At 39.9% G+C, this 168,596-nt stretch carries 102 protein-coding genes; 67 read left to right on the top strand and 35 right to left on the bottom strand.

Annotated elements, in window-relative coordinates; translation table 11 throughout:
• Positions 1 to 248: 248 nt before the first annotated feature.
• Positions 249 to 6,359, top strand: a complete 6,111-nt coding sequence (locus RMX89_RS08115) for a hypothetical protein (RefSeq protein WP_322688569.1) — start codon at positions 249 to 251, stop codon at positions 6,357 to 6,359.
• A gap of 44 nt (positions 6,360 to 6,403) precedes the next feature.
• On the opposite strand, the gene RMX89_RS08110 is transcribed toward RMX89_RS08115, so the two are convergent.
• The 4 genes from RMX89_RS08110 to RMX89_RS08095 form a co-directional block, all read right to left on the bottom strand.
• Positions 6,404 to 7,042: an acetoacetate decarboxylase family protein gene (locus tag RMX89_RS08110; protein WP_322688568.1), complete on the bottom strand. Its 639-nt coding sequence runs from the start codon at positions 7,040 to 7,042 to the stop codon at positions 6,404 to 6,406.
• A gap of 215 nt (positions 7,043 to 7,257) precedes the next feature.
• The gene (dnaK, locus tag RMX89_RS08105) at positions 7,258 to 9,186 is read right to left on the bottom strand and encodes a molecular chaperone DnaK (protein WP_322684851.1); all 1,929 of its coding nucleotides are present in this window, start codon (positions 9,184 to 9,186) and stop codon (positions 7,258 to 7,260) included.
• 302 nt (positions 9,187 to 9,488) lie between these two features.
• Positions 9,489 to 9,638, bottom strand: a complete 150-nt coding sequence (locus RMX89_RS08100; protein ID WP_322688567.1) for a hypothetical protein — start codon at positions 9,636 to 9,638, stop codon at positions 9,489 to 9,491.
• A gap of 42 nt (positions 9,639 to 9,680) precedes the next feature.
• Positions 9,681 to 10,499, bottom strand: coding sequence for an SDR family oxidoreductase (locus RMX89_RS08095; protein ID WP_322684852.1), 819 nt, complete (start codon positions 10,497 to 10,499; stop codon positions 9,681 to 9,683).
• Between the two features lie 950 nt (positions 10,500 to 11,449).
• Here RMX89_RS08095 and RMX89_RS08090 point away from each other — a divergent pair.
• Entirely contained in the window at positions 11,450 to 13,165 is a 1,716-nt protein-coding gene (locus tag RMX89_RS08090) for an ATP-binding protein (protein WP_322688566.1), read from the top strand.
• A 198-nt stretch (positions 13,166 to 13,363) separates the two neighbouring features.
• On the top strand, positions 13,364 to 14,914 hold the full coding sequence (locus RMX89_RS08085; RefSeq protein ID WP_322688565.1) for a HAMP domain-containing sensor histidine kinase: 1,551 nt from the start codon (positions 13,364 to 13,366) through the stop codon (positions 14,912 to 14,914).
• Positions 14,915 to 15,044: 130 nt separating this feature from the next.
• On the opposite strand, the gene RMX89_RS08080 is transcribed toward RMX89_RS08085, so the two are convergent.
• From RMX89_RS08080 to RMX89_RS08065, 4 genes are all read right to left on the bottom strand, one after another.
• Positions 15,045 to 16,286, bottom strand: a complete 1,242-nt coding sequence (locus RMX89_RS08080) for a M20 family metallopeptidase (RefSeq protein WP_322688564.1) — start codon at positions 16,284 to 16,286, stop codon at positions 15,045 to 15,047.
• 245 nt (positions 16,287 to 16,531) lie between these two features.
• On the bottom strand, positions 16,532 to 17,278 hold the full coding sequence (locus RMX89_RS08075; RefSeq protein ID WP_322688563.1) for a phycoerythrobilin:ferredoxin oxidoreductase: 747 nt from the start codon (positions 17,276 to 17,278) through the stop codon (positions 16,532 to 16,534).
• Positions 17,279 to 17,349: 71 nt separating this feature from the next.
• A complete protein-coding gene (locus tag RMX89_RS08070) occupies positions 17,350 to 18,084 on the bottom strand; it encodes a 15,16-dihydrobiliverdin:ferredoxin oxidoreductase (protein WP_194042363.1) in 735 nt (244 codons plus the stop codon).
• Positions 18,085 to 18,294: 210 nt separating this feature from the next.
• The gene (locus RMX89_RS08065; protein ID WP_322682882.1) at positions 18,295 to 18,873 is read right to left on the bottom strand and encodes a phycobiliprotein lyase; all 579 of its coding nucleotides are present in this window, start codon (positions 18,871 to 18,873) and stop codon (positions 18,295 to 18,297) included.
• Between the two features lie 115 nt (positions 18,874 to 18,988).
• On the opposite strand from RMX89_RS08065, the gene RMX89_RS08060 reads away from it, so the two are divergent.
• Positions 18,989 to 19,813, top strand: coding sequence for a pentapeptide repeat-containing protein (locus RMX89_RS08060; RefSeq protein WP_322688562.1), 825 nt, complete (start codon positions 18,989 to 18,991; stop codon positions 19,811 to 19,813).
• Between the two features lie 93 nt (positions 19,814 to 19,906).
• Here the strand turns inward: RMX89_RS08060 and RMX89_RS08055 are convergent, their stop codons facing one another.
• On the bottom strand, positions 19,907 to 20,107 hold the full coding sequence (locus RMX89_RS08055) for a hypothetical protein (RefSeq protein ID WP_322674177.1): 201 nt from the start codon (positions 20,105 to 20,107) through the stop codon (positions 19,907 to 19,909).
• A 151-nt stretch (positions 20,108 to 20,258) separates the two neighbouring features.
• A complete protein-coding gene (locus tag RMX89_RS08050; RefSeq protein ID WP_322688561.1) occupies positions 20,259 to 20,921 on the bottom strand; it encodes a HEAT repeat domain-containing protein in 663 nt (220 codons plus the stop codon).
• 202 nt (positions 20,922 to 21,123) lie between these two features.
• On the opposite strand from RMX89_RS08050, the gene RMX89_RS08045 reads away from it, so the two are divergent.
• The 8 genes from RMX89_RS08045 (at position 21,124) to RMX89_RS08010 (ending at position 28,869) form a co-directional block, all read left to right on the top strand.
• Complete coding sequence (locus RMX89_RS08045; RefSeq protein ID WP_322688560.1) at positions 21,124 to 21,705, top strand: phycobilisome protein; 582 nt, start codon at positions 21,124 to 21,126, stop codon at positions 21,703 to 21,705.
• A gap of 452 nt (positions 21,706 to 22,157) precedes the next feature.
• Complete coding sequence (locus tag RMX89_RS08040) at positions 22,158 to 23,021, top strand: phycobilisome linker polypeptide (RefSeq protein ID WP_322688559.1); 864 nt, start codon at positions 22,158 to 22,160, stop codon at positions 23,019 to 23,021.
• 471 nt (positions 23,022 to 23,492) lie between these two features.
• On the top strand, positions 23,493 to 24,251 hold the full coding sequence (locus RMX89_RS08035; RefSeq protein ID WP_322688558.1) for a phycobilisome rod-core linker polypeptide: 759 nt from the start codon (positions 23,493 to 23,495) through the stop codon (positions 24,249 to 24,251).
• 293 nt (positions 24,252 to 24,544) lie between these two features.
• Positions 24,545 to 25,069, top strand: coding sequence for a phycobiliprotein lyase (locus tag RMX89_RS08030; protein WP_322674182.1), 525 nt, complete (start codon positions 24,545 to 24,547; stop codon positions 25,067 to 25,069).
• 155 nt (positions 25,070 to 25,224) lie between these two features.
• Positions 25,225 to 25,854, top strand: a complete 630-nt coding sequence (locus RMX89_RS08025; protein WP_322688557.1) for a chromophore lyase CpcT/CpeT — start codon at positions 25,225 to 25,227, stop codon at positions 25,852 to 25,854.
• Positions 25,848 to 26,186 carry a CpeR family transcriptional regulator gene (locus RMX89_RS08020; RefSeq protein WP_099102916.1) on the top strand — a complete coding sequence of 113 codons (339 nt, stop codon included), beginning with the start codon at positions 25,848 to 25,850 and terminating at the stop codon, positions 26,184 to 26,186. The genes RMX89_RS08025 and RMX89_RS08020 overlap by 7 nt, the downstream gene beginning before the upstream one ends.
• A gap of 345 nt (positions 26,187 to 26,531) precedes the next feature.
• The gene (locus RMX89_RS08015; protein ID WP_322688556.1) at positions 26,532 to 27,539 is read left to right on the top strand and encodes a phycobilisome rod-core linker polypeptide; all 1,008 of its coding nucleotides are present in this window, start codon (positions 26,532 to 26,534) and stop codon (positions 27,537 to 27,539) included.
• Positions 27,540 to 27,951: 412 nt separating this feature from the next.
• The gene (locus RMX89_RS08010) at positions 27,952 to 28,869 is read left to right on the top strand and encodes a M23 family metallopeptidase (RefSeq protein ID WP_322688555.1); all 918 of its coding nucleotides are present in this window, start codon (positions 27,952 to 27,954) and stop codon (positions 28,867 to 28,869) included.
• A 262-nt stretch (positions 28,870 to 29,131) separates the two neighbouring features.
• On the opposite strand, the gene RMX89_RS08005 is transcribed toward RMX89_RS08010, so the two are convergent.
• Together RMX89_RS08005 and RMX89_RS08000 are read right to left on the bottom strand one after the other, a co-directional pair.
• Entirely contained in the window at positions 29,132 to 29,986 is an 855-nt protein-coding gene (locus RMX89_RS08005) for a cyanophycinase (protein WP_322674186.1), read from the bottom strand.
• Positions 29,987 to 30,389: 403 nt separating this feature from the next.
• Positions 30,390 to 30,593 carry a hypothetical protein gene (locus RMX89_RS08000; RefSeq protein ID WP_322674187.1) on the bottom strand — a complete coding sequence of 68 codons (204 nt, stop codon included), beginning with the start codon at positions 30,591 to 30,593 and terminating at the stop codon, positions 30,390 to 30,392.
• 328 nt (positions 30,594 to 30,921) lie between these two features.
• On the opposite strand from RMX89_RS08000, the gene RMX89_RS07995 reads away from it, so the two are divergent.
• Positions 30,922 to 32,832, top strand: coding sequence for an acetate--CoA ligase family protein (locus tag RMX89_RS07995; RefSeq protein ID WP_322688554.1), 1,911 nt, complete (start codon positions 30,922 to 30,924; stop codon positions 32,830 to 32,832).
• 219 nt (positions 32,833 to 33,051) lie between these two features.
• Positions 33,052 to 33,642 carry a thioredoxin family protein gene (locus RMX89_RS07990; protein ID WP_322688553.1) on the top strand — a complete coding sequence of 197 codons (591 nt, stop codon included), beginning with the start codon at positions 33,052 to 33,054 and terminating at the stop codon, positions 33,640 to 33,642.
• 84 nt (positions 33,643 to 33,726) lie between these two features.
• Here the strand turns inward: RMX89_RS07990 and RMX89_RS07985 are convergent, their stop codons facing one another.
• The 4 genes from RMX89_RS07985 to RMX89_RS07970 form a co-directional block, all read right to left on the bottom strand.
• Positions 33,727 to 34,746 (bottom strand): sensor domain-containing diguanylate cyclase, encoded by a 1,020-nt coding sequence (locus RMX89_RS07985; RefSeq protein WP_322688552.1) that lies wholly within the window; start codon positions 34,744 to 34,746, stop codon positions 33,727 to 33,729.
• Positions 34,747 to 35,626: 880 nt separating this feature from the next.
• Entirely contained in the window at positions 35,627 to 35,875 is a 249-nt protein-coding gene (locus RMX89_RS07980) for a hypothetical protein (protein WP_322688551.1), read from the bottom strand.
• Between the two features lie 173 nt (positions 35,876 to 36,048).
• Complete coding sequence (locus tag RMX89_RS07975) at positions 36,049 to 36,279, bottom strand: DUF6737 family protein (RefSeq protein WP_104906287.1); 231 nt, start codon at positions 36,277 to 36,279, stop codon at positions 36,049 to 36,051.
• 58 nt (positions 36,280 to 36,337) lie between these two features.
• A complete protein-coding gene (locus RMX89_RS07970; RefSeq protein ID WP_322688550.1) occupies positions 36,338 to 37,957 on the bottom strand; it encodes a cyclic peptide export ABC transporter in 1,620 nt (539 codons plus the stop codon).
• Between the two features lie 407 nt (positions 37,958 to 38,364).
• Between RMX89_RS07970 and RMX89_RS07965 the strand changes: the two genes are divergently transcribed.
• From RMX89_RS07965 to folP, 5 genes are all read left to right on the top strand, one after another.
• Entirely contained in the window at positions 38,365 to 39,243 is an 879-nt protein-coding gene (locus RMX89_RS07965; RefSeq protein WP_322688549.1) for an NAD(P)H-binding protein, read from the top strand.
• A gap of 292 nt (positions 39,244 to 39,535) precedes the next feature.
• On the top strand, positions 39,536 to 41,191 hold the full coding sequence (locus tag RMX89_RS07960) for a B12-binding domain-containing radical SAM protein (RefSeq protein ID WP_322688548.1): 1,656 nt from the start codon (positions 39,536 to 39,538) through the stop codon (positions 41,189 to 41,191).
• A 226-nt stretch (positions 41,192 to 41,417) separates the two neighbouring features.
• Positions 41,418 to 42,227: an SDR family NAD(P)-dependent oxidoreductase gene (locus RMX89_RS07955; protein ID WP_322688547.1), complete on the top strand. Its 810-nt coding sequence runs from the start codon at positions 41,418 to 41,420 to the stop codon at positions 42,225 to 42,227.
• A gap of 289 nt (positions 42,228 to 42,516) precedes the next feature.
• Positions 42,517 to 43,410 (top strand): MBL fold metallo-hydrolase, encoded by an 894-nt coding sequence (locus RMX89_RS07950; protein WP_322688546.1) that lies wholly within the window; start codon positions 42,517 to 42,519, stop codon positions 43,408 to 43,410.
• Between the two features lie 255 nt (positions 43,411 to 43,665).
• Positions 43,666 to 44,526: a dihydropteroate synthase gene (gene folP, locus RMX89_RS07945; protein WP_322688545.1), complete on the top strand. Its 861-nt coding sequence runs from the start codon at positions 43,666 to 43,668 to the stop codon at positions 44,524 to 44,526.
• A 3-nt stretch (positions 44,527 to 44,529) separates the two neighbouring features.
• Here folP and RMX89_RS07940 read toward each other — a convergent pair whose 3' ends face one another.
• Both RMX89_RS07940 and RMX89_RS07935 read right to left on the bottom strand, forming a co-directional pair.
• Entirely contained in the window at positions 44,530 to 45,366 is an 837-nt protein-coding gene (locus RMX89_RS07940; RefSeq protein WP_322674198.1) for an SPFH domain-containing protein, read from the bottom strand.
• Positions 45,367 to 45,401: 35 nt separating this feature from the next.
• The gene (locus RMX89_RS07935) at positions 45,402 to 45,572 is read right to left on the bottom strand and encodes a hypothetical protein (protein ID WP_322688544.1); all 171 of its coding nucleotides are present in this window, start codon (positions 45,570 to 45,572) and stop codon (positions 45,402 to 45,404) included.
• Positions 45,573 to 45,744: 172 nt separating this feature from the next.
• Between RMX89_RS07935 and RMX89_RS07930 the strand changes: the two genes are divergently transcribed.
• Positions 45,745 to 46,089, top strand: a complete 345-nt coding sequence (locus RMX89_RS07930) for a hypothetical protein (RefSeq protein ID WP_322674200.1) — start codon at positions 45,745 to 45,747, stop codon at positions 46,087 to 46,089.
• 305 nt (positions 46,090 to 46,394) lie between these two features.
• Positions 46,395 to 46,574, top strand: coding sequence for a 30S ribosomal protein S21 (gene rpsU / locus RMX89_RS07925; RefSeq protein ID WP_069073049.1), 180 nt, complete (start codon positions 46,395 to 46,397; stop codon positions 46,572 to 46,574).
• 271 nt (positions 46,575 to 46,845) lie between these two features.
• Here the strand turns inward: rpsU and pth are convergent, their stop codons facing one another.
• The 3 genes from pth to psbH form a co-directional block, all read right to left on the bottom strand.
• Positions 46,846 to 47,487, bottom strand: a complete 642-nt coding sequence (gene pth, locus RMX89_RS07920) for an aminoacyl-tRNA hydrolase (protein WP_322674211.1) — start codon at positions 47,485 to 47,487, stop codon at positions 46,846 to 46,848.
• A 369-nt stretch (positions 47,488 to 47,856) separates the two neighbouring features.
• The gene (locus RMX89_RS07915) at positions 47,857 to 48,129 is read right to left on the bottom strand and encodes a TatA/E family twin arginine-targeting protein translocase (RefSeq protein WP_094348881.1); all 273 of its coding nucleotides are present in this window, start codon (positions 48,127 to 48,129) and stop codon (positions 47,857 to 47,859) included.
• A 142-nt stretch (positions 48,130 to 48,271) separates the two neighbouring features.
• Positions 48,272 to 48,475, bottom strand: a complete 204-nt coding sequence (gene psbH / locus RMX89_RS07910; RefSeq protein ID WP_322674201.1) for a photosystem II reaction center phosphoprotein PsbH — start codon at positions 48,473 to 48,475, stop codon at positions 48,272 to 48,274.
• An 85-nt stretch (positions 48,476 to 48,560) separates the two neighbouring features.
• Between psbH and psbN the strand changes: the two genes are divergently transcribed.
• Positions 48,561 to 48,692, top strand: a complete 132-nt coding sequence (gene psbN / locus RMX89_RS07905) for a photosystem II reaction center protein PsbN (RefSeq protein ID WP_322688543.1) — start codon at positions 48,561 to 48,563, stop codon at positions 48,690 to 48,692.
• A gap of 231 nt (positions 48,693 to 48,923) precedes the next feature.
• On the opposite strand, the gene RMX89_RS07900 is transcribed toward psbN, so the two are convergent.
• The 4 genes from RMX89_RS07900 to RMX89_RS07885 form a co-directional block, all read right to left on the bottom strand.
• The gene (locus RMX89_RS07900) at positions 48,924 to 49,928 is read right to left on the bottom strand and encodes a transaldolase (RefSeq protein ID WP_322688542.1); all 1,005 of its coding nucleotides are present in this window, start codon (positions 49,926 to 49,928) and stop codon (positions 48,924 to 48,926) included.
• Positions 49,929 to 50,077: 149 nt separating this feature from the next.
• Positions 50,078 to 51,508 carry a pyruvate kinase gene (pyk, locus tag RMX89_RS07895; protein WP_322688541.1) on the bottom strand — a complete coding sequence of 477 codons (1,431 nt, stop codon included), beginning with the start codon at positions 51,506 to 51,508 and terminating at the stop codon, positions 50,078 to 50,080.
• Positions 51,509 to 51,787: 279 nt separating this feature from the next.
• Entirely contained in the window at positions 51,788 to 52,831 is a 1,044-nt protein-coding gene (gene gap, locus RMX89_RS07890; protein ID WP_322674205.1) for a type I glyceraldehyde-3-phosphate dehydrogenase, read from the bottom strand.
• A 402-nt stretch (positions 52,832 to 53,233) separates the two neighbouring features.
• The gene (locus RMX89_RS07885) at positions 53,234 to 55,072 is read right to left on the bottom strand and encodes a vWA domain-containing protein (protein ID WP_322688540.1); all 1,839 of its coding nucleotides are present in this window, start codon (positions 55,070 to 55,072) and stop codon (positions 53,234 to 53,236) included.
• 250 nt (positions 55,073 to 55,322) lie between these two features.
• Here RMX89_RS07885 and RMX89_RS07880 point away from each other — a divergent pair, with 250 nt between their 5' ends.
• Entirely contained in the window at positions 55,323 to 55,682 is a 360-nt protein-coding gene (locus tag RMX89_RS07880) for a Rieske (2Fe-2S) protein (protein WP_322688539.1), read from the top strand.
• Positions 55,683 to 55,860: 178 nt separating this feature from the next.
• Here RMX89_RS07880 and RMX89_RS07875 read toward each other — a convergent pair whose 3' ends face one another.
• The gene (locus RMX89_RS07875; protein WP_322688538.1) at positions 55,861 to 56,364 is read right to left on the bottom strand and encodes an Hsp20/alpha crystallin family protein; all 504 of its coding nucleotides are present in this window, start codon (positions 56,362 to 56,364) and stop codon (positions 55,861 to 55,863) included.
• Between the two features lie 829 nt (positions 56,365 to 57,193).
• On the opposite strand from RMX89_RS07875, the gene RMX89_RS07870 reads away from it, so the two are divergent.
• The 5 genes from RMX89_RS07870 (at position 57,194) to RMX89_RS07850 (ending at position 68,329) form a co-directional block, all read left to right on the top strand.
• On the top strand, positions 57,194 to 62,974 hold the full coding sequence (locus tag RMX89_RS07870) for a PAS domain S-box protein (RefSeq protein WP_322688571.1): 5,781 nt from the start codon (positions 57,194 to 57,196) through the stop codon (positions 62,972 to 62,974).
• A gap of 577 nt (positions 62,975 to 63,551) precedes the next feature.
• Positions 63,552 to 64,583, top strand: coding sequence for an iron ABC transporter permease (locus RMX89_RS07865; protein ID WP_322688537.1), 1,032 nt, complete (start codon positions 63,552 to 63,554; stop codon positions 64,581 to 64,583).
• Positions 64,580 to 65,620, top strand: a complete 1,041-nt coding sequence (locus tag RMX89_RS07860) for an iron ABC transporter permease (protein ID WP_322688536.1) — start codon at positions 64,580 to 64,582, stop codon at positions 65,618 to 65,620. The genes RMX89_RS07865 and RMX89_RS07860 overlap by 4 nt, the downstream gene beginning before the upstream one ends.
• 18 nt (positions 65,621 to 65,638) lie before the next feature.
• The gene (locus tag RMX89_RS07855) at positions 65,639 to 66,457 is read left to right on the top strand and encodes an ABC transporter ATP-binding protein (RefSeq protein WP_322688535.1); all 819 of its coding nucleotides are present in this window, start codon (positions 65,639 to 65,641) and stop codon (positions 66,455 to 66,457) included.
• 60 nt (positions 66,458 to 66,517) lie between these two features.
• Positions 66,518 to 68,329 carry an ABC transporter ATP-binding protein gene (locus RMX89_RS07850; protein WP_322688534.1) on the top strand — a complete coding sequence of 604 codons (1,812 nt, stop codon included), beginning with the start codon at positions 66,518 to 66,520 and terminating at the stop codon, positions 68,327 to 68,329.
• A gap of 162 nt (positions 68,330 to 68,491) precedes the next feature.
• Here the strand turns inward: RMX89_RS07850 and RMX89_RS07845 are convergent, their stop codons facing one another.
• The 3 genes from RMX89_RS07845 to RMX89_RS07835 form a co-directional block, all read right to left on the bottom strand.
• Entirely contained in the window at positions 68,492 to 68,869 is a 378-nt protein-coding gene (locus tag RMX89_RS07845; RefSeq protein WP_322688533.1) for a DUF1636 family protein, read from the bottom strand.
• A complete protein-coding gene (locus RMX89_RS07840; RefSeq protein WP_322688532.1) occupies positions 68,866 to 69,705 on the bottom strand; it encodes an iron-siderophore ABC transporter substrate-binding protein in 840 nt (279 codons plus the stop codon). Before RMX89_RS07840 ends, RMX89_RS07845 begins: the two co-directional genes overlap by 4 nt.
• 144 nt (positions 69,706 to 69,849) lie before the next feature.
• On the bottom strand, positions 69,850 to 72,633 hold the full coding sequence (locus RMX89_RS07835; RefSeq protein ID WP_322688531.1) for a TonB-dependent siderophore receptor: 2,784 nt from the start codon (positions 72,631 to 72,633) through the stop codon (positions 69,850 to 69,852).
• Positions 72,634 to 73,336: 703 nt separating this feature from the next.
• On the opposite strand from RMX89_RS07835, the gene RMX89_RS07830 reads away from it, so the two are divergent.
• From RMX89_RS07830 to RMX89_RS07650, 36 genes are all read left to right on the top strand, one after another.
• Positions 73,337 to 73,477, top strand: coding sequence for a hypothetical protein (locus RMX89_RS07830; protein WP_322688530.1), 141 nt, complete (start codon positions 73,337 to 73,339; stop codon positions 73,475 to 73,477).
• A 61-nt stretch (positions 73,478 to 73,538) separates the two neighbouring features.
• Entirely contained in the window at positions 73,539 to 74,351 is an 813-nt protein-coding gene (locus tag RMX89_RS07825; RefSeq protein WP_322688529.1) for a class I SAM-dependent methyltransferase, read from the top strand.
• 277 nt (positions 74,352 to 74,628) lie between these two features.
• Entirely contained in the window at positions 74,629 to 75,540 is a 912-nt protein-coding gene (locus tag RMX89_RS07820) for a cupin-like domain-containing protein (protein ID WP_322688528.1), read from the top strand.
• Between the two features lie 442 nt (positions 75,541 to 75,982).
• On the top strand, positions 75,983 to 76,867 hold the full coding sequence (locus RMX89_RS07815; protein ID WP_322688527.1) for a cupin-like domain-containing protein: 885 nt from the start codon (positions 75,983 to 75,985) through the stop codon (positions 76,865 to 76,867).
• Positions 76,868 to 76,919: 52 nt separating this feature from the next.
• The gene (locus tag RMX89_RS07810; RefSeq protein WP_322688526.1) at positions 76,920 to 82,511 is read left to right on the top strand and encodes a non-ribosomal peptide synthetase; all 5,592 of its coding nucleotides are present in this window, start codon (positions 76,920 to 76,922) and stop codon (positions 82,509 to 82,511) included.
• Positions 82,512 to 82,516: 5 nt separating this feature from the next.
• The gene (locus RMX89_RS07805) at positions 82,517 to 83,494 is read left to right on the top strand and encodes a TauD/TfdA family dioxygenase (RefSeq protein WP_322688525.1); all 978 of its coding nucleotides are present in this window, start codon (positions 82,517 to 82,519) and stop codon (positions 83,492 to 83,494) included.
• 56 nt (positions 83,495 to 83,550) lie between these two features.
• Positions 83,551 to 90,138 carry an SDR family NAD(P)-dependent oxidoreductase gene (locus RMX89_RS34470; protein WP_416211972.1) on the top strand — a complete coding sequence of 2,196 codons (6,588 nt, stop codon included), beginning with the start codon at positions 83,551 to 83,553 and terminating at the stop codon, positions 90,136 to 90,138.
• Positions 90,131 to 95,995 carry a polyketide synthase gene (locus tag RMX89_RS07790; RefSeq protein ID WP_322688524.1) on the top strand — a complete coding sequence of 1,955 codons (5,865 nt, stop codon included), beginning with the start codon at positions 90,131 to 90,133 and terminating at the stop codon, positions 95,993 to 95,995. Before RMX89_RS34470 ends, RMX89_RS07790 begins: the two co-directional genes overlap by 8 nt.
• A gap of 32 nt (positions 95,996 to 96,027) precedes the next feature.
• The gene (locus RMX89_RS07785; protein ID WP_322688523.1) at positions 96,028 to 96,891 is read left to right on the top strand and encodes a 3-hydroxyacyl-CoA dehydrogenase family protein; all 864 of its coding nucleotides are present in this window, start codon (positions 96,028 to 96,030) and stop codon (positions 96,889 to 96,891) included.
• Between the two features lie 56 nt (positions 96,892 to 96,947).
• The gene (locus RMX89_RS07780; protein WP_322688522.1) at positions 96,948 to 97,199 is read left to right on the top strand and encodes an acyl carrier protein; all 252 of its coding nucleotides are present in this window, start codon (positions 96,948 to 96,950) and stop codon (positions 97,197 to 97,199) included.
• A 45-nt stretch (positions 97,200 to 97,244) separates the two neighbouring features.
• The gene (locus RMX89_RS07775; RefSeq protein ID WP_322688521.1) at positions 97,245 to 98,429 is read left to right on the top strand and encodes an acyl-CoA dehydrogenase family protein; all 1,185 of its coding nucleotides are present in this window, start codon (positions 97,245 to 97,247) and stop codon (positions 98,427 to 98,429) included.
• Positions 98,430 to 98,433: 4 nt separating this feature from the next.
• Complete coding sequence (locus RMX89_RS07770; protein ID WP_322688520.1) at positions 98,434 to 99,504, top strand: HAD-IIIC family phosphatase; 1,071 nt, start codon at positions 98,434 to 98,436, stop codon at positions 99,502 to 99,504.
• Between the two features lie 38 nt (positions 99,505 to 99,542).
• Positions 99,543 to 104,249 (top strand): non-ribosomal peptide synthetase, encoded by a 4,707-nt coding sequence (locus tag RMX89_RS07765; RefSeq protein ID WP_322688519.1) that lies wholly within the window; start codon positions 99,543 to 99,545, stop codon positions 104,247 to 104,249.
• Positions 104,246 to 105,667: a condensation domain-containing protein gene (locus RMX89_RS07760; protein ID WP_322688518.1), complete on the top strand. Its 1,422-nt coding sequence runs from the start codon at positions 104,246 to 104,248 to the stop codon at positions 105,665 to 105,667. Before RMX89_RS07765 ends, RMX89_RS07760 begins: the two co-directional genes overlap by 4 nt.
• A gap of 110 nt (positions 105,668 to 105,777) precedes the next feature.
• Positions 105,778 to 108,525, top strand: coding sequence for an amino acid adenylation domain-containing protein (locus RMX89_RS07755; RefSeq protein WP_322688517.1), 2,748 nt, complete (start codon positions 105,778 to 105,780; stop codon positions 108,523 to 108,525).
• On the top strand, positions 108,522 to 110,156 hold the full coding sequence (locus tag RMX89_RS07750; RefSeq protein WP_322688516.1) for a condensation domain-containing protein: 1,635 nt from the start codon (positions 108,522 to 108,524) through the stop codon (positions 110,154 to 110,156). Before RMX89_RS07755 ends, RMX89_RS07750 begins: the two co-directional genes overlap by 4 nt.
• Position 110,157: 1 nt before the next feature.
• Entirely contained in the window at positions 110,158 to 111,201 is a 1,044-nt protein-coding gene (locus RMX89_RS07745) for a TauD/TfdA family dioxygenase (RefSeq protein WP_322688515.1), read from the top strand.
• A 115-nt stretch (positions 111,202 to 111,316) separates the two neighbouring features.
• Positions 111,317 to 114,565: an amino acid adenylation domain-containing protein gene (locus RMX89_RS07740; protein WP_322688514.1), complete on the top strand. Its 3,249-nt coding sequence runs from the start codon at positions 111,317 to 111,319 to the stop codon at positions 114,563 to 114,565.
• Between the two features lie 14 nt (positions 114,566 to 114,579).
• Positions 114,580 to 120,639, top strand: coding sequence for a polyketide synthase (locus RMX89_RS07735; protein ID WP_322688513.1), 6,060 nt, complete (start codon positions 114,580 to 114,582; stop codon positions 120,637 to 120,639).
• A complete protein-coding gene (locus tag RMX89_RS07730; RefSeq protein ID WP_322688512.1) occupies positions 120,636 to 122,039 on the top strand; it encodes a condensation domain-containing protein in 1,404 nt (467 codons plus the stop codon). Before RMX89_RS07735 ends, RMX89_RS07730 begins: the two co-directional genes overlap by 4 nt.
• A gap of 26 nt (positions 122,040 to 122,065) precedes the next feature.
• Positions 122,066 to 123,022, top strand: a complete 957-nt coding sequence (locus RMX89_RS07725; RefSeq protein WP_322688511.1) for a cupin-like domain-containing protein — start codon at positions 122,066 to 122,068, stop codon at positions 123,020 to 123,022.
• Positions 123,023 to 123,107: 85 nt separating this feature from the next.
• Positions 123,108 to 124,364 carry a diaminobutyrate--2-oxoglutarate transaminase gene (gene ectB / locus RMX89_RS07720; protein ID WP_322688510.1) on the top strand — a complete coding sequence of 419 codons (1,257 nt, stop codon included), beginning with the start codon at positions 123,108 to 123,110 and terminating at the stop codon, positions 124,362 to 124,364.
• A gap of 58 nt (positions 124,365 to 124,422) precedes the next feature.
• Positions 124,423 to 127,188: an amino acid adenylation domain-containing protein gene (locus RMX89_RS07715; RefSeq protein WP_322688509.1), complete on the top strand. Its 2,766-nt coding sequence runs from the start codon at positions 124,423 to 124,425 to the stop codon at positions 127,186 to 127,188.
• 29 nt (positions 127,189 to 127,217) lie between these two features.
• A complete protein-coding gene (locus RMX89_RS07710) occupies positions 127,218 to 131,918 on the top strand; it encodes a type I polyketide synthase (RefSeq protein ID WP_322688508.1) in 4,701 nt (1,566 codons plus the stop codon).
• Between the two features lie 103 nt (positions 131,919 to 132,021).
• The gene (gene panP, locus RMX89_RS07705) at positions 132,022 to 133,701 is read left to right on the top strand and encodes a pyridoxal-dependent aspartate 1-decarboxylase PanP (RefSeq protein ID WP_322688507.1); all 1,680 of its coding nucleotides are present in this window, start codon (positions 132,022 to 132,024) and stop codon (positions 133,699 to 133,701) included.
• Between the two features lie 32 nt (positions 133,702 to 133,733).
• A complete protein-coding gene (locus tag RMX89_RS07700) occupies positions 133,734 to 138,134 on the top strand; it encodes a type I polyketide synthase (protein ID WP_322688506.1) in 4,401 nt (1,466 codons plus the stop codon).
• Between the two features lie 33 nt (positions 138,135 to 138,167).
• Positions 138,168 to 142,781: a polyketide synthase gene (locus tag RMX89_RS07695; protein ID WP_322688505.1), complete on the top strand. Its 4,614-nt coding sequence runs from the start codon at positions 138,168 to 138,170 to the stop codon at positions 142,779 to 142,781.
• Positions 142,782 to 142,857: 76 nt separating this feature from the next.
• On the top strand, positions 142,858 to 143,616 hold the full coding sequence (locus tag RMX89_RS07690) for a class I SAM-dependent methyltransferase (protein ID WP_322688504.1): 759 nt from the start codon (positions 142,858 to 142,860) through the stop codon (positions 143,614 to 143,616).
• Between the two features lie 183 nt (positions 143,617 to 143,799).
• The gene (locus RMX89_RS07685) at positions 143,800 to 147,912 is read left to right on the top strand and encodes an amino acid adenylation domain-containing protein (protein WP_322688503.1); all 4,113 of its coding nucleotides are present in this window, start codon (positions 143,800 to 143,802) and stop codon (positions 147,910 to 147,912) included.
• A complete protein-coding gene (locus RMX89_RS07680) occupies positions 147,912 to 149,312 on the top strand; it encodes a cytochrome P450 (RefSeq protein WP_322688502.1) in 1,401 nt (466 codons plus the stop codon). The genes RMX89_RS07685 and RMX89_RS07680 overlap by 1 nt, the downstream gene beginning before the upstream one ends.
• 85 nt (positions 149,313 to 149,397) lie before the next feature.
• Positions 149,398 to 150,750 carry a cytochrome P450 gene (locus RMX89_RS07675; protein ID WP_322688501.1) on the top strand — a complete coding sequence of 451 codons (1,353 nt, stop codon included), beginning with the start codon at positions 149,398 to 149,400 and terminating at the stop codon, positions 150,748 to 150,750.
• Between the two features lie 133 nt (positions 150,751 to 150,883).
• Positions 150,884 to 151,771 (top strand): SDR family oxidoreductase, encoded by an 888-nt coding sequence (locus tag RMX89_RS07670; RefSeq protein WP_322688500.1) that lies wholly within the window; start codon positions 150,884 to 150,886, stop codon positions 151,769 to 151,771.
• A gap of 55 nt (positions 151,772 to 151,826) precedes the next feature.
• Entirely contained in the window at positions 151,827 to 152,858 is a 1,032-nt protein-coding gene (locus RMX89_RS07665) for a sucrase ferredoxin (RefSeq protein ID WP_322688499.1), read from the top strand.
• A gap of 25 nt (positions 152,859 to 152,883) precedes the next feature.
• A complete protein-coding gene (locus RMX89_RS07660) occupies positions 152,884 to 154,260 on the top strand; it encodes an MATE family efflux transporter (RefSeq protein ID WP_322688498.1) in 1,377 nt (458 codons plus the stop codon).
• Between the two features lie 175 nt (positions 154,261 to 154,435).
• Positions 154,436 to 154,663 (top strand): MbtH family protein, encoded by a 228-nt coding sequence (locus tag RMX89_RS07655; protein WP_322688497.1) that lies wholly within the window; start codon positions 154,436 to 154,438, stop codon positions 154,661 to 154,663.
• Positions 154,664 to 154,790: 127 nt separating this feature from the next.
• Complete coding sequence (locus RMX89_RS07650; protein WP_322688496.1) at positions 154,791 to 155,675, top strand: oxidoreductase; 885 nt, start codon at positions 154,791 to 154,793, stop codon at positions 155,673 to 155,675.
• 689 nt (positions 155,676 to 156,364) lie between these two features.
• Here RMX89_RS07650 and RMX89_RS07645 read toward each other — a convergent pair.
• The 4 genes from RMX89_RS07645 to RMX89_RS07630 form a co-directional block, all read right to left on the bottom strand.
• Positions 156,365 to 156,526, bottom strand: coding sequence for a hypothetical protein (locus RMX89_RS07645; RefSeq protein WP_322688495.1), 162 nt, complete (start codon positions 156,524 to 156,526; stop codon positions 156,365 to 156,367).
• Positions 156,527 to 156,956: 430 nt separating this feature from the next.
• A complete protein-coding gene (locus RMX89_RS07640) occupies positions 156,957 to 158,603 on the bottom strand; it encodes an AarF/ABC1/UbiB kinase family protein (protein ID WP_322688494.1) in 1,647 nt (548 codons plus the stop codon).
• Positions 158,604 to 158,634: 31 nt separating this feature from the next.
• Positions 158,635 to 158,931, bottom strand: a complete 297-nt coding sequence (gene yidD, locus RMX89_RS07635) for a membrane protein insertion efficiency factor YidD (protein WP_322688493.1) — start codon at positions 158,929 to 158,931, stop codon at positions 158,635 to 158,637.
• Between the two features lie 78 nt (positions 158,932 to 159,009).
• The gene (locus tag RMX89_RS07630) at positions 159,010 to 160,074 is read right to left on the bottom strand and encodes a mannose-1-phosphate guanylyltransferase (protein WP_322688492.1); all 1,065 of its coding nucleotides are present in this window, start codon (positions 160,072 to 160,074) and stop codon (positions 159,010 to 159,012) included.
• Positions 160,075 to 160,189: 115 nt separating this feature from the next.
• Between RMX89_RS07630 and RMX89_RS07625 the strand changes: the two genes are divergently transcribed.
• Together RMX89_RS07625 and RMX89_RS07620 are read left to right on the top strand one after the other, a co-directional pair.
• A complete protein-coding gene (locus RMX89_RS07625) occupies positions 160,190 to 161,707 on the top strand; it encodes an LCP family protein (protein WP_322688491.1) in 1,518 nt (505 codons plus the stop codon).
• A gap of 132 nt (positions 161,708 to 161,839) precedes the next feature.
• Positions 161,840 to 162,346, top strand: a complete 507-nt coding sequence (locus RMX89_RS07620; RefSeq protein ID WP_322688490.1) for a pentapeptide repeat-containing protein — start codon at positions 161,840 to 161,842, stop codon at positions 162,344 to 162,346.
• Positions 162,347 to 162,412: 66 nt separating this feature from the next.
• Here RMX89_RS07620 and RMX89_RS07615 read toward each other — a convergent pair whose 3' ends face one another.
• Positions 162,413 to 162,925, bottom strand: a complete 513-nt coding sequence (locus RMX89_RS07615; RefSeq protein ID WP_322688489.1) for a hypothetical protein — start codon at positions 162,923 to 162,925, stop codon at positions 162,413 to 162,415.
• A gap of 217 nt (positions 162,926 to 163,142) precedes the next feature.
• Complete coding sequence (locus RMX89_RS07610; RefSeq protein ID WP_322688488.1) at positions 163,143 to 166,160, bottom strand: GAF domain-containing protein; 3,018 nt, start codon at positions 166,158 to 166,160, stop codon at positions 163,143 to 163,145.
• A gap of 773 nt (positions 166,161 to 166,933) precedes the next feature.
• On the opposite strand from RMX89_RS07610, the gene murJ reads away from it, so the two are divergent.
• Positions 166,934 to 168,538 (top strand): murein biosynthesis integral membrane protein MurJ, encoded by a 1,605-nt coding sequence (gene murJ / locus RMX89_RS07605; RefSeq protein WP_322688487.1) that lies wholly within the window; start codon positions 166,934 to 166,936, stop codon positions 168,536 to 168,538.
• Positions 168,539 to 168,596 lie beyond the last annotated feature (58 nt).

Below are 168,596 nucleotides of genomic sequence, written 5' to 3'. Positions count from 1 at the left end.
CGAATTCAATAAACGACCACCCGAATTCAATAAACGACCACCCGAATTCAATAAACGACCACCCGAATTCAATCTTAAGCTGTTCCACATAAAAATTGCATATATTGGGCGGGCGAGACGCCCACCCCACAAGAAATGTACAATTTCAGATTATGCAAACTAAATGTGGTTTAGCTTACCAAGGGGGGATTAAGGGGGGTAATGTAACTTGTGTGTACACCGTAGCATCTAGAAAGCGAGGTCTAGTCATGAGTGATCTACAGCCACTCGCAACCAACAACGAAAATTCTTTACAAGAATTAATATGGGCGATCGCTACTTCTCAAGAAGAATTTTCCCTGATTTTGGCACTTTGTAATGGAGCTAGTTTGCGAAGGCGTTTGGTACAAAGTCTGCAAGCATCGAGCGATTTGAAAATTCGAGAGATAGTTTTGGATAAATCGATTAAAACATTTTTCCAGACTATCCAAAATTTACTCGGTTCTGAGCATCCCCAGGCGCTGGTAGTATCTGGTTTAGAATCGGTCAGCAAGCTAGAACAAGTGCTGAGTGGTGCTAATCAGGTCAGGGAGGAGTTTAGAAAAAATTTTCACTTTCCGTTGGTGTTGTGGGTAACGGATGACGTGCTGCACAAACTCATGCGATTAGCACCAGATTTACACAGTTGGAGTACTATCGTTGAATTTGCGATCGCTACTGATGATTTAATTGATTTTATCCAGCAAACTGCTGATGAAGTCTTTGAAAAAGTTTTAGCGGCTGGTGCAGGCAGATATCTCGATAGTACGGCGCTGAATTTACAAGTTGGCTCTCCACGCCGAGTTGAGTTGGAGTCAGCATGGCATGATTTACAAAATCGTCGTTTGAGTTTGAATCCAGAACTGGAAGCGAGTTTAGAATTTATGCTAGGTCGGGCGAATTCTAGTTCACTGGAATTGTCAGGGCAATATTACGAGCGTAGTTTAGCTCTTTTTGTCAACGATTCTCCATCACCCCGCTTCCTAGAACGACGCGCCTGTTTACTTTACTCTCTAGGACTTTGGTGGCGTACCTATGCAGTGTTACATCACCCCGAACGCGATCGTGCTATTGGTTTTGCTAAAGATTATTTTCAAGAATGTATTCAGGTATTTGAGCAAGCTAATCGCCAAGATTTGGTAGCAAAATTTATCAACGCTTTGGGTTCTGTATTGCAAGATTTGCAACAGTGGGAAGAGTTGGAGGCTGTTGCTAACAAAGCAATTGTGTTACATCAAACCTATCCTAATCAGTTTAAACTAGCCAGAGCTTATAGCTTTCTGGCTGAGGTGCTAATTGCTAAATTTGCTTGGAATGAGGCAAAGCAAACAGCCGAACAAGCGCTTTCTCTGCTGGATAGCGTGCAAATAGATACATCTGCGCCAGTCTCAGAGGAGATGAAAGCAGATTTAGATTGGGAAAGGTCGTATCATCAAGGTTGGTATTTGTTTGCGTTAGCGCGATCGCAATCTGCACTCAATCAACCAGAAGCAGCACTGCAAACCTTAGAAACTGCCAAAGCAGAAACCAAAGCACAATACGATCCAGAGCTTTACATTCAGATTTTGGCAGAGTTACGAGCAAACTACTTTAAAAAAGGTGAATATGGAACTGCATTTCATCTTAAACAAGAACAGCGATCGCTTGAACAGCAATATGGTTTCCGTGCTTTCATTGGTGCAGGTAGGTTACAAGCACAACAAACAGTAAATAACCCAGCTTTAGCATCCGTTGAACAACAAGAAACAGTAGCCACAGAAATCGCTGCTTCTGGAAGACAGCAAGATATTAATCGCCTGATTGAGCGCATGGGTCAACATGACCGCAAACTAACAATTATTCATGGGCAATCAGGTGTTGGTAAAAGTTCAATTTTACAGGCTGGATTAATCCCGGCATTGAAACAGAGATCCATTGGTATTCGTGATGTTTTGCCTGTTTTACAGCAAGTTTATCCAGATTGGATTATAGAATTAGGCAACCGTTTACGAGATGCTATTTCTGACTTACCGCGCATTCCTTATGAAGGCAGAAGCTATGAATACTCTCCTCCCTTCAGAGAAGACACAGCAGGAGAAAAGTCTATTCTCAACCAATTAGAAAAGCATGATGATTATAACCTGCTGACAGTTTTAATCTTCGATCAATTTGAAGAATTTTTCTTCATTTATAACGATCCAAGTAATAGACGAAAGTTTTACGAATTTTTACGTGATTGTTTAGATATACCTTATATAAAGGTTATCTTGTCTTTACGCGAAGATTATCTACATTATTTATTAGAATGCAATAATCGGCTGGCAAACTTTGATGTTATTAGTAACAATATTTTAGATAAAGATATTCTTTATCATTTGGATAACTTTTCATTAGAAGACGCTAAATTAATTATTCAAAACTTAACTCAAAAAAGCCAGTCAGTTTTAGAAGCACCATTAATTGATGAATTGGTAAAGGATTTAGCTAGAGACTTAGGCGAAGTACGCCCCATTGAATTGCAAGTAGTAGGAGCGCAATTACAAACAGAAAAAATAACGAAGCTAGAACAGTATCAGCAACATGGCCCTAAAGAAAAGTTTGTTGGGCGATTTTTAGAAGAAATTGTCCAAGACTGCGGTTCTGATAATGAACAGATAGCCAAACTAGTTTTATATTTACTCACAGATGAAAAGAATACCCGTCCTTTAAAAACTCGTGCTGATTTAGAATTAGAGTTAGATGTAAAAACTGAAAAACTTGACTTAGTTTTAGAAATATTAGTGAAATCGGGGTTAGTGCTAAGGGTGCCAGCATCACCTTCTGACCGCTATCAACTAGTACATGATTATTTAGTGCCATTTGTGCGCCAGCAACAATCAGCTAGATTAATTGCTGAGTTGGAAAAGGAGAGAGAACAACGAAGGCTAACAGAAGCAAAGCTGAATGAAGTTCTTAAGCAGCAATTACTAGAAACACGTCGCGGATTGCTTTGGAAAGTATCACTAGGAACGATAGCTGGAGCATTAACAATGTTCTTACCTGTGGTGTTGATAAGTCAGAACAATACCCAACTCTTATCTACAAGTACAGAAGCAAAAGGGCTACTAAAATCGAATCAAGATTTAGAGGCACTGGTCAAAAGTATAAAAGCAGGTAAACGACTACAACAGTGGTGGTCAGTTGGAGTAAAACCCGAAACTGAAATGCAAGTAAAGACTGCATTACAAGATGCAGTTTATACCATAAAAGAGCGTAACAGCTTAGAAGGACATAGTGATACTGTCACGAGCGTTAGTTTTAGTCCTGATGGTAAGATGATAGCTTCTGGTAGTGCAGATGGCATGGTGATAATTTGGAATCGCAATGGTAGAAAAATCAAGGATTTTAAAGCTCACGAAAAGAAGATTACTAGGCTTTGCTTCAGTCCCAACAGTCAAAACATACTTACTGCAAGTGAAGATAAAACTTTTAAATTGTGGAGGTTAGAAAGTAAAGAAATTACCACCTTCAAAGGACATGAAGACGAGATTACTAGCTTTAGCTTCAGCCCCGATGGTCAGAAAGTGATTTCTGGTAGTAAGGACAAAACTTTAAGACTTTGGAAGTTGGATGGCCAAGAAATCAAAATTTTCAGAGGACATAAGCAGAGCATTAGCAGTGTCAGCTTCAGCCCTGATGAGAAGATAATTGCTTCTGCTAGCGAAGAAGATAAGATGATCAAATTATGGAGTATGGATGGTAAAGCATTCAAAACATTGAATCGTGCAGGTGATAGAGTTAGTTTTAGCCCCGATGGTAAAACTATTGTTATACAAAATAACGGTGATATTATACTAAGACGTCTTGACGGCTATTTTATTAAGTCGTTTGTTTTTGCTGCTAATAGCGAAAGTCTAGTTTTTAGCCGTGATGGTCAGATTATTTACAGGGCTAACTTCTCCGAGCAAACTCTAAGCGCATCAAGTTTAAAGATTGACACTGAAGACACAGTTGACTTTAATTTCACAGGACATAGAAATACAGTCACTAGTGTTAGCTTCAGCCCTGATGGTAAGATGCTCGCTTCTGGAAGCGAGGACAAAACTGTAAAACTCTGGAGTTTGGAAAACAGAAATTTTCAAACTTCTCATGGAACTGATTCGGGTGAAGTGAATGAAGTCGGTTTCAGTCCCAATGAGCAGATAGTTGCCTCTATTAATAATAAAGAAGTAAAACTGTGGCAACGTAATGGTATTCTAAAGACAACCTTGCCAGAAAGTAATTCAAAAATAATTTTTAGTACCGATACCCATAAATTGGTTTCTGCCAGTCAGATTAGCACATTGCAACTTTGGCAGCAGAATGGTACTTTTGTTAAAAATTACCAGGATAAATTTATTGATGGTAGTTTCAGCCCCGATAAACAAACAATTGCTCTAGTAAGGAATGATAATACTGTAGAACTATCCTCAACTAATGGCAGGCTAATTAAAATTCTCCAAGGTCATAAAGATAAGGTATATCAGATTAGCTTCAGTCTAAATGGAGAAATTCTTGCCACAGCTAGTGAAGATAAAACTATCAAACTCTGGCGTCGCAATGGAACATTTATTACTACCCTTAATGGACTCAATAAAGTATCTCAGATTAACTTCAGCCCAGATCAAGAAACTATTGTCACAGCTAGTGAAAATAAAACTATCAAACTTTGGCGTCGTAATGGAACACTTATTACCACCCTTAATGGTAATATCCAAAATATCGGTTTCAGTCGTAATAGCAAAACGTTGGCTATTTTGGACAGCTATAACACTGTAAAATTTCTGGGTAAGGACGGTAAATTAATTAAAAATCTGAAATCTGCTCAGGAAATGTCAGTAAATTTTAGCTCTGATGGGGAGATAATAGCTATTAGCAATCCAGGGCAAAATGAGGCTGAGGGGACACTAGTAGAATTATGGCGCATGGATGGCACTTTCCTGGCAAAGCTTCAGAACAAGGATAAAAGCCTCTTTGCCTCAGGTTTTCTACCTGATAGTCAGATAATAATTGGTTACAATAATCTATATAAAAAATTGTTTTTTTGGAGGCGTGATGGTTCTCTTATCTCAACTTTTGATAAAAGACTAAATAGTCTTAGCCATGATTACCAGATTTTGGTCACTGTTGAAAGCGATAACAAAGTAAAGCTTTGGAAGCGTAATGGCATACCAATTAGAACTATTCAAGTAAAAAGTGAAAAAGCAAATTTCAGCAATAATTCATCATATGTTAGGTTCAGCCCAGATAGTCAAATATTAGCTATATACACAGGTTTTGGTAACGTAGAACTCTGGCGGATTGACGGGACTTTCCTCAAAAATTTCCTGTGTCTTCCTGATAAAAGTATTGAGCAGTTTGGTGATGAAAATTTCTGCGAAGACCAACCCCCGCTGAGTTTCGGTTCAGATAGTCAAACCTTAGCTATCCGCATTAATAAGAATGAAGTGCAATTCTGGGGAATTAATAGTAAGACTAAGGCAGAAGTAAAACTTTTAAAGACTATTAAGGAACAAAATAATCGAGTTGAAAGTATAGAGCCTATCCCTAATAGCAATAAAATAGCAATTTATGGGAGTGATGACGTAGTAAAACTCTGGCAATTTCCTGAACAATCAGGCAAGCAACCTCGACTATTAAAGACTTTGCTAGGGCATAAAAATTGGGTAAATAGTTTAAGTATCAGCCCCAAGAGTGGGATGATTGCTTCAGCAAGTGACGACAACACAGTGAAACTTTGGCGGGGTGATGGTACTCTGGTCTACACTTTCACTGGACATAAAAACAAGGTCAATAGTGTCAGTTTTAGCCCAAATGGTGAGCTAATTGCCTCAGCAAGTGATGACAAAACCGTTAAAGTCTGGCAACCCGATGGCAAAGTAATTAAATCTTTTGAAGAGCATGGTAATAAGGTAACAAGTGTGAGTTTCAGCCCTGATGGTAAAACTATTGCCTCTGCCAGTCAAGACAATACCATAAAACTCTGGAGTTTAGATAACAAAAATAGTAAAAGTTCAGCTACTTTAAATGCTGATGAGCCTGTTAGCAAAATCAGTTTCAGCCCAGATGGCAAAATAATTGCCTCAGCTGGTGTGACAAAAGTGAAACTCTGGAGTATTGATGGTACTTTACTGACAACTTATGAGCGCTTTGGCAACACTGATGTCAATTTTAGTCCAGATGGTAAGAGTATTGCATCTGGCGGTAAGGAAATTTTGGTTTGGGATTTTGACTTAAATCAACTTCTCAAACGCGGTTGTGATGAGGCGCATGATTATCTGAAGAATAACCCAAAAGCAGAGAGCGATCGCTCTCTCTGTGACGACATCTACAAAAAAAAGTGAAAGCTCAAGGTGTCTTATTTTGAGTAAAATAAAACACCTTTAAATTAATTTAAAATTGATTGACCTACCACTTTTGGCGCATCAACCCGCAAACTCATTTGCTCATACCGCACAGTTAACCAAGGCTGACCTAAACCGATTCCAGAAAAAGGACTTTCGTCCGGGATTTCTAACTTAGAACCAATCAAACCCAACACAGATTCAACTTCAGCAGGGAACATCAGCAAATCACTACCCTTGACGCTGAAACTAGAGGCACTTAACCACTGTCTCCATGCCAAACTTTGTTGATTATACTTAAGACTACACAACTTCCGGTTTTCCTGATGCACAGTAACATACTTTCCTTGTTCCCAGGTAAACTTAGCTAGTTCCTTTGGTAGCCCCCAAATTTCTCGACCGCCAGCCACCGAATCAGCATTATCTACATAAATGTGGGAAACCCAACCACCGATTTTTCTTTGGTAATTAACCAAAGCTGGGACAACAATTAACTCACTATACTCCAGTACTGAGCCTGACCCATAATGAGATAAATACACGCTAGCGAGAGTTTTACCAGGCCATACAGAAATAATTTCTAACTCTAAGGGAATCAAAGGGCGCACTTGGTCAATATTTACCAAATGCAAAGTTTGGATGGCATAGCCTTGGAGTGTCCAAGGTGCTTGTGGATATGGCATAAGGGAGTTAGGAATAGAGAGTGAGGAGTTAGGAATAAAGTTAAGAATTAAGAGCAAGAGTTACTAATATTAGTTCTACTCTAACTCGAGACTTCAAACTCCTAACTCCTAACTTCTAACCTCTAACTCCTAAAAAAAAATCCCCACTCAGGCATTTGTCTGAGTGGGTAATATGAGGTCGAACAAAACAATCTTCTCAAAAGAAAGTAGAGGAATTATTTGCTCTCTGTAAAATCAGCGTCAATCACATCGTCGCCGTTACTAGAACTAGAAGAACTGCTACTATCTTGAGGTTCACCACCAGATGTAGCACCAGCACCAGCGCCAGCACTGGCACTAGCACCAGCTTGTTGATAGATGTTGCTACCAACAGCGAATAACGCTTGTTGCAATTCTGGGGTGAGCTTTTTAATTTGCTCATCGTCTTCTTTAGCAACAGCTTCCCGCAGTTCTTTCACTAAACCTTCGACTTTAGTCTTGTCAGCTTCGGGAACTTTATCGCCCAATTCTTGTAACTGCTTTTCAGCTTGGTATGCCAAAGAATCGGCTTGGTTCTTGCGTTCAATCTTCTCACGCCGTTCTTTGTCAGATGAAGCATTTTGTTCAGCTTCTCTTACCATCCGGTCAACGTCATTTTTATCCAGGGTAGAAGCGCCAGTTATGCTGATGGACTGTTCTTTACCAGTACCTTTGTCCTTAGCGGTGACGTTAAGGATACCGTTAGCGTCAATATCGAACACCACTTCAATTTGAGGAACGCCACGTGGTGCAGGAGGAATACCATCGAGACGGAAGGTTCCCAAACTCTTGTTATCGTTAGAGAATTCGCGTTCACCTTGGAGGACGTGAATTTCTACGTTGGTTTGTCCATCCACAGCAGTGGAGAAGACTTCCGATTTCTTGGTGGGAATTGTGGTGTTGCGGGGGATAATTTTGGTCATCACACCGCCCAATGTTTCCACACCCAAAGATAGGGGTGTCACGTCTAACAGCAAGATGCCAGTTACATCACCAGCCAGTACTCCAGCTTGAATGGCTGCACCAACTGCTACAACTTCATCAGGGTTCACGCTTTGGTTGGGGTCTTTACCCAATACCTGCTTCACAATCTGTTGGACTGCGGGAATCCGCGTAGAACCACCAACTAACACCACTTCATCAATATCGCCTTTGTTTAACTTGGCATCCCGAAGGGCGTTTTCTACAGGAATACGACAACGGTCGATTAAGTCAGAGCAAAGTTCTTCAAACTGGGCGCGAGTCAGCGTTGTATCCAGGTGCTTGGGCCCATCCTGGGTTGCAGTGATAAATGGTAGGTTGATTTCTGCTTGGGTAACGCTAGAAAGCTCAATTTTGGCTTTTTCTCCAGCTTCCGTCAGACGTTGTAAGGCTTGTTTATCTTTCCGTAGGTCAATACCTTCAGCTTTCTTGAACTTCTCAGCTAAGAAATCAACTATTTTTTTGTCAAAGTCGTCACCACCAAGGTGGGTATCACCAGATGTAGCTAGTACTTCAAAAACTCCGTCTCCTACTTCCAGCACGGATACGTCGAAAGTACCACCACCAAGGTCAAATACTAGGATGGTTTCGTTACTCTTCTTGTCAAATCCATAAGCCAAAGAAGCGGCTGTCGGCTCGTTGATAATCCGCAGAACTTCAATCCCGGCAATTTTACCAGCGTCTTTTGTCGCTTGCCGTTGCGAGTCGTTGAAGTATGCAGGAACAGTGATTACAGCTTGGGTTACAGTTTCACCCAGGTATTTGCTGGCATCTTCAACTAATTTGCGAAGAACTTTTGCAGAAATTTCTTCAGGAGCAAACGGTTTACCAGCTATTGGACAATCTAATTTGACATTGCCGTTGCTGCTAAGAACTTTGTAAGAAACTTCTGTAGCTTCGTTACCCACTTCATCGTAGCGGCGACCGATAAAGCGTTTGACTGAGTAAAACGTATTTTCGGGGTTCATCACCGCTTGGCGTTTTGCGATTTGGCCAACCAAGTTGTCGCCATTTTTCGCAAATGCGACTACTGATGGCGTTGTCCGAAAACCTTCAGCATTAGCAATTACTGTGGGTTTACCACCTTCCATCACTGCCACGCAGGAGTTCGTTGTTCCTAAGTCAATTCCAACTACTTTTGCCATTTTAGGTGCTGGCTCCGTATAACTACAAATGAATGAATGAGAATATAAAGCACTAAATTTTGAACCAACAGGGTCAAGAAATCAGCCAGTTCAGCATGAATACCTTTAATTTGGCTTTCCTGGGGTTAAAACTCCAGACTATGCTGATATATATACTGAAGCTTAGTGGTAGCCAGTCCATGAAGGGTGGTTTCCCGAACCTTACTTGGGACGGTTAAACTAACTAAATTTTGTTTTTAGTTGGTTCATGGATTAATTTGTCTTCACTCTGTCTAATGTAGAAGAATTAATACTTTCAGTAATTAGGGTGAACCGTAACGTCTGAGTGGTGTTTGCCGTCTTTTGAGGCAATAAAGTACAGAAGCATTGGGGATTGGGGATGGGGCATGGGGCATGGAAGAGAATAATAACTCAGCATCAGCATTCAGCACTTGGCACTTAGCACTTAGCACTTAGCACTCAACACTCAGTACTCAATACTAAAGACTCAGTAGTTACTTAAGCCCAGAAAAAAGAGTTTCCCAGGCAATCACAGGTGGTCTTTGTCCTTGGTTGACTATTTCAAAAATTTTCCTAGAGCTATTTGGCTGAAAAAGGCATTCTACACAGGCGTTTGCAACATCAATCCGGCTGGCATCACCCGAAAGGGTATCACCAGTGCCTATGACCACACCGTATTTACCCCCAGTTTTTGCCTTCAGGAGGGTGTTGAGGTCGTATGAGGTATAGGGGCCGTCAATAAGGCGTCCTGGGCGAATAATGGTGTAGGGCAATCCTGAATTAATAATGGACTCCTCACCCTTTTGTTTAGCATCCAACACGCCAAAACTATTAAGAATACTAAAAGGAAACTGATTTTTACGGAGAATTCCACAAGAAGAGACGAAAACGAATCGCTTCAAATTCTGGGGTGCTGCTGCTACTAGATTGCTGACACCTTGAGCATCAATCTTTGTCGGACTATTCTTTGCTTTTGCTTCACTAGATTTGGGATTAAAGAAAATAATTCCCCATTCAATCAAGTTCGGGGTTTCGTCAAACTCCCATCGCGCAGAGGGAAAGGCAGTAGTTCCAGTACAATTTATGATGTGAGTAACACCTGGCATTGCAGCTGGCAGTGTAGGTGGCTGGCGAATGTCACCAACGGCAATTTCCACTCTCTGGTTAAACATCTCTTCAGCTTTTGCAGCATTGCGTGTCAGAACGCGAACTTTTAAACCCTTTTCGAGTAACTTGCCTACCACTAATTGCCCGACTCCACCTGTAGCACCAGCAACTAGTATTAAATCTTTAGCTGAATCAAAAGAAGTCATAAAGTGCCCTTGAGATAGTCTATTGTTAATCTACCTAAAAAATACGATGTCTACGAGAGGCTGTGCCAATCATTATTAGACCTCTTGCAAAAATCCTTGAATCACCCCTCCCCAACCTCCCCTTGTGAAGCAGGGTGGTTTCATACGAAAAAAGAAAAATATATAAGTCTTGATTTTTCATGTATAACGATAGATTTTGACCCCTCTCCAAACCTCTCTCCGCTTCGGGGAGAGGCTTTGAAACCCATTTTTAGTTTTTCTCTCGTTGTATGAAACCACCCTGCCAACCCTCCCCTTGTGAAGGGGAGGGGGCAAGATTTTAAGTTTACCGCCAATATATCGGGGGGATAAAGGGGGTTTATTCGACTTATGCAAGAGGTTTATTAGAATACAAATTAATTGTAGATAGCGCAGAACAGCCTATAGAAATACCTACGAATTAACTAGGTATTTTTATTATGTTTTAATAGTTAAAAAGAGCTATTTAAAATTAAAGATATTTAATTGTATTTGGGATAAAAATTTTGAGAAAAATGTGACTCTTCGCCTTAAAACCCTGATTCTATCCTCAAACTATTGTCAGCGATCGCCAGCCCCAAATAATGGTTAAAACCTATTCCTAGCATACATTTGCTAATTTGCGGATATGTCTACTGTTGTTGGTGTTGATACTATTACTGACTTTAATAGTTCTGAAGGTGACAAGATTGTACTGGATAAGGCTACCTTTAGTGCGTTCCCGCTTCTCCTGTCAAAGACGCTACGCGTCGTTTCGCCGCAGGGGTACGCTATCGGTAATCCACATCATCAAAAAGGAACCAGATTAAAGATTTGGCTAATGGCTCTTGACTCTGTAGCTTTCAGGCACACATCTGGGAATTTTAGGAAAAGCGCAAATTCCCTAGAACTGAATTAGCGCAGTAGCCAGTACTTGAGGTTTCGAGCAAGGAATGAAAATTAGTCAGAAATTAATTTCGGGAATTCTAGGAATAGCGACTCTCTCAGTAATTACTGGTGCGATTAATGCCCATCAACAATTGAAAATAGCTAAGTATATTGCTCAACAAGAGGCTGAAGAAGTTGCTGGACTAGTAGCATATTTCGTAAGTCATGAACTTGATGAATACCACGAAATGGAATCGCGAGATAAGATGTTAGCGGAATTGCAAGACCATGTTATCTCGCTACACAAGAGACGTCAGCGCGATCTGGAGATTGTAGACCGCAATAAAATCATTTTGGCAGATGTAGTTCCAGAAGACATTGGTACGCGATTAGATCGCGATCGCAATAATGAAGTTGGTAAAACTATTCAAGATGGTATACCAAGAACATATATTGAGTTCAGTCCTGAGTACCCAAATGGGATTCGATTGATTGCTGTTCCTTTTAAGACTGGCAAGGGTGAAAGAATTGGTGCAGTCATTCTGGAATATACACCGCTTTATGAAGCAGCCCTAGCAACAGCCCATAAAAATATTGTTGCCACGTCAGTTATCAGTTTGGCATGTGGCATACTCGCACTATTAGTAGGCTATTTGATCTCTAGAAGCATTTCAAAACCGATTAAACAACTCCAGCAAGCTGTGGTAAATCTGTCTGAAGGTAAGCTGAATACCAGAGTTAATATTTGCTCCCAGGATGAGATTGGCGAGTTAGCTACCTCGTTCAACAAAATGGCGGACGATCTGCAACATTCCAGAGATGAATTGGTCAATGCCAACGAACAATTACGAGACGAGATTGTTGAGCGTCAGCAGACAGAAGCAGAACTTCAGCAAGCTCTGAAAGACCTGCAAAAAACCCAAATCCAATTAATTCAATCTGAAAAAATGTCGAGTCTGGGTCAACTAGTAGCAGGAGTTGCCCATGAAATCAACAATCCAGTTAATTTTATCTACGGCAATCTGCAACACACTGATGATTACACTCAACAACTGCTGCTGTTAATTAAGCTTTATCAAAATCATTATCCCAACCCAGAGCCAGAAATTCAAAATGCTAACGAAGAAGCAGATATTGAGTACCTAATAGAAGATTTGCCTAAGATGTTAACCTCAATGAAGATGGGGGCTAAACGCATTCGGGAAATTGTTCTCAGTCTCCGAATTTTCTCTCGTTTGGATGAAGCTGAGTTCAAAACGGCCGATCTCCATGAAGGAATCGACAGTACTCTATTAATTTTGCAACACCGTCTGAAACTACAAAATAATCGCCCTGAAATTAAAGTGATTAAAGAATATGGTGAAATACCTCAAATCCAGTGTTTTGCAGGGCAAATGAACCAGGTATTTATGCACATCTTGACAAATGCGATCGATGCTTTAGAAGATTGTTTCCAAAAAGAACTTTGTCCAAATCCCTTGATTCGCATTTCTTCTCTTCAGGTAAATGAAAATATAATTATTCGGATTGTTGATAATGGGGTAGGAATTTCAGAAGAAATCCAGTCGCGTTTATTTGACCCTTTTTTCACCACAAAACCAGTTGGCAAAGGGACTGGTATGGGCTTATCGATTAGCTACCAGATAATTACAGATAAGCATGGTGGATCTTTGCAATGTATTTCATCACCGGGACAAGGTGCAGAGTTTGTAATTACAATCCCAATTCGAGTAGCGAAACCAGCACATTCATCAGTTGGCGATCGCCACGCCTATCGGTAAAAGTCAGTGCTAATGTTTTTCAACCTCTAAGTGCGTAAGCATAGCCCGTCATAGACATCGCAGTTAGAGGGTAATTGCCCCTGAATTGTTCGGTTCTACCACTGTCATCAGTATACAAATAGCTATAACCTCTTAGATAGTAGTGAAATGTCTAACCTAGACGCTGTTAGTCGCTCTTGAATTAAGGGGTGAAAGCCTGTGTACCAATGGATATTGCCAAGCCTGAGCGAAATCTTGGCCCAAAATCAATCAAGTGTGGCAGAATGTTCACCTGCTAAAGCAGAGCAGCAGTGGCGTATCAGCCTCGCAGCGACAGAACATTTGCTATTAAATACTTTAGCAGACCCTTCAGTTGACACAACCCAAGGATTAGTTTTAGCTGCACCAGCACCCTTGTTTAGTCAACCAAAATTGACTCAAAGTTTACAAACAGTAACTTTTACAGCAAAACCATTTAACCCTTTGGCGCTGATGCCATTTCAGATGCCAGGTGCAATTGCGTCTGTCAATGAAGATATTGCTCCTAATGAATCGGTACTTCCTTTACTACCTGCCGATCCGCTCGGAGCAGAACAATTTTGCTTGGTTTTTACAGATAAATTCAGATTAGTACTAGTTTTAACAACCCACAAAAACGGTAAAAAAACTTTTTCATTTTCTTTTGAGCCAGAGATAGTGCAGCAGGCTTGGCGATCGCTAGGGGCACGGGTAATGCTGGCTAATCCAGAATTTTTCGCCCGCCTGGACGCATTAGTAGAACAGTATTCTCCGGTAGCACCAGACTACCGCATGATGATCCACTTTAGTCAGTTATTACTTCAGGAATTAACAGAACCAGAAGAGACTAGAGACTTTTTACTAGGGACTGGGGAAGAAGCAGGGGAGCATACTTCGACTGCGCTCAGTAACCGGGGGAGCAGAGGAGCAGGGGAGCAGGGGAGAAAAGTTTTCCCCAATCCTGAATGCCCAGTTGCCCTAAGCAAAGCCGAAGGGATGGCTAATGTCCAATCCTCAAATCCTGATGTAGAATTGCTCCAAGCTTTTGCTCACGAAGTCCGTACACCTTTAACAACTATTCGCACCATGACTCGTCTGCTGTTGAAGCGGCGAGACTTAGATGCTAGCGCGATCAATCGCTTAAAAATTATCGATCACGAGTGTACAGAGCAAATTGACCGTATGGAATTGCTGTTTAAGGCCGCAGAACTAGAAACTACTGCCTCAGCAAAATCGTCAAAAACTCAACTCACACCGATGTCTTTAGATCAAGTGTTGCAGCAGAGCATTCCCCGTTGGGAACAAGCAGCGCATCGCCGTAACTTAACTTTGAATGTTGTTTTACCCCAGCAACTACCAACAGTAGTGAGCAATCCCACCATGCTGGATCGGGTTCTCACTGGTTTGATGGAAAATTTTACTCGCAGCTTACCGGCTGGCAGCCATATTCAAGTACAAGTTATCCCCGCAGGAGATCAACTGAAGTTACAATTATCGCCGCAATTCCGATGCAAAGATTCAAATAAAGCCACCATACCTGCAACGCCACCAATTCGCAAAGCTCTCGGTCAACTGCTGATGTTTCAACCAGAAACAGGCACGATTAGTTTGAATATCGCTGCAACCAAGCATTTGTTTCAGGCGATCGGTGGCAAACTAATTGTGCGCCAGCGTCCACACTATGGGGAAGTGATGACGATTTTCCTACCTTTAGAAGTTAGCAATAAACAGAAACCGATAGTCACGAATTAGAGATATAGCCATCCTAAATCAGATTGCGAACATTTTTGTTATGGTCGTCCTTGGTCATTTGTCCCTTGTCCTTTGTCATTTGTGACTACAACGGACTAATGACTAATGACTAATTACTAATTACTAATGACTAATGACATGAAACAAAGTACTTTTCCACACATCTAACAAATATTTCCACACCCATTGCCAAGGCGGTTTCGTCAAAATCAAACCGAGGATGATGATGGGGATATGCTAAGTCTTTCGCGGGATTAGCAGAACCCAGAAAGAAATAACAACCAGGAACTTCTTCTAAGAAAAATGACATATCTTCAGCAGCCATAGTTTGACATTCTGGTACGATACCCACAGGAGTTTCTACCACTTGTTCTGCTACAGATCGCACTAGTTCTGCTATTTTAATATCATTAATTACTGGTGGATAAAGTGACCAATATTCTAAGTCATAATTTGCACCATGACTCTGACAAATTCCAGCAATAATTTGCTCGACACGCTGGTTAAAAAAGCCTTTCAAACTAGGATTAAAATACCTGACAGTGGCACTCATTCTCGCTGTATCAGCAATCACATTGCGTTTGGTTCCAGCGTGAAGTTCTCCCACTGTTACTACTGCTGAATCAATGGGATTAATATTCCGAGCGACAATGGTTTGCAAAGCATTGACGATTTGAGCAGCAACAACAATGGAGTCAACAGTTTGATGAGGTAGTGCGCCGTGTCCACCTTTGCCCAAAATTGTGCAGTTAAAGCATTCCACAGCTGCCATCAATGCGCCAGCCCGCACACCCACTGTTCCTAAAGGCAAATTATTCCATAAGTGCAAACCAATAATCGCGTCAACATCAGGATTTGTCAAAACTCCAGCTTCAATCATCGGCTTTGCGCCTCCTGGTGATTCTTCCGCTGGCTGAAAGATAATTTTTACAACACCAGAGAAGTCTTGGCGATGCTGCTGGAGATAATAAGCTGTACCTAAAGCGATCGCTGTATGTCCATCATGTCCACAAGCGTGCATCACTCCATCATGCTGCGATTTGTACGGCACTTCATTGAGTTCTTGGATTGGCAAAGCATCCATATCCGCGCGAATCGCTAAAACTTGCGGAGTCGGAAGTCGCGAGTCAGGAAGTTTGTTGCCTTTGATGGTGGCAACAATGCCAGTATGGGCAATGCCAGTTTGATGCTCAATTCCCCATTCTTGCAGCTTTTGTGATACAAACTCAGCAGTCAGTTTTTCTTGAAAACCCAACTCTGGTTGTTGATGCAATCGTCGCCGCCACTCTACTAATTGCGGTTGCAATGAGCGGATCGAAAGTCGGATGCGAGATAGATCGACAGAAGCGGGATTGGGAAAGGTGGAAACCATTATAAAGACAAACTAGTTTAAGTACAGCTGATACCAATTTCAAAACGAATGCAACATATATTATATAGATAAGACCCATTCCCAATCGTCCTCAATACATTGGTGAGGATGTGCGTCAGCGCAGGTGGGGTATCTGCTGCAAAATTTTTGGAATTGGTATAAGTTAGATTATTTTCCTAGTTTAACGTGACTTGAACGAGTCTTCATTGACACTCTACTCAGCACTGAGTGAGGTCAAAAAGTTTTTAGTTGATAGCTGTTAATTTTCTCTCTAGGTCAAATAAAAAGCCGTGGATATACTCTTCAGTCCATTCGGCACCATAGAAGCGTTTAAACATCCCTCGCGCTGGGTCTTTTTCAGCCCGATATCGCAGGTATCGCAGTTGGGCTTGTTCTATGGCTACTAAATTTTGGGAATCTGTTATGGGTTCTGCCTGCTCTACGAAATCGAGATAAGCTTTCAAATAGTCTTTGAAAGCAGCAAACACCTGAGTTTCTACTACAGCCGTTTCTTGGGGACGAGTCCACAGAAAAGCGGGAGAGAAAAAGGGCTGTGCTTCTTCGGGAAAATCTCCCCCCCAAGATAGATGTTGTTGATGGGCGTGGAAAATGGGCAGAATTGGTTCAGTATATTTTGCTTGATATGCCAGATCGTCCCGAAATAGGGGCTGCATATCCAAAGCAATTAGATGTCCTCCTGGCAATGTCACCAAATCTGCCCCAAAAAAGGGTAAATCGTAGTTGATGCGGGGAAAAATCACAAAATTCAGCACTTGCAGCGAATTGCCACCTTGTACGTGAGCTGCCCGAATTTGCCGCAATTTTGAAGTTTGAAAGGCATAACTGGTGGTGACAACTTCTTCCTGATTCTTTCCCTTGCCCACAACAGCACTCTTGGACTCAAATCCAGTGGGGATAGGATAGGGCTGTAAATCCAAACGCGATCGCATATAGGCGATCGCATAATCGAGAAATGGTTGATAGAGTGTCACGTCGCTTCGCTCCGAATTCAAAATTAATAATCCCCAATGCCCAATGCCCTATGCCCAATGCCCAATGCCAATTATCTTTTGCCGGCACCGACTGCTAGGGGAACAGCATCTTCAAATAAGAATTCATGGAGAAAGCGTTCTGCCCATTCATGACCAAAGTAACTGCTAAACAAACCAGATGCTGGATCGCGGTCTGCACTATATTGGTCATAGTCTTTTTGGGCTTTGACAATCCGTTGGATATCTTCAGGGTCTTGGAGCGGTTTGGCATCGGCTAACATTTGCCAATACAAGTTTAAATAATCCTGAAAAGCTTCAAAGACTCGTGTTGCCACTGTTTCCGGGTCGGTTTTGGCAAACAATAGATATTTAGAAAAATACTGGTTGGCATCGTAAAACTTCATTTCTAAATTTTGTGCCAAATCCGGGTATTTATCGTGAAGAGATTTTAGCGGAACTATATATTTTTTTTGATAATCTTCATCCTGAAATAAAGGCTGGAAATCAAGCACAATCAGATTTTTGACTTTTCCAAAGGATAAAAAATCAATCCCTAACAGAGGTAAATCGTAGTGGTGACTGGGATAAATTACGCTGTTAAAAATTTGAGCGCTTTCTCCAGCATCAATGTAGGTATAGCGAATTTTCCGCAACTCTTGAGATTGGTAACACCAACTGCGAATAGTTGCTGGGTTTCTGCCGCGATCGCTAACTTTGAATTCCAAACCAGGGGGAATGACCCTACTTTGTAAATCAAATCGCTGAAATAGCTCTTTTTCTAAAAATTCCAGGAAAGGCTTATACATGGAGCATGATTTGTTAACCCTTGCATGAAAATAAGTTATGGCGATCGCGCACGTCTCATTTATGAGAAACAAAGCAACATTCCTTAATGGGGAATTGGGGATTGGGGATTGGGGATTGGGGATTAGGGATTGGGCATTGGGCATTGGGCATTGGGAATTAAGAAAATTCTTTCCCAGTTCCCAGTCCCCAGTCCCCAGTCCCCAATCCCACTAACGCCTAGCATGATTGCGACCGATCATTTGCTGCAAGACTTCTTGGGAAACACAGCGACGCTCCGAACAATAAGTCATCAAGTTAATTCCGTTCATCATTCGTACTGTACTGACTCTGACACGAAAATCATCCGTAACAAACCAACAACGTTCCTGACCTTGATTGTTGTCATAGTCAGTATCAATCGTCAGTACTCCATCATCAGCAAATCGATATCGGCTCACAACCGGAATGCTCTCAACATAGCCTTGGTTGCGAATCAGTTTTCCAGAACGCCTCGTTTCGTCGGGAACATCAACCAAAATCGCTGCATTATCGGTATTCGGTAGCCTGGTATCTAGGTTAGCTTGCCATGCAAAGCTAGCACCGCTTGTTGCTTTATTAGGATCTATCCCTTGGGCTTTACAAACTTCTTGGACTTTCGGATCGTCCTTTTCCATGACTTTTATAATCAAATTCGACTCCCCCGACTCATCCGCCGCCGAGTCAAAATGATGAACGGCGCGTTCCGTAAACCACGTACCCTCACTTTTACGGAAGAAGTCGATCATTGTCAAAGGCGGTATTATATGCATCTGTTTTGAAACCTCGTTTTATCAAATTTTGGCGTTATTAATACTGAGTGATGAGATGAAGTCCCGGTTTAGCTAAAGTGTAGAATAACTCCAAAAGTGATATTTTAATCAGCTGATGACAAATAGTGAAATTCAACTTATTACAAGCGTTCGCCCCAGTCCAACTCCAGAAATCTTAACAGCCCTGAAAGCCGGAATCCCTGTGGATTCGATAGATTTGTACCAATTTAATCTCAAGGAAGTCGATTTCCGACAAGCTAACTTGAGTAAAGCCAATCTATTAGGAGCCGACCTCAGTGAAGTGCTATTAAGTAATCTCGATTTGAGTGGGGCAGATTTGCGAGGCGCTAATCTGCAAGGAGCCGATTTGAGTGGGGCTAATTTGCAGGGAGCCTATTTAAACCGTGCCGATCTCCAACAAGCAAATCTCAGTGGCGCAAATTTGGAGGGAGCCAAACTCCAAGTAGCACGTTATGATTCCCAAACGAAATGGCCCGAAGAATATAACTACAAAACTTCGGGAGCGGTAGGGCCGGGTGCTAATCTCAATGGTGCTTTTCTGAATACAGCTTCTTTACGAAATGCAGATTTACAAGGTGCTAATCTGCGTGGAGCCTATCTGAGTGGCGCTGACTTGACAGGAGCCAATTTGCAAGGTGCTTCTTTGAGTGGTGCCGATCTAACAAAAGCTTATTTGACAGGGGCTTGCTTACGGAATGCTCGATTGACAGGAGCCGATTTGCGGGATACAGACCTGCGAGCAACCGATCTCAGTGATGCAGAGATGGAGCATCTTCAAAGTATTGCTGGGGCAGATTTTACTCTTGCTCAAGGACTCACAGAAGCAACTAAAGCTATGCTTTCCAGTCGTCCACATTCAGAACTCGATGTTTGGAACGCCTATACCCGCAAAACAACTCGTGAAAGTTTGAGTGCTTGACCGTGCCAATTTTAGATTTTAGATGCAAGCCGCGCTCCTTGTGAGCGAAATAAATCGATCCAAAATTGTTTGACCAGTTGCTCTGTAGTGAGTTTACAACGGCTGCCAGTTCTTTTTCAGGAGTGCTAAAAATGTCGCGTATCCTTCGGAAAAACCAGGCGGATCGGGTAGAACATATTGGGGAAATTCTTTATACGATCGCCAAGGTTCCGAAGCATTATGCCGCAAATGTAAGGCAATTTCTGAGGAACCTGGTAATCGCCAAGTCATTTGACCCGTTTGTATATCAGTCACAAATGCCTCCTCATCTCGAAAAAGTTGATCTTTTCTTCAAGATTTTGGCAGATTAACCGGATATTTTGGTCAAATTTAAGGTAAAGTCAAATATTTACTGTTTATCTAATAAGTTTTCTCACAATATTGCATTGCAGACAAACGCACGCCGCTATTGTGGCAACAGGTCTTCTAAAGCAGCCCCGACAACTCGGTGATCTTCATCCTGTCTAAGTTGGTTCAGAGCTGCTTTGGCTTTCGGTTCATCAAATCGTTTGAGAGCATAGCTAACTCGCACGCGCATCCGCCAAGATTCATCATTCACCAACGTTAGTATTTGGGATAATGCCGCAGTATGTTGACTAGAATTAGCTAGTAAGCCGAGTGCATCAACAGAAGATTCCTGAACTGTGAAATCTTCATCTTTTAAACCCTGAACGCATATATCAAATAGTTCTTCTGGGCAATCCATTTCAGCGATCGCAGCCAAAATGCTCCGTCTAACTAGCCAGTGGTCATCCTGATAATATGCCAAAACTAGATGAGAAACTGCGACTCTGCCAAATAGCGATAAAGAATTTGCCGCCTCAGCCCGCACGTTGGGAGTATCATCAAATTTCATAATTTGCATCAAAGCTGCAAAAGATTCCGCTGATTGTTGATTACCCAATCCCCTAGCCACAAAAGAACGCACCAAAAATTCTGAGTCATGAAGTTTACTCGTAAGCAGAGGAACTGCAACTTCTGATTCATAATCATTTAGGGCGGCGATCGCCTTCAAACGATAGTGAAAATCTGGGTTCTTTAGTTCAGCTTGGATTTTATGGATTTCCATAAGTGCATTTGGTACAGCTATTCTTTATTTTAGGGCATTGGGCATAGGGCATTGGAAAAGAAGAGGCAAAGGCAGGAGGCAGGAGGCAGGAGGCAGAAGTTCTAAAATGTTTGAATTTTGAATGCGTGAATTTTGAATTGATTTGTCCCCCTTCCAGCACAATGCCCAATGCCCCATTCCCCATCCCCCATCCCCTAAATCAATGACTCAATTAAGCGAAACCGTTAAAGAATTAATAGCCAAAGCTAGAATTGTCAGCTTTGCTGAGTGGGAACAGTCCCATCCAAAAGCAGCGATCGCTATATTTCAAGCTGCGGATGATGCTTTTCGCTACCTCAGTGACGAAGATTTATCGCAGATTAAAACCTTGTCACCCGATAATTCTGAGTTGATTCCTGTTGCTCAATTGTTACGCGATCGCGCCGCCGAAATCATTGATGAATCTAGAGAACAAGTTTTAGCAACTTATCCCGAAATTATCCAGCCTGGAGGCGGTCTTTATCCACCTGAACGCGCCCAAGCTTGCTGGCGAGATTTTTGGCATTTTCTTCGCTGCATTACTTATGGCATAGCAGGTGGCCACACTGAATATACAAGTCCCACAGGACTGCATTATATGAATTTGCTCTATCAGGAATTACAAGTTCCATTGGATGCAATGATTTTAGGCTTAAAAAGCATCAAAACTGCTAGTTTGAAACGCTGCCAAGCCGATCGGCAGCAAATTCTTGCTCCCTATTTTGACCATTTAATTAGCCAATTGGCTACTTTCCAAATTCGATAAGTTAAGCGTAAGTGGGCATGAATAATCAAAGGTTTGTAGTCAGAGCTTCAGCCCTGACTAACAAACAATATTACTTAATTTTATATTGCGTAAGATAGTTGAATTTATTCATGCCCACTGATTGAGATAAACTTAAGTGACTCAGCACAATTAATACTCTGGCTTAAGGGAATGGCAAAATACCATCACTTGCATCCCAATTGCAAATCCAATACTAAAAAAAAGCTAAAATTTCTCTAAAGTATAATTTAACTTAACAAATTTTAATAAATATGGTTTCAGCATCGTATCACAATGTGTAAAGGCAAACGATGCAAAAACTTAAAATCATCACGACTAATAAGGATTTAAAGTCTCTATGTCCCCTACTTTGTCACTATGATGTAAAGTTTTTTAACATCTGCTGAATATCCTTCTCATAAAATTTAGTTACTAACTGGGAGATAGTTTGAATGGCTTTTGGACCAGCATCACGATTAGGGGTCGCTCTGTTTGAAGACACCGATCCTATTGATCTGTGGCCAAATCGCTCTAATGAGGATGTTGAAACCGTAATTAGAACTGTCTATAAACAAGTTCTAGGCAACGCTTATGTAATGGAGAGTGAGCGGCTTTCTGTTGCTGAATCTCAACTCAAACGGGGTGAGATTAGCGTTCGCGGGTTTGTGCGTCAAGTCGGGAAGTCAGAACTTTACCGTTCGCGGTTTTTTGATAACACCCCTCGTTATCGGGCGATTGAATTAAATTTCAGACATTTCTTTGGTCGTGCGCCATTGAATTTAGAAGAAACGCGTACACACAGCACTATTCTGGATACAAAGGGTTTTGAGGGTGAGATTGATTCTTATCTAGACAGCGACGAATACCAAGAAACTTTTGGGGAAAACATTGTGCCTTATATTCGGGGCTACAAAACCGAAGCTATTCAGAGTTTGGTTCAGTTTACCCACTTGTTTCAACTGGTACGTGGTTCTTCTAGCAGCAGCCTGAAAGGTGACTTAGCTGGCAAACAACCAAAATTAAACAGTTTGCTAATTCAAAGCACGCCTACTCCTGTAGTTTCACCAGCCAGCAAGGGCGCTACATTCCGCAACCCAATATCTACCCCTCGCACTCGTCAGGGTGTGGGTTCTGGTGATGATGGTAAGGTATACCGGATTGAAGTTACTGGCTACAAAGCAAATGTGGTAAATAATATTTCCAAATTTCGTCGCAGTAACCAAGTCTTTTTTGTGCCATACAATAAGCTTTCACAAGAGTATCAACGGATTCACAAGCAGGGTGGCACGATCGCCAGTATTACCCCTGTCAACTAAAGAATAAAAATTGGGGATTTAGAGATTAGGGATTGGGAAATAATTCCGGTGTACTCAGTCTCTAATCTTTCAATCCCCAGTGTCGCTCGTTCTGGGATTTACGCAAAACTAAACGCACTCAAGGGCAATACCTTGCGGAAAGCCGCTTCTGAGCGAGACACTCCGCATAGCTAGCTTCCACCTAGAAGTATGCGTATACATAAAATTGCCCTTACCTGAAAAGAATGATTTTCGGCTATTTTTTGCGTAAATCGCGATCGCTCAAAAGTTAGCCAAAGCGATCGCTAATCTGGAGTTTGACCAATTCCGCCGTCAGTTGTGATATACGAAGACATTTAACACATTTTCACAAACTAAAGTTTTACAAAAGCTAGTCAGTAGCAAAAATAACTGACAACTGATGGGAAATTCTACCTCCATAAGGGGTAGGATGCTCGGAAATTAAATTAGCGTTTTTCAGGAGATACCTCAATGTCACTTTGGGCAATTGATTCACCTAATGTTGAACTGCGTCCGAACACCAGCGAAAGCGAATTACAAACACTGATTCGGGCAGTTTACAAACAGGTTTTGGGTAATGCTCACTTGTTGTCAAGTGAGCGACTAGCCACTGCTGAATCGCAATTGCGCGATCGCAAAATCAGCGTCCGCGAATTCGTCAACATAGTTGCGAAATCAGAGATTTATCAATCCCTGTTTTTCAACTCTTCTTCCCAGTATCGGTTCATTGAACTGAACTTCAAACACCTACTAGGGCGTCCTCCTGCCGATCAAGCAGAAATTTCCGAACACGTCCGCATCTACAACGAACAGGGCTATGATGCTGAGATCGACTCCTATATCGATAGCAAGGAATATCAGCAGAATTTTGGCGAGAATATTGTTCCTTATGTTCGCAGCACAAGCTCCCAAATCGGAATTAAAAATGTTACCTTTAACCGCACCTTTAGCTTAGTCAGAGGATTCGCTAGCAGTGATAGCGATCGCAAAGCCAAACTAATCGGCGATATCGGTTCTAATTTATCCACATCCATCAAGGCTCCCGCAGCTGGTTCTAGTGTAAACAGCACCGACAAACGCTTCTTGATTAAGGCTGTCAAAGGTGCAGGTAATCTCCGTACTCGTCTGGGCAATCTGGAATACGTAGTTAACTACAACCAACTGTCTGGACAAGTGCAAAACATTCATCGCACAGGCGGCAAAATTATCAGTATCACTGAAGTTGCTTAGATTTGTCTAAGTAAGGAGACTGGGGACTGGGGACTGGGGACAAGGGGGACAAGGGGGACAAGGGGGACAAGGGGACAAAAAAAACTCCTAACTTCTAACTCTTGTACAGACGCGATTAATCGCGTCTCTACTCTTAACTCTTGTACAGACGCGATTAATCGCGTCTCTCCCCACTCAGCACTCCAAATTCAGTTGTGGTCAAGGAGGCTAACATTATAGACTAGGAGAATAACTTTGTTTTTTACCAAGATATCTCTTGGATTTTAAGCTACTTTTTTAAGATCACTTTTCTAATGGAAATTACTGACTTTTTTGAACTTTCAATTGGACGATGGCGATCGCAGCGTAGCGCTCATCATTTAGCATTCGCCCACTTTGAAGAAGTGTTATCTAACATTGACATTGAGTCTCTATCCACTAACGATCCAGCAGTGGCAGCAATCTGTCAATTGTATAACACTGAACCCGCCAGTATCACTCACCCTTTTCGGATGACTTGGGAAGGTGAGTCAGACTGGGACGATAAACCAATCTCTGGCAGTACTGTACTAGTACCAATTCCCGATGTCGAAAATCCTTCTAGAGGCAAACTTCTGCGGGATAAGGGGTACGCTGAAACAATTCCAGCAGTGGCTAAATATCATCTGAGTGATGATGGGATTTTTACCCTGTTAACAGAGTATGAACTCGCTGCTGCTGAGGAGCGAATTTGGTTTGCTAATCCAAATCTCCGATTTCGGGTAGCGACGATTAAAACCAGTGATGGTAAAGGTGTGACAACAGCTTCCTTTTCTTCAGAGATTCGCTCTTTGTCTTAAATCAATTAGCAAATATCAGGTTAAAACATAAAAGGATACAAGCTCCTAAATTTATTTATGGAGATTGTAATACGTGAATACTTCTCCTGGCGGAGAGGCTACGCCAACGACAAGCTCAGTACAAGTTTTGAATTTTGAATTTGGAGCGAAGCGACGTGACGATAGCGCCCAGCGAATCTAGCACTAACGCTAGCGATTTGCTCACCTTAGCCTGTTGGATGGCAGGAGATTTTAGCAACTACAAGCAATCTTTTGCAAATCCGCAACTTTACGCCCACATTCACATTTATTTTCGTCCTTTACCGATTGAATTTTTTTCTGGTATCGGTTTCTATTCTGAACAAGCTTATGACCACGATTTATGGACACCCTACCGTCAAGGAGTACATCGACTAGTCGATTGGGGCGATCGCATTTATATCGAAAATTACAGCTTGAAAGATCAGATGCTTTATGCAGGTGCAGCTCGTGAATTAGATATCCTCAAAACCATTACCCCAGAAAGCATCGAACGGCGTTATCACTGTTCGATGGTTTTCCAACGAGAAGGTGAAATGTTTCGAGGTAGTGTGGAACCAGGCAATCAATGTCTGATTAAACGCAATGGATGCCAGACATATCTTGTCAGCGAAGTAGAAATAACTGAGCGTACTTGGATAAGTCTAGATAAAGGCATGGATATTGAAACCCATAAGCAAATATGGGGATCTACTGCTGGGCCATTACAATTTGAAAAACGGGAGAGTTTTGCTGATGAATTACGTGCGGTGAGCGCATCATGTTGATTCAGCTTGAATCTGTTAAAACCAAAATGTTGCCTCCACTGGCTGAAAAAAAAATGCGCTGCTGGATTCGCAGCCGCCATTTGATTTGTTCGGGTAATTTTTTTATATTCGAGACATTAGAATATACAACGATTGAGAGATTCTCTGAATGCGTTGCTTCTTTAGGAGGGACAGTAATATCCGTTGACCCAGTTAACAAAATTTGGATGGGCGATCATCGCCAAGTAATTTTATATCAGGCAAAAGCCAGTTTACATACACCTCATCATACTTTGAAACAATACTGGATCAAATACGGTGGTTTCTACACTAGATTTGATGAGCGTGCTTGAGAGTTACTATCCTGTAGAAATTGTTCTGACAGGCGTTTATACTCTAATTCAAAATTAAGTTTTGAATTTTAAATACTCCCCAAGGGGGTTGACGGCTAATTATTAATGTCTAATTGCTAATTTCTCATTGTGATTAGTTGTTAGTTATTAATAGTTAGCCGTCTAAGTTTGTTAGAAAATGTAACTAAAAAAATCACCAAAAGTTGATAAGTTAATATCAATAACCAGGAATTAGTAAATCTTAAGTAGGGACTGTTATGGCTTTGCATTTTAGTATTGCCACCCTACTACAGAAATTTTATTTTACTTGACAAATTAGTTCCCCTTACCCACAATAACCCAACTATGCAGACCTTCTTAGACGAAGAAACCAGACGACGCCAATATCAAGCATTTCCCCAAACAGAACCTATAGAACTGTGGACTACTGCTTCAGTTGATGATATTGAAATTGTAATTCGAGCAGTTTATCGGCAAGTGTTGGGTAATGCTTACATCATGGAAAGTGAGCGGCTCGTAGTTCCAGAATCCCAACTCAAGCAAGGTATAATCGATGTGCGTGAGTTTGTGCGTCAAGTTGCCAAATCAGAGTTATATCGCTCTAGATTTTTTGATAACGTTTACCGCTACCGGGCAATTGAACTGAACTTTAAGCATCTACTCGGACGCGCTCCTGATGATTACTCCGAGACGATACATCACAGCAACATTCTAGATGAGAAAGGTTTTGAAGCGGATATTGATTCTTATCTTGATAGCGACGAGTATCTAGATGCCTTTGGCGAGAACATAGTGCCATATTACCGGGGTTATAAAACTCAAACCGGCAAAAAGATATTGGAATTTACCAATATGTTACAACTGTTGCGGAGCAACTCTAGCAGTGATAAGAACCTAGCATCGAATAATGAACCTCAACTGGTGCGATCGCTAATTACCAACGCTCCTTACGGCAGACAGAAACTCACAGATATTAGTGCATTGCTGGCTGAAATATTCAAGCCCAAGCCAGAAACTGCTGCTCCAGTTAATACCTTTATTGCAGCTTCCACAGCAGCCGAGGAAAGCTTGCGGCAAAAAATTAAAGAGCAAGAAAGCCAGATTGCAACTTTGCAACAACAATTAGCAGACTTACGACCATTTGCCAGCATCGGCACAACAAAATTTAGTAGTACTTGGCAGTCTTCTAGTGTACCCACTAGCACAGGTGAGTATACATCTTTGCAACAGCAAGCTGACGCCCAAGAAAAACAGATTTCAGCTTTGCAAGAGCAAATTGCTGATGCTCGACGATCTGCAACAATTGGGGAAGCTCGGTTGAATAAATGGCGCAGTCGCGTTTTTAATGGTTAATTTCTCTAATATTTCTCTAATGTTTAATTTTATCGGGTGGGTTAGGCAAGTTTAACTCACCTATTTTTTTACTGTAGACATGATATAAAATCAAGAACTCGTTGGTGAATTTAAAGTCTAACAAGCTAGAAAGCTACAAACTCACTAAGCTAACGCAACTACATATTGCACTATTTTCCGTGTAGACCGTCATTAGTCATTTGTGTTTACCAAGGATAAAGGACAATTGACTTAGGACAACCTCTCCTGAAGGAGACGCTGTGCGTAGCTTGCTTCCCCAGAGGGGTACACCAGTTGATGTGCTTTTCTTTTTGCGTAACAGCTTAAAGATTTCCTGATATTTTGCGAGTAAGCTTGAAACAACAAATAATCAGAAAGTGTCTGAATTATTGTTCTAATAGACTTGCAACTTATGAAAAAATCTATAGTTTATCGATACCGTACTTATGGACTAGTTGGGTTAATATCCTTAACGGCTGTATTAACTACACCTACATCTGCCTTAACACAATTGGCAGACGATTCCCCAATTGGGCAAACTCCTATCCCTACTTCTAACTTAATCTGGCCAACTAAAGGGTTTATTTCTCAAGGCTTCCGCAAATATCAACATGAAGGCATTGATATTGCAGGGGCGTCTGGAACTCCTGTTATTGCTGCGGCATCCGGTACAGTTGTTAAAGCAGGTTGGGATAATTGGGGATTAGGAAATGCCATAACTATTAAACATCTCGATGGCAGCATTACTGTTTATGGTCACAATCGCCGTTTGTTGGTAAGCAAAGGTCAACAGGTTACTCAAGGTCAAATGATTGCCGAGATGGGATCTACAGGCAATAGTACAGCACCTCATCTGCATTTTGAAGTTCATCCAAATGGTCGAATAGCAGTTGACCCTCTTCGTTTGTTGACATCCGTAACTGCAAGTGTTGGCTTTGGTTCTAAAATTCAGCAAGTGGATAACCAGAACCGCCCAGTTTCGCCACCCCCAGTAGCAAATCAAGTTTCACCCTCACAACAGCCAATTCCTATAGATTTTGCACCTGTAAGCACTGATACTAAATGTAATGGAATTAGTCTTATTGAAGGTGAGACTATAAGCTCTCGTATAAAAGTCTGTAAAGAAAATGGTCAATTATTTTATATTGGGCAATTGAAGCAAGCCCCAAGCAAGCCTATAAAGATAGTAGCTTTGAATATTGGTAAAGACAGATATCGAGCAGATAATGGTAGTTTTTATTATTTAGTCACTCCACAAAGAGTTGAAGTTTGGCGAAATGGCAGTCAGATTCGTTCTGACAGTTTTTATAGTTTAAGGAAATCGCCTTGATATTCTTTCTACCTTACTTACTTTGGTGAAGATGGTTATTTTAAATATCACTCTTTGCTATACTAGATTGTTAAAAACTTAACTACTACACAGACTTTATTTCGCTTAAACTCAGGTTTTAAACAGCTTTCATACCCCCTGCCTACCAAAGGTTCAGACAGGGGGTATTACAGCAATTAGTTGAAGAAGAATGCAGAATTCAGAATTTTGACTCCTGAATTCTGTTCAATAAAACTTTCTGTTGAAATACACTTGCTAAAAGTTAAGTGTTAATTGAAGCAAGTGGTTGAGAGGCATTTGATACAGAGCCATTGTTTACGAGAGGTTGACGAGTTTTCAGGTCAAATTTGAAGCCATGTGGCAAAATATGAAGCTTTGCTCCACAAATTGCCAAAGACTCATCCTTCAAAATTTCGTCCACATTGTTATATGTAGCTTCTGATTCATCAACAATCGTAACCGCACCTTCACCAATTACTTCAACTTGGTTATCTACCACTACCATAGCGGTATTTTCATCAATACCAAATCCTAAGACAGCAGGCTGTAGTACCAAAGCTGATATTAAACGTCCCAAGCGTCCCCGTTGGGAAAAATGCTGGTCAATTACTACCCCTGGTAAAAATCCCATACCTGGGCCCATATCGACAGTTTCAATCCGAGGATGTGTTTCTGAGTCGCCTTCCACAATCATTACGTCTGGCATCACAGCAGCTCCGGCGCTTGTGCCTGCGATAACTGCGCCTTCAGAATAGCGCTGGTGAATCGCCGCATCGATTTCGGTGTCCTTGAGGATGTTGGTAATACGAGCTTGATCTCCCCCTGTAAAAAACACCCCAGTTGCTTTATTAATAGCTTCCAACGCGGTAGATGAAGCTGCATCTTCACGGGTTTCTGTATCAATAATGCGAACAGTTTCGGCTCCCAGGCGCTCAAACACTCTGATGTAATTTTCTCCCACTTCTCTTGGTAGTTCTGTGGCTGCTGTCAGAATTACAATATACGCCTTTGTACCTCCAGCGCGTCTGACAAAGTCCCGCAAAATTACGGAATCACCCTCTTTATCTTCGGCTCCGCCAATAATTACTAACTGCTTTTTGATATTACTTTCAACCATGATGCTCCCTGGGATTTGAGTTAATAAATTTCACTAAAACATGACAATTCAATGTATCAAATCATCCCTTTGATAGATTACTTGATAAAAGTAGGGTTAACATTTGCGTAGACGCATACCCCTACGGGGATCTTGCTACGCAAAGCGTTTGTCTGCGACACCCTGTTCGCGTTCGTACAGAAGCGGCTTGTCGTTAGACATCGCAATTAGACCAAAATACTTTTCTGAAAAATTATTTAATTTTCCAGTCACTAAATAAAATCTACAACATCAACTGCCTCTAGAAGTATTTTCTAGAGGCATTTTTGGCAATATTGCTAACGATCTATTGGAGATTTATCGGGCGATGCGAGTAATTGGTATTGACCCTAGCTAGATGCAAATAGATATCTGATGGCAAGTTCTAATGAATCCGACTTTTGTAAAGCAAGTTAGTTAAGAAAAAACGTGCTTGTTCGAGTGGGAGATGCCTGGGTTTGCCTTGGTAGACAATTTGATATTCATTCATGTCTGGGCCATCCCCATGTCCAGAGATCAGCTTTTGGTGAAAAGCTTCGTCAGCCAGTTCTCGAATTTCATCTCTTAGAGCAGCTTGTGTGCTATTCATACTTTGCTGTCTTTTTATACTGTCTTTTTAATGCCCTACATATATTTATACAATTTTAGGATGAGTGTTGTACCTTTCAAAGGTTATATCTTTAATTATTCATGAGGATGAATTGACTGTTCTTGGTTCCTAGCAGAAGATTGAAGATTTAATTATGCCTTAAGATAGTTAAAAATGCTTAGTAATAAAGTTAACGTGGGTTCTGATTAGCTCAGTGGCAAAGCCATCACTCTCCAAAATTAACCTGAGTCAATCTACAATCTATAAGTCTGAGTAATTACAACTCAGCATTAAAAATTTAGGGTGTTTAGCCGAAGGTTCGTAATCAATGGTTCTACAAAAAAGCAGTGAATTAGTCCGCATTAATGCTAGAAGAACAGATGTATTCGATATTTTCAACTTCAAGCATTACCTTGGCCCCAACCCTTATTTAAATGTAGGGGCGCTAGCATTTGATTTTGCTCTAATTGACTCTAGAGAGCCTTTGCCCATTGAAGATTATATTGCCAGCATTGGCGATCGCTATCCAAATCTTCGCGAGCAAACCTACGAATCTTATGCCCATCTCTTTGCCCAAGTTGTATCCGAAGCCGCAAAATTGGACATGGATTTACACCTTAATCGCTGGAGTGTGAAGCCATATCCAAATCTCACCCGGATTAGCATTCAATCACTACATGAACGCACAACTAGAGAGGTAATTTACTTTGTTTGGGATTGGTTTGAAGCCATTACCCAAGATGAAGACTTTGCTTTTGATGACCAGCTGGTAAGGCTGCAAGATAAATTTCGCGCATCTGTCTACGGAGGCCCCACGGTTTACGCCCTATTGCGAACAGCTTATGAAAAAGGTATTCCCGCCTTTTATTTGTGGGAAGAAGGATTGATGCAATACGGTTTAGGAAAAAAACACGTCCGGGGAGTAGCAACAACATTTAACTGCGATAGCCATCTAGATTCGGAATTTACTACCCGCAAGGATGATTGTAAGGCATTTTTGAAAACCTTGGGTTTCCCAGTACCTGAAGGTAGTATTGTCTTTACCGAAAAAGAAGCTTTGGCAGCAGCACGAGAAATTGGCTACCCAGTGGCAGTTAAGCCAGTGGTAGGTCACAAAGGAATTGGTGTCACGGCTGATGTACAAGACTCAAAAGAACTGATATCTGCTTTTAATCGGTCACTGGCAGCGATTCCCGAAAATCAGCAAACCCGAATAATTGTTGAGAAAAGCATCACAGGATCGGATTTTCGTATGCTGTGTGTTAATGGTCGATTTGTCGCCGCCACAGAACGCCGTCCCGCATCAGTTGTGGGTGATGGGTATTTAACGCTTGCAGAGTTAATTCGCCAAGAAAACCGCAAACCTGCACGTTTAGACACGCCAACCTCGCCGATGAGTAAAATTCAGATCGATGAAGCGATGGAACTCTACCTAGAAGAACAGCGTTTATCATTAGAGAGCGTGATTGAGAAAGGACGCACTGTTTACCTGCGTAAAGTTGCCAATCTTTCAGCTGGAGGTATGAGCATCGATGCAACCCCGACAGTTCATGATGACAATATTATCTTGGCGCAAGATATTGCTCAACATTTCCAACTGACTTGCCTGGGGATTGATGTAATCACCAAAAGTCTTGCAGAATCTTGGAAATCCAGTAACTTTGCCATCTTAGAAATCAATGCTGCACCAGGCGTTTTAATGCATCTGAAACCTTCTGTTGGTGAAAGTGTTGATGTACCTTCTCATATTTTAGAAACCTTTTTTGAGTCGGGTACAGATGCCAGGATACCAATTATTACCTTTAACAAAATCTCAGTTGAAGAACTGCAAGCAACGATTGACCATATCCTTTTGCAAAATCCCAACTGGACAATAGGTGCTGTTTGCCGTGATGCTGTTTTTGTGAATCGCTCGAAAAAAGTATTAAGCAAAGATTACAACAGTAATGTCCAAACTTTGCTGCGTCATCCCAAAGTTGATTTGCTAATTGCCGAGTATCCTGAAGAAATCCTCGAAGAACAGGGCATATTTTACCAAAATAGTAATATCGTAGTTTTGGATAATCCCACCGAAATTGAGATGATTTTGGCGCGAGATGTTTTCGATGGTTCGACTGTGGTGATTAAAAAAGGCAACGATATTTCTATTCGTCGCAAAGGGTTGATTGAAGATTATACTTTGGGTGAAGATGAACCATTTACGCGGGTTTATTTGAAGGAAACTGGAGCAATTTTGTAAGTTAAGTAAATAGGGGACTGGGGATTGGGGACTGGGGACTGGGGAGTAGGCGGGCAGGGGAGAATAATTTATAACCAATGCCCAATGCCCAATGCCCAATGCCCAATCCCCAATCCCCAACCCCCAGTTCAACTGTTCCAAAGCTAGAGAAATTAAAGAGCGTAGAGTCAGCTAAACTAAAGAAGAAATTGCTTAAGAAGTTTTAATAATTCTGCTGTTATGAGTACTGATTCATCTGTTAATTCTCCCGAAAAACCTGAATCTACATTCGGGAAGCGTCTGAGAAACTTCTTAATTATAATGGTAGCGATCGCACTTAGCGTTTCCCTCGTCTTAGGATTGCGAACTGAAACAACCTCGGCAACTCTAGCTAAGTTAAGTGAGACTTCCACACCGTTAGAAGTAGCCCTCAGCAATGGCAAACCATCTCTAGTAGAGTTTTATGCTGATTGGTGTACTGTCTGCCAAAAAATGGCACCAGATATCACTCAACTAGAAACAGAGTATGCTGACAAGATGAATTTTGTCATGTTGAATGTAGATAATACCAAGTGGCTGCCGGAAATGCTGAGATTTCGGGTGGATGGAATTCCTCATTTTGTATTTTTGAGTCAGCAAGGAGAAACCATAGCCCAAGCGATCGGCGATCAACCCCGGAAGATTATGGCTAGTAACTTAGAAGCTTTGGTTACTGGTTCCTCTCTCCCTTATGCTCAAGCTAGCGGTAAAGTTTCTAAGTTTTCAGCCCCAGTAGCACCAACGGCGAATCAAGACGATCCCCGCAGTCATGGGAGCCAGGTGGTAAATTAAAATAATTCGTAATACTTCGGCTACGCTCAGTACAAGTTCGTAATTCGTAATTCGTAGTTAAAGACTGTTATGTGATGGGATATTCTATGTAACTGATTGCCGCTTGAGACGCTTTTGAGCATACATTAATTTGTCAGACCTAGCGATTAGTTGTTCTAGTGACATATTGCTCTCTGGTGAGTAACGCTCTATGCCAATACTCATCGAAAGTTTATAGCTACGGTTTTGCTGTTGATTAAAGTTAGCGATATTTGTTTGTAGACGCGCTTGGATACTATCAGCGTCCTTAAAGTAGCTAGAGATGAAAACAATGAACTCATCTCCACCCAAGCGGGCAACAATATCTGAACTCCGAAAACTTTGCTTAAGTAATCGACCAGCATCAATAATCAAGGCATCTCCCATGTCATGACCAAGGGTGTCGTTAATCTGTTTTAGTCCATCTAAATCAATGAAAATAACCCAGCAAAACACTTTCATGCGGTGAGCAATTTTCAACTGCTGTGCAGCCATCAGCAAGAAAGCACGTCGGTTATGCAAACCTGTTAGTTCATCAGTCAGCGATAACTGTCTTCCTTCAATCTCTGCTTGTTTGCGGTAGCGAACTTCCTGAATGAGTTCTATTTGAGCGATCGCCTGACGACTTAGGCGGCGCAATGCATCTAACTGCTGATAATTTAAGTGATGAGGAATGGTATCCATAACACACAATGTCCCAATTGGAAGACCATCAGGCGTAATTAGAGGGACACCAGCATAAAAACGAATTTTGGGATTACCTTTGACTAAGGGATTGTTATTAAAGCGTTCGTCTTTAAGGGCGTTAGAAACCACTAATATATCATCTGGTTGCAGAATGGCATGGGAGCAAAAAGACCAATCTCTGGGTATTTCGCTACTTTTTAGTCCAAGCTTAGATTTAAACCATTGGCGATCGCTATCAATTAAGCTAATTAAAGCAATTGGAGTCTTACAAATGTAGGCAGCGATCGCAGTTAGGTCATCAAATGCTTGTTCGGGTAGGGTATCTAGAATATTGTAGTCTGCCAGTGCTTTGAGCCTTTCCGTTTCATTGTCAGGTAGAGGAACAGGTTGGATTTTCACAGATGAATGTCTACGCCTTAGCCAGGAAAGTCTAGGGCATTGTAAATTTTGAAACAACCGCGGTATTACCTCTCCAGCTACAAGGCTGGGTAACATAAATATCTCTGCAACGAAAATCAACATTCGGTTGAATATACAGAAATATTTTATTACATTATGTGCTTCATGCCTTTGGTTTACTCTGTTGTTCATGTCACCCTAACTTTCCCTGTGCAAATTACCTAACTATTTAGATACTTACAAGGTCTTTTGCCCTAAAGAAGCTTAATAAATATCAATTTTATTAAAAAATTATTAAAACTTATTTTATTGTTAGAGTTCTTTATCATGGATTAATGTTTTTGATACTACTAATTAGTTTATATCTACGTAAGTTCCGAGGGTTAGAAACCGATTAGGAGAACTTCTTCTTATAATTTGCTTGAGCGATCGCTTAACTTTGCAGCACAGTTTTGCTCATCTCTGCACGCTTACGCAGATATAATACGTATTTTAGAAGAAGTGGTAGACCTCCCTCCTTACCAAGGGCAGCTACGGTGTATACACAAGTCTGAAATAGCCGAGAAATCACGGTTTTACCCCACCCTAACCCTCCCCGTATGTATTGGGGAGGGAACCGGATTTTTCTTATTTCCCCCCTTTATAAGGGGGGATTAAGGGGGGTAATTTGACTTGTACACACACCGTAGTATGTCTTGGGGAGGGAACTAAATTTTCTGTTGTCCCCCTTGATAAGGCAGGGCTGATTCATTCCCTAAAAGGCGCTGATTTACAAGCCTTTCAGGCAAAAAAATCAGGTGACTAAAAAATCTGACTCAACTCACGAATGATTTAGGACTGCTGTATAAGCAACAGATACCTCGAAGTCGTGTTGAGGTACTTAAAAGTCGTTTTGAGGTACTTCAAAGTCGTTTTGAGGTACTCCAAAGTCGTTTTGAGGTACTCCAAAGTCGTTTTGAGGTACTTCAAAGTCGTTTTGAGGTACTTCAAAGTCGTGTTGAGGTACTTCAAAGTCGTTTTGAGGTACTCCAAAGTCGTTTTGAGGTACTTCAAACTTAGTCGCACCGCGATCGAGTACATAGGTGCGTAGGCGTAGCCCGTTGTAGGCATCGCTTTCATAAATCTTCACAAACAAGTCGATTGTTTGATTTTTAAAACAGTCGCTACATCGATAGATTTTATTACAAGTAATCACCCGAACTTGATATAATTAGCTGCATACAATCAGATATACTAAATCTCGAACGTGGTGGAATAATTTTCTCTACCTAGACTAATTTCCCGCATTACATTAAGCTCAAACTACTCTTTATACGATTCTAAAATTCCACTGCGAATCATTAGTTGTGGCCAAAACAACACAAAAAATACCATCCACGTTCCTATCGGGATGGAAACGAGAACTGTTAGCCAGATAGTTTTAAATAGTAACCAGCTACCACCAATCAGTGTTACACCTGTGAGAACTATAGACCAAGGTTGACACCACCAAGGTTTGTAGTTCCAAGGATTTATGGGCTTTTGTTCAGACATTAGTTTTATTTAGCAAACTCCAAATATTATTTTAATAATTATGAATGATTTTGCCAGATTAAGTTTTATCGTACTCTATTTTGCCATAGTCAAGTTTAATAATTCGGTCTGCTAAATGAAAATAGCGATCGTCATGGCTAATCACCAGTACTGTTTTACCCCGCGATCGCAGTTCTGGGAGAAGTTGAGTGTAGAATATTTCTTTGAATACTGGATCTTGATCGGCTGCCCACTCATCAAATAGATAAATTGGTCGATCTTCCAAGTAGGCTGTGAGTAAAGCTAGCCGTTTTCGTTGTCCTTGAGAAAGAGCAGTGGTAGAAATTTGTCCATTTTCAACTTTTACTTTATGGTCTAGTTGCAGTTTTTGTAAATATTTTCTGGCTTGAGCATCCAAGTGAGAATTTTTTAATCCTAAAAGTTGTTCAAATAAATAAAAGTCGGAAAACACCACGGAAAAATGCTGGCGATACCATTCTCGATTCTCTTCGCTAATTAACTCGTCATCAAACCAGATTTCGCCGTTGTCTGGGATATAAAGCCCAGTAATTAGTTTAGCTAATGTAGATTTACCGCTACCATTACCGCCAACAATAAAGACTAATTCTTGAGGATAAAGTGTTAGATCGACGGGGCCAAAAATAAAGCTATTGTCTTCTTGCTCTGTGTAGTAAGTGTGGGTGACACTTTGAAATTTTAACCTTTGCCAGTCAGATTTCAGAGCAGGTGGGACAGTGGATATTTCAGTTCGACTAGCTAGAGATAAACCCAGTGATTCGATTTTTTGTAAGGCAATGCTAGCTTTGCTTAATAGAGGAAGTTTACTGATGATGTTATCCATTGGTAACACCAAGTATGTGAAGGTCAAAATGTAGCCAGAGAGAGTTTCGGGATTGATAGTAAGCAGATTAGGCAACACGAATAATACAAAACTGAGAGCAAAAAAGAATATGAGTTGACCCCAACTTGAAGTTATAGCAAAAAGGCTTAGACCGTTAACGTTGTGATTGCGAAACTCGTTAGCAGTTGATTGTAGTTTCTCTTCTAAAAAGTCTTCACGCCGCTTGTAATTTAGTTTAAGTTCCTTGACTCCTTCGGTAATTGTGCGAAAATGTTTAAATAGATGATCTTCATCTTCACGAGCTAAAGTAAGTAATTGCCCGCCTCTGTTGAGTAGCCACTGACAACTAGCGATCGCAACTACTGAAATTCCACAAACCATAAACAATACTAACCAAGAAAGCCAGGTTATATATGTTATACAACCCAGAACGATCGCTAAATTAATAAAGATAAAAGGCATCTGATAAACAGCATTAGCAACCGCCTGAATATCTTCTGTTAAAGTTGCCAATAATCGAGGATTCCCTAAGCGTTCCAGATGACTCAACTCGGAAGCGAGAATCTGGCGACTTAAACGCATCCGTAATTGCAAGACTGCATTCTGAGAAAGGCGAATCAGCATCACTTGAGAAACGATACTGGTAATTAGTGCAACTATAGCCAGCCCCGCAAAACCCCAAATTATCGATGTGAGGCGGGAAGCATTACCGCTACTTGCAGCATGGCTAATTAAGGCAATCAAGCCAGCACTACTACCGCCACTCAAAAATCCGGTAGCGATCGCGATCGCCACCATCCCCCACGAAGAACGCAAAAGAAAGTAAATCAAATTCATGACAGATGCCTATACCCAGTTGGACACAACAAAAAATGAAAATCTCTCTTTTTATGTCCCATGCGCGATTTCCATAATAGTTGTTTGCCAACCAATTAAATTTGCATTGCTAGGCTAGATTTTATATTTTACCAGTTAAACATCCCTTCAAAGATCGCCAGAAATCATGCACAAGGTCAGTAAATCCCAAAGTTTTGCTCAAGGGCTACGCCTACGCTAATTCAATTCCCCGTACATATTAGTTCTAAATAATACCTAAATTATCAATAAAACTTATATTCTTGAAAAGAGTTTCAAAAAATGAAATTATAAGGAATCTACGCCCATCCTAATAATTACCATTAACTTCGCCAAAACAAATAGCACTAACCAATTTAGGAATCCTCGCAAACAAAAACGAAATATTTATGAAAGTTATAGTAACAGGTTCATTAGGAAACATCAGCAAGCCACTGGCAAAGGAGTTAGTGCAAAAAGGTCATACGGTTACGGTTATCAGCAGCAAGCCGGAAAAGCAAAAAGACATTGAAGCTTTAGGCGCCACCGCTGCCATCGGCTCACTGGAAGACGTTGATTTCCTGGTGTCTACTTTTACTGGTGCTGATGCCGTGTATGCTATGGTGCCGCCAAACTACACCGTACCCGATCCAAGAGAGTATTACCAAAGAACTGGCAGCAACTATGCACAAGCCATTCAACGGTCGAGCGTAAAGTGTGTGGTTCATCTTAGCAGTATGGGCGCGAATTTAGATAAAGGCACCGGATTCATCCTCGGTTCTCACGATGTAGAAGGCATTTTGAATGAGCTGTCAGACGTAGCCATTACGCATCTGCGCCCTGGTTACTTCTACTACAATCTCTACAACTTTGTAGATATGATAAAAGGGCTGGGCTTTATTGGCGCAAACTATGGTGGCGACGACAAGCTTGTAATGGTTGCCCCAAGAGATATTGCCGTCGCCGCCGCAGAAGAGATAGAAACATCTGCTATCGGCAAGCAAGTGCGGTATGTGGTAAGTGACGAGCATACGGCCAACGAAACCGCTCACATCTTAGGTGCCGCCATTGGCAAGCCGGATTTAAAATGGGTAATCTTGACCGACGAGCAAACACAAAGCGGTTTGGAAGAGAGTGGAATGTCGGCACATATTGCGGCCAACTTTGTTGAAATGGGCAGCAGCATTCACAGCGGCGCATCGCGGCAGGATTATGAACTGCATAAGCCAATTGCTATGGGCAAAGTAAAGTTGGAAGATTTTGCAAAAGAATTTGCTGCTGCTTTTTAACAAGGAATTTACACCCATCCTAATAATTACTCTTGACTTCACCAAAATAACTAGCCCTAACCGATTCAGAAACCCTTGAGGAAGTTATTAATTGTTTAGTTTGAAAAAAACTTTGCGATTTACTGAAGGTAAGATTGGGCGATTTATAATCTTTAAGACTTTGTTTTGAGCAAAAATACATTTCTAATTCGTTCTGCCTCCTACCTTTCTTTGGTAAGCTAGTTGGAATTACAGCTAATTCTGTCAATAAACTGTCAAATTACCTGCTCAGTTTTCCAGGGTGAAATTTGCGATGACTGTGAATTTAAAGTCTTTAGAGAACCAAATTAATGTAGCGGACAATTCTAAAACCGCTTCTGTCACTCAAGGAACCCGCTACGTTCCTTTGCACCATCGACGCATTCTGTGTATTTTTCCCAAGTACAGCCGTTCTTTTGGTACTTTTCATCACGCTTACCCACTTATGGGTAGTGTTCGGGCTTTTATGCCACCCCAAGGTATTTTAATTGTGGCTGCCTACTTACCTAAAGAGTGGGAAGTGCGGTTTATTGATGAGAATGTCAAATCAGCAACGCGGGCTGATTATCAATGGGCAGATGTGGTGATTGTGAGTGGAATGCATATCCAAAAACCACAGATTAATCAAATTAACGAACTTGCCCACCGAGCCGGGAAAATTACCGTTGTCGGTGGCCCCTCGGTATCTGGGTGTCCAGAATATTACCCTGATTTTGACATTTTACACTTGGGCGAATTGGGAGATGCTAGCGATCGCATGATCGAATATCTAGACCAAAACCTCAAACGTCCGCAACAACAAATTCGCTTTGAAACCAAGGAACGTTTACCCTTAACAGAGTTTCCCACCCCAGCTTATCATTTGCTGAATATCAATGATTATTTCCTAGCAAATGTGCAGTTTTCTAGTGGCTGCCCTTATCACTGCGAGTTTTGCGATATTCCCGAACTCTATGGCAACAGTCCCCGGATGAAAACACCAGAGCAAGTAGTCGCGGAGTTAGATGCAATGCGACAATCAGGCAATTTGGGGGCAGTGTATTTTGTCGATGATAACTTTGTTGGCGATCGCCGCGCCGCCATGAAGTTACTTCCTCATCTGATTGACTGGCAAAAACGCAATGGCTATCCTATCCAGTTTGCCTGTGAAGCAACGCTCAACTTAGCTCAAAGTCCAAAGCTGTTGGAAATGATGCGTGAAGCTTATTTCTGCACAATCTTTTGCGGTATCGAAACACCAGAACCAAATGCCCTTCATGCGATTTCCAAAGACCAAAATCTGAGTATGCCAATCTTAAAAGCGATTCAGGTTTTAAATAGTTATGGTATGGAAGTAGTTTCAGGAATCATCATCGGGTTAGATACAGATACACCAGAAACAGCAGACCGAATTATCGAATTTATTCGGGCATCGCAAATTCCCATGTTGACAATTAACCTGCTTCATGCATTACCGAGAACTCCATTATGGCGAAGATTAGAAGCAGAAGGGCGACTTGTCTATGATGAAAGCCGCGAATCAAATGTTGAGTTTTTGATGCCTTACGAACAAGTGGTTGAGATGTGGCGGCGCTGCATTACAACTGCTTATGAGCCAGAATTTTTATATCAGCGATTTGCTTACAATATGGAACACACCTATCCAAATCGCATCGAAGTTCCTAACAGTCCATCTCGCACTTCTGGGGCTAATATTCGCAAAGGTTTAACTTATTTAACTAATATTTTGCTGCGGATAGGCTTATTTAGTAACTATCGCCAGACTTTTTGGAAAATGGCCAAGCCAGCACTAAAAGCAGGTAATATTGAAAACTTGGTTCACGTTGGACTTGTCGGACACCATTTGATTAAGTTTGCCCAAGATTGCGCCAAAAATGAAGAATCGGCTTCATTTTATTCCCAAAAAATCGTTACGAAAGTTCGTAGCTAAGGTAACACTTAAAATAAGTTTTGAGAGCCTGAAAATCTGTTAGAGGTATATACAGAACTGTAAAAAAGTAACCTTGAAGATACACTCGCGATACTTCCTTAGAAAGACGCGATCGCACTGCCACCTGCCTAAGATTGTAAGGGTTGAAAGCCCACAGTCCATGCAATTATTTGGTAGCGATAAAACCATCGCCAGCGAGTGTGGAGCAGTTACATAGGAATTTTAGATGGTTATGAACAGTTCAGTGACCCGACCCTTGGCTGTCGTGACAGGTGCCTCTAACGGCATCGGTTATGAACTTGCAAAACAGTTTGCTCAAAACGGCTTCGATCTCCTAGTTACAGCCACTGGATCGAGCATTGACGAAGCGGCTCAAGCTTTTGAGGGGCTGGGTGCTAAAGTTGAAACAGTGCAGGCCGATCTGGCTAGCTATGACGGTGTTGAAACACTCTACAACCAGATTAAGGCGACTGGGCGACCAGTAGATGCGATCGCCATCAACGCAGGTGTTGGTGTCGGTGGTGATTTCGCCCGTGAAACCGACCTAAAGGACGAACTCAATCTGATCGATCTAAATGTCGTATCCTCTGTACATCTTGCCAAACGGGTAGTAAAGGATATGGTTGAGCTTGGCAAGGGTCGAATCCTGTTCACATCGTCAATTGCCGCCCTGATGCCCGGCCCGTTCGAGACAGTTTATGCCGCCTCCAAGGCCTTTGTGCATTCCTTTTCGGAGGGGTTACGCAACGAATTGAAGGACACGGGCGTTACCGTCACCGCCCTGATGCCGGGGCCCACCGATACCAACTTCTTCCACCGCGCGGGTATGGACGACACAAAAGTGGGCACGGATCAAAAGGACGATCCGGCTGAGGTCGCCAAGCAGGGTTTTGAAGCTTTGATGGCAGGTAAGGATCACATCATCGCCGGTTCCCTCAAAACGAAGCTTCTGGCGAATGTTAGTAAGGTTTTACCTGATACAGTCAGTGCTGAACAGCATCGCAAGCTCAGTGAGCCGGAGTCAGGCAACAAGTAATTTGCACCTAGTCAAGACTCATTTTAAGCGTTCTAAAAAATAAATTATCCCAAATTATTTGCACATCTGTAGGGATTCACAGCTGTGCATTGCTGTCAACTTAAGCTGAAAGCTTTTTCAAATCTCGTTTCCAGCCTTTGGGCTGGAAATGCACTTCAATTGGGCTGCTGCCGCCAGCAAGGGAGACGGAGCCTCTAGGACGGCATTCCCAGTCGGAGACTGGGAACGAGACAATATCTAAAAGCTGGTTCTAGGCTGACTTTCACCTTAAGTTGACACCAATGCACAGATGTGCGCCCCTACTCACTTTGACAGTCAAAGTCGTAACGGAGGATTCATGCAAATTCATCATCTCAACTGCGGCTGTATGTGCCCGATTGGTGGGGCCCTCTTCGATGGCTTCAGTCGCGGCCCGAAAGCTCACCTCGTCTGCCACTGTCTGCTGATCGAGACAGAGCAGGGACTTGTTCTGATTGATACTGGCTTTGGACTGCGCGATATCAACTCCCCTTACTCCCGCCTCAGCCCGTTCTTCATTCATTTCAATGGCATCCAGTTTGATAAAAAATACACAGCAGTCGATCAAATTGAAAAGTTGGGATTTTCCGCGCGAGATGTGCGTCATATTGTGCTTACCCACCTCGATTTCGATCATGCCGGTGGTCTGGAAGATTTCCCGGAAGCAACGGTACACGTAATGCAGACTGAGATGGAAACCGCCCAGGATCGGGGCGGCTTCATTGCCAAAAGGCGCTATCGTCCAGAACAGTGGGATGAGGTTAAGCACTGGAAATACTATTCGGCGGGAGGCGAACCTTGGTTCGGTTTTGAAGCAGTACGTAACCTCGATGGGCTACCGCCAGAAATTCTCCTGATTCCTCTTGTTGGTCACACGCGGGGTCATGCTGGTATCGCCATTGATACACCAGAGGGTTGGCTTTTGCACGCAGGTGATGCCTATTTTTATCGGCACGAGATGGACTCAGCCAAAAAAAGCTGCACGCCAGGTTTACGCGCCTACCAATGGATGATGGAAGTGGATCGTCAGGCTCGATTGCTCAATCAAGATCGGCTACGCGCATTATCAAGCGATCGCAATAAAGATGTACGCTTGTTCTGTAGTCATGATGCTGTCGAGTTCAAAGCATTCGCTGACCAATCTAGTACAACACGGCAAAAATAAACTAATCATTCCAAATCAATGAAAGCTTGGTTATAGCGATTCCCAGTTAAGTGAGGTACAGATAATATTTTGAAACGCAGAGGGACGCAAAGTAAAGCGCAGAGGTACGCAGAGATTTTTCGCTCAGACGGCAGATTCGTTGGGTGCGTGGTAAACGAGTTTCTCGTCCTTGGGGTTATCTAGGACTAATTTTTACCTATGGTGTCGTCACCAGCTTGTTGCTGCTGATTGCCACTAATGGTTCAATATAAGGTTATGCCAAGGAACTTGATAATTCGAGAACGCTGTTTCAATTGGGGACAGCGGACTTATTTGATGGGCATTTTAAATGTAACGCCCGATAGCTTTAGTGATGGAGGTGAGTTTAACACTTCCTCTACCGCTTTAGTACAGGCGCAAGCACTGGTGGCTGCTGGTGCTGACATCATTGATGTGGGCGGTCAATCAACTCGACCAGGGGCAAAGCAAATAACTCTGGTGGAGGAACTTGACCGAGTACTATCAGTATTACAGGTGTTAAGACCAAAGATTTCAGTCCCGATTTCTGTAGATACAACCCGTGCTGCTGTAGCCAAAGCATCTGTAGAAGCTGGGGCGGATATTATTAATGATATTTCTGGCGGCACTTTTGACTCAGAAATGTTGGCAACAGTCGCAGAGTTAGGTGTGCCGATGATTTTAATGCACATCCGGGGAACACCACAGACAATGCAACAACAGACTAATTATCAAGATTTGCTTGGTGAGATTTATAGTTTTTTGGCTCGGCAAATTGAGGCAGCAACTACTGCGGGTATTGATTTGGATAAAATTATTATCGATCCTGGTATTGGTTTTGCTAAAAACTACGAGCAAAATTTAGAAATTTTTCGCGGCTTGCGATCGCTCGCACCACTCAACTGTCCTATCTTGGTAGGAGCATCTCGTAAAAGTTTCATTGGTCGCATTTTAAATCAACCAGATCCCAAAGCACGAGTTTGGGGTACGGCAGCAGCTTGTTGTGCTGCTATTTTTAATGGCGCTGATATCCTCCGAGTTCACGATGTTCAAGAAATGCGCGATGTTTCATTAGTCGCCGATGCCCTATCAAGACAAGCCGTACAGCATAACTCTTAAGTATTACTCTTCTTCGTTTTTTCTGCCATTACCTTCATGATTTACTGACTCGGCTATCAACTCCTGAAACATTTCACTTGAGTTAGCCGGGTCTACAAAGACAATTTTGGCATTACTGCTCTCACCAAGTTTTTGGCTAGCATCGACGTAATCTTGAGCCACAAGATACCGCAAAATATCCCTACTATCGGGATTGGAACGGAGAGCTTGAGAAATGATTTGCACTGAAGCCATAGTTCCTTCTGCTTTTTTAATCGCAGCTTCTTTTTCCCCTTCTGCTTCGGTAATCAGTGCCCGTTTTTTGATAACGGCGGCTTGTTCTTCTTCCCTAGACTTTCGCACACTCTCAGGTAAAGTAATTCTCTGAATATCTAATCGGAGAATCTCAACTCCCCAATCTGCCGTTACATGATTCAACTGATCTAAGATAGCTGAGTCCATCTCTGCTCTAGAGACGTTGGTCTGCTCTAGGGTATTTTGGGCAATGATTTCTCGGAGTGTAGTTGTGGTTATCTGTGTCAACGATCCTTGCAGATCCTCAATCGCGTAAAAGCTTCTCTCAATATCTCGAATACGCCAGTATACAATAGCATCCACTTCTACGTAAATATTATCTTGGGTGATCACATTCTGAGGTTTAATGTCTGTAAACTGCTCTCGTGTAGTATCTTCCATGACAATCTGATCGACCAAGGGAACAATAAAATTCAGTCCCGGCTTAAGTTTTCGATGATACCGCCCTAAGCGTTCGACTAAGGCTTCATTTCCTTGATTAATCAGTTTTGCAGAACCTAATGCATAACCTATAAGGGCTAAAACTATAGCAATAATTGGCTCCATGTATGCTCCTATTAAACTTTGGGGAGAATTTAATGTCAAAGATATGCTACTAGCTTGTCATATCTTTGAGTTTTATGTTTTGAGTCTGTAATTTTATCAACACCAGCAGCGATGTCGAGTCGCTGCAAGTTTTGTACATATTCTCTAAGTGAGACTGTTTTGCAGAATGCGATCGCTATTAAAGCACCTTGATAAAACCCTGGCAAGGACTAATTGATGTAATCAACATTACTTGTACTGGCATTTTCAGACGGTCATGAGTTTTATTCAGTATATTTACGTAAATAAATCATATTCAGGTAAAAATTTGGCAAGATATAAAAACCCCACTATAATCGGATAAAAATTAGCTTGGGCTATTAAAAACATCAAAATATTATGGGTAGATTGTTAATCAAACTTATAGGTTTAATTCTACTTTTCACAGGATTATACTTTTTTGGTCAAAACATCATATTTGTTAGTGGTTACTATTCATATTTTTACCGTAGCTTGCCGGCTACAGCTTCAGTTTTAGCAACAATGACAGGTATATTTGCATTAGTCTTTTTTCAAAGAGAAACTGGTAACTTAGGATGGATTTTTCTAGGCATTGGCATAGTACTAGTTTTCTTAAGCGGTGGAGTTATTTTACAGCCAACTAGCTTATGGAATTTCATAGTTGCTTTTACAGCATTAGCCGCTGGATATAAATTACTAAATGAGGGCAGAATCAACTTTTAAAATCTGTAAATATAGTCAGATTGGCTCATCTACTTTAGTAGCTAAGATTACATTATTCGCTAGTTCATAGTACAGCCAGAAAAATTTAGTATTATAATTTTCTCATCTTCTCTATTGGTTCTGAGAGTGCATTAGGGCACTTAGATTAACTTTTAGTTAAGTAACGATTTTACAAGATAGAAGTACACATAACCCGCCTCAGCCGGACGAATAGCCTCTTAATTGTGACTTTAGCTCAGAGGGGTTTTACTAAGGTTGAGGGTAATATTAGAATGGAAACTATTGATGATGAGGAAAAGGGAAGAATGACCCAGGTGGTTCTAGGAGAGAACGAAGGAATAGACTCAGCTTTGCGTCGGTTTAAACGCCAGGTTTCCAAAGCTGGGATATTAGCTGATGTAAAATATCATCGGCACTTTGAAACACCAATAGAAAAACGCAAACGTAAGGCAGTGGCAGCTAGACGCACAAGACGTTTTAAATAAACCTATTATTGTGTGATATCGGCGTTGCTTGAGGTTATGACCAAAAACAGGCAATAGCGCTTGCGCCATTATTCATACAAACATTAAGCAAAGTCTGCCGCACCGTTAATTAGGGTGTAAATAAATTACTTGTCCTATACGTAGAGCGCGTTAGAGACTTTATCTTGGTTAGATGGAGCAAGCTAAAATCGCTGCCCATCAACCAAAATAAGCGCCTTTAAACATCGGTTAGCTTTCTTTAATCAGCTGATAGGATAGTATTCATCCAGCCCTAAGACTCAGAATTATTAATTGTGCGGCTATTACAAACATTCATCGCCTTTTCTACTCCCTGCTTGAGACTTAGTTCAATACACTCAACTACGAACTGAAGTACAAGAGACATCTGCTGATTTTCGGCAGCGGAAAATCGCCCTAGCACATGAGAAATAGCACCAGAATCATCGTTATTAGCTGCATCTTTGGGTTTACCAATACCGATTCGCAAACGAGGAAAGTTTTGGGTACTAAGATGTGCGATCGCACTTTTCATACCGTTATGTCCCCCAGCCGAACCAGATAAGCGCAAACGAGTTTTTCCCAAGGGCAAATCCATATCGTCATAAATCACCAACACTGACTCAGGCGGCAATTTATACCAACTTGTCACCGCTTGTATTGCTTGTCCTGAGCGATTCATATAAGTTAACGGTTTCAACAAGCGAATTTTACCTCCACCTGGGGCCATACCCTCGCCATACTCACCTTGAAACTTGCGGTTTTCTGTTAAGGAAATGCGCCAAGAACGAGAGAGAGTTTCTAAAGCAGCAAAACCGATATTATGGCGTGTTTGGTCGTACTTAGCTTCTGGATTCCCTAACCCGACGATTAGTTGTGGAATTACCAAAGCTGGTTGCGTAACAGCTTCTGTCATTTTGCCTACAGTCAATTGATATTCATCACTCTTCTAGTAGTACACCTTGGCAACTTGGCGGGGTAAAGGGGCAGGGGTAAAGGGTAAAGGTTTTTTATCCCTTACCATGAGTCCCTTTACCCTTTACCCAACCTCCACCTAACATTTTTGGGTTGCCAGACTACTAGTAATGAAGGGTTTGTAGTAAGCACTTTAGTGCTTAGGGATTGCCAAGAAATAAATTATCCAATCTTGTGGGGTGGGCGTCTCGCCCGCCCTTAGTTATGGGCGGACAAGATGTCCACCCCACAAGAAAAATTGTATGTTTTTTTATTTGGAAGTCCCTTAGAAAATAAGGACTAAAGTCCTTAGTACGAACTTGACAAACTACTAGCTAGGTTGGGAAGAACTAGCGGTATCCTGCTCAGATTTAGCAGGGTGGATTTGCTTAGGTTCCAATTCAGCAGTAGTCTGTACAACTTCTTCTAACTGTTCTGCTTCTTTTTGAAACTCGTTTTGAAACTCCTTGGAAGCTTCTTGGAAACTACGAATTGTTTTGCCCACACTTCGACCGATCTCTGGTAGCTTCTTTGGGCCAAAGATTAACAGCGCTACTACCATAATTACAGCCATTTCTGGCAGACCAATACCAAATATATTCATTTTTTGTCTCCTGTAAACTCTAAAACCACTACAGAAATTCACATATATAGTTAGTCTAGTCGGAAATCGCAACTCACAAAAAAACCCGGAAAAACCGGGTGTAACTTAACTTGTTATCCAAACTCGCTCGCTCGTGTATGTGTTAGCGTCCTAAACTGCGCCAATCGACAAATACATCCTGAACCAACAGTGTTTTATTGTAAAGTTGCAGAATAATCAGCAGAAACACGAAAAATAGCCCTATAAAAACAGCCATTACAGGGGTAGTACCCCAACCTGGAGCCACTTTTCCATACTCAGAGTTCAGTGGTTTCAGGATATCTCCCAACCTAGTCCTTTGTGCCATAGTTCACCTAAGATTACTTGCCAAAGCTTTTTTTAATCTTCTGTAATATTCTATAAGAATAGCACTCATCATCTATCTCTCAATTATGGAACCCGCAATAGTTCTTAGCATTTCTGTGGCTGCCGTGGTGATTGCCATCACTGGATTTTCGATTTATACCTCCTTTGGCCCTCCTAGCAAGGAATTGAACGATCCGTTCGATGACCACGAGGATTAAAAGAGTCATATCATGTCCGCACCGTAAATTTTTGATGCGATGTCTACGACGGACTACGCCTACGTAGACAAGCATTGCTGTTGCTTGTCGGAGTTTTCTCGATGAGCGACTGGCGTGTGGAATGAAATGACTATGGCAATCATAACTAAATTACCCAGAGATCGTATTTGAAGTGCGTTACGGCTTAAGCCGTAACGCACACTACTTTGGATGTTTTTTAATTGGAAATCCCTAATGGCTTGCCACTACCTGTCCTTCCAGGCGAACTAGTCGGTCTGCCAAAAGTTTCTCAAGGTCTTCTAGTGCCTTGGTGAAACCTTTAATACCTTCGTCTAGTTTGTCAGTTGCCATGCGGTCAGCAGCGTGCATCTTGTCATAGCTAGCTTTGTCAATGGATATCTTTTCGATTGACAAGTTTGCTGCCTTCGCAGGGTCAAGTTTACGTGGCAGTTCTCCAACGGTTGCTTGCAATTCAGCCAAAAGCGACGGCGAAATGGTCAGCAAATCACTACCTGCAAGTTCAGTAATTTCACCAAGGTTACGGAAACTAGCTCCCATAACTTCGGTTTTATAACCAAATTTCTTGTAGTAGTTGTAGATTTTGGTGACAGACAAAACTCCTGGATCTTCGGCTGCTGGGTAGCTATCGCGTCCGGTATCTTTTTTGTACCAGTCGAGAATCCGACCGACGAAGGGAGAAATTAAGGTAATGCCAGCTTCTGCACAGGCGATCGCTTGGTGAAGACCAAATAACAAGGTAAGGTTACAGTGAATACCTTCTTTTTCGAGAATTTCCGCAGCGCGAATACCTTCCCAAGTGCTGGCAATTTTAATTAAAACGCGATCGCGGCCAATTCCAGCAGCTTTATACTGAGCAATTAATTCCCGTGCCTTAGTGACGGTAGCTTCGGTATCGTAGGACAAGCGAGCATCCACTTCTGTAGATACACGACCGGGAATGATTTGCAAAATCTTTAATCCAAAAGCAACTGCCAAACGGTCAAAAGCTAGAGAAACTATCTGTGCTTGGGCGGCTCCGGCTCCAGCATCTTTCTGGGCTTGGAGTAAAGTTTGATCGACAATTTCCTGATATTCTGGCATTTGTGCCGCAGCAGTAATCAGCGAAGGATTGGTGGTAGCGTCTTGGGGTTTGAACTTTTCAATTGCCTGGATATCCCCTGTATCTGCGACTACAACAGTCACTTGTCGCAATTGTTCCAGTAAATTCTTAGACATAAAATACTCCGTGATGTTTGTTACAGGATTTACTTATTCCCCAGTTCTTTACACTCTTTACTCTTCCTTCAATTCTGATTCTGGCAATTTTTCTTGATCGTTGCCCAATTTTGCTTACTATCTTGTGCCACAGCCTTATTCTAAGTGCCTTATGCCGAAATTGGCTGTCCAATGGAATGCACTTTGATTAAACTAGTTGTTCCTGATTTACCAATTGGAACACCAGAGGTAATTACTACTTTATCGCCCTTATTCGCTAAACCCATGTCTACAACTGTGTTCACCACATTGGTAAACATCTCTTCGGCATTGTGGACTGGTGGGATCAGCAAAGCTTCCACACCCCAAGAAAGTGCTAATTGGCGGTAAGCGGTGATGTCGGAGGTCAGGGCAATAATCGGAGAAGTCGGCCGATATTTAGAAACCATTCTCGCCGTACTTCCTGATGTAGTGTTACAGAGAATTGCCCGTGAGCCTGTTTCATAGGCGATACGACAGACGGATTCTGCCACAGATTCGGTAACGCTCAGACTGCCTGCTTCATGACACCAAGCATTTTTGCTACCCTCATCTAAAGCCTGTTCTGTCCGCACGGCGATATTGTGCATCATCTGGACGGCGGCGACGGGATATTGTCCGACAGCTGTTTCACCAGAAAGCATTACCGCGTCTGTTCCATCCAAGATCGAGTTAGCAACATCGGTTGCTTCGGCGCGGGTGGGATCGGGGGCGCTAATCATTGACTCTAGCATTTGGGTGGCTGTAATCACCGGCTTGCCAGCACGATTGCAACGGCGAATAATATCTTTTTGAATTAGGGGTACTTCGTGAATTGGCACTTCCACCCCTAAATCGCCACGAGCAATCATAATTGCGTCGGCAACCTTCAGAATAGAGTCGAAATTTTCTACTGCCTCTGCTCTTTCGATTTTGGCAATTAAGCGAATCGAAGCGCCAGCCGCTTCAATCATCCGCTTGGCGGGTTCTAAGTCTTGTGGCGATCGCACGAAGGACACCGCCACCCAGTCTACACCCAACTGAATCCCAAAACGCAAATCCAGCAAGTCTTTTTCGGTGATCGAACTTACAGGTAAAGGAGTTTGAGGCAGGTTTACTCCCTTGTGCGTAGAAACTAACCCGCCATTTTTCACCTGTGCCCGAATGCGATCGGCATCGCGATCGGTAACTATCAATTTGACGCGACCATCATTAATCAAAATCGGTTCGCCTGGTCGCACCATTGCAAACAAAGTCGGTAATGGTAAGGGTAGTTCGTCGATACTCTCACCCTTTTCTTGCAAAACAAAAGTAACTTCAGTACCAGCTTCTAAATTTAACCCTTCTGGTGGTAAAGTTCCCAAACGAATTTTCGGGCCACATAGGTCTTGCATGATGGCGATCGGCTTTTGCAGTTCAGTACTAATCTGCCTGAGATAGTGAGCCGTTTGGGCGTGAAATTCATAAGCTCCGTGGGAAAAATTCAGCCGTGCCACATTCATTCCAGCTTTTACCAAGGATTGCAGCTTTTCAGGTGCAGATGTAGCCGGGCCGACAGTACAAATGATTTTGGTTCGACGCATAGGGATTGGGGGTTGAGGAGTAACCTGCAAATTTGGATGCTTTGAGCGTAGGCGTAGCCCGCACTTCGACAAGCTCAGTGACCATCGTAGACATCGCACAAAACATCCAAATTCACACGTGCTTCATATCACTGGTTTGCTAAATAAAAATACTAGATTCCGTTTTATTTTCGGAGTATTTACCATTTGACCCAAATCCCAAAAGTCCCTAGTCAAGAGTCAGCAGTCAAAAGCTAATGACCAATGACCAATGACTAATGACTAATGACTAATGACTAATCAAACCACAGCCACTGTCGGTGCGAGTTGTTCCTTCTGTGACATAGACAACATCAAGTCAATCACACGATTTGAGTAACCCCACTCGTTGTCATACCAGGCAATTACCTTGAAGAAGTTGGAATTCAACTCAATCCCAGCACCTGCGTCGAAGATACTAGAATGGGTATCGCCTTGAAAATCTGTGGAAACTACTTCTTCATCTGTGTAACCCAAGATACCCTTTAATGACCCTGCGGCAGCCTCCTTCATAGCAGCACGGATTTCTTGATAACTGGTGTCTTTGGCTGTTTTGAAAGTTAAATCAACTACGGAGACATCGGGAGTCGGAACTCGTAATGCCATCCCAGTTAACCTGCCCTTCAATTCTGGTAAAACCAATGCTACGGCTTTCGCTGCGCCTGTGGAGGAGGGAATAATATTTTGGGATGCACCTCGACCACCCCGCCAGTCTTTCTTGCTGGGGCCGTCTACAGTTGGCTGAGTCGCAGTCATGGCATGGACTGTGGTCATCAACCCTTCAGTCAACCCAAAGTTGTCATTAATGACCTTAGCGATGGGAGCTAAACAGTTTGTAGTACAGCTAGCATTGGAGACAATGATATCCTTACCAGGGTCAAATAGGTGATGATTGACACCCATTAACAGGGTAGTAACTCTATCTGGATCTTTGGTGGGAGCGGAAATTACCACTCGCTTTGCACCTGCCTTCAGGTGGTTTGCAGCTCCTTCATAGTCAGTGAAGAGTCCGGTAGCTTCCACGACATAATCTGCACCTAATTTCCCCCAAGGTAACTCTGCTGGATTCCTGACTGACACACAAGGAATGAAATGTTCGTCAATCAGGATGCCGTCTTCCTTGGCTTCAACCTTGTGCTTTAATTGACCGTGGGTTGAGTCGTACTTTAATAGATAAGCGAGATTATCTGGTGGTACTAGGTCGTTAATACCCACAAACTCAATGTTGGGATTATCGATGCCAGCGCGAAGTACAAGTCGCCCGATTCGACCGAAGCCGTTGATACCAACTTTCAATTTAGTCAAGATTAAACCTCCCGTTGTGGAAGTTGAACAAAAGGAGAAAGTTAAAAGTCAAAATAGATTGCCTTTTACTCTTTACTCTTTGATCCTGACAGTCTCAGTCGGCTAAGGCATATTTACTTGGCATATTTTAAGGATTGGGCATGGGGCATTGGGTATTGGGCATTGGGCATTGGGCATTGGGCATTGGGTATTGGGCATTGGGCATTAGGCATTGGGCATTGGGCATTGGAAAGAGGACTTGGAGACAAGGAGAATTGGGGACAAGGGGAAAGACTTGTTGTAAGTTCTAAACTTTTGTCACCTTGTCACCTTGTCCCCAATTCTCCTTGCTTCCCCTGCTCCGTGCCTTCCCCTGCTCCGTGCCCCTCTGCTCCCCTGCTCCCCTGCTCCCCGCTCCTCAATTCAAGTGGGTTGGACAAATCGCTTAATTTCACCACAGGCAATATAAGATTTGCCATCTGGTGCGGTTTTGACTTCATCAACGACGTAAAGCATTCCTTCCTCGCGCACCGATCGCGGAAAACGCATATTCCAATCCGGTTCATATCCGTCGGAAACCACCCTAGCACGTAGTTTGCTGCCATCTTTGACACACTGAACTAAAATGCTATCCCCGACGCTGTCAGTTATGGGCAGATCGGCAGCACTGGCAGGGCCTTTGGAAGCTTTACCTGTGTTAGCTCGATTGGATTGTCTAGGGGCAACGAAGATATCTGTTTCACCGGGTTGAGCAAAACGGGTGATTTTACCACGTACCCGATAGAAAGTAGCATCGCTTGAGAGTTCCAATCCTTCAACAACATAGCGCGCCCCTTCGGCACGAATGGCACGGGGAAACTGGATGTTCTTGGTTAAATCGTAGCCTTCAGACATGACCTTAACCCGCAGTTTACCCCCTTCACGAACGCAGTGCAATTCAACACCTGAACCGACTTCATTCACAATCGGCATGGCGTACACTTCATCGCCAGTAGTGACACCGCGACCCACCAAATCGCTGCGATTGCGCGTCATCGTTTGGTAAGTTTGATCTCGCATCTCTTTCCGTCCGGCATTGCCTAAAGCTTTTTGAGCGATTCGACTGGCGAAATATTCCAGCTGATCGATTTCTTCAGCAATTTCAAAATTCTCATTCAAGCCTTTATCTCGCAAATCTTTCACGAGCGCCCGCAGGGTTTGTTCAGCTTCCTGATGCTTGCCATGTTCAGCGAGATTAAGCGCAGTCTCTTTGGCCTTAGCAATGGTAAGGCGACTCAGTTCCAGAATGATATGGCTTGTAGCAGCAAAAGCTGCTTCCTCAACAGTGCCAACTTTGGCGACGACATCTATAGTACCGGAAACGCTTTGAATACGGTCATCTTGCACAACATCGGCGCTGTAATGCAGTTTCATCACAGGTAAATCACCAACTTGAGCGCTTGATATCCCCAGACTCAAACCGAGAAGTTTGTCCTCATCCTCGTAAAGCTCTCCTAAGGTGATGACAGCTTGACTGGCGTCATTCTGGCTAACTTTAGCCAGACTTAAGGTATCAACCAGGCTGACACCATCTGCCAATTCAAGTGTCACCTTGAGGTTCTGTCCCACTACTGCTCTTAAACTATCTAGCTCAATACTAAACACTTCAGTTGCTTCGTCGATGCTCTGAATGAAGTAGAAGTTGCCCGTGGCTGCCCTTGCCATTCCAATCAGCAAGTCTTCGTTGAAACCTTGAGCAAAACCTAACGTAGTTGTGATAATACATTCCTCAGCTTTTTGCCCTGCTGTCGCCGTCAGGATTTTGGGGTCTTGAATGCCCATATTGGCGTGACCATCGGTAAGCAGGAGAACACGGTTGATTTTTTGCGGATCGAGTCGCGTCTTCACGTGTTCGCAGCCTTTGAGCCATCCCCCCGATAAGTTGGTAATACCGCCTGCTCTCACCTTGCGGATGGAATTTTTCAGTGCGGCTTTGTTAGTCACAGGCTGGGGTGACACAACGCTATCCACTTCATCGTCGTAAACAACTACTGAGAGAATGTCATCTGGCTCAAGTCGCTCTACCACAGACTCAGCGGCTTTGAGTGCGTGATGCAAGGGAGCGCCTGCCATAGAGCCGGAACGGTCAATTACAAGCGAAAGGTTAAGGTTACGTCGAGGAGATTTAGCTATGTCGGCACGAAAACGTAGCAAAATATTTGTCTTTAATGAAGATCCGGCGGCGAGGATAGACTGGTCAAATTCGTAACTTGTCTTAATCATTTTTTATATTCCTAAAAATTGTATTTTTCAACTATAAGCCTTGTGATACATAGATAGTAAGCGCTTTATTTAGTTTACCCAGAAATAATTTTATTCAGTATAAATCTGGAATTTTTTGTAAAATTTTATAGTTTTAGAATCTTAGACAAAGCCCGTTGTAGACATTCTCGGCTCTCCGGTATTGAAAGGCGATCGCACTGGTCACTATTGCGGGAAACTGTAAGCAGATATATTAAGAGAGGAGAACCTAATGAGTTGGACGAAAGTTCTTGCAGTCGAAGCACTTTCCCCTGGTGCGCGAGAAGTAGTGAAAGTTGGCAACCGAAAAATTTTGCTTTTGAATCACGAAAATCGGCTTTATGCTGTAGATAACAACTGCCCTCACTTAAAATTACCGTTGAAAAGTGGGAAAATTACTGAAAGTGGAGCAATAGTTTGTACCTTTCATCGCAGTGCTTTTGACTTGCGGACTGGTGAGGTACAAGGATGGTGTGCCTGGCCACCTGGTGTAGGTAAAGTGCTCTCGTTGGTTTCACAACAAAAAGCATTGCCAGTATTTCCAGTTCGTGTTGAAGAAGGCAGTATCTGGGTTGATGTGCAAGAGGAATAGCACCCTCTCCCTGAATTTACTGAAACAGTGCTAAATAAAAAAAGAAAAACCCCAGCTAAACTCATTTGCTGGGGTTTCTATCAAAATTTACCTATTCCAGAGAGATAGGAATCATTGAATGAGAAAATAGAACATCTTCTCAAGCAGTTGGAACACTTTGCTGTGATGTTATGTTGGGTTAGTTGTTGCCATTGCCAGCTTCTATAGAAGCTGTAGCACTTTGAGATTGGCCTAAATTCACTTTAAAGACTTTGCTTTGTTCTTGCTCTAGTTTGGGTAAATTCAAAATTAAAATCCCATCTTTCAAGTCTGCCTTAACTTTTTGATTCTGAACTTTAGTTGGCAGAGGAATTACTCTAGCGAACTTGCCATACCGGAATTCCGAATGAACTTTAGCGCTAGATTGGGAATGTTTTTCGTAATGATGCTCACCAGCTATCGAAACTGCATCTTGAGTAACTTGAATATCCAAGTCTTTAGCTTCCACGCCTGGAATCTCAACTCTTAATAGCAACTCTGAACCATTATCATGTAATTCAACCGCAGGAACCCACGCTGTTCTCGGTGATGCAGAAATCTCAGAGTTATCGCGCTCGGCTGCTGTCAGCTCAGAGAATAGTTGATCCATTTGACGACGCAGAATTTCCATTTCACGGAATGGTTCCCAACGAATGAGTGCCATATTTTAATCTCTCCTTAACTTTCTAATTCAATCTTGGGTAATCAAACAAAGTTTTAGAGGTATTTTTTAGAGAGGAGTTTTATTTGCTTTGTTTCTTCTCTCTAGTAAGTAATTTAATAAAAGAAGAATCTCAAAATAGTTGGGTAAACCGTACAGCCATAGGTTGGATTTACCGTATCAAACAAAAAACGGATGAAAAGCTTGAGAATATTGAATGTCAAAGAAGTAGGCGATCGGAAATTAAACTATATTATGTAATGTAAATTTAATTAAATTCGCTTGTAGCTAGAAGCTCTAGCCCGATCTCAGGGTTAGATTGACAAAGACGCTGGACGTAGCTTGCCGTATGAAGACTTGCTAACGCTTTTGGCGTCTCCCCAAGGCGAAGGGCTTACGGTGTGGATACAAGTAGAAAAAAGCTCGATTTCCCATTGTTCTCAGATTTATCTCGTTCTCATACAGAGCATGGCAATGGTTGATTGGGGGCTGCTGTCTCCAGTTAGACATTGAGTCAGAGACTCAATGAATGCATTCCCAGTCTCCGACTGGGAACGAGTCAAGCCCGATCAATCCAGATTTTTAGGACTTGTATGTACACCGTAGCTATTGGCTATTTGGGATTATTCGGATTTAATTAAGTAATGAAGCGGACATGATATAAACAGTTATCCTGGTTTATCTGCAACTTTTATATACACCTAGCGCTGAAGTATGCTTGTAAGCGACGATGATTTTATTTACAATTTGGTGACAGAGTTTTGCTTTCTGATTTCATGCTCAGTTTTATTCCAGAAATTCTTTCTGATTGAAAATTAACTTAGTAACTGATATGGATGCTCAAAAAATAAAAATTTTATTAGTTGATGACAACTTAGAGAATTTACATTTTTTATCAGACATCCTTCAACACCAAGGTTATCAGGTAGAAAGTGTGATTTCTGGGCAATTGGCAATCAAGACAGCACTCGTTTCTCCCCCGGATTTGCTTTTGCTAAATGTTCTCATTATCGACAAGGATGATTATCAAGTATGTCAATATTTGAAAGTTAACGATAAAACTCAAGATATTCCGATAATTCTTTTCGGAATTTTCGATGATTTTTTGGAAAAGATAAGCGTCTTCAATTTAGGCGATGTTGACTATATTACTCAACCATTCAAAACGAAAGAAGTTTTATTACGCGTCCAAAATCAACTCAATGTCCAAAGATTGAAAAAACAGTTAAAAGAAAAAAATGCCCAACTGCAACAGGAAATTCAAGAGCGTCAACGGCTTACAGTTGAGTTAAATATTTGCAACAGACAAATAGAAGATATTTTTAAAGAAATTCCCGTTAGCATTAGCAAAGCCTTTTGTAGAGAAGTTTATCAAAGCGAACGCCTGGTAGTCGAAGCCGCCCTGAAGAAGAGTGAAAGTCAGTATCGGCTCTTAGTGGAGACATCCCAGGACGCGATCTGGTCGGTGGACATTGATGGCCTAATTACCTTTGTCAATCCAGCAGTCAAGCAGATTTATGGCTACGAACCGCAAGAAATGATCGGGCGTGCCTTAATTGATTTCATCTCACCGACACAAGTTGCTCAAGATAAAGTAACCTTTGAGCGTGTTCTTCAGGGAAAGTCTATCTTTCAGCATGAAACTACCTGTGTCGCTAAAGATGGTACTTTACTTTATCTAATGTTGAATGCGATCGCATTGCGCAACGAAGACGGTCAAGTTATAGGCATGACGGGCACTGCTAGTAATATTACGCAGCGTCGAGGTGTAGAAAAATTACTCCAAGAAAGCGCGATTAAGCTCCGCAATCATAATCTCGTGCTCACACAATTGGCACAAAATCAAATACTTTATCAGGGTGATTTGAAAGCAGCTTTGGGTAAAATCACAGAAACATCTGTCAAAAATATTGGCGTAGAAAGAGCTAGTGTCTGGCTGTATGACGCAACAGATATAAAAATCCAGTGTTTCGATCTATTTGAGGGCAGTCGCAATCAACATAGCGAAGGACTTTTCTTATCAGTGGCAGACTATCCAATTTATTTTGCAGCTTTGCAGCAAAATCAATCAATCGCCGCAGATGATGCTCATACCGATCCCAGAATTAAAGAATTTTCTGCCTCTTACTCAAAATTAAATATCACCTCTATCCTCGATACACCGATTAGGCTGGAGGGAAAGACCGTAGGAGTTTTATGTCTGGAAGCAGTGGAAGTTACGCATTATTGGACGCTAGAAGACCAAAATTTCGCTCGCTCTCTGAGCAATTTAGTATCCTTGGTATTGGAGGCAAAAGAACGCCAACGCGCAGAAGCAGCACGACGGGCTTCTGAAGAAAAGTTAGCATCAGCCTTCCGGTCATCTCCCGATCCAATTGCCTTAATTACTGTTCAGGGCAAACGCTATATCGAAGTAAACGACAGCTTTTGTCGGTTTTTTGGTTATTCTCGCTCTCAAGCGATCGCTCGCACCGATGAAGAATTGCATATTTGGGTGAATCCAGAAGAATATAATTTTCTCATCCACATTCTGCAACAAGCAAAAGCCATCCGCAACTATGAAATTGATGTCTGCACTTCAACAGGAGAAATTAAAACAACACTGTTGAGTGCAGAAATGATCGAGATTGATGGGCAATGGTACGTACTGGGAACCACCAAAGATATTACTGAACGCAAGCAGGCAGAAAATGAAAGCCGTTTGTTGCTGTTGACAACCCAAGCTATCACTCGCGCTAGCGATGTCAACAGCGCCTTAGCAGTGGTCTTGCGCTTAATTTGTCACACCATTGGCTGGGATTTTGGTGAAGCCTGGATACCTAACGAAGATGGGACTGTTTTAAAACACAGTTTAAGCTGGTACGGGGAACAGAGCAGCTTAAAAGAATTCTGCCAGCAAAGCCAAACTTTGAAATTTGCTCTGGGAGTGGGATTACCAGGAAGAGTTTGGCAAAGTCAAGAACCAGAATGGATAGAAGATGTTTCTAAAGTTACACAACCAGTTTTCTTGCGATCGCCACAAGCCGCCAAGGTAGGATTAAAAGCTGGTTTTGGCGTTCCCATCCTGGCTGGGAACCAAGTATTAGCTGTTTTAGTGTTTTTTAAACGTAGCTCAGTATTGGTAGATCGGCGTTTGCTCTTGCTAGTCAGTGCTGTTGCGGCTCAATTGGGTGGGTTGATTGAGCGCAAAACTTTAGAACAAGAATTAGCGCTCAGAGAAGCTCGTCTCAATGCCTTTTTTAGCAGCGCTCCCGTTGGCATGAATATTGTAGATAAACAGCTGCGATTTGTGCAAATTAACCAACTGTTAGCGGAGATTAATGGACTACCCCAGCAAGCTCATATTGGCAAGACCATCCATGAAGTTTTACCCAACATCGCTCCTTTAGTAGAACCAATTTATCAACAAGTTCTGATAACTGGTCAACCGATTATTAATCAAGAATTAAGCAGCACATCAATCAAACAACCAGATATTATCCGCCACTTCTTAGCTTCTTATTTTCCGATTGTTGGTGAAGGCGATCGCCCCTCTGGTGTTGGCACAGTTTTAGTAGAAATTAGCGAACTACATGCAGCCCTACGCGAACGCAAACACGTCGAACAAGAACTGCGTTTAGTCAACGAACGCCTACAATATCTGCTTACCTCTAGCCCTGTAGTCATTTATAGCAGCAAAACCTCAGATGATTTTAGCATTACTTTTATCAGTGAAAACATTAAAGAAATGGTAGGCTATGAAGCGCAAAAATTTATCGGTAACTCCAGTAGTTTTTGGCTCGATCGCGTCCATCCACAAGATATTGAACCGATCTCGGAAAAATTTTCCCACCTTATTAAGCAGGAGTACATTTCTTATGAATACCGTTGGTTACATGCTGACGGAACTTATCACTGGTTCTACGAAGAGATGAAGTTAATTCGTGACGAAGCGAATTCCCCGATCGAATGGGTTGGTTATTGGGCAGACATTAACGATCGCAAATTGGCACAACTAGCTTTGCAGTCAGGTCAGCAACGATATCAACTTCTGGCAGAAGCTTCACCAGCTTGTATCTTTCATACTGATGTGGATGGCAATGTTTTATATTTTAATCAACGCTGGAGTGAAATTACTGGATATAGTTTAGAAAGCTCTCTGGGAACACATTGGGCAAATGCCGTACATCCAGACGACCGCGAGCAGCTATTGTTGGCATGGAATCAAGCAACAGCTGCTAAGTCAACCTATAAATACGAACATCGTTTTTTGCATGATGATAGTACAGTTGTCTGGGTAATTTGTCATGCTTTGCCAGAATTTAGAGATGATGGAGAAATTAAAGGTTACATCGGTACAATTACTGATATTACTGAGAGAAAATTGGCAGAAGAAGCCTTGCGTGAGAGTGCAGAGCGAGAAAGAGCGATCGCGCAAGTGATTCAAAGAATGCGTCAAACACTGGATTTAGAGACGATATTTGCAGCGACAACCGAAGAATTACGCCAAGTACTCAACTGCGATCGGGTTGTTGTCTATCGTTTCAATCCTAACTGGAATGGCGAATTTGTTTCTGAATCGGTGGGTAACGGTTGGATTTCTCTCATAGAAGAACATAACAATGACCCTCATCTCACAGAAGGTGTTTTACAAGATGGGCGTTGTCTTGCGAAAATTTTGGATAGCGCCGATAATCAGGTGGAATATCCCGATCTGCAAGTAACCCCAGGTGCAAGTTTCATCTGTGTCCCAGACATTTACAACGCTGATTTTCATTCTGCTTATATCAACCTTTTAGAGCGCTTTCAGGCTAAAGCCTATATTATTGTTCCGATTTTACACGGTAGTCAGCTTTGGGGATTGCTGGCGAGTTATCAAAATTCCGATCCCCGCCAATGGAAACCAGGAGAAATCAATATCGTAGTTCAAATTGGCAATCAGTTGGGTGTTGCTTTACAGCAGGCACAATTGCTAGCGCAAACTCAAAGGCAGTCACAAGCATTGCAAGAAGCTGTGATCGTTGCTGATGCTGCTAATCGTGCCAAAAGCGAATTCCTGGCCAACATGAGTCACGAACTGCGTACTCCACTTAACGCCATCCTCGGTTTTACCCAAGTCATGAGCCACGATCGTGATTTATCAACTGAACATCAGCAAAATCTAGCAATCATCAATCGTGCAGGCGAACATCTCCTGAATTTAATCAACGACATTTTGGAAATGTCTAAAATCGAAGCTGGCAGAATAACCTTAAATCTCAACAGTTTTGACTTAATTCGCCTCTTAGAAAACCTCGAAGAAATGTTGCGCTTCCGCGCCACCTCCAAAGGATTGGAATTGGTCTTTGAATATACATCTCACCTTCCCCAATACATCCAAGTTGACGAAAGTAAACTGCGTCAAGTCTTACTTAACCTCCTGGGAAATGCCATCAAATTTACCGATACTGGCAGGGTGACACTGCGGGTGGGGATGGGGAGCAGGGGAGCAGGTGAGCAGGGGAGCAGAGGAGAAGGAGAAGTAGTAGTAAGTCTTTCCCCTCAGCGCCTCAGCCCCTTTGCACCTCTGCCCAATGCCCAATGCCCAATGCCCAATACTTCGACTTCGCTCAGTACAAGTGCCCTATGCTCTATGCCCAATGCCCAATTCCTAACCTTTGAGGTTCAAGATACTGGCCGCGGTATTGCCCCACAAGAAATTGATTTGCTCTTTGAAGCTTTTGGGCAAACTGAAACCGGAAGAAAATCGCAACAGGGAACAGGACTAGGTTTAGCAATTAGCCGCAAATATGTGCAACTAATGGGAGGAGATATTAGCGTCACCAGCACTATTGGCGAGGGAAGTAAATTTACTTTTGATATTCAAATTGGTCTAGCCATAGCCAGCGAAATCCAGATTGAACAAACTAGACCCCAAGTTATTAGTTTAGCGCCTGCTCAAAGTGAATACCGTATTTTAGTGGTTGATGATTCCACAGACAGCCGTTTAGTGCTAATGAAAATTCTCACATCTATCGGTTTTGCAGTCCAAGAAGCAATAAATGGCATTGAAGCGATCGCACTTTGGCAGACATGGCAACCACATCTGATCTTAATGGATATGCGGATGCCAATTATGGACGGCTACGAAGCTACAAAAGTTATTAAAACTAGAGAAGAAACCTCAATCCAAAATACCAAATCCCAAATTCCAAATTGGAAGACAATTATTATTGCTTTAACTGCTAATGCTTTCGAGGAACAACGAGAAGCAATAATCAAAGCGGGTTGCGATGATTATATTAACAAGCCTTTCCGCGAGGAAGAATTACTAGAAAAGTTGAGCGAATATTTGGGAGTTCAATATATTTACCAAGAAGAAAGCTATCAGCTAACAAACCTAAAGCAACAAAGGCCAAAATCAATATTGACGCTTACAGATTTAGTGAATTTATTATCTGAAATGTCCCCTGAATGGGTGAAACAGTTATATACTGCCGCAGCTCAATGTAGTGATGACCTGATTTTAGAATTAATTGAGCAAATCCCTTCAGAAAATGCTGTACTGCAAAATTTTATCAAGAATTTAGCCCATGATTTTCAGTTTGAGAAAATTATGGAATTGACGAGTATTGCAGGAATATTATCCAATTAATACAAATTGATTTACTAGTAAGTAAGTTTGTAATCAGGACTTTAGTCATTCATTTTCTAAGAAACCATTTATAAAGTAAATCTTTAGCAAACGCTCAATCAGTGGATTGACTTAGCCGGCTGTCTCGCCCATCCCTGCTTCCTAAATAAGTTAAAACACATCTAATTTGCAGATGAAAATTTTCTCAATATCTTGTGGGGTGGGCCGAAAAGCCCGCCCTGATTATGCAACTTGAATGCTGATTAGCTTATTAGACCTGAATCCTTAGAGCATGTTGGAAAAGTCATCCAACGTATGTTTGACTACTCTGGCTATCGAGAAGTTGAACTAGATAAAGAGAGTTATAGCAGATTTAAGTCGATCTAACAATACCACTTTATTGAGAAATAATATCAAATTATCATGGTATCCTTTATTCCGTTTAAAAAATGGCTAAAAGGCTACACAATCATGTAATCTATATATTTATCAAGAAAGATTATCAATTCGATGATTAAAATACTGTTAAATATTGATATTATCTATTGAAAAAACAACTAGCCAGCAGAGCGTCATATTTTCAAATTACGGCAGGATCATGATAAAAGCGACCACGGTGTCACCTAAACGATTGAAGCAGCCACAAATATCAGCCTTATTTGGTCTGGTTTTAGGGCTATGTATGCTGCTAATTTGCTTGGTGTACAGTGTGACGCTAGGTGCAGCAGAAATACCTTTAGACAAAATTTTGACATCTTTTATAGCCTCTGATGGTTCCTACGATCGCTTAGTTATTCAGACCGTGAGATTACCGCGATCGCTAATTGCTATTGTTGTAGGTTCAGCCCTTGCTGTATCGGGAGCATTGATGCAGGGTTTGACACGAAACCCCTTAGCAGACCCAGGTATTTTAGGTATTGAGTCAGGAGCCGCCCTGTTTGTCGTTGTGTCAACTTTTGTTTTTGGCAGTTCATCCCCAAGTATTTACGCTCTTGTGGCCTTTTTGGGTGCGGGATTAACGGCAGTGTTAGTTTACATTCTTGGTTCTCTGGGACGGGGAGGAGCCACTCCACTGAATTTGACGGTAGCGGGAGCGGCGTTAACTGCTCTGATTTCTTCCTTCACCACTGGTATCCTCATTGTCAGTCAACAAACACTCGAACAAGTGAGATTTTGGTTAGCTGGTTCATTATCTGGTCGAGATTTTAATTTATTCTTACAACTACTGCCTTTCGTCGGTATGGGATTAGTATTAGCTTTTACCCTCGGCAGACAAATTACCACTATGAGTTTAGGTGAAGATGTCGCTAAAGGCTTGGGCCAACAGACAGCTTGGATCAAAATATTTACCGCTATCAGCGTAGTTTTACTAGCAGGAAGTTCCGTTGCCCTTGCAGGGCCAATCGGCTTCATTGGTTTAGTCGTTCCCCATATAGTGAGATTTTACATTAAAGCCGATTATCGTTGGATATTACCTTATTGTGCAGTTTTGGGTGCTATTTTACTGTTGGTTGCAGATATTGCCGCCCGTATATTGTTTAAACCACAGGAGTTACCTGTAGGTGTAATGACAGCAATAGTTGGCGCTCCTTTTTTTGTCTACCTAGCTAAGTCAAAGGTGAAAAAATGAGTTTTGATTGGCTAGTCATTCGTTCCCAAGCGATATCTTTCCGCACCGACCGACGTGTACCAGTCATACTGTTATGTTTGGCAGTAGCGATTGTAGTGGCGATGGTGATGAATATAGGGCGGGGTGAATATCCAATCTCGCCTTTGGATATCGTGAAAACTATATTGGGTTTAGATACAGGAAACCCAGACCATCGATTCGTGATTCAGAATCTGCGTTTACCCCGCACCCTTGTAGCTTTTATGGTGGGAGTGGCGCTGGCAATTTCTGGCACGATCTTTCAAGGATTGACACGCAATCCATTGGCTGACCCAGGTATTATCGGCATCAATGCTGGGGCGAGTTTGGCGGCAGTTACAGTAATTGTACTATTTCCATTGGCAGCGATTTATACCTTACCCCTATCAGCCTTTGCTGGTGCATTGCTGATGGCGATTTTAATTTACTCGCTGGCTTGGAATAACGGTAGTTCTCCGATTTTATTAATTTTAATGGGTGTTGGCTTGTCTGCGATCGCCAGTGCCATAACCAGCTTGATGATTACCTTTGGAGAAATTTCTGATGTTAGCAATGCTTTGGTTTGGTTAGCTGGAAGCGTCTACGGCCGGACTTGGGAGCAAGTCTTTTCTTTGTTACCTTGGTTAATTATTTTTGTGCCAATGGCTTTAACACTAGCAAGGCATTTGAACGCTCTTAACTTAGGAGATGATGTTGCCAAAAGTTTAGGTACTCAAGTGGAATGGCAACGTGGTTTACTCGTGCTGGTAGGTGTAGCCTTAGCAGGTGCAGGAGTCGCCACCGCCGGAAATATTGGTTTTATTGGTTTAATCGCACCTCATTTAGGACGACAGTTGGTAGGTGCAACCCATGAAGGCTTGATTCCTACTTCTGCACTTTTGGGGGGAGTGATTGTTGTGATGGCAGACTTGCTAGGAAGAACGCTGTTTGCACCTATCGAACTTCCTTGTGGGATTGTAACTGCTGCTATTGGCGCTCCTTATTTTCTTTATTTATTAATTCGTAATCGCAAAAAATAAAGCTGGGAAATATTACCTATGAAAGGACTCTCAACTAAAAGTCTGTCTTTAGCTTATGATGGGGCGCTGATTATCCGTGACCTAAATTTGGCAATCCCCGCTGGACAAATTAGTGCTTTAGTTGGTGCTAATGGTTGTGGGAAATCAACTTTGTTACGAGGTCTAGCAAGATTGCTTCAACCCCGTAGCGGTACAGTCTATCTTGATGGAACATCTATTTTTAATCTTTCCACCAAAGAAGTAGCACAGCAGTTAGGTATTTTGCCCCAAGGTCCAGTAGCACCAGAAGGGTTAACAGTGCAAGATTTAGTAGCACAAGGACGTTATCCTTATCAAAATTGGTTACAGCAATGGTCAGTAAAAGATGAAAAAATCGTGCAGCAGGCACTAGAAATTACAGATTTGTTGGAATTGGCAGATAGAGCATTAGATACTTTGTCTGGTGGACAACGACAAAGAGCTTGGATTGCAATGGCATTGGCGCAAGATACAGAGATTTTACTTTTAGATGAACCGACTACTTTTTTAGATTTGGCGCACCAGATAGAAATTTTGGATTTGTTGTATGAGTTAAACCAAAATCAGAGACGGACAATTGTGATGGTACTGCATGATTTAAATCAAGCGTGTCGTTATGCTGATTACTTAGTTGCAGTCAAAGATGGTCGAATTTTTGCTGCTGGGGAACCAAAGCGAGTGATGACTCAAGAAATGGTTCAAGAGGTTTTTGGGTTGGAATGTCGGATTATTCCTGACCCAGTGGTAGAGACGCCAATGTGTGTACCGATAGGACGCAAAAGAAAACTAAATAACAAACAAATTTACTTAAATTCCTAATTAGATTTCTACTAAAGATATCGTTCTCATTAATCACCTAACTACAAACAATAAACAGTCGTGACAACCACATCAAAATCTCCTATAGTCTCTAAAAATCCTATAAATTTAGCCTCTCCTTTACAGCGCTTGCTCAACTATGGCAACCAATATCGCCAACAAATTTGGCAGGCAACATCATGTTCTATCATCAACACGATTTTAGACTTAGCACCACCGTGGTTAATTGGTATTGCGGTAGATATTCTCGTAGAGCAGCAAAATTCTTTCTTTTCCAAGTTGGGTATCAAAGATATATTTTGGCAATTTTTACTGCTTACATTTATCACTATCATTATCTGGATAGTAGAATCAATTTCTGAGTACTCATATAGTAGACTTTGGCGTAATTTAGCCCAAAATATCCAGAATAATTTACGTTTAGATGCCTACAATCATGTACAAAAATTAGATTCAGCTTACTTTGAAGAAAGTAGCACTGGCGGTTTAATATCAATATTGAATGATGATATCAACCAGTTAGAAGATTTTTTAAATTATGGAGCTAATGAGATTATCAATCTTATCACCTCACTCATCATTTTAACTAGTGGTGCATTCTTGATTTTACCCCCTTCTATAACCTTGGCAGCAATGTTGCCAATACCATTTATTATTTGGGGTTCCTTTACTTATCAAAAGCGTCTGGAAGCTCGTTATGTTGAGGTGCGGGAAAAAGTGGGCTTTCTGAACTCACGACTAGCAAATAATATCAGTGGTATTACCACAATCAAAAGTTTTACCGCTGAAAATTATGAAAGCGCTAGATTGGCAGGAGACAGTGAAGCATATAGAAAAAGTAATACCAAAGCAATTAAACTTTCTGCTGCATTCAATCCTTTAATCAGAATGCTAGTTTTAGTAGGGTTCACAGCTTTATTGTTTTGGGGGGGCATGGCAACACATGCTGGGAAAATATCTATTGGGAGTTACAGTGTTTTACTCGTTTTATTACAGAGATTGTTGTGGCCTTTAGTAACATTAGGAGAAATATTTGACAAATATCAAAGGTCAATGGCTTCTACCAAGCGGGTGATGAATTTATTAGATACTCCCATCAACATTGTTACAGGAGACAAATTTTTATCTATCGATCAAGTCCGTGGTGAAATTGACTTTAAACAAGTTACTTTTGCTTATCAAGATAGAGAGCCAGTAATTAAAAAACTATCCTTACATATCCCCGCAGGTAAAACTATTGCTATTGTTGGTTCTACAGGTTCTGGGAAAAGTACTTTAGTTAAATTATTATTACGATTGTATGATATTTCTTCTGGGATAATCGCAATTGATGGTATTAATATCCAAAAATTAAATCTAGGTGATTTGCGTCGCAGTATAGGCTTGGTCAGCCAAGATGTATTCTTATTTCATGGTACGATTGCTGAAAATATCGCCTATGGTACTTTTAATGCTACCGATGAACAAATAATTGAAGCTGCAAAAATTGCCGAAGCTGATGATTTTATTCTGCGGCTACCCCAAGCTTATGAGACAATAGTCGGAGAACGGGGTCAAAAATTATCTGGTGGACAACGCCAAAGAATTGCGATCGCTAGGGCTGTTCTAAAGAATCCACCAATTTTGATTTTAGATGAAGCTACCTCAGCGGTAGATAATGAAACTGAAGCCGCTATTCAGCGTTCTTTAGAACGGATTACTGTAAATCGAACAACAATAGCCATAGCCCATCGTCTTTCCACTATCCGCAACGCTGATTGTATTTATGTGATGGAATATGGAGAATTAGTTGAGTCGGGAACACATGAAAAATTACTGGAGAAAAATAGGATTTATGCTGGTTTATGGAACGTGCAGTCAGGGATGAAATAAAAAGTAGGGCGTCAAAGTGATATTTATCCCCATCGCAAAAACATATACAGCAGTTCCCGCTATTGTGAGGTACGTATTTAGTGCTGAAAGGGTCTAAAAGGAGGGAGTGTGGATGCAGAGAGACTGTACTTCATAACAGTAGGAAGTGCTGTATTACCAAAGCTATGATTTTACAGGCGGAATTTGTGTGAAAATCGCAGACTGTAAAAGCTCAGGAAGCTGTTCCCATGCCAAAATTCCTTTACGACTCTTGATATACAATTGCATAAATTCTAATAATGCTGCTGGGCTGTCTTCTGGGGTAAGATTGAGAAAGAGATAGGTGGCTTTGTTATGGCTTGATACAGATACAACACAGCCTTTACTACAAGCCCATAAACATCCAACAGGCTGAATTTTAATTTCATCAGACGGAAATTGTTCGACGCATAAAGTGTTTAGTCGATCAATTAAAATAGCACCATCGAAAGGCGGATTTTCTGGTCGTTCTTCAGATGAACGGTGGCAAGAATTGCAGACTAATAGCGTGTGTTTGGTCATTTGGATTCAGGGGTGTTGACGAGATATTTAAAGAGATCATCAATTACTGCATCAGTTCCAAGCATATTTGTCGCAGCCCATGACATAAAATCAACATAATAAACATGATTTTCCTGAACAGCCTTAAGGGTTTTCCAAAGTGGATCTCGTTGTTTCTCTTCCAGAAATTGATTGCCACCACTTGAATAAGTTGTCACAAATAAAACATCACCATCTGCTTTTTCTAATTCCTCTAGGGAAATAGGAAATGCTCCATAAGGTGAATCCATATTTTGTGAAGCTGGACGCTGCAAAAGAGCATCGCTAAGAATGGAGCCAGCGAATGAGTTTTTGGCGTCAATTGATATTCGCTCATTCCAAATATATATAAATGATACTTTTTTGTCTTGGTAGCGAGTTCCTAATGCTAGTTTTAGCTGTTGCATTCGCTCATAGTAGCGTTTCCAAAGAGCTTTTTCAACCTCTTGCTTTCCTAATGCTTCAGCCACAAAACTAAAATGGTCTTCCCAGTTAGGATAATCGATTTTACCCAATACTGTAGGGGCAATTTTAGATAGTAGAGGATATATTGGCTTGAACCAATCTACACCAATAATTAAATCTGGCTTAAGTAGTAATGTTGCTTCTAAATTGGGTTGAGAAAGTCCGACTAGTTTTATTCCCTCTGTTTTACCTTTAACGGATGTCAGAGAGTTTTTCTCCTGGTAAACTTCGTTGGTCGTTGCGATAGGTTGAACACCGAGTGCCAGGACATTGCCTAAAGTACATGAAGATAAGGTAATAACACGTTGGGGGTGAATGGGAACACAGGTTTCCCCCATAGTGTGTTTAACCATGCGACATTCTGCGTTTGGTTGTTTAGGTAAAGAGGATATATTTTCAGATGGGTAATGACTGCAAGCTGTAACTAGACTAAATCCTAAGATGCCCAATATTAGCCAGTAGGAAAAATGTCGCATGATTGTCTTAAGTCTTAATTATTAAAGCTGCCATGAAATGGTTCCTTGGACTGTAAAAGGCTGTCCATAACCAACACGATCGCCAAAATAGGTATTTTCAAAATACTCTACATCAAATAAGTTTTTAAAGTTGAGTCCGACTCTAAATCTATCTCTGTTGTAGAAAATAGCTGCATCAGTCCGAACATAACTCGGTACATCGTAAGTATTTTCCAAATTTCCAGCGCGATTGCCCACAAAAAACAAACCAAAACCAAATCCTAACCCTTGTAAATTACCTTTTTGAATTTCGTAGCTTGTCCATACGTTGAAAGCATTGTATGCGGTATTGGGCAATCTGTTTCCAACTTCAAAAGTAGTATCCTCAGTAATACGTGCATCAGTATAGGCATAACCTGCATAAATACTCCATCCCGGCAAAATTTCGCCCGTCAAGCTCAGTTCAATCCCTCGGCTATTCTGCTCACCTGTTTGGATTTGAAAACCTGTACTGGGGTCAGTTACCAAGACATTGGTACGCGTCAAATCATAGAAAGCAAGCGTTGCCGAAAGTCGGTCGTTTAAATCTGCCTTTACCCCAACCTCATACTGTCTACCCCGTTCTGGGTCAAAAGCTGTCGCCAAACTAGCGCCAAAAAGATATGTGCCTTGTGCTGGAGTAAATGAACTGATATAGCTGGCATACAGCGAAATAGGGGGGATGGGTTGATAAACAATTCCAAACCGAGGACTCAAGGCACTATTTGACTGGTTGGTTTCTGTATTAGAAGAAAAATCTTCAGATGTCTGATCGAAACCATCAAACCGCGCACCTAACAGCAGCTTCAAATTTTCTGTTAGGGCGATTTGATCTTGAAGATAGATTCCTAATGAATCTGTTGTTGTTTTATTAGTAGTTTCAAAATTAAACGCATCTCTTGGTTGACCGTAAACAGGATTAAATATATTAATGGATGCGGCATCAGCAGATGCAAATCTTGGTGTTGCATTTATATAACGATTCAAATCAACCCCAAATAGAAGCTGATGCTTAATCGAACCTGTAGTAAACTTACCAACAACATTTGTTGTTAGAGTATAAATCGTTAAATCTTGGTCAAATATTGAGAAAGAACGACTAATAGTTTCTAAGTTTGCATCCAAACTTCCAGGTCTTGTTTGTCTGGATTCATAACTACTTAAACCATACCGGAAAGCATTGCTTAAAGACCAATTGTCGCTAAATTTATGTTCTAGTTGATATCCGACCCTTGTAATTGTTCCGTTTATTTCATCAGAAGGTTCAGTAAGGTTGCGATTACGGGGGATTTTACCGTTAGGGTTCGGAAATATAGTGCCAACAGTCGGTAAACCAAATCCTGGACTAGAATCTCTAGTCTCGATATAGTCTGCATTTAAATTCAGGTTAGTTCTTTTACCAATCGCCACACTGATCACAGGTGATATACTGAAGTTTTCACTACTGTAGGAATCGATAAAACTACCAGAATTTCTATAGGCTGTATTGAGGCGATACAATACGGTTTTCGAGTCATTTAACGGCCCAGAGAGATCGAGCGCACCTCTGTAGAAACTATAGCTGCCAACAGTTGCATCAACAGCATAAAAAGGCTCACTTAAGGGACGTTTAGTGACAATGTTGATGCTTCCTCCCGGATTACCCAAGCCAAATAGCACGGATGCTGGGCCTTTGAGAACTTCGACTCGCTCAACATTGGCAAGTTCAACCAAATCTCCAACGCCAGGATCGGGTAAACCATCCCTGAGCGAATTATTATTCGCTAGATCAAATCCGCGAATTCTATAGTAAACACCTGGACCAGTGTTAAATTCTTGAGTTACACCAGCAACATTCCTGAGTGCATCATCTAAGCGAGTAACCTGTTGGTCGCGCAACACTTGTTGTGGTATGACTTGAATTGATTGAGGAATATCACGCAGCGGGGTATCGGTTCTTGTACCAGTTGAGGAGTTGGGTACGCGATATCCATCTTGTTCCCCAGTCACCACCAATTCAATCGGCTCATTTGGTTGCGCTGCTGGTTCTTCTTGTGGTGTCTCAGTTGCTGGCTTCTGTGGTGTTACTGGTGGCTGCGTCGCCGTTGCAGCAGTTGTTGTCACTCCAAAAATCAGACCTTCATCACCATCAAACAACTCAGTTTGTGGTAGTCCTGCCTCACCTACCACCATCACCCGGACAGTATTTGCATCCTGGTTGATGACTGTAATCTCAGTCACTCCCGTAAGTGGTTTTTCTGAACGAAATACGAAAGCTTCACCACTAGGTAAACGCAGTTGGGCGTTGGGAATATCAGCAATAAAGTTATTCCCCTGACTGCGATTTGTAATTTGCAGTTTTTCTCCAAGGGATGTCTCTAAAATTAACTCCACACCTTTTTCTGTGGGATTTACCTTGACTCCTGTGATTGGTATGACTTGTTGATCCCCATTTCTTTGTTCTGAGTTAGGGGGGTTAGTTGGTGTTGGTGACTGTACCAGCATTTGGGCGCTAGTAGCGGGAAGTTCGATTTCGCTTAGTTGGCGAATATTTTTACTTGTTTTATCCGACTTTGTTTTAAGGAGTTGGGATTTTTTGCTACTGGGAGTTAGTACTGGAGATTTGCTGTTCGCAAATTTTTTATCTGTAACTGCAACCTTTTCATCTAATGCAGATTTCCCTACCTTCTGGGTAGAAGATTTGCTTTGAACATTCTCTCGTACTTCCTCACCTTTAGCTGGAGTGTTAATCACAACAACAACCGCACCTGTTAACAGCAGGCTTTGAAAAAATTTATCTAACTTCATTGATCCGCTTACACTCAATCACACTACTTGGCCGGACTCGGAGACACAATGACAATCTTTGAAAAGAATTGTCATTTAGGTTTAAGCTAGTTGAATCATATTATGAAGTGATGCTAGACACAAGATAATTAATAATCTTTTTTATTTAATAATGTATCCCAGGCAGTAATTATTCTTATAGCCGTATGTTTGCTTGATATCTAATTATAGATTGTACTAGTAGCCAAAACTACCTTCCAAACAAGTATTTCCCAAAACCAAAATAGCCTTATTCATTACGAATTTGCCTCAAATAGGGCGAAAATGATAGTTGATATAGCCCTATGTAAAACTTAGATATCTGTTTTGAGATGAGATTTTAAAAGTATATTGCTCGTCATCCTACATAAATAAAATTACATAAGCAAAGCTAATATTAAACTATTTTTTGATAAAGACTATCTATAAAAACTCTCTTGCTAAAGCAACTAATTCTCGATAATGTAATCAAGGGTAAATAAAAATTACTTGCAATAATAAAGATAGCTAAAAATTATGGCAGCCGTCGAACCATGATACGAATCATGGGAACACAGATGAATATCTCCGAAGTTTTAGGTAGTCGTCCATAATCCTTACTTAAAACGCCAACAACAATTAACCCGGATTTCTGACAAGTGAGAAATCCGAGTTGGCAGGAGGGGCCAGGATTGCAACTAAATTAGTGTCTCGATTAGGAGCAAAATTTCCTGTAAAGTTGCCAATGCTTGACTTTTTGGTGCAATTGATTATGCCAGGTAAGCAAGCAGAAATGATTGAGCAGCGTTGGAAAAAGTTGAAGGATTATCTGCATAAGCTTTTTTAGCTAATCTCAATGATAATTCTTAAATTATTCAATATTAAACTTTTACAGAAAAAACAAACATATGTCTTTAGTCAAAAATGATGCAAATCACGAGCCTATTGCTTCTGTATTTAAATTACTTAGTTCAGATGCAGAGTTGGTGATCCCAGTTTTAGAGGAGTTACTACTAAAACATCTCTCTAAAGGAGCACATATTCTCGATATTGGTTGTTCTAATGGAAAAATAGTCCAACAGCTTCAAATCAAAGGTTATCAAGCTACTGGACTTGATGTTTCTGAGGAACTGTTGCGTTTTGCTCGAACAAGCGTACCTGAAGCTGAATTTATCCTTGGTGATATACGTAACTTTAAGTCACCTCCCACCTATGATGCAGTTTATTCAAAAAACGTTTTCAGCTTCTTCCTGAATCTTGATGAATTGACAACTGTCTTCCAAAACATATATACAGCGATGCATGATAATGCTCTGTTTGTATTCAGCATGGCAAGTGCAGACATTATATCGCATGATAGTGAACCTCAAGATTCGGATCGTTTTACTGTCAAGGATCTTGGCTTGCATGATGGTGAACCTCAATTTTTAGAAGGTTATACTGTCAATGAGAAATTTGTTTATATTGAAAGATCCAAATACAATCCAGAAGAAAGGATACGCAAAATTGAAGTTACCACGTTTGAATTAATAAATGGAATTTGGAAGCGTTCAGACAGTACTATCCTAGAAAAAGATTATTTTTTATCAGAAATTAAATTGGCTTTAGAGAATGTGGGTTTCATAGAAATCAATGACTATAATAGCAAAGATTTTGGAGACGCTTACAAAACAGATGATCGGCTTTGCGTTGTTTGTCGTAAGCCATCCCTTTCGCAATAGTCTAATTACAGAGTTATTATATAATCTTAAATCAATGGTTTTTGGGAAAAAACATAGGCGATCGCATAAATATAGCTGCTCAATTACAAATATTGGCTTTGACTGGGAAAAGTGCCTGATTATTAGATAAGTCCGTTATATTAACTTGAACTTCAGAAAAAGACATCAGCCAATAAATTGCTCTGATAATTCATAAATGAATGAAAACCCCACTTCACTCTAAATAGCAATATCTATAAGCAGCGTAAAATTTTCATTTAAAGTAAGGAGATTGAAAATGCAAATTCAAGCTAGTAAATCGATTTTAAAAATCAAAAGTCCTAGTGTCAAGCAATTTTCAGAGATATGGAAACAATATCAGCCTTTTATAATTGAAGATGTTGCTAAAGATTGGGATGCTTGTAATAATTGGTCAAATGATTATCTGATAAAAAAGTGTGGTAATAATCTGGTTCCTGTAAGGTTTTTTAAACAAGGGTTTTGGAATGATTATAAGAACTTTGCTTATTATAATGGTTACGAAACTCATAAAGAAATGAAATTAGAGGAGTATATAAATAACCAAATCGAAGATAGAGTTACTAAAAACAAGAATGATTATAGTTTAGAATGTTATTTAAATGAGGCAGTTTTTGAAGAACGTTTCCCTGAACTTGTTGGAGATGTAACCTATCCAGAATACTTCAACAGGAAGGCATATGTTATGTTGTGGTATGGTTTATCAAGTAAACATTTTTCTTCAAATAGTAACCTTCACTTTGACGCAGAACATAATATTTTTGCTCAAATTCGAGGGAGAAAAAGAATACTTTTATATCCACCTTCAAATTATTTGTCATTCTATCCACCTCTTGAGGATGGTTCTGGCGCAGCATATGGTAGTAAGGTAAATCCTGATCTCTTGAATTTGGAATTATTTCCGAAATTCCCTTGGCAAGAAAAAATAGAATTTGTACTTCAACCGGGAGAAATACTCTATCTACCTCCTTTTTGGTGGCATCATGTTACCGCAGTAGACGATAATATATCATTATCATTTTGGTACGCTCTGAAAATTCAAGATTTATTTTTGCAGAAAAATATATTGTCAGTTTTTTTAAATATTGCACCTCATTATTTATCTCATTCAGTCACTGCTGGAAATCTCAAGAATCTGGCGTTGGGATTTGTTAAGAAGATGTTTGATTGATGCTTTTGTAATAAAAATTAATTGTACATTGTATTAAGGAAGTTGAAAATAGAAATGGATAAATATTTTTATAACTTCTTTGATATTGTTGGCAAATTTTCTACAGTTGTTGAAATACTGGGCTTAAGAAGCTCTACGCAGTCCAATAGAGATGCTTTTACCTTTTTGTTAGATGGTGAAACATAACAAACAACGTTAACATATCAAGAATTTAGATAGGCGATCGCATAAATATAGCTGCTCAATTACAAGTATTAGGTTTGACTGGGAAAAGTGCCTGATTATTAGATAAGTCCGTGATATTAACTTGAACTCCAAAAAAGGACATCAGCCAATAAATTGCTCTGATAATTCATAAATAAAAACCTAACATTCATTCTAGATGGCAATATCTAATAACCAGTGTAAAACTTTCAATTAAAGTAAGGAGATTGGAGTTTCTATGCAAATTCAAGCTAGTGAGTCAATTTTAAAAATTAAAAATCCTAGTACAAAGCAATTTTCCGAGACATGTAAACAATTTCAGCCTTTTATAATTGAAGATGTTGCTCAACATTGGGGTGCTTGTCAGAATTGGTCTAATGATTATCTGATAAAACACTGTGGAGATAATATGGTTCCAGTAAGATTTTATCAAAAAGATTTTTGGTACGATCATAAAAACTTTGCTAATGAAGATGGCTATGAGCCTCAAAAAGAAATTAAACTCAAGGATTATATAAATAACCATCTAGAAGATCGTAATTTAGAATGTTATTTATCTGAGGCATATTTTGAAGAGCGTTTTCCGGAAATTGTTGGAGATGTAACTTATCCAGAATACTTGAACAGAAAGGCATTTGTTATACTATGGTATGGTTTTTCAAGTACAAAATTTTCTTCAACTACTAACCTTCACTTCGATCCACTACATAATATTTTTGCTCAAATTCGAGGAAGAAAAAGAATACTTTTATATCCACCTTCAAATTATTTGTCATTCTATCCACCTCTTGATAGTCCTTCTGGTGTAGGATTTAATAGTAAGGTAAATCCTGACCTCTTGAATTTGGAATTATTTCCGAAGTTTCCTTGGCAAGAAAAAATAGAAGTTATCCTTCAACCAGGAGAAATACTCTACATACCTCCTTTTTGGTGGCATCATGTTACCGCAGTAGATAAGAATATATCATTATCATTTTGGTATGAGCTGAAAATTCAAGATTTTTTATTGCAAAAGAATATGATGTCAGTTTTTTTCAACATTGCACCTCATTATTTATCCCATACAATCTCTGCTGGAAAACTCAATTATTTTATGGAATTCTTTAAGAGTATGTTTGTTTAATTGATTTTCTTATAAAAAATAAGTTGTACATGGCGTTGAGTTGAAAATAAAAATGCATAGTTTTTCTCATAGCTTATTTGATGTTGTTGGCAATTTTTCTACAGTTGTCGAACTACTACGCTTAAGAAGCTCTACGCAACCAGATAGAGATGCTTTTACCTTTTTGTTAGATGGGGAGACAGAACAAATCACGCTAACATATCAAGAATTAGATAGGCGATCGCGCCAAATAGCTGCTCAATTACAAGCATTGGGTTTGACTGGGGAACGTGCTTTACTACTTTATCCCGCAGGACTAGATTTTTTAGTTGCTTTTTTTGGTTGCTTATATGCAGGAGTTGTGGCTATAACTGCATATCCCCCTCGAAATGAGCGCAATACACCAAGAATAAAAGCTATCTCTATAGATGCACAAGCAGCGATCGCTCTGACTACAACAGAAATCCTGCCGAATGTGCGATCTTTAATGACACAAAAGACTGACTTAGAATCCTTACAGTGGCTAACTACTGATAATCTTCCAGAGGGAATAGAAGATAATTGGCAAGAACCCTCTATCGATCGAAATACTTTAGCTTTTCTGCAATACACCTCTGGTTCTACAGGGACACCCAAGGGTGTAATGATTAGTCATGGGAACCTACTGCACAATGCTGACACAACTTACCAATTTATGGAGCATTCTCCAGAAAGTAAGTTCGTGACGTGGTTGCCAATGTATCACGATATGGGCTTGATTGGAGGAATATTGCAACCTTTATATGGAGGTTTTCCTTGCATCATTATGCCTCCAACTTCCTTTCTTCAACGTCCTTACCGTTGGTTACAGGCTATATCTCACTACAAAGGCACAACCAGTGGAGGCCCTAATTTTGCCTATGAGTTATGTACTCAAAAAATTACTCCTGAACAAAAAGAAACTCTTGACTTGAGTAGTTGGAGTGTGGCATTTAACGGCGCGGAACCGATTCGGTATGATACTTTAGAGCGGTTCGCAGCAGCTTTTGCCGATTGTGGTTTCCGTAAAGAAGCATTCTACCCTTGTTACGGGATGGCTGAAACAACTCTGATGGTTTCTGGGGTGCAGAAGGCGACATCACCGATAATCAAAACAGTCCAGAAGTCTGCATTAGAATCTAATCGGGTAGTTGAATTGGGGACTGGGGATTGGGGACTAGGGACTGGGGATGGGGAGCGGGGATTGGGGACTGGGGAACGGAAAGATTTGCATGAGGATTCAGACTCAGACTCGAACCAAATATTAAAGCCGAGTGAAGTGGAGGCTTTAAAAGAATTTCCTTCCCAGTACGCAGTACCCAGTACCCAGTCCCAGAGTAGTAAAGATGTCTATTATTTTGTTAGTTGTGGTCGAGTTATACCACAACTGGAAGTAGCGATCGCTAATCCAGAAACACTCAGTAGTTGTAAACCTGGTGAAATTGGGGAAATCTGGGTATCTGGGCCGAGTGTTGGTCAAGGTTATTGGAATCGTTATCAAGAGACAGCAGAAACTTTCCATGCTTATCTATCTGACACCGGTGTAGGCCCTTTTCTGCGGACGGGAGATTTAGGTTTTTTAGAAAATAGCGAGCTATTTATTACAGGTAGAGCCAAAGATTTAATTATTATTCGCGGTAGAAATCTTTACCCACAGGATATAGAATTAACCGCCCAACGCAGCCATTCATCTTTAAATTCTGGTGCTAGCGCCGCATTTACAGTCGAGGTTCACAACGAAGAACGGCTGGTAATCGTCCAAGAATTGAATTTTCGCGCCAAGCCAAATTTAGAAGAAGTTATATCTGCAATTCGCCAAGCTGTAACTGAAGAACATGAAGTCCAAGTTTATGCTGTGGTTTTGATTAAACCCGGTAGTATTCCCAAGACTTCCAGTGGTAAAATTCAACGTCGTGCAACTCGCGCCCAGTTTCAGAATGGTGAACTGAATGTACTTGTCAGCAACATTCTCAAAATTAGCAATATTCTCACAGAGGAAACTCGATTACAGCGTTCCGAACTTTTGGCGCTTTCCCCAAGGGAATGTCAAAAACTTCTAGAAACATATTTGATTGAACAGGAAGCGAGAGTACTGGCGATCGCACCAGATGATATCAATCCTCAAGAACCATTAAGTATTCTGGGACTTGATTCTTTAAAAGTGTTTGAGTTGAAAAACCGGATTGAGGTTGATTTAGAGGTAGAAGTATCCGTAGCAGATTTCTTTGAAGGGATGAATACGCGATCGCTAGCTACAAAAATCCTCGCTCAACTGACAACAGACGCAATACCCTCAATATCTCTTACTCAACAAGAGAAAAATACATCTATTAATCCTCTCTCTTTTGCCCAGCAGGGATTGTGGTTTATCAATCAGTTAAATCCCGATAGTCCTACATATAACATTCCTATAGTTATTAGCTTCAAAGGCTGTATTAATTTAGCAATCTTGCAAGACAGTCTTAACGAAATTGTTAGACGACACGAAGTTTTACGTACAAGCTTTACAGTGTCAGATGGACAACCCATTCAAGTTATCAATCAAGCTGTACCTTTAACTTTAGCGGTTGAAGATTTGCGTGTACTATCAGAAAATGAGCGTACCCAAGAAGCCCAACGTTTGGCTATAGAACTCGCACAGCAGCCATTTGACTTATCTGCTCAATCGCTTTTGCGTACTAAAATTTTACAATTAAATGATAAAAGTTATCAATTGTTGATCGCTCTGCATCATATAATTGCAGATGGTTGGTCTATCGGTATTCTGATTAAAGAACTAACTGCACTATATGAAGCATTCTCAACAGGCAAACTTTCTCTGCATTCGCGCAGCGTGTCGCAGACAGACGCTCTTGCTAGCTTGCTTCCCCAAAGGGGTACACCACTTCCTGAATTAGCTATTCAGTATAGAGATTTTGTCAATTGGCAACAAAAATGGCTTGATGGCGAACGTATTCAACCGTTATTGACTTATTGGAAACAAAAATTGCAGGGTGAGCTACCTGTACTGAATTTACCAACCGATCGGGCGCGATCGCCAGTTCAAACATTCAAAGGCGCTCAAGCGAAATTAGTTCTTTCCCAAACTCTGACAAAAGAGCTAAAGAATTTGAGCCGTCATGCAGGAGTAACTCTGTTTATGACCTTGCTTACAGCCTTCAAAACCTTGCTGTATCGCTATACAGGTCAGACTGATATTTTAGTAGGTTCGCCAATCGCCAATCGCAACAGAGCAGAAGTTGAATTATTAATAGGACTTTTTGTCAATGTTTTAGTTCTGCGTACAGACCTTTCTGGCGACCTAAGTTTTCAGGAGTTATTAGCACGAGTGAAGTCTACAGCTTTAGAGGCTTATGTTCATCAAGACTTACCTTTTGAAAAGTTAGTAAAGGAGCTACAGCCAAATAGAGACTTAAGTTACAATCCACTATTTCAAGTCATGTTCGTTCTCCAAAATGTTCCAAAACCCAATATAAGCCTATCGGATGTATCAGTGACTTATGAGGAAGGTTACAACGGGACATCTAAGTTTGATTTGACATTGTTTATGGAGGATTCCGAGCAAGGGTTAATTGCGACTTGCGAGTACAATACAGATTTGTTTAATGTAGATACCGTTACTCGGATGCTGGGACACTTGCAGACTTTGCTAGAAAGCATAGTTAGCGATCCCCAACAACGCATTTCAGACTTGCAATTACTAACACCATCTGAAGTACAGCAATTATTAGTTGAGTGGAATGATACCAAGACAGATTACCCACAAGACAAGTGCATTCATCAACTATTTGAAGCACAGGTAGAGAAAACACCAGATGCTGTTGCAGTCGTCTTTGAAAATCAACAATTAACCTATCGGGAACTCAACGCCAAAGCGAATCAACTAGGGCATTATTTGCGATCGCTGGGAGTAAAACCAGAGGTATTGGTGGGAATTTGTCTAGAGCGATCGCCCTTAATGGTAGTTGCAGTGTTAGGTATTTTAAAAGCTGGTGGAGCCTACTTACCCTTAGATCCTGCACATCCTAAAGAGCGTTTAGCCTTTATCTTAGAAGACACCCAGAGTCCAGTACTGCTAACTCAGCAGGGGTTGATAGAGAAATTGCCAACTGATAACACTAAGGTAATTTGTCTAGACTTGAACTGGAAAGAAATTGCTCAAGAATCTTCAAAAAACCCTATTTGCAAGACAGATTTCGCCAACCTAGCGTATGTTATCTACACCTCTGGCTCCACTGGTAAACCAAAAGGAACATTAATTCCTCATCAGGGATTACTCAACTACTTAAGTTGGTGTACTCAAGCATATACAGTTGAGCAAGGTAAAGGAACTACCGTTCACTCTTCTCTGGCTTTTGATTTAACTATCACAAGCCTGTTCTCACCATTGCTAGTTGGGCGTCAGGTGGAACTTATTTCTGAAGACCAAAGCATAGAGTCTTTAGGGAATGCACTTCGCCAAGAATCAAACTTGAGTCTGGTTAAAATCACACCAGCCGAACTATTATTACTTTCTGGGCAATTATCGTCAAAAGAAGTAGCAGGTATAACTAGAGCTTTCATCATCGGGGGAGAAAACCTCTTGACAGAAAGCATCAGCTTCTGGAAGACATTTGCACCTGATACGATGTTGGTAAATGAATATGGGCCAACAGAAACTGTGGTAGGCTGTTGTATTTATCGAGTACCCAACGGTGAAATTGAGTCAAGCTCAGTTCCTATTGGTCAGCCAATAGCTAACACTCAGCTATACATATTAGACCAATATTACCAGCCAGTGCCGATTGGAGTTCCGGGTGAACTATATATTGGCGGTGCTGGTTTAGCGCGAGGTTATCTAAATCGACCGGAACTTACAGCTCTTAAATTTGTTCCAAATTCCTTTAGTCACGAGCCAGGAGCGCGATTGTACAAGACTGGGGACTTGGCTCGTTATCGTTGGGATGGAAATCTAGAGTTTTTGGGTCGGATTGACCATCAAGTAAAGGTGCGTGGTTATCGTATTGAACTTGGAGAAATTGAGGGTTTATTAGGACAACATCCAAAAGTTCAAGAAGCAGTAGTGTTAATGCGGGAGGACTTACCAAAGAATCAGAGTTTGGTGGCTTATTTTGTTGCCAATACTGATATAGCGCCTACCACCACCAATCTCCGAAACTTTCTTAAAGAAAAACTACCGGAATATATGCTGCCGTCAGTATTCGTACAGCTAAAGGCGCTGCCATTAACGACGAATGGCAAGGTAGATCGTCGAGCATTACCAATGCCAGATGGCGATCGCCCGGAGTTAGAAGAAGTTTATGTGGCTCCTCGTTCTGAGATGGAACGAGCGATCGCTACTGTTTGGCAAGACGTGCTACATCTAGAGAAAGTGGGTGTCAATGACAACTTTTTTGACCTTGGCGGTCATTCACTATTGATGGTTCAGGTTAATAGCAAACTACAAGAAGTTATTAACTGTAATATATCCATTATCGAAATGTTTCAGAATCCAACTATCAACTCCTTAACACAATACTTTAATCAAAAACCAGAAAAACAAACTTTATTTCAACCAGTCCGCGACCGAGTAAATAAGCAAATGGAAGCGATTGAAAGGCGAAAAGAATTATTGATGACTCAAAAAAGAAAAAAGTTTAAATTATAACTAAAATGATAAATTTAGCAACATTTGGAACTACCGATGCTAAAATAATTTTTAGCGATCAAGGCGAAAACATCCTTAGCCTACCAACTCAAGAAATATTAGACCTGTTCAATTTATTTGGTCTTCTGCTTTTTCGAGGTTTTGGGGTTAATTATGAGCAAATGGTAGAGTTTTCGGGAAAATTTAGTTCTAAATATGTCCGAGATCCCCAAAGACAAATTGTTGATTCACCAGACAAATTTATCCAATTAGTAGACAATGGAACTGACTATGTTCCTCCTCATTGTGAGAATGCAGTTAGTCCATTTCGTCCTGACGTTGTTTGGTTTTGTTGTGCTGTACCAGCAGCAAAAAATGGTGAAACTCTGTTCTGGGATGGTGTACAGGTTTGGGAAGAGTTAAGTGAACAGTCAAAACAACTATTTCTTGACAAAAAGATCAAGTTTATGTTTGATTTTGATGTCGATAGCTGGAAGTTATTTTTTGGTTCAGATACCACTATTGATGATACGAAGCGATCATTATCTGAGTTTGAAGGAATAAATTACTTTATCAGAGATGACCAGTCTATACATATGGAATATATTTGCTCATCTGTAGTAAAAACAAGAACTTCTGGGAAAGAAGCATTTGCTAATAGCATCATACCGTGGTATCAAAAACAAGGAACTTTGGATAAGATAAAGTCCTCTTTGCTAGATACATATAATAGCTCGGCTTTCGGAAAGTTTTTTGGCTCTCTACCACAATTTTTGGTTACTTATTTACAAGCACAACCCCAAACAGTAACATTTGAAGATGGTTCACCGATTACTAATGTAGTTATCGATGAAATCAACACAATAATGAATAGATTGACTGGAGTAATACCGTGGCAAACTGGCGACATAGTAATGATTGATAATTCCAGATTTTTACATGGACGCAGAGCATTTAAAGATACTCGACGGCAAATTTTTTCTCATCTTAGTTATCTTAAATAATAATTTAAATATGACATAAATCAAACAATTATTAATGAAAAAAGGGCAAAAAACTAATGAGTATCTCAGATACTAATGATTCGATGGAAGCCATAGCCATCATTGGGATGGCAGGGCGTTTTCCCGATGCTAGAAATATTGAGGAATTTTGGCAAAATTTAAAGTCTGGTGTAGAGTCAATTTCTATCTTCACAAATGAAGAGGTAGTCTCTGATGGGATTGCTCCTAATATATTAAACGATCGCAATTATGTAAAAGCCAGTGCCATATTAAAAGATATCGATTTATTTGACGCGTCATTTTTTAGTTTTAATCCCAAAGAAGCAGAAATTACTGACCCCCAACACCGGATTTTTCTAGAGTGTGCTTTAGAAGCATTGGAAAATGCTGGCTATGATTCAAATAGATGTGACAGTCGCATTGGAGTTTACGCTGGTGCTAGCCTCAATAACTATTATTCATTAGATTTAAACCGCGATCGCCTGGGTTCAGCCCAATGCTATCAAACAGTAATTGGTAACGATAAAGATTTCCTTACAACTCGTGTTTCTTATAAATTAAATCTTACCGGCCCAAGTATTACAGTTCAAACAGCTTGCTCCACCTCACTAGTTGCAACCACACTTGCTTGTCAAAGTTTGTTGAATTATCAATGCGACATGGCTTTAGCCGGTGGGGTTTCTATCCACGTACCGCAAAAAACGGGTTATCTGTACGAACCCGGAGGCACATTATCGCCTGATGGTCACTGTCGTGCTTTTGATGCGAAAGCGCAGGGAACAACTATCGGTAATGGTGTAGGAATTATTGTCCTGAAGCGATTGAGTGATGCTCTAGCAGATGGCGATCGCATCCATGCTGTAATTAAAGGTTCAGCTATTAATAATGATGGTTCTGGTAAAGTTGGCTACACAGCGCCTAGCGTCAATGGTCAAGCAGAGGTGATTGCTGAAGCGATGATGCTGGCGGGAGTTGAGCCTGAGACAATCAACTATATTGAAGCTCATGGTACTGGTACAGCTTTAGGCGATCCGATTGAAATTGCCGCACTCTCGCAAGTCTTTCGTAGCAATACCAACAAAAAAGGCTTCTGTGCGATCGCTTCAGTGAAGACAAACATCGGTCATTTAGACGCGGCGGCTGGAATAGCCGGACTGATTAAAACAGTTTTAGCCCTTAAACATCAGCAGATACCACCCAGCTTAAATTTTGAGCAGCCAAATCCCCAGATTGATTTTGCCAATAGTCCCTTTTATGTGAATACAACCCTCACAGAATGGAAAGCGGGAAGTACCCCTCGGCGTGCTGGTGTGAGTTCTTTGGGTATTGGTGGGACTAATGCTCATGTCATTTTAGAAGAAGCGCCAGTGCTGGAACCGTCTAGCCCTTCTCGCCCCTGGCAGTTGTTAGTACTTTCTGCCAAAACTGACTCAGCTTTAGAAACTGCAACAGAAAATCTGGCTAATCACCTCCAGCAACATCCCGATATGAACTTAGCGGATGTTGCCCATACCCTGCAAGTAGGACGTGGTGAATTTAATCATCGTCGCGTGCTGGTGTGCCAAGATATCGAGGATGCAGCCAGCGCCTTACAAGATCCGCAAAGAGTTTTGACTCGCTTAGTTGAAAATAGCGATCGCCCCATCGCTTTCATGTTCCCCGGACAGGGCGCTCAATATGTAGACATGGGTAAAGAACTTTACCAGACTGAGCCAGTTTTTCAAGAACAAGTCGATTTTTGCTGTCAATTGCTGCAACCACATTTGAGGTTGGATTTGCGTTCAGTTATTTATCCCAAGGAGTCAGAATCAAAAGCCGCAGCCGAAAAACTGCAACAAACTGACATCACTCAACCAGCATTGTTTGTCATAGAATACGCTTTGGCTCAATTGTGGATATCGTGGGGGATTTCTGCCCAAGCGATGATTGGTCATAGCATTGGGGAATATGTCGCTGCCTGTTTAGCTGGTGTAATGTCTGTTGAAGATGCCTTAAGACTGGTAGCTGCTCGTGGGCGATTGATGCAACAACTTCCATCTGGTGCAATGCTCTCTGTACCCCTAAAAGAAGCGGAAGTTAGAGGTTTACTGAATGAAAATTTATCCTTAGCTGCTAGTAATGCACCAGCTTTGTGTGTGGTATCGGGAACTGATGATGCTATAAATGCATTGCAAAACCAGCTTCAAGGGATAGAATGTCGGCGTTTGCATACCTCCCACGCTTTTCATTCTCCGATGATGGAAACCATCTTGGAGCCATTCGAGAAGGAAGTCAGTAAAGTCAAACTAAATCCCCCGAAAATTCCTTTTATTTCCAATGTTACGGGCACTTGGATTACGGCAGAGCAAGCCACAGATCCAAATTATTGGGCGAAACATTTACGCTCCTGTGTTCGCTTCTCGGAAGGAATTTCTACATTACTGCAAGAGCCAAATCGCATCCTGCTGGAGGTTGGGCCTGGGCATACTTTATCTACCTTTGCCAAAAAGCATTCAGAACCGATCGCATTATCTTCATTACGACATCCTCAAGAAAAACACTCAGATGTAGCGTTCTTAATGAACACATTAGGCAAGCTTTGGCTATCTGGAGTAAATGTGGATTGGTCAGGATTTTATGCTCATGAGCGCCGTCATCGTCTTCCCTTACCAACATACCCCTTCGAGCGCCAGCGTTACTGGATTCATGACCAAAAACCAGCAGTTGTAAAGACAAGTTTACAGACGGCGATCGCCTCTGTAACGGGTAAAAAGTCAGATATTGCTGACTGGTTTTACGTCCCATCATGGAAACGCTCTTCACTACCCGAAAAACCCAAGAGTGAAAAATCGGTTTTGGCTTGCACTCTGGTGTTTACCGATGAGTGCGGATTGGGTGAAGAATTAGTGAACCGATTGAAACTGCAAGGTCGAGATGCGATCGCACTCAGCACAGGATCGGAGTTGAGAAAATTAAGCGATCGCCACTACACCTTAAATCCCCAACAACGAGATGACTATGATGCTTTGCTCAAGGAACTTTTAGCAGAAAACAAATTCCCAAACACAATTGTGCATTTATGGAATGTCACTCCTGTTAACAATACAGAATCAGCAGTTAACACAGAAGATTTAGGATTTTATAGTCTGCTATTTCTCGCTCAGGCACTTGGGAAACATCATTTTAGCGAGCAACTGCAAATAGCCGTCATCTCCAACAACATGCAGGAAGTGACTGGAGATGAAATTCTTTATCCTGAAAAGGCAACTATTCTTGGCCCTGTGAAGGTCATACCAAAAGAGTATTTAAATATCAGTTGCCGCAGCATTGATATTACTACTCCCTCAAATCAATCTTGGCATCAAGAGAAACTGATAGACCAGTTGCTGAGTGAATTACAAACACAATCTTCTGACTCAGTTATCGCCTACCGAGGAAATCATCGTTGGGTACAACAATTTGAACCTGTTTCCTTGGAGCCAGCCTCTACAAAAATACCAAAATTACAAGAAAAAGGGGTTTATTTAATTACTGGGGGATTGGGAGGCATTGGACTGGTGCTGGCGGAGCATCTGGCGAAGACTGTAAAGGCAAAATTGCTGCTCACAGGACGTTCATCATTTCCGGCAAAAGACGAATGGTCAGAGTGGCTGAAGGCTCATGGTGAGCAAGATAGTATTAGCTGCAAGATTCAAAAACTCCAAAAACTCGAACAGTTGGGTGCAGAAATTTTGGTAGTGAGTGCTGATGTGACTAACATTGAGCAGATGCAAAATGCGATCGCAAAGGCGCAGGAGCATTTTGGTAAGTTCAATGGTGTAATTCACGCCGCTGGGATTCCGGGAGGTGGAATCATTCAGCTAAAAACGGCAGAAATGACAGCAAAGGTTCTCGCTCCTAAAGTGAAGGGAACGCTAGTTATTAATAGTATTTTTCAGGATACTCCGCTAGATTTCTTTGTTTTGTGTTCTTCAATGACGGCCATTCAAGGAGAATTAGGACAGGTAGATTATGCTAGTGCTAATGCTTTTCTGGATGCTTTTGCTCACTATAAGAGTAATCGAGATAGCATATTTACTACATCTATTAACTGGTCTGCTTGGCAGGAAGTTGGGATGGCAGCCACAGCCGCAAATATATCAACCCCATCCCAGATCGTCAAACCTCAATTTCAAGCAGTGAACCATCCATTATTTGAGCAATGCATAGTGGAGAGTTCAGAGCAAGAAATATATATCTCGAAATTTAGCGTCATCAAACACTGGGTTTTGAATGAACACATAGTCATGGGAAAAGCCACACTTCCAGGAACAGCTTACCTGGAAATGGCTAGAGCTGCTTTTGAAAAGCATAGGGAAAATCGCCCAATAGAAATCAGTGAAGTATATTTTCTCACGCCCTTAGTAGTAGAAGGTGATGAAGAAAAAGAAGTTCGGACACTGTTGAAAAAACAGGGAGATAAATTTGAATTCTCGATCATCAGCCAATCAAGCTCTGAGGGAGATAAATGGTTAGAACATGCTAGGGGAGAAATAGCCTTTATCGAAACAGAATTTACTAATCCATATGACATTGAAGCAATTATCGCCAGATGTAACGAGCAGGAAATTACCAATGCAGAAAGGGAAATTAAACTTCAAGGAGGATATATAGAATTTGGCTCTAGATGGAACAACTTCAAACAGGCAAAATTCGGTAGAAATGAAGGTTTAGCTATCCTAGAAATACCTAGCCAATTTGCCAACGATATTAATTTATATAAATTACATCCGGCTTTACTAGATAATGCCGTTGGTTTTCTGAGCATCAAAGAAAAAAGCGCTTATTTACCATTTTCTTATAAAAAATTGACGTTTAGAGAATCTTTACCTGAGAAAGTATACAGTCACATTAGATCCACTAAAAATGAAAAATCTCGGAATGATACTCTGAAATTTGATATCACTATTATGGATGACCAAGGGAGAGAATTAATTGAGATAGAAGAGTATACTTTGAGAAAAGTAGATGTCATCCCCAAAAAATCTCCTATTTCCGAAAGCCAAAACTTTTGTTTACAAATTTCTTCTCCTGGCACTTTAGATACTTTGACATTTCAATCAGGATCGCGACAGCAACCAGGACGAGGAGAGATAGAAATTGAGGTGGCTGCAACTGGTCTTAACTTTAAAGAAGTACTTCTGGCTCTAGGAATGCTTCCTATGCCAACTGATGCCGATCTCAAGTTCGGTTTGGAGTGTGCTGGAAAAATAGTTGCATTAGGAGAAGGCGTTGAGGGGTTTGAAATTGGAGATGAAGTGATTGCCTTTGGCGATGGTTGCTTTAGCCGATTCCTCACAACTTCTGCTTTGTCAGTTGCACTTAAACCCAAACATTTGAGTTTAGAAGCAGCGGCAACAATTCCCGTAGCCTTTACTACAGCTTACTATTCCCTGATGCAATTGGGTCGGTTGAGTAAAGGCGATCGCGTTCTCATTCATGCTGCGGCTGGTGGAGTCGGCATGGCGGCAGTTCAAATTGCTCAGTGGATAGGAGCAGAAATCTTCGCCACGGCAGGTAATCCAGAGAAACGAGCGTTTCTGCATTCAATTGGGATTGAGTATGTCTTTGATTCTAGGTCTGTCGCTTTTGCTGACGAAGTGATGCAACGCACGCATGGCAAGGGTGTAGATGTAGTTTTGAATTCCCTTGCCGGAGAATTCTTGACCAAAAGTCTAGACGTATTAGCACCTTACGGACGCTTTCTAGAAATTGGTAAGCGGGATATTCTCAATAACAGCCAACTAGGTCTAAAAGTCTTTGCAAAATGCTTATCGTTCTTTGCTATTAACGTAGACCGACAACTTCCCAACTTTAGCGACCTGTGGCGCGAAGTAGTACAACATTTCCACCAGAGAAATTTTCAACCCTTGCCTTATCAGGTCTTTGCTATTGATTCCGTGGCTCGTGCTTTTGAAGAGATGGCAAGAGCAAAGCATATTGGTAAGATTGTTGTATCTTTGGAAAATCAAGACTCCCTATCTATTGGGGAAAACAAAGACACTAAAGTATCCGTAGCTTTCAGTCCTAGAGAGCCGAAAAAATCTGTCACACCTGCCCAAACCTATCAAAAACAACTGCTTGAGCAAGGGTTATCACCTGCTGAGGGGATAGAAGCTCTCAACCGGATTCTGGAAAATACGCTTTCCCAAGTTTTGGTCTCAACCCATGATTTCCGACTTCAAATCAAGCCGGATCTCGTGAATTACTCACCCAATCCAGAAGCTACAAACAAAGATAACCTCTCAAAACCAACGTATTCAAGACCAGAACTGAGTACTACTTATATTGCTCCCAGAAACGAAATCGAGCAAAAAATCTCTCTGATCTGGCAAGAACTCCTGGGTAGCGAACAAGTAGGTATCCACGATAACTTCTTTGAGCTAGGTGGCGATTCACTTCTCATGGTACAGGTACGCAGTAAATTGCAGGCTGCTTTAAACTGTGATATCTCCACAGCTGACTTATTTGAATATCCCACCATCAATGTCTTGGCAGGATATCTCAGCCAGACACAAAATCAACAGCCAGCCTTCGAGCAAGCCCAAGAGCGTGCCAAAAGGCAAGAAGCAGCAATTGAAGAAGAAATGGAGCTGATGAAACTCAGGAGGAGAGTGTATGAGTAATCGATTGAAAGGAATAGCCGTAATTGGCATGGCAGGTCGGTTTCCCAAAGCCAAAAATGTGGCTCAGTTTTGGCAGAATTTGTGCAACGGTGTAGAGTCTATTTCATCCTTCAGCGATGAAGAATTAATCGCACAAGGCGTAGATCCAACTTGTTTGCAAGACCCTAACTATGTAAAAGCTGGGTTTGTGCTAGAAGACATCGAGATGTTTGACGCTTCATTCTTTGGCTACTCTCCTAGAGAAGCTGAGATTCTCGACCCACAACAGCGAATTTTTTTAGAGTGTGCGTGGGAAGCTTTAGAAAATGCTGGTTACGATCCAAAAACAGACAATAACCTGATTGGTGTATATGCTGGGGGCAATCTAAGTACTTACCTGCTGAATAATCTCGCCTCACACCCTGGCTTGCTCAAATCGCTGAATATGCAAATTGCCCTTGGCAATGATAAGGATTCTATATCTACACGAACTTCTTACAAGTTAAATTTAAAAGGGCCGAGTATTAGTGTTGGTACAGCTTGTTCCACCTCCTTAGTAGCTGTTCATCTAGCGTGCCGAGGGTTGCAAAGTTACCAGTGCGATATGGCACTGGCTGGTGGTATCGCGATCCAAACTCCCCAAGTAGAAGGTTATTTCTATCAAACTGGCGGGATGGCTTCTGCTGATGCTCACACTCGCGCCTTTGATGCTAAAGCTACTGGTGGCCCTTTTGGCAGAGGCGTGGGTATTGCGATCTTAAAGAGATTAGAGGATGCCGTAGCGGATGGCGACTATATTTATGGGGTAATTAAAGGTTCAGCTATTAATAATGATGGTGCAGTGAAAGTAAGCTACACAGCACCGAGTGTTGCAGGTCAAGCAGAGGTTATTGCCCAAGCCCAAGCGATCGCAGGATTTGATCCTGATACCATTACCTACATTGAAACTCATGGCACTGGTACAGCCTTGGGCGATCCGATTGAAATTCGAGCGCTAGAAAAAGTATTTCGTGCCCAGACCAGTAAGAAAGGTTTTTGTGCGATCGGTTCTGTCAAACCTAATGTCAGCCATTTGAATACAGCTGCTGGGGTGACGGGTTTAATTAAAACTGTTTTAGCTTTAAAGCATCAACAAATACCACCCAGCTTGTACTTTGAAGAACCCAATCCCGAAATAGACTTTGCCAACAGTCCTTTTTACGTTAATACCCAACTATCTGCATGGCAAACAAACGGAACACCACGCCGCGCTGGGGTCAGTTCTTTTGGTCTTGGGGGGACTAATGCTCATGTTGTTTTAGAAGAAGCGCCTGGAGGGGAGCAGAGGGGCAGGGGAGCAGGGGAGCAGGGGAGAAAGTATCAATTGCTGGTAGTTTCTGCCAAAACTGACTCTGCTTTAGAGACGGCGACTACAAATTTGGTTAATCACCTGCAACAGCACCCAGAACTTAACCTTGCAGATGTCGCTTATACATTGCAAGTCGGGCGACATGGTTTGAGTCATCGGCGGACAGTTGTTTGTCAAGATACTGAAGATGCGATCGCAGCTTTCCAAAATCCCAAACGAGTCCTAACTAGCACTCAAGATATGAATGAGCGCCCAGTAGTCTTTATGTTTACTGGTTTGGGAACTCATTATGTCAACATGGGTTCTGAATTATACCAAGCTGAACCAACTTTTAAAGAACACCTCGATCGCTGTTGCTCGTTGTTTGAACCCCTTTTAGGTCTTAATCTCAAAGAAGTTATTTATCCTACTTCCCATTCAACAACCGAAACAACCCAAGAAAAATCAGGTATAGATTTACGCCAAATGCTTGGTCGCGATCGCCAATCACCAGATCCCGCTGCCCAAAAACTAAATCAAACCTATCTCACTCAGCCAGCACTGTTTGCCATTGAGTATGCTTTAGCTCAATTATGGATATCCTGGGGCATTCGTCCAGTAGCAATGATTGGTTACAGCATCGGTGAATATACCGCAGCAACAATAGCCGGAGTGTTGTCTCTAGAAGATGCAATTACTCTTGTTGCCAAAAGAGCGCAAATGATTCAAGAGTTGCCAGGGGGAGCAATGCTAGCAGTTCCCTTAACAGAAGAAGAAGTACAACCTTTCTTGAATAGAAACCTTTCCTTATCAGCAATCAATGGCTCATTTCAGTGTGTGCTTGCGGGAACTACACAGGCTGTAGAGGAATTGGCACGCGAGTTGAGCGCTAAGGGGTTAGCCTGTCGGCAATTGCAGACTTCCCATGCCTTTCATTCTTACATGATGGAGGCGATCGCTGACTCTTTCACCGAACTAGTGCAAACTATCAGCCTCAAACCACCGCAAATTCCTTATATATCTAACGTTACCGGAACTTGGATTACAGCAGAGCAAGCCACAAATCCCAGCTACTGGACACAGCATCTATGCCAACCCGTGCGCTTTGCTGATGGAGTAAATCAGTTATGGACAAAACACAGTCCAATTTTATTAGAGGTGGGGCCAGGACAAGCATTAAGCAGTTTAGCAATGCAATGCTTAGATAATGTTCCTGGCGATCGCAAAGTAATATTATCCTCGCTGCGCTATGCTTATGAGCGACAATCTGACGTTGTGTTTATCCTCAACACATTAGGACAACTGTGGCTTGAGGGAATCAAGATAGATTGGTCGGGATTTCATACCCATGAGCGCCGACATCGCCTTCCCTTACCAACATATCCCTTTGAGCGACAAAGATATTGGATTGAACCACAAAAATTGTTACCTGTACAAATAAATTTCCAGCCCAAGTTAACAGCATCAGAGCTTTGGAAATCTTTAGTAGAAGCTGGTCAACTCCAAGCTAATACAGGAGCTTTGGAATTTGACGAGCAAATTGCTCAAGAAAAAAGAGAGTGTTTAGATCGTTTATGTATTGCTTATATTAATCTTACAACAGCACATTTAGGAGCTTTTAGCAATCCCACTAAAAAGTATTTTTTAGAAGAGTTATTTGACCAATGTCAGATTATTCCTTCCTATAAAGAATTGTTCAGTCGATGGCTAGAAATATTGGTAGAGCAAGGTCAGTTACATGAAGAACAAGGACTGTTTACTAACTTTTTACCAATATCAATAGACTTTGTTAATAAGCTTTTGGTAGAAGTCAGAACCAAATGGACAGACACACCGCAACAAATAGATTTGCTGCTACTGTATGGCGAAAATATGGTAGCTCTGCTGACTGGTAAAAAAGAACCATTAGAGTTCCATGTTTCCACCTTATTAAAGTCAGGAGAATTTTCAGTCCAACAATTGCCTGAAAATAAGTACTACAACTCAATCATGCGGGTATGCTTAGAACAAGTGTCAAAAGCACTACCTCCTCAAGTGAATCTCAGAATTTTAGAACTTGGCGCTGGAACTGGTACTGGCACGGCAGAGTTATTACCTATATTGCCATCAGACAAAACTAATTATACCTTCACCGATGTGGGAGGTTTCTTCCTGAATGCAGCTAAGAAGAAATTTAGCGATTATCCATTTATTGAATACCAATTGCTAGACCTTGAGCGATCGCTACAAGAACAAGGATACTCAAGCCACAGCTTTGATGTAATTGTAGCTTTCCAAGTGTTGCACGTTGCTCGAAATATTGGAGAAACTCTGGAGCGCATTCGCTCTTTACTCGCTCCTGGAGGTTTACTTCTTTTTTGGGAAACAACTCAACCACGCTTGGAATTTGAGTTCATTGACGCGCTGCTGATGAATCCGATAGAGGATTTAGAAAGCGATCGTAACATGTGCAATCCCTTTTTATCCAAAGAGCAGTGGCAACAAGAACTCAAATCTCATGGTTTTGTGCAGGTGACAGCCTTTTCAGAATTCGCACCTTTTACAGACCACATAATTGTCGCTCAGGCTACTACACAAACAACGCCCAAAGCACCAGCAGCTTTTACAGCATTACTTGAAGCCGACAAAACGCATGAAGTTTCATTTGGCAAAAAGTCTAACATTGCTGACTGGTTCTACATCCCTTCATGGAAACGTTCGCTACCACCACAATCAAACGGTCAGGTGAAACAAGCAGAACGCTGGTTAATATTTGTTGATGAGTATGGATTAGGCGCTCAAATCGTGAAGCGACTCCAACTTGAAGGTCATGATGTAATTACCGTCAGAATTGGAAAACAATTTGAGACTACGAGTGAATCTTCAAGAGAGCATCTGGGTAAATGTGCATATACAATAGCGCCTCAACAACAAGATGATTACAATACGCTACTCAAAGAACTTCGCGCTCAAGACTTAATACCACAAAGAATTATTCATCTGTGGAGTGTAACCCAGTCAGAATTTGCAAATTCTAACACAACAGAAGGATTCCAAAGTTTGTTATTGTTGGCACAGGCGCTAGAAAAACAGAACTATATTAATGAGTTACAGCTTGTAGTTATCTCCAACAATATGCAAGCTGTAACTGGAGTTGAAAATGTCTGTCCAGAAAAAGCAACTGTACTTGGACTTGTTAAGGTCATCCCACAGGAATATTTAAATATTAAATGTCGTAGCATTGATATTACTATTCCCTTACCAGAAAATTGGCAAGAAGAGAAATTTGTCAATCAACTAGTGACGGAACTCAAAGTCAATTCCTCTGATTCAGTTATTGCTTACCGTGGCTTGGAACGTTGGGTGCAAACCTTTGAGTCTGTCCAATTAGATGCAAACGTCTCGGATACACCCAGGTTTAGAGAAAAAGGAGTCTACTTAATTACTGGTGGACTGAAAGATATAGGACTTGTAATAGCTGAACATTTAGCAAAGACAGTACAGGCAAAACTGCTGCTTTTAGAAGCTGAGGATTTTCCCAACCGACAGGATTGGTCAGAGTGGCTGACAGCTCACGATGAGCAAGATAACATCAGCTGCAAGATACGGAAAGTACAAGAACTGGAGAATCTGGGCGCAGAAGTCTTAATCGAAAGCGCTGATGTGGTAAATTTAGTACAAAATAAGTTTAGTCAAATAAATGGGGTATTCCACACAACTAAAATACCCACAGATAAGTTATTTAGCCCCATCGTAGAGATAGACCCAAGAGAATGTCAACAGCAACTTCAGCAAGAAATACAAAGACTCTTAGTATTAGAAGAAGTTTTGCAGTTCCAAAAGCTTGATTTTTGTCTATTAATGTCTTCCTTAACCTCAGTTGTAGGAGGATTAGGCTCTGTTACCTACTCAGCAGCCAGTCTATTCATGGATACTTTTGCTTACCAGCATAATCAGATAAATCCTGTTCCTTGGATGAGCATTAACTGGGATACATGGCGATTTGCAATAGGCAATTCACAAATACCTGCTAATACAACTTTGGCTGAATTCGCCATCGAACCTTTAGAAGGTATCAATGCCCTTGAACGGATTCTTGTATGGAGTCAATATCATCAAATAGTTGTCTCAACTGGTAATTTACAATCTAGAATTAACCAATGGATTAAATTAAAGCCTTTACAACAAAAAAATACTGCCCAAACAGTTAATTTATCTTCTGGTCACTCTAGACCGAACCTAAAAAATGCATACATTGCTCCTAGTAATGATGTAGAGCAAAAACTAGTTGAAGTTTTTCAAGAGTTACTGGGTATAGAGCCAGTAGGTATTCATGACAGCTTTTTTGCTTTAGGGGGAGACTCTCTGACGGGAACTGTACTTATTTCTCAGCTTCGCAAAACTTTTCAAATAGAACTACCTGTTCGTTCTCTTTTTGAAGCTCCCACTATTGATGAATTAGCTTTGGTGATTGAAGAAATTCTCATAGAAGAGTTAGAACAATTATCTAGAAACGAAACAAGTGTAACTGGAGAAATTAACAAAACTCTTAATGTGCAATTGTCAAACTAGATCGAAAAAGTTAGTCATTGCAGGATAAAATTATGAAAATCCAAACTGTCGGTGTTGTCGGAGCAGGTGTGATGGGAATTGGGTTAGCTCAAAGCCTCGCCCAGAGCGGTCATCACGTAATTTTAGTAGATATTTCCGAAGAGATTTTGTCAGCTGCTAACAAACAAATCAGAAATAATATCCGTTTTCAAGGTTTTTTCAATAAAAATGAAAAAGTAGACGATCCTGATACCACTCTTCAAAGAATTAAATTTTCTACAAATTATAAATTTCTTGAAGATACAGAATTTGTGATTGAAAATGTCACCGAAAAGTGGGATATTAAAGAGAAAGTATACGCACAGCTTGATGCGATTTGTTCAGAACAAACTATATTTGCAGCTAATACATCTGCTATTCCAATTACTCGCATTGCTTCATTAACTAAGCGTGCTGATAAAGTGATTGGTATGCATTTCATGAACCCGGTTCCCATGAAGCCGATGGTTGAAATGATTCGCGGGTATCACACATCTGATGAAACAATCTCAACAGCGAAAGAATTACTGGCTCAGATGGGTAAAGAAAGCATCCTTGTCAATGATGCGCCAGGTTTTGTTTCTAATCGAGTTCTCATGTTGATGATTAATGAAGCAATTTTCTTGCTACAAGACCAAGTTGCTTCAGTGGAAGAAGTGGATAGAATTTTTAAAAGTTGTTTTGGGCACAAGATGGGTCCTCTAGAAACTGCTGACTTAATTGGATTGGATACGATTCTTTTTTCTATCGAAGTTTTGTATGAAAGTTTCAACGACAGCAAATATAGACCCTGTCAATTACTGAAAAAAATGGTAAATGCCGGGTTGTTTGGTCGCAAGAGTGGGCAAGGTTTTTATACTTACAATGGAGCAATCTGAAATTGGATATTAAAACAAAGTCCTTAGTCATTCTGAAAATCAAGGCAAATTGAAAAATGTCAGAAATACAAGTAAAAATTAGAGAATTTTTATCCCGATTTTTCCGAAATCATGATTTGCAGTTAGATGAAGATATCTTTGCCCTTGGTTTTGTCAATTCCATGTTTGCAATGCAACTTGTTTTATTTATCGAACAAGCGTTTCAAATTACTATTGACAATGAAGACCTGGAACTTGATAACTTCAGAACTATAAATTCTATGACTCGTTTAGTTGAACGGAAAACAATTTTAGTCGCACAAAAATGAATAAATATAAAAATTACAATCTTTTCCACCAAACAAGTAATAATCATGAAAATTGAGTTGACATCTCAACAAAAAGATGATAAATCTAAATTTAGAGGTTTCGTAAACGAAGAAATTATACCTCATGCAAATTCCTTCGACCAAGAAGAGTGTACCTCTTCAAAAGTTATAGAAAAGTTTGCTCATCAAGGATATTTGGGTGCAATATTACCTGAAGAATTTGGTGGCAAAAGTATGGATATCATCACCTATGGTCTTCTTAATGAAGAAGTTGGACGAGGATGTTCTTCTCTACGGAGTTTGCTCACAGTTCACAGTATGGTTTCTTATGCTCTTTGTCGATGGGGTAATAAGTCTCAAAAAGAGTATTGGCTACCAAAATTATCATCCGGTGAAGTTATAGCTGCTTTTGCCTTAAGTGAACCAAACGTAGGTAGCGATGCCAAAAGTATAGAAACCACAGCAACACTTTCTGGTGACTCTTATGTTTTAAATGGAAATAAAAAATGGATTACCTACGGACAAATTGCAGATGTATTTTTGGTATTTGCCCAATGTTCGGGTAAACCTTCTGCTTTTTTAGTTGAAAAGAATAGTCCAGGATTTTCAATACAACCTATTTCTGGAATATTAGGTGTTCGGGCTTCAATGCTTGCTCAATTAAACTTTCTAGATTGTCGAATTCCTAAAGAAAACCTGGTAGGCAGATTGGGTTTTGGTTTCTCTTATATAGCTTCTTCTGCATTAGATTATGGAAGATATAGTGTGGCATGGGGTTCTGTAGGTATTGCTCAAGCTTGTCTAGAAGACTGCATTCATTACACGAGTGAACGAAAGCAGTTCGATGTTTATTTGAAAGAACACCAATTAATTCGGCAAATGATTACCGAGATGATAGTCAATGTGAAAGCAGCAAGATTATTATGCTATCAAGCTGGCTATCTGAAAGAAATTGGCGATCCCAATTCCATCACAGAGACTTCAATCGCCAAATATTTTGCATCTACAACAGCAACTAAAGTCGCAAATGATGCCGTACAAATTCACGGCGCTAATGGTTGTACTAATAAATATTCGGTTGCTAGATATTTCCGAGATGCCAAAATTATGGAAATCATTGAAGGAAGTACACAAATACAACAGATTACCATCGCTGATTACGGTTATCAGGAGTACATATCAAAACCTGTTTCCACTGCCAATTCTCAAAACTTACTGGCAATGATGTGAGAATATGATTAGCACAAACACTGAAATCTCAAGCGCTCAACAAGTCGATAAAAAAACTATCAAATGCGTAGTTTGGGATTTAGATAACACGCTTTGGGATGGTGTTTTATTAGAGGATGACTGTGTTTACCTGTTCCCCGATGTAATCGATATTATCAAAACATTAGATAGTCGAGGTATTTTGCAGTCTATTGCCAGCAAAAATGACTATGCCAGAGCAATGGAAAAAATCCAGGAGTTTGGGCTACACGAATATTTTCTCTATCCCCAAATCAATTGGAATTCAAAATCGAGTTCTATTCAAGAAATTGCTAAATCGCTCAATATTGGTATCGATGTATTTGCCTTTATCGATGACCAGTTATTTGAACTTGAAGAAGTGAATTTTTCCCTTCCGGAAGTACATTGTATTAATGTAACTGATTTAACGAATATCTTAGATAAACCAGAAATGAATCCTCGTTTTATTACAGAGGATTCAAAACTGAGAAGATTAATGTATATTAGTGATATTGAACGAAATAATTCGGAAAAAGAATTTATTGGTACTCAAGACGAATTTTTAGCTACACTAAATATGACTTTTACTATTTCTGATGCTCAAGAAGATGATTTACAAAGAGCCGAAGAGTTAACATTAAGAACTAATCAATTAAATACAACTGGTTATACATACTCCTATGAGGAACTGAATCATTTTCGAAAATCTGAACGGCATAAAATACTAATTGCTAGTTTAGAAGATAAATATGGTAGTTATGGAAAAATTGGGCTAGCTCTTTTGGAATGTGGGGAGCTTGTATGGACTCTGAAGCTTTTGCTGATGTCTTGTCGGGTTATGTCCAGAGGTGTCGGCACAATTATGCTAAATCATATTATGACATTAGCTAATAATAATAATGTTCGTTTGCGGGCTGAATTTGTTTCCAATAATCGTAATCGAATGATGTATATATCTTATAAATTTGCAGGTTTTCAGGAGATTGAAAAAAATGGAGATTTGGAGATTTTAGAAAACGATCTAACGCGAATACAGCCTATTCCTGAATATGTCAAGGTCAAAATTATGGATTAGAAGGTACTGCTAGTTATCGTAGTTTGATAGGGGGGATTATGGAAACAAGAAAAGATGAAATTTTAAAACGGCGGTCAAAGCTTTCACTCGCTCAACAGGCGCTTCTCACAAAGCGATTGCGCGGTGAAGTTGACTCTCGCTCTCAATTAAAAGTTATTCCAAAACGTTCTCAAATAAGTCCTGCTCCCCTATCCTTTGCCCAACAACGGCTGTGGTTTCTTCAACAGTTAGATATCGACAATCCTTACTACAGCGAACTAGCGTGTGTACAGCTTGTAGGTGCGCTTAACGTGGATGCGTTAGAGCGAAGTCTCAATGAGATTGTGCGGCGTCATGAAGCGTTACGTACTACTTTTGAGATGCTTGAGGAAGAAGCAATTCAAATTATTCATCCTGCTGTAACTGTGACGCTGCCAGTGGTGAATTTGCTCTCGATGTCAGAAGCGAAACGGCAAGCACAAGTTAAACGGTTAACAACAGAAATAGCTCAAAAACCTTTTAATTTAGTGACTGGCCCGTTGCTGCGAGTCATGTTGCTACAAACAGGTGCCGAAGAATACTTGCTGCTATTCACAATCCACCACATTGCCGTTGATGGTTGGTCTATAGGAGTGCTGATTCGTGAATTAGCAGGACTCTATGAAGCCTTTTCCATCGGCAAAGCATCTCCCCTGCCTGATATCTCTATTCAATACGCAGACTTTACTATTTGGCAGCGTCAGTGGTTACAAGGGGAATTACAAAAGACGCAACTTGATTATTGGAAGCAACAATTGGCAGATGCTTCAACTTTAGCTTTGCCCACAGATCGCCCACGACCGCCAATTCAAAGCTTTCGAGGCGCAATTGCTTCTTTTGAGCTATCAGCGAGCCTAACTGATATGCTCAGATCCTTGAGCAATCAGGAAGGAGTAACCTTGTTTATGACGCTACTGGGAGCATTTCAAGCTTTACTGTACCGTTACACAGGGCAAGAAGATATCTGCGTTGGCTCCCCAATTGCTAACCGCAACCAAGCTGAAATTCAAGGGCTGATTGGTTTTTTTGTCAATACCCTTGTGCTGCGGACTCATCTTTCTGGTAATACAAGTTTTTTAGAATTGTTGAATAAAGTGCGCGAGGTATGCGTGGGTGCATACGCTCATGCAGATATACCTTTCGAGCAATTAGTGGAAGAACTTCAGCCAGATAGAAATCTCAGTCAGATGCCCTTGTTTCAGGTAATGTTTGCTTGGCAGGAAGACACTCAAAAGGAACTGACACTACCTGGTTTGACTCTGAATTGGCTCCCGACGCACGGTCAGACTGCTAAATTTGATTTAACGCTGCATCTAGTAGACGCACAGCCAGAGTTGCGGGGGTTTTTAGAATATAACACTGACTTGTTTGATGCTGAAACCGTTATTCGGATAGTAGAGCATTTTCGTAATTTGCTAGAGGGGATTGTTGCAAATCCACAAGCAAGATTATCTGACTTACCACTATTGACGGCTGAAGAGTTACATCAGCAGCTAGTGGAGTGGAATAACACTCAGGTTGAATATCCTGAACAACAATGTATTCATCAGTTGTTTGAAGCGCAAGTAGAACACACACCTGATGCTGTAGCAGTAGTATTTGAAGATGAGCAATTAACCTACTGCGAACTGAATGCTAAAGCAAATCAACTAGCGCACTATCTGAAAAAGCTGGGAGTGAAGCCAGAGATATTAGTTGGGATTTGTGTAGAGCGATCGCTCTCTACGATTGTTAGTCTATTAGGTATCCTGAAAGCAGGTGGTGCATACGTACCTATAGACCCAGCCTATCCACCAGAACGCATAGCATTTATCCTAGAAGATGCCCAAGCGCCAGTATTGCTGACTACTGCGTTGCTCCTAGAGGCAATGCCCCAAAACAAAGCTAAAGTCGTTTGTTTAGATACTGATTGGCATCTAGTAGCCCAACAAAGCCAAGAAAATTTATTCTCTGAAGTAACTACTGACAACCTAGCTTATGTCATCTATACTTCTGGTTCAACGGGCAGACCAAAAGGTGTAATGATTAAACACGCTAGCACAGTTGCAATGCTCGATTGGGCAAACAAAACCTTTGCAATTGAAGCTATGCAAGGTGTTTTAGCATCAACCTCAATTTGCTTCGACCTTTCGGTGTTCGAGGTGTTTGTTCCTCTGTGTTGCGGTGGCAAGGTAATTTTAATCGAGAACGCACTATATTTACCAACTTTGCCAACAGCTCAAAATGTAACCTTAATAAATACTGTCCCAAGTGTAATTTCACAGTTATTAAGAACTGATAGCATTCCAACTTCAGTGCAGACGATCAATATCGCCGGTGAACCACTTCATAATCAACTCGTACAACAACTTTATCAGCAGGATAATATACAACAGGTTTTTAACCTATATGGCCCTTCTGAAGATACAACTTATTCAACATCTGCCTGGATACACAAAGATACTAACAACATTCCACCTATTGGTCGTCCGATTCACAACACGCAGATTTATTTATTAGATAAAAATTACCAACCTGTTCCTGTAGGCGTGCCAGGGATGTTGTATATTGGTGGTGCAGGTTTATCCCGTGGTTATCTCAACAAACCAGAACTGACTGCGGATAAATTTATTCCCAATCCCTACGCGAATCTACCAGGGGAACGGTTGTATAAAACTGGGGATTTAGGACGCTATTTACCAAGTGGAGAGATAGAATACATTGGTCGCATTGACTATCAAGTAAAAATACGTGGTTTTCGCATTGAATTGGGGGAGATTGAAGCACTCATCATTAAATATCCCAAAGTCCGAGAAGCTGTAGTTACGGTTCATTCTTTGGAAACAGATTCTCAACAAATAGTTGCCTACCTAGTCCCGAACTCAGAGCAAACGCTAACGATTTCTGAACTGCGCGATTTTTTAGAGGCAAAGTTGCCAAATTACATGGTGCCAACAGCTTTTGTCATATTAGAGATGTTACCATTAACACCTAATGGCAAGATTGACCGTAAAGCACTCAAAGCACCTGATACAATAAGACCTGAAGACAAAGAACTACTAGCCCCTCGTAATTACGTAGAAACCAAGCTGGCTGAAATTTGGGCAGCAGTACTTGGTGTGGATAAAGTGGGTATTTTCGATAACTTTTTTGAGTTAGGTGGGGATTCGATCCTTGCCATTGTAGTTATCACCAAAGCCAAACAAGCTGGTCTACAACTGGCAGTTAAACAGTTATTTCAACATCAAACAGTTGCTGGTTTGGCAAGTGTGGCAGTTGCGAAAAAGATAAAACAAGCTGAACAAGGACTGATTACAGGTTTAGCTTCTTTGACACCAATACAATACTGGTTTTTTGAACAGAATCTACTCGAACCCCACCACTGGAATCAAGCAGTCTTACTAGAAGTTAAACAAGTTCTTGACCTAGCTGTATTAGAAAAATCCGTACAGCAACTACTGTTACACCATGATGCTCTCCGCTTACGCTTTGAACAAACAGAGTCTAGCTGGCAACAGGTTATAGCCAGCCCTGATGTAGAAGTCTCCTGGACACACTTGGATTTCTCTGCCCTATCAGCAAGCGAACAAGAATTAGCCATCGAAACAGCTGCTACCAAATTACAAGCCAGTCTTAATCTCTCAACAGGCCCATTGATCCGAGTTGCTCTGTTCGACTTAGGGCAGCAACCAAGCCATTTGCTGATAGTCATTCAGCATTTAGCCGTAGATGGCGTTTCTTGGCGAATTTTACTGGAGGACTTGGAAACAGCATACCAACTGATAAGCCAAGGCAAGAAAGTGCAACTACCAGCAAAGACAACTTCGTTTAAATACTGGTCGGAATGTCTACAGGAATATGCACAATCAGCTACTCTCCAGCAACAATGGGACTATTGGCTGAGAGAGTCTTGGCAAAAAATTGCTCCTTTGCCAGTCGATTTTGCTGACGGCGACAATACAGTGGCTTCGGCTCAGAACATCTCGATTTTTTTGACTGAGGAACAGACTCAAATCTTGCTAAAAGAAGTACCAAAAGCTTACAATACACAAATTAACGATGTCTTGCTCGCGGCGCTAGTACAAGCTTTTTCTCAATGGACTGGCAATAATTCCCTATTACTAGCTCTAGAAGGTCATGGGCGGGAAGAGATTTTTGATAATGTCGATTTGTCGCGCACAGTAGGTTGGTTTACATCTATTTTTCCTGTGCTGTTAGATTTGGGAACAATCTCTCATCCCGTAGAGGCTTTGAAATCGATCAAAGAGCAGCTGCGGAGCATTCCAAATAAGGGGATGGGCTATGGTGTCCTACGTTACCTTAGTAAGGATACTGCCAGAGTAGAGTCACTGCGATCGCTTCCACAAGCTGAGGTGGTCTTCAATTATCTAGGTCAGTTCGATCGAACATTTTCCGACTCATCAATATTTAAAATCTCTCAAGGTTCCCAAGGACAAACGCGCAGCCTTTGCAACCGCGAGGCCTATATGCTCAATATCAACGCTTTGGTAGTTAATAACCAGTTGAGAGTGGATTGGACGTACAGCGAAAAAATACATCGACGAAGGACTATTGAACGATTAGCACAAGGGTTTGTAGAAGCTTTGCAAATACTTATGACTCATTGTCATTCTCGTGAAGTCGGAGGATATACACCTTCTGACTTTCCAGAAGCAGACTTCAATCAACAAGACCTCGATCTGTTTTTAGAGAAAATCAACCGAGGGAGTAAAAATAAAAGACTATGAAAGAAGATATTCAAGACATATACCCACTATCTCCAATACAGCATGGTATGCTGTTTCACGGTTTGCACACTCCAGAAATGGGACTATACCATTCACAGTTTGTCTACACTTTTAGTGGCAATCTGAACATTGCTGCTTTTAAATACGCTTGGCAGCAAGTAGCAACCCGGCACACAATCTTGCGTACCAGCTTCTATTGGGAAGAATTGGATAAACCATTACAAGTTGTGCATCAGCAAGTAGAAGTACCTGTAGAGTACCAGGATTGGCAGGAACTCGATCCATTAGAACAACAAGAGCGTTTAAAGTCTTTTCTCAACAGCGATCGCTCCCGGCGGTTTGATTTTTCCCAAGCACCTCTAATGCGTGTGGCTGTAATCCAGATTCAAGAAGATGTTTACTATCTTGTTTGGAGTAGCAACCTAATCATTCTCGATGGTTGGTCATATCCATTGGTATTAAATGATGTGATTGAAATTTATGAAGCATATTGTCGGGGTCAAGATGCACCCTTAGTAGACGGCAGTTGTTTTAAAGATTACATCAAATGGTTGAAACAGCAGGATTTATCCAAAGCAGAGGAATTTTGGCGACAGCAACTCAATGAAGTAAAAGAGCCTACTCCCTTAACTAACCTATACTCAAACAACTTGTCCAATCTAGAAGAACGCTACGAGGATATACAAATCAGTCTATCGGAAGCAACTACAAGAAATCTAGATTCATTAGCAAGACAGCATCACCTGACTATGAATACAATAGTTCAGGGAGTTTGGGCCATACTCCTTAGTCGCTACAGTGGTAAAAATGATGTAACTTATGGCTGTACTACTTCTGGTCGCCCAGTAGATTTAGAGCGATCGGAGTCAATGGTAGGAGAAATGGTTAATACCTTACCAGTCCACATCAAGATAGATTTGGAGGAGTATTTATTACCTTGGCTTCAGCAATTACAAACTCAATTGATAGAAGTTCGAGAGTATGAGTATTCTCCACTGGTAGATATTCAAAAGTGCAGTAAAGTGCTGGGTAATGTGCCTTTGTTTGAGAGCTTTGTGGTGTTCGAGAACCAAAAAACAGGCAAGTTTCTGCAAGAATGGGGAAGTCTAAACATCTCTGAGCAAACTAGCTATTACAAAACAAACTATCCTTTAAATATAGTTGGGTATCCTGGCTCAGAACTGACGATTGGAATTAATTATGATTTTCGCCGTTTTGATGCGGCAACAATAATTAATATATTGGAGCATTTCAAAATATTGCTCGAAGGTATAGTAACGAATCCGAAAGTGCGTCTTCAGGAGTTATTGTTGCTTACAGAGCAAAAACCCCATATTGAATTGTTAATATTAGAAAAAGAAATGTCATTAGATTTCGATTATATCTTGAACACTTCAATGACTAATAAAATAATTTAATATTGAAACCTATTTTGCTATCAGTTTTAATTTTATTTATTATAAAAAAGCTGGTTAAAAATATTAAATTTATATATTTATTTGATTACTTAGTCTACAAGGAAAGAAGCATGAGTACACATTTAGACTCTAATGACTTATTATCTCAAAAAATCTATTGGATAAATAAACTATCGGGAGAATTACCTGAAACAAATCTGATGTTAGACTATGTAAGACCTTTCTTTTATAGCGGTAAAAATAAATCTCTTAGCTTTGATTTATCAAACAATTTATCTCAATCAATCATTAAACTAGCTCAAGGTTCTTACTTTTCAATGTACTGGATACTAGTATCTGCATTGAATATATTGCTGCAAAAATATACTCGAAACAATGATGTTATTATTGGAATACCAATATATGAGAAACTTTTTCTAAATGAGATAAATAACAAAGTTATTCCATTGCATACTCAGGTAAAACCTCATCTCTCATTCAAAGATTTTCTTTTTCAAGTCAAAGATTCAATAATTAGTGCTTACAACAACCAAAGCTGTGATTTTGATGAAGTAATCCAGTTGTTGAATATATCAAAAATTCCTAACCGCCATCCAATTTTTGACATAGTAGTTTGTTTAGAAAATATTCATAATAAAAATAATTTAAATCAACTAAATAATGATATTATAATTTCTTTTAAAGTTGATTGTGGAAGTATTAGTGTTGACATAGAGTATAAGGAATATTTGTTTCAAGATGAAAATATAAAATTCCTAAGTAGATATTATACTAATATTCTTGAAAGCTGTATTAATCAAGTAAATACTAAAATATCAGAGATTGTTTTATTAAAAGACTTCGATCGACACCAGATATTAACAGAGTTTAATAATAAAACCAAACAGTATCCTGTTACCCAGACAATAAATCAATTATTTGAAACCCAAGTATCTGAAACTCCAAATAATATAGCCGTCATTCATCAACACACTCAACTCACATATCAAGAACTAAACCATCAAGCGAATCAGCTAGCTGAATTATTGCGGAAATTAGGAGTTAGACAAGGAGACTTTGTAGGCATTTTTAAAGACCGCGATATAAATTTCCTGATTGCTATTCTTGCTATATACAAGGCAGGTGGTGCATATATACCTATTGATAGTACTTACCCACCAAATCGAATTAAGTATATGCTATCTAATAGTGAAGTTAGGTTCTTATTAACAGATTATTCGCTATTAAATGTTTTGTCAGACCTGATAGAAAATTGTTCTGAGTTATCCTCTATTATTTGTTTAGATAGCATTGTTATCGATCGGACACCCCTTGCTAACCAAGTCGGGTTAAAGATATATAATAAATTAGATTTTGAGCAGCTATCTTATGATAATGTAGAACAGGTTAATCATGCTGTTGACCCAGCTTATATGCTTTACACTTCTGGGTCTACAGGATTACCGAAGGGGGCAATTGTCAGGCATGATGGTGCAATTAATCATATTTATGCCCAATTTGATGAGTTGAATTTAACGCCAGAATTTTGTTTTCTTCAAAGCGCTCCTGCTTCTACAGATATTTCTGTATGGCAATTTTTAGCACCACTTCTAATTGGTGGGAAAACAGTAATAGTAGATATAGAAACCATTGCGATTCCTGAGCAGTTATTTCTTGCACTCAAATCACAAAAAATTACAGTTGTTGAATTAGTACCAGCATTATTTGTCGGCTTGCTTGAATATACTTCCCAGCTACCGATTCACCAAAGAGAATTACCTGATTTGAAATGGATGATGGTTGTTGGGGAACCAGTATCGGTAAGTTTGGTAAATAAGTGGCTTGAGATATATCCCGAAATCAAAATAGTTAACGCCTATGGCCCAACTGAGGCTGCTGATGATATCACCCAGTTTATCGTTGACAAGCCTTTGCCAGAAAATCAGCGAACGGTTCCAATTGGGAAACCATTAGCTAATTTAAATCTCTACATTCTGGATGGAGAAATGCAATTATTACCCATTGGCGCTCCTGGAGAGATTTGTGTATCGGGAATTGGTGTCGGTGATGGCTACTGGAAAAATCAAGAAAAAACTAATTTCAGTTTTGTTACCAATCCATTTACAGATGTTAGTCAGAAATTACCAGAAAATCGCAAAGATTTAATCTATAAAACTGGAGATTTAGGAAGGTGGCTTCCTGATGGGAATATAGAATTTCTGGGACGTATTGACCATCAGGTGAAGATTCGTGGTTTTCGGGTTGAACTTGGAGAAATTGAAACATTTTTGCTTCAGCACCAAGCTGTTAGAGAAGCTGTAGTTGTAGTTATGGAGGAAAACCCTGATGATAAACGCTTAGTGGCTTATGTTGTTCCTAGCGCTGAGGGCGATCGCAATGACCTAAGTAGTAGCAAACTAATTCAACAACTACGCGATTTACTTAAAGAAAAGCTACCTGGGTATATGATACCTTCTGCGATCGTACAGATTGAAGCATTGCCTTTAAGTCCCAGTGGTAAAGTAGATCGCCGCGCATTACCTGTACCAAATTTCCAGAATGAATCGGAACTAGGCTTCGTTGCACCCCGTACTCCCACAGAGGAGATAGTTGCTGACATCTGGATTCAGATATTAAAGCGAGAACATATAGGCATTTACGATAACTTTTTTGACTTGGGTGGACATTCTTTATTGGCGACTCAAGCGATTTCCAGGTTACGGAAAGCTTTTAAGGTGGAATTGCCTTTACGGAGTTTATTTGAAGCACCTACACTAGCTCAGTTGGTAGAAAGGATCGAGAAGATGCTTGCAGTCCAACAGCTAGAGCTTGTTTCTATGGACGGGGTAGACCACGATCGCGAGGAGATAGAACTATGAAAACTATTGAAGAGTTCTTATTATACCTTGACAGCCTCAACATCAAATTTAGAGTTGATGGCGATCGCTTATACTGTAACGCTCCTCAAGGGGTACTCTCACCAGAGTTAAGCACTCAGTTACGAGAGCGGAAACAAGAAATCCTCACACATTTAACATCAAGCGTTGCTCTTTTGCCCATAGTACCTGTTCCTCGAAATGCCAATTTACCCCTGTCCTTTGCCCAACAAAGGCTATGGTTTCTGAATCAGTTGGAGCCAAATAGCACCACTTACAACCTTCCCTTTGCCGTGCGTCTTACTGGTACGCTGAATGTGCCTGCATTGGAACAAAGTCTCAACGAAATTGTGCAGCGTCATGAAGCCTTGCGAACCACCTTTGCGATCGCCAATGGACAACCAATTCAGGTGATTACTCCAACCCTAACCTTGAAGCTATCTGTGGTGGACTTGCAAGAGTACTCAATAACAAAGCAAGAAACTGAAGTTTTGCGGTTAGCAGTTCAAGAAAGTCAGTCGCTTTTTAACTTAGCGCAGGGGCCTTTGCTGAGGACGACTTTGTTGCACTTAAGCGAACAACAATATGTCCTGTTGTTAATCATGCATCATATTGTCTCTGATGGCTGGTCTATAGGGCTACTCATCAAAGAAGTAACAGCACTTTACGAAGCTTTCTGCAAAGGACAGCCTTCCCCACTCTCGGAACTACCAATACAGTACGCTGACTTCGCAGCTTGGCAACAAAACTGGTTACAGGGTGAGGTACTTAACACCTTACTTACATACTGGAAAAAGCAATTAGGAGATAATTTACCAGTTTTACAATTGCCTATAATTCGTCAGCCTTCAGAAATGAAAACCTCTCAGGAGGAGCGGCAAAGTTTTATACTTTCTAAAACATTATCTCAAGCGATTAAAAAGTTAGGTGATAGTGTTGGAACAACATTATTTATGACCCTACTCGGAGCATTTAAAGTTTTATTATATTGGTATACAGGCGATAGAGATATTGTTGTCGGTACTGATATTGCCAACCGAAATAGAATTGAAATAGAGAATTTAATCGGTTTTTTTGTTAATCAATTAGTATTGCGTACTGATCTATCTGAAAATCCCACTTTTAGCAATCTTTTGCAACGAGTTCGGAAGGTTTGTTTGGAAGCTTATGCTCACCAAGATTTACCATTTGAAAAACTAGTTAGCGCTCTGAATCCAAAAAGAGACTTCAACCAAACTCCTCTGTTTCAAGTCAAGTTGATCCTCCAAAATGCTCCCGTACATTCTTTAGAGTTTTCAGAATTAACTTTGACTAGTTTAGATTTAGAAAATCAGATAGCAAGTGTTGATTTACTTTTAGAATTAACGGATACAGAGCAAGGAATAGTTGGATTATTTAAATACAATAAAGACTTATTTGATGCTAGTAGCATAACCAGATTAATAAATAATTTTAAAATAATTTTATCTCAAATTATTATAGAACCTACTATTAACTTAAATCAGTTAGAAGAAATGATTATAAAATCCGACAAAGAATATCAATTAAGTGAAGAACGGAAACGTAAAGAAAAATCTCAACAAAAATTAAGCACAATTAAACGAAAAGCGATCGCAATTGAAGTAGAGAAGTAAAATGGAACAGGTAAAAGTAAGTAATTCTAATTTCAAACCGGAATTTAATAGAGCTACTAGAAAATCCATAAATCTACAAAAAGAATTAATTAAACTAGATAATTCGGGAGGCGAACAAATACCACTAATAATAAAACCTTCTACATCAGATGTCGATCTTGCAGATTGGGCGGAAGCAAATCGAGAATTTGTAGATACACATTTAATTAAACATGGTGCTATCCTTTTCCAAGGATTTAATATTACTACAGCAGCCGGATTTGAAAGATTTGGTCTAGCGGTTTGCTCAGAACTATTCAATGAAAACGGTGAACATACCCGTGAAACACTAACCGGCAAAGTTTATACTCCAGTTTTTTACCCTGCGGATAGCAAGTTATTATGGCACAACGAAAATTCTTTTAATTATCGATGGCCTAGAAAAATTCTGTTCGGTTGTCATCAACCTGCACAGCAAGGAGGAGAAACTCCAATAGTTGATAGTCGTAAGGTATTTCAACTGATAGAACCCAAAATTAGGGACAAATTTGTTGAAAAGCAGGTTATGTATGTTCGTAATTATGGAAACGGATTAGGACTTGACTGGCAAACAGTTTTTCAAACTCAAAGTAAAGCAGATGTAGAAAAGTTTTGTCAAAGCAACTTAATTGAATTTGAATGGAAAAGTAATGGTGGTTTGAAAACTATTTCAATTCGTCCAGCGGTAATCAAGCATCCTCAAACAGGCGAATTGTCTTGGTTTAATCAAGCACAACATTGGCATTTAGCTTGTTTAGAAACGCAAACCCGCGAGTCGCTTTTATCAACTTTTAAAAAAGAAGATTTGCCACGAAATTGCTTTTATGGGGATGGTACTCTTATTGAAGACTCAGTAATGACACACATTTGTGATATTTATCAAAATTTGGAAGTATCTTTTCCTTGGCAACAAGGAGATATATTATTACTGGACAATGTGTTAACCGCTCATGGACGCAATCCCTATGTGGGAGAACGTAAGCTTTTTGTGGCGATGAGTGAACTGATAAGTTTTAGCCAAACTTGAGATAGTTAAAATATTTTTCTTCAACTCACCACCTCAATATTTAATTAAATCACCGCCACTTATTATAACTGCTGAAAATTACGATCGAATTGGAAATGTAATTTTATCAAATAAAATGCAACAAATAATTCAAGGTTTTCCATTATCTCCTCAACAAAAGCACCTTTGGTTATTACAAGAAAGTAGTAATTTATATTGTAGTCAATGTGCTATCCTTGTTGAAGGAAATGTCAATGTAGAGGTATTAAAAGAAGCCTTAGAGAAAGTTATCGCTAAAAATGAAATTCTTCGCACAAGTTTTCATCGCCCACGTGGTCTAAAAATACCTGTTCAAGTGATAGAAACTAACACTAGTGTATCTTTTGACGAGTATAGTTTAGAGAATAAATCTTCTCATGAGGAAGAAATAGAAGCATTTATTGAGAAATTTAAACAAGAATCTAGACAATTACAACCAGGTCAATTATTAAAATTATATTTACTAAAATATTCATTAAAAAAATACATTTTATTTATAAATTTGCCATCTCTTTGTGCAGATTATAAAACATTAATAAACATAGTTAATGAAATTAGTCAGCATTACACTGCCTGCTTGCAGAATGTAGAACTCAGTGCAGAACCACTACAATATGCTGATGTCGCTACATGGCAAAATGAATTACTTGCAGCAGAAGAGACTACATCAAGGAAAAATTATTGGCAGCAAGTAGATTTTTCTGCTCTGGATAGCTTAAAACTTCCTTTAGAGAATAATCTTTCTGACAAATCGGAATTTGAACCTAAATTGATTAAGTTAGCTATTCCTAGTGATTTACTAACTAAAATCGATCGGATTGTCCAAAAATATCAAATTTCGCTAGATATATTCTTCTTGACTTGCTGGCAAACTCTAATTTGGCGTTTGACTGGGCAATCAAACTTAATTATAGGTTTAGGCTGTGATGGTCGCAATTATGAAGAATTAAAAGTGGCACTAGGTTTATTCGCCAAATATTTACCCCTTGCCGATCGTCTGCAAGAAAATGAATCATTCAGTAATACCTTAATAAAGGTTAAAAACTTAACAGATGAAATACTAGAATGGCAGGACAGTTTTAGTTGGGACGCATTTGCTAAAACAAATACAGATGAGAGTGAAGAGTCATTTTTACCATTTTGTTTTGACTTTGCAGAAAAGGTAAGTAATTATTCTGCTCCTCAAGTAACATTTTCAATTTATCAGCATTACGTCTGCTTTGACCGATTTAAAGTAAAACTTTCTTGTGTCCGTACGCAAGATGATTTAGTCAAAGTAGAATTTCACTATGATGCAAAGCTTTTCCGTCAAGAAGATATTCAACGTTTGGCGAATCAGTGGCAAACTTTGTTAACTAGCGTTATTGACAATCCCTCTACAGCCATATCACGCCTGGATATCCTCAGTGAAGGAGAGCGTGAAGAACTTTTAGTTGCATTCAATAACACTAAAACGGGAGAGCTAGAATACACGTGTATCCATAATTGGTTTGAACAGCAGTGCGATCGCACGCCAGACAATATTGCTATTGTTTATAAAAATCGGCAGCTTACCTACCGGGAATTAAACAGTCGCGCTAACCAGCTAGCTCATTACCTACAACAATTAGGCGTGAAGCCGGATGTAATGGTAGGACTTTGTGTGGAGCGATCGCTTTTTATGGTTATCGGACTTTTAGCTGTCCTCAAAGCAGGTGGTGCTTATGTACCAATTGATCCTAGCTATCCCTTAGAAAGAAAAACTTTTATACTAAACGATTCTCAAATGCCAGTGCTGCTAACTCAACAGCATTTAATTGCAGATTTAGCTACAGATGGCATTAAAGTAATTTGTATAGATAGCGATTGGCAAACTATAAAGCAACAAAAAGTTGAAAATCCAATTACTAAAACAACCGAATTAAATTTAGCCTATGTTATTTATACATCCGGTTCTACTGGTAAACCTAAAGGAACTCTAATTCCTCATCAAGGATTAGTTAACTACTTAAGCTGGTGTACCAAAACATATCAAGTAGAACAAGGAGCAGGAACTTTAGTTCACTCACCTTTGGGTTTTGACTTAACAATCACCAGTCTTTTTTCACCTTTATTAGTTGGTCGTACCGTCGAATTACTATCAGAAGAACAAGGCATTGAAACCCTTTCTCAAGCTTTAAAGAAAAGCTCAAATTTAAGTTTAGTGAAAATCACCCCCGCTCACTTAGATTTACTTAGACAACAGTTATCCCAAGAAGAAATAGCAAATAAAACTAGAGCTTTTATTATTGGTGGGGAAAATTTATTAGCTGAAAGCATCACCTTCTGGCAAGATGTAACTCCAGATACAATATTAGTAAACGAATACGGCCCCACAGAGACAGTAGTAGGCTGCTGTGTTTATCAAGTTCCAGTCGGGAAGCACTCTACAGGCTCCATACCCATTGGTAGAGCGATCGCTAATACCCAACTGTACATTTTAGACCAATATTTGCAACCAGTACCAATGGGAGTACCCGGTGAATTGCACATTGGTGGACTTGGGTTAGCCAGAGGTTATCTTAATCAACCGGAATTAACAGCCCTTAAATTTATCCCCAATCCCTTTAGTAAACAAGAAGGCGATCGCCTTTACAAAACAGGTGATTTAGTTCGTTTTCTACCGAGTGGAGATATCGAGTATATCGGCCGCATTGATAACCAAGTTAAAATCCGTGGTTTCCGGGTTGAACTGGGAGAAATTGAAGCAGTTATCAATCAACATCCATCAGTATCAACAAGTGTAGTTATCCTTCAAGAAGATAAATCTGGAAATCAAAGTTTAATAGCTTATGCAACTCTCCAGCCAGACAAAACATTAACTACTCCTGAACTGCGTCGCTTCTTGCAGAATAAATTGCTCGATTATATGCTACCAACAGCATTTATGATATTAGAAGCATTGCCATTAACATCTAATGGTAAAGTAGACCGTCGAGCATTGCCAATACCCGATGCTCTACGCCCAGAATTAAAAGTTGCTTATGTAGTCCCGCAAACTGAGGTGGAAAAGACAATAGCCTCTGTTTGGCAAAAAGCTTTGCATCTTGAAAAGATAGGCATTCACGATAATTTCTTTGAAATTGGCGGTCATTCATTACTCTTAGTGACAGTTCACAGCCAATTGCAGGAAATATTAAAAGTAGAACTGTCAACCCTTGATTTGTTTAGATATCCCACCATCAATTCTTTAGCAGAATATTTAAATTTATCTCCCAATTCCACAGTATTTTTACAAGAAAATGATACTCAAATAGAGAAAATTTCATCTGGTAAGGCGCAACAGAAAAAACGTCTACAAAAAATGAAATCAGTTGAAAATAATTAAGGAATTAACAAATAATGAATATTCCCACTGATGCAGAGCATAGTAACGGTTCAGAAATAGCAATTATTGGATTATCGGGAAGATTCCCTGGAGCTAAAAATGTTGATGAGTTTTGGAATAACCTCCAAAATGGGATAGAATCAATTTCTTTTTTCAGTGATGAAGAACTGTTAGAAGCAGGAGTAGATGCAGCGCTGATCGGCAATCCCAACTATGTTAAAAGAAATGCTGTAATAGAAGATGCAGAACTTTTTGATGCTGAGTTTTTTGGCTTTAATCCCAGAGATGCAGAAATTACTGACCCGCAACACCGGATTTTTTTAGAGTGTGCTTGGGAAGCGCTGGAAAAAGCAGGCTATAATTCCGAAACCTACAAAGGTTCCATAGGTGTTTTCGCTGGTTCTAACTTCAGCGGTTATTTACTAAACATTTATTTTAATCAAAATATTAGAAACTCAGTAGACGAACAACAAATAGCGATCGCTGGCGACAAAGATTACCTGGCGACACGTACTTCTTACAAACTTAATTTAACGGGGCCTAGCTATACAGTTCAAACCGCTTGCTCAACTTCATTAGTAGCAGTACATTTAGCCTGCCAAAGTTTACTTAACGGTGAATGTGATATGGCTTTGGTTGGCGGTGTTTCCATCAGTGCCTCAAGAAAAGCTGGCTATCTTTATAACCAAGGGGGTATAAATTCTCCTGATGGACACTGCCGCGCCTTTGATGCTAAAGCAGGGGGAACAGTGGGCGGAGAAGGTGTAGGAATCGTTGTTTTGAAAAGATTAGAAGACGCTCTAACTGATAGAGATTCTATTGATGCTGTGATTAAAGGTTCGGCGATAAATAACGATGGCTCAAACAAAGTTAGCTACACAGCGCCTCGGATAGAAGGTCAAGCTAAAGTTATCAAAACTGCTCAAGTTGTTGCAGAGTTAGATCCAGAAACAATAACTTATATTGAAGCTCACGGTACAGGAACATCTTTAGGAGATCCAATTGAAATCGCCGCACTGACGCAAACATTTAGAAGCAGCACAAAAAAGAAAAACTTTTGTGCAATTGGTTCTTTAAAAACAAATATTGGGCACTTGGATGCTGCTGCTGGTGTTGCAGGTTTAATTAAAACTGTCTTAGCTCTTAAACACAAACAAATTCCTCCTAGTTTGCACTTTGAGCAACCGAATCCTCAAATTGATTTTGCTAACAGTCCTTTTTATGTCAATAACAAACTTTCCCAATGGGAAGTAGACAAACATCCTAGACGAGCAGGAGTCAGTTCTTTTGGGATTGGTGGTACTAATGCTCATGTAATTTTAGAAGAAGCTCCAGTTTTTACCAGCAAAGAAAGTATTTCTCGTCCTTGGCAGTTGTTAGTTCTCTCTGCAAAAACTCAAACAGCTTTAGAATCTGCTACAACTAACCTTATTGACTATTTAGCACACCATCCTGATACCAATCTTGCTGATGTAGCTCATACTTTACAAGTTGGTCGCCGAAATTTTAACCATCGTCGGGTAGTGCTATGTCAGGATACTCAAGATGCTATAAAAATATTAACAGCGCCAGATCAACAAGGAGTTTTGAGTAATTTTTCAGAAACCCGTAACCATTCAATTGTATTTATGTTTCCCGGACAGGGAGCGCAGTATGTAAACATGGGACGGGAATTATATGAAACAGAAGCAATTTTTCGGCAACAAGTTGATGATTGCTCTGAATTGCTAAAACCCCATTTAAAGTTAGACCTGAAAGATATACTTTATCCCTCGACAGTAGAAACTACACAAGAACAACTTAAACAAACTTCCTTAACGCAAGTTGCGCTATTTGTAATCGAATATGCACTTGCTAAACTTTGGATGGCGTGGGGTGTGCATCCGCAAGTGATGATTGGTCACAGCATTGGTGAGTATGTAGCTGCTTGTATTTCTGGTGTTTTTTCTTTAGAAGATGCATTGACTTTAGTCGTAATTCGCGGACGACTAATGCAAGAAGTTGAACCAGGATCGATGCTTTCTGTTTCTCTCTCTGCTAAAGAAATACAACCTATGTTAGGTTCAGAACTTTCTTTAGCAGCTAGCAATGCGCCATCTCTTTGTGTGGTTTCTGGCGCTACTAATGCGATCGCAGCATTACAAAATAGTTTGATTGAGCAAGGTGTTGATTGTCGTCTCCTGCATACATCTCACGCTTTTCATTCTCAGATGATGGAGCCGATTTTAGAGCCATTTGTACGGCAAGTTAAAGATGTCAACCTACAACCACCTCAAATTCCTTTTATTTCTAATGTTACCGGAACTTGGATTACAGCAGAACAAGCGACCGATCCTAACTACTGGGCTAGACATCTACGGCAAACCGTATTATTTAACGAGGGAATCGCCGAATTGCTGCAACAGCCACGAACGCTATTGGAAGTTGGCCCAGGACGAACATTAACTACCTTAGCCAAACGACAGTTGATTTCACCGCCTGTAGTTCTAACTTCGTTGCGACATCCCCAAGAGCAAATTTCTGATGTAGCATTTTTGCTCAATACTCTTTCTCGGCTTTGGCTATCAGGATTGCAAATAAACTGGGCAAGCTTTTATACAAAAGAGCAACGCAGACATATTCCTTTGCCTACCTATCCTTTTGAGCGTCAGCGTTACTGGATTGAAGCTAACCCCGAAACTGTATTATCAAAGGCATGGCAAAAATCATTAGTTAAAAAGCCAGATATTGCCGATTGGTTTTATATTCCAATTTGGAAACAATCTACACCACTTGAGTTTTCCCAAGGGAAGGAATTAGTAACTGAGCAAAACACCCACTGGTTAATTTTTATCGATGATTATGGAATTGGAGGCGAAGTTGCTAAACGACTCGAACAGCAAAGTCAAAATGTAGTTACAGTTAGGGTCGCAGACAAATTTACGAAGCTGAACAAATATACATATACCATTGATCCACAGCAAAGCGATGACTACGATACCTTGCTTCAAGAACTCCAAAAAGAGAGTTTGATTCCAAATGGATTAGCTCACTTTTGGAGCATTACGCCAGATGATACTTTATCTGATAATAAGTTCAGAAAACAAACGCCTGAAGATTACCAAAATCTTGGTTTTTGGAGCTTATTGTATTTAACCCAGGCATTAGGAAAGCAAAATATCAGCAATTCTCTGAAGTTAAGGGTTGTAACTAATAATCTATATAATGTCATTGGTGATGAAATTTTATGCCCAGAAAAAGCAACAATATTGGGGCCGTGTAAGATAATTCCCAAAGAATATTTAAACATTAATTCCTGTGCGATCGATGTAGTAATTCCTGCTTCTAATATCCCACCAACACCAAAATTTATCGACTATCTGATTACTGAACTAACAACACAGCAAACCGATAATATAGTTGCTTACCGTGGATCTCATCGCTGGATTCAAACCTTTGAAGCTGTCCGTCTGGATGAAAGCACCCCAGCTAAAACTAAGTTAAAGCCAAGAGGAGTTTATTTAATTACTGGTGGACTTGGTGGTATAGGTTTGGTGTTGGCGGAATATTTAGCCAAGACAGTACAAGCTAAGTTGATTTTAATTGGAAGAAAGGGATTACCGGAGCGATCGCAGTGGGAACAGTGGCTAGAAACTCATGATAGCCAAGATAGTATTAGCTGTAAGATCCAAAAAATGCTTGTACTGGAAGAGTTAGGGTCAGAGATTGAGGTTAAAAGTGCCGATGTTGCCAACTACGAACAAATGCAAGTAGCTGTTGCTGAAGCCTTAGAAAAATTTGGTCAAATCAATGGTGTTATCCATGCAGCAGGTATTGCTGGTGGTGGCATTGTTCAATTAAAAACACAGGATTTAGCAAACAGCGTATTAGCACCAAAAGTTAAGGGCACATTAGTATTAGAAGAGATTTTTAACTTAAAAAATATTAATTTAGATTTTTTAGTACTTTGTTCATCTCAAAGTTCAATCTTGAGTGAATTTGGACAGGTAGATTATTGTGCAGCTAATGCATTTCTGGATATTTATGCAGATTATCGTACTGCTAAATCCGATCGATTTACAGTGACAATCAATTGGGGTACTTGGCAAGAAGTAGGGATGGCAGTAGAGACAGCACTACCAGAACAATTAAAGCATCAACGTGAAGAGGATCTCAAAAAAGGAATATTATCTCAAGAAGGTGCCGAAGCTTTTAATCGGATTTTGCTAAGTAGCTTGCATCATGTCGTTGTCTCTCCACAAGACTTCCAAACGGTAATTGAGCAAGACAATTCTTTCAATTATCTAGAACAAGAATTAGCGTTTTTATCAGATGTATCAAAAACAAATCTTTCTCAACTAAGCCATCCACGTCCAAGCTTGGTAAATGCTTATGTTGCTCCTCGTAACGAAATAGAGCAGAACCTTGCTGACATTTGGCAGCAATTTTTGGGCATCGATCGAGTTGGAATTTATGACAACTTTTTTGAGTTGGCAGGAGATTCGATTATTGCAATTCAAATTGTTGCCAAAGCTAATCAATTAGGTTCGAAGCTAACTTCTCAACAAATGTTCCTACACCAAACTATTGCTGAACTAGCAACAGCCGCAGGTGCAGATGAAACCAAGGAAACTAAAAATAATTTCCGAACTGGAGAAATACACCTCACCCCTTTTCAGTATCGTTTATTAAGTCAAAATCAGTCAAACGAACATTCATTGAATCAGCCTTTATTACTAGAAATTCGACAAATAGGCAATCCCAAAATATTAGAGCAGGCTCTACGATATGTAATTGAATATCATGACGTATTTCGTCTGCGTTTTATTCAAAAACAATCTGGATGGCAGCAAATTGAAGCTAACCCTAATGATATAATTGAGTACAAGCATATAAATTTATCTTCACTTTCAAAAAATGAGCAAAAATATGCTTTTGAATATGCTATTGTAGAACTACAACGTAATTTCAATTTAAGTGAAGGGCCGCTGGTAAAAGTTGCTTTTATTGAATTGCGATCGCAGCAAAATAGCTACCTAATAATTAGCATTCATCATCTTTTAGTAGATACTGTTTCTTGGCATATTTTGCTAGAAGATTTACAAACAGCCTATCAGCTACTCACTCAAGATAAAGCGATCCATTTGCCTAATAAAAGCACTTCATTCAAGCGGTGGATGCAGTGTGTGCAAGAATATCACCAAGCTTCAGAAATGCTCCAGGAGCAAGACTACTGGTTGGCAAAAGCCGAAAAACCTTTCCACAGTCTACCTATTGACTATTCTGCAAATGAAACTACAATAGCCAATGTTGACCGAGTATCAATTTCTCTAAATAAAAAGGAAACGCAAGCATTATTGAAAAATGTCAATAAGGCTTATAATACCCAGATAACCGATGTTCTATTAACAGCGTTGGTGCAATCTTTTGCAAAGTGGACGGGCGAGCAGCAACTATGGGTAGATATTAAAGATAATGGTCGAGATATAATCTTCAAAGATGTAAATGATATATCTCTATCTCGTACAGTTGGTTTATTTACAACTTGCTTCCCAGTCATTTTAGATATAACAGAGGTTTCTAATCAAGGCAATGCATTAATAGCAGTTAAAGAGTATTTACGCAGCATTCCAAATAAAGGTATTGGTTACGATATACTGCGCTATATAACCAACAATTCAGAAATAAATTCAAAGCTACAATATTTTCCGCAACCTCAGGTAAGTTTTAATTACTTAGGTAATTTTGACCCTACTATATCGCAGTCATCTTTATTTGATTTAACCGAACAGTCTATTAGACTTAGTAAAAGTTCAAGTGCGGAAAGATTTTACTTACTGGAAATAAATGGAATTATTCTTCAAGAACAACTGCACTTGAATTGGACTTATAGTTCAGCTGTTCATCGTCGAGAAACAATTGAAACTTTAGCACAAAGCTTTATTGAAGCTGCACAAAGCCTTATTGCCCACTGTGAGTCTCTTGAAGCAGAAAAATATACACCTTCTGATTTTCCCAGAGCAAACTTGAACCAACAAAACCTAGATAAATTTCTGGCAAAAATTAACCGAGCAAGTGAGAAAAACGCACAATGAAAACAGAAAATGTCGAGGACATTTATGAACTAACACCCGTACAAAAGGGTATGCTCTTTCACTGTTTGTATGCAAGCGAGTCAGCATTATACTTTTTTCACCATACTTTAACTTTGCATGGCAATCCAAATGTAGAGGCTTTTGAGCAAGCATGGCAACAAGTAGTTGATAGACATACAGTTTTACGTACAGGATTTTATTGGGAAGACATTGATAATCCATTACAAGTTGTCTACAAACAAGTAAAAATTACCTTAAATCAATACGATTGGCGTGGTGTTGAGGAAGCAGAACAACAAAAGCGATTAAGATCATTTCTAGAGAGCGATCGCCAATTAGGTTTTGACTTTTCGCAACCATGTCTAATGCGGATAACTTTAATTCGTTTTGCTGATGAACGCTATGAATTTATTTGGAGCAATCACCATATCACCACAGACGGATGGTCTGGGCCGATAATATTAGAAGAATGCTTACAAATTTACGAGGCGCTTTGTGAATACAAAAAAGTGACCTTAGCGCCAGCTCGTCCTTTTAGAAATTATATCGACTGGTTGCAGCAACAGAATATAGCTAAAACTGAAAGTTTTTGGCGCGAAGCATTACAAGGAATCAAAGCACCAACTCCTCTAACTTATATAGAAAATAATCAATTATCTAACCAAGAAGAAAGGTACGATGAGGAGATAATTAAACTATCGGAAGCAACTACAAAATCACTGTTATCTTTTGCTACCAAAAACCGCCTTACCCTTGCCACATTAGTTAATGGAATCTGGTCTATCCTCCTTAGTCGTTACACCTGTCGTAACAATGTAACTTATGGATTCACTGTCACAGGAAGACCAGTAGATTTAGTTGAAGTAGAGTCAATGGTTGGTATGTTCATAAATACCTTACCAATAAATGTCAAGTTAAATCCTGAGCAGCAGGTTTTGTCATGGCTACAAGAATTTCAGATCCAATTAGTAAAAGCACGCCATCATGAATACACTCCGCTTACTCAAATCCAGGGTTGGAGTGAAGTACCACGAAATTTACCTTTGTTTGAAACAATTGTTGTGGTTGAAAACTTTCCAGTCAGTCAATTTTTAAAAGAATGGAAAGGGAATATAGAATTTGAACTCACTGGAACTTATTACAGAAATAACTACCCTTTAAACTTAGTTATATATCCAGAAACAGAAATTTTAGTAGCAGTTTCATACGATTCTCACAGATTTGATATTGCTACAATTACTGGAATAATTAGAGATTTTCAAATACTGCTACAACAAATCATGGTTAATCATGATGTTCAAATTAAGGACTTATCATTTTCAACACTACAGCAACAGCAAATATCAAAACTTTTAGAAAAAGAAGTATTGTTTGATTGGCAATTAGTTCCAATATCTTGAAATACTGATAACATTTTATATTTAGCTTGTTTTTAGAGCACTTTAAAAATGCTTTTTCTACTAAAAAGCCGAAAATTAAAAAGATTCCAAAGGATAAAGCTATGATTGTTTCATCGGCAATAGAAAGAAGATATAAACTTTCAAGTGATGAGTTCTATAAAGATTATGTTGAATTAGGAAAACCAGTCATAATTTCTGGAGTAGTTATCAATTGGAATGGTTTTGATAAATGGTCTTTAAAATACCTTAAAAATTTATCTCCTTCTCTAAATATTTATGCAAAGAAATTTAGCGATAACAAAATTGAGATATGTAGTTTGACAATGGAAAGATATATAGAATTAATAGAAAATTATGAACAAGATCCTCAAAATAATACTCGACCGCCATATTGTCATGACCTACCCTTATTTAGCTTAATACCTTCTTTAGTGAAAGATGCTCAACCATTTCCTTATGATTATTTGCCAGAATGGTATTGGCATAAGTGGTGGCGTTACTGCCAGTTTTTCTTAGGTTCTTCTAATAGTGTTACACCATTACATTTTGATTGCCTTCTGACTAACAATATTTTTTTTCAGATTGTTGGACGCAAACAATTCACTATATTACTACCTGAAGATGCTAAATATTGTTATCGCAAAGGCTGGCGATGGTTTCTCGTTAATCCAGAAAATCCAGATTTAAATAAATATCCTGAATACAAAAATGCAAGACCGATTCAATTTATTGTCAATCCTGGAGATATTTTATATATGCCCCCTGGAACACTGCATCATGTTCGGAGTTTAGATATGTCAATTTCTTTTAATATAGATTGGCATACTCCCAAAAGTTCGCTCAATGGTCTAGCAGCTATTACAAAAGGAATGCCAATTCAAAATTTATACTATAACTTTTTGTTAGCTATGGGTTTAGTTTTAAAACTACCTCCTCAAATTATTTTTAAATTTTATAAGTCTTATCTAAATTATGTTTCTTAAAAAGTAATACATTTCTCTGAAGATGTGCAATATACATAATCGCTAGACTGATTAATCCCTTTCGTAATTCAAACAGAACACTCTCATGAATATATTTGAAAAGTGTGAATCAAACGTCAGAAGCTATTGCCGTAATTTCCCTGATATATTTCATAGAGCTAAAGGTTCTATAATTTATTCAGACTCAGGAAAGGAATATATTGACTTTTTTGCAGGAGCAGGTGCTTTAAATTATGGGCATAACCATGACTATATAAAACAAAAGGTTATGTCATATTTAGATGCCGATGGAATTGCACATGGTTTGGATATGTATACTTCAGCTAAAGAGAAGTTTTTAGCTAAGTTTGATGAGGTAGTATTAAGTTCAAAACAATTAGATTATCGCATTCAGTTTTGTGGGCCAACAGGAACAAATGCAGTTGAAGCAGCTTTAAAGTTAGCCAGAAAAGTAAAACAAAGATCGGGTATATTCTCCTTCATGGGAGCATATCATGGAATGACTTTAGGAAGCTTATCTATTAGTGGTAATGTCGGAATTAAAGCCGGCGCAATTGGGACATCAAATAATGTAACCTTTATGCCTTATCCTTATGGATTTATGGAAAGCTTTGACACAATAGAATATATAGAAACAGTTTTAAATGATGTCAATTCTGGAATTGAAAAACCAGCAGCAATAATTTTTGAAACAGTGCAAGCTGAAGGTGGAGTTGTTATAGCTCCTATTGACTGGATGCAAAGACTGAGGAAGTTGTGTGACGAGAATGATATTTTATTAATCTGTGATGATATTCAAGTCGGCTGTGGTCGAACAGGGCCTTTCTTTTCTTTTGAAAGAGCAGATATAGTTCCTGATATGGTAGTACTATCTAAATCTATTAGTGGGTATGGGTTTCCAATGTCGTTATTATTGATTAAGCCGGAGTTGGATATATGGGAACCGGGCGAACATAATGGTACTTTTAGGGGTAATCAATTAGCATTTGTAGGAGCTACAGCTGCTCTAGAGTATAGAGAAAGTTGTAATTTTGAACAAGATGTTAAGGCTAAAGAGATTTTCTTGAAAAAATTTCTCACTCAAAAAATATTACCAATTAATGAATGCATATCAATCCGTGGAATTGGGATGATTTGGGGCATTGATGTTAAAAATTTTGGCGGTAGTAGTTTAGCTAAAAGGATCACATCGCGTTGTTTTGAACTAGGATTAATAGTTGAAAGAGCAGGCAGAAATGATACTGTTATTAAAATTTTGCCTCCTTTAATAATTGATATGCTTACTTTAGAGAAAGGATGTTTGATTATCAAAGAAGCTTTTGATTATTGCATACAAAACTAGATATACATACTAGTATTTACAACTCGAAAAAGAATTGGTTACAAGCCAGGGGAAAACTATGGGTATACATTTACAGTCAAATGACTTCTTTTCTCAAAAAATTTATTGGATAAATCAATTATCGGGAGAACTACCAGAAACAAATCTAATGCTGGACTATGCAAGACCTTTGTTTTCTAGTGGTAAAAATAAATTTCTGAGTTTTGATTTACCAATTGATTCATCTCAATCAATCATTAAGCTAGCTAAAGGCTCTTACTTTTCAATCTATTTGATGCTTGTAGCTTGTTTTAATATATTGCTACAAAAATATACTAGAAATAATGATGTTATTATCGGAATACCAGTATATGAGGCAATTGATATCGATTGCGTAAATGCTAAAGTTATTCCTTTGCGTACTCAAGTCACACCTCAAGTTTCATTTAAAGATTTACTTTTTCAAGTCAAAGATGCTACGATCGCAGCTTATAGTCACCAAAACTATAATTTTGATGAACTAATTGATTTATTAGAACTACCAACAATTCCTAATCGCCATCCCATTTTTGACATAGTTGTTTGCTTAGAAAATATTCATAATAAAAATAATTTAAACGAACTTAATAATGACATCACAATCTCTTTTACAATTAACGGCGAAAGTATTAGTGCCAATATCGAGTATAAAGAAGATTTCTTTCAAGATGAAAGTATAAAATTAATGAGTAAATATTATACTAATCTTCTAGAAAATATTCTAAATAACGTTGATACTAAAATCTCAGATATTGTTTTCTTAAAAGAAGCTGACCAAAATCAGTTATTAATAGAATTTAACAAGAAAATAAAACAATATCCAACTGATAAAACAATAAATCAATTATTTGAAACCCAAGTATCTGAAACTCCAAACAATATAGCTGTTATTCATCAAGAAACTCAACTAACGTATCAAGAACTAAATCATCAAGCTAATCAGCTAGCTGAATTATTGCGGAAATTAGGAGTCTGTAAAGGAGAGTTTGTCGGAATTTTCAAAGACCGCGACATCAATTTCCTGATTGCTATTCTTGCTATATATAAGGCAGGTGGAGCATACGTACCCATTGATAGCACTTACCCCCAAAATCGAATTAAGTATATGCTATCGAATAGTGAGGTGAGATTTTTATTCACAGATTATTCGCTATTTAATGTTATTTCCGAACTGGGAGAAGACTGTTCCGAATTATCCTCTATTATTTGCTTAGATAGCATTGCTAATGAGAAGGGGGTATTTCCTAGACCACAAGACTTAAAAATATATAATAAATTGGATTTTGAGCAGCTATCTCATGATAATCTAGAAAGTATCAATGATGCTGTTGACCCAGCTTATATGCTTTACACTTCCGGGTCTACAGGATTACCAAAGGGGGCAATTGTCAGACATGATGGTGCAATTAATCATATTTATGCCCAATTTGATGAGTTGGATTTAACGCCAGAATTTTGTTTTCTTCAAAGCGCTCCTGCTTCTACAGATATTTCTGTATGGCAATTTTTAGCACCACTTCTAATTGGTGGGAAAACAGTAATAGTAGATATAGAAACCATTGCGATTCCTGAGCAGTTATTTCTTGCACTCAAATCACAAAAAATTACAGTTGTTGAATTAGTACCAGCATTATTTGTCGGCTTGCTTGAATATACTTCCCAGCTACCGATTCACCAAAGAGAATTACCTGATTTGAAATGGATGATGGTTGTTGGGGAACCAGTATCGGTAAGTTTGGTAAATAAGTGGCTTGAGATATATCCCGAAATCAAAATAGTTAACGCCTATGGCCCAACTGAGGCTGCTGATGATATCACCCAGTTTATCGTTGACAAGCCTTTGCCAGAAAATCAGCGAACGGTTCCAATTGGGAAACCATTAGCTAATTTAAATCTCTACATTCTGGATGGAGAAATGCAATTATTACCCATTGGCGCTCCTGGAGAGATTTGTGTATCGGGAATTGGTGTCGGTGATGGCTACTGGAAAAATCAAGAAAAAACTAATTTCAGTTTTGTTACCAATCCATTTACAGATGTTAGTCAGAAATTACCAGAAAATCGCAAAGATTTAATCTATAAAACTGGAGATTTAGGAAGGTGGCTTCCTGATGGGAATATAGAATTTCTGGGACGTATTGACCATCAGGTGAAGATTCGTGGTTTTCGGGTTGAACTTGGAGAAATTGAGACATTTCTGCTTCAGCACCCGAATGTACGTGAAAATGTAGTCGTGGTTCAGCAAGACGAACCAGGTAACTTACAATTAGTTGCCTATGTGGTTGCTAAGACACAAGCAGTTCTTAATATTAGTGAATTGCGTAGCTTCTTAAAGGAAAAGTTACCTGACCACATGTTACCTTCTGCCTTTGTGATGCTGGAAAATCTACCCCTAGCACCTAGCGGTAAGGTAGACCGGAAAGCTCTGCCAAAACCAGATAATCTTCGCCCGAAATTAGAAACAGCTTACGTATTGCCGCGAAATGAGATGGAACACGCAATTGCTGACATTTGGCAAAAAATACTTAAGGTGGAGAAAGTCGGTATTCAAGATAACTTTTTTGACCTTGGTGGTCATTCGCTAAATGTACTTCAGGTTTATAGCAAACTGCGGGAACTTTATAAAGCAGACTTAGTAATAACCGATCTATTTAAATATCCAACAATTAGTTCCATATCGCGGTATTTAAGTCAAGAAGATGATAATAACTTTGCAAACCAAAGCAATGAATTGAATGAACAGTTAGAAGCTGGTAAAGCAAGATTAAAGCAACGTTTTTTACAAAAAAAGCAACAGAGCATTTAATATTTACTATTGAATAATTAACATTAATTATGGGAAATTCAGAATATTTAAGTAGCAAAACTGGTCTGGAGATAGCCATTATTGGGATGAGTGGCTGTTTCCCAGAGGCTGAAAATATTGAGCAATTTTGGTACAATCTCCGAGATGGAGTAGAGTCAATACATAGATTCGACGATCGAGAATTAAAAGATTTAGGTGTAGATGAGGCTTTATTGAGCGACATAAATTATGTTAAAGCAGAGGGTGTAGTCAAAGATATAGACTTATTTGATGCTTCATTCTTCGACATTAATCCCAGAGAAGCTGAAGTCATGGACCCTTCACTCCGTTTTTTCTTGGAGCATTCATGGAAAGCACTTGAAGATGCTGGGTATAGTTCGGATGTCTATAAAAAACCTATTGGGGTCTACGCTGGGACAAGTTTTGGCAGTTATTTACTTAACATTTATTCTAATTATGAGCTTCTAGCCTCTGTAGGTGATAAGCAAATAGAAAAGGGAACTTCTCCAGATTATGTTACTACACTTGCTTCTTATAAATTAAATTTGCAGGGGCCAAGTTATGCAGTTCAAACTACTTGCTCTAGCTCGTTGGTTGCTGTACATTTAGCTTGCCAAAGTTTGCTTAGTGGTGAGTGCGATATTGCTTTAGCAGGAGGAGTTTCAATATCGACAGCAGTTGGTTATTTATATAAAGATGGAGGAATTGAATCTCGTGATGGACATTGTCGTGCTTTCGACGCTAAGGCTGCGGGAACAGTAAAAGGAAGGGGTTTAGGTCTTGTAGTTTTAAAACGGTTAGAAGAAGCGATCGCAGATGGCGATTGCATCCATGCTATTATCAAAGGCTCTGCTATTAATAACGATGGGTCAAATAAAGTTAGCTATACAGCACCTAGCGTAGATGGGCAAGCCAAGGTAATAAGAGCTGCTCAGGTTATGGCTGAGGTAGAACCCGATACCATTAGCTACATTGAAGCACATGGAACCGGCACAACTCTTGGAGATCCTGTTGAAATCGCTGCCTTAACACAAGCTTTTCGTATTAAAACTCAAAACAAAGGATTTTGTGGTATTGGTTCTGTAAAAACCAATATTGGGCATTTAGACTCAACTGCTGGAGTAGCAGGTTTGATTAAAACTGTACTAGCCTTAAAACACAAACAAATTCCCCCCAGTTTAAACTTTGAAGAACCATCACCGCAAATTGATTTTGCCAATACTCCTTTTTATGTAAACAATAAATTATCTGAGTGGAAAACTAGCAATACTCCTCGCAGAGCGGGTGTTAGTTCCTTTGGTTTTGGCGGAACAAATGTCCATTTAGTTGTAGAAGAAGCTCCGATAACTCAATCCTCTAGTGATTCTAGACATTGGCAATTATTATTACTTTCAACTAAGACGAATACAGCATTAGAAACTGCTACAGAAAATTTAACTAATTACCTACAAAAAAATCCAGATTTAAACCTCGCGGATGTTGCTTATACTTTACAATTAGGACGGTGGAGTTTGAACCATCGCCGAATAGTAGTTTGCCAAAACCAAGAAGATGCAATTAATGCATTGCAAGATCCTCAAAGAGCTTTCACCCATTACCAAGAACCTTGTAATCGTCCGGTCGTGTTTATGTTTTCTGGACAAGGTTCGCAATATGTAAATATGGGTCGAGAATTATACGAAAGTGAAGCTGTATTTAAACAGCAAGTTGATTATTGCTGTGAATTGCTTAAACCTTACTTAGAATTAGACCTGCGTTCAGTTCTCTATCCCAGAGTAGAAAAAGCTCAAGAAGCAACACAAAAGTTACAGCAAACAGCAATTACTCAACCTGCGTTGTTTGTGATTGAATATGCTTTAGCTAAGTTGTGGATGGCATGGGGTGTGCGCCCTGAGATGATGATTGGTCACAGTATAGGGGAGTATGTAGCTGCAACGATCGCTGGAGTTTTCTCTTTAGAAGATGCCTTAGCTATAGTTGCAATGCGAGGAAAACTAATGCAGCAGTTACCTGGTGGTGCTATGCTCTCGGTTCAGCTTTCAGAACAAGAGTTACAACAACTGCTAGAAAAAGAAATCTCTCTGGCTGCGAGCAATGCACCTTCTTCTTGTGTGGTGTCCGGTGCAACAGAAGCAATAGAGAAATTGCAACAAAAGCTACAACAAATAGGTGTAAACTTTAGGCGTTTGCATACTTCTCACGCCTTTCATTCTCAAATGATGGAACCCATCATTGAGACTTTCATCCAGTTATTACAAAATGTAAAACTCAATCCCCCAAAAATTCAGTTTGTTTCTAATGTTAGCGGTACTTGGATTACCGCAGATGAAGCAACAGATCCTAACTATTGGGCTAGACATTTAAGGCAACCAGTACGCTTCAGTTTAGGAATCTATGAGTTACTCAAACAGCCAGAGGCAATACTGTTGGAAGTGGGACCAGGACGGACACTAAGTAGTTTTGCAAAACAACATCAAACAGATAAACTCATAGCACTAACTTCTATACGACATCCTCAAGAGCAACAATCAGATATAGAGTTTTTACTTAACACTTTGGGTAGGCTTTGGTCAGTAGGAATTCAAATTGATTGGTCAGGTTTTTATGTAAATGAAAAGCGTCATCGCATACCCTTACCTACTTATCCTTTTGAGCGGCAGCGTTACTGGATTGAGGTAAATCAAAATGCGACTCTGGCAATGATGTCGCCAAAAAGTTCTGATAAAAAACCAGATATTGCTGATTGGTTCTACGTTCCTCGGTGGAAAGAATCTACACCAATGGAATTTTTTCAACCGGATAAGTTGGTAGAACAAAAGTCATATTGGTTGGTGTTTGTCGATCCCTATGGAGTGGGAGCAGAAATTGCTGAACGACTGAAACAACAGGGACATGAGGTGATTTTTGTTAGGGTCGCAGATAAATTTTCCCAGCTTGATGAGTGTACATATACAATCAATCCTAGACAGAAGGATGACTATGATGCCTTATTGGAAACACTACAAAAACAGAATTTGAATTCACAAGCGATCGCCAAGTGTGCCGGATGGCATCTTGCACATTTGTGGAGCGTTACTCCTAACGATACTTTACCCAGTCAAGAGCTAGAGCCACAAACACAATATCAATTTTTTGAAGATTGCCAAAGTCTTGGCTTTGATAGTTTGCTGTTTCTGACCCAAGCCTTGGCAAAACAAAATATAATTGAACCAATCAAGCTGATGGTTGTCACCAGTAATCTACATGATATAACTGGCAGCGAAAAATTATGCCCTGAAAAGGCAACTATATTAGGGCCATGCAATGTAATTCCGCAAGAGTATCTCAACATAACTTGCTGTTGCTTTGATATTGTACTTCCAGACTCCATAACTAAGCCATCACAAACACTTATAGACTCACTGCTTACAGAATTTACAGCACCAATAACTGAGAACTTAATTGCTTATCGTAGCAATCATCGCTGGATTAAAACATACGAAGCTGTACAGTTAGATAAAGGCATTATCAGCAAAACCAAGTTGAGAAAAGGAGGTGTTTACCTAATCACTGGTGGGCTTGGCCGCATTGGTTTAGCAATGTCAGAATACTTAGCAAAAACAATGCAGGCTAAGTTAGTTTTAATCGGCAGAAAAAGCATACTGGAAAGACACCAGTGGTCTGAGTGGCTACTAAACCATGATGAATCTAATGAAGTTAGCCAGAAGTTAAAAAAGGTGATGAGGCTAGAAGAATTAGGTGCACAAGTTCAAGCGATCGCGGCTGATGTAGCTAATGAAGAACAAATGCAACAAGCTATAGCATTAGTTAATGAACGGTTTGGTGAAATTCATGGCGTTATCCACGCAGCCGGAATTAATGACGATGCGTATTACACTATCGAAGAAAGCTCTAAAACTCAAAGTCAATCACAATTTAATCCTAAAGTATATGGACTATTTGTTTTAGAAAAAGTTTTGCAAGACCAAAAGTTAGATTTTTGCTTATTTACATCTTCCTCATCATCTGTTTTAGGAGGTTTAGGGTTAACTTCTTATTCTGCTGCTAACATTTTTATGGATGCATATGCCCATAAGCACAACCAAAGAAATTTGTTCCCTTGTATTAGCGTAAACTGGGATACTTGGCAATCTCAAGAAGATGATATACAGGATTTAACTGTGGGAATAGCTTTAGAAAAATTACGCATGACAAGGCAGGAAGGAATCGATGTCTTTAGTCGTGTATTATCTCTAAAGAAAACTCCACAAATTGTTGTTTCTGCGGGAGAACTACAACCAAGAATTGAACAATGGATAAAACGGAACTTTTTACAAAATAAAGAATCATCAAATAATCAAGGTAGTTTATCACTTCATTCCAGAGCAAACTTACAAAATGAGTATGTCCCATCTAGCAATAATGTAGAGCAAATAGTTGCTACGACTTGGCAAAAAGTTCTGGGAATTGAAAAAATTGGTATTTATGATAACTTTTTTGATTTGGGAGGTAGTTCTCTCATAGGTGTTGAGATTATCTCTCATTTACAAAAAGAATTAAATGCCCATATTCCGATAATTAGCATTTATGAAAGACCAACTATTAGTTCACTTGCCGAGTTTTTAAGTAGCGACGAAGAAGCTGATTTACAAAAAGATTCTTACCGGACTCAAACGAGGTCTGCTTCAATTAAACGTCGCAAACAAGCTAGACAAAATCATCGAAGGACATCACTGATAGAAGATAATTAGTATTTTAAACCTAGTTAAGGGTTTACTTAGGATAAGGACTAAAGTCCTGACTACAAACTTGTAACCAGGCAATTAAGAACTAAGATATATTCTGGAGTAGAAAATGGCATTAAGTCAGCAGAGACAAAAAACTCAGCAAAATGTATTTCTTGAAAATGAGCTAACACCACAGTATGAAGTTGCTAAGGGAGTGATGCAATTATTTGCACCATCTAACAAGCTAATCTCATCTATAGAAGCTAAAATGGGTGTTCAAACTGACGTTTTAGTTGATGATTTTTTAAGCGCAATTAGCACTAATTCAACTATTGATTTCAATGCATTATTAGAAACGTTTTCTGATAGTCAAGTTCCGATTAATCCTGGTAATTTTGATAGCTACCTTGATTATTTAGCAAATAACGTTATTAATCATTCAATACATACATCTTCACCACGGTTTATAGGTCATATGACCTCTGCTCTTCCCTGTTTTGTGCGACCGATCGCAAAACTGATGACAGCTATGAACCAAAATGTTGTCAAAATAGAAACAGCCAAAGCTTTTAGCCCTTATGAACGTCAGGCTTTGGCAATGATGCATAGATTGATTTATAACTTTTCTGATGAATTTTATAACGAACATATCCAAAATAGCCAAAGCACTTTAGGCATATTGGTTTCTGGAGGTACGGCAGCAAATATCATCGCACTTTGGTGCGCTCGCAATAAATCTTTAGGTGCAAAAAATAGTTTTGCAGGTGTAGAAAAAGAAGGATTAACAGCAGCTTTAGATTACTATGGTTATCAAGGAGCGGTAATCATTGGCTCTGAGTTGATGCATTATTCTTTTGATAAAGCCGCAGATTTATTAGGCATAGGTACGCATGGTTTAATAAAAATTCCGACTAATGGTGATAATCAAGTAGATTTACCAGCCTTACGTCAGGCTGTTGCAGATTGTCAGACTAAAAACTTGCATATTATTGCGATCGTGGGCGTTGCTGGTACTACGGATTCTGGAAACATAGATTCGCTTTTAGACATAGCAGATATTGCCCAAGCTGCAAATGTTCATTTTCATGTAGATGCAGCTTGGGGTGGCCCACTCATTTTTTCCGAACAACATCGACAAAAGCTTGTTGGTATTGAACGCGCTGATTCGGTAACAATTGATGGACATAAACAACTGTATTTACCTATGGGTATTGGTATGGTATTTATGCGCGAACCATACTTAGCTTTATCGATTGAAAAAAATGCTAGCTACACCATGCGTAAGGGTTCATTCGATTTGGGTAAACGCGCTTTAGAAGGTTCTCGAGCGGGTATGGCATTATTTTTACATGCTGGGTTACATCTGATCGGACTTAAAGGTTATGAATTTTTAATTGATGCAGGTATTGAGAAGACACAATATATGGCGGATCAAATTACTGCCACACCCGAATTTGAGTTACTATCTCAACCGGATATAAATCTCCTTCTTTACCGTTACATCCCAGAACCTTTCAGAGAACTTGCAGTTAAAAAGCAATTAACAGACACTGATAATCAACAAATCAATATATTCAATGAGCGCCTGCAAAAAACTCAACGTCAAGCCGGTCGTACTTTTATCTCGCGGACAACAAAAAGAATTAACTGTTTAGAAAAAGAAATTTCTGTGACTGCGCTTCGGGCGGTAATCGCTAATCCGCTCACGACTAAAGAGGATATAGATGCAGTACTAAATGACCAAATTCAGATTGCTTTAGATTTATCGATATCAGATTCCTTAGAAGCCACTCAGAGCCTAGCTTAGTTGCTGTTAATAAGTTTAATTAGGTATTTTCCATGAATAACTCTGATGAATTTAATAACTTTGATGATAACGATGAAATAGCCATCATTGGTATAAATGGCCGTTTCCCAGGTGCAAAAAATGTTGATATTTTTTGGAATAATTTACGAGATGGAGTAGAATCAATTTCTCATTTTACAAATGAAGAACTGCTAGCTGCGGGTATAGATCCGGCTTTGCTCAACGATCCCAATTATGTAAAAGCAAGCAGCATAATAGAAGATATCGAGTTATTTGATGCTGCATTTTTTGGATTTACTCCTAGAGAAGCTGAAATCACAGACCCACAACATCGGGTCTTTTTAGAATCTGCCTGGGAAGCTTTAGAATCTGCGGGCTATGATTCAGAATCATACAACGGTAAAATTGGGGTCTATGCTGGTGTAACTAATAGTAATTATTTATTTACAAATTTATATTCCAACCAAGATTTAATGCAGTCGGTAGATGCCTTAAATATTTTTATTGGTAATGAAAAAGATAATTTAAGCACGCAAACTTCTTACAAGTTAAATCTGACTGGGCCAAGTATTAATGTTCAGAATAACTGCTCTACATCATTAATCGCTGTACATTTAGCTTGTCAAAGTTTGCTAAATGGTGAAAGTGATATAGTTTTGGCTGGTGGTGTTTCTATAGCAAAGCTACCTCAACAATCTGGTTATCAGTATCAAGAGGGGGTTCTTTGTTCCCCTGATGGACACTGCCGAACTTTTGATATTAACGCCAAAGGAACAGTGTTTGGCGATGGTTTAGGAATTGTGGTATTGAAACGGTTAGCTGATGCTGTTACTGATGGAGACTTTATTCATGCTGTAATTAAAGGTTCAGCTATCAATAATGACGGTTCTTTAAAGGTTGGTTATACAGCACCTAGTGTTAATGGTCAAAGAGAAGTAATTTTAGAAGCGCTTGCCTTATCTGGTGTTGAACCCGATACTATTTCTTATATTGAAGCTCATGGAACTGCAACTCCTTTAGGAGATCCGATTGAAATCAAGGCTCTCACACAAGCTTTTCGTGCTAGTACAAATAAAAAATGTTTTTGCGCTATTGGTTCAGTAAAAAGCAATATTGGGCATCTGGATACAGCAGCCGGTGTAACAGGTTTAATTAAAACGGTACTTGCATTAAAACATAAACAAATACCTCCTACTTTACATTTTGAAAAACCCAACCCAGAGATAGACTTTGCCAATAGTCCTTTCTACGTCAACACCAAATTATCAGAATGGAAAACTAATAGTTTACCTCGCAGAGCAGGTGTCAGTTCTTTTGGAGTTGGTGGGACTAATGCCCATGTAATTTTGGAAGAAGCTCCAGTAATTGAAACATCCAGTGCTTCTCGACCTTGGCAATTGCTGTTACTCTCAGCCAAAACTAGCACAGCTTTAGAAAGTGCGACTGCAAATTTAGCGGCTTACCTCCAGCAACATCCTAATATCAACCTGCCAGATGTAGCTTACACCTTACAAGTAGGCCGTCGAGCTTTCGATCGTCGGCGGCTGGTAGTTTGCCAAAATTTAAATGATGCAGTTAGATTACTTAAAAATGAAGAAGCAGAACGTGTTTTTAGTTACCACTGGGAACCAAGTCGTTGCCTTGTGATTTTCATGTTTTCAGGACAAGGGTCAGAATATGCAAACATGGGTCGGGAATTATACAAAGTTGAAGCAACATTTCGCAGACATATAGATACTTGCGCCGAAATTTTGCAACCTCACCTCGGTCTTGATATCCGTCACCTACTCTTTCCCGAACCAGAAACAATTGAAGCGGCTAACCAACAACTACAACAAACAGCACTTACCCAAGCAGCATTATTTGTAATTGAGTACGCCCTGGCTCAGTTATGGATGTCTTGGGGTGTGCTACCAGAAGCGATGATTGGTGCCGATATCGGGGAATATGTTGCCGCTGCGATCGCAGGTGTATTTTCTCTTGAAGATGCGCTATTGATTGTAGCAAACAAGGGACAACTGCGATCGCTCACAAAAGTTCAACTCAATCCACCAAGTATTCGCTTTATTTCCAATCAGACTGGTAGCTGGATTACAGATGCACAAGCCACAAATCCTAACTATTGGAGCCAACATTTACAAAAAACTGTAAAATTTTCCGATAGTATTTCTCAACTATTAGGGCAGTTTGAAGGCGTTTTTTTAGAGGTAGGGCCAGGACAAAATTTAAGCACATTAACCAAACAACATTTAGATATCAATGCTAAACAATATGTGCTAACTTCTTTACCCCATGTCAAAGAGCAACAATCGGATGTAAGCTTTTTGTTGCAGACATTAGGGCAGTTATGGCTTTTTGGTATCGATATAGATTGGTCGGAATTTTATACCGAAGAACAGCGTCATCGTCTACCTTTACCTACCTATCCCTTTGAACGGCAAAGATACTGGATTGAAGCGAAAAATCCAGGTAAAGATGATGCTCATATAGTATCACTAACTAAAAAAGCTGATATAGCCGACTGGTTTTATCTTCCTTTTTGGAAACCTTCTTTACCTCCTGTCGAACTTGATAGCCAAATATTAATAACTAAAAAATCTTGCACTTTGGTATTTCTCGATGAGTGTGGCTTGGGTATGAAGTTGGTAAAACAATTAGAAAAACAAAACCAAGATGTCATTACTGTAAAAATTGGCGATCAATTTATCATACTAGGCGATGGATATACTATCAACCCAGAAAATAATCAGGATTACGATGTTTTATTCCAAGAATTGCTCAGAAAAAACAAGTTGCCACAAAGGATAGTTCATTTATGGAATGTTACAAATATCAGCGAGCATGAATTAGAAATTCCCGAACTAGAATCAGCCCAAATCAAAGGATTTTATAGTTTATTATTTATTGCCCAAGCTTTGGGAAGACAAGAAACTAGCGATAATTTTCAAATCACAGTTATTTCTAACAATCTACAGTCTGTGACGGCAACTGAAGTGCTTTGTCCAGAGAAAGCCACTTTAATTGGGCCAATTAAAGTTATTCCTCAAGAATATGCAAATATAAACTGTCGTAGTATTGATGTTATTCTTCCTCCTAACGACAGTTGGCAAGAAGAAAAACTTATAGAAAAATTACTGGCAGAGCTGACGGTTGATAATTCGGAAAAGTTAATAGCTTATCGAGGTTTGAATCGATGGGTGCAGAGTTTTGAGCCAGTGCATTTTGATAAAGCTAAAATTGAAACCCCTCGACTACGAGAAAGAGGAGTCTATTTAATTACAGGTGGACTTGGAGGTATCGGACTTGTTTTGGCAGAATATTTAGCTCGGACTGTCCAAGCAAAACTACTGTTAGTAGGACGTTCTGCTTTACCCAAAAAAGATGAGTGGTCTCAATGGCTATCCACTCACGATGAGAGTGATAATACTAGCTGTAAGATTCGCAAAGTTCAAGAACTTGAAGACTTGGGTGCAGAAGTTTTAGCCATCGCTGCTGATGTCAGCAATATAGAACAAATGCAAAGTGCGATCGCTCAAGCTCAACAACAATTTGGTCAACTAAATGGTGTTATTCACTCTGCTGGAGTTCCTGGAGGCGGTGTAATTCAGCGAAAAACTCTAGAAGAAGCAGAAAGTGTTTTGGCTCCAAAGGTTAAGGGGACAATAGTTATTGATGCAATTGTCAAAGATACTGAGTTAGATTTCTTTATTCTAGTATCATCAAATAGCTCAATTGTAGCGGAATTTGGACAGGTAGACTATTGTGCAGCCAATACCTTTCTTGATGCCTTTGCTCACTGTAATGCTGCAAAGCAGGGTCGATTTACTACTAGCATTAACTGGGATAGTTGGCAAGAAGTTGGGATGGCAGTGAATACAGAATTACCCCAGCGACTCCAAGAATTGCGAAAAGAAAATCTTAAACAAGGTATATTATCCAATGAAGGTGTAGATGTGTTTCTCCGCATTTTGGAAAATCCAATGCCTCAAGTTGTAATATCTACATCTGACTTATTAAATGTACTCAAACAGTATAATTCTTACAATCAAATACAGACCATAGAACTTTTAGAAGCTGTCAACTCTTCCAAATTAAAATATCCTAGACCTGAACTAAGTAACGATTATATTGCTCCCCGAAATAAAAATGAACAAAAGCTAGTTGAAATTTGGCAAGAAGTTATTGGTATTGAACGGATAGGAATTTATGATAACTTTTTTGAACTTGGTGGTGATTCTCTCATAGGTATTCAACTTATGACAATCGTAAATAAGGCATTTAATTCAAATCTTTCTATTGCCAAACTTTATGAATGCCCAAATATAGGCTCGATGACGAAGATTTTTACTCCTGAAGACTCTCAGGAAAATGCTTTTGAACAAAGGCTAAGTCGAGGACAAAGAAGAAGACAGATGAAAATGCAAGCAAACTAAAATACAAAGTTAATTTATCTGGTTAATCAAATCATGAGTATAGAAATAGGGCAAGAAGAAATAGCAAATCTAGATATAGCAATAGTGGGGATATCTGGTCGTTTACCTGGTGCAAACAATATCGATGAGTTTTGGTATAATATCCAAAATAAAGTTGAGTCTATTTCTTTTTTCTCGAATGAAGATTTAGTAGATTCAAATCTGGAAGAAGAAATTTTACACGACCCAAATTATGTAAAAGCAGCACCTATATTAGAAGATATTGAGTATTTTGATGCGAGGTTCTTTGGTTACACCCCTAGAGAAGCCGAACTAATTGACCCCCAACATCGCCTCTTTATAGAATGTGCTTGGGAAGCTTTGGAAAACGCTGGATACGATCCAGAAACATATAATGGTTTGATTGGAGTTTATGCTGGTGTTAGCACAAACACTTACTTTTTTAACAATATATATAAAAATGTTAATTCTAGAGAGATTTCCAATAACTATACTTTTAATAAAGATTTCTTGACCACAAATGTCTCATATAAATTAAATTTAAAAGGCCCAAGCATAGGAATTCAAACTTACTGCTCTACTTCATTAGTTGCTTTACACTTAGCTTGTAAAAGTTTACTTGATGAAGAGTGTGATATCGCTTTAGCAGGCGGAGTGACGATTATAGTTCCACAAAAGTCAGGTTATTTGTATGAAGAGGATGGAATTCTATCTCCTGATGGTCATTGTCGAGCCTTCGATGCTAAAGCACAGGGTACTGTTTTTGGCAGTGGACTGGGAATAGTCGTTTTAAAAAGATTAAAAGATGCGATCGCAGATAAAGATTATATTCATGCAGTTATCAAAGGTTCAGCAATCAACAATGACGGTTCTTTGAAAGTTAGCTATACAGCACCTAGTGTAAATGGTCAGGCTGAAGTTATTGTAGAAGCTCTGGCAAATGCTGGAATAGATGCTGAAGATATTTCCTATATAGAAACTCATGGAACTGGAACAGCTGCTGGAGATCCAGTGGAAATTGCTGCACTCACTAAGGCTTTTCGTGCTTTTACCCAAAGAAATGGCTTCTGTGCTATCGGTTCAGTAAAACCAAATATCGGACATTTAGATATAGCTGCTGGTATAGCAAGTCTAATCAAAACGGTACAAGCATTAAAATATAAAAAAATCCCTCCTAGCCTCAATTTTGAAGTTCCCAATCCTGAGATTGATTTTGTCAACAGTCCCTTCTACGTTAATACTAAACTTAGCGAATGGAAAACTAACAATACTCCCCGAAGAGCAGGAATTAGTTCCTTGGGTTTTGGTGGAACTAATGCCCATGTGATTCTGGAAGAAGCCCCTAAAATTGAATATTTTGATGACTATAAACCTTGGCAATTGTTGTTAATATCAGCCAAAACTAGCACAGCCTTAGAAACTGCAAATAATAATTTACTTGCGTATTTCAAACAACATTCAGAGATAAATTTAGCTAATGTTGCCTATACTTTAAAAGTGGGTCGTAGAGCTTTTAACTATCGCCGAATATTAGTGTGTCAGAGTGTTGAAGATGCTGTCAGCGTTTTAGAAACACAAGAGCAAGAACGAATTTTTACTGTATGTCAGGAGCATAGAGAACAGCCAGTAATTTTCATGTTTTCAGGACAAGGATCGCAATATGCAAACATGAGTCGGGAATTATACGAAGTCGAACCGACATATCGCAGACATATAGATACTTGTGCCGAAATTTTGCAACCCCATCTTGGTTTTGATATCCGCGATCTATTGTTTTCAGAGGCAGAAAAAATTGAAGCGGCTAGCCAAAAGTTACAAAAAACAGCTTTCACCCAACCAGCGTTATTTGTAATTGAGTACGCCCTGGCTCAGTTATGGATGTCTTGGGGTGTGCTACCAGAAGCGATGATTGGTCATAGTATTGGGGAATATGTTGCAGCCGCGATCGCAGGTGTATTTTCTCTTGAAGATGCCTTAGTAATTGTGGCAAAAAGGGGACAACTGATGCAACAGTTACCTCCAGGAAGTATGCTGGCGATTCCACTACCAGAACCAGAGGTGCGATCGCTGTTGGATGCACAGCCTTTGTATAAAAACTCTTTAGAAATAGCAGCGATTAATACCAAAACTTCATGCGTGGTTTCTGGAACGAAGGAAGCGATCGCAACTCTACAAAATCAATTATTACTTCAAGGGGTTGAATGTCGTTTATTGCATACATCTCATGCGTTCCATTCGCAAATGATGTCACCAATATTAGAAGAGTTTGTGCAGTTGTTGAAAACAGTTCAACTGAATCCACCACACATCAGCTTTATTTCTAACGTAACTGGTACTTGGATTACAGATGCACAAGCCACAAATCCCACTTATTGGAGCCAACATTTAAGACAAACTGTAAGATTTTCTGATGGCATATCTCAACTTTTAAATCAGTTTGCAGGTGTTTTTCTAGAGGTGGGGCCAGGACGAACTTTAAGCACATTTAGCACACAGCATTTAGATAAAAATGCTAAACAATACATCCTAACTTCCTTACCTCATCTTAAAGAGCAACAATCGGATGTAGGATTTTTGTTGCAAACATTAGGTCGGTTGTGGCTTTTTGGTGTAAATATAGATTGGTCTGGATTTTATACCCACGAACAGCGTCATCGTTTACCTCTTCCTACCTATCCTTTTGAGCGACAAAGGTATTGGATTGATACCAAATCTACATCACCTTCTGTAAAGAGTAACTCGGCAACATTAGAGCAGAAACAAGATATTGCAAATTGGTTTTATACTCCTTCATGGAAACGCTCTTTCCTCACTCATTCATCTTTTGCTCATACAGAAGCTTCCCAAGAGCAATGGTTGTTTTTTATTGATGATTTGGGAGTGGGTGAAAATTTAATTAATGTATTAAAGAGTAAAAATCAAAATATAATTGTAGTTAAACAGGGAGAGATTTTAACTAAAGAGACTGAAGATGTTTATACAATTAATCCGTATGTAAGCGAAGATTACAATATCTTACTTAAAGAATTAATTTCATTAGGCAAATATCCGCATAACATCGTTTATTTATGGAGCATAAGCATTGTAAAATCTCAAACAAAAAGTTATTTAGAATTCAATAGTCTACTGTTTTTACCGCAGAGCTTAAGAAAAGTAAAAACTGACGAAACATTGCAACTTTTGGTTGTATCTAATCATATTCAAGAAGTCAATGGAAATGAAATTATAGATCCAGAAAAATCAACGATATTAGGTTTATGTAAGGTAATTTCTCAAGAGTATCCTAATATAACCTGCCGCAGTATTGATATTGCTATAACTAATCACTTAGATGTACACAAAGAACAAGCGGATTGTGAAAGTAATATTATTGACAAACTTTTAAGCGAGTTAACATCTGCATCTTCAGACTTAGTTGTTGCTTATCGTGGTTGCTACCGTTGGGTACAAACATTTGAGCCAATTCGCTTAGAGTCAGTAGGTGAAGAAAAAATACCATTAAGAAAACACGGTGTTTATTTGTTTCCTGGTGGCTTAGAAACTATTGAAATTGTACTTGCTGAATATTTAGCCAAAACTCTACAAGCAAAAATCATATTTATCGAAAATTTAGATTTTCCCGAAAAGGATGATTTTTCACAATGGCTTGTAACTCAGCCTCAAGAAGATGAAGTAAGTTATAAAATTCAACAATTACTATTGTTAGAGAAATTAGATGCAGAAATTTTGGTAATGCGTGCAGATACTACTAATTATGAGCAAATGCATCAAAAGTTTTCAGATCATAACATTGGACAAATTAATGGAGTTATTTATTCAACTGGAATAAATCGGGAAAAAATGTTTGGATCGGTACCAGAAATTGGTAAAATAGAATTAGAAAAAATATTTGAATTTCAATATCGTAAAATTGCTGTATTAGAACAAATTTTACAAAATATAAAATTAGATTTTTGTATCATTTCTTCTTCTCTAGCTTCAATTTTAGGGGGATTTGGTTTAGGATTATATTCAGCCGCCAATCATTTTATAGATAGCTTTGTTAATCGGCACAACCGCAATAATTCTTTATCCTGGTACATTATAAATTGGGATAAGTTACAGCTAAATGTCGCCCAAGAGCAAAAAAAACCAGAGCAAGCATTTGGTTTAAAATTAGGCATTACTCCAGCAGAAACTATAGAAGTATTTAAACGAATATTTTCTCTAGATCGAGGAACTCAAATTATTGTTTCTACGGTAGATTTAAACGCCAGACATAATTATGCATTTAACCACCATACAAATTCAAAATCCTCTAATCAATTAGATTCATCACCATGCTATTCCAGACCTCAACTTAGTAATTCCTATGTTGCTCCAACAAACCAGTTAGAAACACAAATTACGGAAATATGGCAACAGGTACTTGGAATTGCAGAAGTTGGTATTTACGACAACTTTTATGAGTTAGGAGGAGACTCTCTGATTGCAACTCAATTAATTTCTCGATTGAGAGCGAAATTTCCTATAGATTTACCACTGCGTGACCTTTTATTGCAAGCTATGATCCCAACTAAACAGGCAGAAATGATTGAGCAACTTCTGTTAGAAAAAATAGAAGAATTATCCGAAGAAGAAGTAGAAACTTTTTTGGCTAATACATAAAATTCCGATTTTATTCAACAAATAGTGCCTCATTAATTGCTTAAAAACCTTCATTGAAAAACAGGAAAAATAGTCTATGTCTCTACTCAATACTCTTCCTAACTATGAACCCATCGCTCGTTTACAGAATGAATTCAAGAATACGCCTGAAGATTTGGTAGCAGGTATTATACCTGCTTTAGAGCAAATATTCTTATCACAACTTCCTGCGGGAGCGCATATTCTTGAACTGGGTTGTGGTTCTGGCTATTTAGCACAGCAGCTTAACATTAAAGGATATAAAGTTACTGGAATCGATGCTTCTGAAGGGCTACTAAACTACGCTAGAAAAAACGCGCCTGAAAGTGAATTTATCCTTGGCGATATACGTAATTTTGAATTACCACCCATCTTCGATACAGTTTTGGCAAATGATGTTTTTCATTTTATCCAAAACAATGAAGAATTAAAAATGGTATTTAAAAACGTATATGCTGCACTTAAAGATGGTAGCATCTTTGTGTTCAACATACCAATAACAGATTGGCTACATGAAACTGCTCAAAAAAATAATTTTAATATTGTCTACGTCAACGACGAATGCTCATTAATAGAGTTATTCTATTACAAACCTGAAGAAAGGACATGGGAAATCAAAGTTACAGGATTTGAATTAATAAAAGAAACCTGGAAGCGTTCAGACACCGTTTGGCTAAGGAAGGATCACTTTCTAGAAGAAGTTCAATCAGCTTTAAAAGATGCAGGATTTACAAAATTTAATTATTACAATAGCAAAGATTTTGGGGAAAGTGAAGACATAGCTTGCTTTGTTTGCCAGAAGACATCTTTAACTTAATAATCCAATTGCAAACTTTGCAAATTATTAGACTTGTCGCTTAATAATTGCCGCTTCTCCATAGAGTTTATAGTTAATCTAAATAGAAACTTTTCGGAGGAAAAATTATATTAAGCGATATTTCTACTTTATATAAGTTAAAAACACGTATAGTAATTAGTAACTTTTGATGGCATATTAGCAATGGATAAACATCACTCTAATTTATCACCTGCCAAAAAAGCCCTTCTAGAAAAGTGGAAGGGAGGAAAATTTCAAGCTGATACTATTCCCAAACGTCAAATATCTAAAAATATTCCTTTATCTTTCTCTCAACAAAGGCTATGGTTTATTGACCAACTTTACCACGGTAGCTCTTTCTATAATATTCCCATTGCTTTCCATATAAAAGGACAACTAAATATTACAGCGCTTCAGCAAAGTTTGAATGAAATTCTCAAGCGTCACGAAATTTGGCGCACAAATTTTACACTTGTCAATGGAGAGCCAGTACAGGAAATTGCACCAAAGTTAACTTGGGATTTACCTATTATTAATCTTGAGTATTTATTTGGTAAAGATTGGGAAGGGGAAGTAAAGAAACTTATAGCCCAGGAAGTAACAAAACCTTTTAATTTAGCGAAAGGACTTTTAGTCAGAGCAACTTTACTAAGCTTGAGTGAAGAAGAATACGTTTTGCTTGTAACCATGCACCACATCATTACAGATGGATGGTCTTGTGGCGTGTTCCTGCGGGAGTTGTCAACTCTGTATGCAGCTTTGTCTACAAATCAGCTTTCTGCTTTACCTGAACTCCCGATTCAGTATGCGGACTTTGCAATTTGGCAACGCGATCGCACCCAAGGTGAATTCCTCACGACCAAATTAAATTATTGGAAGCAGCAACTAAGCGGTGAGCTTCCTGTACTACAATTACCCACAGACCGTCCGCGACCTAGCGTCACAACTTTTGCTGGTGCCAAACAATACTTTACATTCTCAGCAGAACTGACTGATGCACTTAGGCAATTAAGCCAGCGAGAAGATGCCACTTTATTTATGAGTTTGCTGGCAGCATTTAATATATTATTATACCGCTACACAAACCAAGAAGATATTGTGATTGGTTCTCCAATTGCCAACCGCAATCGAGCCGAATTAGAAGGTATGTTGGGTCTGTTTGTTAATACTTTAGTATTGCGTAATGACCTCAGTGGTAATCCCAGTTTTTGCGAACTTCTCCGTCGAGTCCGTGAGGTGACTCTTGATGCTTATGCACATCAAGATTTGCCTTTTGAGATGCTTGTAGAAGAATTGCAACCCGAACGAGACTTAAGCCGAAATCCACTTTATGAAGTCATGTTTGTGCTGCAAAATACTCCAACATCTGTACAGGAAGTATCTGGATTAACCTTGCGTGCTTTAGAGTTTGAGAGTGGTACTGCTCAACTAGATATTTTCTTATCGATATCTGAATCGCGAGAAGGCTTAACAGGGTGTTTAGAATATAATACAGATATTTTTGATTCAACAAGAATTACCCGATTTATTAATCACTTCCAGACTTTATTAGAAAATATACTCGCTAATCCAGAGGAACGCATTTGTGAATTATCACTATTAAGTACTAATGAACAAGAACAATTATTATTAAAATTTAATCAAACTCGTACAGACTATCAAGATGTATGTCTCCATCAATTATTTGAGCAGCAAGTTGAACTAACACCTGACTCTGTGGCATTAATTAGCCAGTCAGAAAAAATTACCTATCGTCAACTTAACCATACAGTTAATCAGCTTGCATATTATTTACAAAAACAGGGTGTAACAAAAGAAACATTTGTTGCTTTATGCCTAGAACGTTCTATAGACATGGTGACGGGAATTTTAGCAATCCTTAAAGCTGGCGGTGCATATATTCCCCTCGATCCGAGTTATCCAGTTGAGCGTCTAAATTTTATGCTCTCTGATTCTCAAGCATCAATATTAATTACCCATCATAAAATTGTCGAAAAACTATCATTATCTTCGCCTAAAATCGTTTATCTAGATATTCAAAAAGACGAAATTGCTCGAGAAAGTCAAGAAAATCCCATTAACATCTCCTCATCTGATAATCTTGCCTATATTATCTATACTTCTGGCTCAACTGGAACTCCTAAAGGCGTTCTTGGCAATCATCGTGGGACAGTAAATGGCTTACACTGGCTATGGAAAACTTATCCTTTCAATCCAGAAGAAGTTTGTTGTCAGAAAACAGCTATTAGTTTTATAGATTCTGTTTGGGAAATTTTTGCTCCTTTACTTCAGGGAATTCCCATAGTAATTATTAATAATGCAACTCTACTAGATCCACAGTTATTTATAGAAGCTTTAGCTCATCACAAAGTTACCCGTATTATACTTGTACCCTCACTCCTGCGTTTACTTCTAGATAATTACCATCATCTAACCAATAAATTATCACAATTAAAACTCTGGATAACCAGTGGAGAAGCATTATCTGTTAACTTAGCTAAAAGTTTCCGAGAATTAATACCATTTGCAGGACTAATCAACCTTTACGGTTCATCGGAAGTTTCTGCAAACGCCACTTACTACGACACCAGTTTATTATCAGACCAAGCAAACAGTGTACCTATCGGTCGTCCTATTGATAATACTCAAGTCTATGTATTGGATCGCAATTTACAACTAACCCCTGTAGGAGTTGTTGGCGAACTTTATATTGGTGGCGACGGATTAGCGAAGGGATACTTACATCGCCTGGAATTAACGGCTGAAAGATTTATCGATAACCCCTTTGTTCTAGGAAATAAACTTTATAAAACTGGTGACTTTGCGCGTTATCTCAATGATGGCAATATTGAATATTGGGGTCGCCACGATGAACAAGTAAAAATCAGAGGTTTTCGAGTCGAATTAGGCGAAATTTCTACAGCTATTACAGAGCATCCAGATGTAAAAGAATCGGTTGTCATTCTCAGCAACGATACTCAAGAAAGTCAACTTTTGATTGCTTATGTCGTCACCCAAAATCAGGATATAGCTGCACAACTGTTGCCTTACTTGCAACAAAAGTTGCCTAATTATATGCTCCCATCCAGCTTTGTGGTATTAAATGCTTTTCCACTTACACCTAATGGCAAAGTAGACAAGCGTTCTCTTTCCACAAATGACTTTATCCGACCAAATATTACAAAGTCCTTCATCCCCCCTCGGAATTTTACAGAGTTGTCATTAGTAAAATTGTGGGAAAATCTACTAAAGACTAACCTCATTGGAGTGACAGATAATTTCTTTGAATTGGGTGGTCATTCATTTTTAGCTGTACGCTTAATGGCTCAAATTCAAGACAAATTTGGGCATAATCTTAGCCTATCTACTCTTTTTGAAAATCCCACAATTGAGAAACTAGCTCTTATTGTCAGTCAGCGATCGCACGAAATTTCTAATTCTCCTCTCGTCGTAATTAACTCTTCTGGTTCCAAGACACCTTTCTTTTGTATGCATGGCGCAGGTGGAGGTATTAATAACTACTTTAATTTATCCAGAAGGCTTGGTGAAGACTATCCATTTTATGCCTTGGAACATACCCCTAATCAAGAAAAACCTGAAATTCTCTCACTAGAAGAAACAGCAAATAAATACCTCCAAGAAATTCGTAAAGTACAGCCAAATGGCCCTTATCTTTTAGGCGGTCATTGTTACGGTGGTGTACTTGCTTTTGAAATGGCGCAGCAATTGCAAAGACAGGGTGAAGCAGTAGATTTGCTAGTTGTTATCGATGCCATTCTTTTAGAAACACGCATTGAATCTACAAAAGATGACGATGCAAAATTTTTACTTCGGATGGCTGAATCCATAAAAACTGATAATAATATAGATTTTTCGATTCCTTTTGAGGAACTTAGAGTTTTGCCACTAAATGAGCAACTTAATTTGATTAATAAAAAAGCAAACTTCATCTTTAGTGATACAGAAATTAAAGATTTTATCAGCTATTACAAACTTTTTAAAGCTGATGTTCAAGCTATGCGAGATTATGTCCCACGACTTTATCCTCATCCCATAACTCTATTTCGAGCCAACGAAGAGATTATTCATGACTTTGATAATCCAGAATGGAATACTGATGACCCATTATTAGGTTGGGGTAAATATTCTAGTCTACCTATTCAAGTCATTGAAGTTCCTGGCGATCATTTCTCGATTTTCGTTGAGCCTCATATTCAGAAATTAGCTAAACATCTGAGAAATTATATCGATCGTGCTGCGTGCAATGTCATAAATAATGGGAGTAAAAAAGACTAATGAAACTACCCCCAGGGCCGAAAATCCCCTTATGGTTGCTAGGTCTGCAATTTGAGATTAATCCCTTTGGTTATTTGGATGCTATTTCCCAACGTTATGGTGATATCGTTACTATAATGTCTGGCTCTACACCAATTGTTTACATCAGCAATCCTTCAGGGATAAAAGAGATTTTTACAAATACTAAGGAAATTACAGCTAGCGGTGTATTAAACCAAGATTTCGCCTTCATAACCGGAAATCAAGGAGTTCTGCAACTTGATGGTTTAGTTCATAAAAATCGGCGTAAGCTCCTAATGCAAGCTTTTCATGGAGCGCGGATGCAAGCGTGTGGCCGAGGTATCTGCGAACTCACGGAAAAGATGATGAGTAAACTAGTGGTTGGAAAAGCTTTTATTGCATACCCAGTCATTGAAGATATTACTTTTCAAGTTGGTATAGAGCGGGTAATCGGTTTGTATGAAGGAGAGCGCTACAACAAAATTAAGCATTTATTTGCATCTTTGCTTAAACTCGATAGACAATCTCTTATAGTTAAGATTATTAGTAATATTTTCCAAGAAAAAGATTTAGGTAAATGGAGTCCCCAGGGATATCTCCTTCACCTCCGGCAAGAACTTTTTCAATTGTTATCTACTGAGGTTAAAGAACGTCGCCAGCAAGCAGATATTTCACGCACTGATATACTTGGCGATTTGATATTTGCTTGTGATGAAACAGGTGAAACTTTAAGCGATGAAGAGGTGCGTGACCTTTTATTATCGCCTATATTTGCAGCTGGTGATGCTTCGGGAACTGCCATTAGTTGGGCTTTATACTGGATTCACCGCTTAACAAATGTTCGAGAGAAACTACTCGAAGAACTTGATAGTCTTGGTCAGAATCCAGACCCCATGAGCATTGTTACACTCCCTTATTTAAGTGCTGTTTGTAACGAAGTTTTACGAATTTACCCAACCCAATTGTTTACATTTCCCAGGTTGGTAGAATCTCCAATTGAGTTAATGGGCTACAAACTGCATCCCGGTACAATACTTCTTGGCAATATTTATTCGACCCATCAGCGTGATGATTTATATCCTAAACCAAAAGAATTTCAGCCAGAGCGCTTTTTAGAAAAGCAATTTTCTCCTTATGAATTTTTGCCATTTGGTGGCGGTTCTCGTGTGTGTATTGGCGCGAGTTTTGCTCTATTTGAAATGAAGCTTGTATTAGCAACTATTCTTTCACGCTATCAATTAGAGTTGGTCAGTAAGCGCCCAGAACGTCCTAAATTTGCAGGTTTAATTTGTTCCCCTGCAAGTGGCGTGAAAATGGTCATGCGTAGTCGCCGTCAAAAAGAAGTAGAGGGGCAGAGAAGATGGGGAGCAGACGAGAAAAGTTGTACTGCCCACTTTTAAACTGAGGTATGAACCGAGTATAAATATATTTCTGAATTTGCTTTTCCGATTCAATATCTATAAATCATGGAATTAAACAACATTTATGACACTACCACCAGAACCGAAAACACCTTTATGGCTGCTACTTCAGCAGCTCAATAATAATCCTCTTGGCTGTTTGGATGCTATTTACAAACGCTATGGCGACATTATAACTATAATGTCTGGTTCTACACCAATTGTTTACGTTAGTAATCCCTCAGCAATAAAGCAGTATTTAACTAATACTAAAGAAATTACAATCTCTACTATGCCGCCAGTAGATACCCCGATTAAAGCCGAAGAAATGGGGCAGCAAGGAATCATTCATCTTGATGGTTTAGTTCACAAACATCGTCGTTCTCTCTTAATGAAAGCTTATCATGGAGAGCGGATGAATGCTACTGGTAAAAGTATATGTGAAATCACAAAAAAAATGATTGGTCAACAGGCACTTGGCAAAACTTTCATTGCCAATGAAATGTTATCACAAATTACCTTGCAAGTAGCTATAGAGATTGTGATTGGATTACGAGAAGGAGAGCGTTATGAAAAAATAAAACGTCTATATACCTCTTCAATCAAAAATGAAAAATCTACCTTGCTTAAGATCGTAAGTAAATTGCCTTTTACACAATTGGATTTAGGTCGGTTCAGTCCGTGGGGATATCATAAGTATCTCCAGAAAGAAATTTCCCAATTTTTATACAATGAAGTTAAAGAACGCCGCAAGCAAGCAGATTCTTCACGTATTGATATACTTTCCGATCTGATATTTGCTTATGATGAAACAGGTAAACCATTAAGCGATGAGGAAGTGCGCGATCTCCTGTTTTTGCCTATACCAGCAAGTAATAATGGTGCAACAGATTCGCTTACCTGGTTATTCTACTGGGTTCATCGTTTAACAGATGTTCGCAAGCAATTGCTTGAGGAACTCGATAGCCTTGGTGAAAACCCAGATCCTATGAAGATTGTGGCATTGCCGTATCTTAATGCTGTTTGTCACGAAACTTTACGAATTTACCCAAGTTCGATCTTCTCGCTCCCAAGGGTAGTAGTGTCTCCAGTGGAGATCGTGGGGTATGAGTTAATTCCTGGTACAATACTCTTTACCAATATTTATTCAACACATCAACGTAAAGATGTGTACCCAGAGCCGAAACAGTTTAAGCCAGAGCGCTTTCTAGAAAAAAAATTCTCTCCCTATGAATTTATACCCTTTGGTGGCGGCGCTCGTGGTTGTATTGCAGGGTCTTTTTCTATCTTTCAAATGAAGCTTGTGTTAGCAACAATTCTTTCAAACTATAAATTAGAGCTGGTTAACAAGCGACCAGAACGACCAAAGTATTTCAACGATCAATGTTACGCCGAGAGTGGTGTGAAGATGTTTATGCATGGTCGGCGTCAGCATTAAGGAAAGTCAAAGCCACTTGTTTCTGGCTTTGTTTAGATATTGGATTTAGTTTTTTATTCAGTTGATATACGTCATATTTCTAGATTTACCCTTTTCAGGTATAAAAATACATTTCATCTTGGAGGAAATAGATATGAATCAAAATAAGAAAGGCACAGTTGTCATCACAGGAACATCCACCGGTTTAGGTCGAGTAACTGCACTTTCACTGGCCAAGCAAGGATATCGCGTTTTTGCTGGAGTCCGCACAGAGAAAGACGCACATTCATTAAAGCAGGCTGCATCTGGAAATTTAATACCAATTATTATGGACATCACAAAAGCGGAAGAAATTAAATCTGCTTTGGAATTTGTCTCACTGGCGGTTGGCAATGAAGGATTGTTCGCATTAATTAATAATGCAGTTGTAGCAGTAGATGGGCCACTCGAATGTATTCCAATAGATGACATCAGATGGAATTTTGAAGTAAATGTTATTGGGCAAATTGCAGTTACACAAGCATTCTTGCCAATGATTCGACAAGCCAAAGGTCGAATCATAAATATCAGTGCAATTTGTGGCAGATTAGCTCTACCTTATAGAAGTCTTTTATCTGCTTCAAAATTTGCCATTGAGGCAATTACAGATTCTTTAAGAATGGAATTATCTTCTAGTGGAATTGAGGTTATTTCCATTTTACCAGGGGGAATAGTAACTCCAGAACAGGCTGACAAAGTAGAAGCTAGTTACCAGGAAACATTAGCTAATATGTCACCCGAAGCTAAAGCTATATATGGCAATAATTACAAAATATATATGCAAGGAGCAGTGGAGGACAATCGCAGCACAGGTTTACCACCTGAAAAAGTGACAAATACGATTTTGGAGGCTCTGGAAGCTAGGAAACCTAAAAGACAATATTTTGTCACCCAATCATCATGGGAACTTAAGCTGTATGCCTTATATAAAAGATTGGTGCCGCATCAATATTTTTATGACAATTTTTATAAGGATATGCAAAAAGGAATGGGATTGGATTAGCAATTTATCATTATTTTATTCTTTTTGAATAATAACTAGAGCAGAGATAGAAAATATGCCAACTCAACATACTCACCAACTTCTCACAAGTGACTGTCGTTTTTGCTCCTTGGTTTCTCAAGCTAATGGAGAAGATCCAGTTGGGACAGCAGGTACTTGTGAGTATTGGTTGATTATGGAAGTTCCACAACCTTGGCCGCAAGAAATATTTCAAGAAAATCCAACTATTAAGTCATTGGTGGGTTTGTTTGAAGAGTTAATTTTTAAGCATGGAGTCAAGTTGAAACCAATGCTAATTGCTCCTGATGGGGAGTATTCTCATCCTGGCTTTACCCGCGTGTTTTACTACTACCGTCCTGCAAAGCTTTTTTCTCAGTTTGAGAAACAGGAATTTGTTGTTCCAGAAAGCAAAGCGGCTGCTTTGGTGACAGCAATATTCAAGCAGTTAATGCAACAACCCAATAATTTATCAGAATTTCAGCAATATATACAACAAACAAGTCACATTCGTGAACTTATGGTTTGTACCCATGCTCAAGTTGACCTTGCTTGTGGCAGATTTGGAACTCCTATCTATCGACGATTACGTAAAGAATATGCTCCTGCTTCTAATGGAAAGTTAAGAGTTTGGCAAACAACTCACTTTGGTGGTCATCAGTTTGCTCCTACCTTAGTTGATTTACCCCAAGGCTGCTTATGGGGGCACTTACAGCCAGATGTATTGGATTTATTGGTGCAGCGAAACGGTTCAGTTTCTGGTTTGCGTCAATACTACCGAGGATGGACTGGTTTGAGCGAATTTGAGCAAAGTGTCGAACGCGAAATTTGGATGCAGTCTGGTTGGAACTGGCTAGATTACTTGAAAGCAGGTAAAGTTCTGGCGATGGAAGAAGTAGCTGAAGGACAGAATGCTGACTGGGCAGAAGTTCGTATTGATTTTGTAGTTCCAGATGGTAGTACATCAGGTGCCTATGAAGCCAGAGTAGAAGTCTGTGGTGAGGTCATGAGTGCATTTAACTCAGCAAAAGAGATGGAGTTAGAAGCAGTGAGGCAGTATCGCGTTAGCCGTTTGGTTAAGGTTGAGTAAACAGAAATCATCCAAAAACTAAAAAATGACTTCACAAAAACAATCCCAAATTACAAATGAAATTCTTCAAGGTAATCTTGTTAAGCTGATGTTTAAGTTATCAATTCCCAGTACTTTGGGGATATTGATGCTTAGTTTAAACACTTTTATTGATGCTTTATTTGCAGGGCGATTCATTGGTGAAACTGCTTTGGCGGGTATTTCACTTGCACTACCATTTACAAGTATTATCAATGGATTTGCTCTGTTAGTTGGGGTAGGTTCTGCTTCTGTTCTTAGTCGAGCTATAGGTGCTGGAGATATCAAAACTCAGTCAAAAATATTTAGTAACCTAATTGTGATGAGTGTTGCAATTTCATTTTTCATCACAATTTTTGGTTACAGCTTTGGTAAAGAATTAATTGTATTAATAGGAGGAAGCGGTGAAGTTGCTTCAGAAGGCACAAAATATTTTAAAATATATATACTAGGTTCTCTATTTTTGATAGTAGGAGAAGCTTGTAGCCGGGTGATAAAATCAGAGGGGAAAATTAGGTTAACCACAATATTTGACTGGCTGTTTGTTATCGTTAATATTTTCTTAAATTATATATTTACTAGCGTATTTAATTGGGGAACTCAAGGTATTGCTTTGGCGACATTTATGGCAATGATTGTTTATAGCTTTGTCAACTTAGCCTATTTTATATCTGGTAAAAGTTCTATCCCAGTTAATTTAAAAAAATTTGCGATCGCTAGAGATTTGCTACGTGCAATATTCTCAGTAGGGATATCAGAATTATTTTATCCAGTGACATTGTTGATTCAAGATTTGGTAATTTTTAATTTGATTTCTTACTACGGAACAAATAGCGATATTGCTTTTTTTGGAGCAACAGCAAATGTATCTTTATTGGTATTTATTCCTATCATTGGTTTTGCCCAAGCATTACAACCTATAATTGGTATGAATTATGGCGCACAAAATTATGGAAGGATAAAAAAAGCATATTTAACTTTTGCAATCATTGGAACTATTTTGTCAATGTTAATTTGGTTGCCTTTACAATTAATCCCAGGTAAATTTTTGGCTATAATTCTACCGGAAATTAATTTTACAAAAGATGACCTGCTAAATTTTATAATTCTCAGCATATCAATACCTATATGGCCTTTAGCACATTTTAGCAATACTCTTTTTCTATCTATAGGTAAAGGTAAAACTGTGTTAGCAGTAATTTTGTTAAAAAGTATAATTTTAACAATACCCATGATACTATTATTTTCAAAAATATCAGGTGTAAGAGGCATATATTATGGAATACTTTTTACAGATGTTTTATTTATGTTAATTGTATTATTATTAACAATTTTGGAATTTAAATCTTTAAGTTTACTTCAACTTGAAGCAAGCAAATCGTGAAATACAGGAATAGTCCACAGAAAAAATATGTTTAATCAGTTGTTCATAATATCAATAATACTTAAATGTATTACTAGTATAATCATGAAATTTCCCCGTAAAGCTTAATAAAATTAAGACCATAAGTTAGTCCCAGGTTACAAAGCATTTTTCATTAAATATCACGAGGTTAATTATGTATCAAGACGATAAAGAAGACACGACAATTTACAAAGTTGTAGTGAATCACGAAGAACAGTATTCTATTTGGCCATCCGATCGCGAAAACCCTGTTGGTTGGAAAGATGTTGGAAAAAAAGGTTTGAAGCAAGAATGTTTGGATTACATCAAAGAAGTCTGGACTGACATGAGACCGCTTAGTCTCCGCAAGAAGATGCAGGAAACATCTGGCAACATCCAGTAAGCAAATGTGCGTTTCAATTGTGTATCTGGGTGGGTTTTGTATGCCCACTCTACAAGAGATATGCATTTTTATGCTGCAATTCAATTTCTTTTAGCTTAGTGACGCTTGTTATAAATGGAGAATTTCTATGGTATTATCCTCAGTTCAAGAGACAAGAGTATGGTTTATTACTGGTAGCTCAAAAGGCTTAGGTCGAGCATTAGCAGAAACAGTGCTTGAGCGGGGTGAGATTGTGGTGTTAACGGCACGAAATCCACAACAAATAGAAGATTTAGTAGTAAGCTTTCCGAATCGGACATTAGCTGTGCAACTTGATGTAACTAAACCCGAAGAAGTACGGGAAGCAGTTAAACAGGCAATTGCCAAGTTTGGACGTATTGATGTACTTGTTAATAATGCTGGATATGGAGTTTTAGGGGCAATAGAAGAAGTCAGCGATGAAGGAGTTCGCCGTCAGTTTGAAACAAACTTTTTTGGTGCTTTAGAAGTAATACGGACAGTATTACCTCATATGCGACAAGAACGCAGTGGACACATCCTTAATATTTCATCCGTGGGTGGGTTTGTGTCCTATGCTGGTACGGGAATCTATAATGGTACTAAATTTGCGCTAGAAGGAATTTCCGAAGCATTAGCTCAAGAAGTTACACCTCTCGGTATCAAAATCACAATAGTTGAACCTGGTGGATTTCGTACAAATTTTGTGACACGTTCTCTTGTCATAACTGATATCCAAATCAATGACTATGAAACAGTGATTGGTGAGATGCGTAAAGGTGCGCGAGATATCCTCGATATGAAATTGGAATTTAAGGAATCAGGCGATCCAAAGAAAGCAGCTCTAGCAATGATTCAAGCAGTTGATAGTGATAAACCGCCACTGAGATTGGTGCTAGGAGAAGATGCAATTTATGCGATTAATGCCAAGCTGGAGTCGGTCAAAGCAGAACTAGATGCTTGGAGGGAAGTATCTGTAAACACTGCGTTTGATGAGGTTCTAGTAGCTAAATAGTGCTTGCTATTTTTTGCTGTTTGCTAAATACTACAGCAGAGTCACGCCGTTTAACAAGACGCTACGCATAGCGTCTTGTTAAACGGCGTATGGGATCTCTCCCCAAGTTCCGAACTATGTTTAGCAATTATCACTTAGGTAAATTATAGACTATGAGGAAATCTAAATTGGGGTTTTTTGTACAAACCCTCGAAAAGGGGGATTAGGGATTTTATAACCCACATTCCGCACTTCAATAAGTAGCGTAACTAAACTATATGAGCAGGAGATTAAGAGCTAATTTGTAAACTCAAGTAAAGTACTTGTTTAATAAGGGTTTCAGTAATTTAAGTCAATACAGCACTTATTCGCTGAAACTCAGACCTAGCAAGGATTTGAGTACTCTTCAGATTCTCTTTACGAATCAGCTCTAAAGCAGGAAAATTTGAACAATCAAAGAACCATAAAATAAATTATCAACGCCAAAACTTCAGCTTTTTTACACAATAACAAAAGCCTCTTATCTAACAAGATTTAATTTAAATTTATCAATCAGTTATAGAAACACCAGACTAAGCAAGAGTGAATCAGACGGTCAAAAATTCAGAGAATAAGTAATACTTTTGACAAGCTAAACGCCTGCACCAGATAGCGCTTTGAATTCTGACCACAAATAAAGCGTGTTACCGACCGTTGTATAGAAAAGTTGCTTAATACGGAAGCGATCGCAGGCAGTAAAAAACCTGCCTCGTTTCATCCCACAAGATAAATGCGAATTCACCCCGCAAATATTGCAAACATTCGATGCTAAACTCTTCATCAATATGAAGTACAATTTCGCTGTCAGAATGGGTACTAAGTCGATGACCCAAGTTTTTTAACTGATGCTTTCTAACTTACAACCAGCTGGTATCAGAGGTAATTGGCGATCGCTTTGGGGCATCTTTGGCATTAATAGCGATCGCTTCCTCAAATCGATTTTATCCTAGTTGCTGGTAGCCAACCCAGTCCAGAAGCTTTGCCTGTTGGTTGTCTATTTGGCGATCGCTGTTTTTTCGCTAAAAATCCAAACGGTATGAGTCAGACAATTTTGGATTTTAGATACTTCGATTTCGCTCAGTACAAGTTTTGGATTTTGGATTGACCTCATAGATAAATCTAGGGGCTTGGGAATTTTAGATTTTAGATTTTAGATTAACTCCATAGATGAATCTAGGGGCTTGTACCATCAAAGAATGTCGGTCATTAAATTTTGAATTTTAGATTTTTCCTTCAATTCAAAGTCTAAAATTCAAAATGATTTTACCGTAAACGCCCCGATCGCAATGTACTAATAATTAACCACAAACCCAATAAACTAGCGACTGCAAACAGGATGGTGCTTAAAAAAGATAGCTGAGTTGTTTGCGCTCTGGTGGAAATAATTGCCGCACCCATAATCAGCGAACCCACTAAAATACTAAAAGATAGTCGGTTAGCGGCATCGTCCATAGTGCGCCGTACACCATCTAAACCCCGCAGTGATAGATTCCACTGTAAGGTTTCTGAGGTAACTCGGTCTAATAATAGTTCGATTTGGCGGGGAGATTGGAGAGATAGACTTTTAATATCTAAGGCTGTCCGTAATAGCGATCGCACTGGATTATCGCCCAGTAATTGCCGACGAAACAAGTCTGTAATTAATGGTTTGACTTCATCAAAAAAATTAAGCTCTGGGTTGAATGTCCGCGCTACCCCTTCTAAATTTGCTAGGGTTTTGGCATACAAACCCATATTACTAGGCAACCTAATTTTATTGTTACGGGCAACTTGTAAAACTTCATAAATTATCTGACTGAAGTTTATGTGTGTGAGGCTAACGTTGTGATACTTACGTAACATGCGATCGTAATCATTTTCTAACCGCGACAAAATCACCGGTTGAGCGGAATCTGATAGCTGTAAAGTTAACTGAGCGCACCTTTGAGCATCTAAATCAACGATCGCTAACAACATCTCTGTTAATATCTGCTGTGTCCGGGGATCGAGTCTTCCCACCATTCCACAATCTAAGAGGGCAACACGACCATCTTTGAGATAAAACAAGTTTCCTGGATGGGGATCGGCGTGAAAAAAACCATCAATATATAATTGCTGGAAAAATACCCGAAATAACAAGGTAGTTATTTCTTTACGCTTTTCGGCAGGATCTTTAACATTGGGGTCACTATCCAAATCCGCCGCCAGGAAAGGTATCCCATCCAACCATTCCATTACCAATAACTTTGGTGTGGTCAATTCCCAGTTAATTTCCGCAACCACTATTTGTGTGGGATCGTACCAGCGACTCTGAGATAAGTTGCGCCGCAGTTGGTCTGTAAAACCCGCTTCCCGGGTAAAATCTAACTCGGCTTCTAAGGCTTTGGTAAATTCTTCGGCAATGGATTTGATTTCGTAGGTTTGCCCAAAATCAGTCCGCGCCACTAAATCGGCAATACCTTGAATTAAAGCAATATCTTGGGCAATAGTCAGATCGATTCCTGGACGTTGCACTTTTAGAGCGACTTCTCGACCGTCTGCTAGTGTAGCTCGATGTGTCTGGGCAATCGATCCGGCTGCTACGGGAATCGGGTTAACTGTGCTGAAAGTTTCTGCTAATGGACGTTTTAATTCTTTGCGGAGGATTATTTCTATCTCTGACCAAGGAACTGGTGGTACTTCATCTTGTAGAGTTGACAATTCCTCAATATAGGAGGCGCTCAGTAAGTCAGGGCGGGTAGACATTAACTGACCAAGTTTGACGTAAACTGGCCCCAAGTCTACCAGGATATTTTTTAAAACCGCAGGTGTTGGAAGTTGAGGTTCATCAGCTTTGCCACCAGTAAGTAACCTTCGCATATAGTCCCAGCCATTGCGAAGGAAGACTTCTAGGATTTCTCGTTGACGGGGAACAGTTTGGGTGAGGAACATTTTTGTAAAAAACTGCAAAAAGGCAGAGGAGTTAAAGAGGTAGACAGCAGGGGATGACAATACAACGGAAATCGGCTCTAGTTTTGGTGCTTGTTAAAGTCTTGCTAGCTGCCGCACATTCTTGAAATCTTTTGATGGATGATTGTACGGCTTGGTGGAGCTTCTGTTCGTTCAGCATCCGTTTGACGTAACTAGAGCAAGAATCCCCGCCGTGTAATAAGCGATGGGAACAAGAAAATCCTTTGGACGGAGAAATGTATTTTTGATAGGCAGTAATAGAATCGATTGCCATTGTCTTGGCCAGAGGCTCAAAGCTAATAATGTCCATAACTGTCAGATAAAATAATAGACTGTCAAGTTATAATGGGAAAACAGACTTTTTCGCCTCTGCCAAGGGTTCTAACTTTTATAGCAGGTCGGTAAATCGGGAATCGCTTTGGATAATTTTAAGGATCTGCTTGATTTCCTGGGTACGTTCTTTTTTGACAACGAGGGTGACATTGCGATCGCGCACAATCACCACATCCTCTAAACCAATAGTAACAACTACATCTTCTGGATTTGAGGCGTAAATAATCGCCCCTTGCGTATCTATACCTACGTGAGTAGCAAGTTCCACATTGGGAGTCTCTTCCGTCTTCAGTAAGCGTTCGATCGCATTCCAATCTCCTAAATCATCCCAACCAAAATCAACTGGCAAAACGTATGCTAGAGTTGTCTTTTCCATTAACGCATAGTCTATACTCTTCTTAGGCAACTGGGGATAGATATCAGGGCCATGTTGTTCTAAAGGTTCGATAATTTCTGGAGCATGGGTATGTAGTTCCTTGAGAACAACCCCTGCCCGAAAAACGAACATTCCACTATTCCAGCTAAAACGTCCCGTAGATAAAAAAGTCTCTGCCGTTTCTCGGTCGGGCTTTTCAGTAAAGCGGTTCACGTGATAAGCTGGCAACTCATTAAAGCTACCTATTTTTTCACCTTGTTCAATGTAGCCGTAACCGGTTGATGGAAAAGTAGGCTTGATCCCCAGTGTAACGATCGCTGCTGTGCTTGTTGCCAGTTGCGTAGCTGCATTTAATGTGCGTGCAAACGCCTCTTGGTCAGCAATCCAGTGGTCAGCAGGGAAAAAGCCAATCACAGCGTCTTCACCATAGCGCTGTTTGATTTCTAAACTTGTCCAAGCAACGGCGGCGGCTGTGTCTCTGCCTTCCGACTCAATCAGTAAGTTTTCAACTGGTAAATCGGGTAGTTGTTGTCTTACGCCTTCAGCTATCTGACTAGAAGTGATAACCCACAAGGAATCCCACCCGCCACCGAGTTCAATCAATCGATCGGCGGTTGCTTGTAATAGACTTCTAGAGCTACCATCAAGACTTAAAAATTGCTTGGGTCGGTCTTTGCGGCTTAGGGGCCAAAAACGTTCACCTTTACCACCAGCTAGGATTACGGGGAACAATAAAGTATTCATGTTGTCATACACGCCTACCGAAGAACATTACAAGTTTACAGTGAGCTTTTCCACTGGCAATATTTGTAGCTTGGATTAACATACTTTTAGGGAGTGGTTGAGTGGGGAGATAATTGTGATAAAACAAGTCGAATGGTCGGAAAATCCGGTTACGTCTCAGCAAGTAGTAGAGTTTGAAAGTGACGTGCGATCGTCGCAAATTCAACAGACAGAAAATCAAGTAACACCAGCACCAGTAGCCGACTCAGAGGAGGAGGTCGAACTAAAGCAGCCAGCGAATCCGAACCGTAGCGTCATCGAATCTGTGGGCGCGTTTCCGAATCAGCTTTCTGAGAGACTGGGCTTAACCATGCCTCGATGGCTGTTATGGTTTATGACGGTTGTTATTGGCATCATCTTATCTGGGCTGCTGGTGTCAACGTTAGCGCTGTGGACTCCTTTATGGAGCAATCTAGATCGAACAGATGACGATTTAGGAACTGCTGCTAAAGACGAAGTAAAAATCCCATTACCAGGGGAGTTATGGGGTAAACTCTCCCAGTACAAGCTTTCACGTCCGATGAATATTTTAATCATGGGGATTGAACCAGTCAGCGGTACCGTTGATGGCTCACCAGAAAGCTTTGCCGGGAAAAGCGACTCCATGCTGCTGGTACGACTTAATCCTAGTGAAAAATCTGTAAGAGTGCTTTCCATTCCCAGAGATACAATGATCGCCATCCCCGAAAAGGGAGAAAAGGGATTAACTAAGGTATCTGATGCCAATGCCAAAGGCGGTCCAGTCTTAGCAGCACGGGTAGTTAGCCGTACCTTAAATAATGCCCCAATCGATCGTTACATCCGTATTTCTACTAGCGGCTTACGGCAGTTAGTCGATCAGTTAGGCGGAGTAGAAGTCTTTGTTCCCCAATCAATGGAATATAAAGACTCCAGCAGTCGGCTATCGATTAATTTAGTCAGTGGTTGGCAAACCTTGAATGGCGAACAAGCAGAACAGTTTGCCCGATTCCGCGAACCAGGTTTGGGAGATTTACCGAGAGTGCAGCGTCAGCAAGCACTAACAGCTGCCTTGCTGCAACGCTTAAATAGTCCCACCATCTTACCCAGGTTGCCTCAATTAACTCGCTTAATGCGAAAATATTTTGATACCAACCTGAAGATGGAAGAAATGATGGCGTTGGTCAATTTCGGACTTAACCTAGATCGGGATAATTTCCAAATGACTGTGTTGCCAGGTACCTTTAGCCGTTTTAGCAAAGACCCCGATAGCTATTGGCTGAATATGACTGGACAACAGAGCCTGTTGAATGATTATGTTGGGGTAAATGTACCTGGTCTAAAGCCAGATATGCGTCAGGTTCCTAACCTCAAAATTGCTATTCAAAATGCTTCTAATCAACCTCAGCTAACTGAAAAAGTTATTGCTTATCTTAAACAGAAAGGCTTTAATAATATTTACAAAGTGCCTGATTGGCCGGATACCCAACGTCAAACTCAGATTATTGTCCAAAAAGGCAATCGACGAGTTGGGGTTGATTTGCAAAAAGTCTTAGGCTTGGGTCAAATCGAGGTAGCGGCGATTGGTGATTTAGAATCCGATCTAACAATCCGCATTGGCAAAGATTGGAAATAGGCAAGAGTCATTAATCATTAGTCATTAGTCATTGGTTAAATCACAAAGCGTAAAATCTGAGCGGAGGAAACCTTCGCTCAGATTTTGTAAGATAGGACTAATGACAACGGACTACTGATAAATAATAAAGTTATGAAAAAGATTTTACTGCGCTTTTTGGGTTTGATTGTGATTTTGCTACTAGCATTTGGGTGGATAATACTTAATCCCAAACCGGCTTTTGCTCAGATAAACACAATCAATTACAACAACATAAATTTAGAAAATCGTGACTTTTCTCATGCTGATTTGGCAGGTGTAACTTTTGTAGCAGCAGAAATGCGGGGGACAAATTTTCAAGGAGCGAATTTAACCAACGCAATTCTGACTAAAGGAGTTTTATTAAAGGCAAATTTGGAAAATGCGAACTTGAGCGGCGCTTTAGTCGATCGCGCCACTATGGATGGTGCTAACCTGAAAAATGCCATCTTTACTGAAGCAACTTTGACCCGCAGCCGTTTTTACGATGCTGATGTCACTGGTGCTGATTTTACCGATGCTTTAATTGACCGCTATCAAGTGTCGCTGCTGTGTGAAAGAGCCGATGGCGTAAATCCGGTTACGGATGTGTCAACGCGAGATAGTTTGGGTTGTCGATAGTCGGGTGTGTTAGTTAGTGCCGAAGATCGTTACGCTAGGCTTGCGGGAAGAAACCCTACTACTCTACTATTTATAGGGAGAGTTGATAAAATGCTTTATTTTATCTTTTATAAAATCCGTGTTTCTAGAGTCAATATTAGTATTTTTGGATTTAGCAATGTAATTGATATAATTTTCTACGTCAATCATTCTATCATGCCATTCAACTTTAAAATTGAGACTAGCAAGAGAACATAAAACTTTATTGATTGCAAAAGGTATTTCTTGAATAAAATCAATATTTTCAACACATACTATAAACTCATCTGTAAATTCCCTTTCGATACCAGTCCAATAAACAACAATCCTTATCCCTCCCCCACCGATTCTGGAATTTTGAATATGTAATTCATAATCACTAATACTATTAATTTTATTATTATCAATTAAATAAAATTTAACTGGAATATCAAAGCTTAGTGTTCCATCTTCATCTACAAAATTTACACGATTTCCAGTTTCATCCTCAAACCAAGAATATTCAAAACCATAAAGCTTTAAGTGTTCAATAAGCTTTTGCTTAATTAATTCCTTAGACATGATTTAATTCTCCTTTATTCACTATAAAATTATCAACGATTTTTGATATAAAATTTTCTATAGGGACATTATATCTCCGAAATTTGTATAACAAACGTCATATTAAATTAATAATTGCAACACATCCTTGGATAAAGACGCGATGAATCGCGTCTCTACAAATGGTCTGTTTGTCGCATTCTTTTTTACAATTGGTATAATTCTTGAAAATTCGCCTCTAATTATCAATGGGAATTTCAATTAAAAACTCTGTTCCTTCTCCTGGTTTAGAGGAACATTTCATCTGACCATGATGTTTCTCGACTACTATTTGATGGCTAATAGACAATCCTAACCCCGTACCTTTACCTGGTGCTTTGGTAGTGAAGAAGGGATCGAATATATGCGATCGCACCTCTTCTGGAATCCCCAGACCATTATCAGCTATTCTGATTACAACCTGGTTATTAATTAATTGCGTATTAATCCAGATAGTCAAAGGTATTCTCGGACACGTTTGTAATAATTTCAAATACCTTTGCTGTATAGTGTTAAACTTTTCCTCTAATGCATCAACACTGTTACTCAAAAGATTCATAAACACTTGATTTAATTGCGCGGGATAGCATTCGAGCAAAGGTAAACTATCATATTGTTTAACAATCTCAATTGCTGGGCGATCGTTATTATTTTTGAGGCGATGCCCTAAAATTAACAAAGTACTATCCAACCCTTCATGAATATCTACTGGCTTTAATTCAGCCTCATCTGTACGAGAGAAGTTTCGCAGTGATAGCACAATATCACAAATCCGCTCTGTTCCTACTTTCATAGACTCAAGGGTTTTCGGTAAATCTTCGATGATAAAGTCCAAATCACTCTTGTTGATTTGCTCTTGGATAGTTGGCAATATTGAAGAGTGTTGACGGTAAAGATTCACTACCTTGAGCAGTTCTTGAGTATATTCACTTAAATGGATAAGATTGCCAAAAATAAAACTGATAGGATTGTTGATTTCATGGGCAACTCCAGCAAGTAGTTGTCCTAATCCTGCCATTTTTTCACCCTGAATTAACCTGGTCTGAGTTTGTTTTAATTCTTGCAAAGTCTGAGTAAGTTCTAAGGTTTGACGTTTAGTTTGTTCGAGTAATTCTGCTTGCTGAATCGCAATTCCTAATTGCACCCCAACTTGAGCCAGTAAATTAATTTCCTCTTCTTTCCAATAACGTGGTTGCGAATTTTGATAAGCAACTAATAATCCCCATAATTTTTCACCTTCGCGAATCGGCACAAAGGTTTCGTTACGCGGAAGTTCGTTATCGTCGTCTGTATCCTCAAAAGTTTCTATAATCGTTGGTTGGGTTTGTGCAACTGGTTTCCAACCATCTTTAAAGGAATCTGCTACAAATTTACCGCTCCAATCCGGGTTGAAACGGTAGATTGCAATTCGCTCAACTTCGAGTAACTCTCGCACAGCATGAGTAGTAGTTCTAAAAATAGTTTTAATATCGAGTGACTGGCGGATTTTATCAATAGTTGCAGCCAGTAGTTCTTGACGTTCCATTGCTTTTTCGCGTTCAGTGGCTTCTGCTAACTGGACAACCTGCATTTGAACTTGCTTTAAATAAGAATCCTGTTTTAATGCAACTCCTAATTGCTCGGCGATTTGACTAGCAAATTCAATCTCAGAAGGTTGCCAGTAGCGAGGAGCAGTGCATTGGTGAATACACAGCAATCCCCAAAGTTCACCTTTTTTCAATAGAGGTGCGACCATATTTGCCCGTACTTGAAATTTTTCTAGGATTTGGACGTAGCAACCGGGGAACTTTCCTTGATAAATATCAGCGATCGCATTTACTCGACCTTGGGCGTAAAGGGGTGCAAAGTTTTCTCCGAAACAATAGTCATAAACTTTTTCTGCCATTACCGAGTTACACTCAGGCACAAAATCTTCAGAAATAAATTCTCCTTCCCAATCTTTTTGCGGGTCAAAACGAAAGACTGCCACTCGGTCTGCTTGCAGCATTTGCCGGGCCTCAGTGACAGTAGTTTGGAAGATTGTATCTAAATCTAAAGACTCTCGAATTCGAGTAATTACACTAGTTAATGTTTTTTGTTGCTCTGCTTGGTACTGAGCGTATGCCAGCAACTTATGGTGTCGCACTGCGACACCAATTTGTGTGCCGATTTTGGTCAGTGATTCGACTTCATAAGATTGCCACTCTCTGGGTGAGGCATTTTGATAGGCAGCGATGATTCCCCAAAGTTGATCTCCTTGGAGAATCGGGGCAGTAGCAAAGGCTTTTGCCTGAAATTGTTCCAACAGAGTTACATGACAGTTTGTTAATTCGGCTTGGTAAATATCATTAACTATAAAAGTCTGGTTGTTAACGTAACGCCCGCCTTGCGTCTGTTGTAAATAACTATCAGCGATCGCAGGCAGAAGACCAACTAAAGGAGTCCAACCTTCAGCAAATGATTCAGCAACAAAGTTACCACTCCAATCGGGATTGAAGCTAAAGATGGCAACTCGGTCAGCTTGCAACAGCTTGCGTATTTCTTGAGTTGTGGTTTTAAAGATAATTTCAATATCAAGGGGTGAGCGAATTTCATCGACAATTTTAGCTATTACTTGGTCGCGCTGAACTGCTTGAGCCAATTTTGCAGCTTGCAATTTGACTTCATGAAGATGCTTTGCTTGTTGAATCGCAACAATAAGATGGTCAGCAATTTGACGAATAAACTCAATTTCCGATTCTTTCCATTCACGAGTCTCACTGCACTGATGAATGCAAAGCAATCCCCACAGTTCCTGCTTCCGCGATAGAGGGACAACGAGGTTGGCCTGCACCTGAAATTTGCTCAAAATTTCCAGATGACAATCACTCAGTCCCGCATTGTAAATATCTGCTACTGCTTGCACTCTACCTTGTTGATAACTAGAAGCAAATTGTTCTCCAAAGCAGTGGTCATAAACTTTTATTGCCATTGCTGAGTTCCAGCCAGTTGCAACATCTTCAGAAACAAATTCTCCCTGCCAGTTTTGTTCGCGGTCGAACTGGAAGACTGCTACTCGGTCGGCATTTAGTAACTGACGCACTTGTTTAACAGTCGTTTGAAAAATTGTTTCTAAGTCAAGAGATTCCCGAATTCGGACAATGACACTCGCCAGAGCTTTTTGTTGCTCTAGTTGCTCTTGAAGTTGAGCGCTTGATAAAAGAAGTTGATTTTCTGTGAAATTTGAATTGGGTTCCATTGCTCTGGATTATTTTGTTTTTTATACAAGGGTTCCTCACACCAAACTTCATGGGGTTAACAAGTGTCAAAAATATGACAAACTGCAAAGTTTTACAGTCTTCAACTGGCCGCGTCCAGGATTCACCAATTTCAGATGGATAGCAACTTGTTGGGGTAGGGACGAATGGGCGCTTTGGGACTGAGTACTGGGTACTAGGGAATAAAATATGAGTAAGATTTGTTTGGATTCCAATCCCCATTCACATCTCGCCCGATATCCAGTCCTAGTCTCCAACCCCCAGTCACTAGTTCAACTATTTCCCAGAAGATGGTTATTGTTATAGTTCCCCTTTCTCGATCTATCCTTGTAATTGGCTAAAAAATAATTTTGGCTTGTACACAACAGAGGAAGTGACTAACTACACAATTTGGGAAATTCGTCGTCAATTGAGGGTTTAATTTGAAACACACAGGAGCGCAAAGTTTATTTGGGTATATTCACTACAAACTTAAAGCTTGGCTGTCACTAAGTTAGTGTTGTCAAGGCAAATCAGAAAATCCGTCTGACCCCTTTGGAATCGCGATCTAACTAACTTGTAATTCGCTGTATTATCGCAATTCAGGAATTTAATTTTGAGCGTAGGTGAGCATTTACCGTAGACATCGCTTTGCCTTTGCCGTTGGTGTAGGCATTTAAAATTACTAATTTGTCAAAATTTACCTGACAGACTGCGGAATTTCAGGTTAAATGTTTTAAAGTATGCACTCTGCTAGAGTTGTCGGGTATTATTCGTGACACAACAAGATCAAAAACCCTCTCGTTCCTTCGCTGGAATTGCTGGCATTGTTGCCGCAGCCACATTAATTAGTAAAGTCTTCGGTTTAGTGCGGCAGCAAGCGATCGCTGCCGCATTTGGTGTTGGTGCTGCTGCTACGGCTTATAGTTATGCCTATATTATCCCTGGCTTTCTATTGATCTTACTCGGTGGCGTCAATGGGCCATTACACAGTGCGCTCGTCAGCGTTTTAGCCAAGCGGCGGCGAGAAGAAGCGGCTCCCCTAGTGGAAACCGTGACAACACTGGTAGCTGGAGTGCTGTTGCTGGTGACAGTGGCTCAGGTTTTCTTTGCGGATGCGATCGTTGATTTAGTCGGTCATGGTTTGGAAGAAACAACCAGAGCGATCGCTATTCAACAACTCCGCATTATGGCCCCGATGGCTTTATTTGCCGGTTTAATTGGCATTGGCTTTGGTACTCTCAATACAGCCAATCAATATTGGTTACTCTCCATTAGCCCTTTATTATCCAGTATTACCGTTGTTGGCGGTCTTGCTATCTTAGCGATGCAACTGGGCAAGAATATTATTAAACCGGAGTACGCTTTAATCGGGGGAATGGTCTTAGCTTGGGGAACCTTGGCAGGAGCGATTCTCCAGTGGGTAGTGCAGCTAATTGTCCAGTGGCGATTAGGATTAGGCACATTACGCCTGCGGTTTGATTTTAAATCCCCAGGCGTTCAAGAAGTTATCAAAATCATGACTCCGGCAACAGTTTCCTCTGGAATGATGCCAATTAATGTTGCCACTGACCTTTATTTTGCTAGTCCTATCCCTGGTGCGGCGGCAGGATTTAACTATGCCAATCTATTAGTCCAAACTCCCTTGGGGATTATTTCTAATATCATTTTACTGCCTCTATTACCGATATTTGCCAGACTATCTGGCCCCGAAAATTGGCAGGATTTAAAATTACGGATTCGCCAAGGACTCCTACTCACTGCTTTTACCATGCTACCGCTAGGAGCGTTGATGGTGTCGCTATCAGTACCCATTGTACAGGTGGTATATGAGCGCGGTGCTTTCAAGCCAGAAGCCACACAGCTAGTTTCATCCTTACTAGTAGCTTATGGAATTGGGATGTTTGTCTATTTGGGGCGTGATGTTTTGGTGCGGGTATTCTATGCTTTAGGCGATGGACAGACACCTTTTCGCATCAGTATTTTTAACATCTTGCTTAATATTTTATTAGATTGGTTTTTCGTTAAACCTTTTGGCGCTCCCGGTTTGGTATTAGCAACAGTGGGTGTAAATTGTAGCTCAATGTTAATGCTGTTATGGTTACTCGATCGCAAACTCAATGGTTTACCTTGGCGCGAGTGGAGTTTGCCGATTCTGGGTTTGGCTGGTGGTAGCGTAGTTGCTGGGGTAGCAAGCTATGGGACTTTGGTTGGTTCTCAGCAATTGTTAGGTAAAACGGGTTTACTGATTCTGGTGTTGCAATTGTGTATATCTGGCTTCGTGGGGATTGCAGTGTTTGCGGCGATCGCTTCCTGGCTGAAAATACCAGAAGTAAATATTTTTATCTCTCGTCTACGTCAGCGCTTTTTAAAGAAATAACTGTTATCCCTCTTCTGTCACTTTCCGACATAAGCAAGTAGTAAATAACTGAAATTAT

This window comes from Nostoc sp. DedSLP04 (assembly GCF_034530775.1).
Taxonomy (GTDB): domain Bacteria; phylum Cyanobacteriota; class Cyanobacteriia; order Cyanobacteriales; family Nostocaceae; genus Nostoc.
Note: the sequence above shows the minus strand (reverse complement) of the source record. Positions and strands in the feature narration are given on the sequence as shown.

Excerpts from the sequence above, each read along its gene's own strand:
- RMX89_RS07840 (WP_322688532.1), bottom strand. The coding sequence starts at position 69,705 with ATGGTTAAACACACTATGGGGGAAACCTGTGTTCCCATTCACCCCCAA.
- RMX89_RS07655 (WP_322688497.1), top strand. The coding sequence starts at position 154,436 with ATGTATCAAGACGATAAAGAAGACACGACAATTTACAAAGTTGTAGTG.
- RMX89_RS08045 (WP_322688560.1), top strand. The coding sequence starts at position 21,124 with ATGACTCAATTAAGCGAAACCGTTAAAGAATTAATAGCCAAAGCTAGA.
- RMX89_RS07765 (WP_322688519.1), top strand. The coding sequence starts at position 99,543 with ATGGAAACAAGAAAAGATGAAATTTTAAAACGGCGGTCAAAGCTTTCA.
- RMX89_RS08020 (WP_099102916.1), top strand. The coding sequence starts at position 25,848 with ATGTTGATTCAGCTTGAATCTGTTAAAACCAAAATGTTGCCTCCACTG.
- RMX89_RS07775 (WP_322688521.1), top strand. The coding sequence starts at position 97,245 with ATGAAAATTGAGTTGACATCTCAACAAAAAGATGATAAATCTAAATTT.
- RMX89_RS07620 (WP_322688490.1), top strand. The coding sequence starts at position 161,840 with ATGAAAAAGATTTTACTGCGCTTTTTGGGTTTGATTGTGATTTTGCTA.
- RMX89_RS07615 (WP_322688489.1), bottom strand. The coding sequence starts at position 162,925 with ATGTCTAAGGAATTAATTAAGCAAAAGCTTATTGAACACTTAAAGCTT.
- RMX89_RS07690 (WP_322688504.1), top strand. The coding sequence starts at position 142,858 with ATGTCTCTACTCAATACTCTTCCTAACTATGAACCCATCGCTCGTTTA.
- RMX89_RS07660 (WP_322688498.1), top strand. The coding sequence starts at position 152,884 with ATGACTTCACAAAAACAATCCCAAATTACAAATGAAATTCTTCAAGGT.
- RMX89_RS07955 (WP_322688547.1), top strand. The coding sequence starts at position 41,418 with ATGGTTATGAACAGTTCAGTGACCCGACCCTTGGCTGTCGTGACAGGT.
- RMX89_RS07650 (WP_322688496.1), top strand. The coding sequence starts at position 154,791 with ATGGTATTATCCTCAGTTCAAGAGACAAGAGTATGGTTTATTACTGGT.
- pyk (WP_322688541.1), bottom strand. The coding sequence starts at position 51,508 with ATGCGTCGAACCAAAATCATTTGTACTGTCGGCCCGGCTACATCTGCA.
- RMX89_RS07875 (WP_322688538.1), bottom strand. The coding sequence starts at position 56,364 with ATGGCACTCATTCGTTGGGAACCATTCCGTGAAATGGAAATTCTGCGT.
- RMX89_RS07710 (WP_322688508.1), top strand. The coding sequence starts at position 127,218 with ATGGGAAATTCAGAATATTTAAGTAGCAAAACTGGTCTGGAGATAGCC.
- psbH (WP_322674201.1), bottom strand. The coding sequence starts at position 48,475 with ATGGCACAAAGGACTAGGTTGGGAGATATCCTGAAACCACTGAACTCT.
- dnaK (WP_322684851.1), bottom strand. The coding sequence starts at position 9,186 with ATGGCAAAAGTAGTTGGAATTGACTTAGGAACAACGAACTCCTGCGTG.
- RMX89_RS07640 (WP_322688494.1), bottom strand. The coding sequence starts at position 158,603 with ATGTTCCTCACCCAAACTGTTCCCCGTCAACGAGAAATCCTAGAAGTC.
- RMX89_RS07630 (WP_322688492.1), bottom strand. The coding sequence starts at position 160,074 with ATGAATACTTTATTGTTCCCCGTAATCCTAGCTGGTGGTAAAGGTGAA.
- RMX89_RS07745 (WP_322688515.1), top strand. The coding sequence starts at position 110,158 with ATGGAACAGGTAAAAGTAAGTAATTCTAATTTCAAACCGGAATTTAAT.
- RMX89_RS08010 (WP_322688555.1), top strand. The coding sequence starts at position 27,952 with ATGAAAAAATCTATAGTTTATCGATACCGTACTTATGGACTAGTTGGG.
- RMX89_RS08065 (WP_322682882.1), bottom strand. The coding sequence starts at position 18,873 with ATGCATATAATACCGCCTTTGACAATGATCGACTTCTTCCGTAAAAGT.
- RMX89_RS07675 (WP_322688501.1), top strand. The coding sequence starts at position 149,398 with ATGACACTACCACCAGAACCGAAAACACCTTTATGGCTGCTACTTCAG.
- RMX89_RS08115 (WP_322688569.1), top strand. The coding sequence starts at position 249 with ATGAGTGATCTACAGCCACTCGCAACCAACAACGAAAATTCTTTACAA.
- RMX89_RS07715 (WP_322688509.1), top strand. The coding sequence starts at position 124,423 with ATGGGTATACATTTACAGTCAAATGACTTCTTTTCTCAAAAAATTTAT.
- RMX89_RS07610 (WP_322688488.1), bottom strand. The coding sequence starts at position 166,160 with ATGGAACCCAATTCAAATTTCACAGAAAATCAACTTCTTTTATCAAGC.
- RMX89_RS08110 (WP_322688568.1), bottom strand. The coding sequence starts at position 7,042 with ATGCCATATCCACAAGCACCTTGGACACTCCAAGGCTATGCCATCCAA.
- RMX89_RS07770 (WP_322688520.1), top strand. The coding sequence starts at position 98,434 with ATGATTAGCACAAACACTGAAATCTCAAGCGCTCAACAAGTCGATAAA.
- panP (WP_322688507.1), top strand. The coding sequence starts at position 132,022 with ATGGCATTAAGTCAGCAGAGACAAAAAACTCAGCAAAATGTATTTCTT.
- RMX89_RS07990 (WP_322688553.1), top strand. The coding sequence starts at position 33,052 with ATGAGTACTGATTCATCTGTTAATTCTCCCGAAAAACCTGAATCTACA.
- RMX89_RS07730 (WP_322688512.1), top strand. The coding sequence starts at position 120,636 with ATGAAAACAGAAAATGTCGAGGACATTTATGAACTAACACCCGTACAA.
- yidD (WP_322688493.1), bottom strand. The coding sequence starts at position 158,931 with ATGGACATTATTAGCTTTGAGCCTCTGGCCAAGACAATGGCAATCGAT.
- RMX89_RS08030 (WP_322674182.1), top strand. The coding sequence starts at position 24,545 with ATGGAAATTACTGACTTTTTTGAACTTTCAATTGGACGATGGCGATCG.
- RMX89_RS07735 (WP_322688513.1), top strand. The coding sequence starts at position 114,580 with ATGAATATTCCCACTGATGCAGAGCATAGTAACGGTTCAGAAATAGCA.
- RMX89_RS07930 (WP_322674200.1), top strand. The coding sequence starts at position 45,745 with ATGGGTAGATTGTTAATCAAACTTATAGGTTTAATTCTACTTTTCACA.
- RMX89_RS07825 (WP_322688529.1), top strand. The coding sequence starts at position 73,539 with ATGTCTTTAGTCAAAAATGATGCAAATCACGAGCCTATTGCTTCTGTA.
- RMX89_RS07680 (WP_322688502.1), top strand. The coding sequence starts at position 147,912 with ATGAAACTACCCCCAGGGCCGAAAATCCCCTTATGGTTGCTAGGTCTG.
- RMX89_RS07870 (WP_322688571.1), top strand. The coding sequence starts at position 57,194 with ATGGATGCTCAAAAAATAAAAATTTTATTAGTTGATGACAACTTAGAG.
- RMX89_RS07670 (WP_322688500.1), top strand. The coding sequence starts at position 150,884 with ATGAATCAAAATAAGAAAGGCACAGTTGTCATCACAGGAACATCCACC.
- RMX89_RS08015 (WP_322688556.1), top strand. The coding sequence starts at position 26,532 with ATGCAGACCTTCTTAGACGAAGAAACCAGACGACGCCAATATCAAGCA.
- RMX89_RS07855 (WP_322688535.1), top strand. The coding sequence starts at position 65,639 with ATGAAAGGACTCTCAACTAAAAGTCTGTCTTTAGCTTATGATGGGGCG.
- RMX89_RS07785 (WP_322688523.1), top strand. The coding sequence starts at position 96,028 with ATGAAAATCCAAACTGTCGGTGTTGTCGGAGCAGGTGTGATGGGAATT.
- RMX89_RS08095 (WP_322684852.1), bottom strand. The coding sequence starts at position 10,499 with ATGACTTCTTTTGATTCAGCTAAAGATTTAATACTAGTTGCTGGTGCT.
- RMX89_RS07940 (WP_322674198.1), bottom strand. The coding sequence starts at position 45,366 with ATGGAGCCAATTATTGCTATAGTTTTAGCCCTTATAGGTTATGCATTA.
- RMX89_RS07665 (WP_322688499.1), top strand. The coding sequence starts at position 151,827 with ATGCCAACTCAACATACTCACCAACTTCTCACAAGTGACTGTCGTTTT.
- RMX89_RS07685 (WP_322688503.1), top strand. The coding sequence starts at position 143,800 with ATGGATAAACATCACTCTAATTTATCACCTGCCAAAAAAGCCCTTCTA.
- RMX89_RS07965 (WP_322688549.1), top strand. The coding sequence starts at position 38,365 with ATGAAAGTTATAGTAACAGGTTCATTAGGAAACATCAGCAAGCCACTG.
- RMX89_RS07810 (WP_322688526.1), top strand. The coding sequence starts at position 76,920 with ATGCATAGTTTTTCTCATAGCTTATTTGATGTTGTTGGCAATTTTTCT.
- pth (WP_322674211.1), bottom strand. The coding sequence starts at position 47,487 with ATGACAGAAGCTGTTACGCAACCAGCTTTGGTAATTCCACAACTAATC.
- RMX89_RS08040 (WP_322688559.1), top strand. The coding sequence starts at position 22,158 with ATGGCTTTTGGACCAGCATCACGATTAGGGGTCGCTCTGTTTGAAGAC.
- RMX89_RS07995 (WP_322688554.1), top strand. The coding sequence starts at position 30,922 with ATGGTTCTACAAAAAAGCAGTGAATTAGTCCGCATTAATGCTAGAAGA.
- RMX89_RS07790 (WP_322688524.1), top strand. The coding sequence starts at position 90,131 with ATGAGTAATCGATTGAAAGGAATAGCCGTAATTGGCATGGCAGGTCGG.
- RMX89_RS07820 (WP_322688528.1), top strand. The coding sequence starts at position 74,629 with ATGCAAATTCAAGCTAGTAAATCGATTTTAAAAATCAAAAGTCCTAGT.
- RMX89_RS08005 (WP_322674186.1), bottom strand. The coding sequence starts at position 29,986 with ATGGTTGAAAGTAATATCAAAAAGCAGTTAGTAATTATTGGCGGAGCC.
- RMX89_RS07760 (WP_322688518.1), top strand. The coding sequence starts at position 104,246 with ATGAAAGAAGATATTCAAGACATATACCCACTATCTCCAATACAGCAT.
- rpsU (WP_069073049.1), top strand. The coding sequence starts at position 46,395 with ATGACCCAGGTGGTTCTAGGAGAGAACGAAGGAATAGACTCAGCTTTG.
- RMX89_RS07860 (WP_322688536.1), top strand. The coding sequence starts at position 64,580 with ATGAGTTTTGATTGGCTAGTCATTCGTTCCCAAGCGATATCTTTCCGC.
- RMX89_RS08080 (WP_322688564.1), bottom strand. The coding sequence starts at position 16,286 with ATGGTTTCCACCTTTCCCAATCCCGCTTCTGTCGATCTATCTCGCATC.
- RMX89_RS07885 (WP_322688540.1), bottom strand. The coding sequence starts at position 55,072 with ATGATTAAGACAAGTTACGAATTTGACCAGTCTATCCTCGCCGCCGGA.
- RMX89_RS07700 (WP_322688506.1), top strand. The coding sequence starts at position 133,734 with ATGAATAACTCTGATGAATTTAATAACTTTGATGATAACGATGAAATA.
- RMX89_RS07755 (WP_322688517.1), top strand. The coding sequence starts at position 105,778 with ATGAGTACACATTTAGACTCTAATGACTTATTATCTCAAAAAATCTAT.
- RMX89_RS07740 (WP_322688514.1), top strand. The coding sequence starts at position 111,317 with ATGCAACAAATAATTCAAGGTTTTCCATTATCTCCTCAACAAAAGCAC.
- RMX89_RS34470 (WP_416211972.1), top strand. The coding sequence starts at position 83,551 with ATGAGTATCTCAGATACTAATGATTCGATGGAAGCCATAGCCATCATT.
- RMX89_RS07845 (WP_322688533.1), bottom strand. The coding sequence starts at position 68,869 with ATGACCAAACACACGCTATTAGTCTGCAATTCTTGCCACCGTTCATCT.
- RMX89_RS07915 (WP_094348881.1), bottom strand. The coding sequence starts at position 48,129 with ATGAATATATTTGGTATTGGTCTGCCAGAAATGGCTGTAATTATGGTA.
- RMX89_RS07815 (WP_322688527.1), top strand. The coding sequence starts at position 75,983 with ATGCAAATTCAAGCTAGTGAGTCAATTTTAAAAATTAAAAATCCTAGT.
- RMX89_RS08090 (WP_322688566.1), top strand. The coding sequence starts at position 11,450 with ATGAAAATTAGTCAGAAATTAATTTCGGGAATTCTAGGAATAGCGACT.
- RMX89_RS07695 (WP_322688505.1), top strand. The coding sequence starts at position 138,168 with ATGAGTATAGAAATAGGGCAAGAAGAAATAGCAAATCTAGATATAGCA.
- RMX89_RS07780 (WP_322688522.1), top strand. The coding sequence starts at position 96,948 with ATGTCAGAAATACAAGTAAAAATTAGAGAATTTTTATCCCGATTTTTC.
- RMX89_RS07900 (WP_322688542.1), bottom strand. The coding sequence starts at position 49,928 with ATGTCTAAGAATTTACTGGAACAATTGCGACAAGTGACTGTTGTAGTC.
- RMX89_RS08070 (WP_194042363.1), bottom strand. The coding sequence starts at position 18,084 with ATGTATAAGCCTTTCCTGGAATTTTTAGAAAAAGAGCTATTTCAGCGA.
- RMX89_RS07970 (WP_322688550.1), bottom strand. The coding sequence starts at position 37,957 with ATGAATTTGATTTACTTTCTTTTGCGTTCTTCGTGGGGGATGGTGGCG.
- RMX89_RS08000 (WP_322674187.1), bottom strand. The coding sequence starts at position 30,593 with ATGAATAGCACACAAGCTGCTCTAAGAGATGAAATTCGAGAACTGGCT.
- RMX89_RS07865 (WP_322688537.1), top strand. The coding sequence starts at position 63,552 with ATGATAAAAGCGACCACGGTGTCACCTAAACGATTGAAGCAGCCACAA.
- psbN (WP_322688543.1), top strand. The coding sequence starts at position 48,561 with ATGGAACCCGCAATAGTTCTTAGCATTTCTGTGGCTGCCGTGGTGATT.
- RMX89_RS07975 (WP_104906287.1), bottom strand. The coding sequence starts at position 36,279 with ATGTCTGAACAAAAGCCCATAAATCCTTGGAACTACAAACCTTGGTGG.
- RMX89_RS07835 (WP_322688531.1), bottom strand. The coding sequence starts at position 72,633 with ATGAAGTTAGATAAATTTTTTCAAAGCCTGCTGTTAACAGGTGCGGTT.
- ectB (WP_322688510.1), top strand. The coding sequence starts at position 123,108 with ATGAATATATTTGAAAAGTGTGAATCAAACGTCAGAAGCTATTGCCGT.
- RMX89_RS08050 (WP_322688561.1), bottom strand. The coding sequence starts at position 20,921 with ATGGAAATCCATAAAATCCAAGCTGAACTAAAGAACCCAGATTTTCAC.
- RMX89_RS07960 (WP_322688548.1), top strand. The coding sequence starts at position 39,536 with ATGACTGTGAATTTAAAGTCTTTAGAGAACCAAATTAATGTAGCGGAC.
- RMX89_RS07750 (WP_322688516.1), top strand. The coding sequence starts at position 108,522 with ATGAAAACTATTGAAGAGTTCTTATTATACCTTGACAGCCTCAACATC.
- RMX89_RS07950 (WP_322688546.1), top strand. The coding sequence starts at position 42,517 with ATGTGCGCCCCTACTCACTTTGACAGTCAAAGTCGTAACGGAGGATTC.
- RMX89_RS08060 (WP_322688562.1), top strand. The coding sequence starts at position 18,989 with ATGACAAATAGTGAAATTCAACTTATTACAAGCGTTCGCCCCAGTCCA.
- RMX89_RS07880 (WP_322688539.1), top strand. The coding sequence starts at position 55,323 with ATGAGTTGGACGAAAGTTCTTGCAGTCGAAGCACTTTCCCCTGGTGCG.
- folP (WP_322688545.1), top strand. The coding sequence starts at position 43,666 with ATGCCAAGGAACTTGATAATTCGAGAACGCTGTTTCAATTGGGGACAG.
- RMX89_RS07805 (WP_322688525.1), top strand. The coding sequence starts at position 82,517 with ATGATAAATTTAGCAACATTTGGAACTACCGATGCTAAAATAATTTTT.
- RMX89_RS08035 (WP_322688558.1), top strand. The coding sequence starts at position 23,493 with ATGTCACTTTGGGCAATTGATTCACCTAATGTTGAACTGCGTCCGAAC.